The organism is Paraburkholderia flava (genome assembly GCF_004359985.1).
In the GTDB taxonomy this organism is placed as follows: Bacteria; Pseudomonadota; Gammaproteobacteria; order Burkholderiales; family Burkholderiaceae; genus Paraburkholderia; species Paraburkholderia flava.
The window spans coordinates 1,490,784-1,721,469 of the sequence record NZ_SMRO01000002.1 but is presented as its reverse complement, the minus strand read 5'-3'; the positions used below and the strand labels follow the sequence as shown (position 1 = coordinate 1,721,469).

Below are 230,686 nucleotides of genomic sequence, written 5' to 3'. Positions count from 1 at the left end.
GCAGCCTTCAGTGCATCGATACCGACGCCGCCACGGTCCTCCAGCCTCAGCACGAAGCCGTCCGAGTGGCCGAGACCGGGCACGGCGGGCGGCAACTGTGCATCGACCTCGCCGTCGAGAATCTTCGCGAACTGCCGGTTCAGCGAATCGCGCAGCGCCATTGCGGTGACGTCGCGTTTGCTCCAGTCCTTCAGTTCGACGAACGCCATCCCGACATTCTGGCCGCTACCCTGAAAGCTCCAGCCGATCACGGTGGTCACGTTCGCAATCGCCGACTCGTGATGCAGGATCTGTTCGACACGCTCCGCGACCGCCAGCGTGCGCGCCTGGTTCGCGCCCGCCGGTAACTGGATCATCACGTGCAGCTGGCCTTCGTCCTCGGCCGGCAGGAAGCCGCCGGGCATCTGCCAGTACAGCACGCCGCAGACGCCGACCAGCACCGCATACACGGCGAGCACGGCACCGACGCGCCGCACGGTGCGCGTCGTGAGCCAGCGGTAGCCGCTCGATGCGTGGTCGAAGCCGTCGGCGAAACGCGTCGCGCAGCGCGCGGCGAAACCGAGTGGTCCGCGTCGTGCGTCGCGCTGCTGCGGCGTCTGCTTCATCGGCTTCAACAGATTCGCGCACAGCGCGGGCGTCAACGACATCGCGAGGAACGACGACACCAGCATCGACGCGATCATCGCGACCGAGAACTGCCGGTAGATCCCGCCGACGCCGCCCGGAAAAAACGCCATCGGGACGAACACGGCGGTAAGCACGACGGTCACGCCGATAATCGCGCCGCTGATCTGCGACATCGCCTTGCGGGTCGCTTCGCGCGGCGGCAGATTGTCCTCGTCCATCACGCGATGCACGCTTTCGACAACGACGATCGCATCGTCGACCAGAATACCGATCGCCAGCACGAGGCCGAACATCGTGAACACGTTGATCGACAGACCGAACGCGTACATCGCGAGAAATGCGCCCATCAGCGTGACCGGAATCACGACGGTCGGCACCAGCGTATAGCGCAGATCGCGCAGGAACAGCCACATCACGCAGAACACCAGCACGACCGCTTCGAGCAGCGTGATCACGACCTCGCGAATCGCAATCTGCACGAAATGCGCGCTGTCGAATGGAATCTCGATCTTGACGCCGGACGGCAGGCTCTTCGACAGTTCGTCGAGCCGCGCGCGAATCGCATTCGACGTTTCGAGCGCGTTGCCGCGCGGTCCCAACTGGATGCCGACGGTCGCCGACGCGTTGCCGTTCAGCCGCGAATAGAACGAGTAATCGCTTCGGCCGACTTCGATCCGTGCGACGTCGCGCAAGCGCACGGACGAGCCGTCGGGTTTCGCCTTCAGCACGATCTGGCCGAACTCCTGCGGCGATACGAGCTGGCCCTTCACGATCACCGACGCGGTGGTCTGCTGGCCCGCGACGAACGGCGCGTTGCCGAGCGAGCCCGCCGTGATCGTCGCGTTCTGCGCGGCGATCGCCGCATTGACGTCGCCGGCGGCGATGTCGTATTCGCGCAGCTTCATCGGATCGAGCCAGATCCGCAGCGCCTGGTCCGCGTCCCAGATTTCGGCCGCACCGACGCCGGGCGCGCGCTTCAGTTCGCGCAGCACGTAGCGGCTCAGGTAATCGCTCAGTTCGACGGAATCGCGGGTGCCATCGGTCGAACGCAGCGCGACCAGCATCAGGAACGTGTTCGCGGCCTTGAAGACGCTGATGCCCCCCTGCACGACCTGTTGCGGCAGACGCGGCTCGACCTGCTTCAGGCGATTCTGGATGTCGACCATCGCGATGTCGGGATTGGTGCCCGGCGAGAAGGTCGCATCGATTTCCAGGTTGCCGAGGCCGTCGCTGGTGGTCTCGTAGTAGAGCATCCCGTCCGCGCCGTCGAGGCTTTCCTCGATCACGCTCGCGACGTTGTTATCCACCCCTTCGGTCGAGGCACCAGGATAGGTGGCCGAGATGATGATTCGCGGCGGGGCGAGACGGGGGTACTGCGCAATCGGCAGTTGCGGAATCGCGAGCGCGCCCGCCACGACGATGGCGAGTGCGACGATCCACGCAAAGACCGGTCGGTCGATGAAAAATGATGGCATGCGCGAACTGAACCTGTGCGGCTCTGGATTAGAGCCCGGATTGGAGCAAACGCCTGTGCATCGGGTCTGTGCAAGGCGTCGGCGAGCACGTTACCACAGAGGTCCGGGGGTTCGTGCCGCTCGAAAAGAATTCGTCTGATTATGTTAGCGATGCTTTACGTCGAAAGAGATCTGCAAGGCGACGGAGCGGGCGTTGGCTGGCCGTCAAACGGACGCCTCGCACTCGTGCCGCAGATGCTCGACGAACGCCTGCTGCAGCGCGGTGCCGAGCCAGTCGCTGCGCACGGTGAAGCCGACCACCCGGCTGGCCTCCGGTGTCTCCAGCTCCAGCGCGACCATCTCGCTGCCCGAGTACGCTTCGCGAATCTGCGAGCGCGACAGCAGCGTGATGCAGTCGCTTTCGACCAGCATCGCCATCATCATCGCGAGCGAACTCGTTTCGACGACCAGCGGCGGCTTAGTCGGCAGACGCGCGAAGATCGAATCGATCACCGCGCGTCGCGGCACGTTGCGCTGCGGGACGACCCAGTCGTAGTCGGCGAGATCGTGTGCGGCAATCGAATGTTTCCGGGCCAGCCGATGGCCTTTGCGTACCGCGACGATGTACGGGTCAGCGAACAGCTCGGTTTCCTGCACGGAGCCGGTGAGCCGTGGTTCGCGCAACCCGCCGACGATGATGTCGATCGCGCCCATCCGCAACTCGCGCAGGAGCCGCGCGTGCGAGCCCTCGTCGACCGTGATGCGTGCGGCGGGATAGCGTGCGCGTAGCCGCTGGATCGCGCGGGCGACGAGGCGCGGCGGCATCAGCGGCAATACGCCGATCGCCACTTTCCCGGTGAGTCGTCCGCGCGCGTATGCGAGTTCTTCGCTGGCCTGCGCGATTTCGTAGAGCGCGAGGCTCAGGCAACGCGCGAATTCGACGCCTGCGGGGTTCGCCGACACGCTGTGCACACGCCGTCGATACAGCGATGCGCCGACGTTCTGCTCGATCTGCCGTGCCGCGCGATGCACGGCAGGCCGAGAAATACCGAGCGCCTGGGCCGCTTCCGCCGCCGACCCCGCGTTCGCAATCGCGATGTGGCAACGCACCTGCGTGTCGGTCAGATGGCGGCAGATTTTCGCGGGGTTCGCTGCGCTTGCCACGCTTGCCGCACTGGAACCGGTGTAGCCGGTCAGGTTCGCGACCGCCCGTTCCATCTGATCGAGCATCCGGCGCACCCGCCGTTGAAGGATTGCCCCCTCCTCCGTCAGTTCGCTGCCGCCGAAACCGCGCTCGAACAGCTTGCCGCCAAAACTCTCTTCCAGCTTGCCGATCGCGAGACTCACCGCGGGCTGCGTGCGCCCCGCGAGCGCCGCAGCCTGGCCGATTCCGCCGGCCTCGCACACCGCGTCGAACAGGAACAGACGCCTCAATCGCGCCTGATCGACTTCCGCTGCTGCCCGCTCGCTGTCAACCATTCAATCTCCGAAACCAGCCCTGTGAAAACCCTTAGCTTAACCAGAATTTATGTCCTGCGGCGCACTTCATATTGAGGACTTCGGCTGCATCGCCCTTACAGTGATGCCCATCCGATCAAAAAGTCTTTCCTCAGGAACAGCATCATGTCCGTCATCATCGACACGCACACTCACGCAATTTCCACTGATACACAGCGTTATCCGCTTGCCCCTGTCGGCGGGCATCAGTCGGAATGGTCGGCGAAGCGGCCCGTCAGCTTCGAAGGGTTGCTTGCGTCGATGGACGCGGCGGGGATCGATCGTGCGGTGGTCGTGCAGGCATCGACGGTTTATGGCAACGACAATAGTTATGTGGTCGAGGCGGTGCGCAACCACCCCGACCGCTTCGCGGGCGTGTTCTCGATCGACGTGCTGGCCGGCGACGCCGTCGCGCAGATGCAGCGCTGGCTCGACGCCGGACTGTCGGGCCTGCGGCTCTTCACGACCGGCAGCACGATGCCCGGCCAGGCCGGTTGGCTCGACGACGAGCGTTCGTTTCCGGTGTGGGAATACGCGCAGCGCCACAAGGTGTCGATCTGTCTGCAGATGACCGCGCAGGGTATTCCCGCGCTGCTGAACATGCTCGCGCGCTTTCCGGACATCCGCGTGCTGCTCGATCACCTCGCGCGTCCCGAACTCGCTGGCGGGCCGCCGTACGAAGCGGCCGCCCCGCTCTTCAGCCTCGCGTCGCATGAAGGGGTGTATCTGAAGCTCACGAATCGCACGATCGCCGAAGCGGCGCGCGGCGCATCGACGCCAGCGGCATTTTTCCCGCGCGTGCTCGACGCGTTCGGTGCCCATCGGATCGCGTGGGGCTCGAACTTCCCGGCCGCCGAAGGCGCGCTGCCGCAACTGCTCGCCGACGCGCGCGAAAGCCTGTCGATGCTGCCCGCCGATGCACGCGATGCGATTTTCGCGGGCACAGCGCGCACGATTTATCCGTCGCTTGCTGCTTGAACAGGAACACTCGATCGTGAATACCGCTGCCCATCCTCTACGCCTGAAAACCGCGCTGAAAACCTATCCGCACACGCGGCCGCTGAAAACAGGCGAACTCACCGACCCTGCGATCGAACTCGTATTCGAGGACGTCGAACCGATTCACCGCGCGTTCGCACCGATGGCGCGTCGGCAGGTGTACGACGTCAGTGAAATGGCGATCGTCACGTATCTGCAGGCGAAAGCGTATGGCAAGCCTGTCGTGCTGTTGCCCGCAGTGGTCGCCGCGCGCTTCCAGCAAGGCTGCATTATTTATAATGCGCGGGCCGGAAAACTCGACGTCGGCAGTCTCGCGGGCAAGAAGGTCGGTGTGCGCGCGTATTCGCAGACCACGGGCATGTGGGTCCGCGCGATTCTCGCGCAAACCTACTGCGTGCCGCTCGAGCAGATCGACTGGGTCACGATCGAAGGCGCGCATCTGGATGAGTATCGCGACCCGTCGTTCGTGCGGCGCGCGGAACCGGGCGCGCAGTTGCTGCCGATGCTGCGCGCGGGCGAACTCGATGCCGCGATCCTCGGCAACGATCTGCCCGACGAACCCGGCCTCGAACCGCTGATCGACGACGCAGCTGCCGCTGACCGTGCGTGGTACGCGCTCCATCGCTATGTTCCGATCAATCACGTCGTCGTGGTGACGAAGGCGCTGGCCGACACGCAGCCGCATGCGGTGCGCGCGGTGTACGACTTGCTGTGTCGTGGCAAGGCAGTCGTCACTGCGGAGAATGCGGGGAAGCCTGACAAGCTGCTGTTCGGTTATGACGCGTTGCGTGGGCCGCTTGAGGAAACTTTGGCGTTCTGTGAGCAGCAGAAATTGTTGCCGCGCAAGCTGAGCGTCGATGAGATTTTCGCGGACAGTGTGGGCGTTTTGGGGGATGCGGGGCGTTGATGCATCGCTCGCTGGCTGATGCGTCAGCCGGACGCGTTTGTCCGTTTCACGAATCACGATTCATGAGCGAACCTGAGTTCGCCGCTGCTTTGGAGACATCATGAGCTTGCCCGGCCAGTCCGCCGCCACGAAACCCAAAGGACGTCAGCCTTTCTATCGCGACCTGTCGTTCCAGGTCCTCGCCGGCATGGCGTTGGGTATCGTCACGGGCTATTTCTTCCCGGAGTTCGGCGTGAACCTGCAGCCCGTCGGCGACGCGTTCATCCGCATCATCCAGATGCTGATCGGGCCGATCATCTTTTGTACCGTCTGCAGCGGCATCGCAGGCGTCAACGACGTCAAGAAGGTCGGCCGCGTCGCGATCAAGGCGCTCGTCTATTTCGAAGTGGTGACGTCGCTGGCACTGGTGATCGGTCTCGTCGTCATCAACGTGCTGAAGCCCGGCGTCGGCATGAACGTCGACATGCACAGCGTGCATTCCGCCGCCGTCGATGCGTACGTCGCGAAAGCCCATCACGTCGTCACGACCAGCGAATTCCTGCTGAACGTGATTCCGCACACGGCGATCAGCGCGTTCGCCGGCGGCGATGTGCTGCAGGTGCTGTTTTTCTCGGTGCTGTTCGCGTTCGGACTCGCCGCCATCGGCGAACGTGCGAAGCCGGCGCTGAACCTGATCGACGCGGTGTCGGGCTCGCTGTTCTGGGTCATCGGCCTGACGATGAAGATCGCGCCGCTCGCCGCATTCGGTGCAATCGCGTTCACGGTCAGCAAGTTCGGCTTCGGCACCCTGCTCTCGCTCGGCAAGCTCGTGCTCGAGTTCTATCTGACGTGTGCGCTGTTTATCCTGCTGATCCTGTGGCCGATCGCCAAGGTCAACGGTTTCAGCCTGCTGCGGTTGATCCGCTACATCGGCGCGGAGCTGCTGCTCGTGATCGGTACCAGTTCGTCGGAAACGGTTTTTCCGCAACTGATCGACAAGCTCGAACGGCTCGGTTGCGAGAAATCTGTCGTGGGTCTCGTGCTGCCGACCGCGTACACGTTCAATCACGACGGTACATGCCTCTACTTCGCCGCTGCGGCCGTGTTTCTCGCGCAGGCCACCAATACGCCGATGAACTGGCACGACCAGATTGTGTTGCTCGCCGTACTGCTGCTGACGTCGAAAGGCGCAGCAGGCGTGTCCGGTGCGGCGATTGCCGTGCTGGCCGCGACGCTCGCCGCGTCGAACACGATCCCGGTGGAATCGATCGCGCTGATTCTCGGGATTCACAAGGCGATGTCCAGCGCGTTCGTGTTCACCAATATCGTCGGCAACAGCGTGGCGACGATCGTCGTCGCGAACTGGGAAAAGGCGCTCGACCGGGTCGCGCTGCGACGCGAGTTGAAAACAGGTTTTCGGCCGGTCGACACAGCGCCTAACCGGCTTCATCAGACAAGCGGCAGTCAGGTAGGCCACTAGCGGTACACGTCTCGCGGCAGGCACAGCGTGCCGCGAAAAACGAAGACAAGCAGATCCAGAAGTCCATGTATTAATTAGTCATACGAATGATGTGGCGAATTTTCATCAAGCCACACGTTCCACGACATACAACACTAAATCGGAGACCCGTGATGAGAAAGACGGCTTGGAGAGCCATTGGAGTGGGATTGTCGGCCGCGGCCGGCACGCTGGGTGCGGTGCCCGCACACGCGCAGTCGAGCGTTCAGCTCTACGGCACGGTAGACGGCGGCGTGCGCTATCAGACGAATGCAGCAAAAGGCGGCGGCACGGTGGTCACGATGAATTCGAACGGCTACTACAGTTCGAACAAACTCGATTTCCGCGCGAAAGAAGACCTGGGCGGCGGCTGGAACGCGCACTTCCTGCTCGAGAGCGGTTTCAATCTCGGCAACGGCCAGTACGACAACACGACAGGAACGGAATTCAACCGCCAGGCGTTCGTCGGCATCGGCCACAGCAAATACGGCTCGCTGGACATGGGCCGTCAGTACACGATCTCGCACGACATCATCAGCATCTACGATCCGTACGGTTTCCACTTCACGCCGATCATTCCGTTGACCACCGCATCGGACGGCACGCGCAACAACAACGACGTGAAGTACAAGAACGTCGTCGGTCCGCTGCTGTTCGAGGTCGACAATTCGTTCGGCGGCGTGGCCGGCGATTTCAGCAGTGGCTCCACGCGCGCAGTCGGTATCAGCTATACCCAGGGACCGATGGGCGTCGGCGGGGTGTACGGGCATCGCAACATCCTGACCGGCACGAACTATCTCGGCGACACTTACTACATGGTCGGCGCGGGTTATCGCATTGGCCCGGTGCGTCTGTCGGGCGGCTTCATGTCGGAGGATCTGCAGAATCCGGCGGCCGCGCATCAGGTGACCAACAATGGCTTCGGCGGTCTGTCGTGGACCATCACGCCGGTGCTCGTGTTTCGCGGCGCGTACTACCAGACCACGGTATCGAACGACAAGGCGAGCCGGCGCGGGCTGTCGGTGCTGTCGCTCGCGTATCTGCTGTCCAGGCGCACGACGCTCTACAGCGAATTCGACTACACGTCGTATAAACACGCGACGGTCAGCACACTCAATCCGGCCGGCGTGTCGAGTCAGACCGCGTTCACCGTCGGTCTCGACGTGCTGTTCTAGCGCATCCTTCGCATCGACGTTGCACGACGATGCGAGACGCGTCATCCTGTCGATTCCTCCGAGCCTTTCGAGCCCAATGCGGCGGGAGATCGACAGATGAACCGGCTACTGGAAATCCGCACCTATCGTCTCAAGCCCGGCAGGCTGCAGCAGTTTCATGCAGCGATGCGGGACGAGGCGGTTCCGATGATCCGCGCGCGTGGGATGGATGTCGTGTGTCACGGACACTCGGATCATGAAAGCGAGAGCTACTACCTGGTGCGGGCTTATGCGGATCGTCCATCGCTGGAAGCGGAGCAGAACGCTTTCTACAATTCCGTCGAATGGATCGACGGCCCGCGCAAGGCGCTGATCGTGCACATCGAGACGTATCTGAACACCTTGCTATGGGCGTCCGACGATGCAGTTGCCAATATGCGGACGCTCAATCCTCCACCACAAAGCTAGCGCGTCACAGCAGCGAAATCCCCTCGGCTTTCGCAAGCGCACTCGTGCGACTTCTCACGCCGAGCTTCGTAAAGATGTTGTGAAGATGCCATTTGATCGTGGCCTCGGACAGAAAGAGGTTCTGCGCGATCTCGCGATTACCGAGCCCCGCCTTCAAGAGACGCAAAATCTTGCGTTCGCGTTCGGTCAGCGTGTCGACGGGTGCGCGTTCGCCGGATGCAGGCGATACGTCGTGCACTTCCACGCGACGGCCCGCCCCGCTCAACAACCGATGCAGGTAGCTCGGCGGAATCGATTGACCGCTGTCCGCGTGCAAGGACGTCCGCGTGCCGGCGAACGACTTCATCATGTGAGGCACCGCAGGATCGACATCCAGGAGACTGCGCTGAAGTCCGCAGCGAGCGGCAATCTGCAGCGCCTCGTCGAGCGTGCGCAACGCTTCCTGCGCGCGCTCGGGATTGCGATACTGATAAGCCGCCCTTAGCACCAGCAGCCTCGCGAGTTGAGCCTTGTGCCCGTTGTGCTGCGCGCGGCGCACCGCATCCGCAAGAAGACCCAGCGCCTCGCTACCGACACGACGCGCAAGCCGCAGACGCAGCACCAGCAGTTCCACACTGTCTTCGCGTACCACGCCCACATCAGGCTCGACGACATGCCCGCCGGGATACTCGACGAATCCATATGAATGCGCGAGCCGCAGTGCCTCGTCGAACGATCCGGTTGATAACCGCAGCACGCAGCGTTCCGCGGACAGCAGGCGCACGAGACGCGGCAGCCGCAGACGATGGCCGAGCGATTCACCTTCGAGCAGACAGACGTCGGCGCCGACCATATCGCCGCGCAACCGCAGCAGCCGCGCCCGGGTCAGATAGCCGGAGAGGCTCATGTCCGCGAGACCGTGCTCGTCCATGAACGGGCGGCCCAGGTCGAGGTAGCGTTGTGCCTGTTCCAGCTCGCCTAGTTCGTAGCAGATGTCCGCCGCGAGCAACGTCAGCATCGAGCCCGCATACGAAGCGACGCCGAGCTTCTGCTCGACTCTCGCGAGACCGTGCCGCGCATGTTCGAGTGCTTGCGGAAAATCGCCCTGACGCATCGCGATCAACGTCGTCAGCGCGCTGGCCCATGCGAGCCCGTACTCCGCTCCGCATTCTGTGAACGCACGTCGCGCGATGGCCAGTGCCTGAATGCCTTTTTCGAAATCGTCGGTGACGCAGCAACCGGCAGCCAGCACGTTGGCTACGACACCGGTTGGAAATGCGGCTGCGCGCGGCCATTCGTTCAGCCATGCGGCGCTGGTCGTGCGGGCCAGCAGTGCCTGATCCGACAGCGCGTAGTACACGCAGCGGATCATCTCCACTTCGCTGCGCACGTCGCCGCCCTCTTCCGTGACATGCATTTTTTCTAGCGCGTTGAGTTCGGCATCGGCTTCCGCGTAGCGACGCGTGAGCACCAGCGACCACGCATGTCCGGTCCGGATTCTCGGCCGCACGTCGACCATCGTCTGGGGCAGCCGCGAGAACCAGTTCAGTAACGTCCCATGTTCGCCACGGTATTGCACGAGTTCCGACGAAAACTCGGCGACGAGATCGGCCGCATGCGCGATGTCGCCGGATTCGAACGCATAGCGCACGGCCTCGTGTGGCAGATGATGGCGCATGAACCAGTGGCTCGCACGCAGACAGATGGCTCGCGCAGCATCGCCGTTGCGCTGCTGGTTGCGTCCGCGCAGGTAGTCCGCGAACAGATGGTGATAACGAAACCACGTGCGCGTTCGATCGAGACCGGACAGGAACAGGTTGCGGCTCTGCACTTCGCCGAGCATCGTGTGACTGTCGGATCGTCCTCGCACTTCGTCGCATAGCGGAGCGCAGAAGCGGTCGAGCACGGCGGTATCGAGCAGAAAATCCCGCAGATCGGCGGACAGGCTGTCCAGCACCTGTTCGCCCAGATAGTCGGTGATGTCGCGATCGGAGCCGGAGAAATCGGCGAGAAAGGTACTCTTGTCGTCGCTCTCGCGTAACGCCAGCGATGCGAGCTGTAAACCCGCGACCCATCCTTCGGTACGCCGGTGCAGCGCTTCGAGCTGCGGTGCTTCGAGCACGGTGCCGCTCACGCGTTGCACGAGATCGGCGGCTTCGTCGACATCGAGGCCGAAGTGCGCGCCGTCAAGTTCGAGCAGATCGTCCTGCAACCGCAGCTTGCTGACCGACAGCGGTACACGCGTGCGGCTCGCGACCACGATCGACACCGTCGACGGCAAGTGGCCGATCAACCATTCGAGCCGGTTATGCACGTTTTCGTCGTGCAGCAGATGGAAATCGTCGAGCACCAGCAACAGCCGCTCTTTGTGCGCGGTCAGATCGTGCAGCAACGACGCGACGATCGAATCGAGCGACACCATCGTGCCGCCCTGCGTTTGCGCGAGCACACCGCGTCCCAGTTCCGGGTCCGCGCGATGCAGCGCGGCCGCCATATAGCGCATGAAGCGCAGCGGGTCGTTGTCTTCCAGATCGAGACTGAGCCACGCGCTGCGAATGCCGAGCCCGTCGAGCTGCGCGACGAACTGCGCGAGCGCGGTCGTCTTGCCGTAACCCGCAGGCGCTGCGATGCAGACGAGCCGTTTCGTCAGACTCGCATGCAGCATCGACGAGAGCCGGAAACGCGCCAGCAGCCGCTCGCCGAGTTGCGGCGGCGAGAGCTTGGAGTCGATCAGCGCGGCATCCGCAGTGGCCGTTCCGATCGCGTTGACCGATGCGCTCGCCATGACGGTGCTCAAAACATGAACCCACCGCTGCAGACGACCACCTGACCGCTGATGTAATTGGACTCGGGCAAGCAGAACAGATAAACGGCCCCGGCCGCTTCTTCCGGCGTCCCGGCACGGCCCAGTGGAATGCCGCTTTCCATCGACTTCATCACGTCGGGATTCACACCGACCTTGATCTCGCGACCTTCGACCTGGATCGCGCCAGCCCCCGCAGCGGCTTCGGTCAAACGCGTGCGGATCAGACCGAACGCGACGCTGTTCACGTTGACCTTGAAGCGGCCCCACTCCTTCGCCATCACACGCGTCATCCCGTTGACGCCGGCTTTCGCCGCGCCATAACCGAGTTGGCCCGTATTCCCGCCCACGCCCGCAAGCGACGAAATATTGACCACCTTGCGAAACACCTCACGCCCCTCATCCGCTTCCTTTTTCGCGGCCTGACGAATCACGTCGGAAGCTGCGCGCAGGATGCGAAACGGTGCGGTCATATGCACGTCGATCATCGCGTACCACTGCTCGTCGGTCATCTTCTGCACGACGTTGTCCCACGTGTAGCCCGCGTTGTTGACGATGATGTCGACACCGCCGAACGTATCGACTGCCGATTGCACGAAGCGATTGCCGAAATCCGTGTCGACGACACTGCCCGCACACGCCACCGCATCGGAGCCGATTGCACGGATCGCGGTCACGGTTTCGTCGGCGAGCGCTGCGTCGAGATCGTTGACGACGATCCGCGCACCATCGCCCGCGAGCTTCAACGCAATTTCCCGGCCGATACCGCGACCCGAACCGGTGATGAGCGCCACCTTGCCGTCCAGCTTCTTCATGCGAATGCTCCTTCTGGTGACAGCACAAAATCCCTGACGACACGGCCCGCTTCGGCGGCTTCGGAAATCAGGAACAGGTGCCCATCGTTGAATACGTGCAACCGGCTGTTGCGGATCAGACTGTTCAGCACTTTCGCATTCACGAGCGGAATGACAGGATCGTCGTCCCCGCTCATGATCAACGTCGGCTGACGGAGCAGCGGCAGCCACGGCAGGCTCGTCCATCCGGCGAGCGCGGCCTGTTGCAGCAGATAACCGCGCTTGCTGGTCTTTCGAAACGCGTCGATCGACGTCGCGCCGGTGCGTGCCTTGCCGCCGTAGATTTCGCCTGCGATGGTCTGCCGATAGTCGGGATCGTTGTGTCGACGTGCCGTGAAAAATTTCGCGAGCACGGACAGCTTGCCGGGCACCATCAACACGCCTTGCGACGTCGCAGCAAGAATCAGTCGACGGCAACGCGTCGGGTTCTGCAACGCGAACTGCTGCGCGAGCGCTCCGCCCCACGACACGCCGAGCGCATCGACCTGGTCATAACCAAGTTCCGTCAGCAGCCGGCCAGCGAGCATCGCGAGCATCCACATCCGGTACGGCACTGGTGGCTGCGACGATTCGCCGACGCCAGGCACATCGAACGCAATCACTTCGACGTCGCCCATCGCATCGGCAAACGGCACGAGCAGTTCGAGGCTCGCGCCGATTCCGTTGAACAGGATCAGCGGTGTATGCGCGCGGTCGCCGGGCCAGACAGCGGCGCGGATGGTCGTGCCGTACACGTTGACCTGGCGAATGTTCATCTCGCGGACCGACGTGTTCCGCACGAGTTTCATCGTATCGGTGCCCATGATTTCCTTAGCCGCGCTCGTGAACGTAGGTGCCCGGTGCGGGGCACAACGGAGGGAACGCATCGTTGCCTGGCTGCGCGGGCGCATCGACCAGTTCGCCCGCACGCTCGCGAGTCCACTCGACGCCATGCGCCCACCAGCTGCCGCTGTGACGCGTGGATTTCTCCAGCCATTGCTCAGGGGTGCCGGACAGATCGGAACCGGTCGAGAAACTGGCCTTCGGGTTATCCGGCGGACAGACGATCGTCTGCACATGACCGCTGTTGCCGAGCACGAACTGGCTGCGCGGACCGAGCAGCTGCGCGCTGCGGTAAACGCTTTGCCATACGCACAGGTGATCGTTTTTCGCACCGAGCACGTAGCTGTCGATGTCGAGGTCCGCGACGTCCGCGATCGGCGTATCGCGCACGATCATCGCGCCGTCGGTGACGAATGGATTGCTCTCGACGACCGCGCTGAAGTCGTGATTGAACTGTGCCGTCATGCCGGTGCCGTCGCCGTTCCAGTACATCACGTCGAATGCGGCGGGCGTTTCGCCCATCAGATAGTTATTCACCCAGTAACTCCAGATCAGCTCGTTCGAGCGCAGCATCGCGAACAGCAGCGTGAATTCGCGTGCGCTGATGCGGCGGCTGCGCTGCGCTTTCTTCATCAATCCGCCCTTGCGGCTTGCGGACGATTGCTGATCCATCAATGCGCCGATCGTCGGTGCAGACGACAGTGCGGTCATGTCGAGCGGCGACACAACGAGCAGCAGGCTGTTGATCTTGCGCTGCTTCGTCGCCGCGTAATAACCTGCCATCGACACCGCCACAGGACCCGCACCGCAGACTGCCCACAGGTTCACATCATCGGAACCGCTGATTGCGCAACTCGTGTCGATCGCCGTGTCGATCGCATCCTGGTAGTCGGGCATTCCCCAACGGTCGTGACGCTTCTGCGGATTGCGCCACACCATCACGAACACGGTGAAGCCGTTCTGCACGTAGTACTCGAGGATGCTGCGCCCCGGCGCGAGATCGAAGATGTAGTACTTGTTGACGATCGACGGCACGACCAGCAGCGGACGCCGATGCACCTGCGGTGTTTGCGGTGCGTACTGGATCAGCTCGAACATTTCGGTGCGCAGCACGACGGAGCCCGGCGTCATCGCCAGATTGCCGCCGACTTCAAACGCCTTCTCGTCAACCTGCGACGGAATCGGCCGCCGTTGACGAATGTCGCCGAGCAGATTGCCGGCACCGCGCAGCAGGCTCATCCCGTTCGTTTCGCGCGCACGGCGCAACGCCTTCGGGTTGCCGAGCAGAAAATTACTCGGTGCCACCGCGTCGCCGATCTGGCTCAGCAGAAACTGCGCGCGTTCGTCGAGCTGCGAGATCTGCGCGTAGTCGGTCATCGATTTGCGCAGCGCCAGGTAGCTCTGCAGCAGGCCGGAATACAGCGTGCTGTGCTCCCACGCTTCGTCGGTGAAGCGGCGATCGCCGGGTTCGGTGGCGAGACGCGTGCTGCCTGTCGCGACCTTGCCCAACGTGCTCCAGAAACCCAGCGTCGCATCGAGCAACGCGAACGGACGCGTGATCGCGCGGCTCGTGAGTTTGCTTGCCGTGCCCCATAGATCGGACGGACGGAAATCGCCGAGCAGGTTCTGGCCGAGCACGTTGTCGGCGGTGCGTTCGGGCGTTTCCTTCGGTGCCGCTGTTTGTGAGGCTTGCGCCGATGCTTTAGCGTTTTTCGTTCCGGCGCTCGTCTTGCTCGCCGTCGACCGGGCCCGGGTCGTGGTCATCTGGCCGCTCCTGTTTTCAATGATTGCAGTGGGTCAGGTTTTCGACCATCGCGCTACCCAGCGCACCGGCAGACGGCCCAGTTCCGCTTCGGTCTGCGCGATCAGCGCGCCCCGGTTCTCGACATCGGCGAGCACGACGGTGACGTGCGATTCGAGTCCCAGCTTCGGATGCGGCCGCACGTCGACGTCGACTTTCGCGGCACTCCCACATACGCGTTGCACCGTGTCGGTCAGCGCCTTCGCGATCGCCATCTCGCGCAACGCGGGCTTGAAGATCTTGTTGACCGCGGTGAGCGGCATCGCTTCGAGTACGAGCACCTGGACCGGTATTGCCGCGCGTTCGGTGATTGCGCTGCGCGCATGCGTCAGCAGTTCCTCCGCGCTCGCATGCGTACCGGCGCGCAGCGTGACGTAGGCCATCGGCAGTTCGCCCGCATGTCCGTCGGGAATGCCAACGGCGGCGGCGATGTCCACGGCGGGATGCCGCATCAGACCTTCCTCGATCATCGCGGGGTCGATGTTGTGGCCGCCTCGGATGATCAGATCCTTCGCACGTCCGGTGAGCCAGAAATAGCCGTTCGCGTCGCGACGTCCGAGGTCACCGGTATTGAGCCAGCCGTCCGCGAGACAGACGTTCTTGTTGTCGCTGGCCTTCACGTAGCCGGAAAACACATACGGGCCGCGCAGTACCACCGTGCCGATCTCGTCCACATCGCATTCGCGATCGATCTCGCCTTGCGGATGCAGCTGGACGATCTTCATTTCCTGATACGGCAGACGCAAACCGATCGAACCGATCGGCCGTTCGCCGTCGCGCGGATTGATCGAGCTCACGCAGGTGGCCTCGGTCATCCCGTAGCCTTCGAGCAGTTTCAGGCCGGATGCGCGCTCGAAACGCTGGAACAGTTCGGGCGACAGCGGCGCCGCGCCGCAGATCGCGAAGCGCAGCGAACTCAGATCGACGCCGTCGCGTGGCACGTTCAGCAGCGCGGACAACACCGTCGGAACCGCGCTGAACAGCGTCGCGCGATAGCGCTGCACCGAGCGCCAGAACGACGCCTGAGTCTTCGGGCTGCGATAGCCTGCGTCGGACAGCAGCACGACATGTGCACCGACGCTGAACGGCGCGAGCCCGGTCACCATCATCGCGTTCGAATGGAACAGCGGCAGGCCGCACAGCACGGTGTCCTGCGGTCCCATGTCGACCGCAGACGTTACGCCCCACGCATTCGCCGATTCGTTGAAGTGACTGCGACGCGCGAGCTTCGGCGTCCCGGTCGTGCCGCCCGTGTGAAAGTACGACGCGATGTCGCTGCCGTGCGCTTCCGGGCGACGGAATTGCGGCTCGGTCGGCTGCTTCGCCAGCCACGCGTCGAAATCCTGCGCCCACTCGGGACACGCATCGATCCCGCCGATGCGCACGATCGCCTCGAGACTCGGCACGTGCGCGCGCAGCGCTTCGACTTTCTCCCACACGCCAGCGGTAGTCTGGCGCCCGAGCGCAACCAGCACGCGCGTCCCAGCCGCATTCAGAATGCCGGCGATGTGATCGACTTCGAGAAACGGGTTGATCGGATTGACGATGCCGACCGCTTCTGCGCCCCACAGCGTGAAATGCGTTTCCGGCAGATTGGGCAGCATGTAGGACACGACGTCGCCCCGCTGCACACCCAGGCCGTGCAGCGCGTTGGCGACCTGCGTGATCCGCGCGAGCAGCATCGCATACGTGTAGCGCTGCTCGCCGTCGTCGGGGTCGCCGGTGGGGACGAACGTGATGGCCGTGGCCATCGGTGCGTTCGCGGCCTGGCGCGCGATCGCCGCGTAGCTCGAGATCGGGCGTTCGAGCCGGTCCGCGAGCGGCACGCGCTCGAGCAAGTCGATGTCGACCTGGTCGCGCAGAGGGGGACGTGTGGTGGTCATCGCGATGCGTCCGCTTTAATCGTGCATCGTGAGGATCGGCTCGCGAACGAGACCGAACGCACGCAACTGCCCAAGCAGCTCCCGATGCCCGAACGCCTGGCAACCTGACGCGAAGCCGACTTTCTTCGGCGGCGTCTGCAGCAGCGACAGCGCGGCATAGGCCTGCAGCAACCCGGTCTGCTTGTAGTTGCTGTTGCCGTGAATCACGCAATGCGCGCGACCGAGCGGCCCCGATGCATAGACCGAATCGATCGAACGGTTGATCCGCGGATTCTCGCGCGGCGGCATGCTGCTCTGAACCGATGCGGCGACCTTGGCGAGTTCCGCTTCCTGCTGATCCATCGGCAGCGTCTTGATCTGCTCCTCGTACAGCTTCACGGTCGCAATCACGCCTTGCATCACTTCGCGTGCGAACACGCCGGCGGCAACCTTCACGTTGGCCACACGCGGATCGTCCTTGAACCACACCGGATGACACGTGCCGCCCCACGGAAGCGCGATCCCCAATCCATGCTGGCCGGGAATCACGACGTCGAACTTCGTCGACAGCGGCCACTCCTTGTACTGGTTCTGCTCCAGGTAGTACCACTTCGCTTTCAGGATCGTGAAGATGGTCGCCACCGATGCCGTCGTCGGAAAACCGCCGAACATCGCCAGGATATCGAGCGTGTCGAGCCCCGGTGTCTCCAGGCAGATTTGCGCGGCGATCTCGCTCGTCGTGTACATATGCGCAATGCCCGGCGACAGCAGCAGTCCCTTCTGCGCGTATTGCTCGCCCCACTTCTCTTTTGCGAGCATCACCCAGTCCTGTTCGCCGGTCGTGTCGGAGTAGTGGCAACCGGCGGCCAGGCTGGCCTCCACCACTTCCGGACCGTACTTGATGAACGGCCCGACCATGTTGCTGACGAACTTCGTGCCGCTGAACAGCTCGGTCAACGCGTCGACGTTGTGCTCGACGCCGACCACTTCGTAGTCGGCGGTTTCGATGCCCGGAATCTTTTCGACGACGGCCTGCACTCTCGCCTTGTCGCGTCCGGCTGCGATGAACGGAATGTTGTATTCCCGCAGATATTCGCAAACCAGACGTCCTGTGTAGCCGGATACGCCATAGACGACTACCGGTTTTTTTGTTGCGCTCATGTTTGCGTCTCCTGAGTAGAGGTAATGGGCTTGCGTGACGGTCAGAGCAGCGACGAGCTGACGCCGCCGTCGATGACGAACGCGCCGCCATTGCAGAAACTGGATCGATCGGATGCGAGGAACACGGCGAGTCTCGCGATCTCGTCTTCCTTGCCGTAGCGGCCCTGCCGTTGTGCGATCACCGCGTCGAAATCGGGAATGCCGAGCTGCTGTTCGAACTCGTGCTTGTGCGACGTGACGAGTTCCGTCGCGATGAACGACGGCAGGATCGCGTTAGTGCGAACGTTGTGCGCGCGCAGTTCGACGGCCGCCGTTTTCGCGATCGACACGACGCCCGCTTTCGAAGCCGCATAGCTGCCGATCAGCGCGCACGCCGCTTTGGCGGTGACCGACGACATGATCACGATCTTGCCGCCGCCGTTGCGAATCAACGCGGGTGCTGCATAGCGCACGCACAGGAACACGCCGTCGAGATTCACCGACGTCACCGCGCGCCACTGTTCGAGACTCTGTTCCGCGAGCGGCGCGACCACCGCCACGCCGGCGTTGGGCACCATGATGTCGAGCTTGCCGTGCCGCTCGACGGTGATGGAGATCATCGCCTGAACCTGCGCGGGCTCGCGCACGTCGCAGGTAATCGCGCTCGCACGCGGCAGCGATCGCGCGACTTTCTCGGCGGCGACGCCGTCGATATCGGAGACGACCACTGTCGCACCTTCCGCAGCGTAGGCGCGCGCAATCGCTTCGCCAAGCCCGCGTCCGCCGCCGGTGACGATGGCCACCTTGTTCTTGAGGAGCATCGTGTCGTGGTTCATAGCAGGCTCGCGGACATGCCGCCGTCAAGGAGGAAATCGGTGCCGGTCGTGAACGACGCGGCATCGGACGCAAGATAGGCGACCGCTTCGGCAACCTCGACCGTCGTACCGAGACGGCCCTGCTTCAGCGCGACGAGATCGGAGAACGGCACACCGACCGCCGCTTCGACCGTCGGGATCAACCGCTCGACCATCGCGGTGCCGACGAAGCCGGGACACACCGCGTTGACGCGGATCCCTGTCGGACGCAACTCGGCGGCGGCCGTGCGCGTCAACTGGATCACCGCGGCTTTCGACGCGGCATACGCGCCGAACAACGGCACGCCGTTCGTGCCCGCCAGCGACGACATGTTGACGATCACGCCACGCCCCGACGCGAGCAGCGCCTGCGCGCTGTGCTTCATGCCGAGAAATACGCCGGTCACGTTGATCCGCATCAGACGTTCGAACTCTGCTTCGCTGTGTTCGAACAGCGGCTTCACGATTTCGATGCCGGCGTTGTTGACGAGGGTGTCCATTGCGCCGAACGCGGCGACCGTGGCAGCGACCGCGCGATCGAAATCGGCGGCGACGGTCACGTCGCAGCGTATCGAGCGCGCCTGGGCTCCGAGTTCCGCGGCCGTGCGGGCTGCGCCGGCTTCGTCGATGTCGGCGATCATCACCTGCGCGCCGCGTTCGACGAAGAGCCCGGCGATAGCCTTGCCCAGACCTTGAGCGGCACCCGTGACGAGAGCCTTTCGGCCCGTTAGTTCGATCACGTGCTGTCTCCTTTGTTTAAGATGTGTTCCGCTAGTGGGAACTAGCGGTCATTCAACCGCGCTAAACGTTGTGTGCCGCCCATCTAAAGATGGGTTTTTTCTGCTGCGGCGCCGCGACCTGGGTCTGATGGTTCGTTGACCGCTAGTCCCGGCGGTACATCGTGACGACGCACGCGCCGCCGAGCCCGATGTTGTGCTGCAGGGCGACGCGCGCGCCGTCGACCTGCCTTGGGCCCGCTGTCCCGCGCAGTTGCCACACGAGCTCCGTGCACTGCGCGAGACCGGTCGCACCCAACGGATGCCCCTTCGAAAGCAGCCCACCCGATGGATTCGTCACCACGCGGCCGCCATACGTGTTGTCGCCGTCGACGATGAATTTCTCAGCGCCGCCTTCCGGACACAGACCCAGCGCCTCGTAACTCAACAGTTCGTTGGTCGTGAAGCAGTCGTGCAGTTCGACGACCTGCACGTCTTGCGGTCCGATGCCCGCCGATTCGTACACCTGCCGCGCCGCGCGTGCGGACATGTCGTAACCGACCATGCGGGTCATCGACGGCGGCGTGAAACTGCTCGGGTAATCGGTCGTCATCGACTGTGCGGCGATGTAGACCGGATCGCGGGCGCCGTGACGTCGCGCGAAATCGTCCGAGCACAGCACGGCCGCACCCGCGCCGCACGTCGGTGGGCAGCATTGAAAGCGGGTCAACGGATCGAACACTTCTTCCGACTGCATCACCTGTTGAAGGTCGAGCTTCTCGCGGAACAACGCATTCGGATTGCGGCTCGCGTGCTCACGCGCCTTCACCGAGATCATCCCGAACGTCTCGCGCCGGATGCCGTAACGCGCCATGTATTCGCGCCCCGCTCCGCCGAACATCTGCGCGGCCAGCGGATCGGTCGACGGTCCCTGCACCTGATCGACCACGCGGATATGCAGACTCAATGGCGTTTCACGATCGTCGAATTTCGCGGTCAATGCGCCGCGCGACATCTGTTCGAAGCCGAGCACCAGCACGCACTCGGCCGCGCCGCTCTCCACCGCCTGACGCGCAAGCCACAGCGCGGTGGAGCCTGTCGAACAGTTGTTGTTGACGTTGACGACCGGCACTCCAGTCAGGCCGATCTCATACACAGCACGCTGACCGCAGGTGGAATCTCCGTAGACGTAGCCCGCGTAAACCTGATCGACCTGCGCATACTGGACACCTGCATCGGCGAGCGCGGTGCGACCCGCGTCGCTCGCCATCTGGTAGTACTGCGGACTCGCGCCCGGCTTCGTGAACGGAGTAATCCCAACCCCGATGATGTTGACGCGACGACCCATAAGTGATCCTTAATTCCTAGAAGATTTTCATTAAACGGAGCTGCACGCTGTACTCGTTCTTGAAGCCCCCTTCCGTCGCGACCGCTTTGCCGAGCATGCCGGACAGCTGCCATGTCGGCGTGAGCATGTGGCTCGCGAACAGACGGATCTGGCTGGAACTTGTCTCCTGGTCGTTGTAGACATCGTTGATGTATTGCTTGCCGCCGAAATACCCCGCGTACCCGAACGAAACCGATGACGCTGCCGAGAGCTGGTAACGCAGGTACGTCTGCAATTCGATCGATGGGTGAACCGAAATATGCTGACCGGCGTTGTTGTGTCCGGTCTGGACCGCGACGTCGAGCGAGCCGTCGAAGAAGAGGCTGTGTCCGAGGCCTTGAATCAAACCGAGCTGCGGCGTGAACGTCACGGCACCGGCCCCCAGGTTCGCCGCACCGACGTTGTACCGGCCGGTGGGAAGCGACACATAGCTGGTCAGCCCGACGGTCGTGCCGTAGTTCGGATCGGGGCGGTTCACGAGGAACGCGGTGAACCCGAGCGTCAGATCGCCGAGACCGTTGTTCGTCTGTAACGGCGCACCGCCGACCTTCGCATCGGTCAGTTTTCCGAATGGCAGATACGCCTGATACGCGACGGGCATGCCGAAGAGCTGGTTGTAGTACAGCACCCGCGCGATGCCGACCGTCTGATCGATGCTCGAACCCGGAATGTTGCCCACGCCGTCGAGATGGAACGTGTTGCTCGGCGTATAACCCGCGTAAGCCAGCGCGAGCGTCGTTCCGGGAGGCAGGATCGTGTAGTCGCCCGGATAGATGTCGATCGCATACGCCGATTTCGTGATCGCCAGCATGCCGGCCAGAACGATCGAAGGGCGCAGCGATTTCGTTGTCATTTTCATGTCTCCCACCTTTATATTTAGTAAACCTAAGTTTGTTGGCTGATTTTTTTATCGACTACCTGATTCTTCTGTCTCAGGACGATCCGGGTTGGTTGCTGTCAGAGATGCCCGGTGCTTTCCGCATCGGGCATGCGTTGCACCGATGCGTTACATGCCCATGCCGCCATCCACGGGCACGCCTGCGCCGGTGATGAAGCGCGCGTTGTCGGAACACAGGAAGACCACTGCATCGGCGACCTCGTCGACGGTGGCCAGCCGGCCGAGCGGCGTCTGCTCGACCACCGACGCGACCGCCGCGCCGACGTCGGCTGCCAGGCCGTTCGTCACGATGTCGGTGGCGAGCTTCATGCCCATGTCGGTCGGAATGAGACCGGGATAAACGCAGTTGACGCGCACGCCGTAGCCGAGCTTGCCGGCTTCCATCGCCGCGACCCGCGTCATCCGGTCGACGGCGGACTTGGTCGCCGAATAGCCGGCGATCGCGGGAAACGCGATGGTCGCCGCCACCGACGAAATGTTCACGACCGCACCGCCCTGCCCCGATGCGCCACCGGGGCGCATGCTGCGAAACGCGTGCTTCATGCCGAGCCCGACGCCGACGATGTTGACCTCGCACATGCGACGCAAGTCTTCGGCGCGCAGATCCGCGATCAGCGATGTGATTTCGATGCCGGCGTTGTTGATCAGGATGTCGAAGCCGCCGAGTTGCGCATTGACTGCGGCGACGGCGCGTTCCCACTGCGCGTCGTCGGTGACGTCGAGCAGGACCGAACCGGTCTTGCCGCCGATCGCCGCCAGTGTCTCAGCGGTTTCTTTCGCGAGATCGGCGAGGACGTCGCCGATCACCACGTCGGCACCTGCATTCGCCAACGCCTGCGCGATCGATGCCCCGATGCCGCGTGCGCCACCCGTCACCAGCGCCTTGCGCCCGGCGAGACTGTTGCTCTTCATCTGTCGTCCTCCCATCCCTGTTATGTGCCGCTCCGGGCAAACCATGGAATCCCTTCGGGAACCCCTGATCTGCCGACCGTTTCGCCAACTTTCTAACCAGATGTAAAGTTTATTTTTAACAAATGTTTGGATATTTCTAACCACATGTCAAGTTTTATCTTGACGAGCGGTTGGAGATTTCTTGACAGTTGGTTCGTTGCTACGCAAAATTGTAAGAATGCGAAGTGGATCTGGACACGTCGGGCGTCCGGGCGCTCGCACAACGAAGATCCGGGCGAATCGCGACGGTCGGCAGACAGGCGCGCAATGAGCACACAACAAGCAGGCACTGAGGGCACACGCGGAATGGCACAACGAGGCGACACCGAATCCGATCTGGCAGAGCTGCGCGGTCCGCGCGCGCGGCGGCTCCCTGCCGACAAATACGAAGCGAGGCGCGTCGAGCTGGCCGAAGCCGCGCTGGAAACGCTCGGCGAACTCGGCTACGCGAAGACCAGCCTGCGCGAGATCGCGCAGAAATCCGATTTCACGCACGCGGTCCTGCACTACTACTTCACCGACAAGCTCGACCTGATCCGCTGCAGCATCCGGCACTTCAAGGCGAGGTGCATCACGCGCTATGACGTGGTGACCGCCGAAGCGCAGACCTGCGAACAACTGATGGAAGGTTTTCTCGAGAAGCTCGCCGAAACGATCCGCGACGAACAGCAGATGCATTGCCTCTGGTACGACCTGCGATCGCAGGCGCTGTTCGAGGAGTCGTTTCGCGATGTCGTCAACGAGATCGACGAGAGTCTCGAAGACATGGTGTGGCGGATCGTCAAGCGCTATGCGGAACTCGGCGGAAAGCAGCCGACAGTCACGTCGAGCGTGGCCTACGCGTTACTCGACGGTTTGTTTCAGAAGCATCTGCTGCGTCATGTCTCGAAGGATCCCAACGCGATTCAACGTCTGCTCGACGAAGTACGCGACCTGCTTCCGAAGCTGACTGGAAATCGCTGAAAGAGCGATCGGCCGGACCTCACTTCGGACAGCGCATCCTGGCGCCCGCTCATTTCATCAGCACATTGACGAACGCGTCCTCCCCCAAAACGACGCAACGCGTTCACCACGCGTAAGCATCAGGTGCATGGCATGTGCGGAATACGAGTTGTCGCGCTTTGCTAGTTACATCGCGCGATTCCACTGTCATCATCAGTCCCATCATTTCTCTCGGGTGGGCACACGTGAATATCGACAAGACTCTTCCGGTCATGGTGACTGGCGCAACCGGCTACGTCGCGGGCTGGCTGGTCAAGCGGCTGCTCGACGAAGGCTTTACCGTCCACGCACCGGTCAGGAATCCGGACGATTCCAGCAAGCTGAAATACCTCGATGAAATCGCGGCTAGATCGCCGGGGAAAATCCGCTACTTCAAGGCCGATCTACTGCAGTCTGGCTCGTATCAGGAAGCGATGGCCGGTTGCCAGGTGGTGTTCCACACCGCGTCGCCGTTCAAGATCGACGTCAAGGATGCACAGAAGGAACTGATCGAACCCGCGCAACTCGGCACGCTCAATGTGCTCGATACCGTCAACCGCACGCCGTCGGTCAAACGCGTCGTGCTGACCAGCAGTTGCGCGGCCATCTACGGCGACAACGCCGACCTCGACAAAGCCCCGAACCGCGTATTCACCGAAGCGATCTGGAACACCAGCTCATCGCTTAAACATCAGCCGTATTCGTATTCGAAAACGCTCGCCGAACGGGAAGCGTGGAAAATCGCGAAAGAGCAGAATCGCTGGGATCTGGTGACGATCAATCCGTCGCTCGTGATCGGCCCGGGCATCAATCCGGACGGCACGTCCGAGAGCTTCAACATCGTTCGTCGTCTCGGCGACGGCACCGCGAAGGCGGGGCTGCCGAATATCGGCATCGGCCTGGTCGATGTGCGCGACGTCGCCGAAGCGCATTTGCGCGCGGCATTCACCGCGGAGGCTAACGGCCGCTATATCACGTCCGGTCACAACTCCAGCTTCCCGGAAATGGCTTCGACGCTGGTAGCTCGCTATGGTCGCGACTACCCCATTCCGCGGCGCACGCTACCCAAATGGCTCGTCTGGCTGGTCGGGCCGATCGCGGATAAATCGGTGACGCGGAAAATGATCGCGCTGAACGTCGACCGTCCGTGGAAGGCCGACAACAGCCGCAGCCGCAATGAACTCGGCATTCGTTATCGGCCGCTCGCCGAATCGATGAACGAGTTTTTCCAGCAGTTCATCGACGCAGGACGGTTTGCAAAATGAACCGCTTCCAGATCGGGCCGGGTTGGAGAATCCTGTTGATCGATGTCGGCATCGCACCCGAGGCGGCACTGCGGCGCGCACAGTTACCCGTGGATCTCTGCGCGCGAAAAGACGCGAGTCTTTCGAGCCGCGAATATTTCCGCTTGTGGAAAGCCATGGAAGACCTCGGCGGCGGGTCGTCACTCGTGATGCGCATTCTCGACAAGATGTCGGTCGAAGCATTCGATCCAGCGATCTTCGCCGCGCTGTGCAGCCCGAATCTGGAAGTGGCCGCGCGGCGCATCAGCGAACTCAAGCCGTTGATCGGACCGATCCGGCTGGATGTGGAAACCACAGCGGACGCACTGACGTTGAAGATCGATTTTCTCGACCGGGAGACGACGGTTCCCGGCAGCCTGATCGCAATCGAACTCGGCTTCTTCGTGCAGCTGGCGCGAATCGCGACGCGTACCCGCGTCGTTGCACGCAGCGTCACGACGCCGGACGATCTACCTCATCTCGACGGATACACCGATTTCCTCGGCGTCACGCCGCGACGTGGCAATGGGATCAGTATCAGTTTTTCGATGACCGAGGCGAAGCGGCCGTTTGTCACCGCGAACGACGCGATGTGGGAGGTGTTCAAACCGGAGTTGCGTCGGCGGCTCGTGCATCTGTCGTCGGAAGCGAGCATGGCGGAGCGCGTTCGCGCGGCATTGCTCGAATCGATTCCGAGCGGCCAGAGCAGCGCCGACGACGTCGCGCGCAGACTGGCCGTCAGCAAACGCACGCTGCAGCGGCGGCTCGAAGAGGAAAACGCCGGCTTCAAGGCGATACTCTCCGACGTCCGCGAACAACTCGCGCGGCACTACGTGAGCAACTCGCATCTGCCGTACGGCCAGATCTCGTTCCTGCTCGGCTATCGCGACCCGAACTCGTTCTTTCGCGCGTTCAATGCATGGACCGGCATGACGCCGGACACCGCACGCACGCAGGCCGTGCATTGACCGCGCGAGATTACTTCGATTTCTCGACCGCCTTGACCAGCGTGAAGCCCGACGGCTGCAACTGGTAGTAGTACACGCCGCCGCCCTCTTCATTGCGGCTACCGTGCACGACGATCAACCGGCTGTCCGGCTTGAATCCGATCGGATCGGTGACGTCCACGTCCCAGCAGCAGACGGTGAACGGCAGCCAGGTTACGTGGCCGTTCTTCGCGTCGATCGCGGCGGTCATCACACACGAAGCGCCGCATCCCCAGTTCACCAGCGAGTAATGCCCGGCGAAGTTGGGTTTCTGTCCGCTGAGTTCGCGTAACCGCGTCGCAAACTTGCGATCCTGCGCCGATACGATCCGCACCTTCGCCGGCTTGCCGGTGAAGCTGTCCGTCACCTTGTAGTCGTCAAACGCTGGCACGGCGTCGTCCGCACGCACCTGAGCCGCGCAGAAAAAAGTCGCAGCAAGCGCCGCGATAAGAAATGTCCGCATCGGATCAATACCAGTGATGTTTTTGCCAGAACAGCTTGGCGGTTTGCGAGCTGTGATAGCGACCGAGAATATAGTGAATGCCGCCTTGACATTCCTCGACCGCATTGCCGAACGATTTTTCTCCGTGCGGATTCAGATCGTATTGAGGACGCAGCAGCTGATATAAACCGCGCGCCGTCGAACTGCTATTGCGCGCGTTCACGACGCCCTCGGATTCCTGAGCCATGATCCACAGGAAATCGTCGAATTCGGTCGCCGGCACTTTCTCGATCGTCATCGCCTTGCGCAGTGCGTCCTGCGACGAAGCCGGCACGCTTGCCGGATCTTTCTCTTCCCATTTCTTCTTGGCCGGCTTGGGCTGCCGGTGTTTATGCACGGGCTTTGTTGGCATGAGTCATCCTGCATCGATGGACAATATTGAGCGGCGCCGAAAAAACAGTCTCGCCTGTCTGCATGACGATAATCGCCGGCGCTTTTTCAAGCCGCGCGGTTTTAAATATCAAACCAGGTCAAAACCGTCGGCGCAGGCAGCAATATATCGCCATTGATTCCGCTTCGTCTATCGGATGCAGGGTTAAATCCGTGTTTTACAAATAAGAATATAGCCGTCACCGGAGCGTCATCCGGAGACGGCCCTCCTTCAATCAGATCGCGTCGTCTAGATCGTTCAGATTGCGCCCGCGCGTTTCGGTCGACAGGAACACGCCGGTCAGCGTCAGCAGCGACAGCACGGCGGTGTACACGCCCATCACCCAGAACGCGCCGTCCGCCTGCTGAACCAGGTAGATGCCGAGCACCGGCGCGAGGCCGCCCGACAGCACCGCGCCCAGTTCGCGCGCGAGCGCAACGCCCGAGTACCGATACCGGTTGCCGAACAGTTCGGCGAAATGCGCACACTGCGCGCCGAGCATACTGTTGGCGCCGAGCGCGAGGCCACCGAACATCGCGAGCACGATCCACAGCGGGTCGCCGGTGCTGACCATCCACCACGACGGAATCGACCATAGCACCATGAAGATCGCGCCCGCGCGATACACGGCAATGCGCCCGATCCGATCCGACAGCGCGCCGAACAGCGGCGTCGTGATCACGCTCGCGAGCGTCGCGATCAACGCGCCGGTCGTGCCGATCGCGGCCAGCTCCGACGGTCGCACGCCGAGTTTCCCCGCGACCGTGCCGCCAAGAAACGCGATCACGATGGTCGTGTAGATCGTCGAGCCGCCCTGCTCCGCGAAGCGCATCAGCACCGCCGCCAGTACCGGCCGCCGCGCATCGCCGAGCACCGCGCGAACCGGCGAGCGCGCGACCTTGTGCGCGCCTTCGAGACTGAGGAACACCGGGCTCTCGCGTAGCCGCAAGCGGATCCACACCGCGATGCCGATCAGCACGATGCTCGACAGAAACGGAATGCGCCACGCCCACGCGAGGATCGCTTCGTGGCCGAGCGTGTGCTGCATCACGCCGAACGTCGCCGTCGCAAGACCGAAGCCCGCGAAGATGCCGACAAACGGCAGCGCCGCAAAGAACCCGCGACGCGGCACCGGCGCGACCTCGGCCATCAGCGTCGACGCGCCCGCCTGCTCCGCGCCCGCGCCGAAGCCCTGCAGCAATCGCAGCAACACGAGTGCGACCGCGCCGACAGTGCCGGTCGGCAGCAGACCGATCAGCGTCGTCGATGCACCCATGATCGCGATCGTCACGAGCAGCACGAACTTGCGTCCCTTGCGATCGCCGAGCGAACCGAAGAAGAGTCCGCCGAACGGCCGCGCGAGAAAACCCGCGCCGTACGTGCCGAAGCTCGCGAGCAGCGCCGCCTTCGAACCGAGCGCCGGGAAAAAGATATGGTTGAACACGAGCGCGGTTGCGAGTCCGAAGATCGCGAAGTCGTAGTACTCGAGCGCGCTGCCGACCGCGCCCGTGAGTATCGCGCGCCGCAACTGCTCGGGCGGCACGACGGTGCCCTGGGTCTCGATGCGGCCGGCGGCCGCATGCTGTCCTCCTGACAGGCTTTGCTGCGCATCCATCTATGTCTCCTTGAAAGCATGGTTGTCCGGTTGATCGGGCATGCGTTTTCTGTTTGTTCTTGTTGTATGCGGCCGGCTGATTGCCGGTCCGTGTATCGCCTAGCGATTGCGTTCGTGCTCTACGAATTCGAGAAGTACACCGCTGTGGTCGATCTCTCCGTGCGCGGCGAGCAGCGCTTCGAAGAGATCTTTGGTGAGTTCGGTATAAGGCATGCGCGGCAAACCTGACGTACCGTCATGCATTTCGCGCGCGGCATGCAGCGCGTTGTCGAGATCCTTGATCTGCGTGGTCGTGCGGCCGGCTACCGTGAAATCGCGTTCGGCCATCCGGCGTCCGTGCAGGCGCAGGACCGTACCGTCCGCGTAACCGCCGGAAAGCGCATCGACGAGCCGCCCGGCATCACCGCCGCCGCGCTCCACCAGCGCCATCGCCTCGGCGACCGCGCCGATCGTCGCACCGACGATCACCTGATTTGCCAGCTTCGCAAGTTGTCCCGCGCCGCTCGGTCCCACGCGCACCGGACGCCCCATCGCACGAAGCACCGGCACGACGCGTTCGAACGTGTCTTCGTCGCCGCCGCACATGATCGCGAGCATGCCGCGCTCGGCGCCGCTGACGCCACCCGACACCGGCGCATCGAGATGCGCGATACCGCTCTGCGCGAGCAGACGGGCATGCTCACGCGCTTCGTCCGGACGGATCGAACTCATATCGACGACAACCGTGCCCACACGCATCGCCTTTGCAGCGCCGCGCGCGAACAGCACATCGTGAACGGCAGGACCGTCGGCGAGCATCGTGATCACGATGTCGGCATCGGCGAGCGCGGCCGACGGATCGTCCGCGACGCGTGCGCCATCCGGCACGAGCCGCTCGGCTTTCTCGCGATTCCGGTTCCACACCGTCACCGAAAAGCCCGCGCGCAGCAGCACGCGCGCCTGCCGCTCGCCCATCAGGCCGATTCCGAGAAATGCCACCCGCGCCACCTGCGGTAAAGCCACCGTCGAATCCACCATCGCGCACCTGTTGGATCGTGCTGCTGGACATGAACCGGCAAACCGGGCAAACTTGAATTTATGGTTACCGGTAACCTAAAACAAATCTAACACGCGGAGATAGCATGCACAAGGCGGATTTACTGGTAGTCGCGCGATATCCCGACGCCGACATGGCCGAGCTGGAGCGGCACTACACGCTGCATGTGCTGCAAGGCGCAGCGAACCCGGACGCGCTTCTTGCCGAGGTCGGCCCGCGCATCCGTGCGCTCGCGACGAACGGCGAAGCCGGTGCGAGCCGGCAGTTGATCGATGCGCTGCCGAACCTCGAAGCGATCGTGTCGTATGGCGTCGGCGTCGATGCGATCGATCTCGAACACGCGACACGTCGCGGCATCCGCGTGACGTATACGCCGGACGTGCTGACCGAAGACGTCGCCGATCTGGGCATGGGTCTGCTGCTCGCGATCGCCCGTGAGATTCCGCAGAACGACGCCGCCGTCCGCGCAGGCGAATGGGGCAAGCGCACGCTGCCGCTCGCGACGCGACTGTTCGGCAAACGGCTCGGCATCCTCGGGCTCGGACGCGTCGGACGCGCGCTCGCGAAACGCGCGGAAGCGTTCGACCTGTCGATCGCGTATCACGATCGTAACCGGATCGAAGGCGTGCGCTACGCGTACCACGACAGCGCAGTCGAACTCGCGCGACACGTGGATTTCTTCGCAATCTGCGCAGCAGCCGACAGGAACAATCGCGGATCGATCGGGCGCGAGGTGTTCGATGCGCTCGGACCGCAAGGCATTCTCGTCAACATCGCGCGCGGCAGCATCGTCGACGAGCCGGTGCTGCTCGACTATCTTGCGACGCAGCGTATCCGTGGCGCCGCACTCGACGTATTCTGGAACGAACCGTCGATCGACGCCCGCTTCGCGACGCTGCCCAACGTCGTGCTGCAACCGCATCGTGCGAGCGCGACGGTCGAGACGCGTGCGGCGATGGCAAAACTGGTGCGCGACAATCTGGAAGCGTTTTTCGCGGGCACACCGCTCGTGACCGAATACCCTCTGCCAGCGAAGACCATCTGAACGAACACGGAGACACCATGACCGACGCCCGCTCCCCACAAGACCGTCACGCCGAAGCAGCGGACGCGCACGACACGACCGGCACGAAACGCCTGCGCAGCCGCCGCTGGTTCGACGACCCCGCCGACCCGGGCATGACCGCGCTGTATATCGAGCGCTACATGAACTACGGCATCACGCGCGAAGAACTGCAATCGGGCAAACCGATCATCGGCATCGCGCAGACCGGCTCCGATCTCGCGCCGTGCAACCGCCATCATCTGCAGCTCGCGCAGCGCGTGCGCGACGGCATCCGCGACGCCGGCGGCATTCCGCTCGAATTCCCGGTGCATCCGATCCAGGAGACCGGCAAGCGCCCCACCGCCGCGCTCGACCGCAATCTCGCGTACCTCGGCCTCGTCGAGATCCTGCACGGCTATCCGCTCGACGGCGTCGTGCTCACGACCGGCTGCGACAAGACGACGCCTGCCTGTCTGATGGCGGCGGCAACCGTCAACATTCCGTCGATCGTGCTGTCCGGCGGACCGATGCTCGACGGCTGGTGGCAAGGCAAGCTCGCCGGTTCCGGCACGGTGATCTGGGATGCGCGCAAGCGGTTGTCCGCCGGCGACATCGACTACGACCAGTTCATGGACGAAGTGTCGGCGTCGGCACCGTCGGCGGGTCACTGCAACACGATGGGCACCGCGCTGTCGATGAACTCGCTCGCCGAAGCGCTCGGCATGTCGCTGCCCGGCTGCGCGGCGATTCCGGCGCCGCATCGCGAGCGCGGCTGGATGGCGTATCACACGGGCAAACGTATCGTCGAAATGGTCGGGGAAAATCTGCGTCCGTCCGACGTGATGACGAAACACGCTTTCGAAAACGCGGTGGTTGCCGCAGCCGCGCTCGGCGCGTCGTCGAACTGTCCGATCCATATGATCGCGATCGCGCGGCACATGGGCGTCGAACACACACTCGACGACTGGCAGCGTCTCGGTCCGGATGTGCCGCTGCTGGTCGACTGCCAGCCGGCCGGACGTTTTCTCGGCGAAGCGTTTCATCGCGCGGGCGGCGTGCCCGCCGTGATGCGCGAACTGCTCGCGGCCGGCAAACTGCACGGCGACGTGCGCACGGTCAGCGGTCGCACGCTTGCCGAAGATCTCGCTCCCGTGCAGGCGCCGGACCGCGAAGTGATCCGCGCGTATGACTCGCCGCTGAAAGAAGCGGCCGGCTACGTGGTGCTGTCGGGCAATCTGTTCGACAGCGCGGTGATGAAGATCAGCGTGATCGACCCGGCGTTCCGTAAGCGCTTTCTGTCGGACCCCGCGCATCCGAACGTATTCGAAGGAAAGGTCGTCGTGTTCGAAGGACCGGAGGACTATCACGCGCGGATCGAAGACCCGGCGCTGGGTATCGACGAGCGTTCGGTGCTCGTGATCCGCAACTGCGGTCCGGTGGGTTTTCCGGGCGGCGCCGAAGTCGTGAACATGCAGCCGCCTGCCGCGCTGCTCAAGCGCGGCATCGACGTGCTGCCGACACTCGGCGATGGACGGCAAAGCGGCACGTCGGCGAGTCCGTCGATCCTGAACGTGTCGCCCGAGGCGGCGGTCGGCGGCAATCTTGCGCTGCTGCGCACCGGCGACGCGATCCGTATCGATCTGAACGCGCGCAAGGTCGACGTGCTAATTCCCGATGCCGAGATGGCGCAGCGGCGCGCGGACTACCGGCCGCCTAAGCTTGACCACAAAACGCCGTGGGAAGAAATCTCTCGCAGCATGGTCGGGCAGCACGGCAGCGGCGCGTGCCTCGAGCCCGCGACGCTGTATCTGAACATTCTGGAAACGCGCGGCGAGTCGCGGCACAACCACTGATCGCTTGGCGCGATCGCATTAAAGGGGGTCACGCGCTTTCGCGCGCGATCACCTCGTAGTGGATCTTGAAGACCTTCGGCATGTCGGCCGGTTCGGTTGATGTCGTGCCGGTTTGCTCCGCCTTGTGCTCGCGGCGTGAACGGCTCGGCTGCTCGCGGCCGTCGAGTGCGGCGAGCAGCGATGCACCGGCGGAACGACCGATCCCGTATGCGTCGACCGATACCGTCGTGATCGACGGGAAGCAATGTCGCGACACTTCGAAGTCGCCGAATCCCGCGACCGCGAGATCGCGCGGCACCGACAAGCCGCGTCGATGGCACGCCATGATCGTGCCGAACGCGTGGATGTCGCTCGCGCACATCACGGCATCGGTGTCGGGCCAGCGTTCGAGCAGTTGATCGAGCGCTGCGGCGCCGTGACCCATCGCGGCGCCGTGCGCCATGTCGGTGGTCCACTCGGTGTGCGTGATGTCGCGTGGCTCTGCGAGCCCGGTGGCCTTCACTTCCTTCAGATAGCCATTACGCCGGTCGATGCCGCGCAGGTCCAGCTTCGACGCGCTGCTGACGAAGCCAATGCGCCGATAGCCGCGTTCGTACAGATGACGCACCATCGCGCGCGCGGCATCGCTATTGGAAAAGCCGACGACGCGATCGATCGGATCGCGCGGCAGGTCCCACGTTTCGATCACGGGAATGCCCGCGCGTGCGAGCAACGAATGCGTGTCTGCCGTGTGATGGCCGCCCGTCAGCACGACGCCGCGCGGTGCGTAGCGCAGCAGCGCGCGCACCAGCGATTCCTCGCGCTCTTCGCGATAGTCGGTATAGCCGAGCAGCAGTTGCATGCCGCGCGCTTCGACCGTGTCGCTGATCCCACGTACGGTATCGGCAAAGTTGGAACTGGTGAGCGATGGCACGAGCACGACGACGAAACTCGATCGCCCCGACGACAGCGCGCCCGCCGATGCATCGGCGACGTAGCCGGTTTCCGCGACCACGCGCAGCACCTGCTCGCGTGTTGCGGCACCGACCCGCTGCCCCGTCAGCACGCGCGACACCGTCATCTTCGACACCCCCGCCAGCCGCGCGACATCCGCCATGCGGACCGGCGCGGATGTGTCGGCCTGCGTCGAGGACGTTGGGGGCGGTGGTGCGTTGTCGTGATCGCTCATCGCGCTGCATGCAAAGGAAAATAACGCTCGAATCTTACCGTAAGCGTCTGCCTCCGCGATGCCGCGCGCTTATGTCTGACATCACGTCTGCAGCGCGAGCGGTTCGGCGTTGTCGTACAGACGGTTCAACAGCTTGCGCAGCACGTCGACTTCCGCTTTCGTAAAGCAGCCGAGCGCGACGTCTTCATAGTGCTTCGCGAGCGGCACGATCTCGCGCGCCAGCTTTGCGCCGGCCGCGGTCAACGACAGTCGGATCGCGCGGCCATCCTCGTCGCTACGTTCACGCGACACAAGTTTCTGCGCAATCAGCCGGTCGACGATGCGCGACAGCGTCGACATGTCGACGCACGCACGGACGACGAGTTCGGACAACCGTTGATGCGGCGTGTGCCCGAGCGATGCACACACGCGCCACTCGCTGAGACTCAGGCCATACGGTTTGAGCGCCTTCGCAAAAGCCCCGCCCATCCGGCTGCCCGTGCGTGCGACCAGATACGGAACCGCTTTCTCGAGATCGTGGTCGACCGTGATCGACGTATCGCCGCGTTTGATCATTTTATTTTCATCCCTTTTTGATACTTTGTTTGCATCTTCAAGTATAGCTTAGGCCTCTCTTGCAACAGGCAGCGCGCCAGGGTTATCCCGAGTATTTATTTGAATATTCAAGTATAGACTACGCCAAAACTTACTTGATTTTTCAATCAAACCATTGTGAGAGCCCCATGAAAGACAAGATTGCGCTGGAAGAACACTTCGCCATCGATCTGACGATCGCCGATTCCGAGGTCTACGCCCGCCCCGAAGTGTGGCCGACGCTGCGCTCGAACCTGCTCGACTTCGAGCAGCAGCGCCTCGAAAAAATGGACGAATGGGGCACCGCTCTTTCGATCCTGTCGCTGAACTCACCGGCCGTGCAGGCCATTCCGGATGCGCACCAGGCAGTCACGGTTGCAAAACGTGCGAACGATCTGCTCGCCGAACAGATCCAGCGCCACCCTACCCGCTTCGGCGGATTCGCTGCGCTGCCGATGCAGGATCCGCACGCCGCCGCGCTCGAACTGGAACGCTGCGTGACGGAACTGGGCTTTCACGGCTTTCTCGTGAACGGCTTTTCGCAGGTCGGCGATGCCGACACGGTCGCGTACTACGACGCACCCGAGTTCACCGACTTCTGGACCCACGCCGCCGCATTGAACAAACCGTTCTACATGCACCCGCGCGACCCGCTGGCGTCGCGCGAACCGATCTACGAAGGCCGTCCGTGGCTCACCGGACCGACATGGGCATTCGCCGCCGAAACCAGCATGCACGCGCTGCGTCTGCTGTCGAGTGGATTATTCGACCGTCATCCGCGACTGCAGATGATCCTTGGACACTTCGGCGAAGGCCTGCCGTTCAACATCTGGCGCGTCGATCACATCCTGCGTAAGGGTCGCCGCGGCATGCCGTGCGCGCGCGAAATCGGCGACTACCTGCGCGACAACGTGTACATCACGACGAGCGGCAATTTCCGCACGCCGACGCTGCTGTCGACGATGCTCGAAGTCGGCAGCGACCGCATCATGTACTCGGTCGACTATCCGTTCGAGAAGCACGAAGACGCCGCCGGCTGGTTCGATCGCTGCGAGATCAGCGAGCTGGATCGTCGCAAGATCGGTCGCGACAACGCGCGACGTTTATTTGGCCTGTCATGACGACGTCTGACGAAAGAACGGTCGTCGATATCGCGGCGGTCGTCGACACGCAGCCGATCGGCCGCTTCCAGATCGCGACGATGGTGCTGCTCGGTCTGTGCGTCGTGATCGACGGTTTCGATGTGCAGGCGATGGGTTTCGTCGCGCCGTCGATCATTCACGCGTGGGGCGTGTCGCGTGCCGCGATGGGGCCGGTGTTCGGCGCGAGCCTGGTCGGCATGCTGGTCGGGTCGCTCGCGCTCGGGCCGCTGGCGGACCGCATCGGCCGTCGTCCGGTACTGATCGGCTGCACGTTCTTCCTTGCGCTGTGCATGTTCGCGACGTCGTTTGCCGCGACGTTGCCGCAACTGCTCGCGCTGCGTCTCGTCACCGGCGCGGGGCTCGGCGGCATCATGGGCAACGCGATCGCGCTCGTCAGCGAATACAGCCCGGCACGCCGGCGTGCGACGCTGATGATGTGGGTGTCGTGTGGATTCACCGGCGGCGCGGCGTTCGGCGGTGTCGTGTCCGCGCTGCTGATTCCGCTCGCCGGCTGGCAGGCGGTGTTCCTGTTCGGCGGCGCAGTGCCGTTCGTCGTCGCGATTGCGATGGCGATCTGGCTGCCCGAATCGATGCAGTTCATCGTCGCGCGCGGCCGTGGCGGGAACGATATGCAGCGTGTCGCACACTGGTTGCGACGCATCGCCCCCACGTTGCCGTTCGATGCACAGACGCGCTACCGGCTGCACGAAGCCGCGCCCGCAGGCAGCCCGGTCCGCGCGTTGTTCTCCGATGGTCGCGCACGCGTGACGCTGCTGTCGTGGGGCGTCAACTTCATGAATCTGCTGAACCTGTTCTTTCTCGCGAACTGGCTGCCGACGATCGTCACCGACGTCGGCTATAGCGTTGCCGACGCGGCACTGGTCGGGACGATCCTGCAGGTCGGCGGTGTGATCGGCACGCTCGCGATGGGTCCGTTGATCGATCGATGGGGATTCTTCCGTGTACTGACGCCGTGCTATCTGATCGCTGCTGCCGCGATCGTCGGCACCGGACAAGCAGCACCTGTGTCGCTCGCGCTGTTGCTGGTCGTGGTTGCCGTCGCGGGCTTCGGGATCGTCGGCGGACAGCCCGCGAACAACTCGCTGTCGGCTACGCTCTATCCGGTGACGTTGCGTGCGACCGGCGTCGGCTGGAGTTTAGGCATCGGCCGCGCGGGATCGATCGTCGGTCCGATCGTCGCGGGTAGCCTGATGGAATTGCACTGGAGCGCGCAGCAGCTGTTTTATGCGGCGGCTGTGCCTGCATTGCTGTCGTCCGTGATGCTGTATGCGATGTCGCACGACAGACTGTTTGCGTCGTCGCGGCGTGAAGCAGAGACGGTGTAAACGACAAAGGCCGGCGCGTTACTTTCGCGCCGGCCTTTTATTCACGCTTCGATTTATTCCGTGCTTCTTGCACCGCTCACACGAGACGGAATCAGCAGCAGAAATCCGCCAACCATCGCCATGTTCTTAAAGAAGTTGTTCAACTGCCCGTTGAATTGCGCCGGATCAGCAGCCCAGAAGCGATGCGCGACGAACGCGGTGAGAAACGTATAGATCGCGAGAATCACGGACAGCTCGCGAATCCGCCAGCCAGCGATCAGCGCGATGCCTCCGCCGATTTCGAGCAGGATCACGAGCGGCACGATCCACTGCGCGGCGGGCAGACCGAGCGTCGAGAAGTACGCAACGGTCGCCGACCACGTCAACACTTTGCGGACGCCTGCAATCAGGAAGAGCGCCGACATCATCGTGCGGGCGACGCGCAGTTTCAGCGTGTCTTCTACGGGGGCTGCAGCGTGCAGGGAGAGATTCATCGGATGCTCCATCTAAGAGTAAAGGTAAAAAAAGCCTTCTGGAATGCGATGCACGGAGGTTCAGTACGCGGTCGGCGGATCGCCGTCGAAGGCACGCTGAAGCAGCGCACGGATCGGTTCGCGTTCGACGGGCCGCGGATTCCAGTACGGATTGCTGCATGCGATATCGGCCGCGCGATCGAGGTCCGCTTCCTGCATGCCGATCTCTTTCAACGCGACGGCGGCGCCGTTGTCGCGCGCGAGCGCATACATGCCCGACGACGCATCGTCGCTACGCAGTGCGCGCGCGATCCTGTCCATTGCATCGGGCGCAGCGAGCGCGTTATAGGCAAGCGCATGCGGCAGCAGGATCGTGTGCGTCTGCGCATGCAGCAGATTGAAACTGCCGCCAAGCGTATGACAGAGCTTGTGATGCAACGCCATGCCGACACTGCCGAGCACGGTGCCGCACAGCCATGCGCCGTAGAGCGCGTCGGTTCTTGCATCGGTGGCATCGCGATCGTTGATGCCCGCGACGATCCGCGGCAGGCTGCGTGCAAGCGCGGCGATACCCTCTTCCGCCATCAGGCTCGTGACTGGATTTGCGTCGCGCGAATAAAGGCCTTCGGCCGCGTGCGCGATGGCGTTGATGCCGCTGGTGAGCGACATCTGCAGCGGCAGCGTTGCGGTCAGATCAGGATCGTAGATAACGGTCTTCGGCAACACACGTGGATCGGTGCCCGTGCGTTTGAGCCCGCCTTCAGTGATGCCGTACACCGGCGTCATTTCGCTACCGGCATAGGTGGTAGGAATGGCAAGCACCGGCAGCCCCGACTCCAAAGCAATCGCCTTGCCGAGCCCGATCGCCGATCCTCCTCCGACTGCAACCGCACAATCGGCCCCGAGCGACGCCGCAATTTCACGCGCCTGAATCGCGAGCTCGAGCGGCACGTGCATCGTCGCACGATCGAAGAGTCCGGCCGCGCGTGCACCAAGTCGTTCGACCACCGACGCACCGAGCGCACGCTGTTCGGTCCCGCACAGCACCAGCACGCGTTGCGCACCCAGTGCGAGCACTTCGCGTTCGAGAAACCCGAGACTGCCGCGACCGAACACGACGCGTGCGGCACGACCGGTGTAGACGAATTCACGCGCGGACATCGTCGGGCTCCGATGCATGAATTTCATGCGCTGCGTCCGCTGCGCATGCGGCATCACCGACCTCGTAGTCCACCTGAAACCGCGCGGTCCGCAGATCGCCGAGACGCTCGCGCACTCGCATATGAGCAGGATGCGTCGCATAAGCGGCCAGCGCCTGCGCTGACGCGAAATCCGCAACGAGTGCAACGTCGCACGCGTAATCGACGCGACTGCGATCGATGCCGACTTCGATATGCAACAACCCGTCGACCACATCACGCAGGCTCTCGAACTCCTGCTTCACACGCAGGCTCGATGCCAGTCGTTGATCGGCCGTTTCGCCCTGCACGCGCCACATCACGAGGTGCCGGATCATTGCGTACCGCCCTTTGGATTCAACACGAACTCATAGTCAAGCGTATAGAACGGCTCGTTCATCACGGTGCCGTCCGGTGCGACGCCGGGATCGTGACGGACCCAGTCGGCGATCAGTGTCGAGCGCACGCCGAACACCGCATCGGAATCGAGGTACTGGTCGCCGTCGCGGAACACATGCGTAATCAGCGGCTCGTAGCCGGCCGCGTCGATCCAGAAATGCAGATGCGCCGGCCGCCACGGATGTCGACCGAGGGCCGTGAGCATCCTGCCGACCGGACCGTCATAAGGAATCGGATAAGCCTCCGCGAGAATCGAGCGAAAGTGGAAGCGGCCATCGGGCAGCGAGCGCAACCGGCCGCGTCCTTGAGGCTCGATTGCACCGGACGCATTGGGTGTCCCCTGCACGTCGTAGAAGCCCGCTTCGTCCGATTGCCACACGTCGATCGTCGCGTCGGCGACCGGTTCGCCCGCGAGACCGCGCACGCGGCAATTGACGAAACACGGCGCACCCACCGCGCCGTTCGACACGTCGTCGCCGTTCTCGAACTCGGGCGCCCCTTCGACGAAGAACGGACCGAGCACGGTCGCCTCCGTGCATTCAGGAGGCTTGCGATTGTTCTGCGTGGTGACGAGCATCGAGAGTCCGAGCGTGTCGGACAGCAACACGAATTCCTGGCGCCGCTCGTCGGTGATGTGGCCGACGTCGGTGAGAAAGAGCACCGCCTGCAGCCATTCGGCTTCGGTGAGTTTGACGTCGCGCGCGAACGCATGAAGGTGCTGGATCAGGCTCGTCATGACGGTGCGTAAGCGTTCGTCGGTGGTCTCCGACATGGCCGCGAGCACGGCCTGGGTGATGGTGTCTTCGCTGATGTTTTGCACGGTGTCTCCTGCGTTCGGGATAGGCAGGCTCACGGAGCCGACCCGCTGTCGGAGCCACTTTAACGGCACAGCGTGCGGAAAAATATGCTCTATAGTGAAAACATCTTTCCGGCAGGTGGAAAAGTAATCGTATGGATCGCTACACGCAGATGGAATTTTTCGTGCTCACCGCGGACCTCGGCAGCCTGTCGAAGGCGGCGGATCGGCTCGGCATGTCGAATGCGGCCGCGAGCCGCACGCTCAGCATGCTCGAGGACCGGCTCGGTGCGCGGCTGGTCGAACGCACGACGCGGCGTCTGTGGCTCACCGACGCGGGCCGCGAATATCACCGGCGCTGTACCGCACTGCTCACCGAGATGGCCGAAGCGGATGCCGCCGCGAGCGAGATGGCGCTGCGTCCGCGCGGCGTGTTGCGCGTGACCAGTTCGGTGTCGTTTGCGTTGTTGCACATCGCACCGTGGCTGCCCGAGTTCAATCAGCTTTATCCGGATCTGCTGGTGCAGATCGTCGCGGCAAACCGCTATCCGAACTTCATCGAAGCAGGCATCGACGTCGCGATCCGCACGCGCGAACACGAAGGCGATTCAGGCATCACGATTCAACGTCTCGCGCAAACGCGACGCGTGCTCGCGGCGTCGCCCGCGTATCTGTCGCAATACGGGCGACCCGACACGCCTGACGATCTCACGCGTCACAAGATGCTGGTCTATAACCTCACGGCCGAGCCGTACGTGCTGCATCTGGAGCGCGACGGCAAGCGGCGCGACGTTGCCGACATCGCGATTTCGGCCGCGTTCGAATCGAATGAAGGTCAGGTGATCTGTGCGGCGGGACGCGCCGGCATGGGCATCGTGGTCCAGCCGCTGTATATCGTGCACGACGACATCGTCGCCGGCCGGCTCGTGCCGATCCTCGAAGACTGGCGCCTGCCCCCGCTCACGATCAATCTCGCGTACCAGAGCCGTCGACATCAACCCGCAAAGATCCGCGTGTTCGCCGATGCGCTGCGCGAGCACGTGAAGAAACTCGACCTCGAAAAGCGCTGGAACGCGGTGCCGTCGCGCTAGGTCGGTTTTTGTCGGAGGACGAGGATCGTCACGCTCAAGTTTTCTGCCGGGCGGCCGTTACGACAGGCAGTGCCCCTTCGCTCCGACAAAAACCATGAGTTCCTCGATCGCTTCAATCGCCTCGGCGACCGCATCCCTTCCGTCCACGTCTTCCGGTACGGCATCGACAGGCAGTACCGGTTTGCCCGACACGGGTTCCACTCAGCCGACCAGTTCCGGCACAACGAAGAGTGCCGGACAAAGCGTGGGCGGTTTGACGCCACCGGCCTCGTCTTCGTCGTCGGAATCGCCGGCAGTGAAAGCGCTCAAGGATGAGATTGCGCGGCTGCAGGCGCAGATGGCGGCATTGCAGGCGCAGATTGCGCGCGCACCGGAGACGATCGCCGCGACACTGCGCGGCGAACTCACCGTCATCAGCGGCGCGTTGCAGGTGGCCCAGCAGGCGCTCGCCGAACTGATGCTGGGCAGTGGACAGACGACCGGTGGTCTCGTGAGCACGCAGGCCTGATGCGCGTGCGGCCGCGATACATCACTTCTTTCGCGTAGCCGGCGTCGATTTCGCTTTCGTCTTTGTCGCAGGCTGCGCGACGACAGTCTCGTCGTGCGCCACGGGTGCATCGCCCTCGCCTGACTCCTTCGACTCGTTGCTCCACGCGTCGAGCAGCGTACGCGTCTGCGCCCCCATCGTCGATTTCAGCAACGCGATCTTGTCCGCGTCGAAACTCTCCCAGCCGAGCAGCGTCAGCGCCGAACGATGCGCGACGTGGAAGATCATCAGTTGCCCGTGCAGGCTGAGCATGCGCACCAGCATGACCGGATCGTCGGCCGCGCGTCCGGTGATGCGCCCGACCAGCGCCGCGCTCACGTCGTTCAGCGGCTTGCGGATGCGGTGCATCAGGATCTGCGTCGCGCTCGCGGGCTCGTAACCCGCCTGTTCACGCGCGAAGAACAGCCGCTGACCCGGCGTATGCGCGTTCACCAGTATCTTGTCCGCCATGGTCGCCTGGATCCGCAGGAACGCTTCGATCAGCGCTTCCCTGTCCGCCTCCGTGCGCAACACCTCGTGTGCGTGCTCGATCGCCGGGCCGAACTTTTCCCACGCTTCGTCGGCGAACGCCTCGATGCACGCGCGATAGACCCCTTCCTTGTTCTCGAAGTAGTACTGCAGCGCCGGCGCGTTCACGCCTGCCCGCGCCGCGATGTCACGCGTCGATGCTCCGTCGAATCCATGTTCGCCGAACAGGTCGACAGCCGCTTCGATGATGCGGCGCCGCGTCTCGTCGCCACGCGCATAGCCGCCTTCCGACGGTCGGCGGAGCTTCTTTGCGTCGTTCATGCCTTTCTCTGTGGGGATACTCACACACAAATATAACACTTGACACAATTTGAACGGCTGGAATAATTGTGCCGACTGGAAAAAATTGGACCCAAAACGATGTCAACCACCGCAGGTACTTCTCCCGGCACTCTGCCCAAGGACGACGCGTCCGCGTCGCCTGCCCGACGCCCGTCGCGGCGCCTCGTGCTGATCGTGCTGGGCATGATCGCGCTGATCGCGGCCGCCGCGTGGGGCGCGCGCTGGTGGACGGTCGGCCGCTTCATCGAAAGCACCGACGATGCCTATCTCCAGGCCGACAGCGTGACCGTCGCGCCAAAGGTCGCCGGCTATATCACCGAGGTCTACGTCGCGGACAACCAGGTCGTCAAACCCGGCGACCCGCTCGTGCACCTCGACGCGCGCCAGTATCAGGTGTCGCTCGACCAGGCGCTCGCTACCGTCGACGCCCGCACCGCCGACATCGAACGCGCGCAGGCCGACATCAAGCAGCAGCAGGCCAACATCGAACAGACCGTTGCGCAGCAGCAGGTCGCGCGCGTCAGCGCCCGCCATGCGAGCGACGAAGTGCGCCGTTACGCACCGCTCGCCGCGACCGGGGCTGAGAGCACCGAACGGCTCGCGGAACTGACCAGCACACGCGATCAGGCGGTCGCGACGCTCGCCGCGAATGCCGCGGCGGTCGCGGCGGCCCGCACGCAGATCGCGTCGAGCACCGCGCAGCTGTCGCAGGCACGCGCGCAACTCGAAGCGGCACGCGCGAGCGCACAGCAATCGCGTCTCGATCTCGAGAACACGATCGTGCGCAGCGTACTCGGCGGGACGGTCGGCGATCGCACTGTGCGCGTCGGTCAGTATGTGCAGCCGGGCACGCGTCTGTTGACGGTCGTGCCGGTGCAGAACACCTACCTCACCGCGAACTTCAAGGAAACGCAGATCGGCCGGATGCGTGTCGGCCAGCCGGTCGAGATGCGCATCGATGCGCTGTCCGGTCAGACGCTGCATGGTGTCGTCGACAGTTTCTCGCCGGGCACCGGTTCGCAGTTCGCGCTGCTGCCGCCGGAAAACGCGACCGGCAACTTTACGAAGATCGTGCAGCGGGTGCCGGTGCGCATCCGCCTCGAAACCGGTCCTGAAACACGCAGCGTGCTGCTGCCTGGGCTGTCGGTCACCGTCGACGTCGATACCCGCTCCGCACGCGATCGCGACCAGCGCATCGAAGCCGAGAATCACCGTGGCTGAGTCGACCCTCGACGCGGCCGCCGCGGCTCCCGCGCCGGCTAGACCATCTGCGTCACCGTCTGCGGAACCGGAACGCGCGAGCGTCGGCGACTGGATCGCTGTCGCTGCAGGCGCGCTCGGCGCGCTGATGGCGACGCTCGACATCTCGATCACGAACTCCGCGCTGCCGCAGATCCAGGGCGAAATCGGCGCGACCGGCACCGAGGGCACGTGGATCTCGACCGGCTACCTGATGTCCGAGATCGTGATGATTCCGCTCGCCGCGTGGCTCACGCGCGTGTTCGGACTGCGCAACTTCCTGCTCGTGAATTCGGCGCTGTTCATCGCGTTCTCGATGATGTGCGGCTGGTCGCACTCGCTGCCGATGATGATCGCGGGCCGCATCGGCCAGGGCTTCACCGGCGGCGCGCTGATCCCGACCGGACAGACGATCATCCGTACGCGGTTGCCGTTGTCGCAACTGCCGGTCGGTATGACGGTGTTCGGGCTGATCGTGCTGCTCGGGCCGTTGCTTGGGCCGGTGGTCGGCGGCTGGCTCGCGGAGAACATCAGCTGGAGCTGGTGCTTCTTCATCAACCTGCCGGTGTGTCTCGCGCTGATGACGCTGCTGGTGGTCGGCCTGCCGTCCGACCGGCCGCATTGGGAAACTTTTCTCAAGGCGGACTGGCTCGGCATCGTCGGCCTCGCGATCGGCCTTAGCTCGTTGACCGTCGTGCTTGAGGAAGGTCAGCGCGAGCGCTGGTTCGAATCGTCGATGATCGTGTCGCTGACGTGGGTCACGCTCGCCGGCATGCTGATGATCGCGGCTTCGCAGATCACCGCGAAAAAGCCGATCGTGCGGCTGAGCCTGATGCGCAATCCACGCTATGCGAGCGTGATCGTGATCGTGTCCGCGGTCGGCGCGGGGCTGTATGGCGTGTCGTATCTGCTGCCGCAGTTTCTCGGCATCGTCGCGGGCTATAACGCGCAGCAGTCGGGCGCAATCATGCTGCTGTCGGGATTGCCCGCGTTCATGGTGATGCCGATTCTGCCGCGCCTGCTGGCCAAGGTCGATTTCCGCATTCTTGTGATCACTGGTCTCACGCTGTTCACGATCAGTTGCATGCTCGACATCAGTCTGACCGCGCAAAGCGTCGGGCACGACTTCGTGTGGTCGCAGCTGATTCGCGGCACCGCGCAGATGCTCGCGATGATGCCGTTGAACCAGGCATCGATGGCGGCCGTGTCGCGCGAAGATTCCGGCGATGCGGCGGGTCTGTACAACATGGCGCGCAACCTCGGCGGATCGATCGGTCTTGCGATCATCGGCACCGTGATCGACCGGCGCACCACGTTTCACACCGCGATGATCCGCGAATCGGTCAGCGCGAATTCGCTGATCGGTCAGGAACGGCTCGCGGCGAACGCAGCGAACTGGTTCGCGCATACCGGCGATATGGCGTACTCGCAGATGCGCGCGCTCGGCCAGCTCGGCGTGCAGATCACACAGCAGGCCACCGTGATTACTTATTCGGAAACCTTCTTTCTGCTGGGCATTGCGCTGGCTGCGTGCATTCCGCTCGCGCTGCTGCTGAAAACGCCCAAGCGGGCCGGCCCACCGCCGCCCTCCGACGCTCATTGATGCATTCATCGACCAGCCATGATGTTTTCTCGCTCTTCTAGTTTTGCGTTGCGTTCGGCACCGCTCGCTCTTGCTGTCGCCGCTGCGCTCGCCGTGCTCACGGGCTGCACAGTCGGCCCCGATTACCACGGCGCACCGACGGTCGCCGACAGCGCGCTGCACAGCGAAGGATTCGTACGCGCACCGGCCGCCGGCATCGCGGCGACCCGCGCGCCGAACCAGTGGTGGCTCACGCTCGGCGATCCGCAACTGAACGATCTGATCGAAGCCGCGTTTGCGCACAATCCCGATCTGCACGTCGCGCAGGCGCGTCTGCGCGAATCGCGCGCGCAATTGCAGCAGCAGCACGCGAACGAACTGCCCAAGGTCTCCGCCGACGCTGCCGCGCTACGCACCCGTTCGCCCGACGTCAGCACGCTCAACGCGTCGTCGCAGGGCAACAATCCGTCGAGCGGACGGGGTCCGCTGCAGCTCTACACCGCCGGCTTCGACGCGACGTGGGAGATCGATCTGTTCGGCGGCACGCGGCGCGCAATCGAAGCGGCGTCGACGCAAGCCGAAGCCGTCGATGCCGATCTCGCCGATACGCAGGTGTCGCTGGCGGCAGAAGTCGCACAGGCGTACATCGATCTGCGCGACCAGCAGCAACGTCTCGCGCTTGCGCAGCAGCAGGCCGATGTCGAACAGAAGATGCTGACGCTCACGCAGCAGCGCCGCGCACGCGGCACCGCGGCGGACGTCGACGTCGAACGGCTCACCACGCAGGTCGAAAACACGCGCGCGACGCTGACGCCGCTCGACGCACAGGTCACCGATTCGCTCGACCAGCTCGCCGTGCTGACGGGCCGCGCGCCCGGCGCGCTCGATGCGCAGCTCGCCGCGTCGCAACCGCTGCCCGCGGTGCCCGCCGAAGTGGCAATCGGCGATCCGTCGTCGCTACTGCAACAGCGTCCCGACATTCGCGCGGCCGAACGCCGGCTGGCGTCGAGCAACGCGCAGATCGGCGAACACGTCGCGGACTTCTTCCCGAAGGTGACGCTGCTCGGCGATCTCGGCTTTAGTGCGAGCGATCCGGGTCACCTTTTGCGGAAGAACAATTTCAGCTGGCTCGCGGTGCCGTATCTGCAGTGGAATCTGCTCGACTTCGGTCGCACGCTCGGCACCGTGCATGCCGCCGAAGCGTCGCGCGACGAAGCCGAAGCGCGCTATACGAAAGCCGTGCTCGGTGCGTTACAGGACGCGAATTCTTCGCTGTCGCGCTACGGGCATCAGCGCGAACATCTGGTGACGCTGCAAAAGGTCGAGACGTCCGCCGATCACTCCGCGACGCTGATGCGTCAGCGCTATACGGCCGGTGCGTCGAGTCTGATCGATCTGCTCGATACGCAGCGCGAGGAATTCAGCGCACAGCAGAACGTTGTCGCGGGGCACGCGGAATTGCTGAAGGATTTCGTGTCGGTGCAGAAGAGCCTGGGGCTCGGCTGGCGCGTGCAGCAGGGACAACAAACGCAGCAAACGCAAGAAGTGCAACAGGGGTAAGCCAAAGAAATACGCGAGCTTCACCGTCGTGCGTTACGTGACGGCGAGGCCCGCGTAGCTGCTGCGAGTGGCGCTATGCGCGATACCGCGCGCCGTGCGTTACGGCGAAACCGTGAAAGCCGGGTTCGGGCTGACCGACAGGCTGTTGATCTTGCAGTTGCCGGACAGCGGCTGGTTGCTTGCGCTCAGCGTGTTGGTCGCGTTGCTCCACGCACCGTTGATCGTCGACGGACCGCAGTTCGCACCGAGCACGCTGAAGCCGACGTTCTGAACATTGCCCGCCGTCGTGCTGGTCGCGACCAGCTTCCACGGCAGCCCGATGATCTGCGGCACACCGCACAGGCCGCCGCCGGTCACAGCCACCGAGTTGATCTGCGCATACGATCCATCGCTCGCGACCACGCCGCTCAACGTCACGCCGCACGACACGTTCGGCGCAATCGGCGTACTCACGTTCATCGTGCCGGGCGCGCTAAACGACGCGCCTGCCGGTCCGATGGTCGCCGCCGATGCCAGCGACGAGAAAGCAATAACCGCGACCGCAGCAGCACCAACGCATGCACGAATCTTGAGGGTTCTCATAATTTGCCTTCCTGATAAATGGCAACGAGGTTGCCGGGCGAATGACCCCACCGAAAGCGGCACCGTATGCGCCGCTTTCTCGAGGTACGGACGAACTGAACTGCCGATACCGGCACGACAACGCGCGCTGCTTCGTCGCACTGCCGCCGGTGTCGCCCGGTCGTCCGGATCTCGGGTAGATCTCCGGACTGCCGGGCCGCCTGCCTGATGCGGAAATTCAACGGTTCAATGCGGGGACGATCCGGCCTCGCTGCAACGCTGTGGTGTTGCGCCGGATGCGTTCGACGGATTCGCGACGTGCGGGTAACGGAAACTGGACGCGGGCTCGCGTGGGTAGCCTGAATACTCAGGATGGCCTGGGTATGGCGATGCAAACTCCGTCCGGCACGGCGGATATGTCATCGATGTCTCCAATCAAGCGATTATTGGTAATTCCGCTTTTATTCGTTCTGCATTACTGCCAAGCGTCTTAAACTGTCTTTTCAGAATTGATTTCGCGATTTTCGACATGCTTTTCCCGCATGCGCCGGCCTCTTTTTAGAAGGCTGATCGCATGGCAAAATAATGCCTGCTGCATCAATTCAAATGAATCATCGGGCACACGCATCGCAGCGCCTCGCTGGCGCGCTCGAAACGGCTGCCCTCAAGGGTTCGGGCGTCGTTCGCAGACAGTCCTCGCTGGCCTGATATTCGGATATTTGTGTTGGGCGTACATTAGTCCCAGTGATCGGGTATGTACATAGAGCCTTTGATCCAAACTAAGTGCATTCAAGAAGAACATTGACTGGATTCGATTTGCACGATGTTTCAAACGAATGAATTAATACGTACAACGGCAGGCACGCATTTGGCGCTACTCGATCGAATGCGATCTGGGTTATCTTGAGCATCGCAGGAAGCGGATCGGCTACGGAAAATAGGATGCCGAAAGAAGAAACACAGCGAACATCGAGGAACGCGATGGCGTCATCACCCGAAGCGGCAAAACGCACTGTCGCCCATATCGCGCGATGGGCGATATGGCCTGTGTGCGGTGCGATCGCGGTGGCCGTCACGCTCGCGTGGTTGGGACACGGATCGCTGCGCACAGAAAGCGCGGTCACTCCGGTGTCGACGTCGACGACCGCTGCGGCACCGCACCACGAACGCGTCGACGCCGCGCAGGCTGCGGCACACACCTCGTCGGCAGTTGTCGCGCATACGGCAATCGACGCGCTCGCCCGGTTGGAAAAAGCCCGCGCCAATCCGCTGCCGCCGAGCGCTGCGAATGCGAGCAACACATTCGACGAAGCGCTGCAACATGCGCTCTCGTATCCTGCCTTCGATGCGCTCGACGGACGCACCGACGCAGAAGGATTAATCGAAGCGGCAGCATGGGCCGACGCCTGCGCACGCTCGACGCTGCCGGCTCAAGACCAGACGTTGCGCTGCACCGACGCACGCCTGCGCGATCCGCATTACGCGGACACGCTGCTGCGCAAAGCGGCCGAAGCCGGCCAACCCGCGGCGGCACTGACGCTCGCGAGCCGCAACCCCACGCAATGGATGGAGGTTCCTCTGGCGAACGACGATACGCTCGGCGAGCACATCTTCACGCTCGCCGCGCACGGCAACGCCACCGCGCTCGCGATGCTCACGCAATGGTGTGCGACGCCCGATGCCTGTACCGACTCCCAACTGACGCGTAACACCCTCGCGTTACTGCAACTGGGTCTGTACAAGACCGGCACGTCGGATGCCAGCCAGTACCTGACCGGCAATGCCGACGAACAGCGCGCAGCGGTCGATCGGGCCGACGCGTTGCGCAAGCTGCTCAAGTGGCCATCCTGATTATTGATATCTCGATAATCGAGCGATAAAGGAGCGATTGCGCTACCAGATCGACTCAAATAGAAATATAAAAAATGAAACGCGGAAACAAAACTCAACAATTTAATTTCATGCGATTGCAAATGTTTGCAAATTCAGTCACGAAATAAACAATCCGACACAATCATCCCATCCCCGAATCGATTGTGAATTATATAATTCGCCGATTCGCTCCTCCGCTGCACAACTCATGGCCTGCCCCGCTTCCAGATCGACTATCCGGGCGGTTCACGCTGCGTGAGGGCGTGAACAATGCTGGTAGCGACCCATGCCGGCACTCATTTCAATATCAAATTAATTTTTTGACGAATCCATAAATTCTAATGAGCATCGGTTGATGAGGATTGCGATAAACAACCGACTCGACGGTTAATTAATCGATCACCGTCATCAACCCAAGTTTCGGTGTTTCCTGCATCGAATCAAAACTAGAAATCAAGGCCAGATTTAACGGGGCAATCATGCAGATACTGTTGGTAGAAGACGATGCGGCACAGGCAGAAGCAGTTGCGGCCACGGTAACCGCCGCCGGGCACGACGTCTCGCGGGTCGACAGCGGCGAGAAAGCGGTCGTCTTTCTCGAAAAGAACTTCGTCGATCTCGTTATTCTCGACTGGCGGCTGCCGGGCATGTCGGGGCTCGACGTACTCGGATGGATCCGGCACCGGCTCGGCGCGCAGCCAGGCGTGCTGTTCCTCACGAGCAAGATGCTGGAAATCGACATCGTGCAGGCGCTGGAAGGCGGCGCCGACGAATACATCGTCAAGCCGTTTCGCCAGTCCGAGCTGGTCGCGCGCATCAACGCGCTGCGGCGGCGCCTCAACAGCGAATCGCAATCGGGCAACGTGCTCCGGCTCGGCCGATATCTGCTCGACACGCACAACCGCTATTTCTCGCTCGATAGCCGTCCCGTCACGCTCACCGACAAGGAGTTCGACATGGCCGTCGTGCTGTTCAAGCATCCCGGCCGGATCATTTCTCGCGACCTGCTCGCGCGGCTCGCGTGGGGACGCGAACACGACGGCACATCGCGGACCATCGACACACACATCTCGAGAATCCGCAGAAAACTGTCGCTTGGCTATGGGAGCGGCGTGCGTCTCGTGTCCGTCTATACGCACGGCTACCGGCTGATCGAAAGCGATCTCGAAGAGCCTGATGTCGCAGACGCGCATGTCGCAGACCCGCATGTCGCAGACGCTCCCGAGGTTCCGGACGCCGACGAGGATCAGACCACCGAGTGAGCCGGCAGCCGGCGAGCGCGGCGTCGGCCCTACCCGCCCTCAACGCGCATTCGACCGCGACACGACATCGATCCACACGGCCAGCACGAGAATCCCGCCCTTGACGATCATCTGCCAGTAAGCATCGACGTCGAGCATCGACATGCCGTTGTCGAGGCTCGCCATCACGAGCGCGCCGATCAGTGCGCCGTGCACCGTGCCCGAACCGCCGCGCATCGACGTGCCGCCGATAAAGCACGCGGCGATCGCGTCGAGTTCACCCATCGTCCCGGCCGACGGCGAGCCGGCCGCGAGTCGCGCCGTATTGACGATCCCAGCGAACGCGCACATCAAGCCCATCAGCGCGAAGATCGCGAGCTTCACGCGGTTCGTGTTGACGCCCGACAGACGCGTCGCCTCCAGGTTCGAACCGACCGCGTAGATGCGCCGGCCGAACACAGTCTGCGTCGCGATGTAGGTGAACACGCCGAGCAGCGCGAGCAGCAGCAGCACGGGCACCGGAATGCCGCCGTAGTGGTCGAGCATCGACACGAACGCAAACAGGATCGCCCCCGCGCCGACGATCTTCGCGATGTCCTGCCACAGCGGCACGACCGGCAACTGATAGCGTTGCCGGCTGCGTCGCTGCATGACGGTCAGCACCGCGAGCAGCACGAACAGCGCGACCGCGAGCGTATCGCCCGCCACACGCGGCAGATATCCCTGGCCAAGGAACACGAACGAATCGGACACCGGCGCAATCGTCGAGCCGCCCGTCAGCCCGAGCAGCACGCCGCGAAACGCCAGCATCCCGCCGAGCCCGACGATAAACGACGGCACCCGCCGGTACGTCGACCACCAGCCGTTGAACATGCCAACCAGCACGCCGAGCACCAGCACCGCCGGCACCGTCGCGGCAATCGGCCAGTGACGGTTCACGTCGAGAATCGCCGCGACACCGCCAAGCAGACCGAGCAGCGAACCTACCGACAGATCGATCTCCCCCGCGATGATCACGAACACCATCCCGCACGCGAGCATCCCGGTAATCGACATCTGCCGCAGCAGGTTCGACAGATTGCGCGGTGTGATGAACGCACCGTGCGTCAGCAGCGAGAAGAACAGCCAGATCGCCGCCACCGCGATCAGCAGCGCGAGAATCTTGTAGCGCGAGAAAAATTGCTGGGCCTGCGCCGCGCCGAAGGAAGTTTTCGGTGCGACCGGTTTCGCGTCGTGAGTCGTCGCGTCGGGCGTCATGCTGCACTCGCTGAGGAAGATGAAGATGATGAGGGAGCGGGCCGCGCGGACTGCAGCGCGGCCGTGAGAATCGATTCCTGCGTGAGGCCGTTGTTCGCGAAATCGCCGCGCAGCCGGCCCTCGCCGATCACCAGCACGCGATCGCTGATGCCGAGCACCTCGGGCAGTTCGGACGACACCATCACGATCGCAACGCCGCGCTGCGCGAGTTCGAAGATCAGCTTGTAGATCTCGTACTTCGCACCAACGTCGACGCCGCGCGTCGGTTCGTCGAGGATCAGCACTTTCGGATCGGTGAGCAGCATCTTCGTCAGCACCGCTTTCTGCTGGTTGCCGCCGGACAAACTCGAAATCGGCAGCATCGGATTCGCCGCGCGCACCGACAGGCGCTTCATCTGCAGATGGATCGCATCGAGTTCCGCGCTCGAATCGATCCGCCCGCCGCGCGCAAACCGGTTCAGCACCGCGAGCGTGATGTTGTGGCCCACACCCAGGTGCGGCACGATGCCGTGTCGCTTGCGGTCCTCCGGCACCATCGCAACGCCTGCGCGGATCGCGTCAAACGGCGAGCGGATGCGCAGCGGTCGGCCTTCGAGCGACAGCGTCGCTTCGCTCGCACCGGGCCACGCACCGAAGATCGCCTGCATCAACTCCGTGCGCCCCGCGCCGACCAGACCCGCGACGCCCAGGATCTCGCCGCGCCGCACGCTGAACGACACGTCGTCAACGCGCTTGCGGTTGCGATTCTCCGTGTCGAATACAGTCACGTGCTGCGCTTCGAACACGACGTCGCCGATCGGGTGCGCGACGCGCGGAAACAGGTTCGCGATTTCGCGGCCGACCATCAGCGCGATGATCCGCTCGGTGGTCAGCGCGTGCATCGGCTCGGTCGCGACATGCCGGCCGTCGCGGATCACGCTGACGGTGTCGCACACCGCTTCGACCTCATCGAGCTTGTGCGAGATATACACGCATGCGACGCCGCGCCGCTTCAGATCGCGGATGATGTCGAGCAGGATGCGCGTCTCGGTCGACGTCAGCGACGACGACGGTTCGTCGAGAATCAGCAGCCGCGCCTGCTTGGCAAGCGCCTTCGCGATCTCGATCAATTGCTGGTGACCGCCGCCGTAGTTCATCACCGGCTGCGCAACGTTGATGCCGGTAATGCCGAGGCCGCGCAGCAGTTCGTCGGCGCGCTGATACATCGCCGCGTAGTTCATCCGGCCGCCGGGCAGCGTGATTTCGTTGCCGAGAAAGATATTCTCCGCGACCGACAGTTCCGGCACGAGCATCAACTCTTGATGGATGATCACGATGCCGGCGCGTTCGGTGTCGCGCACGCTCGATGCCTTCAGCGGCGCACCGTCCCAGAGGATTTCGCCGTCCCACGTGCCGTGCGGATAGACACCCGACAGCACTTTCATCAACGTCGATTTGCCGGCGCCGTTTTCGCCGCACAGTCCGACGCATTCGCCTGGCTGCACGGTCAGGTCGATGCCGTCCAGCGCCTTCACGCCGGAAAACGTCTTGACGATGCCGCGCATCGCGAGCAAGGGGTGAGCCATTCGCAGTTCCCGTTGCAGGAAAAAAGCGGCGGCGGACACGTCCGCCGCCCTTGTGCGCTCGTGCGCTTGTGAGCGCCGGCCTTACTGGCCCGCGAGCTGCGCCTGCGTGTAGAAGCCGTCCTTCACGACGACGTCGACGTTGCTCTTGGTCAGCAACGTCGGCTGCAGCAGCACCGTGTCGACCTTCTTCTTGCCGTTGTCGTATTGCGCGTTATAGGCGGGCTTCTCGCCCTTCGCAAGCTGCACCGACAGCTTCGCGGCTTCGCTCGCGATCAGTTTGAGCGGCTTGTAGACGGTCATCGTCTGCGTGCCGGCGATCAGTCGCTTGACGGCCGCGAGGTCCGCATCCTGGCCCGAGATCGGCACCTTGCCGGCCATGTGCTGCGCGGCCAGCGCCTGGATTGCGCCGCCAGCGGTGCCGTCGTTCGACGCAACGACCGCATCGATCTTGTTGTTGTTCGCGGTCAACGCGTCTTCCATGATGCGCAGCGCCGTCGCTGCGCTCCACTCCGGCACCCACTGCTGACCGACGATCTTGATGTCGCCGCGATCGATCGCCGGCTTGAGGACCTTCATCTGACCTTCGCGCAGCATCTTCGCGTTGTTGTCAGTCGGCGCGCCGCCGAGCATGAAGTAGTTGCCCTTCGGCTGCGCGTCGTAGACGCCCTTCGCCTGCAGTTCGCCGACCTTCTCGTTGTCGAACGAAATGTACGCGTCGACGTCCGCGTCAAGAATCAGCCGGTCGTACGACACGACCTTGATGCCCGCCTTCTTCGCTTCGGCGACGACGTTGCCGAGCGTCTTCGAGTTGAACGGCACGATCACGATCACGTCGACGCCGCGCGAGATCAGGTTCTCGATCTGCGAGATCTGCCGCTCTTCGCTCGCATCGGCGGACTGCACCGAGACCGTTGCGCCGAGTTTTTCCGCGGCCGCAACGAAGTAATCACGATCGCGTGACCAGCGTTCGACGCGCAGATCGTCGATACAGAAACCGATCACCGGATGATCCTTGCTCGCATGCGCAAGCGGCGCTGCAAGCGACAGACTGGCCAGCACCGCTCCACAAACGAGCGATCCCAGCACGGAACGACGGGTAGTCAATTTCATGTCTCACTCCTATCTTTTTGATCACCGGCTTAGCGGTGTGGACGGCTCGCACGTGTTGTGCGGCCGGATATGGTTGTAGTGCGCGTTGTATTGCAACTGCTGTCCGGCGGATCTCCTCGCCGGAGGGACTTCACTTCATGCGCGGCGGCGCTCAGGCACCGCCGTAAATTGCCCGGTTCACGACGCTTTCGAGCCGTTCCTGCTGGCCGCTCGTGTGGTGTGGATCGAGCGCGCGTGCGAGCGCGTCGTCGGCGAGCGAACCCAGCGAATGCTCGCCTTCGAGAATCGCGCGGCCGAACGGCGTGTTCCAGCCCGCGTAGCGTTCGCGCCGGAACTGCTCGAGCAGATCGCGCTGGATCAGCTTCGCTGCGCGCTCGACGGCGAGCGCGAGATTGTCGATCGCGCCAATGTGGCCGTAGAACAGGTCTGCCGCATCCACGCTCTGACGACGCACCTTCGCGTCGAAATTCATCCCGCCGGTCGTGAAGCCGCCGTGCCGCAGGATCTCGTAGAACGCGAGCGTCAATTCCTCGACGCTGTTCGGAAACTGGTCGGTGTCCCAGCCGTTCTGCGGATCGCCGCGATTCGCATCGACGCTGCCGAAGATGCCGAGCGCGTACGCTGTCGCGATCTCGTGATGAAACGAGTGGCCCGCGAGCGTCGCGTGATTCGCCTCGATGTTCACGCGGTACACGTCCTGCAACCCGTACTGCGTGAGAAAACCGTGCACGCTCGCGACGTCGTAGTCGTACTGATGCTTGGTCGGTTCCTGCGGCTTCGGCTCGATCAGCAGCGTGCCCTTGAAGCCGATGCGCGATGCGTGGTCCGCGACCATGTGCAGGAAACGCGCGAGCTGTTCGCGCTCGCGTTTCAGTTCGGTGTTGAGCAGCGTGTCGTAGCCTTCGCGGCCGCCCCACAGCACGTAGTTTTCTCCGCCTAGACGATGCGTCGCGTCGAGCGCGTGACGCACCTGCGTCGCTGCATACGCGAACACGTCGGGATTCGGATTGGTCGCCGCGCCCGCTGCGTAACGCGGATGCGAGAACAGATTCGCGGTGCCCCACAGCAGACGCACGCCGGTGTCCTGCTGCTTCATCGCGAGGTAGTCGGTGATGCGCGCGAAGTTGTCGCTGTATTCCTTGAGACTGCTGCCTTCGGGGGCTGCGTCGGTATCGTGGAACGTGTAGAACGGCGTGCCCAGTTTCGTGAACATGTCGAACGCGGCGTCGGCCTTTTGCCGTGCGCGCTCCATCGGGTCGCCGGCTTCCTGCCACGGTCGCTGGAACGCGCCCTGGCCGAAGATGTCCGCGCCTGGCCATACGAAGGTGTGCCAGTAGCAGACTGCAATCCGCAGATGTTCTTCGAGCGTCTTGCCGAGCACCTGCTTTGTTTTGTCGTAGTGGTGGAAGGCTAGCGGGTTGTCGGAATCCGGTCCTTCGTAGGTGATGACCGGGATCTGTTCGAAGTACGACATGGTGTCTCCAATTTTTGGTGCGTTGCATGGCGACTGCGTCGTCGCACGCATCGCCAGGTGACGCCATGCTGCCGCGCGCACCCGAGCCCCGCAATTATGAAATTGCACAAGCGGCGTGATGTTTCTTACCGCTGCGGCTGCGCCCTTACATCGCGGTGACGTTCCCGGACTAGAATGTGCGCACACCTGCCTGTACATGGCACCGTAGCGAACGCTACGAGACCAGGGTAAGTGCTTAAGTACCGACATCAGGACGGCCAGGAGACGACGACTGTTCGACGCTTCGCGCGACGCACGGTCAATCACGACGATGACCAGAACCCAGACGCCCCCGCCGCCTCAGACCACACATCGGATCGCGCTGCTGTTCAACGCGAACAAGGTCTACGACCGCGAGATCATCGCGGGGATCGGCAAGTACCTGCTGTCGACGCGCGTCGCGTGGGATCTGTTTCTCGAAGAAGATTTTCGTTGCCGGCTTGCGGGCATCGAGCGCTTCGACGGCGACGGGATCATCGCCGACTTCGACGATCCCGCCGTGGCCGACGCATTGCGCGGCTGCGCGCTGCCAGTCGTCGCGATGGGCTCGTCGTTCGAAGACCCCGCGCACTATCCGTCCGACCTCCCCTATATCGCCACCGACAACGCGAAGCTCATCTCGCTCGCGTACACGCATCTGATCGGCGCGGGGCTCGCGCACTTTGCGCTGTACAGCCTGCCGGTCGCGGAAGAAAACCGTTGGGCGCAGCAGCGCGAACTCGCGTTCGCCCGTCTGCGTTCAGCCGATGGCAGCAGCGCCGACGACATCGACGCCGAGATCTATCGCGGCCTGTCGACCAGCGCGCCGTCATGGAACCAGGCAATCGAGCAGCTGGGCGCCTGGCTCGCGAGTCTGCCGAAACCGGTCGGCATCATCGCGGTCACCGACGCACGCGCGCGGCAACTGCTACAGGCCTGTCTGATCGCCGGCATCGCGGTGCCCGAGCAGGTCGCGATCATCGGCATCGACAACGATCCGCTCACGCGCACGCTGACGCGCATTCCGCTTTCGTCGGTGATCCAGGGGACCGAGGAAATGGGCCGCACTGCCGCGCACTTGCTGCATCAGATGCTGCGCGGCGCGCGCTTTCCGGGTCGACGCATTCTCGTGCCGCCGGTCGGCATCAACGTGCTCGAATCGAGCCGGCATCAACCGCTGTCGAGCCCCTATGTGATGCGTGCGCGCCACTTCATCCGGCAGTACGCGTGCCAGGGCATTCGCACCGAACAGGTCGCCGATTACGTCGGCGTGTCGCGCTCGTCGCTAGAAGAATATTTCCGCCGCGAACTGAACTGCACCGTGCATCAGGAAATCCTGCGACACAAACTCGATGCGGCGAAGGCTCTGCTCGAGAAGCGCGATGTGTCGAGTGCCGAAGTGGCGATCCGTTGCGGCTTCACGTCGCTGCAATACATGTACGCGGTGTTTCGCCGGGAACTCGGCTGCACACCGCGCGAATATCAGGAGCGTCCGCGCGTGACGGTCAATACCGACGCGACGTGATGCATGCTTTTTCTTTTTTTCCCAACGACATGATCAGCACAGCCCAGATGTCTTCAGAACCGTGGGGCCAGTTACCGGGCGGCGACCCGGTGCGCCTCTACACACTGCGCAACGCGCACGGGATGAAAGTCGCGATCAGCGATCTCGGTGCAACGCTCGTGTCATGGCATGCGCCTGACCGCTCGGGACGCCTCGCCGACATCCTGCTCGGCCACGACACCCCCGCCGACTATCACGCAGCGACGACTTACATGGGCGCGCTGGTCGGCCGCTGGGCGAACCGTATCGCGGGCGCGCACTTCGAACTCGACAGCATCGGTTATGCGCTCGATCGCAACGAAGGCAACAACTGCCTGCACGGCGGTGCGGCGGGTTTTCATCGGGCGATCTGGAACGCGCATGATGATGACGGCACGCTGCTGATGCGGCTCGAATCGCCGGAAGGCGACGGCGGCTTTCCGGGCAACGTGACCGTGCAGGTCCGCTATACGCTCGACGACGACGGCGCGCTGACGCTCGACTACGAAGCACTCACCGATGCGCCGACGCCGCTCAACCTGACCAGTCATCCGTACTTCAACCTGACGGGCGTCGCCGGTGCCGACGTGCGTGGCCACGTCGTGACGATCGATGCGGATGCGTTCTTCGAAGTCGACACGTCGATGATTCCGTGCGGCCGCGCGGACGTCGCGGGTAATGCGTTCGATTTCCGCCAGAGTGCGCCGCTCGGCGCGCGGCTCGACTGGCCGCATGCGCAGCTCGCGCGTGCCGGCGGTTTCGATCATTGCTACGTGCTGCGCGAGTCCGCCGATGAAAACGCATGCCGACGTGTCGCATCCGTGTACGACCCGGGCAGCGGCCGCGAGCTGAGCGTCGAAACCGACCAGTGGGGATTGCAGTTCTACACCGGCAATTATCTGCAGGGCGTGCACGGCAGACGCGGCATCGTGTACGGACGGCACGCGGGGCTGTGCCTCGAAGCCGGCGCGTTTCCCGACGAAATCCACATGCCCGACGCCGAGCGAACCGTGTTGCGTCCGGGGCACGTGTACCGGCAGCGCACGCGTTACTGCGTCGGCGTACGCGCGGCTAGCTGAACGACGCAACACGCCGCGACGCGTGGCTCCAGAGAATCGATGAGTGCTGGGTCTGGCGCAGGCGCCAGGCTTTGCCTATCCTGCGGGAAATCATCGAGGAGCCTTGAATCGTGGATCACGTGGATCAGGTGGAAGAAAAAGCCGGCCCGTTGTCGGATCGCGCGCGCGTGCGACGCGAAGCGCATCGTGCGGACTACGACCGCGCGACATTGAATGCGATCGTCGACGCGGCGTACGCGTGTCACGTCGCCTTCACCGACGCGCGCGGCACCCACTGTATCCCGACCGCCTGCTGGCGTCAGGGCGACTACCTGTACCTGCACGGCTCGAACGGCAGTCAGATGCTGAAGGCGGCCGCGAGCGGCATCCAGGTATGCGCGACCGTCACGCATCTTGACGGCCTCGTGCTCGCGCGCTCGGCATTCAATCATTCGATGAACTATCGCACCGCAGTGATCTACGGCGTGTGCGAGACGGTGACTGGCGAGCACAAGGCGGAATCGCTCGACGCGCTGGTCGAACACATCGCACGCGGACGTTCGCATGAGATTCGTCGCGGCAACGAGAAGGAACTCGCAGCGACGACGGTGCTGCGCCTCCCGCTGACCGAGTTCGCGTGCAAGGTTCGCGCAGGCGGTCCGAACGATGACGACGATGATCTCGATCTGCCGGTATGGGCCGGCGTGCTGCCGTTCGAACTCGCGCAGCGGGCCGCCATTGCCAATACGCCGCAGATCGATGAGCCGGCGTACGTCTCGCAGTGGGCGCGGGACGAACGCTGACCGCGTCCGCTACCTACTTGTGCGTAGCTACGCCTGCGGAACGAAGCGGCGATGTCTCACACCGGCGGCGATTCCGGTGACACGGACGCGGTGCCGGAGGTCGCAAGATACGATGCGAGCGCGTTGAACCGTCGTCGCGTTTCGCGCGCGAACATCGTTGCGGCAAGCGGATCGAACAGACGCCCGATTACACGCGGCCGCAGCTTCAGATCGAAGGTGTAGATCAACTCGGACGTGCCGTCGGTGCGATCGCGATGACGCATCGATGCGCCCCAGTATGCGAACGGCCCCGCCGGTTCAACGATCACCACGCAGCGCGCGAGTACGAAATGCTGTGCGTGCTGCCGGGTGTCGTGCGGCGTTAGCGGACCGCGCCGGGGCTTAAGAAAATCCGCTGCGCTCTACTAAGTCGCCGGCCGTGCCGGCACCTTCGGCGCGAACTTGCGTAGCCGTCCGGCGAGCCGGTGCGACGGCCGCTCGACTGCGAGATAAAACGCGTAACTAAGCGCGAACGCGAACACCATCGTCGTCAGCCACGCCACCGGACGACCGGGCACCAAGCCCAGCACATCGAGCATTGCGGACGCGAACTTGTGGCACAGATACAGGCTGTACGACCACGCGCCGAGCGCGCCGATGCGCGTCCACAGCCACGCGCGCATGCCGGGTGTCGTCGTCGCGGCGGTCGACGTTTCGGCCGCGAGCCACGCGGCGACGAGAAACTGGAACAGCGTCAGCGTGACGTCGGGACCGATCGACGGCAGAAACGCCGGCTTGATATGCGACGTCGACGCGAGCACGAAGGTCAGCGAACCCGCGACGATCACCACGCAGCGCGCGAGCACGAGATGAGTCGACAACACGCGCGCCGCGTCGCGCAATCGCCGGACGAGCCATGCGGTGAATGCGGACGGCGCGCGTGCTCCTTCAGCTGCGGCGAGCGAACGCGGCGTCGCGGCGCCCGGCGTGGCGACGCCCTGTGTAGCGCTGCCCGGCGTGACGATGTCCGACCTGGCGACAACCGGCATAGCGACGGCCGGTACGGTCACGCCGAACGCAACGGCACCCGACACCACGCCTCGTGCGTTACGCAAGGTCTCCGCCACGGACGCAGTGGACACATCCGAACGGACAGCACTCTTACGCTGCGCATCGGCGATCAGACAGCCGAGCAGCCAGCCCGGCAGATACAGCAACGCCGTACCCGCGACGCCGTAGTTCTGATAGACGCAGTGGTCGCAGACCATCTGTCCATGCTGATGCGTGAACCACACCATCGCCGCACCGAGCAGCGTCGCGCCCGCGATCATCTCGCCGATCCGGTGAAAGCGCAGCCGCACGAGCGGATACAGCGTGTAGTAGACGATCTCGCAGTACAGCGACCACAGCACGGACTGCAGCAGCGTCGGTGCATCGCCGACCGGTTGCGATACCAGCGCGACGATCGCGAGCGGCACGCCGATCCGCACGTAGCGTGACGCGAAGTAATTGATCGGACGCAGTGCCGCGTCACGGTGATACGCGTTATGGATGCAGTAGCCCGAGATCACGAAGAACACGATCACGGCGGCCGGTCCCGCAAACAACACGACGAGCGACGACCACAGCGCACCGCCGAGCGGCGCCAGATGCCCGGTCAGCATCGTCTTGAACGGCGGCGGCCCGAAGTGATAGAGCACGACCCAGGCGGCAGCCATGAAACGGATCGCGTCGATTTTCAGCGACTTCGCGGACGGCCCAGCGCCGGGCGGGCTCAACGGATTCGCGCGCATCATGGCGTCCCTTTAGACGCCGGAGAGCGCCCCTTTGAAAGTTCCGGAAAGGTTAGCGCCCGATATCGGGAAAAAAATCTGAAATAAATCGATGGGCGGTCGGGGACAGAAGAGAGGGCATTCGATGCGGATCGGGCGGTCCGGCACCGTCCGGTATGGGCGCGCGGCGGTCCGTCCCCTGGAGGCTATCTGTATCGTCAGACAGGTCCGGCAACCACGCCGATCTGTGCACCAATCCTTACCCGACAAGGGTTTGCCAGCCGCCGGGCGCTCGCCTGCGGGCCGAATATCGGTATCGCGGACGGCCTGGGCCTCGCGCCCTCGCCCACTGTTGGCAAGACGCGACACACCGCCCCGCCCGGCCATTCCCATAAGACTCCCGCCGTCAGGCTGGTCGAACGGAAATCGCGGTTTGTGAGATCATGCCGGATGGTCGGAAAACCGGTTCCGGCAACCCATCCAGCGTCATATCGGCAATTCGTGGCAATTCGGCGGTCAGCCCCATTGGGCGCGCCTGCAATGGCGGCTTCGCAGCTTGATGCTGCGAGCGATAACAGGCAACGGCAGGCAGTCCGCGTCGCACAGACCAGGCCGCTCGAGCCAGCCCCGCCGCCCGCGCCGTTTTGCCGCAATGGCCCTATGTGTGTGCCCGCCGGGCACGACACGGAATATCGAGTGACAGCCGCCGGCCCAGGGCCCGCGGCGTAACAGGTTATTGAGGAGAATCCCCAGCATGGCAGTGCCAATTTCGCAGGCATGGACGGTCGCCACGTATGTGCTGAAGCAGAAACTGATGGGACGCAAGCGCTATCCGCTCGTCCTGATGCTCGAGCCACTGATGCGCTGCAATCTCGCGTGTGCGGGTTGCGGCAAGATCCAGTACCCGGCGCACATCCTGAAGTCGGAGTTGACGCCGGAGCAATGCTTCAAGGCCGTCGAGGAATGCGGCACGCCGATGGTCGCGATTCCGGGCGGTGAACCGCTGCTGCATCCGCAGATGCCGGAGATCGTTGCCGGCCTGGTCGCGCGCAAGAAGTATGTGTACATGTGCACGAACGCGCTGCTGCTCGCGGAGAAGCTGCATCTCTTCAAGCCGAGCAAGTACCTGTCGTTCTCCGTGCACGTCGACGGCCAGCGCGAGCACCATGACTTCGCGGTGTGCCGCGAAGGCGGCTACGACATCGCGATGGAAGGCGTGCGCGCCGCGGTCGCCGCCGGCTTCCGCGTCACGACCAACACCACGCTCTTCGACGGCGCCGATCCGAACAGCGTGCGTCTGCACTTCGACGAAATGATGGAAGTCGGTGTCGAGAGCATGATGGTTTCGCCCGGCTACACGTACGACAAGGCACCGGACCAGCAGCATTTTCTCGGCCGTGCCCGTTCGAAGAAGCTGTTCCGCGCAATCCTGTCGAACCGCAAGAAGAGCTGGCGCTTCAACGCCTCGCCGATCTTCATGGAATTCCTTATGGGCAAGAAGCAGCTGACCTGCACGCCGTGGGGGATGCCGACGTACAGCATCTTCGGCTGGCAGAAGCCCTGCTACCTGCTGCAGGACGGCTACGCGGATACCTTTGCCGAACTGATGCAGAGCGTCGAGTGGGCGAACTACGGCACCGAGAGCGGCAACCCGAAGTGCGCGAACTGCATGGTCCACTCGGGCTATGAAGCGAGCGGCGTGAACTACACGTTCGGTTCGTTCAAGGGGCTGTTCCAGACCGTCAAGGCGATGCTGCTCGACGGCTACAAGGATCCGGAAGCGAACAGGATTCTTGCCGACTGGAAGACGCCTTCGCGCGAAGTGCCGATGGTGTTCGTGCCGAATTCGGCGCGCAAGGAACAGGCTCAGGCAGCTGAGGTCATCAAGGCCGTCGAACCTGCACCGACCGCAGCCGTCGCCGAACCGGTCAATCCTGATCTGATCGAAACCGCCAGCGGCACGGTCCACGAAAAGCTCGAAGGCTGGACGCCGTCGCTGAACACCGAAGCCGAAGTACGCGAAGCGCTCGAAAAAGCATTCGACTATCGCGGCGACGTGACCGTTACGCGCCGCGACGGCACGTCGGTCACCGGCTATCTGTACGACCGCCAGTACGGCGCCGCCTTCAAGGACTGCTTCGTGCGGATCATCGCGAAGGGCGAAAAGGACAAGCAGGTAATCCCGTATCCGCAAATCGCGAGCCTCGGCTTCACCGGCAAGGACACCGCAGCCGGCAAGTCGTTCGAATCGTGGATCAAGCGCTATTGGGAAAAGAAGGCCGCTGGCGAGAAGAACATCCAGATCGAGCCGGAATATCTCGACGAGTAAATCGCCCGTACAATTGCTGTAACCCGCGCTGTAACCGCTTTACTTTGCTCCGTTCGCCGGCCATGCCGGCGAACGGCACGCAGAACCGCTACCCAACCGCCTCATCGCTGACCGCACGCACGCCATCAAGCGCCGCGCGCAACCTCCCCAAACGTCAGCGTCACCGCAAAGCCCCCACCCGCTACATTCGCCGCGACAAAGCTCCCGCCGTTATAACGCGCGAGACGTCGCACGATCGCAAGGCCAAGCCCGCAGTGTGCGTCGCCGCCGCGTGCCGCATCGAGCCGCACGAACGGCCGCAACGCGCGCTCGAGTTGATCGGCCGGAATACCTGCGCCTTGATCGCGCACGGTCAACGTAAAGGCGCCGGGCCGCGACGCGGTCGAGATTTCGACCGGCGCTTCGCCGTACGTAAACGCGTTCTCGATCAGGTTCGACAGGATGCGATCGAGGTCGACGAGCGGCAGACTGAAACCGTCGCCGGCTTGCAGCTTCAACGTGACGAGCGCTTCATCGGCGAGACTGTCGCCGTAGTGGCGCCGGCAATGCTGATCGACCTGCGTGCGCGGCGACGGATCGGCGCCGTCGCGCGCGAAGTCGAGGAACTGCGTGACGATGCGCGACAGCGACTCGGCATCGCGCATGAAGCCGGCGCGATTCGCCTCGTCGGGCAGCAGATCCGCGCGCACCTGCATCCGCGTGATCGGCGCGCGCAGATCGTGCGCGAGGCCCGCGAGCATCACTGCCCGCTCCTGCTCGCTCAACTCGAGCTCGTGAACCATCTCGTTGAAATCGCCAATCAGCTTGCGGATTTCGCGCGGACCGCTTTCCTGTACCGCGACCGCACGATGACCGACGCGAAACTCGCGAGCCGCACGCGCGAGATGCCGCAGCGGACGCTGCAATCGCCACGCGCCGAGCACCGCGACGACGATCGCCAGCGCGAGCGTCAACGTCGATGCGCCGAGATAGCGGCTCAACGGCAGCACCACGTTGCGAACTGCGATCCATTCGTTGCCGGCAGGAGCCACGCCCTTCGCATCACTTGCCGGTGGAAACTGCACCCACAACGTACTGCCGGCTGTGACGACATGACTGCCCGCCGGCAACCGCTCGCGCAGTTTCATTTCGAACGGCCCATAGGTATCGGTGCACGGTGCGGGACAGCCTGCCGCGATCGCTGCGGGCGGCTCGATAAACGACAATCCGAGCAGCGACTGGACCGCCGTCAACGCGCCGCGATGTTTCGTCTGCACCTGGTTCGCGAGCGTCAGCACGCGCGCGGCCTGCGTGACCGCGAGCATCGAGCGGTCGCGTTCCACCAGCAGCATCGACGTGATGTGCACGAGCACGATCAGGCTGACCGTCATCAGCGCGAGACGGCCGAACAGCGTGTTAAACGGATTTCTCATCGTCGGGATTGTCGCGATCGTCGGGGGCTTCGGCAGCGGAGTGTTCCGCGTAGCCTTCGTGTTCATCGTCGGGAACGAACAGGTAGCCGACGCCGCGCACCGTGCGGATGAGTCGCGGCTGCGACGGATTCACTTCGAGCAGACGACGCAGTCGCCAGATCGGCACGTCGATCCCGCGCTCGGTCAACTCCGCATACGGACCGTGCAGCAGGTCGAGCAGCTTCGCGCGCGACAGCGTCTCGCCCGCATGCCGCGCGAGCACGTCCAGCAACGCGTATTCGCTGCCGGTCAGCTTCACCGGTTTGCCGTCGCGAAAGAGCGTGCGCTTGACGAAGTCGATCCGGTGACGACCGAAGGACAGCGGTTCGTTCGCCGTCGCTTGCTGCGCAGGGGATGCCTGCGTATGACGCCGCAGCACCGCATGGATGCGCGCGAGCAGTTCCTGCGGCATGAACGGTTTGCCGAGATAGTCGTCGGCACCGAGTTCGAGACCGACCACGCGATCGACACCCTCGGCACGCGCGGTCAGCATGATGACCGGAATCGTCTCGCCGGCGGTGCGCAGCTGCCGCAACGCGGTCAGCCCATCGACGCCCGGCATCATCAGATCGAGCACGACGATCGACGGCCGCTCGCGCTCGATCCGGCGCTGCAGATGCGTCGCTTCGTGCAGCACCGAGAACTCGACGCCGCGCTGCTGAAAGAACGTTCTCAGCAGATCGCGCAGTTCGGCGTCGTCGTCGACGAGCAGCACCTGGATAGACGTGTCGGACATGATTGTGGCGAAGAAAGAACCGAAGGAAGCGGTGTGTTGTGCGTCTTGTGGCCATGGCGGGCTAATGGAAGCAAACGGCAGCACACGTCAGCAGACGGCAGCAGACGGCAGCAAGCCGTAACGGATGCGATACGGGAATATCGCCATGACGCCAGATCTGCCGCAGCCGCTGCGGCCCATCGCCACGCTACCCCACCACGCGCACGAGCGACTATAGCAAGGCCCGCAAGCCGAAATCTTGCGGGGCCTTAGCGAATATTAATGTGGATTACAGAGATGAATTACCGCGCTGGAGCAACGCCGCCGACTGCGGCGATCGATCAGCATCGCTAACACACGACATCAATGCGCTTCGAGCAGCGCAGCGCCCTTCGGCGTAAGCACGACAACCGCCGTTGCAAGCGTGTCGCCAGGCGTGCGCGACATCCCGACGAGCCCGTCGGCGGTCGCGTCTTCCCAAGCGGACAGTCGTGGACACGTCGTGCGCCATGCATCCATCGTGTCGGCGTAGGTGCGCGGCCGCTCGCCGACCCACGCGAGAAACTGCAGCAGGTTGCCGACCTGCGACGTACCGGTCTGCATCGCGATGCTGGACATGATCGATCTCCTGGCGTGACATCGGTGACATCGTTCGTGTGCCTCCAGCATAGGCGCGCGGCGTGCGAATTGCCAATGATCGCCAATAGAATGCGCGCTCTTACCTGCTGACCGGCTAACGCGTCACGCGTCGGCTGGATCGTTCAGACGTCCTTCCATTCCCGCCACGTTGCGGCCTGCCCGCGATAGACGCCGTCGGTATCGACGAGATTCCACACCGTCACGTTCTCGATCCAGAAGCGCCGCCCCGACTTCGCGATGCGCAGCCCGCGATAGTCGCGCGAAAAGCCGTGCGTGCGCACTGCGTCGAGCAGACGCGCGCGCTCGTCGCGATTCGGCTGCTCGGCCGACAGCCGCGAGCGCAGCGCCGTCACTTCGTTCCAGTCGTATTCGAAGCAGCGCTGCGCGGAACGGTTCGCATAGATGAAGCACGGGTCGTCGTCGGTGTTGTGCGCGAGTACGCAGAAGGATGCGTCCTCGTAGAGCCAGCGCGCGGCCTCCGCGTATGGCAGGTTCTGCGCGTGCGGATCGTCGAGCAACGGCGTACCGGTGAGACGCCGGTGGCTGCCGTCGAGCAGCGCGCAGAAGTCGGCATCGAGTGCCAGTGATGTCGTCATGAGGGCGGGTCCTGGATGGATGAGGAGAACGCTTCTGTCTTCTCTGTTCGGGCGAAGCCGCGGGCTTATGGGCTATGACGCGTCGCGGTGGTCTTCGCGACCGCCATGTTATCTGCGTCGCGTGAACCGTGCTCGCCAGCGCGCCATCGTGCGCGCCGGCCTTCGTTGCGAAGGTGGTCGGCTGAGCCGCTGCCGTCACATCCGGAATCGCAGTCGCGGCCGGGCACGCCGCACACGTTCTATGCAGCACGTGCGGCACGCCCAGCCAGCGAACCGCCTTTACAGCTTCTGCACCTGCACCGGCGCACCCGCCTTGCCACCCACCGCAGGCGCGATCACCAGATAACGACGCTTGTCGGTGGCCTTCGTATCGTCGGGCGCGACCACCTGGCGGATCTGTCCGATCGCGTTGACGATCGCCGAGCCTGCCGGGTTCGTCATGAAGCTGGCCAGCGATTCGATCGGGCCCGAGCCGTCCGCAGCATCGGCGAGACCGAGCACGTACGGCGACTTCGGCTGCAGTCCGGTCGCGGACGCCTGCAGCACCTGCAGCAGACCTTGATCGAACAGCGTGACGCTGGTCGGCGCGGTCGCGCCCTGCTCGCCCACGCGCGCAAGCGTCAGATGCGCAGCCTGCCCCGCGACGCCCAACGGCTGCGTGTTCTGCCGACCGTCGCCCTGCGGCACTGCGTCGGGTACATACGCCACCGCCTGCGGCGCCTGGCCGATCGGCACGGTCGCGATCACGGTGTTGGTCAGCGTGTCGATGGCGGCCAGCGCGTCGGCGTTTTCGAGGCCGACATAGACGCGAGTACCGTCGCCCGACGGCCAGATGCCGTGAGGCAGATTGCCGACCGGAATCGTCGCGACCTCGGAGAAATCGTCGGTGCGGAACACCTTCACGACGTTCAGCCCGCCGACCGTCACGTACGCGAACGTGCCCTTCGCGTTGTGCACGATGTTCACATGATTCGTGATCGGACCGGTATCGAAGGTCTTCAGCAGCGCGAACGGCGGACGTGCGTCGAACACCTGGGTCTTGCCGACGTCCTTCAGCGTGAACCACACCTGACGACCATCCGGCGTCGCCGCGATATTCGGGCAGAACGGGCTTGCCTGCACGACCTTGCCGACGATCTTGTGATCCGCGACCGAAATCACATCGGTCTCAGGATTGAACGACGAGCACACGTAGCCGTACTTGCCGTCCGGCGAGAAGATCTGCATGCCGGGACCGGCCGGCACGATGATGCGCGTCTTTTCCTCGAAGGTCTTGCCGTCGAGTACCGACACGTAGTTCTCGCCGCGCACGGTGACCCACACTTCGCTGCCGTCCGGCGTGAAGAACGCTTCGTGCGGCGAGCGGCCGACGTAGGTCGTATGCTTGACTGCATTCGTCGCGGTATCGATGAAGGTCACCGAATTCGAGCCGATCGACACCACTGCAAGCGTTCGATGGTCCGGCGAAAAACCCATCCCGTGCACGAGCACCTGGCCGCGGTACAGCGGACTGAAGTTGCCCGGCGACGGATCGCCCAGACGGATCACGCCGACGAGCGTGTTGTCTGCCGGATCGGTGACCGACACCGTGTTCGAGAACTGCTCGGCTGCATACACGCGATCGCGATGGCTGATCGGCACGTCGGGCGCGGACGCCGCAGCGGGCGCCTGACCGGCCCAGGCCGGTACCGCAACTGCAAACGAAACGGCAAGCGCAACCGACGTCAGCGTCGTGGCGAAAAAGGAAGACGGTTTCATTGAGAGTCCTTGGTGGGGGTATTCGGTGCGCTCATCGACATGCCGTGCATCGACATGCCATGCATCGCGTGATCGACTGGTGAAGAAGAGGAAGACGAAGGCGTGGGCTTCTGTTGATCGGGGGCCGGTGCGGACGGCGGCAGCTTCTGCCCGAGCGCGACGCGCATCGCGACGATCTCCTGCTGCTGCTCGACGACGATCTCCTGCGCAATGCGTCGCAACTGCTCGTTGTGACCGTAGCGCAGCTCGGCCTGCGCCATGTCGATTGCGCCCTGGTGGTGCGGCACCATCATTGCAACGAAATCGCGATCGACGTCGCCGCTCGGCGACACGGTCATGTCGCTCATCATCTTCGTCATAGCCGCGTCGTTCTCGGCAAGAAACGGTGCTTCGGATGACGTAGCAGTTGTATCGGCGGCGAGCGCTGGTTGTGCGAGCAGCGCGCCGAATGCAGCGCTCAACGCGACGGCAAATGCCGTACCGCGTGCACGCCATAGCTGCCCAGGAAAATAACGCATGACGGATGTCTCCTCGAAAAGAACCTGCACATTGTCATCGAGGTGAACGCGGCTACGTGCAGGTTATTCCATCGAAACGTCGTTCGTTTTGTCGATTGATCGCGATTGCATACGTATTGCGGCGACGCAATGAAAAACGCCTGACCGTACGATGTAAATCGCATGGTCAGGCGTCGTTAAAAGGTGCTTTGTTTATTCCTGCTTCGTCGCCGCGCTACCGTTCGCAGTCAACTGTTCATACACATCGTGCGCAAGCTCGAGCAGTTCCTTGCGATCGATCCCGCCCGACACTGCATAACCAAAATCGCCGTCGATCCAGTAGAACACGTTGACCGGCCCGTCCTGATACAGCTTGAACGCGGTCATATCGGTGCTGGTCTTGCGATGCGAGATGCACAGCGTGATGCGGTCGCCGTGCGCGTCGTGATACATGAACTGCGCGACCGGACCATCGTTGCCCGGCAGCATCCGGCCGCCCATCAGTTCGAAACCGGTGCGCGACAGGATCGGCGGCCGTACGTTCGTGCCGAGCCGGTTCGATACCCACGTGACGAGTTCCTGTTCGCGATCCGCGCCGACCTCGACCGGTCGCATCACTTCGGGTGCATACATCACGTGCGCGATCGCCGACTGCCGCGCGAACGATTCGCCCTCCGTAGCAACTGCGCTGACCGTGCGCCCTTGCGCGTTGCCCGGCTCGTACGCGGTCTGGATTTCCCGGCCCATATTCGCGCCCATCCGGGTTCCCATCGTCGTGCCGACACCGATGCCGATCCCCAGCACGAGCGCAGCGGCCAGGCCCGCGAACTGCGGCCAGTTCGCTGCATCGCGCCAGCGCTTTTTCGCGGACATCTGCAGCCGCGCCGGCACCGGCTCGGCGAGCACGCGGTCGTAGCGCTCATGGAACATGTTGTTCAGCGCGAAGTAGTCGCTGATGCGCGCGGCCAGGTCCTCGTTGGTTTCGAGCAGCCGGTCGATTTCGTCGCGGCGATGTGCGCCCAGCGATCCGTCGACGTACGCGTGCAGTTCTTCGTCGCTCACTGCGCCCGGTTGTTCGTTCATCGCACCACCTTCAGTTTCACGCCGGGCTGCGAGCCCGCCATCAATGCACGCAGCCGCTCGCGCCCACGCGAGAGCCGCGACATCACGGTGCCGATCGGCACGCCGAGCGCAAGCGCGACGTCCGCATAGCTCATTTCCTCGAGACCGACCAGCAGCACGACTTCGCGCTGATCGTCGGGCAGGCGCTGCAGCGCATAGTCGAGATCGCGGACCTCGAGCGACTGCGACTGGTTGCCTGCTACGGCGAATTCGGCCTCCTGCACGTCGTCGTCGACCGAGACGTGGACCGCGCGCGTGCTCGCCTTGCGGACCTGGTTGACGTACACGTTGTGCATGATCGTGAAGAGCCACGCCCGCAGATCGGTGTCGGGCCGGAACTGGCCCGCGTTGCGCAACGCGCGTTCGAGCGTGTCCTGGACGAGATCGTCGGCCAGCTCGCGATTGTTGATCAGCGCGCGCGCATAGCGTCTTAGACGCGGCACGTGATCCATCAGTCCGTCACGGACGTTCATCGCCCTTTCCTTTCCTGTCGTTCCGGCGGCCCGGTGCTCCGGCGGCCGGGACCTGCCTGGTGACTGTCGATAGCGTATGAACACTACGCCGTCGCGGTTATTCCTGCATCGAGAAACTTTTTTGCGGTTTCGTCGCTACCAGCGCCGGTCAGCGCGGCGCCATTTCATCTGCTGCTCGCATCAGACCCGCCATCTGCGCGCGTCCGGCTAACACATAGCGCGTATGCGCAGCCGTCCAGCCAAGCAGCCGCAACCCACCGACCCGGCGCGCCTGCCACTGTGGCTGTGACGCGGCGGTCCAGTCGCGCACCGTCAGCAGCACCGCGCAATCCCCCGCGCGGTTGCGGTAGATAAAGCCGGTCGCGTGCGCCCACGGTCCCACAGGCGCCGACGTCCGCGCGACGGCCTGCCAGCCGAGATCCGCCAGATTGGGGGAGTCACGCAGCGGGTTCGGGTTCGCGTTTGCAGCAGCGCCGGCAGGGAGCGCACCGGGCTGGGCCGAATGCTCCAGCACCATCAGCGCGGCGGCGTCGAGCACCATCGACGGCACGCGCTGCGCCCACAGCGCGGCGCCCAAGACCGCAACCAGCAACAGCGCGAGCAACGCGACCCTGCGAGCATGCGCGCGGAGCCAGCCGAACACGGCGGCGATGCGCAGCGCACGGTGCGAAGATTGCGCGGCCGACGCATGCGCGTCGAACATCGACGGCAACGCAGCCGTGCCGTCCTCGAACGACATGCGCATCTGCTGGTTCAGCCGGCCGTAGAACGCGACCCGCCGTGCTTCGTCGGGACGCGTGCTCAGATAGCGCTGCACCTGCGCGGCGCGCTCGGGTTCGAGGCTGCCGTCGGCAAAGGCCTGGACGTCGGCCTCGGACAACATCGTGGGATCGGGTGGAAAAACGGTTCGCATGACGCGTAAATGGTAAGAACTGTCATGACCGGGCTAACACGGTTGGCGGGCGTTTATTCCGTGTTTATTCGATCCATGCGGTATCGCCGCCCGAGCAGGCCCGCCAGTTGCTGTTCTCCCCACAGTACTTCAAGCAAGGAGAACCTGCGATGAGCGAAACCAAGCACGACGACGCCCCCGATCTGGCGCACCCGAAGCCCGCCCAGCACAGTGACAATGAAAAGAGCAAGCTGCCCGAGCGGCACGATGAAAACCGCAAGCAATCCCCTGCCGACAGGCCCGGCAAGAAATCCGGGGAAGGCGAAACGCCGGTCGGTTGATGCGGCAGCCTTAAAGGCATGAGAGGGCTGGAGATCGCCCGGCGCGACGCACACCGTTTCGCCGGGCGATTTTTTCTTCGTAGCGCCCTTTCGGCACAGCCCTTTCGATCCGCAAGCTTTTCCGCCACGCAGCAGTCCGGAGAAACTTTTGCCGGTTCCCGCGCCTGCGCGCCGGGTCTGCCGGGCAAATACTCCGACCAATCCGATGCACAGCCGGCACAAACCGCCACCCGATTAAATCCCGGATTATTTTCCGTTTTTTTTCGTCTACCTTCACCGATGCGACGGCCCCGGTGCAGCGGCCCCCGGTGCATTGGCCCCCGCTCTGCCCGGCCCATCCGTCACGCCCTACAGCATCGAGACGAAGACCATGACGACCCCGCCGAACGTGCCCACGAAGGTATCCATCTGCGTGCCGACGTACAACCGGCCGGAATTGATCGCCCAGTGCATCGATTCGTGCCTCGCGCAGACGCATGCAAACATCGAAGTCGTGATCGGCGACGATTCGAAAGACGATCGCACGCGCGACCTGATCGCCACCCGCTACGCACACGACGCGCGCATACGCTATCTGCGGAACGAGCCGTCGCTCGGCCAGGGACGCAACGTCGCGAGCCTGTTCGAGCGCGCAACCGGCGACAAGATCCTGCTGATTCACGACGACGACTACCTCGCGACGAACGGCGTCGAGCGATTGCTCGATCCGTGGCAAACACACCCTGACCTCCAGGTTGCGTTCGGCAACCAGTATGAGGTCGCGCTGGACGGTACGATCGATAGCGCGGTCAGCGACCGGCTCAATGCGGACTTTCATCGCGTGAAGGAAGCGGCCGGCATCCAGCCGCTCGCGGGCCGCACCGGGCTGATCCAGATGTTTCCGAACAACGGCTGGCTTGCGAACGCGGACCTCGTGAAGCGCGTCGGTTATCACGAAGAGTACGGAATGTGCTGCGACTACGCGTTCGGCGTCGAGCTGTGCGTCGCCGCGCGCAAGGTCTATTACGTGCACGAGTACGTGTCGTACTACCGGAAAACGGCCGTGTCGATTTCGGCGAATACGCGCGGCTCGACGACGGCCGCATCGGTCAGCGCGTACGCGTTTCTCGCGCAGCTGAAACTGCCGCTCGAACTCGAACCCGCGCGCCGGATCGCACTGCGGCGAATCGTACCGATCGTCGTGTCGGTGTATGCGAAGAATGGTCGCGCGTGGGCCGGGCTGCGGATCGCGCTCGCGCATCTGTACGCGTACAACTACGGTCTTAGTGCGCGCTTTGCGTATCACATCGCGATGCTTGCACGCGCGACGCTTGCGGCAAAGCCGAAGCAAGCCGCCGAGCGGACGTGGACACCTGTTGCGGCATCGGCGCGCGCTGCGCAGTCCGATACGGCAACGCAGCCGTCGTCGAATGCGCCGAGACGGCGGCTCGACAAGCCGTTATAAGCGAATGGATTGTCGCTGTGTGGAGATACGTCTCACCGCTACATCGCGCCGTCACTGCGCGCGGGACGCCACCACATTCCGCACAGCACCGCGTTCGACGCGCCGACGATTGCGCGTCAACGCCCGGGTAGCCAACCTGTCGAGTGCGGTGCACATCAGCAGGTACACGAAGCCGACGAACAGAAAGATCTGTGCGGGGTAGACCATCAAACGATTGTTGATCTGCGTTGCGACGAACGACAGTTCACCGACGCCGACGATATAAGCCAGCGACGTGTCCTTCACGAGGGATACCCACTGGTTCACGAACGACGGCGTCATGATGCGGATCGCCTGCGGCAGCAGCACGTAGCGCAGTGCTTCGACGCGTGTAAAGCCAAGCGACAGTGCTGCCTGCCACTGCCCTTCACCCACCGCGAGAATGCCCGCATACACCGAGTGCGACAGATACGCACCGCCGATCAACGACAGCGCGCACACCACCGCCGCGAGTCCCGGCACGTCGACGTGAAACACCATCGGCAGCAGGAAATACGTCCAGAAGATCAGCATCAGCACCGGAATCGCGCGAAAAAATCCGATCAGCGCGAGCAACGGAATGCGCAGCACGCGCCCGACGAGCGCGAGCGCAATGCCGCCTGCGAGCCCGAGCAATGCGGACGCGACCGCCGATGTGGCAGCGAGCACCAGCGTCAGCGCGGCGCCACCAAGCGGTCCTTCGGGAAAAGCACCAACAAGCAGATACGGCAGATTGACGGCAAGCATCGACCACGTCATGTATCAGCGCCTCCCGAATGCACGGAGCGACCGGTCGCGCCGATGCACGATGACGTGCGACGCCGCCTCGATCGTCGCCACTGCGACGACGTACAACACGGTCGCGATGCCGAATGCGGCGAAGGTCCTGAAGGTTTCCGTCTCGACCTGCCGCGATGCATACGACAGCTCGGCGAGACCGATTGCCATCGTCAGCGATGTGTTCTTCACAAGGTTCATGTATTGACCGAACAGCGGCGGCAACGCGATGCGCACCGCCTGCGGCAGCACGACGTATCGGAACGCCTGCAGCGGCGATAACCCGAGCGCCGCAGCCGCATGATGCTGCGCGACGCCGACGCCGCGCAGCCCGGCCTCGAACTCTTCCGCAATGAACGCAGCCGTATAGCACGACAGCCCCACGCACCCCGCGACGAATTCGAACGACGGCCAGCGCAGACCGAACACCGCAACATGCACGACGTGTGGTGTGTTGAGCCACTGCATCGCAGCGTCGGGCAGCAACGTCGCCGCGCCGAAATACCAGAACAGCAGTTGCACGAGCAGCGGCGTGTTACGAAACGCCACGATGTACGCGGCGGCCGCGCGACGCACAGCGCCGTAACGCGCATGCCGCGCGATCGCGAGCACGAAGCCTGCGGCGGTCGCGGCGACCGCAGCAGCTGCCGCGACACCGAGCGTCACACCGAAGCCCTGCCACAGCCACATCAGATACTTCGGTGCGAGCCACGCCTGCATCATCGGCACCATCGAACGCTCAGGTCTTGTCGCCGATCTTGAAGATGCGCGCGAGCGGCGTCTTCGTCTGCGGACCGAACCAGCGGTTGTAGATCTTCGCCGCCGAGCCGTCCGCTTCGAGGCCCTTCAGCGTGTCGTTGACGAACGCCGTGAGACGCGGCTCGCCCTTCGGAATCCCGACGCCCATGTAGTCGTTCGTGATCGTGAACGCTGGAATTTCGTAGTTCTGCTTGTCCGGCACATTCGCGAGCAGGCCGACGAGCTTCGGACCGTCCTGCGTGATCGCCTGCACGTTACCCGCGCGCAGCGCGGCAAACGCGAACGGCGTGTCGTCGTACGCGACGATCGTCGCCTGCGGGAATTTCTCGCGCACCGCGATCTCGTTCGTCGTGCCCTTGTCCGCGCCGATACGCAACCCGTTGATCTGGTCCGGCGATTTCAGCACGCCCTTCTTCGCAAGAAACTGCTGGCCCGACGAGAAATACGGGATGCTGAAATCGACCTGCTTCGCGCGTTCGTCGCTGATCGTGAAGTTCGCGAGCACGAGGTCGACCTTCTTCGACGTCAGGAACGGAATGCGGTTGGCCGGGTTAGTAGGCTGCAGTTCGAGCTTCACGCCGAGCTTGTCGGCAAGCGCCTTCGCGTAGTCGACGTCGAGACCGACGATATGGTTGTTCGACGGATCGACGAAACCGAACGGCGGATTGCTGTCGAATGTCGCAACGCGCAGCACGCCGGCTTTCCTGATGTCGTCGAGACGGTCAGCGTGCGCGACGCTCGAGACCGCGACCATCAACCCCATCACACACGTAGCGAGAGTGCGGAATTTCATATTTTTATGCCTTCGATTCGAGTAGCCACAAGAGGCTGTCCGCGCTTTAGCTTAATCGCGCGCGGACAGCTTTGTGCATCGCTCGTGGCGATGCACGGGTGGTCACCTTATCAGCGGCCAAGCCTATGCCGAACCAACAAATGGTCCTGTAAAAAGCGCTATTTCTGCTAAGAGGCTTCAGCAGCCGGCGGACGTTGTGAAGCGAGGAGACGGTGCGCTCGATGACCCGGTGGGTTTTGCCCGGACCGCAGCCGTGAGGCCGGCCGCGCCGCGCCAGGAGAGAAAGGCCGCCTCACGATGACGCGGCCCGCATGTGTGCCCGAGAATGGGCAATCTGCAGCGATGCGGTCGAAAACGCAACCGCAACGGCTTCAGCGATTCAACGGCCCAGCCCCATCGAAGGCAGCCAGTTGTTCATCTTGTCGACGATCTTCTGAAAGCCGTACATCGGGCTTTCCGCTCTTACGAACGAACCCGACACGCCGAGGCTCTCCAGATGCCTCGCCACCGAAAACTGCACTCTGTCCGGCACGTAGTGCGCCGAGTGGCCGACGATCCTCATGTCGCCGAACACGCGCGATTTCCAGTAGTGGCCCGCGCCGGCCACGTCCGCACTGCCGCCATACGCGGCGAGCACCGGATGCGGCAGTACCTTCGGATCGCTTTTGGCCGGGATCGTGCCGACGGTCTGATCGCCGTCGCGGTTTTGCGAGAGCTTGTAGACCTTTCCCGACGACGCGTTCTGGTCGAGACTGCTCGCGTTCCGGACGCTCGCGACATGAGCCGAGGCGGCGCTTTCGTGCGCGTCGCTGAGGCTGCCGCCGTTCTGGAAGAGATGGGTCGTCTGGGTCGACGCCGTGTCGTCGTCGGAGCCGTGACCGCCGGACGAACTGCCTGCATGTGCCCCTGCGCTCGTGCCGCCCGCTGCCGCGCCAAGGCCAGTGCTGGCGGTCGAGCTTGCGGAACGGCTTCTAACGGCTCCCTCGACGGTTGGCGCTGCCGTTTCGTTGCGCGCGAGCGAGGTGGCCTGGCGATATTTGACGACGCTCTCACCAATGTTCGCGCCGATCGACAGCCCGCCGAGTCCCAGCGACACCCAGCCGAGCACCTTGGATGCCCCCGGGTGCGACTCTTCGGTCGCGCCGCTCGCGATCGCTGTGGCGTCCGCCAGCACCCCCAGGCCGCCCGAGATGCCGACTTCCGTGGCACCCGCCCATAACGCCGCCGCCATGCCCTCCGCCGCATAGATCGGTGCCGCGGCCGCGCCGAACGTCACGACCGCCGCGACGATGCCGAGCGCAGCGACGCCGATCGATATCCACGTGAACAGGCTCAAATGCCCGGTCGGATCGACCCGGTTGATCGGATCGCCGAGACAGTACGCATACGGATTGATCCCGCCCGAGCCGAACGGGCTCCAGCTATCCGGCGACTGGAAGCGCATCAGCAGCGGGCTGTATGTGCGATAACCGTTGCCGAGATGGTAAGTCCCGCTGACCGGATCGAGCCGCTCGCCGGTGAAGCCGAGCATGGTCAGATCGCCGCTGCCCGGTGCGCGGAAACCGTACGGCGAGTACGCGTAGCCCTGCTGCGCGTCCGGCGTGCTCGCGACCAGCACGCTGTTCTGCGCATCGGTGCCGGTCAGCACGGTGCGCGCCTGTGCGCCTTCGCGCCGTTGCGCGACGCACGCGTTGTTTGCGCGCAGGAAACGCGTCGTCTCGCCGCTTTCGCGGATCGCTTCGTTCACCAGCAAATCGGCGCTGTAGTACAGGTCGTGTGTTTCGCCGTTGCTCACCACCTGCGCGACGAGGCGGTCGTGCGCGTCGTAGCGGTAGCTGCCACCGGGCGCGCCGCCGCCTTCGACGCCGGCGAGGCGCCCCAGCGCATCGTAGCGCAACGTGCGTCCCGCTTCGTCCTTGATCAGGCGGCCGCACGCGTCGTAGGTCAGTTCGATTTTCGCGGGGTAGCCGGCGTGCGTGTGCGCGACGGTGACCAGTTGATTCGGGTCGGTGGCGTCGTAGGTGAACGTCGCGGTGTCGCTGCCGCCGTCGAAGGTCGTCGCGCAGCGCACGAGGTTGTCGAGCGGATCGTAATCGAACGTCTGCAACTGGATCGGGTTGCCGTAGCCGTCGAGCGGACGCGCCGACGCGGGGCCGCCGCACTGGTATGAGACGAGCCGGCTGCGGACGTCGTATCCGAACGTCTCGGTGCGCAGCGCCGTCCGGTTGTGCTGCGTCGTGCGCGTGCATAGCTGGCCGTTGGCCGCGTAGCCGAGCGCAATGGTCCATGTGTCCGCGCCGATCGTCACGTCGCGTTGCTGCTCGCGATTGAGCGGGTCGTAGGCGAACGTCGTCGTGAGATTGCGTTTGTCGCGCAGGTCGGTCGCGGTCCACGACTTCAGGCGGCCGATCTCGTCGTAAACGATCTGCACGCCGACGTCCGGGTCTGCGATGCTGACCGGTTGCGCCTGCGCGTTGTACGCGATGCTGCGCGTCACGCCCGCGATGTCGGTGTAGGTGAGCGGCAGGCCGTTCGGCGAATGCGTGTAGTGCGCGGTTTTCGACGCGCCGCCGGCCGGCGCGAACGTTTCGTCCTGCAACTGGCCGAGCGGTGTGTAGACGAGCCGGTGTTCGAAGCTCTCCGCTTCGAGCGCGGACACGAGCGACCCGGTCGTCGCGTCGTAGCCGAAGCTTTGTGCGATCGGGCCGGCATCGACCCGGCTCACCGCGTTACCGAGTTCCTTCACGTACTCGCAGCGCGTGACGGTGCCGTCGGGCGCGGTGATCGTCGCGGGCACGGGCGCCGCCGCGTCCGCGTAGGTGTAGCGATGGGTGCGGCCGCCGTTGGCCGTCGACAGCAGACGGCCAAGTCCGTCGAACGTCTGACTGCCTTGCGATACGCCGTTGACCGCGATCGACGCGAGCCGCGCGTCGCCGCCCGCATCGGGCGCGTACTGCCGCGTGACGACGGTACCGTCGGGAAGCGTGGTGCTCACGACGCGGCCCCACGCATCGTAGGCGTAGCGCGTGCAGTTGCCGAGTTCGTCGGTGGAATCGACGAGCCGGCCGAGGCCGTCGTAAGTGCGCTTCACGCTGGCGCCGGGCTTCGTGATGCCGTCGGGGTGCTTCGTCACCGTGTCCGGCAGATGTAGCGAGTTGTAGTGCACGACCTGCACGCCCTGACGCGGGCCAGCGATCTGCGTCGCGACGGTCATCGCGACCGGATCGTTCGCGCAGTCGATCGTGCATCCGATGTCGTGCTCCAGTTGCCCGATGCGGTTCCAGCCGTCGTAGGTCAACTGCTCGGTGACGGCGATCGACGTCGCGTCGGCGTTACCCGCCTGGGCGTTGCCCTGCGGCTTCGGCGATCCGTCGTGCGACGTCGACGAAAGCAGCCGGCCCCGCGCATCATAGGCGCGCGAGTCGGTGTCCTGCCAGGCCTTCCCGTCTTGCGCCTTCTGCGCCTGACGCACGACGCGGCCCATCCCGTCGTACCACGTGTTGGTCTGGTTGCCCTTCGCGTCGGTCATGACGGTGAGCGGCTGATTGTCCTGGTCCTTGTCGAAGCCGTACGCGTAGCGCTTCGCGTTTTCGTAGCTGGTGTTGCGATTGGCGATCGACGAAACGATGCGGCCGATCGAGTCGTACGCGTAGTGCGCGGTGTTGCCCTGCGCGTCGACGGTTTCGCCGATGCGTCCGCTCCAGCGCGACTGGCTGCGGCTCGTCGTGACGACGAGCTTGTCGTGCGTCGTGCCGGTGACGGTCTGCGCGAGCGTGTCGCCGTCGAGCGAGAACGCGAAGTCCTGCGTGTACGTGTAGAGCTGGTCGCGCTCGACGCCTTCGCCCGCGTACGCGTAGCGATCTTCCTGAAGCCGCGTGATGCGGCCCAGTTCCGTCGATGACGCGTCGGCCTGATAGCGGGTTGTCCGGCGGTTCAGCAGCCGGTCCGCGGACCGCAGATCCTTCCTGACCGGCACGACCGCCGTCGCGGGCATCTGCGTGCGATTCCCGGCGATCGTCGGCAGTGTCGCGTACGCGTAGCCGATCGACTGCACCGGCGCGTCGGGATAGTCCGGCGAAGGCGTGACGGTCTGCGTCTGCAGCAGCCGCTCGAAGCCGTTCGGGTCAGCCGGCGCGCCATCGTCGCCGGGCGCACCTTCCTTCGGGAAATAGCGCCACGTGGTGACGGTGCCGTCGGGGGACGCCTGCTTCGTCAGATTACCGTTGTCGTTGTATTCGGCGAGCGAGGTTTCGACGCGCGTCGGCCACGTGCCGTCACTGTTTTTTCCCTGGCTGTGGTCTTCGTAGGCGACGTCGGTCTGCTTCGGAAACTGGAACGTCGGCGACTGCTGGTTGAAGGGTTTGCCGGCCTTGATGTCGTAGTAATTCGTCGTGGTCCGCACGCGCTGAGCGTCGGCGACGCTTTCCTCGGTCATCAGGTGATAGCTGTTGTAGGTCCGTTTCGTGACCTCGCCGTCGCAGGTCGCGGTCGATCCGTAGCGGTACGACGTCGGCATGCCGTAGAGATAGTCTTCGTCCGCGGACCACGAGCCGCTGCCGGCCGTGTCGTAGCCGAGAAAGTTGGTGCCGGTGTAGTCGTAGGTCGTGACGACCTTCGGCTGCTTCGCCGACGGCGCGAGCGTGTGGCGGACCACTGCGGGCAGCCCCTTCGCGATGTGCGCGGCGAGCGGAAAGCGCTGCACGTTGTCGTTGTACACGACGCTTTCGACAAACCCGGTCGGCGCCGTGACGCTCGTCAGCAGCGTGTTCGAGCCGACAGTGTCGTAGCCGAGCGCCCACGCGAGCGACAGCGTCGGCGACCGATGCTCGATGCCCTTCAGGTAGCCGTTGAAGAACGTGAGCCGGATGTCGTGCGACTCCGGGCGATCGGGCCAGACAGTCAGCGTGGTCAACGAATCCGTGTAGGCGATCGACAGCAGCACGTGTCCCGCTTCGTCGGTTACGGTGGTCAGGCGCGGGGCGCCGTGCCGCAGATCCCACTTGAGGTCGAGACAATGGCCGACCGGCGTGAGCAGCTTCAGCGGCACCTTGACGTCGGAGCCGGTGTCCGGACCGGCCAACCATTCGACGTCGCCGGACTTGCGCGTGATCTTGTACGCGTTGTCGGCCGCGCGTTTCTCGAACAGGAGCGCGGGGATCAGGCTCTGCTGCAGCGTGACGCTCGACGTCGTTTCATGGATCTTGTAGCGCTCGCCCGACGCGAGCGTCAGCGTCTTCGTGCCGCGATCGTACTGCGACAGCCCGAATGAGCAACCGATGCCGAGCCCGGCATTGACGGTGCTCAGCGGCGCATAGCTCAGCGTGAGCGGAAGATTCGGCCCGAGGTTGTCGTTGCCGATGAGCGACGCGATCGGCATGCTCAGCGAGAAGAGTCCGGTGCGCGGATCGACGTGCCCCTGGGTGGCGCTGGCGAAATTGAAGGCCTGGCTGTAGAAGTCGGTCACGGTGCTGCCCCCGTTTGCGTGGTGAGACGGATGACGCCGGACTGTGCCGCCGTCCGCGCGAGGCGGAGGCGGCGTGTCCGGTTATTCGCTGCGTGCTTGTCAGGAACGAATGACCTGCGAGGTGATCTGCGGGCCCGTGCCTTCGTCGGTGGTCGTGATCGGCGCGAAGCGGAGCCGCCGCCGCGTGCCGAAGTTGTCGACCACGTCGACGTAGGTGTAGGTGTAGTTGCTGCAGCGATCCCAGTCGTCCTTGTAGAACGAGAAACCCGTGCCGATGACCTTGTTGACGACGATCTGGTTGGCCTGCACGGTGACGTCGAAATAGACGTAGTCGTTGTAGTTCTTGCCGTTGAAGCCACCAAGGTTGTAGATGAGGCAGTCGCCCATGAAACGGCTATAGGTGCGTGCCGAAAGCGAGCCGTTACCGTTGCTGTTCGGCAGATAGACCGAGCCGTAGATCAGCCAGCTGGCGTCCACGCCGCGCCGGTAGTAGTCCCTGTCCGAACATTCGCCGGCGCTGCTGCCGTTCGCCCAGTCCATGCTGTAAATCGTGATCCACGACGGCGCGGTCCACGTATGGATGTCGAGATAATCGTGATCGTCCCGGCCGGGCGGCCGGTGGTTGTCGATCTGCCGATGAACCGACGTTTGCAGCTCGCTCGCGCTGAAATCCTGCGGGTCCTTGGCCGCCAGCGTGACGATGCTCTGCGCGATGCCCGACGTGTTGCCCGCGCAGTCGAAGGTCTTCGTGCCGCTGTGGCCGTCGGGCACGTTGAACACGGCCGCGGCGATGCCAATGCCGCGACGATTTTCGGTGGACGGGCACAGCACGTAGAAGACATACGTGATCGTGCCGTCGTCGCCGACCGTGAAGAACGTATCGACTGGCGGCCGCTCTGCGAGCACCTGCTGTCCCGACGGATTGCTCAGGAACGCGTTGGGCTGGGTCGTGAACCACCATTGTCCGTGTGCGTTCGTGTTCCAGTCGAGCTTGCTCATGTCGGCGCGGTTCACGAGATACAGTGCGCTGAATATCGAGCTCTGCAACTGCTGGCTCGGATTGGTGATCGCACGGTTGCTGCTGTCCTGCGCCTGCACCCGGACGATCACGCAGATCTGGTTGTTGCCGTTGGCGTAGATCTGCCCTGCGCGCGCGCTGTTGGGGTTGCTGTTGCTGTCGCCGAACGACACTTCGAGCTTCTTGATGCCGGTCGCCGCGTCCCACGAAGCAAATTCGGCGGGGCGTTGAAATTTCGAAATTTCAGCTTTCATCATGGTCCTCCTTGCGGGGTGGGGTTCAGGCTGTCTATCAAGGTATGCAACCCGTGCTCAGTCGCGCCCGGGCAGCACCTTGAATTCGTCGAGCAGATCGTCGGTGGTGGGATGGAAATCGCTGGAATTGCCGTACTGGTCCCAGACCGTGAAGAACAGCGACGTCCCGCCGATGGCCGGCGTCGTGTCGTTCACGGGCGAGCCCGGGTAGCCGAAGCCCGTGCTGTCGCCGATCGTCGAGTCGTACTCGGCGACGGTGAAGTACTGCGCGCCTGGCGTCTGATTGATCTGCACGGGCCACTGCTCGGGTTGCGCGCCCTGCGATGGACGCAGGCCGAAGACCTGCTGGCTGGCGGCATCGTCCGCGCGCCATGCGTAGGCGAGGCGGAATTTGCGGTAGCGGTCGAACGACTCGTTGCCGTTGTGATAGGTCGCGTCCTCGTCGTAGACGTGGAAATACTGGCGGCCCGCAAAGTTGTCGCCGAAGCGGAACAGCACGAAATGGAACTGCGGCTCGTTGCAGGAAAACCAGTAATTGCGCGCGAGCTTCGTGAGGCTGCTGCCGTTTTCCGGCGCGCGGTACGCGACCGTGTTCTTGAGCAAGGTGTTCGAGTCGGTGTAGCGGACCGGTTGCAGTGCCGCGACGTGTACGTTGGACGCGCTCGGGCTATTGCCCCCGCCCGATGTGTCGACGGTACCCGACGGCGCGGCGACCTGTGCGAGGATCGAGATGCCGTCGCGCTTTTCCGCCGGCGGACACATCACGTAGAAGATGAACTGCAGAAGATCGCTGTCGTCGTCGCTGTTCCCCTGTACCGCGGCCACCGACGCCCCGGAGGGACCGCCGACGTTGAACTGGTTGCGTTGCGCCGTGTAGCACCAGGCGCTGGCGCCGCATTCGCCGATGCCCGAGAGCGTTTCGACGAACGGCAATGCAGCGAGCCCGCTCGAATTGATCAGCTTCAGCTTTGACAGCACCTGATTCCGGATGCCCGGCGTGTTCTGTTCGGTGAGATGTGTACCGTCGGTGTCGACTGGAAGGACGACCACCTTGACGCCGATCTGGTGAAGTCCGTTACGGAATACCTTGCCGCTCGACGGATCGCTGTCGTCTTCAAACGAAATGACGAGTTTGGTGACGCCGTCCCACGGACCGACGTGGGTTGCCTGCCTTTGAGTGGTCATACCGAATTCCCTCCCCCGGTTAAATCCGTCCATTCGATATTGGGACGAATTAAGATTTAAATCAGAGAATTAAACAAACGTGTGTATTCCTGCGTTTTCGCGCATGAAATTATGAATGAGGCAAGGCCCGGCATTGGCCTGGCGGGCATGGGGGCGCGGAAGAACGCCCGGTCTCCAGAAACGGCTAAAGCGTTTTAATGGCGTCTTTTTTGAAATTTTGCAACTGGCGCCAAGGATTGCATAACGCGAACTTTATAAGCAAGCGAAATTGATATTTTATTTGCTTTGAATAAATACCTCGATCCATGTCGAAATAATGTGTAATTTATGATTGAGGGTTTGTGCTGATTTAATTTTTATCGGGTGGCGATTTTTATTGATTCCGGATAATGGTGATCCGCTCAATGAATCAGACTGGGTCGCATGATACTGTCCGAGTACGATCTCACTCCACCTGCAAGGACGAACCATGACTCACGCACAATGGAACGCCGTCGACGATTATTTCACTGCCGCACTCAAACTGTCCGACGACGTACTCGATGCGACGCTGAAATCGAGCGCCGATGCCGGGCTTCCCGAGATTGCCGTCGCGCCGAATCAGGGCAAGCTGCTGTATCTGCTCGCGAAGATTGCAGGCGCAAAGCGCGTGCTCGAAATCGGCACGCTCGGCGGCTACAGCACGATCTGGCTCGCACGCGCGCTGCCGTCGGACGGCACGCTGGTGTCGCTCGAATTCGACGCGCGGCATGCCGATGTCGCACGCATGAACATTGAACGAGCCGGGCTTGCAAAGATCGCGTCGGTCGTCGTGGGCCCCGCCGCGCAGAGTCTCGACCGACTGATCGCGGACAAAGCGACGCCGTTCGACTTCGTGTTCATCGATGCCGACAAGGAAAACAACGCCGTCTATCTGCAGCGCGCGCTGGCGCTGTCGCGCCCGGGCACGGTGATCGTCGCCGACAACGTCGTGCGCGGTGGACGTGTTGCCGATCCGGGCAATCGCGATACGGATGTTGCCGGCGTGCAGCAGTATTTCGAAGCGACCAGCGCCGATCCGCGCCTCGATACCACGGCGGTGCAGACCGTCGGCGTGAAAGGGTGGGACGGGTTTGCGATTACGGTGGTGTCCGCGTAAAGGACATGCCGCTCAAGCGGAGGCGCTAGCGAATATCGACGACGATATCGTGGGCGTCTACACGCCTCGCGTCCATTCACGAAGCTTTCCTGAAGCTGGCCTGCCATATCATCTGTTGGCGCCGGCTGCAAAAATCATTTTGTTCAAACCTCCTGACGGTCGACGCGAAAAAATTGCTCGATGCGAGTCGGAATGAGCTCGTCGCCATCTCTACTGCGTTGCGCAAAAATCCGACAATGGCGCACACAGCACTCCGCGACGCCGCGTGTTATTCGAGGCCCCACTCGAAAATTGTCAATTAGGCGATTTACTTCAAACACCGCGAGAAGCGGCTGAAAATGCTGCAAAAGCCGGATCGTTGTGCTTCAATGATCGCGCCAGGCACCGCGTGCAGCAGGTGTCTCGGATAGGTAATAGATAGGATGGCGAATTATTAAGATAAGAATGGGAACGCCCTCCTGTCTGTATTCAAGCGAACAGCATATGCACCCGGGACGTCGGACCTGTCTGTGAAACCAGACCGCTTCCGCTCGTCCGTGCTCGTCCGTTTTGAGCTGCACGTATCAGCGTATCTGTGTTTAAGCAGCCGGCATTCACGAGGCATGAGAACCGGCCAGAAAATCGCCAACATCATTTCAGAGGAACTCACATGGGCCTGAAACTTAGCCTGCTTGTGGCTGCTTCGATAGCAACGACGACTCCGTTCGCCCTTGCTGCTCCGGCACCCGATCCGTTCTATACCTATACGGGCAGCACACCACTGGCATCGATTCCACCCGGCACCGTGCTCAACACACGGAACGTGACCTACCATCTGGCCGGAGTCGCAACACCGGTCGTCGCACAGCAGCTGCTTTACCGGACGAACAACGCGCAGAATCAGCCGGTCGTCAATGTGACCTCGGTGATCCAGAGTCCGGTCAGCAACGGACATGCGATTTCCTACCAGTCCGCCTACGATTCGCTGAACCCTTTCGATGAACCGTCACGGGTAATCGCAGGCGACCGCGACATCACGAAGATCATCAATCTCGGCACCTTCATCTACAGCGCCGAATCCGTTCCGCTCGCGCTGCTGGTCTCGCTGGGATACAACATCATCGTGCCCGACACCGAGGGTCAGACAGCCGACTTCCCGGTCGGCCCCGAAGAAGGCATGACTACACTCGACTCGATCCGCGCGGTGCTCAACACACCGGCCACCGGACTGACTCCGTCGAGCAAGGTGGCAATGATTGGCTACTCCGGCGGAGCGATCGGTACGAACTGGGCTGCGCAGCTCGCGCCGATCTACGCGCCCGACGTCAACAAGCAGCTCGTCGGTGCAGCGGAAGGCGGCGTGCTCGTCGATCCGATTCACAACCTGAGCTACGTCAACGGCAGCCTCGTCTGGGGCGGCGTTGCGCCGGCGGCGATCTCGGGTCTCGCGAAAGCGTATGGCATCGACACGACGCCTTACCTGACCAGCCAGGGTGTCACCGTATTCAACGACATTCAGGATCAATCGCTCGCCTACATCCTGCCGAAGTACCTCGGGTTGCAATGGGGTCCGCTGTTCAAGCCGCAGTATGCGAACGATCTCAACAGTATTCCGGCACTCGTCGACGTGATGAACAAGGTCGACGCCGGATTGATCGGATCGCCGACGATTCCGATGTACATCAGCCAAGGCACCCTGGGCATTCTGAACGGGACCGTTAGCCCGCAGACGGGCGACGGTGTGATGCTCGCCGGGGACGTGCGAGCACTCGCACAAAAATTCTGCGCGAGCGGCATACCGGTCCAGTACAACGAATCGCCCACAGAGCATGCGGCTACCGCTGCGGTGTGGGCGGTCGGGATGTTGCCGTGGCTATACGACCGCTTCGCCGGGAAAGCTGCTCCGAGCAACTGCTGGTTGACCAATCTGTTGCCGGCCAATTCACTGGCGGCGCAGACGGTCCACTAGTTTTCGCTTGCTGGATTCGCGCAGCATGACGTGACACGCGCCCGCTTAGGCGGGCGTGAATTTTTGGCGCGCTGGTTTCGGTCGATGCTCGCAGCGTCTCGTCGACAATCGGCGTATCGGTTCTTTTCGCGCTCGTCATCGTCAGGCTGTGCCACAGGTTTGCGCCGCTCACCTCGTACGTAAACGTGGCGCCAGGCTTTTGGAATCGCCCTTCCTCCGCATAACGAGCATCGCGCTCATTTGCATACGCAGATTTCTCGTTTGGACGCGAGTGTGCGCACGTCTACGATGAGCACATGCCGTCCTGCACGAGGAGAGGTTCGCGATGTCAGAGAGTGCCTGTTTCACGCCGCGCGTCGTCGAACCGGTGGTCGACAACGGTCCCGACGGTCTGGGGCTCGCGGTCGAGCTGTGGTTCCTGCGTCCGGTCGATGGTGTAGCCGGACGCGCGCTGCGCATTCATTTGCGCAGCGGCGCGCGGATGACGCAGGCCGAAGCGTTACGCGATCTGCTGCACGAACTCGCGACCGATATCGTCGTCGCGTGATGTGTGACGCAAGCCGCTAGTGCTGCACGCCCCAGCGACGCACGGTCACGCGTTCGAGCGTGTCGAATACCAGATGCTCGACCAGCAGCCCGATCACGATCACCGCCGCGAGCCCGGCGAACACGCGATCCGTGTACAGCTCGTTGCGGTTCTGGAAGATGTACCAGCCAAGGCCACCGCTACCCGAACTCGCACCGAACACGAGTTCGGCCGCGATCAGCGTACGCCATGCGAATGCCCAGCCTACCCGCAGCCCCGCGAGAATCGCCGGCAACGCGGCGGGCACGAGAATCAGTAGCACGTGGCGCAGTCCGGTCAGGCCATAGTTACGGCCAGTCATCCGCAGCGTGGCGGGCACCGACTGAAAACCCGAGTACGTGTTCAACGCAAGCGGCCACAACACCGCATGCACGAGCACGAACAGCAGACTACCCGTGCCGAGCCCGAACCATAGCAACGCGAGCGGCAGCAGCGCAATCGACGGCAATGGATTGAACATCGCGGTCAGCATCGACAGCAGATCGCGGCCGATGCGCGTCGATACCGCAAGCGATGTCAGCACGAACGCGCATGCGGCGCCGAGCAGATAGCCGCGCAGCAGCACCGACAGCGAGATCGCGGTTTTCTGCAGCAACTCGCCGGACAGCACGCCCTGCACGAACGCAGTCAATGTCGCGCCGAAAGTCGGCAGCAGCAGATCGTTGCCGACCGCACGCGCGGCGATTTCCCAGCCCGCGACGATCACGAGCGCGATCAGCGTCTTGCGCACCCACGCATAGCTCGCGATGCGTCGTGCGAGCGGCAACGGTGCTTCGATTGCGACGTCGCCGAGCGGTTCGAGCGGTCGCTCGTATTCGTCACGAACCGGGGGCACGGTGGCGGCGGAGGTCAATAACGTGCTCATACGTGCGACTCCACTTCGGCGACCTCGTCGAACAGCAAACGATGAATCCGCTCCACACTCCGCTGAAAATCGACCCGCCCAAAACTATCGTGCGTGTACTGATGACTGTTGATCTCCGCGCGCACGCGCCCCGGATGCGGCGACAGCAGCAGAATGCGATTACCGACCACCAGCGCCTCTTCGATCGAATGCGTGACGAACAGCAGCGTGAAGCGCGACTCTTCCCACAGGCCGAGCAGTTCCTCCTGCATCTTGCGACGGGTCAGCGCATCGAGCGCGGCGAACGGTTCATCCATCAACAGCACGCGCGGCTGCATCGCGAGCGCACGGGCAATCGCGACGCGTTGCTTCATGCCGCCCGACAGCGTGTGCGGGTACGCATCCGCGAATGCCGCGAGCCCGACGCGATCGAGATAATGCAGCGCCTCGTCGCGTGCTTCGGCGCGGCTTAATTTGCGCGCGACGCGCAGCGGGAACGCGACGTTCTGCAGCACCGTTTTCCACGGCGGCAACTGATCGAATTCCTGAAACACGACGATGCGATCGGGGCCTGGACCGCGCACCGGTTTGCCGTCGAGCGAGATCGTGCCGGCACTCGGCTCGACAAAACCCGCAATCGCCTTGAGCAGCGTCGACTTGCCGCAGCCCGACGGTCCGAGCAGCACGAAGCGATCGCCGCCGTAGACGTCGAAGCTCACCTGATGCGTCGCGCGGACGATGCGCTCTTTCGTTCGATACGTGAGGTCGACGCGGTCCACCGCAAGCAGCTTGCTGCTCGTCGCAACGTCCGCGTCGTGATCCGGTGCGGCCGGAAAGAGGTGTAAGGGATTAGCCACCATGACGGCGCCGGCTCCATTGATGCAAAGCATCAACATACGATTGCCGCCCCGCCGCTGACAAACAATGATTCTGCATATTCAATGCGCTCTGCCGTATATGCAGTTTCGTCGCTGCGACAGCGGGCCGCGAACGCCAGGTCAGCTACCGCCCGCGAGCGCCGGATCGTCGAAGAAGTAATCCTTCCAGCTGTGCGGCTCGTTGCGGATCGCGCCGATGCGATACATGAACTGCGCGAGCGGCAGCGTGTTCTGCGGCGCGATCTTGAACTGCACCTCTGGATTGCGGATGATTGTCAGCAGCAACGCACGGTCGATCTTCGCGTGATTCACGCGGATGTAGATGTCGGCGGCTGCGTCCGGATTCGCCGCGATGAAACGTGCGGCATCGGCAAGCGCATCGACGAACGCGCGATACGTCTTCGGATTGTCCGTGCGGAATTTTTCGGTCGCGTAGAGCACGGTCGCCGAACTCGGACCGCCGAGCACGTCATACGAGCTCAGCACGATATGCGCGTTCGGATTGCCGGCCAGCTCCTGCTCCTGGAACGGCGGATTGCCGAAGTGTCCGGTAATCTCCGTGCCGCCCGCGATGATCGCAGCGGCTGCGTCGGGATGCGGCATCGCCTGCGTGAAGCGGTCGAGCCGGTCGAACGATTTCTCGCCCCACTTTTTCGCCGACGCAAACTGCAGCACGCGCGACTGCACCGACACGCCGACCGCCGGCAACGCGATGCGATCCTTCTCCGTGAAATCGGCGATCGTCTTCACGCGCGGATTATTCGACACGAGGTAGTACGGCAGATTGCCGAGCGACGCGACGCCCTTCACGTTCTGCCTGCCGTGCGTACGGTCCCAGATCGTCAGCAGCGGACCGACGCCCGCGCCCGCGATATCGACCGAGCCCGACAGCAGCGCATCGTTCACCGCCGAGCCGCCGGACAACTTCAACCAGTCCACCTTTATGTCGATGCCCTGCTTGCGCCCTTCCTTCTCGATCAACTGCTGATCGCGTGCGACGTTGAGCAGCAGGTACACGACGCCGAACTGTTCGGCGACCCGGATCTGGCCTTCGGCCATCGCAGGCACAGGCACGACGACGCCAAGCGTAGCCACGCCGAACGACAGCGAAACCATCAAACGACGGACGAGCGAAGACCGCGGCGCGGTCGGACGGCGCAAGAACTGCATCGATACTCCGGGAAACGTGGAAGGATGAATCGGGCGGCCTAGAACGGCGCGTCGCCCTCGATCGTCGTGCGATACATCCGGCGCCGCAGATGGTCGGGCGTGCCGGCGGCGAGATGCATCAGCGAGCGGTTGTCCCAGAACACCATGTCGTGCTCGCGCCAGACGTGGCGGTACAGGTGTTCGGCACGCACGCTGTGCGCGAAGAGTTCTGCGAGCAGCGCGGCGCTCTCGTCGTCCGGCAGATCGACGATGCGGGTCGTGAAATGCTCGCTGACGAACAGTGCCTTGCGACCGTTTTCCGGATGCGTGCGCACAACCGGATGCACGACAGGCTTCACCTGCTCGATCTGCTCCGCCGACAGGTTCGGACGCCACGGGCTGCGCTTCTGCAGCTCCGCGTATTTCGCGAGATACGTGTGCTCCGCGCGCCGCCCTTCGACCGCGCGACGCAGATGCTCGGGCAGCGTATCCCACGCGAGATGCATGTTCGCGAACAACGTATCGCCGCCTTCCGACGGCAACTCCTGTGCGTGCAGCAGCGAGCCGAGACTCGGCGTTTCCTTGTACGACAGGTCCGAGTGCCAGAAGTGGCCGGCATCGCCGAGCCCGATCGGCTTGCCGTTCTCGACGACGTTCGACACGACCAGCACTTCCGGATGACCGGGCAACTGGAACTGATGCAGCACGTGAATCTGCAGCGGACCGAAGCGGCGACTGAATGCGATCTGCTGGTCGGGCGTGATGCGCTGATCGCGAAACACCAGCACGTGATGATCGAGGTGCGCGCGGTGAATGCGCGCGAAATCGTCGTCGGCGAGCGGCTGGTTCAGGTCGAGACCGAGCACCTCGGCGCCGACCGGGCCGTCGAACGCGCGGATCTCGATCGGCGATGCGCCGGCAGACGCTGCGCGGGTGGGCTGGGCGGAAACGGAAGCGGTCGTCACAGTGGGCTCTGGGTCGGTGTCGGGGGTATTACGTGAGTCGGTGCATGATTTCTTGCGGGACGCAGCACGTCTCGCCTCGTCAGACGTAGAATCTAACGCCGCGCGCACGCGGGAGCAACCAAGCAAATCCGATACGTTTATCTGTTGCAGTGATAAACCGGCTGTTGAACCGGATAGCAACACGATACCGGTTAACGACAAACGGCGACTGGAACCTCCCCAGCCGCCGTTTTACGGACTGCAACAAGCGCTGCGTCAACTCACGCTCAAGGCTCGTGACGCAGATACCCTTCCTTCGACGGATCGCGCATCCGCAGCGACACCAGGCCCGAAATCGCGCACAGCAGCGTGACGTACCAATAGAACATCGATTCGCTGCCCGCCTGCTTCAGCCACAGCGCGACATACTCGGCCGTGCCGCCGAACACGGCGTTCGCGACCGCATACGACAGCCCGACGCCCAGTGCGCGCACTTCCGGCGGAAACATTTCGGCCTTGATCAGACCGCTGATCGACGTATAGAAGCTGACGATCGCCAGCGCGACGATTACCAGTCCGCACGCGACGTACGGGTTCGTCACGTCTTTCAGCGTGTACAGCAGCGGCACCGTGCAGAGCGTCGCGAAGAAACCGAACAGCAGCATCGAACGACGCCGGCCGATGCGGTCCGACAATGCGCCGAACACCGGCTGCATCAGCATGTAGACGAACAGCGCGGCGGTCATCACGTTGCTGGCCGTCTTCGCGTGCATGCCGGCCGTGTTGACCAGGTACTTCTGCATGTAGGTCGTGAACGTGTAGAAGATCAACGAGCCGCCGGCCGTGAAGCCGACCACGGTCATGAACGCCGCGCGATGCTGCCACAGGCCGCGCAGCGTGCCCGCTTCCTTGCGCGCGCGGCTCTCGGCCGTGGTGGTTTCGTCGAGCGATTTGCGCAGGTACAGCGCGACGAGCGCCGCGACCGCACCGACGACGAACGGGACGCGCCAGCCCCACGCTCTCAGTTCTTCGGTGGTCAGTGTCTGTTGCAGGATCACCAGCACCAGCAGCGCACACAGCTGGCCGCCGATCAGCGTCACGTACTGGAACGACGCGAAGAAGCCGCGCCGACCTTTCAGCGCGACCTCGCTCATGTAGGTCGCACTCGTACCGTACTCGCCGCCGACCGACAACCCCTGGAACAGCCGCGCGACCAGCAGCAGCGCCGGCGCGAGCGCGCCGATCTGCGCATACGTGGGCAGCACCGCGATCACGAGCGAGCCGCCGCACATCATGAACACCGACACCATCATCGCGGTGCGTCGGCCGTGCTTGTCGGCGAGCCGGCCGAAGAACCAGCCGCCGATCGGGCGCATCAGGAAGCCCGCGGCAAACACGCCGGCAGTGTTCAGCAACTGGGTGGTCGAATTGCCGCTCGGGAAAAACGCCGGCGCGAAATACAGCGCGCAGAACGAGTACACGTAGAAATCGAACCACTCGACGAGATTGCCCGACGACGCACCGACGATCGCGAAGATGCGTCGCCGGGTGTCGTGAGCGTCGGGTGTGGCGAGTGTGGTCGGGTCGGTCTGGGTGTTCATGCTGGGAGATCCTCTGGGCTGGGCGTAAGGCAGCGGTCTGATGCCGCTTTGCCGTCTGGGCTGACGCGTCGTTGTACATTCCGTCGCGTGCGCGGAATTTTACAGAATTGCAAGGTTGGGTAGAGTCAGTATCTTGCCGGATAGGCGGGAATAACCGGATGTGGTGCCGGGCGGGTCATGACGAAGAAAAGCGACCATGAAAAAAGCCAGCCCGAAGGCTGGCTTTTTTATCGAAGCATCGAAGCGAAACGACGCTCAGAGACTCACACGTTCACACCCGCACCGTCGGCGGCACGTAGCGGCACTCGTAACGCTTCCTGACCGTCCCATTCTCGTCGACGCTTTCGAGAAACACATCGAACTGCCACAGCCGCGCCATGTGCTTCAGCACTTCTTCGCTGTCGCCGGACAGATGCCGGTTGTCACTCATGAAGTGCCGCAGCGTGAGACTGCGGTCGCCGCGCGTGTTGACCGACCACACCTGGATGTTCGGCTCGCGATGATGCATGTCGTACTGTCTCGACAGCGCCTGGCGCACGTACTGGTAACCGCTGTCGTCGTGGATCGCGGACACTTCGAGCGCATCGCGCATGTCGTCGTCGAGCACCGAGAAGAGCCGCATTTCGCGGATCAGATGCGGCGACAGGTACTGCGCGACGAAGCTTTCGTCCTTGAAGTTGCGCATCGCGTAGTGCATCGCCTGCAACCACGGGCTACCCGCCAGTTCGGGAAACCACTTGCGGTCTTCGTCGGTCGGGTTCTCGCAGATGCGGCGGATGTCGCTCATCATCGAAAAACCGAGCGCGTACGGATTGATCCCGTTGTAGTACGGCTTCGTCACGGGCGGCTGGTAGACGACGTTGCTGTGCGAATGGAGGAACTCCATCATGAAGCCGTCTTCGAGCTTGCCCTGGTTATACAGCGTGTTCAGCAGCGTGTAATGCCAGAAGGTCGCCCAGCCTTCGTTCATCACCTGAGTCTGCCGCTGCGGATAAAAATACTGGCCGATCTTGCGCACGATGCGGATCACCTCGCGTTCCCACGGCTCGAGCAGCGGCGCGTTTTTTTCCGCGAAATACAGCAGGTTTTCCTGCGGCTCCGGCGGATAGCGATCCTCGGTTTCCTCGGGCAACGGCTCGTTGCGAGCGGGCAGCGTGCGCCACAACTCGTTGATCTGCGACTGCAGATACGCCTCGCGTTCGCGCCGTGCCGCAGACTCCTTCGCGAGCGACAGTTTCTGCGGACGCTTGTAGCGATCGACACCGTAGTTCATCAACGCATGACACGAATCGAGCAGTTCCTCGACGCGATCGAGACCGAAGCGCTCCTCGCATTCGGCGATGTAGTTCTTCCCGTACACAAGGTAGTCGACGATTGCGTGCGCGTCGGTCCACAGCTTGAACAGGTAGTTGCCCTTGAAGAACGAGTTGTGTCCGTAGGCCGCGTGCGCGATGACGAGCGCCTGCATCGTCATCGTGTTCTCTTCCATCAGATACGCGATGCAGGGATTCGAATTGATGACGATCTCGTACGCGAGCCCCATCTGGCCGCGTCGATAACTTTTCTCGGTGGAAAGGAAGTGTTTGCCGAACGACCAGTGACGATAGTTGACCGGCATGCCGACGGACGCATAGGCGTCCATCATCTGCTCGGCGCTGATCAGTTCCAGCTGGATCGGGTACACGTCCAGCTCATACTGCTCTGCAACATGAGCAATATGCGTGTCGTATTCCTCGATCAGTTCGAAGGTCCAGTCGGACGGGCACGGCAACGGCCGTCGGTCGGCTACGTTCATACGGACTTCCCTTTGCCCTTTGCTGGGCATCCCGGTGGGCCCTGTGGCGGCCGTTTCGGCGTGAGGCGCTTCTCCCTCGCGATCCGGCTTGCCCTCTGACTTACCTTCAGACTTGCCCTTCTTCCCGCGCTCCGGCTGATAGCCGCGCGCTTCGTTGTGCAGATGCTTGGTAGTCATGCGGCCGCCACCTGCTTCTCGAACAGCTCCCGGAACACCGGATAGATATCCGCCGCCGTTTCCACTTTCTTCATCGCCATCTGCGGCGCGGTGGCGGCCAGCTGCGCGTATTCGAGCCACAGGTTCTGCTCTTCGGGCGTCACCTGAATATACGCAAAATAGCGCACCTTCGTCAGGATGTCATCTGCGAGGATCTTGCGGCACTTCGGCGAATCGTCGGTCCAGTTGTCGCCGTCCGAGGCCTGTGCGCCGTAAATGTTCCATTCGCTCGGCGAGTAGCGCTCGTCCATGACCTTCTGCATCAGTTCGAGCGCGCTCGACACCACTGTGCCGCCGCTTTCGGTCGAATGGAAGAACGTATCTTCGTCGACTTCCTCGGCGCGCGTGTGGTGGCGGATGAACACGACTTCAATGCGTTCGTAGTTCCGCTTCAGGAACAGGTACAGCAGGATGAAGAAACGCTTCGCGAGATCCTTGCGCTGCTCGTCCATCGAACCCGATACGTCCATCAGACAGAACATCACGGCCTGGCTCGACGGCTGCGGCTGCTTCACGCGGTTCACGTAGCGCAGATCGAACGGATCGATGAACGGGATGCGCCAGATGCGGCCGCGCAGATGATGGATCTCTTCCTCGAGCAGCTTGATTTCCTCGCGACGATCGGCCGGATCGGCCTTCATCTCGTCGAGTTTCTGTTCGAGTTCGTGCAGTTCGTTGACGAGCGGCGCACCGAGCGCGATGCGCCGGCCGAGCGCACTGCGCAGCGAACGGACGACGTCGATATTGTTCGGCGTGCCTTCGGCGGCCCAGCCCGCGCGGATGCTCTTCCATGTCGGCACCGCAAGCAGATGGGTCTTTACGAGGCGCGGCAGCTCGAGGTCGTCGAAGAAGTACTGCATGAATTCTTCGCGGCTCAGTTCGAACACGAAGTCATCCTGCCCTTCGCCTTCGTTGCTCGCGCTGCCCCCGCCGCCTCCGCCCCCACCACCCGGCGGACGCGGAATCTTGTCGCCGCGGATGTAGTCGGCGTTGCCTGGGTGCACCATTTCGCGCTTGCCGCCGGGACCATGACGGAACGACGGCTCGGCGATGTCCTTGCGAGGAATGGTGATGCTCTGGGTGTTCTGTATGTCCTTGATGCTCCGGTCGCGCACCGCCTCGGACACCGCGCGACGAATGTAATTCTTTACGCGACGCAGAAAGCGTTCACGGTTTGCAATGCTCTTGTTCTTGCCTGCCAGCCTGCGGTCGATGATTTGATGAAGCACATCCAGTCTCCCTTGATCGCGAGACGCAAGTGGCGTGCGGACTCATGTCCAGACTGCCTGCGCGTCGCAGGGCGCCCGCGCAGCGACGCCGCGCGGGCCGTACGCAACGTGTCTCATGAACAGGTCATGACGACTTGCGCACACGCAGATACCAGTCGCACAGCAACCGCACCTGCTTCGGCGTGTAGCCCTTCGCCACCATCCGGTTGACGAAGTCTTCATGCTTGCGCTGCTCTTCCGCCGAGCCCTTCGCATTGAACGAAACGACCGGCAGCAGTTCTTCCGTGTTCGAGAACATCTTCTTTTCGATCACGACGCGCAGCTTCTCGTAGCTGATCCACGCCGGGTTCTTGCCTGCATTGCCTGCACGCGCACGCAGCACGAAGTTGACGATCTCGTTGCGGAAGTCCTTCGGGTTGCTGATGCCCGCGGGCTTTTCGATCTTCTCCAGCTCCGCGTTCAGCGCCGCGCGGTCGAAGCTCTCGCCGGTGTCGTGGTCGCGGAACTCCTGGTCCTGAATCCAGAAGTCCGCATACGTGACGTAGCGATCGAAGATGTTCTGCCCATACTCGGAATACGACTCCAGGTAAGCGGTCTGAATCTCCTTGCCGATGAACTCCGCGTAGCGCGAAGCAAGCACGTCCTTGATGAACGACAGATACTTCTGTTCGGTTTCCGGCGGGAACTGCTCGCGTTCGATCTGCTGTTCGAGCACGTACATCAGATGCACCGGATTCGCCGCGACCTCGGTGGAGTCGAAGTTGAACACGCGCGACATGATCTTGAACGCGAAGCGTGTCGACACGCCGGTCATCCCTTCGTCGACACCGGCAAAGTCGCGATACTCCTGATACGACTTCGCTTTCGGATCCGTGTCCTTCAGGTTCTCGCCGTCGTACACCTGCATCTTCGAGAACAGGCTCGAATTCTCCGGCTCCTGCAGACGCGTCAGCACCGACATCTGCGCCATCATCTTCAACGTGCCCGGTGCGCACACCGCATTCGCGAGCGACGAGTTGCGGATCAGCTTCTCGTAGATCTTGATCTCTTCCGAGTAGCGCAGGCAGTACGGCACCTTCACGACGAAGATCCGGTCGAGCAGTGCTTCGTTGTTGCGGTTGTTGCGGAACGCCTTCCACTCCGACTCGTTCGAGTGCGCGAGAATCACGCCGTCGAACGGAATCGCGCCGAACCCCTCGGTGCCTTTGAAGTTACCTTCCTGTGTCGCGGTGAGCAGCGGATGCAGCACCTTGATCGGCGCCTTGAACATTTCGACGAATTCGAGCAGCCCCTGATTCGCGAGACACAGGCCGCCCGAGTAGCTGTATGCGTCGGCATCGTCCTGCGCATACTGTTCGAGCTTGCGGATGTCGACCTTACCGACCAGCGAAGAAATATCCTGATTGTTTTCGTCGCCCGGTTCGGTCTTCGCGATACCGATCTGCCGCAGGATTGACGGATAGCGGCGCACGACGCGGAACTTGCGGATGTCGCCGTTGTACTCGTGCAGGCGCTTCACCGCCCACGGGCTCAGAATGCTTTTGAGGTAGCGGCGCGGAATGCCGTACTGCTCTTCGAGAATCGGACCGTCTTCGTCGTAGTCGAACAGCCCGAGCGGCGATTCGTTGACGGGCGAGCCCTTGATTGAATAGAACGGCACGCGCTCCATCAACTGCTTCAAACGCTCGGCAATCGACGACTTGCCGCCGCCCACCGGTCCAAGCAGATAGAGAATCTGTTTCTTTTCCTCGAGCCCCTGGGCTGCATGCCGGAAGTACGACACGACCTGCTCGATGACTTCTTCCATTCCGTAGAACTCACGGAATGCGGGGTACACCTTGATCACCTTGTTCGCGAAGATGCGCGACGTGCGCGGATCGTTGCGAGTGTCGATCTGTTCCGGTTCCCCGATTGCCGTCAACATGCGTTCGCCCGATGTGGCGTACGCGGCGGGATTGTCTTTGCAGAGCGCGAGATACTCCTCGAGCGAGAGTTCATCTTCTCGCGTTTTCTCGAAGCGGGTCGCGAAACTGCTGTAGATATCCATGCTACCTCCTCGCCGAAGTCTGGATCGATGTCGTGCGCGGCGCGCTATTCGGAAACGACATCGCTCGAATTCATCCTAAACCCTTTTAAAATTTTTTTCACGAACTACGTTACGAAAAACAGGACTCTCTAGACCCCGTGACAATCCTCTCTTGGAAACACGGAATCGCTCACATACAATCTTCCGTCCAGGCTGCGTAAAAAGCGCATCGATCGCGACGGTCTTCGCTGCTGTCGCATGCGAAATGTTCTTCGTCGCGGCGTCGGTCGCACCACCCGCCGTACTATCGATGCCGTTGTAACACTTCGCTCTCACGTCTGCTCCGCTCGCGGCATCATTTCTTCCTGAACGCGCGACGCCCCACTTTCGTGGACATCGCTACACGCCGTTACAACTCCGCGTCCTCGCATCGCATATCGATGTGACATACAACGTTAAACAGATCGACAGCGCGGTTTCATCCACCACGGCACGCGCTCTGGAGATTCGTCCGTGCGCCGCGCATTTCGTTCAACGGTATTTCGTTCGGCAATGTGCGCGCCGATAACCACGCGACAGACAGGGTCGCGCGTGCTTCTGCCTGCCTTATCGGCGGGCATCTCGATATACGGTATAGGTGTAAGTACGGCGGCGGGTGTGACCCGTGCGACCACCACCGTGTCGCCGCTGCGCGGCATGCGCGCAGCCGGTAAAAATAATCAGCGGCTCAGGTGAGCTCGATTTCGACTTCGCCGAGGCCGTCGATATGGCCGTGCACGATGCCGGGCCGGTCGAGCGCGTGTGCGCCGACGTAAGAGCCCGTCGTGATCGTCCAGTCGGGCTCGATCGTGATGCCCATCGCGGCGCAATGGTTGACGAACCACACCAGCAGCTCGCGCGGATCGCCTGCTGGATTGCCGACGGTGTCGGCGGCGAGCGGTACACCGTCGAACGTCAATTCGAGTACCGGCGACACGAAATCGAACTGCCGCGCAAAACCCGCATACGGCAGCGCCTGTCCGGTCACGAGCGCGCCGTTGTTCTGCGCATCGGCCAGTTGCGCGAGCGGCGCGACATTCTTTGGCCACTCGGCAAACCGGCTGTCGACGATCTCGATCGCCGGCAGCACGGCGCCTACCCGCGCAAGCACTTCGTCGCGTGCATAGGCTTCGCCGCGGGGCGCGATCGGTTCGGCAAAACGGAACGCGATCTCCAGTTCGACCAGCACGCGAAAGAAGCCGCCATACGCACTGCGGGCCGGCGACGCGAGCACCAGCGGTGCCGGAATCGGCGCACCACCGGCCGCACCGCCGGGCGATCGCGCGCCGATTTTCCACGCACCCGTCGACGTGTCCAGCCCGGCGATCACCGCCTGCTGGATCGCATACGCGGTGGCCGCGTCGGGCGGCACGTCGTCCGCGCGCAATGCGTCGATCAGCCGGTGCTGGCGGCGAGCCTCGACGAGGCGAAGCGCGAGATCCTGATGCATCATGTCGATCCTTTGGGGCGAGCGGGCGGGCACGGAATCAAACCGCCGCGTGGCTGGCGACGGTTCGAATGCGGCGGTGCACGACGGCAACCGCGCCCGTCAATGTACCGGAACCGGGGTCGCTCCAGGGGGCCACGGTTCATTCAGCCCATGAAAAAAGACCGGGGTTGCGATGGGTGTCCCGATGGGTGCCCATTCACAAACCCGGTCTTTCGACGCTGCTTTAACGCTTCGCGGATTATCCCGACTGTCCGATCGATCGTCGCCGATTCATTCCGATTGTTCCGTCGCAACGGCTATCTGTGCGCGATGTCGGTGCATGCGGCTGCGATCGCATCGCGGCGTCAGAAGGTCTCCCAATCGCGGTCGCTTCCGGCGCTTCCAGCGGTAACCAGTGCTGGCGCGGTCGCCGGCGCGATCGTCGTTGCAGCACCGGCTGCCGCGAATGCTGCAGGCTTGCGCGTCGCGGGCCTTACCGCTGCCCGCGCCGGCGCAGGCGTTCTCTTGACGGCTCGCGCCGCCTGCGCACCCGCATGCAACGGCTCCTGTGTCGTGCCGGTATCGTCCAGCTGGAACACCGCAACCGCCTGGCGCAGCTTCGATGCCTGATCTTCAAGCGATTGCGCAGCGGCGGCCGCTTCTTCGACGAGCGCAGCATTCTGCTGGGTGACCTCGTCCATCTGCGTGACGGCGCGCGCGACCTGGTCGATGCCACCACTCTGCTCGCCCGACGCGGCCGCGATCTCGCCCATGATGTCGGTCACGCGCTGCACTGCACCGATGATCTCCGTCATCGTGCGGCCCGCGTCGTCGACGAGCGCCGAGCCGGATTGCACGCGCTCGACCGACGTGTCGATCAGCTCCTTGATTTCCTTCGCCGCCGCCGACGAACGCTGCGCCAGACTGCGCACCTCGCCCGCGACGACCGCGAAGCCGCGCCCTTCCTCGCCCGCGCGCGCCGCTTCGACCGCCGCGTTCAGCGCGAGGATGTTGGTCTGGAACGCAATGCCCTCGATGATCGAGATGATGTCCGCGATCTTCGCCGAGCTCTGGTTGATGTCGCCCATCGTGCCGACCACCTGACCCACCACTGCGTTGCCGCGATTCGCGATCTCCGATGCGTTCGCCGCGAGCGCGCTCGCCTGGCGGGCGTTGTCCGCGTTCTGCTTCACGGTGCCGGTCAGTTCTTCCATGCTCGACGCCGTCTGTTGCAACGCCGAGGCCTGTTCCTCGGTGCGCGACGACAGATCGATGTTGCCCGCGGCGATCTGCCGCGTCGCGGTCGCGATCGATTCGCTGCCCACGCGCACCGAGCGCACCGTCGCGATCAGGCTGCGCTGCATCTTGTCGATGCCTGCGAGCAACTGCCCCATTTCGTCGCGCGTGCGGACGACGACCGGCCGGCGCAGGTCGCCAGCGGCGATCGACTCGAAATGCGCGAGCGCGTCGGCGAGCGGCACGCCGATTGCACGGCGCAACGCCCAGTACGAGAAGAACGCTGCGAGCAGCCCGGCGATCAGTGCGCCGATGCTGACTGCACGGAACACGCTGAAAGCGGACTGTGCGTCCGTATAACCTCCCTCTGCCTGCGTGAACTGGAGCTGGCGCAGCGCATCGTCGGCAACCGCCAGTTCGTTGTAGCCCTTCTGCAGACGCTTCGCGTTGTCGATCAGCTTGGTCTGGTCGTTAGCGGCGACCATCGCGGCGAACGTGTCCATCGATTGATGCAGCGCATCGCGTTTCGCGACGACGGCTTGCGCGAGACGGTCTTCTTCGGCGTCGCGGGGCAACGCGAGGTATTTTTTCCACCAGTCGTCGGAGGTTGCGCGCATCAGCTTCGCGCGCTCAAGCGTCGGTGCGGCCTCGGGCGTGTTCATCATGAACGCGGCGCGGTCGAGTGCGAGACGTTCGCGCGCCGCGTACATCTCCGCACCGTCGATGGCGACTGCACTGGGCATCTGGTTAGTGAAGGTGTCACGGTACGCGTCGTTCGAATTGCTCATGCCGACGAGCCCCAGTACACCGAGCGCAATCAGCAGCACGGCGAGAAAACTCACCGTGAGCCCGATGCGAGCCTTGATGGAAATGCCCTTGTTCATGTTCTTCCCTCTGAGAGTGATCTGCGAATAAATGCGCGGCGCATTGTGTGACGCTCTACGCGCGTTTACGGCCTGCTCGGGGTGAACTTGAAGCTTCTATATGGTCCGACGAATTCGCGCGGGTGCGCGAGTACAACTTACAAAATCCTACACATCAATGGTGGCCGGACTCGCGGCGGCAAACGTTGTCGGGGCCACGGAAAATGAAGACCGTGGCCCCGTTTCGATCAAAGCGTCGCGTGTGAATTCGCGCGACTCGGTTCGCGCTCTTCAATCACGCGTTCGAATGCGTTCGATATGGCGTCACCACGGAATCGTTTCGTTTTCCCAGCGCGTGAACGAACCAGTCGGACTGTCCGAGCCCGGCAGCGCGAGACGCACGATCTCGCGCGCGCCCTGCTCGACGGTGTCGGTCCCCTCGTAACCGTTGAGGTTCGTCTTCGTAAAACCCGGCGACACCGCGTGGACCTTGATGCCGTCCGGCTCCAGTTCGATCGCCATCGCGAGCGTCAGTGCGTTGAGCGCGGTCTTCGACGCCGGATAGACCGGGCCGAAGATCGAGCGATGCGCGTACGCCGGATTCGAGTTTTGCGTCAGCGAGCCGGCGCCGCTCGACACGTTGACGATGCGCGCGGCCCTGGCCTTGCGCAGCAGCGGCAACATCGCCTGATAGACGGCGACGACGCCGAACACGTTGGTGTCCCACACCGCGCGCATTTCGTCGATGGACACGTTGCTCGGCAGCGTCGTCTTCACGTAGTCGTCGAGGGACTGGCCGGGCTGCTTGCTCGTGTTCGAGATCGCCGCGTTGTTGATCAGCACGTCGAGGCGGCCGAATTCCATGCCGATCAGCGCAGCGGCATCGGTAATCGAAGCGTGGTCCGTCAAGTCGAGCTGCAGCGCGTGTGCGTCCGGCCCGACTTCTTTTGCGGCGGCCTTGCCGCGCGCCAGATCGCGCGATCCGACGAGCACGGTGAAGCCGTGTCCGGCGAGATCCTTCGCGATCTGCAAACCGATTCCCTGATTGGCGCCGGTGATCAGCGCGATGGGTTTGTCCTGCATGTCTTTCTCCGGGTTGTGCGAATGTGATGCGATGGCGGTGTGACTGAGGTTCAGCCGGCCTCCGCGCCCCACAGTTCGGCGTCGGCGCCGGCCGGGATGCGCATCGGCGACGACGGATCGGTTGCCGCGCGCCATACGGCTTCGGCGACGTCCTGCGAGTGGGTGACGGGCGAAGACGTGTCCTGCAGCCGCGCAAAGACCGCCTTGACGGTATCGGCATACGCTTCGTGGTCGAGGCCGACCATCCGCGCGCCTGCGTTCTCGCCGAAGCGTGTCTCGGGCGAGCGGCCCGGCAACACGAGACGCGCCCGCACGCCGAACGGCTCGAGTTCAAGCGCCATCGATTCGGTGAACGCGTTCACCGCTGCCTTGCTCGCACGGTACGCGGCGATCAGCGGCAACGGCCTGTACGTCACGCTCGACGTGACGTTCACGACGACACCGGCCCGGCGCTCCCGGAACTGCGGCAGCACCGCCTGCGTCAATGCGATCGTGCCGATGGTGTTGGTCTCGAACAGCTCACGCACGGTCGGGATCGGCACGAACTCGACCGGCGATGCCGCACCGAAACCCGCGTTGTTGACTAGAACGTCGATCGGGCCGGCAGCCTCGACGGCATCGCGGATGCTGTCGGAATTCGTGACGTCGAGCGGCAGCACGCGCAGACGGTCCGAAGCCGGCAGCACGTCGGCGGTCGGCGTGCGCATCGTCGCAATGACGTGCCAGTCGCGGGCGAGGAAATAACGGGCGATCTCGAGGCCGAAGCCGGACGAGCAGCCGGTAATCAGAACAGTAGGCATGGAGGTTCCTGTTGGGGTGGACGTGTACCCCTACGATAGAGCGCCGAACCCGTACTTGCTACAATCCAGAATCCGAATTTCATTTGCAGGAGTCCGGCAATGATCGATCCATTAGCCGAAGTGGTGACGCTGCTGCAGCCGGGCGCGCGGTTCTCCAAACTCGTCTTCGGCGCGAGTCCGTGGCGTGTCAGTCGTTCGGATGCGGGGGAGCCGTTCTATTGCGTGGTCCTCGACGGCGGCTGCCGGATGGCGATGGACGGACACGAGCCGATCGAGCTGCTGGCCGGCGACTTCGTGCTGGTTCCGGCGGCCTACGGCGTCGCGATGTCGAGTCTCGTGCCACCACCACCCGATGTCGAGACGGCGAGGCCCGTCGCGCTCGGCGTCGGCGAGTACCGGATCGGCGCGCCGGACAATCCGGTCGACGCACGCATGATGGCCGGCCACTGCAGCTTCGGTTCGCCGGATGCGGCGCTGCTCGTGTCGCTGTTGCCGCAACTCGTGCACGTGCGCGGCGAACAGCGGCTGGCGACGCTCGTGGATCTGGTCCGGGAGGAATCGCGCGAGCAGCGGCCGGCGCGCGAAGTCGTGCTGTCGCGATTGCTGGAGGTGCTGCTGATCGAAGCGTTGCGGTCGGCGGGAACGAACGCGTCGCCGGGTCTGGTGCGCGGACTCGCCGATGCCCGGCTCGCGGCCGCGATCCGCGTCATGCACGAACGCCCGACCCACGCGTGGACCGTCGCCGAACTCGCGAAGGAAGCCGCGCTGTCGCGTTCGACGTTTTTCGAACGCTTCAGCCGCGCGGTCGGCATTGCGCCGATGGAATATCTGCTGACCTGGCGGATGGCGCTCGCGAAGGATCTGCTGCGTCGTAACGAAGGCAGGGTCGCCGAGATTGCGCTGCGGGTCGGCTACAGTTCGGCGAGCACGTTCAGCGTCGCGTTCACCCGGCACGTCGGCCAGCCGCCGACGCAGTACGCGCGGGAACAGGCGGCTGGGGTTGCGGATGTCGCGTGAGGCAACGCATGCGGGTCATACAGAATCGGCGTTCAGCCTTCGACTTCATCCCGCGTCGGAATCGACGGCTGCGCACCCGCACGCGTCACCGAGATCGCCGCAGCCCGTTGCGCGAAGCGGATCGCGTCGTCCACGGCCGCGCCTCGCGCCAGCTGCGCCGCGAGACCGCCGATAAACGTATCGCCCGCAGCCGTCGTATCGACCGCTTCGACACGCGGCGCCGCGTAGTGCTGCGTCGTGCCGTCCGCGAGCGCCACCTGCACGCCCTGCGCGCCGAGCGTGACCAGCACGTTGCGCGCGCCGGCCGTGCGTAACGCAGTGGCTGCCACGGCGGCGTCAGCCGGCGACGTCACCGGCAGACCAGTCAGCGTCGCTGCTTCGAGTTCGTTCGGAATCAGATAGTCGATCAACGAAAACCATGCGGTCGGCAGCGGCCCGACCGCAGGCGCGGGATTCAGGATCGTCGTCTTGCCGAGCCGGCGCGCGGTGGCGAGCGTCGCTTCGACGGCTGCGTCCGGCGTTTCGAGCTGGCACACGACGACGTCGGCCGCCGCGAGCACCGCCTCGTGCCGTGCGATAGTCGCGGGCGTCACTTCGCCGTTGCTGCCCGCGACGATCACGATCGCGTTCTGACTGCCGTCGTCGACGACGATCAGCGCGACACCCGTCGACGCATGCTCGCTCGTCTCGAGCGCCGCGCAGTCGATCCCTTCCGCTTCGAGCCCCGCGCGCAGTTGCGCGCCATTCGCATCGGCACCGACGCAACCGATCATCGCGACCTGCGCGCCGAGTCGCGCCGCCGCGACTGCCTGATTGCCGCCCTTGCCGCCGGCCACCTGCGCGAACGCGTGGCCCGCGAGCGTTTCGCCGGGACGCGGCAGGCGCGGGGCGCGCGCCACGAGGTCCATATTCAGACTACCGGCCACGGCCACCCGGCCGTGCGCTGCATTGTTCGTCACGTCATTCTCCTGCTGCGCGCTGGGCGCATATGACTCGTCGTCTAGCTCGTAGGGCTAATGTGATTGGATTGAGAGAGGGGTAACGGCGCGTGGAGTCGACGGACTGGACCGAGTCGCGGCCGCACCCGGTCCCGGTCCCGCGCGATGCGCGGATCAAAACCGGACGGCGAACGACCGCACGGTGCTCCGTCAGGCCGCGAGTCCTTCATTGCCGGCAGCGGCAGCCGCCCCGCTCCACGGCCCGGTCGATTCGCGCAAAATCAGCCGAGGCGCAACGACGCGCCGACGCGCCGCCGTCGCGACACCGCCGCCGGCACGCGCGGCGATCCGCTCGATCAGTGTCTGCGCGGCCATGTCGCCGAGCGCGCGCACCGATTGCCCGACCGTCGACAGCGCCGGATAGGTGAAGCGGCCCAGTTCGATATCGTCGAAGCCGATAATCGAGCAGTCGGTCGGCACACGCAGTCCGCGTTCGGCCGCCGCACGCAGCGCACCGATCCCCATCATGTCGTTGCCCGCGAAAATCGCGCTCGGCTGCACCGTGTCGAACAGTTGGCCCGCCGCGCGATGCCCGCCGTTGCCCGAAAAATCGCTCTCGACGATCGCATCCGGCGGAATCTCGATGCCACGCTCGGCCATCGCGCGAATGAAGCCGTGCACGCGCATCGCGCTGACCGCGGTCGCAACCGGCCCGGTGATGCAGCCGATCTTCACGTGACCGAGTTCGAGCAGATGACGCGTCGCCAGATAGGCGCCCTTCTCGTGATCGATCTGCACGAGGTCGGCATTCAGCCCCTCGATGTTGCGATCGACGACGACGAGCGGTTCGCGCGCATCGGCAAGCGTCTGCGCGAGGACCGCATCGTCGCCGGCCGATGCGACGATCAGCCCGTCGATGCGCTTTTCCTGCAGCACGCGCAGATAGTTGCGCTGCTTCGCGGGGTCGTCGTCGGAGTTGCAGAAGAACACGCAGTAGCCGTTACGCGAGCAGCCGTCCTCGATGCCGCGCGCGAGTTCCGCGAAATACGGATTCGTGCTGTTCGGCACGACGAGGCCGATCGTCGTCGTGGCCCGCGCCTTCAGCGAACGCGCGACCGCCGACGGCACGTAGTGGAGCTGGCGGATCGCATGCTCGACTTTCGCGCGCACGTCGGCCGACACCGGCCGCGAGTTGTTCACCACATGCGATACCGTCGTGAACGACACGCCAGCCACGGCCGCTACATCCTTGATCGTCGCCATAACCCGTTGCTCTCCTGCCCGTTGTGCCCACCGTTCGCGCGAACGGCCCGCCGCGTTTCGTCATGCCTGCGAGCGCGGCCTTCCGCTGTCATTTCGCCGTTCTGCATTTACTACTCTTTACCGTGTGCCCGCTACTACACGTTCACGCAGTGCGCGCCGTGCCCGCTGTATCACTACACGCGCTTGCGCCGGCTGCGGTACGTATCGAGCACGACCGCCACGACGATCACCGCGCCGGTGATGATCCGTTTGGTCGGCTCGCTCGCGCCGATCTGCGCGAGGCCCGCCGCCAGCACCGAAATAATCAAGACGCCGAAGAACGTGCTGATCACCGATCCGCGTCCGCCCATCAGACTCGTCCCACCGATTACGACCGCCGCGATCACCTGCAGTTCGAGCCCGACGCCCGCGTTCGGATCGGCGGCTTCGAGGCGCGAGATCTGGAACAGCGCGGCGAGCCCCGACAACGCACCCATCAGCGCGAACACGATGATCTTGTACGGCTTCGGATTCACGCCCGCGAGCCGCACCGCTTCCTCGTTGGTGCCGATACCGATCAGGTAGCGGCCAAACACCGTGCGCGTCAGCACCAGCTGCGCGACGATCATCACCGCGACCGCGATCAGGAATGCAGGCGAAATGCCGAGCGCGATCGGATTCGACAGCACGTCGAACGCGTCGCCGATATACGCGGTGCGCGAGTTCGTCATCTGGTACGCGATGCCGCGCGCGCCTTCAAGCACGCCGAGCGACACGATGAACGACGGAATCCGCCAGCCGACCGTCACCGCGCCGGTGAACGTGCCGGTCAGCGCAGCCGCGACGACGCCGAGCAGCGCGGCCGGAATCGGCCCCCAGCCCCACTTCAATGCCACGACGCTAACCACCGACGCGCCGAGTGCGAGCACCGAACCGACCGACAGGTCGATCCCCGCGATGATCAGCACGAACGTCATGCCCACCGACATCACGACCAGATCCGGAATCTGGTTCGCGATCGTGCTGAACGTGTCGTAGGTCAGAAAGTGCGAACTGAGCAGCGAGAACAGCACGATCATCGCGAGCAGCGCGCCCGCGAGGCCAATGTAATTCGAAAAGCCGAGGCGTGTGCCGGCCGGTTTGCCGCTGGAGAGCGGCGCCGACGGATCGTTGGCCACGGTTGCGACTGTTTTCGTGCCGTCCTGCGGCACCGGTTGATTCGTCATGACAGACTCCCTGCTGCGTGCGTGTCGTGTGTGTCCAGCAATGCGTCGCGGCTGCGATAGCCAGCGAACGCGGCGGCGAGCAACGCGTCCTGCGACCACTCGTCGCGCGCAAAAATGCCCGTCATGCGTCCCGCCGACATCACGCCGATCCGGTCGCAGATCAGCATCAGTTCGCGCAGATCGCTCGACACCACAACCAGCGCCCGGCCCTCGCGGGCGAGCGCTCCCATCAATCCATAGATATCGAACTTCGCGCCGACGTCGATGCCGCGCGTAGGTTCGTCGAACAGCAGCACCCGGCAGTCGCGCGCGAGCCAGCGGCCGATCACGACTTTCTGCTGGTTGCCGCCGGACAGCTCGCCGACTGCCTGCGCCGGTCCCGACGTGCGGATGCGCATCGCGTCGATCTGCCGCTGCGCGAGCGCGTTCTCGCGTTTCGCGTCGACGATGCCGTGACGCGCGACGCTGCCGATGTTGCCGAGCGACACGTTCGCCGCGATCGGCTGCGGCAGCAGCAGGCCTTCGCCCTTGCGGTCCTCGGTGATCAGCGCGATGCCGGCACGCACCGCATCGGCAGGCGATGCGATCTCGACCGGCTGCGGCGTCTCGCCCGGACTGCGTGCGAGCGACACGGTGCCGCGATCCTTCAGATCGGCGCCGTAGATCGCGCGCATCAACTCCGTGCGACCCGCGCCGATCAGCCCGCTGATGCCGAAGATCTCGCCGGCCCGCACGTCGAACGACACGTCGCGCACGATCTGGCCGCGTCCGAGACCCGCGACGCTCAGCAACGGCGCGCCGATGTTGCGCACGCCGAGATCGATCTGCTCGCCGATCTCGCGACCGACCATCAGCGTGACAATGCGGTCGCTCGTGAGGTTCGCCATTGCGTCGGTATGCACGAGCCGGCCGTCGCGCAACACCGCGACGCGCTCCGCGACCTTCGCGAGTTCTTCGAGGCGATGCGAGATGTACACCAGCGCGACGCCGCGTGCCTTCAGGCGCGCGATCTGCTCGAACAGCAGATCGACTTCGCGCGCGGTCAGCATCGCGGTCGGTTCGTCGAGAATCAGCACGCGGCAATCGCCGATCAGGTTGCGCGCGATCTCGACCATCTGCTGATGGCCGATGCCGAGTTCGCCGACGAGCGTGTCGGGATCGATCGCGTCGAGCCCGACCTGCGCCATCGCGGCACGCGCATCGTCGCGCAGCTTGCGGCGGTCGATCCAGCCGAAACGCGACGGTCCAACGTACGGCAGGCGGTTCAGGAACAGGTTCTCCGCCACCGATAAAGTGGGCAGCAGATTCAGCTCCTGCATCACCATCCGCACGCCGAGCGCTTCGGCCTCGGTGCGGCTTGCCGGCGCATACGGCGCGCCCGCGAGACGCATCGTGCCGGCCGTCGGCTCAACCAGCCCGCCGACGATCTTCGACAGCGTGCTCTTGCCCGCGCCGTTCTCGCCGGTCAGCGCGAGCGCCTCGCCGGCGCGCAGCACGAGACTCACGTCCGCGAGCACCGGTTCGGCGTAGGTCTTGCCGATGCCGCTCACGGACAGTACGGCAGACGATGCGTCGTTGTCGGTCAAATCCATTGCAATCCTGGTTCCAAAGCCGCCGCGCACGGTATCGCCGGGGGTTGGCCGGTAACGACCAGCCAGGCCGGGTGACGTGCCGAGTATCGAGAGGCAGCTTCGCGCGTCGCGACGCTGCGGATCCCCGCTACGCGTGCGCATCGTCATGACGCTTACCTCTGGGATATCGGCTACGCAGCGGTTTTCTTGAGCGGCTGCTGAATGGACACGATGCGCGGGCCGCGAAGCCCGCGCAGTGTCACGTCTGGTTGCCTCGTTACTTCGTGATGAGGTCGCACGGCGTTTCGACGACGCCCGACAGCTCGCTCTGCTTCTTGTGCTCGGAGATCGCCTTCAGCGCAGTGTCGATGCCGAACACAGCCTGCTTGGCTGCGTATTGATCGGCGGTGGCGAGCACGCGGCCGTCCTTCAGCATCGGCTTGATCGCGCCGATGTTGTCGTAGCCGACCACGTACACCTTGCCCTGCTTGCCGGCCGCGCGCACGGCGGACACCGCGCCGATCGCCATGTTGTCATTACCGGCGAGGAGCGCCTTCAGGTTCGGGTACTCGTTGAGCATCGCGGATGCAACCGCATTGCCCTTGTCGATTTCCCATTCGCCCGACTGCACCGACACGACGTTCGCGCCGACCTTCTGCATCGCGTCCTTGAAGCCGGCCGTACGCTGCTGCGCGTTCGTCGTGGTCGACACGCCTTCGATGATGCCGACCTGGTCGCCTGCCTTCAGCTTCTGCGCGAGGTAATCGCCGACCTTCTGCGCGCCCTTGCGGTTATCCGGGCCGACGAACGGCACGTTCAGATCCTTCGACTTCAGCACGTCCGGGTCGAGCCGGTTGTCGATGTTCACGACGATGATCCCCGCATCGACCGCCTTCTTGATGACCGGCACCAGCGCCTTCGAATCGGCGGGCGCGATCACGATCGCGTCGACCTTCGAGACGATCATCTGCTCGACGATGCGGATCTGGTTGGCCGTGTCGGTCTCGTCCTTGATGCCGTTCGTGATCAGGTCGAAGTTGTTCGGGTTGTGCTTCTGGTAATCCTTCGCGCCGTTTTCCATCGTCAGGAAGAATTCGTTGGCGAGGGATTTCATCACCAGCGCGATCTTCGGCTTCTTCGGGGTCTGGGCGTGAGCAGGCGTGGCGAACGGCAGGGAAACGGTAGCGGTCAGCGCGACAGCAGCCGCGAGCACGCGGCGGCGAAGGCGGTGGTTCATGCGATATCTCCAGTTGTTGGGCTCAGGGAGAACCCTATTTTTCGTGGACGTTACGTACGCGCAAACGTTTGCGAGCGCCTATTCTCAGCGTATCTCGTGATGCCTGTCAACGCCTCGCAGTGCTGCGCCGCACCGACGCAATGGAGCCGCCGGCAACGGGCACCCGGTGCGAGCCGCATGCGCCGTGCATTCCAGCGATACGCGGACAAGGCTTTTCGAGAGACGTGGGGCAAGGTCGAAACGCGGGTCGGGTTGCTTCGTTGTTGCTCGCGTTGTTGCTCGCTATTTGCCCGGCGCTATTGCATGCCGGGCGACCCGCACCCGTGCGCAAAACGGACGGTCGCGCGTGGGCCGCTTATGCTCGCCCTTTCTGTTGCTTGTCGCAATAGGTGGCGAACCGTTGCGCGCATGAACCGGGCACGAACGAAAGAAGGCGGATTGCGTATCATGAGTCAACGCCCTTCCTTCACGCTCGCATCCGGATTCCCGCCATGCTCGGTATCGTCCAGTTCCCGCTCTTTCTGCTCGCCGTCACGGTGCTCAACCTGACGCCAGGTCCCGACCTTGCCTATGTCGCCGGTCAGAGCATCGCGCATGGGCGCCGCGCGGGTCTGCTGTCGGCGCTCGGTGTGTCGTTCGGGGGATGTGCGCATACGATCGCGTGCGCGGTTGGATTGACCGCGCTGCTCGCGGCATCGCCGGGCGCGTTCAATGCGGTCAAGTGGATCGGCGCCGCGTATCTGACGTGGCTCGGTCTGCGAATGGTGTGGCCGGCTGCACAGGCAGCGATAACGGCTGGCGAGGCGCCGGCCGTACCGCCTCTGTCACGCGGCGCACTGCTGTTTCGCGGCTTCGTGACGAACGCGTCGAATCCGAAAGTGCTGCTGTTCTACGTCGCATTTTTCCCGCAGTTCGTCGCCGCCGATAGCCCGCACAAGACGCTCGCGTTTCTCGTGCTCGGCGCGGTGTTCGTGCTGCTCGGACTCGCGAACGACTGCGTCGTCGCGTGGGTCGCGGCGACGGCCGCACGAGCGGTGCGCGGGCAGCCGGTCGTGCGGCGCTGGATCGACCGGGTGATCGGCGCGGGCTTTATCGGCCTCGGTGTGCGGCTTGCGCTGACGAAGCGCTAGCCCGCTACAACCAGCCCGCGCGCCGGAAGCGCCACCACAGGAACAGATCGACCACCAGCATCGACGCGATACAGATCGGGTAACCGTACTTGTAGTGCAGCTCGGGGATGCTCTGGAAGTTCATCCCGTAGATGCCCGCGATCATTGTCGGCACCGCGAACAGCGCGGCGAACGAACCGAGCCGCTTGGTCACCTCGCTCTCGGCGAGCGAGATCATGCCGAGGTTCACCTGGATCGCGGTGACGATCATTTCGCGGCGCCCTTCGATCGTCTTCACGATCCGCAGCAGATGGTCGTACACGTCGCGGAAATACGCCTGCATGCCGACGCAGATCTGCGGAATACGGCCGCCCGTCAGCTTGCCGATCGATTCGAGCATCGGCGTGATGTGATGCTGGAAGATCACGAGACGACGCTTTAACGAGTACAGATCCTCGATGATCGCGCGTGCCGAACCCAGGTTGTGCTTCTCGAAGATGCGGTCCTCGATCTCTTCGATCTCCGTGCCGAGCGCTTCGAGAATCGGGAAATAGCGATCGACGAGGCTGTCCATCAGTGCGTACAGCACGAACGCGGAGCCTTCCTTCAGCAGTTGCGGCTCGCGCTCGCAGCGCGCACGCACCTGCTGGAATCCGTGCTGGGTCCGGTTGCGCACCGACAGCACATAGTTCTTGCCGACGAACACATCGATCTCGCCGATCGTCAGTTCGCCCTCGTCGTCCATCTCGATCGTATGCATCACCGCGAACAGCGATTCGCCGTACTCCTCGATCTTCGGACGCTGATGGCCGTTGCGGACATCTTCAACCGCGAGTTCGTGGAGACCGAATTCGTGCTTCATCACTTCGAGCTCGCCGGGGCCCGGGTCCTTCAGCGCGACCCAGACGAAGCACTCGGGCTTCGCGACGTAGACGCTGATGTCGTCGATCTCGATGTCGGCCAGCTTTCTGCCGTCCTGATAGGCGGCGCAATTGATCAGCATGGGGATTACCTTCAAAACGGACGCCGCCTGCGCGGACCTGGGCCGCGCGTTGCAGGCGCGGCGTGGGCGCCATGTTAGCGGATGTTCGTGCCGGGAATATGTCGGACGGATCAGCAGATCTCGCCCAGAGCGCCGCCGACGTCTACTTCGGCACGCGTCTCAACGTGACGCGATGGTCGCTGTTGAACACGACGATCGCGTGATTCGTATAGCGCGAATCGACCGGAAACGAGAATTCGACGAGCGGATCGAACTGCGTCGACACGCCGATCCGGTGCGGTCCTGGGCTCAGATAAACCGCGAGGCGCTCGCCGTTCATCATGTCCGCGACGTGCACGCCGTCGACGTACACGAGCGCGTCGCGGAACCGGACGATCACGTCGGCCGAACGCTCGCGGCGCAGGTCGACCGCGACGAGGCCTTCGCCGGGCTGCACGATATCGGGCTTGAAAATGCGATCGGCGGGGACGGGCTTGAACGGCACGGGGTCGGCGGGCGTCGGCGCGCAGGCCGCGAGCAGCACGGTCGAAACGAACATCGCGACGAGCGCGGCGGTTGCACCTGAACACCGCCCGGCTACCGCATTTGCAACGGAGCGCGCACGCATGGAGGTCTCCTTCGTCCGGTTCTGTTCTTTTGAGCGCACCGCTCGCGGGCCGTCACTGCGACTCAGGCCGCGACGCGGTGCCGCACGTCCATCATACCCGCGCAGCCGATGCGCTCTTGCATGCTGGGCACTTCTTGTTCATGATCGTCGATGACGGGCTGCGCGGCAATGCCACCTGTCACGCAGACCCGCGTCGTCGCGCGGGACACCCCAGTCATGGAGACGCTGCGATGTGGTATTTCACCTGGATTCTCGGCATCGGCGTGGCACTCGGCTTCGGCATCATCAACGTGATGTGGCTCGAAGCGAACGGCAAGTTCGTCCGTGGGCATCTGCCGGATGAAACGGCTGCCTCGCCTGCCTCGCCTGCAGCCGCCAAGAGCAGCAACCCCGGCACGTGACGCATCTGATTTTCTTCTGCGGTCACGCGGGCACCGGCAAGACGACCGTCGCGAAGCGGCTGGTCGGTCCGCTGATGCGTGCAACCGGCGCGCCGTTCTGTCTGCTCGACAAGGACACGCTGTACGGGCCGACCGGTGCTGCTGCGATCGGCGCGTTGACCGGCAATCCGCACGACCGCGACAGCCCGCTTTATCTGCAGCATCTGCGCGACCCCGAATACCGTGGACTGATCGACACCGCTCGCGAGAATCTCGCGCTTGGCGTCAGCGTCGTGGTCGTTGCGCCGCTGTCGCGTGAGGTGCGCGAGCGCAAGCTCGTCGATCGTGCATGGCTCGGTGTGCCGGGCGACGTGACGATCCGCGTCGTGTGGGTGCATGTAGCGGAAGCGCTCGCGCATCAGCGGATCGCCGAGCGCAATCATCCCGACGATGCGTACAAGCTCGCGAACTGGGACACGTACCGCGCCCGCCGTTTCGAACCTGCAGGCGACGTCCTCGACGATCTGCTGATGTTCGACAGCACGTCGCCCGGCGCCGCCGATTACGATGCGCTGCTCGCGCAGCTGGTCGACATGCCGCCCACTACGGGCACGATGCTGCCGCCGCTACCGGTTTAACAAACCCCGCTGCAAAGAAAAAGCCCCGCAAAAGCGGGGCTTTTTCATCAAGCATCGACGATGCAGCTATCAGGTCAGACCGTCGCCATCGCGTCGATCGACTGTCCTTCGTACAGTTGCCCAAAGCGGTTCGCAAGAAACTCGCGCAGCGACACCTGCTCCTGACGCACGAAACCGCTTTGCGGCAGCTTCTTCTCGCGGAACAGATCCAGCACCGCGCACATCGCGCCGGCCGTCGTGATCTGGATCGCGCTCATCGGCACGCCGCAGACCGTCTTCGCGAAGATCTTTCGTGTGAACACTTCCTGCAGCAGCTGACCGTTGCGCGTGCCGGTCACCGTGATGAAAATCAGCACGACGTCCTGCTCGGTCGCGGGCACCGAACGACGCATGATCGTCTTCAGCGTGTCGCGGTCGGACGCGAGGCGCAGGTCTTCGAGCAGGAACTTCATCAGCTCGCGGTGACCCGGATAACGCACCGACTTGTAGTCGAGCGATTCGACGCGACCCGAGAGTGTTTCGCACAGCGTGCCGAGACCACCTGACGTGTTGAACGCTTCGTACTCGGTGCCGTCGAGCGAGAAATGCTCGAGGCCTTCGAGCGGCTGCACCCACTGCGTGCGGCTGTCGCGAATCGCTTCGCAGGGCTGACAGTATTCGTTGATCAGGCCGTCGACGCTCCACGTCAGGTTGTACTTCAACGCGTTGGTCGGAAATTCGGGCAGTGCGCCGACGCGCATCTTCACGTCGCGGATTTCGGTGAAACGGTTCGCGAGTTCGTGCGCGGCGAGTCCGATGAAGCCCGGTGCGAGTCCGCACTGCGGCATGAATGCGTGTTCGGCGCTCTCTGCGATCTCGCGGATCGCGCTCGTCGCGCGCACGTCTTCGGTCAGATCGAAGTAATGGACGCCCGCGCCTTTTGCCGCCGTGGCAACGTTCACCGCGAGGTAGTACGGCAATGCATTGACGAGCGCATCGAAGCCCTGAATCGCAGCACGAAGCGCGGCTGCATCGCCGGAATCGACACGGCGGGTGGGGATGCCCTGCGCGGCGAGCTTGTCGAGCGCCTGTTGATCGCGATCGAATGCGACGACTTCGTAGTCGCCGGTTTCGCGCAGCATGTGAGCGATGGTGTGACCGATCAGACCTGCGCCAACGATGGCTACTTTCATGCGCTTCTCCTTGTTTTGTGTGAGCGGCTGTCTCTAGCCGGCCGGCCTTTCGTGCGGACCAGCTGAAAGCCTGCCAAACAGTTTAGGGAGAAGGACGAACGGATCCTAGACGCAAAATGCTGCGTAATGACCAGCAGTTTCGACGATATGACGAAGTGGATCGTCGATGAGTCGAAATAGGTGTGAAGCGGGATGGAAATACGCCCGAAGACGCGCCTAGCCGGTGACCGTCCCGCGGTCGATCTTGCGCGCGAGAATGATCGACGTCGTGGTCCGCTCGACGCCCTCGAGTCCGCCGATCTGGTCGAGCAGATCGTTGAGCCGGTCGGGCGAATCCGCACGCAGCCACGCGACGTAATCGAACTCGCCGCTCACCGCGCACAGCAGCTGCACCTCGGGCATTTTCGCGAGCCGCTTCTGCACGTCGGCGCCGTAGCGCGGCGCGATGATGATGCCGACGTACGCGTAGATGCTCGCATCGAGCACGTCCTGGCCGAGCCGCACGCTGTAGCCCGCGATCACGTTCGTACGTTCGAGCCGCGCGATCCGCGCGATCACCGTAGTACGTGCAACGCCGAGCTGGCGCGCGAGATTCGCGACGCTCTCGCGTGCATTGGCCTGCAGCGCAGCTACGAGGCTGCGGTCGAGATCGTCGAGCTGGTCGAGTCGCGGAGGTCTCATCGAAGGCGAGGAAAAAGTGAGTCGAATAGGAACGAGGCGTCGGCACGCGGATTATGCCTTCGTTCGCAGTCGAGGTCTTCCGTCGGGCAATGCCACGCCTCAGTACGACACCTCAGGCACCCAGCCGCTCGATCACGAAATCGATGAATGTGGTGAGCTTCGGCGTCGCGCGCCGGTCGCCCGGATAGATCAGATGCACGGGCGAGCCTTCGGGCAGATAGTCTTCGAGCACCGACACGAGTTGCCCGCTTTCGATCTCCTTCGCGAGCAACGCTTCGGGCTGCAGCACAAGACCGAAGCCGTGCAGTGCCGCGACCTTCAGTGCCTGCCCGTTGTTCGCGCGAAACCGGCCGGCGCGCGGAGTCTCGCCGGGCGCATCGCCTTCGAGCCGCCAGATGCCCTCGCGTCCCCAATGCAGGAAACCGAGGCATTCGTGATGCACGAGATCGGCGGGCATGCGCGGCGTACCGGCGCGCGCGAGATACCCAGGCGACGCGCATGCGCGCATCCGGTACGGCTTCAACGGCCGCGCGATAAAACTCGAATCGGGCAACCGGCCGATCCGCACGGCCGCATCGAAACCTTCCTCGACGAGATCAGTGATGCGGTTCGTCAGATCGAGTTCGAGACTGACGTCGGGCCACGCGGTCAGATAGTCGGTCATCGCCGGAGAAAACACCTCGACGCCGTACGTGAGCGGCACGGTGATTTTCAGCAGTCCGCGCGGCGCCGATGCCATCGCTTCGGCGATCGACTCCGCCTCTTTCACCTCTGCAAGAATGCGCCGGCACTGCTCGTAATACTGCCGGCCGATCTCGGTCAGACTCTGACGTCGCGTGGTGCGGGTGAGCAGCCGCGTCGCGAGCCGTGTTTCGAGCGCGCGGATATGCTTGCCGGCCATCGCCGACGAAATGCCGAAGCGTTCGGCGGCCGCCGTCAGGCTGCCCGCCTCGACGACAGCCACGAAGACCTCCATGCTGGCGAACTTGTCCACCCGCTATTTCCTGTTCGTTTCGTTTGTAAGCAGTTGTCGCATCGCGGACGCAACCCTGGTATATCGTGATACTAATATCCCCCAAGGCGAAGCGGCCAGCCGCGGGCTGGTATCTTCCCGATACGAACGACCATCAGGAGTCTCGATGAAAAAAACCCTCGCTATCCTCGCCACCGCCCTCACCATGAGCGGCGCCTTCGCCCAGGCTTCGTCGCCTGCCGCGCCTGCAATGTCGGCCTCCGCTCCGGCGGCCAAGGTCCAGCATGAGCAGCGCGTCGAAGAGCGCATCGCTTACCTGCACTCGCAGCTGAAGATCACGTCGCAGCAGGAGAGCCAGTGGAACACGTTCGCCGACGTCATGCGCGGCAACGGCCAGACGATGGGCGAACTGTATCGCCAGCGCCATGACAGCAAGAACGTCTCCGCGCTCGACGACATGAAGCAGTATTCGGAAATCGCCACGGCACACGCCGACGGCACGAAGAAGCTGGTCGACGCATTCGAGCCGCTGTACAACAGCTTCTCGCCTGAGCAGAAGAAGCTCGCCGACACGACGTTCCGCGAATCCGGCCAACAGCATCGCGCCGAGCGTCCGCATCGCCGTCATCCGGCAGCGAAGGCGCCGGCTGCCGATGCGGCCAGCGACGCGAACGTCAAGCCTTAAAAACTCTGACATTGGCGTAACGGGCAACGCGAACCCGCATCGGTTGGCCTTACACCGGCTTAAGCTGTCTTACGCCACGTCATGAAGCATTACCGCGCCCGCCCTCACCGGCGGGCGTTTTTCATGCGCGTCGCATGTGCGTTTGTTCGAGTATCGTGCTTTCCCGACGCGCGCTTTAGCGTTACGCTTGCGCCCTCGTCCACCACCCGCTCCTTCGCGTCATGATCGAACTCCGTCACATCGACCTGCGTACCGATTCCGCCGCCCAACGCGTCGTCAAGGATGAAACGGTTGCCGTCGATTTCGCCGCACACGAAGGCGAGCTGATGAGCCTCGAAGGCCCGAACCGTTACGTGCCAGGTGACGCGTTGATCACCGGTTCCACCGGCGATCGCTGGGTCGTCTCGCGCGAGCGCTTCGACGCGAAGTATCTTCCCGCCGATGCAGCGCTTGCGCACGGCACGCCCGGCGCGTATCGCAATCGCCCGGCCGTCGTGCTCGCCAAACGCATGGACGAAGCGTTCTCGCTTGCGCGCTCCGCGAACGGCGGCGACGTGCTCACCGGCAATGCCGGCGACTGGATCATGCAATATGCGCCCGGTGATTATGGTGTCGTGCAGGCTGCGCGCTTCGCGAAGGTGTATCGCGTAGCAAGCGACGCATAACTGCAACGGTCGTCAGGCAAACTCGTCGCCGAGATCCACCGTCACTTCCTTCGGCACAGTCTCCCCGTTCGCATACTGCTCTTCGAGCGAGCCGATCGACGCTTCCACATACGCACGCAGCACCGCGAAACTACGCCCGCGCAACCGCGCGGGCAGCGCCCGATAGCGCGCGAACGCAGCCGGCGACACCATCACCTGCATCGCGATACGCTTCGCGGTCGACCCGAAGCGCATCGCCACCCAATGCACGACCAGTGTCGGCGTGCCGTCGTCGGCGGGCTGTTCGGCAAAGCGCGTCTGCTCGGGAAACAGATCGCTGATCACGCGCGCCAGCTCCTCGATGTCGGGGCTTGCGCAGTCGTACTGGTAGGCTTCATCCATAAGCGTCGGGACTAAAAACGTCGTGAATCGGAATGCGGCTGCGAGACGGTACCGTCGATGCAACCGCGCGCCGGATCATGCCACGATGCGCGGTCCTGCGCGACCCGTCGATACCGACAGCCGCATACAAGCAAATCAGACGACCACATCCGGCCGGCGCACGCGGCGCACCAGCACGATCGCCACGATGATCGCCGCGACCGCATACAGGCCGTCCACTTCGAACAGCGTCAGCATCCGCGCCTGAAACATCGCGGCGGGCACGTCGATCACCGCGTGCACGACGATCGCGAGCGGCAGGATGCCGCGCCAGCCGGCCCGCACGCCGCGCCACATCAGCACCGACAAGCCGATCTGGAACACCAGCGCCGACAGACGCTCGAGCGTGAAGATGCCGGTCATCATCGGCGACAGCGTCGCGAGGATCAGGTGCATCCGCATCAGCGTTTCCGGCTGCAGGTTCGCCATCTGGCTGTCGAGCTGCCCACGGTTCGCGAGCACCGCAAAGAAAATCCACTGCGCCTGCACCAGCACGCCGACGAGCCACGCCTCCGCGCCGCCGTGTCCGATGCCGTACGCGAGCCCGCGACCGTCGCCGGACTGACCCGCACCTTTCGCGCGCCGCAGCATCATCCGCATCGCGATGAAACGCCCGACCTCCTCGCAGATGCCGGCCGCGAGCCCGCCGTACACGACGAACGCAAACGGGTTCGACAGCCACTCGGAGGTCGTCGGGTTGATCCGCAGGAAATAGTCGTTCACCGCGCGCTCGATCACCATCGCGAACGCCGCGAACACCGCGATACCGGCAATCACGTCGCGCCAGTTGAACGCGAACGGCACCCTCAGGCGGCGGTACAGCAGAATGGGGACGATCGCGACGAAGAGCGTCGTGAGCGACAGACAGATCAGCGTGAGCGGGGCGACGACCATGTGGTTCCTTGCAGTGACCGGCGCGCACCGTTCGCGCGCCGCAAACCCGCATGATCGCAGATCAGCGCGCCGTCGACGCGCGTACGATCAGTTCGCCCGGCAGCAGGCAGTCGCGCGCCGGGGCTTTGGCACCGTCGATCCGCTCGTGCAGGAACTCCACCGCGCGGTAGCCGATGTCGTAGGTCGGCTGGCGCACCGTCGTGATGCCGGCAAGCTCGGCCCAGTCGGGATCGTCGATCGACAGCAGCGCGACGCGTTCGGGCCAGCGTGCGCCGAGCCGTTGATTCAGATGCAGCGCGATACGCAGCGCGACTGGCGCGTTCGCCGCGAACAGCGCGAGCCGATGCGGTGCGGCGTCGATCGCCGCGTCGAGCTGGGCGAGCGTGTGCGTGACGGCTGTTTCGTCCGCGAGATCGAGCACGACCGTTGTGCCTTTTGCGTGGTGAGCCCCGCCCGCACGTTGCTGCTCATCCAGCGTCGCGTGAAACGCAGCCTCGCGCAGCCGGCGCGAACTCACCGACTCGTACGGCTGCACGACAAAACGGATATCGTCGAAGCCCTGTTCCAGCAGATGACGCGTCGCGCGATTCACCGCGTCCGCGTTGTCGAGGCCGACCATGTCCGCCGCCAGCCCTTCGATCATCCGGTCGACGAGCACCGCCGGAATCCCGCCGCCGCCCACCGGCCGCAGCGTTTCCTCGCGCACGCCGAGCGCATTGACGATCACGCCTTCCACGCGATACGTCGTTAGCAGTTGCAGGAAGCGCCGCTCCATCTCGACTTCGTTCGCCGCGTGGCAGATCAACGGCATGTAACCGAGCGCGTGACACGCGGCCTCTACGCCCTGCAACACTTCGACCGAATACGGATTGGTCAGGTCGGCGAGCAGCATGCCGATCAACCGGTTGCGGCCGCGCTTCAGACCGCGCGCCATCTGGTTCGGCTGATAGTCGAGCTTTTCGATCGCTGCCGCGATGCGCGCGCGGATGTCCGCCGACAGCACGCCCATCTCGCCGTTCAGATAACGCGAGATGCTCGTCTTGCCGGTGCCGGCTTCGCGCGCGACGTCGCTGATCGTCGCGCGGCGCTGCGGATCGCTCATCGCGCGAGTACCTCGCGATTCACGACGTTCTGCGTCAACGTGCCGGCCAGCGCCGCGACGAGGTTTTCGGCCGCGCAGCGTGCCATCGCGTGACGCGTCTCGTGCGTCGCCGATCCGATGTGCGGCAACGCGACGACGTTGCGCAGTTTCAGCAGCGGCGAGTCGGCGGCAATCGGCTCCTGTGCGAACACGTCGAGTCCTGCGCCGTGAATCGTACCGTTCTGCAGCGCGTCGATCAGCGCGGCTTCGTCGACGGTTGCGCCGCGCGATGCATTGATCAGGATCGCGCTTTTCTTCATCGCGCGCAGTTGTTCGGCACCGATCAGATGATGCGTTTCCGGCGTGAGCGGCACCTGCAGACAGACGAAATCGGACTGCGCGAGCAGTTCCGCCAGTTCGACGCGGCGCGCGCCCCACGCGGTTTCCGCCTCGCGATTCGGACTGCGGTTCGTGTACAGCACGCGCATGTTGAAGCCGAGCGCCGCACGTCGCGCAACGGCCCCGCCGATCCGTCCCAGTCCGACGATGCCGAGCGTTTTGCCCTGCACGTCGACACCGAAATGTTCGGGGCCGATGCTGTGGGTCCACTGCCCGGCCTTCACCCAGTCGGCGAGTTCGACGACGCGTCGTGCGGTCGCGAGGATCAGCGAGAACACCGTGTCTGCCGTCGATTCGGTCAGCACGTCGGGCGTGTGCGCGAGCACGATGCCGCGACGCGTGAGGTCCGCGACGTCGAAGTTGTCGAAGCCGACCGAGATCGTCGACAACGCTTTTAATCGCGACGCACCTTCGAGCATCGCCGACGTGATCTTCACGCTCGCGCCGATCGCGCCGTCCGCGTCGCGCAATGCGGCGACGAACGCATCGTGCGCATCGTGCGAGCCGGCTTCGATCTGCACGACCTCCGCGTGTTCGCGCAGATACGCGAGCACGTCGTCGGGCAGCGGTTTGTATGCAACGATCCTGTTCATCAATGTCCTTCCCTGGGCAAAGAGCTGGCGAGTGTCCGGGCCGTCGACTGCTGCGGCTTCACCGCGAGCGTGAAAATCACCGCCGCGATCAGCGCGACGCTCATGAACGCATACGACGCAGCCGGCGAGCCGGTCGCGCCGTTCAGATAGCCGACCATATACGAGCCGACAAACGAACCGAGCGCGCCCATGCTGTTGATCAGCGCCATCGCACCGCCCGCGACGTTCTTCGGCAGCAGTTCCGGCACGATCGCGAAGAACGGCCCGTACGGCGCGTACATCGCGGCACCCGCCACGACAAGCAGCGCATACGACAGCCAGAAATGCGTCGAGCCGAGCGCATACGATGCGGCGAACGCCACCGCGCCGAGCAGCAGGAACGGCCACACGAACACCTTGCGGCGATCGAGTTTATCCGATGCCCACGACACCGCGAGCATCGCGATGGTCGCCGCGAGGTACGGCAGCGCCGACAGCCAGCCGGTTTCGACCATGCCGAGCGTCGAGCCGTTCTTCAGGATCGACGGCAGCCACAGCACGAAACCGTACACGCCGATGCTCCAGCAGAAGTACTGCGCGGACAGCTTGATCACCGCAGGCGAGCGGAACGCTTCGGCGTAATTGCGCACCGGCTTGATCGCCGCCTGTTCGGCGCGCATTGCCGCATCGAGCGCGTCCTTTTCTTCGGCCGACAACCACGACACCTGTGCCGGTTTGTCCTTCACGATAAACCACCAGCACACCGCCCACAGCACGGCAGGCACCCCTTCGGCGATGAACATGTGACGCCAGCCGAACGAATGCACGAGATAGCCCGACACGACCGACATCCACAGCACCGTCACCGGATTGCCGAGAATCAGGAACGTGTTCGCACGCGAGCGCTCATGCTTCGTGAACCAGTTGCTGATGAAGATCAGCATCGCCGGCATCACGGCGGCCTCGACGACACCGAGCGCGAAACGGATAGCCATCAACGACGGCACATTGCTGACGATGCCCGTCAGCGCCGCGCAGCAGCCCCACAAAATCAGGCTCCAGAAAACGAGCTTCTTCACGCTGCGTCGTTCCGCGTAGATCGCACCCGGAATCTGGAAGAAGAAATAGCCGAGGAAGAACAGCGCGCCGATCAGCGACGACAGCCCCTTGCTGATGCCGAGATCCTGATTGATGCCGGCCGCCGAAGCGAAGCCGTAATTCGCGCGATCCAGATAAGCGAGGCTGTACGTGATGAAAACGATCGGCATGATCGTCCACCAGCGGCGCACTGCAAGCGATGAGTTCATCAGGTGTCTCCTTCGTCTCTCCGGATTTCCGGTTTGTGGTGTCGGGTATTACATGTCAGGCTGTTGCGCCGTGCAGGTTTGTTGCCTGCTCTAACGCGTCGAGTTCGGCGCGCGTCGGCAGGCCTTCCGAATCGCCGATCACCTGGATCGCGAGCCCGCCGATCCGGTTGCCGCGCGCGACGGCTTGCTCGAGCGAACGCCCTTCGAGCAACGCGCTGACGACGCCGACCGCGAAGCCATCGCCGGCTCCGACCGTATCGACGACGCGCTCGACCGATTGCGCCGCGACCGTGCCTTCGCTATCGGCCGTGCGGTAATACGCGCCCTGCGGCCCGAGCTTCACGATCACGCCGCGCGCGCCGCGCTCGAGGTAGAAGCGTGCGATGTCGTCGGGCTGTGTGTGGCCGGTCAGGATCTCGCCTTCGCCGAGGCCCGGCAGCACCCAGTCGGCAAACGACGCGAGTTCGTTCAACGCATCGACCATCGCTTCACGCGACGGCCACAGCGTCGGACGCAGGTTCGGATCGAACGAGATCGTGCGGCCCGCCGCGCGCATCTCGCGCGCGAGATGGAACGCAAGTTCGCGCGACGACGCGGAGATCGCGGGCGCGACGCCCGTCAGATGCAGATGGCGCGCGCCGAGCACATAGTCGGCGTCGTAATCGTCGAGCGACAGATGGCTCGCTGCCGAACCTTTGCGAAAATATTCGATCGCCGGATCGCTGCCGTCGTCGTTCTTCGACTTCAACTGGAAGCCGGTCGGGTAGCACTCGTCGGTCGTCACGCGATGCTGGTCGATGCGTTCACGCGTCAGCGTCGCCCGCACGAAATCGCCGAACGAATCGCGTCCGACGCGGCTCATCCAGCCCACGTTGAAACCGAGCCGCGACAGCCCGATCGCCACGTTGAGATCGGCGCCCGCGACGCGCTTCGTGAACTGCCCGACGTCCGCGAGCGGCCCCGGTTCGTTCGCGACGAACATCGTCATGGCCTCGCCGTAGGTGACGATATCGAGTGACGGGTTCATGGTGTCTCCTTTCCTTCTGCTTGCTGTTGTGCGATGGACGTTATGCGGCGGCGAGCCACGTGACGTAGCGTGCTGCGTCGGCCGCGATGCGCGTCGGGTCGAACGGGAATTCGATGCCGCGCGGCACGTTGCGCGGCAGCAGCGGCAGGACGGCGGCGCACAGTGGATCGTCGGCGGCCGGGGCAACCGCGAAACGTCGGGCGCCCTCGCCGGTCACCGATTTGCAGTGCACATACTCGACGTGACGCGCGAGCGACGTCGCTGCTTCAACCGGGTCTTCGCCGGGCCAGCGCCAGTTGCCGACGTCGAACGTCATGCCGAGCAGATCCGCCTGCCCGTCGCGATCGAGCGCATCGAACAGCGTCGTGAATTGCGTCAGCGTGCCGCCGATCGGCAACTGGCCGTTTTCGACCAGCAGACGTGGCTGCTTATCGTTGCCAAGGTATGCGGCAAGTTCGGCGGTCTGTGAGTTGTCCATGAAACCGCCGAGTTGCAGCTTCACGAAGCGCGCACCGAGCGCGCGTGCTTCGTCAAGCGCGAGCGCCAACGCGGCGGTGTCGAGTGCGCCTTCGTCTGTGTACAGCGCGGCCGGCGTCGAATACACCGACCACATCCGCAGCGCCGCAATCGCCGCGCCGAGTTCGCGCAACGCGTGCGGCGTCGCTTCGTCGTCGGAGGCGAACAGCTCGCGACGCACCTCGAAGCCAGCCGCTCCCGCCGCCGCTGCGATCGCGAGCCATCCGTGATGCCCATCGCGGCGGATTGCCTCCGCGCCGAACGCGCTCGCGACAATCACGACTTCACTCATATCGGTGTTTCCTCTTTTACCGGCTCGTGGTCCGAAATCTTTGGATCTTTGGAACCGGTTCCATTTGCAGGTCGAAAAAAAGCGCAGGTGCGCTTGGTTGATGCAAATCATGCTCGCCACGTGGTCGACGAGCCATCGTGGTAATCCCTAGGCTGCGGGCGAATCGGCTGGTGCCATGCACAGCTCCAGGAACCGCTGCGCGACGCGCGACGGCGCACTGGCGTGCGGCACGAGAACCGAAAACCGGCGCGTGAGCGGCTCCGGCGCGAGCGACACGAGAGACAGCGCATCGTCCTCGTGACGCATCGACATCGCCGACACGAAGCCGATGCCCATGCCCGCGCGCACCGCCTCCTTCACGCCTTCGACGCCGGCAATCTCCAGAGCAACCCTCATCGGCGCAGCCGCGCGCGCGAACGCACGCTCGACGACCTGCCGCACGCCCGAGCCCGCTTCGCGCAGCACCAGCGGGTACGCGCCCAGTTCGGCAAGCGTCGCTCGGCGCAGGCCAGCGTTGTTGCCACCCGCGCGCGCCGTTTCCGCGAGCGGATGCGTACTCGGCATGATCGCGACGATCTCGTCCTCGTGCCACGGATGAACGGCGGTATCGAGCGGCAGATCGGCACCCACCGGCCCTTCGATCAGCGCAATATCGACCGACCCGAGCGCCCCGACGATCTCCGACGTATTGCCGTCGGCGACATGCAGCGTCACGTCCGGATAACGTTGACGGAAACCGGCGATCAGATACGGCAGCAGGTAACTCGCCGGCGTCGTGCTGGCGCCGATCCGCAGCGTGCCGCGCTCCATCCCGCGCAAGGCGTCGCGATACGTGTGGGCCTGACGCCAGGTATCGCGCAGACGCGTCGCGTACGTCGCGAGCTGCTCACCGGTCGGCGTCAGCCGAACGCCGCGCCCTTCCCGCTGATACAGCGGCTCGCCGAACTCGTCCTGCAACAGACGGAGTTGCCCCGACACCGCCGGCTGCGACAGATGCAGCGTTTCCGCCGCGCGGCTGATGTTCAGCTGCTCGGCGACGGCGGCAAAAGTTATAAGCTGATCGGGGGTCATGGCTTTGAATTATAGGCTCAGCCGATATTTTACGTCACAAATCACGATTTCTCATATCGATATATCCAAATTAGGATTAGGCCATCGCATCGGAAAGCCTCAAGAGGCCTCAGCCATGTCCACCGCTCATCTGAACGCCGCGCCCGCACCGGTCGCCCCCTCCACCTCGTCGACACGAGGTCATCTCAACGGAATCCTGTTCGTCGCGCTGTTTGCGGCTGCGGTGACGCGCGTCGCGCAGTTGCCGGCCATCGCCGGGCTGGGACTCAGCCCGCTGATCGTCGGGATCGCCGCAGGCGCGATCTACGGCAACGTGCTGCGCGATGCGATGCCCGACAGCTGGGCATCGGGTGTCAACTTTTCGGCGCGCAAACTGCTGCGGATCGCGGTCGCGTTCTTCGGGCTGCGGGTCAGCCTGCAGGAAATCGCGCAGGTCGGTTTGCCTGGGCTCACGGTGTCGGTGCTGGTCGTCGTCAGCACGCTGCTGATCGGCACGTGGGTCGGCATGAAAGTGATGAAGCTCGATCGCGATACGGCGATCCTCACGGCGGCAGGCAGCGCGATCTGCGGCGCGGCCGCGGTGCTCGCATTCGAATCGACACTGCAGTCGAAGCCGCACAAGAGCGCGATGGCGGTCGGCAGCGTCGTGCTGTTCGGTACGCTGTCGATGTTCCTGTACCCGGTGCTGTATCGCCTCGGCTGGCTGCATCTCGACACGCTCGGCGCGGGTCTGTTTTTCGGCGGCACGATCCACGAAGTTGCGCAGGTGGTCGGCGCGGCGAGCAACGTCAGCCCTGAAGCGACCCACATCGCAACGATCGTCAAGATGACCCGCGTGATGCTGCTCGTGCCGGTGCTGCTCGTGCTCGGCGTGTGGCTCAACCGTGCGGCGCGCGCCAAGACCTCCAGCGATGCGGCCGGCACGCACGCACCGCGCAAGCTCGCGATCCCCTGGTTCGCACTCGGCTTCCTCGCGCTGGTAATCGTCAATTCGCTGCACGTGTTGCCCGACGCCGCGACGCAGACAGTGAACACACTCGACACCTTCGCGCTGACGATGGCCATGACCGCACTCGGTATCGAAACGCGCGTGTCGCAGATCCGTCAGGCCGGACCGCGTGCGCTGACCACCGGGTTGATCCTGTATGTGTGGCTGACCGTCGGCGGTCTGGGGATTACGTGGCTCGTCGAACGCGTCCTCGGGTGAACCTCATTTGTCCTGCTCCCAGCCCTGCCTTGCGCAGGGCTTTTGCGCGTTTACGACAGCGCTCTTTGCAACACTCATCGACACATCCTGCGCGGCATACTTCATGCTCGCCCGATGGATTCAACCCGTTTGAGCAAGGACCGATCGATGACGTACAAACTCTATTACTGGGACGGCCTGCAGGGCCGCGGCGAATTCGTGCGGCTCGCGCTGGAGGAAGCCGGCGCGGACTATGTCGACGTGGCACGCGGCGACGAATCGGACGACCAGGGCACCGGTGCCATGATGGCGCTGCTCGACAGTCCCGACGAAGCCCATCCGCCGTTCGCGGCGCCGTTTCTGCAGGACAGCGATCTGATCATCCCGCAGACCGCCAACATCCTGCTCTACCTCGGACCGAAGCTCGGTCTCGCACCGCGCGACGAGTCGTTACGCTTCGTCGCGAACGGTCTGCAGTTGACGATCGCCGATGTCGTCACCGAAGCGCACGACACGCATCATCCGCTCGCGAGCAATCTCTACTACGAAGACCAGAAGGACGCCGCGAAAATCCGCTCGCACGATTTCATCGATCATCGGATTCCGAAGTTCATGAGCTACTTCGACCGCGTGCTTGCGCAGAATCCGGCCGGCGACGCGTATCTCGTCGGCAATGCGCTGACTTACGTCGACCTGTCGATGTTCCAGCTGATCGACGGGCTGCTGTATGCATTCCCGCGTGGCACGAAGCGTTTCGACACGCACTATCCCCGGCTTGCCGCGTTGTACGACCGCGTGATCAAGCGGCCGCGAATCGCCGCGTATCTGGCGTCCGACCGTCGCATTCCGCACAACGAGGCGTGCATCTTCCGGCACTATCCGGAACTCGACAAGGCAGGCCGCTGACGCTGTCGATTCGCGCTTTCACGTCGCTTCTCACCACATCCGCGTCCGCGTTGCACATCAGTTGCAACGGACGCGATGCTATCCTTCCGCTCGCGCCATTCCACTCACGTTTCACGCTCCCGTCGTGCTCTCATTCCTGCTGAAACTGCGCACCCGCGCGCAACATCTGTTCAGACTGTCCGACGCGCACACGATGCTGCTGTGGTCGGTGGTCGTCGGCGTCGCCGGCGCGTTTGCGACGATGGCGTTTCGCGAAGGCATCGCGCTGCTGCAACGCGCGATCTCGGGCGAGCCCGGCAGCTTCGTCGAGATGGCGCGTCGGCTGCCGTGGACCGTGCGCATCGTGCTGCCTGCGGCCGGCGGTCTGATCGCGGGCGTGTTTCTGCTGATCGCGCGGCGCGGCATGGACCGCAATAATCACGTCGACTACATGGAAGCGGTCGCGATCGGCGACGGCGTCGTGCCGGTGCGGTTGAGCCTGTGGCGCAGCGTGTCGTCGCTGTTCACGATCGCGAGCGGCGGCTCGATCGGTCGCGAAGGTCCGATGGTGCAGCTCGCAGCGCTGGCCGCGTCGCTCGTCGGACGCGTCGTGCACTTCGATCCGCCGCGCCTGCGGTTGCTGGTGGCCTGCGGCGCCGCAGCGGGTATCACGTCGGCGTACAGCGCACCGATCGCCGGCGCGTTCTTCGTCACCGAGATCGTGCTCGGCTCGATCGCGATGGAAAGCTTCGGACCGGTCGTCGTTGCATCGGTCGTCGCGAACATCACGATGCGCGAGTTCACCAGCTATCGGCCGCCTTACGAAATGCCCGTGTTTCCGCCGGTCACCGGCGTCGAGGTGCTGCTGTTCGTCGCGCTCGGTCTGCTGTGCGGCGCGGCGGCGCCGCAGTTCCTGCGTCTGCTCGAACTGTCGAAAGCGGGTTTCCGGCGCATCGAGCTGCCGCTGCCGCTCAAGCTCGCGCTCGGCGGCCTTGCGGTCGGCATCCTGTCGGTGTGGTCGCCCGAGGTTTGGGGTAACGGCTACAGCGTCGTCAACTCGATCCTGCATTCGCCGTGGACGTGGTCCGCGCTCGTGATGGTGCTCGTCTTCAAGATCGTCGCGACTGCGGCGACTGCCGGGTCAGGCGCGGTCGGCGGGATTTTCACGCCGACGCTGTTCGTCGGCGCGGTGCTCGGCTCGCTGTTCGGCCAGGGGATGCACGCGCTGTGGCCGCACGGCACGTCCGCGCCGTTCGCGTACGCGATGGTCGGCATGGGCGCGTTCCTCGCGGGCGCGACCCAGGCGCCGTTGATGGCGATCCTGATGATCTTCGAAATGACGCTCAGCTATCAGGTCGTGCTGCCGCTGATGCTGTCGTGCGTGGTCGCGTATTTCGTGTCGCGGGCGATCGCGAAGACGTCGATGTACGAGATCACGCTACATCGCAACCGCGAAGAGCAGGAGCGGATGCGGCTGCGCGCGACGCAGATGCGCGAACTGATCAAGCCGCCCGACACCGTCGTGCGGCCCAACGCGACCGTGCAGGAAATGACGCGCGTGTTTCTTGAGTACCCGGTCAAGTATCTGTACGTCACCGACGAAGCCGGCTGCTTTCTCGGCGTCGTCGCGCTGAAGGACATCACATCGGATCTGCTCGATCGGCGCGACACGTCCGCGCGCACCGCCGCCGATTATCTGCAGCCGCATTTCGACGTGCTGACGCCCGACATGCCGCTCGGCGTCGCGTTGCAGCATTTCATGGCGTTTCAGGGGGAGCGGCTGCCGGTGGTGGAAAGCATCAAACATCCGCTGCTGGCGGGTGTCGTCTACAAGACGTCGCTGCTCGACGCGTATTTCCGGATGAATCCGGCGCGTTGAAACGCTTCGCTAGTGATCGGGGAATCGACCGCGGATTCCCTGCCCTGACGAAACAGACCACAGTGCATCGTCCGCGCACCGGCATACCGCCGCCGCGCATCGCGTGACTGTCGGCCATTACGACTGACGAATCGTTTCGACAGGCCCCATCGACCCGGATCTCCCACCGGAAACCAGCGAAAGAGCCCAGTAAAAAGCACCCGCAGAAATTGCCGTATAAGATGTAAGAAGGCGCGTCTCGCTGGCCACGCGATGCCTGCGCTGAGCACGTGCACGCCGGGTCTCCCGAGCGGCACGGCGCTTGCTGCAGCCACGGTGCTGCATGAGGAAAGGAGGTCTGGCGATGAAAACCTCGACGCTGATGACCATGGTACTGCTGTCCGCTTCCTGTTTCGCCGCGCCCGCGCATACGGCACGCGACGTGAACGAGGCAACGGCGGTGGAGCCTGCGGGCGCGCTGCCCGCCGCGACGGACGATTCTGCACAGCAACAGCAACCGCAACACTGGCAGACGATTGCGTTGCCGAAGTCGCACCATCTGAGCCATTCGTTTGCCGGCCCCGACGAGCATCTGCAAACCTGATCGCGACCGCCCCGCACCGGAGCCCCAGATGAACGCACCGAGCATTCCCGACGAGCCGATCGATCTGCAGATCAGCGACGTATTGCAGAGCGTGCGTTATCCGGCGAACAAGGACGTGCTTGTCGATGCCGCACGCGACGCCGGTGCCAGCAACGACGTGCTGTCGATGCTCGACGGGTTGCCCGAGCAGGATTACGCGAATCTCGATGCGGTGACGCAATTGATCGGCAGCAACTATGGGCCGGGGTTGAGCGGCTAAGCCAAACGCCCGTGCAATAAAAACGAGGCGCCACGTGCGCCTCGCTTCATATCGACTCACATCGGCTCACGCCGGTCTCACCCCGCCATCCCGCGCCCAAACACCACCCGCCCGAAAAATTCCCCAAGCACCGACTCCGCCAGATCGCTCGTCACGTTCTTCGGGTCAATCGTGAACATGAAGTGCACGCCGTCGCACAGGCCCATCAATCCCACCGCGAGTACTTCCGCCGGCAACGGCAGCGGCACCCCCGTACGCGTCGCGAATTCGTCGATATAGGCGGCCATCTGCTCAAGCTTCTCGTGCATGAACGCATTGAAACGCACGCGGAAACGTGCGTCGCGCGCGGCAACCAGCTTCGCTTCCGCCCATAGCAGGAAGCACCGGTCGTCGCGATGCAGATGGCTGTAGTACAGCAGCACGCGGGCTTCCATCGCTTCGCGCGTGGCCTCGCCCGCGAAAATGTCTTGCAGCTCCGTCTGCATCAATTCGTGATCGCGTCGTAGCAGTTCGAGAAACAGTTCGGTCTTGCTGCTGAAGTTCGAATAGAACGCGCCGCGCGTGTATCCCGCCGCGGCCGCGATGTCCTCGACGCTCGTCGCGACGAATCCCTTCTTCATAAATATGGCTTGCGCGGCATCGAGCAGACGCAGGCGCGTCTGGTCTTTGCTCTGCTCGCGGGTCAGGCGTGTTCGTTTCATAAGAGGAGTCTAGCACTGATCCGATTACATATTCGCCTTTGCATTCAAATACAGGTATGTATTAGAATGCACAGCATCATCTGACCGGCGGTGTGCCGTGCCCGCTCATCGGGCGTTTCTGCGCAGTGCCCGCACCGGTTCCCCGTTTTTTTTCGCTCTCTCCTGTTCGGAGCCATCGTGGATCGTCCCGATTCCCCTGTCCTGTCTCACCCGTCCATGCGGCTCGCTACGCCGCTGCGTCGGGCAGCGTTTGCACTGGCGCTGTCCGGTGTCGTGCTGCTCGCGGCCTGTCAGAAGAAAGTAGCCGAGGCGCCTGCGCCGCGTCCGGTTGTCGCGAGCGCAGTGCAATCCGATGGCCGGTCCGCGACGTCGACGCTGCCTGCCGAAATCCAGGCGCGCTATTCGACGCCGCTGTCGTTCCGGATCGCGGGCAAGATCGTCGAGCGGCGGGTAAGGCTCGGCGATACGGTGAAGGCTGGCGAGATCGTCGCGCGGCTCGATCCCGCCGACGCGCAGAAGAACGCCGCCAGCGCGCAGGCCCAGCTCGACGCCGCGCAGCACCGTCTCGTGTATGCCAAGCAGCAGCTCGATCGCGACCGCGCGCAGGCTCAGGCGAACCTGATCGCACGCGCACAGCTCGAACAGACCGAAGACTCCTACGCGTCCGCCAGTGCGCAGCGCGATCAGGCCGCGCAGCAGGCTGCACTCGCGAAAGATCAGTTGCAGTACGCGACGCTCACCGCCGACCACGCCGGCGTGATCACCGCCGAGCAGGCCGACACCGGGCAGAACGTGTCCGCCGGTCAGGCCGTCTACAACCTCGCGTGGAGCGGCGACATCGACGTCGTCGCCGATGCGCCCGAAAGCGCGCTCGCATCGCTCGCGGTCGGCCAGCACGCGACGGTCACGCTGTCGGCGCTGCCAGGCCGCACGTTCACCGCGCGCGTACGCGAACTGTCGCCCGCCGCCGATCCGCAGAGCCGCACGTGGCGCGCGAAACTCACGCTCGACAACCCCGGCCCCGACGTGCGTCTCGGCATGACCGCCGACATCGCGCTCGCGGGTAACACGACGGCAGCCGGCCCCTCGTTCACGCTGCCCGCCACCGCGCTGTTCCATGACGGCAACGCGCCGGCCGTGTGGGTCGTGCGTGCGTCGGACAACGCGCTCGAACTGCGCCGTGTGCAGGTCACGCGTTACGCGGAGCGCACCGTTTCGATATCGCAGGGCTTGAAGGACGGCGACCGCGTCGTACTGCAAGGCGTCCACACGGTCTCCGCCGGAGAAAAAGTGCACGTGATCGCACCGCTGCATCCGGAGGACTTCGCGTCATGAACGCTGCGCACGAAGAAGGACGCTTCAATCTGTCCGCGTGGGCGCTGCGCCATCAGGCGCTGGTCGTTTTCCTGATCGTGCTCGCTACCGCGTTCGGGATTCTCGCGTACACGCGGCTCGCACAATCGGAAGATCCGCCGTTCACGTTCCGCGTGATGGTGATCCGCACGTTCTGGCCCGGCGCGACCGCGCGTCAGGTGCAGGACCAGGTCACCGACCGGATCGGCCGCAAGCTGCAGGAAACGCCGTCGACAGACTTCCTGCGCAGCTACTCGCGGCCCGGCGAATCGCTGATCTTCTACACGATGAAGGACTCGGCGCCGGTGTCCCAGGTACCCGAAACCTGGTACCAGATCCGCAAGAAAGTCGGCGACATCGCGACGACGCTGCCGCCCGGCGTGCAGGGTCCGTTCTTCAACGACGAGTTCGGCGACGTCTACACGAACATCTACACGCTCGAAGGCGACGGCTATTCGCCGGCGCAGTTGCACGACTACGCGGACCAGTTGCGCGCGGTGTTGCTGCGCGTGCCGGGCGTCGCGAAGATCGACTACTTCGGCGATCCAGACCAGCACATCTACGTCGAGATCACCAACACGCAACTCACGCGCCTCGGCATCTCGCCGCAGCAGATCGCGCAGGCGATCAACTCGCAGAACGCGGTCTCGCCGGCCGGCACGCTAACGACTTTCGACGACCGCGTATTCGTGCGTCCCAGCGGCCAGTTCGACAACGTCAACGCGCTCGCCGACACGCTGATCCGCGTGAACAACCGTTCATTCAGGCTCGGCGACATCGCGACGATCCGGCGCGGCTACGACGATCCGCCGTCGACACGGATGCGCTTCGGCGGCCATGACGTACTCGGCGTCGGCGTCACGATGCAGCCGGGCGGCGACGTGATCCGCCTCGGCAAGGCGCTCGATGCGAAGACTGCCGAGTTGCGCGCGTCGCTGCCGGCGGGCCTGAAACTCGTCCAGGTGTCGAGCATGCCGCACGCGGTCGCGCAATCGATCGACGACTTCCTCGAAGCCGTCGCCGAAGCGGTCGCGATCGTGCTGGTCGTGAGTCTCGTATCGCTCGGTGTGCGAACCGGCCTCGTCGTCGTGATCTCGATCCCGGTCGTGCTCGCGGTCACCGCGCTGTGCATGTATCTGTTCGGTATCGGGCTGCACAAGGTGTCGCTCGGCACGCTGGTGCTCGCGCTCGGGCTGCTCGTCGACGATGCGATCATCGCCGTCGAAATGATGGCCGTGAAGCTCGAACAGGGCTGGAACCGCCAGCGTGCCGCCGCGTTCGCGTACACCAGCACCGCGTTCCCGATGCTGACTGGCACGCTCGTCACCGTGTCGGGTTTTCTGCCGATCGCGCTCGCGAAGTCGAGCACCGGCGAATACACGCGCTCGATCTTCGAAGTCTCGGCGATCGCGCTGATCGCATCGTGGCTCGCGGCGGTCGTGCTGATTCCGCTGCTCGGTTATCGGTTGCTGCCGGAACGCAAGCACCCTGCACCGGCGCATCCGCACGAAGGCGAACAGGACCACGAGCATGAACACGACATCTACGACACACGCTTCTACGGACGGCTGCGCGGCTGGATCGCGTGGTGCATCGAGCGGCGCTTCGTCGTGCTCGGCATCACTGTCGTGCTGTTCATCGTGTCGCTTGCGGGCTTCACGCTCGTCCCGCAGCAGTTCTTCCCGAGTTCAGACCGGCCCGAACTGCTGATCGACGTGCGCTTGCCGGAAGGCGCGTCGTTCGACGCGACGCTGCGTCAGGTGCAGCGCCTGGAGAAGACGCTCGACGGCCGGCCCGAGATCGATCACTTCGTGAACTTCGTCGGTACCGGCGCGCCGCGCTTCTATCTGCCGCTCGACCAGCAGTTGCCGCAGCCGAACTTCGCGCAATTCGTCGTCACCGCGAAAAGCGTCAAGGATCGCGAGAAGCTCGCGCGCTGGCTCGATCCGACGCTGCGCGCGCAGTTTCCGGCGATCCGCACGCGTCTGTCGCGTCTTGAAAACGGACCGCCGGTCGGCTATCCGGTGCAGTTCCGCGTGAGCGGCGACGACATCGCGACGGTGCGTTCGATCGCCGAGCGCGTCGCGGCCACGATGCGCGGCGACGCGCGCACGTCGAACGTGCAGTTCGACTGGGACGAGCCGGCCGAACGCTCGGTGCGCTTCGAGATCGACCAGAAGAAAGCACGCGAACTGGGCGTCACGTCAGACGACGTGTCGAGCTTCCTCGCGATGACACTGTCCGGCTACACGGTCACGCAGTACCGCGAGTACGACAAGCTGATCAGCGTCGATCTGCGCGCGCCGAAACGCGAACGCGTCGACCCGTCGCAACTGCTCACGCTCGCGATGCCGACGCCCAATGGTCCGGTGCCGCTCGGCGCGCTTGGCCATCTGCGCAACGATCTGGAATACGGCGTCGTGTGGGAACGCGACCGGCAACCGACGATCACCGTGCAGTCCGACGTGGTCGCAAACGCGCAGGGCATCGACGTCACGAATTCGGTCGATCACGCGCTCGAGTCGATACGCCGCACGCTGCCGGTCGGTTACCGGATCGAGATCGGCGGCTCGGTCGAGGAAAGCGCGAAGGGCCAGACGTCGATCAACGCGCAGATGCCGATCATGGTCGTCGCGGTGCTCGTGCTGCTGATGATCCAGCTGCAAAGCTTCGCACGCGTGCTGATGGTCGTGCTGACCGCGCCGCTCGGACTGATCGGCGTCGTCGCGACGCTACTGATGTTCGGCCAGCCGTTCGGCTTCGTCGCGATGCTCGGCGTGATCGCGATGTTCGGGATCATCATGCGCAACTCGGTGATTCTCGTCGACCAGATCGAACAGGACATCGCCGCCGGCCACCGCCGCTTCGATGCGATCGTCGGCGCAACCGTGCGACGCTTCCGGCCGATCACGTTAACGGCTGCCGCCGCGGTGCTCGCGCTGATTCCGCTGCTGCGCTCGAACTTCTTCGGGCCGATGGCGACCGCGCTGATGGGCGGCATCACGAGCGCGACCGTGCTGACGCTGTTCTACCTGCCGGCGCTGTACGCGATGTCGTTCCGCGTGCGCAGCGACGAACGCGATCCGCCGGCCGACGGCAACGCGCATTCGGGAAACTGATCATGAACCACTCTCCCCTACGCCGCACGACGGCTGTCCTCTCCGGCACCGCGCTGTTCGTACTGGCCGGCTGCTCGTTCGGACCGAACGGCAACCCGCCTGCGATGCCGCAACCCGTGCACTACGGTGCCGAACCGCAGCCGCTGCGAACCGTGTCCGCGCAAGGCGTGTCGCAGCAGTTCGTCGCGGGCGCGAAGGCGGTGCCTGAATGGTGGAAGCTGTATCGGTCGGACGCTTTGAACGCGCTCGTCGAAGAAGGCTTCCGTCATAGCCCGACACTCGCCGCCGCCGACAAGAGCCTCGCGGCCGCGCACGAACAGTTGCGCGCGCAGGTCGGCAGTTCGATGCTGCCGACGATCGATGCCGGCGGCCAGGCCACGCGCGAACGCGCACTGGGCATCCCGGTGTTCGGACCGAACACGTCGCTGTACAACGTGTTCGTCGGGCAGCTGCAAGCGAACTACACGCTCGATCTGTTTGGTGCGTCGCGGTTGCAGAACGCGGCGCTGGCTGCGCGCGTCGACGTGCAGGCGTTCCAGTTCGACGCGGCACGACGCGCGCTTGCGGCGAACATAGTGTCGGCGGCGATCAGTGCGGCGACGCTGCACGCGCAGGTCGATACGACCGAACAGCTCGTCGCGCTCGCGAACGATCAGGCGCGCGATACGCAGCGCCGTTACGAACTCGGCGCGGTCTCGCATGCGGACTTTCTCAGTGCGCAGCAGAGTGCGGCATCGCTGGCGGCGAGTCTGCCGGGATTGCGTCAGCAATGGCTCGCGACGCGTCATGCGCTCGCCGTACTGCTCGGCCGCACGCCCGACGCCGCCCCCGACGATCTCGATCTCGCCGCACTGCACGTTCCCGAAGACGTGCCCGTGTCGGTGCCGTCCGATCTGCTGCGCGCGCGGCCCGACATCCAGGCCGCGGACGCGACGTTGAAGGCCGCCTCCGCCGACGTCGGCGCGGCAACCGCAGCGATGTTCCCGAGCCTGTCGTTGACCGCATCGATGGGACGCGCCGGTTTCAGCTGGCCGCTCGTGACGTCGGGTGCGGGCGCGATCTGGAGCATCGGCGCATCTTTGACGCAACCGATCTTCCACGGCGGCGCGCTGTTCGCACAGCGACGCGCGGCGATGGACACATATCAGGCCGCCGTCGAGCAATACAAGCAGACCGTGCTGGCTGCGTTCCAGAACGTCGCCGATTCGCTCGCAGCGCTCGAACACGACGCGCAGTCGCTCGATGCGGCAAGCGTCGCTGCAAGTTCGGCGCAACAGATCTTCACCGAGACATCGCAACGCTATCGACTCGGCGCAGTACCGCTGATGTCCGCGCGTTCGAGCGAACAGCAGTATCGCAACGCGCGACTCGACGAGATCCGCTATAGCGGCGCACGTCTGTCCGATACTGCGGCGCTGTTTCAGGCGATGGGCAATCCGCCTGTGAACACACCGTCGACATCTCCCTCTGCAGCATCCGCACAAGCCACCGCTATCGCAAAAGACTGAACCGAGGTTATCCCCGGTTTTTGTTGAAGAGGATGTGGATAACGTTCGGACAACCCGGCTAACGTGTTGTCCGGACGATGCTTTTGCGTGGCGGTGCGAAATGCGTCATGCGGCGGTTGCCGCAGGAACCGTCACGGTACGCCCACCCTCCCTCCGCTGACCAGTCATCCCAAAGGCCATCCACCGGATGGCCAATACGCTCCCGGATAGAAACGAACGACGAACTGATTCGAGAGGATCAAGTCTGTTATGCGACCCCGTTGCGGTGCCCGACGATCGAGTATCCGTCGCAACACAACGGGTTGAGCAATATACCACTCAGTGGTATATTTTGATCACTCTCACGTTTCACCGAATATGGCAAAACCAGGTTCAAGAGTATTCAAGACGTCGTGGTTCACCAGGAGAGCGAGAGCCGCCGAAATCTCCGACACCGACCTGTGTAAAGCAGCGTCGGAGCTGGAGATCGGCCAGGGCAGCAACCTCGGCGGAAACGTCTGGAAAAAGCGGCTCGACAGGAACACGCAGCGCGGTATCGTCGTCAACCGGATCGGGGATTTCTGGGTGTTCGTGTACCTGTTCGCGAAGAGCGACCGGGAGAACATCGACGATAGCGAGCTGCGTGGTTTCAAGACGCTTGCCCGTGACTATGGCAACACGAAGGCCGCCGACCTCGAGAGGATGTTGGCGTTGAAGGAACTCATGGAGATTTGCAATGAGCAAGACCCGTTTCAAAAGCGATGCAATGGAAGCGATTCACAGCGCAGCTTCCGGCCTGCATCGCGCGAAGGTCATCGACAAAAAAACGATGCGTGAGTACGACGAGCTGTGCATCGAAAAGGCGCCGGAGTTCAATCCCCGGCAGATCGCTCGTATTCGGGAGGGCGTGAAGGTCAGTCAAAGCGTGTTCGCGCTGTACCTGAACACCACGGCCTCCACCATTCGTCAATGGGAACAGGGCGACAAAAAGCCGAGCGGCATTGCTGCGCGCATGCTTCAGCTCGTGAAGAAGAACGGCCTGGCTATTTTCGCGTGACGATGCGGCGAGGTGCGAGCGCGCATCTATCCACAGCTTGTGTTGAGAGGTCTGTTGATAACACCCGGACAACGTCGCCAGGTGTCTGATTGAAGACGGCTTTCGTCTGGTGACTCAGGAATCGTCATGCGCGGATATACAAGGCACCCGCGAAGGTACCCGCGGGCACCCGCGCATGACTTACATCAAGGCTTGTTCGACTCGAACAGATCCATGATCTGTTGCTTCTCGCCCGACGACACCGTCGGCACCGGCGGCGGTGTCATGCCTGCCGGTCCAATCCCGCCCACTGCATCGGTTCCACCTGCGAGCGGATTCGCCGCATCCATCCCGATGCTCGCCACAAAGCCGTTGCCCGGCGTCGCGTCTGCATAGAACAGTTCGCCATCGACGGTCGTCACACCGGACGGCATCGCCGGTTCGGCCTGCGGCACACCGTGCAACGCACGCTGCATGTACTCGACCCAGATCGGCAACGCGAGCTGCGCACCGAATTCACGACTACCGAGGCTCTTCGGCTGGTCGTAGCCCATCCACGCAACCGCGACGAGCGACTGCTGATAGCCGGCGAACCAGCCATCCTTCGCATCGTTCGTCGTACCGGTCTTGCCCTGCAGATCCGAACGATGCAGCACGTTCGTGCCCGCGCCGGTGCCCGCGGTCGCGACCGAATGCAGCAGGCTGTTCATGATGTACGCGTTACGCGGCGCCAGAGTCTGCGGTGCATCGCGGCCCGCCGTCAAAGGCTGTGCCTTCGAGATCGGTTCGCCACGCGCGTCGGTCACTTCGGAGATCAGGTACGGATTGATCCGGTAGCCGCCGTTCGCGAACACCGAGTACCCGCCCGCTTCCTGCAGCGGCGTGACGAGCCCGGCACCGAGCGCCATCGGCAGATACGGCGGCGTCTTGTCCGCGTCGAAGCCGAAGCGCTGCGTCACGTAATCCTGCGCGTACTTCGTGCCGATGAACGACAGGATGCGGATCGACACGAGGTTCTTCGACTTCTGCAGCGCGAGGCGCATCGACATCGGGCCGTCGGGTTGATCGTCGTCCTTCGGTTCCCACGCTTCGCCGCCCGGCGTGGTCGCGGGAAAATACAGCGGCGCGTCGTTGATGATCGTCGCCGGTGCGAGGCCCTTGTCGAGCGCCGCCGAATAGATGAACGGCTTGAAGCTCGAACCCGGCTGGCGCCACGCCTGCGTCACGTGATTGAACTTGTTCTTGTTGAAGTCGAAGCCGCCGATCAGCGCGCGAATCGCACCGTCCTGCGGCGTCAGCGACACGAGCGCGCCTTCCACCTGCGGCAGCTGCGTAATCTGCCAGTTGCCCTTCGCATCGGCGATCACGCGGACGATCGAACCCGGCTTGAGGCGCAGCGTCTGCGACGCGCGCGCCGACAGCGCGGCCGCCGCGAAACGCAGCCCGTCGCCGTTGATCGTCGCGCCCGTGCCGTCGAGGAACTGCACCTTCACTTCCTTCGGAGCCGCCGACGTAACGACCGCAGCGACGATCTCGCCGTTGTCCGGGTGATCGGTGAGCGCATCGTCGATCGCCTGATCGCGATCGTCGCCCGGCGCCGGCAGTTCGACGAAGCCCTCGGGCCCGCGATAACCGTGACGCCGTTCGTAGTCCATCACGCCCTTGCGGACCGCGTCGTATGCGGCGGCCTGGTCGGCGGAATCGATCGTTGTCGTGACGTTCAGGCCGCGCGTGTAGATTTCGTCGCGATACTGCGCGTACATCATCTGACGCACCATTTCCGCGACGTACTCGGCATGCACGCTGTACTCGTTGCCGGCCGTGCGCGTGTGGATGTCTTCCTTCACCGCCTGGTCGTACTGATCCTGCGTGATGTACTTGAGGTCGAGCATCCGTTTCAGGATGTACTCCTGGCGGATCTTCGCGCGCTTCGGATTGACGACCGGGTTATACGCGGACGGCGCCTTCGGCAGCCCCGCGAGCATCGCGGCCTGCGCGAGCGTGACGTCCTTCAGGTCGATGCCGAAATACACGCGCGCCGCTGCAGCGAAACCGTACGCGCGCTCGCCCAGATAGATCTGGTTCATGTACAGCTCGAGGATCTGGTCCTTCGTCAGCGCGCGCTCGATCTTGTACGCGAGCAGCATTTCGTAGATCTTGCGCGTGTAGGTCTTTTCGCTCGACAGGAAGAAGTTGCGCGCGACCTGCATCGTGATCGTGCTCGCGCCCTGCGACGCGCCGCCGTGCATCAGATCCGCGACGCCCGCACGCAGGATGCCGACGAAGTCGACGCCGCCGTGCTCGTAGAAACGGTAGTCCTCGATCGCGAGCACCGCTTTTTTCTGCACGTCGGGGATGTCCTGGAAGCGCACCAGACTGCGGCGCTCTTCGCCGAATTCGCCGATCAACACGTGGTCGGCGGTGTACACGCGCAGCGGTACTTTCGGACGATAGTCAGTGAGTGCGTCGAGCGACGGCAGCTGCGGCCCCATCACGACGAGCGCATAGCCGAGGATCAGCCCGCCGATCACGCCGATCGTCGCCATCAAACCGGCGAACCACAGCATGAGCGACACGCCGAACGAACGCCTGCGCGGCGCGTCGTCGCTGCGGGATCGTCCCGACGGTTTTCCGTTGTTCCAGCTAGGTTCTCGATCGCCGGACTGGCCGGGCGACTGGGAGGAATGCGGTCGTTTGATGATAGGCATGTCTGGAGTATTAGGCGCGTCGCTGCGCACCTTCTGCGCGCGGCTGCCGGTCAGTGGATATCGGCGGTGCCGCGTGTTGCATACGCATGAACCATGAATCGGGATGCGGCTTTCGACGCTCTTGCGCCCGCCGCCGCGACCCCGCGGACGACATCGCAAACAGCCATCCGATGAATGGCCGCCCCGTGATTATCCCGTACCGGACGGCCCGCGTGCCGAACGCCCGGCCGCCGACGCATATCGTCATGCGGCTCGAAGCAGAACGCGGCCCGGCCTCGCGCGGCACGGCCCGATGAGGCCCGGCCCCGGTGGGCCGGCAACGGTCCCGGCGCAACGTAACAGCGCATTCTAAAGAAATCAAGCGGGCCGTCCGCCGATTTTTTTGTAAGAATTCTCGGGCGATAGTTCCCCACAGGCTTTCTGCGCACCGCTCATTCGCTTCTCTCCCCATCAGGCATGCGGTCAGGGTACGGTTATCAACAGAAAATGTTGAGAGCCCTGTGGACAAACCCGCCGAAAGGCGTACAACTCATTGAAGTCATGGCATTTTTGTCGCGCGCCCGGTTTCGCGTCCGTCCGCTGCGAACTATGATGAAACGATACGCGACCGCGCACCTGAGCGCCCGGCACCGGAACGACGCTAACAAAGCACGAGCCGACCATGAACAAGCCTACCGAACGCATCGTCGTATTCGTCTCGCCCGCGCAGAAACGCGCGATCGCCGCGAGCGCGGAACGCCTCGGCATCAGCGTCAGCGAACTGATGCGGCGGGCGGTGCTGAGCTTCGGCGCGACGAGCGAACAGGTGAAGGCGGCGAGCATCGTCGACCGGCTCAACGCGCCGCGCGAGCCGGATGCGCTGAACGAAGCGTTGCTGCGCGCCGCGCGGCCGGTTGCGAAAGCGCGCGGTACGCGGGCGGCTGCTGCAAAACCCGTGGCCGCATCCAAAGCACCGGACGTCGCTCCATCCAGCGCACCAACCGAAGCATTGCCGTTCTCCCAGGCATTGCGCGCACAACGCGACGCGCTCGAACCGAACAACCTCGACGGCACGCCCGTCGATCATTCCGCACTCGACGATCTGCAGGCCGCCGCGCGCGTGATCGCCGCAAAAGCCGCCGCGATCGCCGCGGGCGGCACGGCGGCAAACAGTCCCGCTGCCGCAGACACGCACAACGCAACGCCCCCCGCTACGCCCGCGCGCGACCGCCGCACGCGCGACGCAGAAGAACGCGACCCACCTGGATCGCCGACACCCGACGGCCGCTTTGCATAGCACGCAACGCACATGCGAATACCGTCACGAAACACAGGTAGAAACGGTTTCAGCACGCAGTTTTTGAAAGCGCGTCTTAAGACCGTTTTAAGAGAGGCCGTGGTGTAATATCCGCGGGCTGCCGGGACATGCGGGACATGCCGAAGGGCCTGTCCGGAAACACGATGAGCAGTACGATTAACGAACCGTTACACGCAATTTGCAGCACCGCTATTGCAATTCGTGCGACGCGCCCCGATGTCCGGCTCGACGTTCGCGCGCACATCGTGTGCGAGCCACGTCGGCGCCCCGCGGTCCGCCGGTTGCACAGGCCGTGGACACGTCGGTCAGTTGCTTCGGTAAAACAGCTGACCGGCGCCGATTTCAATTCATGGAGGGTTTCATGTCGCTTTTTGACAGCATTTCGCGCACGCTCAAAGGTCTGCTCAACGACGCCGCCGATTCCGTGCAGGACCCGTCGCGCGATTCGCGGCAAATCGTCCGCGAACTCGACGACAGCATCGCGAAAGCGGAAAACTCGCTGATCGAGATTCAGGCCCAGGTCGCGACGCAACAGAGCAAGCGCGACGTCGCCGCCGACAAGGCGAAGAAGTACGAAGACGGCGCGAAGCGCTCGCTGCAATCGGGCGATGAAAACCTCGCACGCGAAGCACTCGGCGCACAGGCCAACGCGGAAGCGGAACGCGATGCGCTCGCGCACGAACTTTCGACGCTCGAACCGTCGGTCGATCAGTTGAAGCAGCAGATCGACGACATGCGTCAGCGCCGCAACGATCTGAACGCGCGCTCGAACATCCTGCAGGCGAAGCAGCAGATCGCGCAGGCGAAGGACGTCGCGGCGTCCGCGCTCGGCGGGATCGGCGGGATCGGCGGCAAGAATCTCTCCGAGGATTTCCAGAAGCTGGAAGACAAGGTCGCACTGTCGAATGCACGCTCGGACGCCCGGCTGAATTCCGCCGACACGAAGAGCGGCAAGGCCCTCGACGACAAGCTCGCGGATCTGAATCGCGGCCCGTCGGTCGACGACCGTCTCGAAGCGTTGAAGAAGCAGTTGAATACGCCGGCGCAGTAACGTCGTAGACGTTGTAGAACAGGTTGCGCAATACGCCGATCGCCGATTCTTGTCGAGCGGCGTTGCGCGCAGCCCCGGTAGCGCGGCACAGGAATATGCCAGCAGCCATGCCGGCGCTCCACGCTACCCTCAACCGACAAGGAGACGGACGGTCAGCCGTCCGGTCCGCATGATGAAGAAATTCCTCGCAGCAGCGTGTCTGTCGCTGATGCTCGCCTCGGGTGCCGTGTTCGCGGCGGTACCGACCGTGCAGCAGATCGAATCCGCGATGGCGCAGGGCAACTGGCAGCAGGCCGACAGCGGTCTCAAGCAGGTGCTCGAAGCGCATCCGAACAACGCGCGTGCGCATTACCTGTACGCCCAGGTGCTCGATCGCGAAGGCCGCACCGCCGACGCGCTCGCGCAGATCCAGCAGGCGAAAACGCTCGATCCGCAGATCCGCTTCACCGACGCGTCGCGTTTCGCACAGACCGAAGCGCGCCTCCGCCGCGACGCGGAACGCTCGGGTGCGGCGACCAGCACTAACCGCACGGGTAATCCGTTCGTTCAGCAAAACGCGCCTGCTATCCAGCAACAAAATGCGGTCGTACAGCAAGCACCGCAACGTCACGGCCCGTCGATGGGTGCATGGATCGGCATCGTGCTCGTGATCGGCGCGATCGCGCTGGTGCTGCGCTGGACGCTGCGCCGCGCACGCAATGCAGGGGCTACGCAAAGCGACGACGAACGCCGTGCGCAATTGAAGCGCGCCACCGAGCTGCTGAACAAAGTGCGTTCGCTGAAGCTCGACGTGCGGCTGTCCACGGTGCCCGGACACGAGGCGCTCGAAAAAGAAGTCGAAGGTCTTGAAGCGCAGTTGCGCGAACAGGTCGAAGCGCTGTCGGGCGCGAAGAATCCTGTGCCGCCGTATCAGCTCGAAGAGCTCGAACGCAACGTCGAGAGTTTGCAGGCGCGCGCCGAAGGTCGTCCCGATCCGCATGCGGGCGGCAACGCGCAGACCTACTCGGGCGATTCCGCGTACGCACGCGAAGCGGACGAACGCTTCGGTCGCTCGCAACAGCAACCGCCCTATCCTCAACAGCCTTATCCGCAGCAACAGCCGCCGGTGATTGTCCAGCAAGGCGGTGGGTTCGGCGGCGGGATGGGGGGGCTGCTGACCGGTGTGCTGCTCGGCGAGGCGCTGAATTCGGGCCGCGATCGTGTGGTCGAGCGTGACGTGATCGTCGATGACGAAACGCGTCGGCGTGGCGGCGGTGGCGATAACGGCAATCTCGACTTCGGCCAGGGCTCGAACGACTGGAACGACGGCGGCTCGGGCGGCGGCGACGTCGACATGGGCAGCAACGACGATTCGGGCGGCTGGAGCGATACCTAAGTTCTGCGCCGACGACTGACGTCAACGCAAACAGAAACACCCTGCGCGCCTCACGGCCCGCAGGGTGTTTTTTCATCGGCATTCGACGTTCAACGTAGCGTTCAGGTCAGGCCTGCGCGCCGTGCTCCTCGAGCACCATCGCACCCGCAAATAGCCGCACGATGAAACGCTCCGTGTAATCGACGAGCGCGTCGCGATGTTCCGCGTTGACGATGTACTCGTGCGACAGATGAAACAGCTGCAGCACGATCTGCGTGCAGATTTCGTCGACCGTTGCACGCGACAACGTCGGCATCAGGTTCAGCTGCACGACGTCGTCGGCCATTTCGGCGGATACCTCGTGCAGGTTCGCACGCACCGCGTCGCGTAATGCAGGCAGCGTGCCGTGATATTCGGCGAGCGCGCTGAGAAACGCATCGCGGTTATCGAGCGCAAACGCAAAGAATGCAGCCGACGCTCGGCGCGGCACGCTCAGCGGTTCGTCGTGAGCAGCGAGCCAGCGTTCGCGCCGCAGCATCGGCCGCAACCGCCGGCTCACCCATTCGACAGCCTCGCGCGCGAGCGCATCGAGCGTGTCGAAATGCCGGTAGAACGTGTTCGGATTGAGCCCCGCCTCGCGCGCGAGTTCGCGCAGGCCGAGCGTCGCGAAGCTGCGGCCGCCGGCCGTCAGCCGCAGCGCGGCTTCGATCAGCTTGCGCTTGCCTGGGGCGAGATCCGGGTCGGGATCGGCGTGCAGTGTGGGGGGGAAATCGGCGGTGGAGTCCATGGTGTGACGCATGTAGCGCACGTAGAGCCAGGTGCAGTATTCAAATACCGGTAAGACGCACTGTAAACGATCTTGACGCGAAGTACACAGTTGTCTACCCTCGTCGCCATAAAGTAGACATATGTCTACGTTGCCCGGATTTATCCAGATCAATCGACCAAGGCACGCTGAATGACAACGAGCCCTACCCCTCCCCGTATTGCAATCGTCGGCAGCGGTTTCGCCGGCATCGGCATGGCGATCCGGCTGATGCGGATGGGGCTCACGTCGTTCACGATCTACGAGGCGGCCGGCGATATCGGTGGCACGTGGCGCGACAACACCTACCCCGGCGCGGCGTGCGACGTGCCCTCGCATCTGTATTCGTTTTCGTTCGAGCCGAACCCAGGCTGGTCGCGTGCATTCGGCGGCCAGGCGGAAATTTTCGCGTACCTGAAGCACTGCGTGCGCAAATACGGACTCGCACCTTATCTGCGCTGCAACGCGCCGGTGCGGTCCGCGCGCTTCGATGAAACGCGTCAGGTATGGCGGCTGGAAATCGGCGGCGCGGACGATAACAGCGCGCACGAACAGATCGAAGCCGACGTCGTGATTGCTGCGAGCGGTCCATTGTCGCGGCCGGCGATGCCGCAGATCGACGGCCTCGACCGCTTCGCTGGCAAGCTGTTTCATTCGGCGCGCTGGGATCACGCGTATCCGCTCGAAGGCAAACGGGTCGCCGTGATCGGCACCGGCGCGAGCGCGATCCAGTTCGTGCCGCAGATCCAGCCGCGCGTGACACACCTCGCGCTGTTCCAGCGCACGCCGCCGTGGATCATGCCGAAACCCGACAAGCCCGTCGGTCCGCGGATGCAGTGGCTGTTCAGGCATCTGCCGTTCACGCAGCGCTTCGTGCGCGGTGCGATCTACTGGCAGCTAGAATCGCGCGCGGTCGCGTTCGTCGTGAATCCAAAGCTGATGAAGCTGCCGATGAAATTCGGCCTCGGCTACCTGCGGCGACGCGTGCAGGACCCGGCGTTGCGCGCGAAGCTCACGCCGGATTACCTGCTGGGCTGCAAGCGCGTGCTGCTGTCGAGCGACTACTTCCCTGCGCTGTGCCAACCGAACGTCGATGTCGTCACGACGTCGATCCGCGAGATTGTCGCCGACGGCGTCGTCACGACGGACGGCACGCATCACGCAGTCGATACGATCATCTGCGGTACCGGCTTCCAGGTGAACGACTACGGTGCGCCGTTCGACGTGACCGGCATCGGCGGCGCGGATCTCGGCGCGAAGTGGCTGCGCGATGGCCCCGAGGCCTACCTCGGCACGAGCGTCGCGGACTTCCCGAATTTCTTCATGATGGTCGGCCCGAACACCGGGCTCGGCCACAACTCGATGATCTACATGATCGAGTCGCAGGTGCAGTACATCGCCGAATGCCTGCGCGAACTCGCGCGGCAAGGCGCGCGCACGATGAACCTGCGGCACGACGTGCAGCAGGCGTTCAACGCGCGTCTGCAGCACGAGATGCGGCACGCCGTGTGGACGACCGGCTGCCGCAGCTGGTACCAGACGAAAAGCGGCAAGGTCACCGCGCTGTGGCCGGGCTTCACGTTCAGCTTCCGGCGCCGCACGAAGCGTGTGCGCGCGGACGATTACCGGTTCGCGCGCTAGCGGCGCGCATGTCGAGTCGGACGTACAGATGATCGCAACGTTTTGCATGAAGTCAGAGTAAGCACCAGAGACCAGAGCACGTGCTTTACAGCGACCCGGACAGCGCGCGCCAGCGCAAACGCCGGGCCGCTGCCAAAGCGCTCACTCCGATCGACACAGGGAGACAACACATGACCCGCTTCGAATCCATTTCGCCCGCGCAACCCGCACCGTTGCCGCGCCGCTCGCTTGCCGCGCGTCTCGGCATCGTCAGCGTGCCGCGCACCGAGCTACGTCGACGCTACACGCAGACCGGGTCGAAGTTCGTGCAGATCATGGGCACCGACGTGCACTACGTCGAGCAGGGCACCGGTCCGCGAACGCTGGTCCTGATCCACGGTTTCGCGTCGTCGCTGCATACGTGGGACGGCGTCGCCGACGATCTCGCGCGCGACCATCGCGTGATCCGCCTCGACCTGCCGCCGTTCGGCGTGACCGGTCCGCTGCGCGACGCGTCGGGCCGCATCGAGACGATGAACATCAGCGTGTACCGGCGCTTCATCGATACGTTCATCCAGGCCGTCGACGCGACGCACGCCACGCTGATCGGCAATTCGCTCGGCGGATTGATCGCGTGGGACTACGCGGTGCGCCATCGCGGCGCGGTCGAGCAGCTGGTACTGATCGACGCGGCCGGGTTCCCGATGAAGCTGCCGATCTACATCGACCTCTTCAACTATGCGCTCGTGCGCATCAGCTCGCCGTGGTGGCTGCCCGAGGCGATCGTGAAGAGCGCCGTGCGCAACGTGTACGGCGATCCGCGCAAGCTGACGGCGCCGGTCTTGCGGCGCTACATCGATTTCTTCCACGGCGAGGACACGCGCGAGGCGATCGGCAAGATGGTGCCGACGCTCGATTTCCGCGACCTCGATACCGACGTGCTGAAGACGCTCGATGTGCCTACGCTCGTGCTGTGGGGTGCAAAAGATCGCTGGATTCCACCTGCGCATGCGGCTGAATTCGCGCGACGGATTCCGGGGGCGAAGTCGGTGATGTATCCGTCGTTTGGTCACATCCCGATGGAGGAATCGCCGGGCGATGTGCTGCGCGATCTGCGTGGGTTTCTTGTGCGTGAACCGGGTGGCGCGGCGGTTCGGCCTGTGTGAATGACGCGACAGTCGTGACTGTATGAATGACGCTGCGCACCGGGTCTGCGTGCGCAGCGCGATACCCTAACCGTGTGTGCGCGGGCCGCGCAGCGGACTGCGAGCGCAACCCGCTTTCAGCCCGCCTCACAGCTCACCGCAAACCTCACCGCAAACCACTAACCGCACACCATCCGGTTAGCAGAACCCGCCCCACCCTCAAACATCCGCCCGCCCGACATAAACGCGCGTCTGATACGCAAACTCGACTGTACCGTCCTGCGCCGTACGATCGAACAGCTCGCGCAACGCATCGAGCAGCGGCGCGTAATTCGGATGCCCTTCCTTCGGCGCATACGACGATGACATCAAGCGCCCCTTCAGGCCGTCGAAATCGAGCCGCTGTCCGTTCGGAAACACCGCGTTCGCGATGAACGCCGGACCGAACCAGCGAGCCATCGATTCATCGTCCGCATAGGTATCGGCCACCGCGCGGTAGTCGATACCGTAGCGTTGCAACAGCGCCTCGTAGTCTTCGAGAAACACCGACCCGTCGAGCAACCGGCTGTTCCAGAACAATGCGATGCGTCCGTGCGGCGTGAGGATCCGCGCGAACTCCTTACGCACCGTCACCGGATCGAACCAGTGGAACGCCTGCGCGGCGATCACGAGGTCGACGCTCGCGTCGGGCAGCGTCGTCGCCTCCGCAGTCCCGGCGACGCTGCGAAAACGTGCATCGCTGCCGAGCCACGCATCGGCGGCCGAGCGCATCGCGTCGTTCGGCTCGACCGCGACGACCGGATGACCCGCGTCGACGAAAAGCTTCGCCGAGATGCCGGTGCCCGCGCCGATATCCGCGACCCGCGCGTCCGCCGCGACGTCGCACTGCTCGTGCAGGAAGCGCACGACGTCGTGCGGATAGGTCGGTCGGTAGCGGACGTAATCGGCGACGCGGTCGGTGAAACGCTGGGTCGAATCGGTGCTCATCGGAAGTCCTGTTGTGACGGTCAATCGTAGCGCGCCTGCGCACGCTGAAAACGACTTCAAACGTTACCCGCGTTCGCGGGCAACTGCATGACGCTGCGCTTTCAGCCGCCGCCGAGAAAGCGCAGCAGATCCCACACGAAACGGCAGACGAGCACGATCAACTCCCACAGCTGAACCAGCTGATGCCAGAGCCCGACGCGCCAGAGTCCCTCGATCATGCCCACCGCCTGTGTGAATCGAGTCCCCATCATATCGGTCCAGCGACCGCGGGACATCCCGTATCAAGTTAGCGAGTGTTACGCCGTAAACGCGGATAGCAGCCAGCTTGTGCCGGGCGGCAGTCAGCGCGGCACGGCAACGCCCCGCCGCGATCCTCGAGGAGATCTCCGTATGCCGCGCTTCAGTCTTCGCCGCCTGCGCCCGACGACACGCTCGCAGACCGTCGTCGGCGACATTGCCGACCAGGCGGGCAAACTCGGCATCGAGATCTGCGATGTGTCGGGTCACGTCGACGAGGTCGCCGCACGCGTTCAGGACCAGGCGCGCGTCTGCCGAGCGCTACGCGACTCGGCCGCGCAGACGCTCGCGGGCAATCACCGGATCGCCGAAGCCGCGCGCGAAATGCGCAGCGTCAGCGCGCAGGCGGCGACGAGCGTCGGCGCGTCGCAGCAGACGCTCGAAACGTCGCTGGCCGATATTCACGGGCTGGTCGAAGGCGTGACGGTGATCGAGAGCCAGATCGGCGCACTGCGCGCGGCACTCGCGCACGTGAGCCGCGTGTCGGAGGAAATCTCGCTGATCGCGCGGCAGACGCATCTGCTCGCGCTCAACGCCGCGATCGAAGCGGCGCGCGCCGGCGAATCGGGCAAGAGTTTCGCGGTCGTCGCCGCCGAAGTGAAGAACCTGTCCGCGAAAACCGCGCAGGCCACCGGCCAGATCGAAACCACGCTCGCGCAGCTCACGCAGCAGACCGAGCAGCTGATCGCCGAGGGCTCGGTCAACACCGAGCGAGCGCATCGCGTGCGAGAAGGCACGCGGATGATCGGCGAGGTCGTGCATTCGACCGGCCACGCGATCACCCGGCTCGACGACGAGGCCAGCCAGATCGCCGCGCTCACCGGCGAGATCGAGACGCAGTGCAACGGGCTCGAAGCGCAGGTGCTGGAGATCGCGGGCGGCGTCGAGGATTCGAGCGAGAATTTCGCGCAGGCGAAGCACCGGCTCGGCAATCTGCTCGGCGTGTCGGAAACGCTGATCGAGCTGACCGCGGCCACCGGCATCGAAACGGCCGATACGCCGTTCATCGAAGCCGCGCTACGCGCCGCCGCGACCATCGGCAAGACGTTCGAAACAGCGCTCGCACGCGGCGAAATCACGCTCGACGATCTGTTCGACACGCACTACGAGCCGATTCCCGGCAGCGATCCGCCGCAGTTCGTCACGCGCTTCACCGCGTTTACCGATCGCGTGCTGCCGGCGATCCAGGAGCCGGTGCTCGCCCTCGATCCGCGCATCGCGTTCTGCGCAGCAGTCGACACGCATGGCTATCTACCGACGAACAATCTGAAGTTTTCGCAGCCGCAGCGCGCGGACCCGGTGTGGAACGCCGCGAATTGCCGTAATCGGCGGCTTTTCAACGACCGCACCGGGCTCGCCGTGGGTACGCACACAAAACGCTTCCTGCTGCAGACCTACCGCCGCGACATGGGCGGTCACACGTTCGTGCTGATGAAGGATGCGTCGGCGCCGATCTACGTCGGCGGACGACACTGGGGCGGGTTCAGGATCGGCTACAAGATTTGACGGAACGGGCGTGCGATGCGGGAGGAGGCTCGCATCGCGCGCCCGCTCTGGCTGAACCTCACACCGCCTCAGCAAGCCGCCGCTTCTCCGCCCGCTGCATAAAGTAATTCCCGACGATCACACCAACCGTCACGACCCCGATAAACAGCGTAGCCAGCGCATTCATCTCCGGATTCAACCCGAGCCGCACCCGCGAGAACACGACGAGCGGCAGCGTCGTCGAACCGGGGCCTGACAGGAACGCGGACAGCACGAGGTCATCGATCGACAGCGTGAACGACAGCAGCCAGCCGGCGATCAACGCCTGCGAGATCAACGGCAACGTGATTGAGAAAAACACGCGCAGCGGCGTCGCACCGAGATCGAGCGCGGCTTCTTCCAGCGACGGATGCAGCTCGCGCACCCGCGACTGCACGATGATCGCGACGTACGAGATACACAGCATCACGTGGCCGATCCAGATCGTGAAGATGCCTCGCCCCGCCGGCCAGCCGAACCACTTCTGCATTTCGATGAACAGCAGCAGCAGCGAGATGCCCTGAATCACTTCGGGGATCACGAGCGGCGCGTTGATCATGCCGGTGTACAGCGTGAAGCCGCGAAAGCGGCCCATCCGCGCCATCACGAAACCGGCCCACGTGCCGATCACCACCGACGCGAACGCCGTGAACAACGCGATGCGCAGCGACAGCCACGCGGCCGCGATCAGCTCGTCGTCCTGCAGCAGCGCCGCGTACCAGCGGGTCGAGAAACGCGTCCACACGGTGACGAGCTGCGACTCGTTGAACGAATAGACGACGAGGCTGATGATCGGGATATACAGAAACAGAAAGCCGATGCCGAGCGCGATGAACTGGAGGATGCGATTCGGTTTCATCGCTGTTTCTCCTCGAGCGCCTTCGCCTGCGAATACTGGAAGTACGCCATCGGCACGAGCAGCAGCAACACCATCGCGCAGGTCACGGCGGAAGCCATCGGCCAGTCGGCGTTGTCGAAGAACTCATTCCACATCACACGGCCGATCATCAGCGTGTTCGCGCCGCCGAGCAGTTCCGGAATCACGTACTCGCCGACCGCCGGAATGAACACCAGCAGACAGCCCGCGACGATGCCGTTCTTCGACAGCGGCAGCGTGATCTGCCAGAACGCCTTCCACGGTTTCGCGCCGAGGTCGTACGCGGCTTCGAGCAGCGTCATGTCCATCTTGACGAGGTGCGCGTACAGCGGCATCACGAGAAACGGCAGGTACGAATACACCATGCCGATGTAGACCGCCGCGTTCGTGTGATACAGCTCGATCGGCGTGTGAATCAGGCCGATCGACATCAGGAAGTTGTTCAGCAGGCCGTTGTTCTTCAGGATGCCGATCCACGCGTACACGCGGATCAGGAACGACGTCCAGAACGGCAACATCACCGCCATCATCAGGATGTTGCGCGTGGCTGGGTTCGAGCGCGCGATGTAATACGCCATCGGATAGCCGAGCAGCAGACAGAAGAGCGTCGAGATCGCCGCGACGACCACCGAGTTCACGTAGGTCGCGAAATACAGACTGTCCGTGAGCAGGAACGCGTAGTGCGACAGGTCGAGCGCGAGATGGACGACGCCGTCCTTGAACGTCAGCAGTTCGGTGTACGGCGGAATGCCCAGCCGCAGATCCGCGAAGCTGATCTTCACGACCAGCAGGAACGGCACGAGGAAGAACAGCAGCAGCCAGACGAACGGCCCCGCGATAACCGCCGTGCGCCCCGTCAGGTTGAAGCGCTTCACCGGCCACGCGGCGAGCGCATCGAGTGTGCGCCTCATGACGTCAGCACGACGCCGGCGGACGCGCTCCAGCGCACGTACACCTCGTCGCCCCACACCGGCGAATCGATCTCGGTCAGCGCGAGGCTCGACACGTTCGCGATCACCGTCTTGCCGCCGTCGAGCTTCACGTGATACAGCGAATAGCCGCCCATGTACGCGATGTTCGACACAACCCCCTTACCCCAGTTGTACGCGCCTTCGGGCGGCTTGCGCGTGAGCGCGATGCGCTCGGGGCGCACGGAGATCGTCACCGGCATGCCGAGCGGCCCGGTGATGCCGTGGCTCACGTACAACCGGCATGGCAGGTCCTTCGTTTCGATGAACACGTGATCGGGTTCATCCTCGACCACATTGCCGTCGAACAGATTCGTCGAGCCGATGAATTCCGCCGAGAAGCGGCTGTTCGGAAACTCGTAGACCTCGTGCGGCGTGCCGAGCTGCACGATCTCGCCTTCGCTCATCACCGCGAGACGGTTCGCCATCGTCATCGCCTCTTCCTGATCGTGCGTGACCATCATGCAGGTCACGCCGACCTTGTCGAGAATGTTCACGAGTTCGATCTGCGTGCGCTGGCGGATCTGCTTGTCGAGTGCGGACATCGGTTCGTCGAGCAACAGCAGCTTCGGCCGCTTCACCAGCGAGCGCGCGAGCGCCGCGCGCTGCTGCTGTCCACCCGACAGCTGATGCGGCTTGCGCTTCGCGTAGCGCGCCATCTGCACGAGTTCGAGCGCGGTCTGCACGCGCTCCTTCAGTTCCGTTTTCGGCACGCCTTCCTGCTTGAGTCCGAACGCGACGTTCGACTCGACCGTCATGTGCGGAAACAGCGCGTACGACTGGAACATCATGTTCACCGGACGCCGGTACGGCGGCATCTGCGCGAGATCTTCGCCGTCGATCAGGATCTTGCCCGACGTGACCGATTCGAGGCCGGCCATCATCCGCAGCAGCGTCGACTTGCCGCAGCCCGAACTGCCGAGCAGCGCGAACAGCTCGCCCTTGCGGATCGACAGGTTCACCTCTTTGACCGCAACCGTTTCGCCGAACTTCTTCACGACGTCGACGATCTGCACGAAGTTTTCGGCGGGGTCTCCCGCCACGCCCGCGCTGTTGCGGGGCGGCGTGCCGGCGGCGGCCGGTACGCTCGAGGGGTCACTCATGATCGCCTGCTTTTCACCTGCGTTTGACGAACAAAGCCCCCGGTCTAAACCGGGGGCTTCGGGAACTTGCCTGGGTAGCGTTGCCTGTATCGCTGCCTAGCGGCCGGACTTGAATTCCGTCCAGAGCCGCGTCTGCAGGCGCTGGATTTCAGGCGGCAGCGGCTTCATCAGGAACAGCGTCTTCACGACGTCCTGCGGCGGGTACACGGCCGGATCGTTCGCGACATCCTTGTCGACGTACTTACGGGCTTCCGCATTCGCGCTCGGATAATAGACGGCGTTCGTGATCGCGGCGTGGACCTGCGGCGTCTCGATGTAGTTGATCCATTCGAGCGCGGCTTCCTTGTGCTTCGCGTCCTTCGGAATCGCCATCACGTCGAACCACACGGGCGCACCGCCCTGCGGGATGTAATACTCGATCTTGAACGCCTTCTTCGCTTCGAGCGCGCGATGCTTCGCGATCACGACATCGCCCGAATAGCCGTACGCGAAGCACACGTCGCCGCCGACCAGGTCGTTGATGTAACCCGACGAGTTGAACTGCGTGATGTACGGACGGATCTTCTTCAGCATCGCGAGCGCGGCGCGGTAGTCGTCCGGATTCGTGCTCATCGGATCCTTGCCGATGTAATGCAGCGCGGCGGCGAACATCTGGTCGGGTGCGTCGAGCACCGACACACCGCACGCCTTCAGCTTCGAGATGTTCTCCGGCTTGAACAGCACGTCCCAGCTATTGAGCGGGACGTTCGCGCCGAGGAGCTTCTGCGCCTTCGTCACGTTGTAGCCGAGGCCGGTCGTCCCGTAGGCCCAGGGCACCGTGTACTGGTTGCCCGGATCCGCACCGGCGACGAGCGCCATCAGTGCCGGGTCGAGATACTTGAGGTTCGGGATTTTCGATTTGTCGAGCGGCGCGAAGATGCCGGCCGCGATCTGCTTGCCCGCGTAGTTGCTGGTCGGCACGACGATGTCGTAGCCCGAGTTGCCCGTGAGGAGCTTGGCCTGCAGCGTGTCGTCGCTGTCGTAGTTGTCGTACTGGACCTTGACGCCGGTCTGTTTCGTGAAGTTCGGGATGGTGTCTTTGGCGATGTAGTCCGACCAGTTGTACACGTTCAGCTGCGTGTCTTTCGCTGCTGCCGATACCCAGGGCACCGTGCACAGCACCAGCGCCGCCACACTGCCCATCACCTGTTTCTTCATCCTGTTCTCCGTTGCTGACCGGCTCGAACCGGTCGCCTGTCTCGCTCATGCCGCGCAGTCATGGCCGATGGCTCATGGTCGTTGCACGGCACCCCTGAAAAATCCGAAAACTACCATTAATTGCCGCGAGCGCCAAAAAAAATGCCGGGCTGTCGCACAAACGGTACACGGCGCGTGGCTCTCCGTGCACCGCGTGGGTTTCGCAGCGCGATAAATCGGCGGCAATTTTAACGGGTTATGCGCGCGTGTCCATGCGAAAAAAAACCATTGCTTACCACGCACCGTACGTCGCGCGATTCCATCGGCATATGAACGCACCGGCAGCAGGGAGATCGCGGCACGAACGCCGTCGGCGCGCACAATAGGCACAGGCTGGGTGACGAGGTTCGACGAGGTGCGACGGCATGGGCCGGTGCGCACCCTGTCGGCTGGGCACGCCGCCTGCGTCACGCCGGCTTTATCGCCAGGGTCCGCAATGAACACCAATCCGTTTGCGCTGCGTTCGGCGCGCCGTCCGCCGTCTGTCCCTCCACCGCCGCGTCCACCTCGCGACGACGATGGATCGCGGAGCGGCGCACACGGGTTTCCGTTTGTGGGCGCAGGCGTACTGATCGCGGTCGGCTACATGGACCCCGGCAACTGGGCGACCGCGCTCGCGGGCGGTGCCGCATACGGTTATCAACTGCTGGGTGTCGTGCTGCTGTCGAGCCTGATGGCGATGCTGCTGCAGTGGCTGTCGTCACGACTCGGCGTGGTCACCGGACGCGATCTCGCGCAGCTCTGCCGCGAGCGCAACAGCCGGCCGGTCACGCTGTGTCTGTGGATCGCGAGCGAGATTGCGATCGTCGCGTGCGATGTTGCCGAGGTGGTCGGCAGTGCGGTCGCGCTGCAACTGCTGCTCGGTGTGTCGCTGACGGTCGGCGTGCTACTGTCCGCGGTCGGCACGCTCGCGATGCTCGCGTTGCAGCGCTACGGCAAGCGCACGCTCGAGACAACCGTTGCCGCGCTGATCGTGTTCGTCGGGCTGTGCTTCGTCGTCGAACTCGCGCTCGCTCGGCCCGACTGGCACGCGGCACTCGCGGGTACTGTCCCGAGCCTGGAACTGCTGCGCAATGCCGGTATGGTCTGGCTCGCGGCCGGCATCCTCGGCGCGACCGTGATGCCGCACAACCTTTATCTGCATTCTGCGCTCGTGATGGGACACGCACCGGGCGGTACACGCGACGAAATTGTCGGTGCGCTGCGTGGTGTGAATCTCGACACGTTTGCGTCGCTGTCGATCGCGTTCGTGATCAACGCGGCACTGCTGATCGTCGCGGCGTCGGTGTTTTACACGAGCGGCCATCGCGACGTGACCGATCTCGCCGACGCGCATCGTCTGATCGCGCCGCTCGTCGGGTCGCACTGGGCCAGCATCCTGTTCGCAGCCGCGCTGCTCGCGTGCGGGCTGAACGCGACCGTGACCGGCACGCTCGCCGGACAGGCGGTGATGGAAGGCTTCCTGCGTCTCACGCTGCCGCGCTGGCAGCGGGCGCTGCTCACGCGCGCGCTCGCGATGGGACCGGCGCTCGTCGCGGTCGCCGTGTTCGGCCCGCATGGGTCGAACGAGTTGCTGGTCGCGAGCCAGGTCGTGCTGAGTCTGCAGTTGCCGCTCGCGGTGTTTCCGTTGATCCGCTATGCGTCCGATCCTGTGTTGATGCGCGACTGGTGCGTGCGCGGTGCGCCGCTTGCGCTCGCGTGGCTGTCGGCAGCGGTGATTCTCGTGCTTAACGGCGCGTTGTTGTGGCAGGTGGTGGCTGGTGTTTGAGCTGGCGGTAAGCGTGTGTTGGTGTTTCGAAGGTTCGTTGTAAACCATCGCTTACAATGCAGGCATGCGGTTCGCTACAGCGTCGTGCCGATGCAGCGATGTGCAGTACGCCTGCGCATGTCGCACGAACAACGAACCCGCCTCACACCGGACCCACAGGACTACGGACAGCCCATGCGCCTGCACGACCTGCTTACCCGCGACTCTGTTTCTTCCATTCGATCTGCACTACGCCCTCGCGGTGTTTTTTACGACCCTCGCCCGACCCGTCACGCCAGCCACACGATCCGCGCGCTGCTCGTCGCCGCGACGTTATGCGCGAGCACCGCGCATGCGACCGTCGCGATGCTCCAGCCGCCACGCGAAGCGGCAGCGAACGAGCCGCTACAACTCACACTGCTCTATTCGGCCGACGACGGACAGCCGCTCACCGTCACCGTTCCGCCGACGCTGCACGTCACGCTGACGATCGGCGATACGTCGCCGCAACCGCTCGACCTCGCACGCGACGCGACGGTGCCTTCGACGCTGCATCTGAAGGCCGGCGAATATCGCAAGGTGCGTTTCTCTGCAGCGTGGCCGAAAGCAGCACGCGGCGTTGTGCGCATTGATCCCGTAGGCTTCGATGCATCGCCTGCGCTGGTCGCGATCAATCGTGGTCCGCAGCAGGATGCGGTCGCGCAGGCCGAGCGCACGGAAGCGCAGGCCACGACGCCCACGCAGGTCGCCGCCGCGCACGCGACGGTCACTGCAGACGGCAAGCCCACCGCAGCACCAAACACCCCAACCGGCGACGACCTCGCCCCACCCGGCGACTCGCTCTCGACCACCGGACGCGGCGTGCTGTCGCACATCTCGTACTTCGAGCCGATCTTCTTCGGCGTGGGCCACAACGGCGACACGAACGCGCAGTTCCAGCTGAGCTTCAAGTACCGCATCCTGATGCCCGACGATCTGCGCTCGAAGGCACTCCTCGACAACCTCTATTTCGGTTACACGCAGACGACCGTCTGGGATCTGTCCGCCGATTCGCGACCGTTCCGCGACACCAGCTACGAACCGCAGCTGTTCTACTACCTGCCCGATACCGGCTGGCGCAGTTCATGGTTCACGCGGATGGGCATCGCGGCCGGCTTCGGCCACGAATCGAACGGCAAGGCCGGCTCGGACTCGCGCAGCATCAACATGCTGTTCGTGCGGCCAACATGGGAGTTCGGCAACCTGGACGCAAACCATCTGACCGTGTCGCCGAAGGTCTACTACTACGTCGGCAAGAGCAACAACCCCGACATCGCCGACTATCGCGGCTACGTCGACCTGCTCGTCAAGTACGGCAGCCCCGACGGCCTGCAACTCGCGACCACGCTGCGCAAGGGCACGAAGCACTGGTACGGCAGCGTCGATACGCAACTGACCTATCCGCTCGCAAAACTGCTCGGCAGCGCGTGGGGCGGCTATCTGTGGGTCGGCTATTTCAACGGCTACGGCGAGGACATCCTCGACTACAACAACCGCCAGCACTGGATCGCGCGGATCGGCTACAGCATCGCGCGTTAGCGACAGGGGTTTGGGGCGATGCGGGAGCGGTTTCGTTTACCATGGCGGGGCTCGCTTCCCGCTTTCACGTTTTCAGGTCTTTCCGATGGCATCCAATCTTCACGACCTTCCCGACAGCCCGTGCATCGGCGTCTGCTCGACGCTCTTCGACGAAATCTGCAAGGGTTGCGGCCGCACCGCGCTGGAAGTCTCGAACTGGGTGTTTCTCTCGGACGAAGAAAAGCTCGCGGTGTGGGAACGCATCCAGCGCGAAGGCACGGCGATGCGGTTTCAGTACGACAAGCTGTAGAAGGGGGCGTGCGCGCTGCGGTGATGACGATCATCGTCGTTTGATCGCGGGTGGATTGAATCAGCCGTCGCTCGATGACCGCGCTCGCGGCCATCTCCCCACTCACCCGCGCGATATCACTTGCCCATCGTCAACACGGCCCTGAAGCGTGCCTTGCCGCTCATCATCCGGTCGTAGGCTTCGGCGGCGCGTGACAGCGGGTACTCCTCGATCATCGGCTTCACTCCCGACAACGCGCTGAACGCGAGCGTCTCCTGCGAATCGGCGGCAGTGCCCGACGGCCAGCCCTGCACCGACTGACGGCCCATGATGAACTGCGTGACCGGCACCTCGACCGGTTCCTGCGCGACGCCGACCATGATCAGCTTGCCGTTGCGGCCGAGGCCACCGAGCACCGCGTTCATCGCCTTGCCGTTCGTGACCGTCGCGAGGACGACGCGTGCGCCGCCGAGCGCCTGCAATGCTTCGGCGACGTTCTGCGCTTCGCTGTCGATGTAGTGATGCGCGCCGAGCTGCTTCGCGAGCGGCGCCTTGTCCTGGCCGCGCGCGATGGCGACCGTGACGAAGCCCATCTTGCTCGCGAACTGCACGCCCAGATGTCCGAGCCCGCCGATCCCGAGAATCGCGACCACGTCGCCCGAACGCGCGCCGCTGTTGCGCAGCGCGTTGAAGGTCGTGATGCCCGCGCAAAGGAGCGGCGCGGCATCGACGTCGGACAGGTCGTCGGGGATGCGCGCCAGCGCTTCCTGCGGCGCCACCATGTATTCCGCGTAGCCGCCGTCGTAACTGATCCCGGGCATCAGCGCGGTCTGGCAAAGGACGAAGTCGCCATGCCGGCAGCTGTCGCAGTGTCCGCAATGGCCACCGTGCCAGCCCACGCCGACCCGTTGCCCGATCCGCCAGTCCGCGACGCCCCCACCGACCCGATCGACCACGCCCGCCACCTCGTGACCCGGCACGCGCGGAAACACGAGACCCGGCCAATGGCCTTCCTTCGTTAGCGAGTCGCTGTGGCAGATCCCGCAGGCCTGCACCTTGATCAATACGTGTCCTTCGGGCGGCTCCTGCACCTCGCGCTCGACGAGTTCCAGTGGACCGCCTGCTTTCGCTACCTGCACTGCCTGCATCGTTCGCATCGATTGCTCCTGGAGAGGGAAGAAATCCTTGCGGTGTGGGACGCTCTCGCATTGCAGGGCACCGGAACACCGTCAAGCCAGCGAAGCCATCGCATGTCGGGACACGCGATGGCTGAACAGAAATTCAGCACGTCTTGCACGGGTGATCTTCATTGTAGTGCGCGAATGCGGCTGGTCGGCTCCTGGTTCTGGACAAAATCCGGGCGAAAAAAATGCCCCGCGTGTGCGGAGCATGACAGGCTGGTTACGGCCGTGTGATGAAACCTCGAACTGCTCCCGGCCCGCACACGCCCCAGTGGTCAACAGCGCCTCGCTCGCTTACCATCCGACTTCACAAGAAAGCGCCAACCCTATGGCGCGTAAATCACTGAGACCAACCATGTACCCCACACGACATCGCGGACTTCCATTCGCTACGGCCTTGATTGCCGTGGCGATCATTGCTGGCACCACGCAGGCAGTTGCGCAGACGACAGATGTCGGACCCGAGATCGAAATAAGCCCTGCGACGGACGCCGCGCAGCCGCCGGCCGATCTCGCCGGGAACCTTGGGGACTTCTGCTTTTTCGCAGACCTCCCGCCCGCCAGTCAGAAATACAGGGCCATCAAGAAATTGAAGGTCGGCAAAGGTAGCTACGGCGGCGTCAAGGACATCCTGCCGAGGATGGCCGAAAAAGCCAGGCAGTACGGGGCCGATGCGATTATTGAGTACCGCGGGTCGCAACGTTTCGGCTTCTGGCCGTGGCGCATGGTTCGACCTGTCGTGCGCGGCGTCGCGGTGCAGTGGACCGAACCCAGGCAGGCGGATTGCGAATCGATCGGTGGTACGAAGCTGAGTACGATTCTGTCGTCGAATCAGCCGCCCGCACAATAAAATAGAGGACGCGAAGCCGCGTCCTCATTCGACGAATTATCCGGATTTCCGGCGTCGCCTTCGATGGTCGTTCGGGGAGCGTTACTCCACACCCTGACTCGTCAAGAACTCTTCGTAATTCCCCCCGAAGTCATTCAACGTCCCATCGGTCTTCACTTCAATGATCCGGTTAGCCAACCCGCTAACAAACTCGCGATCATGCGACACAAAAATCAGCGTGCCTTCGAACTTGTCGAGCGCGATCTGCAGCGACTCGATCGATTCCATGTCCATGTGATTGGTCGGCTCGTCCATCAGCAGCACGTTGTGACGGCCGAGCATCAGCTTGCCCCAGATCATGCGGCCCTTCTCGCCGCCCGACAGCACCTTCACCGATTTGCGAATATCGTCTGCATTGAACAGCAGCCGGCCGAGCGTGCCGCGCACCGACTGTTCGTCGTCGCCTTCCTTGCGGTAACCGTCGATCCACTCCATCAGCGTGACGTCGTCCGGAAACTCTTCGTAGGTATCCTGCGGCATGTAACCGAGATTCGCGTTCTCCGCCCACTTGACCGTGCCGTGATCGAGTTCGAGCCTGCCGAGCAGCGAGCGCAGCAGCGTCGTCTTGCCCGCGCCGTTCTCGCCGATGATCGCGATGCGCTCGCCCGGCTGCACGCTGATGCTGAAGCTGTTGAAGATCGTGCGGTCGTACTTCTTCGTGATGCTCTCCGCGACCACCGCGATGTTGTGCAGCTTCTTCTCGTACTCGAAGCGGATGAACGGGTTCTGCCGCGACGACGGCTTGAATTCCTCGATCTTGATCTTGTCGATCATCTTCAGACGGCTGGTCGCCTGACGCGCCTTCGACTTGTTCGCCGAGAAGCGGCGCACGAAATCCTGCAGATCGGCGACGCGTTCCTTCGCCTTCGCGTTGGCGCTCTGCTGACGCTCGCGCGCCTGCGTGCTCGCCAGCATGTAGTCGTCGTAGTTGCCCGGATAGACCTTCAGCGTGCCGAAGTCCATGTCGGCCATGTGCGTGCAGACCTGGTTCAGGAAGTGTCGATCGTGCGAGATGATGATCATCGTCGAGTTGTACTGGTTGAGGATGTCCTCCAGCCAGCGGATCGAGTTGATGTCCAGGTTGTTGGTCGGTTCGTCCAGCAGCAACACATCGGGCTTCGAGAACAGCGCCTGCGCGAGCAGCACGCGCAGCTTCCAGCCGGGAGCGACGCCGCTCATCGGGCCGTTGTGCAGATCGATCGCGATGCCGATGCCGAGCAGCAGTTCACCCGCGCGCGCTTCGGCGGTGTAGCCGTCGTACTCGGCGAACTTCGCCTCGAGTTCGGCGGCGTGCATGTAGTCGTCGTCGGTGGCTTCGGGGTTCGCGTAGATCGCGTCGCGCTCGCTCATCGCGGCCCACATTTCGGTGTGGCCCATCATCACGACGTCGAGCACGCGCACGTCTTCGTACGCGAACTGGTCCTGACGCAGCTTGCCGAGGCGGATGTTCGGTTCGAGCATCACGGTGCCCGAACTGGATTCCAGGTCGTTGCCGAGAATCTTCATGAAGGTCGACTTGCCGCAGCCGTTCGCCCCGATCAGGCCATAGCGGTTCCCTTCCCCGAATTTGACCGAGATGTTCTCGAAGAGGGGCTTCGGCCCGAATTGCATGGTGATGTTGGCGGTAGACAGCACAGCGCGTCCCTTTGAAAGATAGATCGGCGAAAAACCTGTGATTTTAACAGGTTATCGTGAGCGTTTCCCGTTGCAGGCACAAGGCGCTGGCGCGGCTTTGGGGCACGGTCGCGAGGGATCGGCCGGTCGGCGAGGTGCTGTTGCGTGACGTCGGCCGGTGGTTGCGTTCCGTTGCCGGCGTCGCATGTTGCACGCGGCGTGGCGCAGGCGTGGCCGCCGGCCGGTCGTTGCGCTCCGTCGCCGGTGCCGGACATCGCACGTCGCATGGCGCCCGCGGGTCATCCCGTGCCGTTGCCCGTGTCGCACGTTGAGTGCACGCCCGGCCAGCGGATGCTACCGGTGCCGGTTTTCCGGCATGTGTCGGCGGCTCATGCCCCAAAGTGTGCCTGGACCCAGGCCCGGGCACGCGTCGCGCGCCCCTTCGGCGCGGCATCGCGAATCATCGTCATCGGATCGCCATAAATCCCGCCGGCCTGATCCACGCGTTGCCTATACTTTTTCGAGGCGCCTCAAGCGGTTTTGCCGGAACGCCCCCGCGAGCGCCTTCTACAACTGCCTCACCCACCGACCCACCGAGGAGACACCGACCATGAACGACCACGTCTACAAGCAGATCGAACTCACCGGCTCGTCGAAGAAATCGAGCGACGATGCGATCAGCACCGCGATCAAAAAGGCGTCGAAGACGCTGCGCAACCTGCACTGGTTCGAGGTGACCGGCACGCGCGGCCATATCGAGGACGGCAAGATCGTCCACTGGCAGGTGACAATCAAGGTCGGCCTGCGCATCGACGACTAGCCGGCGGCCCGATCATCAGGGCAATCAGCGGATCGAGAAAAAAGCCGCGCCTCGACGAGGCGCGGCCTGGCAAACGCGGTGGCGGGTTAAACCACCCACACCGCCGCGCGGTCGATTCGACATCGAGGTTACAGCGATGCCACTGCTCCGGCGCGATGCTTCCGGCAGGCGCCGTTCATCGCGTACTCAACCGTGCCGCCGATCACTTCGGCAACACCCCATCCACCCCTTCGACATACCAGTTCAACCGCTGCAACTCCGGATCGGCGAGCGTCTTGCCGGCCGGCACCTTGACCGCGCCCGTCTGATCCTTGATCGGCCCGCTGAACACGTCCCACTTGCCGCCCGCGATCTGCGCGCGCTTCGCCGCGACGGCCTTCTGCGCATCCGCTGAAATCACGCCGGTGTTCAGGTCTTCGAGATCGACGGCCTTCTGCGGGATGCCCCACCACACCGGATCGTTCTTCCATTTACCGTCGAGCACCTGCTGGATCGCCGCCGAGTAGTACACGCCCCAGTGCCCGACCACCGACCCGAGGTGCGCTTCCGGCCCGAACGTCTTCATGTCCGAATCCCAGCCGAACGCGTGCACGTGTTTCTCGGACGCAGTCGCGAGCGTCGCGCTCGAATCGGTGTTCTGCAGCAGCACGTCGGCGCCCTGCCCGATCAGCGTTTCGGCGGCCTGCTTTTCCTTGCCCGGATCGAACCAGCTGTTAATCCAGATCACCTTCGTGTGCACCTTCGGATTCACCGAGCGCGCGCCGAGCGTGTACGCATTGATGTTGCGGACCACTTCCGGAATCGGCACTGACGCGACGAAGCCGAGCGTGTTGGTCTTCGTCACGTAGCCGGCGGCGACGCCCGCGAGGTACGCGCCCTGGTACATCCGCACGTCGTAGGTGCCGAAGTTCGGCGCCTTCTTGTAGCCGGTCGCGTGCAGGAACACAGTGTCCGGGAAGTCTTTCGCGACCTTCAGTTCGAAGTCCTGGTAACCGAAGCTCGACCCGATGATGATCTTGTTGCCCTTGTTCGCCAGATCGCGGAACACGCGTTCCGAATCTGCCGATTCGGGCACGTTCTCGACGCGCGTGACCTTGATCTTGTTGCCGAACTTCGCTTCGACTTCCTTCGATCCGGCGTCGTGCGCGAAGGTCCAGCCCGCGTCGCCCGGATTGCCGATGTAGACGAACGCGACGCCGGGGGCATCGGCCGCCTGGGCGTTCTGCGCGAGCGGCACGGCGACGCCGAGCGAAGCAGCGGCGCACGCGAAGGCGGTCAGCAGTTTTCTTGTCATGGGTTTTCTCCTGTTGTGTCGCGGGTTGTCGATTTGTTCAATAGGTTCTAACGGTCGCACGCCGCCAGGCATCACCTCAACCGGCCGCGAAAAACGGCTTGCCGAGCGATGCCGGCGCATTCAGCCGGATCGTGTTCGGATTGCGCGAGATCAGCACGAGCACGACGATCGTCGCGATGTACGGCAGCATCGCGAGAAACTGCGTCGGCACCGCAACGCCGATCGCCTGCGCGTAAAACTGGAGGCCGGTCACCGCGCCGAACAGCAGGGCACCGATCAGCAGACGCCCCGGCCGCCACGTCGCAAACACGACGAGCGCGAGCGCGATCCAGCCGCGTCCGGAGGTCAGCTGTTCCTGCCACAGATGCAGGTTGACGATCGAGTAATAGCCGCCGGCAAGACCCGCCATCGCGCCGCCGAACAGCACGGCGCCGTAACGCACACCAACCACTGGAAAGCCGACCGCATGCGCGACCTGCGGCGATTCGCCGACCGAGCGCAGCACGAGCCCCGCGCGCGTCCGGTACAGAAACCAGCCGACCACCGCGAACATCGCGAACGCGAGATAGTCGAGCGGCGTCAGGCTGAAGAACGCGGGACCGAGCACCGGGATCTTCGACAGCAGCGGAATCGGCCACACGTCGATCGTCGCGCGCACCGCCGCCGACGTGTACGGCTTGCCGACATACGCGGACAACCCGATACCGAAGATCGTCAGCGACAGGCCGGTCGCGACCTGGTTCGCGAGCATCGTCAGCGTGAGGAACGCGAACAGCAGCGACATCGCGGCACCGGCGGCCAGCGCCGCGAGCACGCCGAGCCACGGACTGCCCGTCACCGCGGTGATCGCATAGCCGCTGACCGCGCCCATCAGCATCATCCCTTCGACGCCGAGGTTGAGTACGCCCGATTTCTCCGCGACGAGTTCGCCGACGCCGGCGAACATCAACGGGATCGATGCGGCAACGGCGCTCGAGGTCAACGCACTGGCTTGCTGGATATCCATAGGAGAATCGATCGATAAAGTCAGTGGGCGTGCGGCGCGACGGTCCGACGACGCACCCGGTAATTCACGAACAGATCGGCGCCGAGCAGGCAGAACAGCAGCAGCCCCTGGAACACACCGGACAGCGCCTGCGGCAATTGCATCGACGTCTGCACCGCTTCGCCGCCGAGGTACAGCAGCGCCATCAACAGGCTCGCGAGCACGATGCCGAGCGGATGCAACCGCCCGACGAACACGACGATGATCGCGGTAAAGCCGTAGCCCGGCGACCACGTCGCCTGCAACTGACCGATCGGCCCGGCGATCTCGCCCATCCCCGCGAGCCCCGCGAGGCCGCCGCTGATCAGCAGCGACGTCCAGATCGTCCGGCGGTCTGAGAAACCCGCGTAGCGCGCGGCCAGCGGCGCGAGGCCGCCGACGTTCATCCGGAAGCCGGCGAAGCTCTTGCGCATGAACAGCCACACGAGCGGAATCGCCGCCAGCGTCACGAAGATCGATGCGTTGAGCCGCGTGCCGCGCAGGAATTTCCAGTGCCAGTCGCCGTAGAAAGTCGGGTACAGCGCGTCGCCGGAGAACATCTCCGACAGCGGGAAGTTCATCCCCTGCGGATCGCGCCACGGGCCGCTCACGAGATAAATCAGCAACTGCGTCGCGACGTACGTGAGCATCAGGCTCGTGAGAATTTCATTGGTGTTGAAGCGGCTCTTCAGCAGCGCGGGGATCGCTGCCCATGCCATGCCGCCGAGCACGCCGGCGATCATCATCGTCGGCAGGATCCACCAGCCGCTCGCCTGATCGAAGTAGATCGCGACGCCGCTCGCCGCAATGCCACCGAGCAGCATCTGCCCTTCCGCGCCGATGTTCCATACGTTCGCGCGATAACCGATCGCGAGGCCGAGCGCGATCAGACACAGCGGCGACGCCTTCAGCAGCAGCTCGGTCCAACCGTTCACGCTCGACAGCGGGTCGATGAAAAACGCGTGCATCGCCTGCAGCGGATCGCGTCCGACCAGACCAAAAATCAGGAAGCCGATCGCGAGCGTGAGCAGCGCAGCGATCAGCGGCACGGCGAGCTGCATCGCGCGGGACGGCGACGTGCGCGCTTCGAGTCGATACGGAAGGATCATGAGCGGTGGATCTGGTTTGTCGTTGTGTGTGTTGTTCTTTGCGATGCCTGTGCATTTATCTATGCATGCGCGGACTCGGCCGACGGTGCCGCACTCTGTCGTTCGCCGAACAGCCCCGCCATCCACCGGCCGATTTCCTCCGCGTTCGTATCGCCCGTTTTGCGCACCGGCGACAGCTTGCCGCGTGCAAGCACCGCGACGCGATCGCAGATGTCGAACAGCTCTTCGAGTTCTTCGGAGATCACGAGGATCGCGACGCCGCGCGCCGACAGATCGAGCAGTTGCTGACGAATGAACGCGGCCGCGCCGACGTCGACACCCCACGTCGGCTGCGCGACGACGAGCACCTTCGGCGCCTGCAGGATTTCGCGGCCCACGATGTACTTCTGCAGATTGCCGCCCGACAGACTCTGCGCGAGCGCGCCATCGCCGCCGCAACGCACGTCGAACGCGGCGATACAGCGCTGCGCGAACGCCTTCATCGCGCGCGCGTCGATCCAGCCTGTGCGGACCATCTTCTGCCGATGCGCGGTGAGCAGCGCGTTCTCCGCAAGCGACATCGCCGGCACCGCGCCGCGACCGAGCCGTTCCTCGGGCACGAACGCAAAGCCGAGCGCGCGTCGCGCGCCTGCACTGAGCCGCCCCGCCGGCCTGCCGCAGATCGCGACCGCATCGGCTTGCGCGGAACGCGCCTCGCCCGACAGCGCCGCGAGCAGTTCCGCCTGACCGTTGCCCGACACGCCCGCGATACCGAAAATCTCGCCACCGTGTACGGCGAACGACACATCGTCGAGCGATGTGCCAAACGGATCCGCGCTCGATGCAGATAAATGCCGCACGTCGAGCAGCACATCGCCAGGCGTGTGCGCACGACGCGTGTAGCCCGGCAGCGAGTGACCGACCATCAGTTGAGCAAGCGACGCATGCGTTTCGTCGCGCGGCGTCACACGGCCCGTCACGCGTCCGCCGCGCATCACCGTCGCGGTGTCGCACAGTTCCTGGATCTCGTCGAGCTTGTGACTGATGTAGAGGATGCTGCAGCCTTCGGCCGCGAGCCGGCGCAGTGTCTCGAACAGTTTGCGTACCGCCTGCGGCGTCAGCACCGAAGTCGGTTCGTCCATGATCAGCAGACGCGGATTCTGCAGCAGACACCGCACGATCTCGACGCGCTGCCGCTCGCCGACCGTCAGGCTATGCACGTGACGCTGCGGATCGATGTCGAGCCCGTAATCCGCCGACACGTCGCGGATGCGCTTGCCGAGCGCCTTCAGATCGAACGGTTCGTCGAGTGCGAGCGCGATGTTTTCGCCGACCGTCAACGTCTCGAACAGCGAGAAGTGCTGGAACACCATGCCGATGCCGAGCTTGCGCGCGGCCGCCGGACTCGCGATCTCGACAAGCTCGCCTTCCCAACGGATCTCGCCCGCATCCGGCCGCACCGCGCCGTAGATGATCTTCATCAGCGTGCTCTTGCCCGCGCCGTTTTCGCCGAGCACCGCGTGGATCTCGCCGGTCGCGACGGTCAGCGTCACGTCGTCGTTCGCGCGCACGGCCGGGTACTGCTTGCCGATGCCCGCGAGCGCAAGACGCGCCGGCACCACACCATGTTCAGAAAAAGCAGCCGTCGAAGAGTCGTTCATGAGAGTCCGTCGTGCGTCGAAACACCGTCCGCCGCGCAGCGCCTCGGCTCCGGAAGAGCCTTGTGTGCACCGCACAGCCGTTTGACGATACCTAAATCGCCCAGCCCAGTCGAGCCGCCAAAAATCCCGCAAAGCCGCGCCACAGCAAGCTTTTGCGGGTTACCCACTCTTGACGCCGCTTTATGTCCATATTAAAAGTCATATACCCCCATGCCCACTCGATCAGCCTGAACATATATTTGGAGAAGTCATGAGCCAGCAACGCGAGGCGATCGACACCTATCTGTTGCGCGTCCTGCACACCCTCTTGATGGAGCGCAGCGTCACGCGCGCCGCCGTCAAGCTCAACCAGTCGCAGCCGGCGATCAGCGCGGCGCTGCGGCGTCTGCGCGACATCACGGGCGACCCGCTGCTGGTGCGCGGCAAGTCGGGCATGGTGCCGACCGAGTACGGCCTGCGCCTGCTCGAACCGGTGCAGAACGCACTGCGCGAAATCGAGCGCATCAAGTTCCAGCAGCACAACTTCGATCCGGCGACGTCGATCCGCTGCTACCGGATCGGTTGTCCCGACTACCTGAACGTGTTGTTCGTGCCGACGGTCGTCGAACGTTTCCGCCAGGCCGCGCCGAACGCGACGCTCGAATTCCATTCGCTCGGCCCGGCGTTCGACTACGAACTCGCGCTCGAGGACGGCAAGCTCGATATCGTCGTCGGCAACTGGCCCGAGCCGCCCGAGCAGCTGCATCTGTCGAATCTGTTCGTCGACCAGATCGTGTGCCTGATGAGCAACGCGCATCCGTTCGCGAAACGCGGCAATCTCACGCTCGACCAGTATCTGAACGCACCGCATCTCGCACCGACGCCGTATTCGGTCGGTCAGCGCGGCGCGATCGACGTGCATCTCGCGCGTGAACGCCTGAAGCGCCACGTCGTCGTCACGCTGCCGTACTTCAATCTCGCGCCGTACGTGCTCGTCAAGTCGGATCTGATCTTCACGACGACGCGCCTCTTCGCCGATCACTACGCGAAGTTCCTGCCGCTCACCGTCGTGCCCGCGCCGCTCGATTTCCCGCCGATGCAGTACTACCAGCTGTGGCACGAGCGCTGCCACTATTCGGACGAAGTACGCTGGCTGCGCAGCCTCGTCGCCGAGGCCACCCGCACGTTGATCGGCAAGCCGTAAGCGGCGCGCGGCCCAGCGCCGCGTTTTTCCGTTACGCCGATGCCTGGTACAACGTCCGCGCAAGCGCGTTGTGCCGCTCGATCACAGGCCCGAGATCGAGCGTCGTCAATACGCCCTCCTTCACGACCGTCCGCCCGCCGATCACGCTGTACGCAACCTGCGACGGCGCGCAGAACACCAGCGCCGCCACCGGATCGTGCAGCGCGCCAGCAAAGAGCGGCTGACGCAGATCGAACGCAACGAAGTCCGCCGCCATTCCCGGTGCGAGCGCGCCGATGTCGTCGCGATTGAGCACGCGTGCGCCGCCTAGCGTCGCGATCTCGAGCGCGTCGCGCGCGGTCATCGCATCCGGTCCGAACCCGACCCGTTGCAGCAGCAATGCCTGACGCACTTCGGCGACCATCTGCGCGCCGTCGTTCGACGCCGACCCATCGACACCGAGCCCGACCGGCACGCCCGCCAGCCGCATCCGCTTGACCGGCGCGATGCCCGACGCGAGCCGCATGTTCGAACACGGGCAATGCGCGACGCCAGTGCCGGTACGCGCGAACAGCGCGATGCCCGCATCGTCGAGCTGCACGCAGTGCGCATGCCACACGTCGCGCCCGACCCAACCGAGGTCTTCCGCATACTCGGCGGGCGTCATGCCGAACTTCTCGCGGCTGTATGCCACATCGTTAATGTTCTCGGCGAGATGCGTATGCAGCGACACGCCGTACTGCCGCGCAAGCACTGCCGATTCGCGCATCAGATCGCGGCTCACCGAGAACGGCGAACACGGTGCGACCACCAGACGCAGCATCGAGTAACGGCTGTCGTCGTGATACGTCTCGATGAGCCGCTGCGTGTCCTTCAAAATGTCTTCTTCGCGCTCGACCACCGAATCGGGCGGCAGGCCGCCATCCTTCTGGCCGACGCTCATGCTGCCGCGACTCGCATGAAACCGCATGCCGATCTGCTGCGCGGCCGCGATGCTGTCGTCGAGCCGGCTGCCGTTCGGATAGATGTACAGATGGTCGCTCGACGTCGTGCAGCCCGACAGCAACAGCTCCGCCATCGCGGTGAGCGTCGACACCTCGATCATCTCCGGCGTGAGATGCGCCCATACCTTGTACAGATTCGTCAGCCAGCCGAACAACTCCGCGTCCTGCGCGGCGGGAATCGCGCGCGTCAGGCTCTGGTACATGTGGTGATGCGTATTCACGAGCCCCGGGATCACCAGATGCCCGCGCAGGTCGAGCACTTCGTCGGCGGTCTGCGGTAGCTCCACCGTCGGACCGACCGCGACGATCCGGTTGTCTTCGATATAAAGACCCGCGTCGCGCCATTCGTGCCGCGCGTCGTCCATCGTGACCAGCACGTCGGCGTGCCGGACCAGCATCGTCCGGCCGCGTGGGGTTGGCTGGTTCGTTCGTGGGTGAGGTGTCTGTTGTGCACCCGCCTGCTTCGTCATGCTGTGTTCCGCCTCTGGTTCGTGCCGTGACGGCGGGTCGTCCGAACGACGTCCTGCCGGCGCGGCGTGTGCAACGTCGTCCGAACGCGGTGAGGCGGCAGCACCGGCACACCCGAGGCGCCGCGCTGTCGCGCCGGACGGACGCGAGAGCCCGGTTACCCGGCGCGCTGCGCCGTCTTCGGGATGCGCAGCGGTGCCGCGCATGGACATAACCTTCGCGGGCCAAAATTGCGCTGGCAATTCATGCGGCTGCGATACCCACCTTCACGGAGTCAATATAGTGGTGTTTTTTGGCGCCGGTACGATCGATTCCGCCACGCGGTCCGGCTGGGCGAGATTGCCGCGACGGTTCGAGATCGGTCGCGACGGCGCGGGATTTCGGCAGGATTTTTGCGGGATTTTTGCTGGGCGCTTTTCCGGCAGGTGCACCACAGCCTCCGTCGGCGCATGCTGGGCGGGGTTCGCCCAGGCGTCATGCGTGCTGCTTTATGTTGCCTATCGCTCGCGCCCGAGCGCATCCGTTCTTCTTACAATGGCTGCCACGGCGCTCGCATCGATCCGCCGACGGGTATGTAGCCACTGACGTGGAGCCTCGATCCGCCGCATGCAACAGGGATCGGGTCGCCGCTGAAACCTCGCATTCAAGCAAAGGAAAACTGCGAATGGGAAAGCTCACTACCCACGTACTCGACACCGCGAACGGCCGTCCCGGCGCGGGCATCAAGGTCGAACTCTTCGCGCTCGCGGGTGACACGCGGCGCGCGCTGAAAACCGTCGTCACCAACGACGACGGCCGCTGCGACGAACCGCTGCTCGCCGGCGATGCGCTACTCACCGGCGAATACGAACTCGTGTTCCATGCAGGCGACTACTTCGCGGCCATCGGTGCTGATCTGCCGCAACCGCGTTTTGTCGATCGTGTCGTGCTGCGTTTCGGTATCGCCGATGCGCAGTCGCACTATCACGTGCCGCTGCTGGTGTCGCCGTGGTCGTACAGCACGTATCGAGGCAGCTGAGGCGGCGCCTGAGCATCGCCGATCGCGCGATCGCTTCATGCGTGCCGCGTGTGTCGTTGCACGGAACACGCCGCCGCATTTCGCAGCTAAGAGGAGACATCTGCGAAATACGACGGACAGCGGGCTTCCTGCAACGCACGCAGCAAAGCGGCCGTGCCCTGCAGGCCGCTGCGCAACGACACAACCCGCGCTTCGCCCGCAACGCAAAGCGCCAGCACATACATCGAACAAGCGCGCGCCCCACATACCGCGCCGCGCGCAACGAACTGGAAGTGGAGGAGTTTCATGGAAGGCTTTATCACCGACTGGCTGAATCTCGCGATTCGCTGGTTTCACGTCATCGTCGCGATCGCGTGGATCGGCGAGTCGTTCTATTTCGTCGCACTGGACAACAGCCTGAAACCGCCCGAGGACGCGAACCAGCGCAAGCGCGGCGTATTCGGCGAACTGTGGCATGTGCACGGCGGCGGCTTCTACAACATGCAGAAGTACACGGTCGCGCCGCCCGAAATGCCGGACGACCTGCACTGGTCGAAGTGGCCGTCGTACACGACGTGGCTGTCCGGCTTCAGCCTCTTCACCGTGCTGTATCTGATGGCACCGAACACCTACCTGATCGATCGCAACGTGCTCGACATGGGCCCGGTTGTCGCGATCTTTTCGGCGCTCGGTTTTCTCGCGGCAGGCTGGATCGTCTACGACTCGCTGTGCCGGTTCCTCGGCAACAAGGACAAGGTGCTCGGCATCTGCGTCGGCCTGTACGTGCTGATCGCCGCGTGGCTCGCGTGCCATATTTTTGCGGGACGCGCTGCGTACCTGATCGTCGGCGCGATGCTCGCGACGATCATGTCGGCGAACGTGTTCTTCGTGATCATCCCAGGCCAGCGCAAGATGGTCGCCGCGATGCTCAAGGGCGACACGCCGAACCCGATCTACGGCAAGCGCGGCAAGCAGCGCTCGGTGCACAACACGTACTTCACGCTGCCGGTCGTGTTCGCGATGCTGTCGAACCACTACGCGATGACCTACACGCATCCGTACAACTGGGCCGTGCTCGCGGTGATCATGTTCGCCGGCGCGCTGATCCGCCAGTTCTTCGTGATGCGCCATCGCGGCCAGGTGCTGTGGTATCTGCCGCTCGGCGGTGTCGCGCTGATGGCGGCCGCGCTCGCGTGGACGATCCCGCGTCCGGTCGTGCCGCAGGCACAGGCTGCAAACCAGCCGACGCTGAAGATCGGCGATATTGCGCCGGTGCTGCAGCAACGTTGCGTCGCGTGCCACTCCGCGCATCCGACGCTGATGGGCAGCGCGCCGGTAGGCGTGATGTTCGATACGCCCGACGAGATCTCGCAGAACGCGCAGCGCATCTATCAGCAGGCGGTGACGCTGAAGGCGATGCCGCTTGGGAACGTCACGCATATGACGGATGCGGAGCGGCAGAAAATTGCCGCGTGGTTTGAGGCGGGTGCGGCGAGGTAGGTTGGGTTGAAGGCTTCTCGGTGCCGTCGCAGATAAATGGCGCCGAAGCAGCAGCAAAGGTTTCGCTCAAACGGGCTGTGTGCGAAAGTGCACGGCCCGTTTTGTTTTGGGTGTGTGCTTTCGTATGCGGGGGAAGCGTGCGATCGATCGTATTACGCCGTCACGCGTTCATCAAACGCTTTTCGCGGGCAGCGACGTGCTGCGCTCACTTTCCGGCATCCGATTGTTCCGATTCCCCTTTGCGGGAACCATCGAAATAAACATCGGAGTCGCGCCGCTCCTTGATCTGAAAATAAATACCGACGATCCGGTCGCAGATCGCAATAACCATCAGGACGGCCAAACCAACCATGCTGAAGAGGTCCATGCGCTACCTCGACGATCGGTTCGGCAAGCGTCGTTGTCCATGCGGCTCGACGCACACGCCGCATGGATAGATTGACCCGTTACGGAATCGCGACGACGAAAGACGGCGGCACCGCAACAACGGGCCGCCGACATCTATCGCCTCTTTCGTTGCAGCGTTCAACGCCAGCCGCGATGCCATCCGCCCCGGTAGTAGCCATACCCCGGATGACCCCAGCCGGCGTGATGCCAGCCGTACCCCGGGTGACCCCACCAGCCATACCCGGTATGCCACCAGCCCCAGCCGACACCGACGTTGTATCGCCAGAGATAACCCGGCGCAGGCGCGACCCCGACCGGCGCAACATAGACCACACCTGCCGGCGCAACCGCGGGAGGTTCGACCACCACGGCGGGAGCAGGCACGACAACAGCCGGCGGTGGCGGCGCATAGACCGGTGGAGGCGCGACATAAACCGGCCCGGGCACGCCGACGTTCAGCCCGACGGAGACACCGGCCATCGCCGGCTGCGACGCAGCGAAAACTACCGTACTGAGTCCAAGGGCAACAAGCAGCATTGATTTCATGTTCAGCTCCTGCATTTGAAAAATCCCGGATACCGATGGTCTGATTCGGAGTCCATCGGCTTCGGGTTACATCGAAAATCGGCTCCCGTCGAATCGCGCATCCACATCATTCCAGGTCGTCACGGAAGCGGCGAAATCTGCAACAGCACGCTGTGATCCGGCGCGGAGGTATAAAGCGTCTGCCCGACCATCGCGAGCGCATCGATCACCGGCAGCGGCAACGGCAGTTGCCCCAGGTTCAACCCATACTGCCCGGCGATGCCCGCAACCGTGCTGACGATTCCCGCCGGCGAAATCTCGCGAATGGTCCCGTTGTTGAAGTCGTTCGCGAAGACGTTCCCTGATGGATCGGTGGTGAGGTTGTCGAGCCCGTTGAACGTTGCGACGGTGCCCGCGCCATCCGATGCGCCGGACGTCGCCGTCGATCCAGCCAGCACCGTTGCCGTACCCGTGGCGCCGTTAAGTGTCACCTGATAAAGCAGACCCGCATTGCCGTCGATATCGTCATCGGAGATGTAAAGATGGTTCGCGCTGTCGACCGTCATGTCCTGTGGATTAACGAGACCGACCGGCGCCCCGGATGCGTTGACCAGCTGGATCACATTGACCGCGCCCGCAGGTGTGATCTGCGTGAGCACGCTCGCACCGGTGCTGGCATTGGTCGTGAACACATACGCATTGGATTGCTGATCGACGGCGATACCTGTGCTGCCGTCGGTCAGCAGAGCCTGTCCGGTCGCCGGATTGGTTACCGTCGTGACCTGCCCTGCCGCGGTGATCTTGCGGACGGCGAGATCGTCGGAGTTGGGCACGTCGTCAGTGACGTACACGTTCTGCGCCGCATCGACGGCCAGCTCTTCCGGGCCTTCGAACTGCGCGGCGGCGCCGGTCCCGTCGGCGGAACCGCTCGCAGCGACCGTACCCGCGAGCGTCGACACGACGCCATTCGTAATCTTGCTGACCGTGAGGTTCGCGTGATCGGCGACGTACAGATTGCCCGAGCTGTCGGCAGCAAGGCCGAGCGGCGTGTCGAACTGCGCCGATGCGACCGGGCCGGTCGCCGAGCCTGAATTATTCAGTTGCCCTGCATACACGCTGATCGAAGCATTGCTGGAGTTGCCCGGCGGAGGTGGAGGCGGCGGTGAGTTGTCGTCGTCGCCTCCTCCGCCGCAGGCTGCGAGTCCACACGTGGCGATCACGATGCCGATGGCTACGGACATCCGAAGGTACCGCTGTTTACACGTTGTCATGGTTGGGTAAGCGCTGGTTGCGTGATCCGGACATGCGTAATCACCGACGCCGGAATCAACGAAATCGCCTGGCTGAACCAGGGGTTGTCGTTTTCTTATACGGAGCGAGCAACGGGAATCCGTCGCGTGTTGAGCAAATTTTTTTGTTCGAACGGAATGGGCTTCAAGCTTTCATCTCGAAAAGTGATCCGAGAAAGATCGGCCGCGCAGTCTCGCGGCCAGGTGCGGAAGGAAGAGGACTGCTAGAGAAATGGAGACTCGACGGAAGCCGGCGAATCGGTGATGGTGGAATCGGAGCCGATGATCGGCATCCGACGTGTTAGAACGTGTGGCTAATCCCGGCAGTCAGTAACGATCAGCTTGGCAGAGTGCGTGCAGTCGACTGAACCTAACGCGTTACTGTGATATTGCGAATGCGCAATACGCTCAAACCGTCGGAGTCGATTTCAAACCGTCTTATCGATATGTTGTAGTCGTACAGATACGAGTCGCGTGACTCGTACTTCACACCCTTGTCCCATATGGCCTGGCAGCTGACATCGACGGCATCGCCGGTCAGATCCTTTTCGATAGTAGAAGCCGGGTACTTTTCGAAGGTCTCGCAACGAATCTCACGCAGCCGTTCCCGCGACGGCTGAGGCACGGGTTCCCGGTATTTCGAATTGGGCTGAGGTATTGGGCCACCCCCGTCGAGCGTCGGATAGTCGGAGCTGGGAAATCGGCTCGGAGGGACAACCCGGTAACCCGAACCGATGGTTTGGTCCGTTAAGGCAAACTCTCCATACTCGGTAGCAAAACTTCCGGACGTGGGATTCCCTGCATCGTCCAGCCCGCGGGAAGCCGTCGCTACCACACCGGTATCGTGCAAATTCCAGTACGTCTTCTGGTATCGGCCGTTAACGCTCGGGGTGGAGCGGTTTTCCCAATCTGCGTCGACAACGATACGCTTGTAACCCAGCGGCCGCGAACCTGCGGCAGGCAGATGCTCAACCAGATGCGGCGGTAGCGCGGACACGTCGAAGTGCTGATCGATGTATTGGTCGGGGTTCCGCAACAGATGCTGGAAGATAAATCCCGCCCATGGCGACGACAACAAGTCCCATGTTGCAATGCTTCGTGTCGGCTCCGCAGTTTGCAACAGGGTCTTCAGCATCGTGGTGACGACCCCACACGCGTGGCGGCTCGCCAATAGTGCGGGGGGATCTTGCAATAACGCCGGTTCAATCGAATGTTGCTTTGCGACAGCCGCCTCTGCGTGCATCTCCACGGCGTTATCTGCGTCAAGCAGTTGCTCGGTCGTATAAGACTCATGCTGAGTGTGAGATTGCACGCTCGTCTTGAGTGTCCACTCAATCAAACCGAACATTTCATCAAGCTGTACGGGGGACAGTTGCGATATCGCTTTTGTCGTATAACCTTGGCCCTTCGAAAAAGTTGCGCACTGCCGGGAAGTCAAACTGGAAAGAAAGTGCAGGACAGACCGGATGAAATGTACGCGCTGATCCGCTGAAAACGACATGCCCAACGGAAATCTCGATGTATCCGATGTGGGTGTCGTTTTGCTTTCCAGTAGGGAGCGCAGCGGCTCCCGCAGGTCCGGGTCGCTAAATGCATGCTTGAACCACCGCGTTGCGACACGTCCGGCCTCGCTGTCCGGCTCAAGGCCCATCGCCTTCACCATACTGTCGACTACAGTTGGAGGTAGGGTAACGGCCGGAGTGGGAGCGGTTGCAAAAGCGTAGCCCGAGGGACGTGTTTCTGCAGAGGGTGTAGTCGAGTATGCGAGCAGGCAGAACACAATCGCCGTTAGCGTGCGAATCTTCATCGTTAATCCCATTATTATCCCGACAGGATAACGGCAAAAAGCGAGCGGGATTTAGGCCACCTGATATCCCGGTACGTCAGGCGTATCATCATGCATTAGCGCCCTCACCCGTCTTTTCGACTCTCCAAAAACAAAACGCCCGTCGCATTTTCGACAGGCGTTTCCGATTCCACGCTCAGGCTGCTCAACAACAACCCACTCACTAACGACCCGCAACACATCCTCCGTCAACCAGAGCGACTCACGCAACGACGAACCAACTTACCCAACACCCTCAAGCCTCAAGCTGCTCCAACACCTTCCCCTTCGTCTCGATCCCAAGAAAATGCACCGCGATCGCCGCAAGAAACGGCACCGCCGCGAGAATATAAAACGCGATATCGAGATGCCCACCGATCATCGTCTTCGACACGATCGCCGGCGCGAAGATCGCCGCGACTTTCAGCCACGCCCCGCCGACACCGCAGCCCATCGCGCGGATACTCGTCGGGTACAGTTCCGGCGTGTACACATACGCGGTGATGAAGCCGCAGGCGAGAAAGCCGAGCGAGAACGCGCAGCACGTCGCGACCACATAAACCGACGCATCGTGGAACACGCCCGCCAGCAGCAACGACAACGCGCACAGCACGAACGACAGATTGATGATCGGCTTGCGTCCGACCTTGTCGACAAGCAACGCGCAGGTCAGCGAACCGACCACGCCGAGCACAGAAGCCGCTACCGCCAGATTCAGCGCGAGCTGCAACGGCGCGTGATAGACGGTCCGGTAAATGGTCGGCAGCCAGGTCGACAGGCCGTACTGAATGAAGCCGCAGGTGATCCACAGCATCGCGACTGCCATCGTCCGCTTCAGATACGCCGGCCCGAACAGGTCGGCCATCCGGCGCTTCGGATGCCGGTTCGCCATCGCGTCGAATTCGGCGGCCTGCGTGACCGGCGCAAGCGGTTGCTTCGACGAGCGCTCGAATGCGCTCACGGCAACATCGGCATCGGCCATCCGTTCGCGTTCGGCGAGCCAGCGCGGCGACTCCGGCACCAGTCGACGCAACACGAAGAACAGAATCAACGGCATGCCGCCGATGAAATACATCGCCTGCCAGCCGAAACGCGGCACGATCCACGCGCCCAGCGCGTTCGATGCCAACAGGCCGACCGGAAACACGATCTCGTACAACAGCACGAAACGCCCGCGGCCATGCGCGCGGCTGATCTCGTTGATGTAGGTCGCGGCCACCGGCAATTCTCCACCGAGCCCCAACCCCTGCAGCACACGCAACGCGACGAACACCGCAAACGTCGGCGCGAATCCGCACGCGATGCTCGTCAGACCGATGATCCCCGAACTCAGCGCGATCGCCCGCACGCGGCCGCCGCGTTCCGCGTACCACGGGAACACGAATGCGCCGACGAGTTGCCCGATCGAACCGGACGCGATCAGGAAGCCGATCTCCCAAGGCGTCAAATGCCACTTCGCGATCAGCAACGGCAACGTGGCCGCGATCGCGATCACGTCGAAGCCGTCGAAGAACGTCGCGAGGCCGATCAGGATCCGTGCGCGCACCTGCAACGCATTGCGCGGCATCCGCTCGAGGCGCGCGATGATCGAGCCTCTCGTCACAGGGCCGGACACTCCGGCGCTGCTGCGGTCCCCTATTGTGTTATCGATGGTTCTCATGCCGTGGTGCCGTCCGTGAATGGGGTTAGGCAAGCGCCGTACTGGCGTCGGTCAGGGTGGCCAGGTCGATGGTTCGGCCCTGGTTCATCCACTTGCGCGCGAGCTTCAGATCGCGCGCGGTATTGATCGCGATCACGCCGCGAATCGCGTTGTCTTCGAGGTGGAACAGCGTCGCGCGTTTGCCCGCGAGGTCGCCGCGCACGGCGAGCTGAGCGTCGGCGGGAATGTCGCCGAGCATCTGCAGGTTCACGTCGTACTGATCGGACCAGAACCACGGAATCTCCGCATATGGTTCGCTCGCGCCGAGCAGCGCTTTGGCGACGGCGATCGCCTGGTTCTGCGCGTTCGCCCACGATTCGAGCCGCACGCGGCGCTTGAGCCACGCGCTCGGATGATTCGCGACGTCGCCGCACGCGTAGATGCGCGGGTCGGCAGTCGCGCCGAAGTGATCGACGACGATGCCGTCCGCGACCGGAAGGCCGGCCGCCTCGGCCAGCGCCGTATGCGGCGCGAGGCCGATGCCGGCAACGGCGAAATCGGCGTCGAGCGTCGTGCCGTCGGCGAACGTCGCGCGAATGCCCGCGTTGACGCCCGGTTGATCGTCGAGCGACACCAGCGCTGCATTTAGCCGCACGTCGACACCGTTCTCGCGATGCAATTGCAGCAGGAAATCGGACACAAGCGGCGGCAACGAGCGCGCGCACAGACGCGGCGCCCCTTCGACCACGGTCGCATCGACGCCGAGCTTGCGCGCGGTCGCCGCGACTTCGAGACCGATCCAGCCGCCGCCGATCACCAGCACGCGCTGGCTGCCGTGCAGGCGCTCGCCGAGCGCGACGGCTTCGTCGAGCGTGCGCAGGTAAGCGACGTGCGACGTCTTCACCAACGCATCGGGCAAGCGACGCGCTGCGCCGCCGGTCGCGATCACGAGCCGGTCGTACTGCACTTCGCGGCCCGAGCGTGTGCGCACGACGCGCTGCTCGCGATCGATCGACGTCGCGCAATCCGGCTGCCATGCGTCGACGTTCAGCGCGGCGAAATCGTCCGGCTTCACGAGGCGGACGGTGTCGATATCCGCTTCGCCCGCAAGCACCGCTTTCGACAGCGGCGGACGTTCGTACGGCAGATGAATCTCGTCGGCGATCATCACGAGGCGACCGTCGAAGCCCTCCTTGCGCAACGTCTTCACGACCCAGCCCGCCGCCTGGCCGCCGCCGATCACGACGATCGTCTTCGGCACGTGGGGTGTATCGAGCGTGGCCGCGTCAGTCATTTTTCCGCTCCGTCATGAACTTGCCCTCCGGCGCCTTCGCGTTCTTTTGTCGACGCGTATTGCCGTCGATACCGCCGTCGATCGCCCACTCGGCGAACACCGTCGGACCCGGTTCGAAATCGCGCGGCTGCCAGTCGGGCGTCAACTGGTCTTCGTCCGCGTAGTACTCGATCAGACCGCCCGCCGGATTCTGGAAGTACCAGAAGTACGCGGACGACACCGGATGACGTCCCGGCCCAAGCTGCGTGTCCCAACCACACCGGCTGATGTGCATGCCGCCGCCGAACACTTCGTGGATATCGCGCACGGTGAACGCGACGTGATTCAGACCGCGCTTGCCGCCGGGCAGCGCGAGCAGAAAGATGTCGTGGTGGCCGCCGTGCGGCGCGCAACGCATGAACGCGCCGCGTTCCGGATAGCGATCCGACATCTCGAAGCCGAGCAGTTCCTGATAGAACTTTTCCTGTTCCGCGAGGCAGTTCGTGAAGAACACGACGTGCCCCACTTCGACCGGTTCCGCGCGTTCGTAGATCGGCGACGGCCGGTCGACGCGCAGCGTCTGCCCCCACACGTTCGACGGCGAGCCATGCACATCGAGCGCGCGTTTGCGCGTGACCTCGATGCGAATCGCCATCCCGTTCGGGTCGATGCATCCCACCGCTGCATCGGTTTCGAAGTGCCCCGGTTGACCGGCGAAGCGGCCGCGCAACGCGTCGAGTTCGGCGCGCGTCGCGACGCCCCACGTCACTTCGCGCAACGTCGGCCCCGCTTCGAACGCGGGCGGCAGCGACGGATCGTTCGCATCGACAGCGAGGATCGTGCAGCCGTTCAGCGTTTCGAAGCGCGCATGGGTTTCGTCGTGCGCGGTTTCCTTCAAGCCCCAGTCGGCGAAAAAGCGTCGACAGGTGGCGAGATCCGTCACGCCGTAGGTAATCTGTTCAATGCCGAGAATCGTCATGTCCTGCCTCTGATGTCCTGTCTGCCGCGTATGTGATGGGTTCAGTTCGCCCACGCGAGCGGCGCGTCGTTCAAGCCCCAGTAGAGGCTCTTCTGCTGCATGTATTCGCGGATGCCGAGCCGGCCTTTCTCGCGGCCCATGCCGCTCTCTTTCCAGCCGCTGAACGGCGTCGAGATCGAAAACAGCTTGTACGTGTTGATCCACACGGTGCCCGCTTCGAGTGCACGAGCGATCCGGTACGCGCGCTTGTAGTCGCGCGTCCAGATGCCGGCCGCGAGGCCGAACACGCTGTCGTTGGCTTGCTCGATCAACGATGCTTCGTCGTCGAACGGCATCGCGACCAGCACCGGCCCGAAGATTTCTTCCTGGCAGATGCGCGCGTCGTTCGACAGGCCTTCGAGAATCGTCGGCTGGTAGTAGTTGCCGTCTTCGCGGCCATCGCCCACCGGACGTTCGCCGCCGCACACGAGGCGTCCGCCCTCTTCCAGCCCGAGCGCGACATAACGCTCGACCGACTCGCGGTGGGCGGCGGTAATCAGCGGCCCCATCTGCGTATCGGCACGCGACGGATCGCCGACGCGCAACTTGCGTGCACCTTCGGCGAGACGCTTGACGAACGCGTCGTAGATCGAGCGCTGCACGAACAGCCGCGAGCCCGCGATACACGCCTCGCCCGACGAACTGAAAATGCCGTACAGCACGCCGTTCACCGCGTGATCGAGATCGGCGTCGTCGAACACGATGGTCGGCGACTTGCCGCCCAGTTCGAGCGACACGGGCATCAGCTTGTCGGCGGCGATGCGCGCGATACCGCGACCGACTTCGGTGCCGCCGGTGAATGACACTTTCTTCACGAGCGGGTGACGCACCAGCACGTCGCCGATCACCGAGCCCTTGCCCGGCAGCACGCTGACGACGCCCTTCGGTACGCCCGCTTCCTCGCAGATGCGTGCGAGCGCGAGCGAGATCAGCGGCGTCACTTCGGCGGGTTTCAGCACGACTGCGTTGCCGGCGGCGAGCGCGGGCGCGAGCTTCTGCGCATCGGACGCGATCGGCGAATTCCACGGGACGATGGCCGCGACCACGCCGATCGGTTCGTGAAGACTCATCGTCAGATAGTCGCCGCGCGATGGCGTGACGTCGTCGTCGAGCGTTTCGAGGCAGGCCGCGAAATAGCGGAACGTGTTTGCCGCGCTCGCGACCAGCACGCGCGTTTCGCCGATCGGTTTGCCGTTGTCGCGGCGTTGCAGTTGCGCGAGCGCTTCGTGACGCGCGGTAATCAGATCGGCGATCCGGTACAGGATCAGCGCACGCTGATGCGGCTTCAAACCGGACCAGTCGCTTTTGCGCCACGCGATATCGGCGGCTTCGATCGCGTCGTTCGCATCGTCGGCATTGGCCGTCGAGATTTCGAGGTTGACCGACTGATCCGCCGGATACAGGCTTTTATACGGCGTGCCGCGCCCGCGCCGCCATTCGCCGCCGATGAAAATATCGCCGGTGGGCACGAGAGAAGTATCGAAGTGAGTCATGTCGGTCGTTCCGGTGCGCTTCTGTTCTGAGGGTTCAAATCACGCAACGCGCCGCGCGATTGCGCAACGCGCGGATCGCGCTGAACGCGGTCAACGCGGACGTCTTCGGGTTCGCGGGCAGCGGCTTGCCGCACATCTCCAGCGACATTTCGCCGAACGCGCCGCGCGCGACGATCCGGTGCACGTTGCGCGTCACGCCTGGATCGGCGATCAGGCGGACTGTCGTGTGATCGAGGCCGAGGCCGGCCAGCGCGATCGTCGCGGCGACGTTCGCGTTCTTCGGATAGAGCCGCGCCGCTTCGCGCGCGCTGCCTTCGAAGATCACGCGTTCTGCCGTCAGCGTGTGCAGATTGCAGACCTGTTCAGCCGGCGTGCCGAGCCAGCCGGTCGGCGGCTTGCGGCCCGTGTACAGCACTTCGTCGAGGCCGCCGAGCTTCGCGGCGGCCAGCGCATCGACGCCGCCGATGGCGCCGGACAGCAGCGTCAGCGTCGCGTCGCCTTCGTCGGCGGCAGCAGACAGCGCGTCGAGCAACAGCATGTCCGACAGCGCGCCGATCGACGCGACCGCGCAATCGGTGCCCGCTCTCAGCAACGGCACGACGTGATCGACGAGCGCGCTGTGTCCCGCGCATTCGAGCGCGAACTGCGGCTTGCTGCTGAGCGCCGCGACCGACGACACAACGTCGACCGACGCGCCCACCACGTCGCGCACCGCAGCCGTCTGCTGCTCGGGAACGATCACGTGCGACACATGCACCTGCGGATCGGCGACGACCGAGCGATACACCGCCTGACCGATCGCGCCGAAGCCGATCATCGCGACGTCGACCGGCGCGTGGCGGCCCGCATAGCCGATGCGATCCACGCCGCCTGCGTTGCGAGCATCGCGTGCATCAAGCATGTTCCGGCTCCTGCTTCTTGACCGGCGGCCCCGCGAACGCGGTCGCGAACTGGCCGACCGACAGCATGTCCACTTCGACCAGCACGGGCCCCGTCTTCGCAAGCCCTTCGCGGATGATGTCACCGGCCCGATCGAGCGACGTGATCCGGTAGTGCGTGAGTTTCAGGCTGTCGCAGAACTGCGCGAAATCCGGTTGATGCAGATCGACGTAGCAACGCCGGCCGCCGTACTGCGCATCCTGAATGTTGCGGATCACGCCGTAGCATTGATCGTTCATCAGCACGATCATCACGTTGGCGTTTTCCTGCACGGCCGTCGCGAGTTCGCCGACATTCACCATCAATCCGCCGTCGCCGACGAGGCACACGGTCTTCGCCGCGTTGCCCGCGAGCGCCGCGCCGATCCCCATCTGCATCCCCTGGCCGATGCCGCCGCCCAGTGCGTGAACGCCCGCGCGCGGCGTGAAAATCTTCAGCAGGCGATTGCCCCACGTGCTGTTCGAAATCGTCACGTCGCGGACCCAGTTGTAGTCGCGGCCGACGGCCTGCTGCAACGCGTCGACGAGACGCTTGTACGGTCCGAGCCCCTTGCCGACGTCGGCGATCGCGCTGTCGCGCGCGGCGGCCAGATCGGCGGCGAAAGACGGGTCCACCTTGATGCGGCCTTCGAGCAGCGTCGCGAGTTCGTCGAGTACCGCTGCGGCGTCGCCGTGCACGAACATCTCGTTGCGATAGCCGCGGTTGTCGGCGAGCGCGTCGGCGTCGATCCGGTACAGCGGGCGCGGAAGGCCGAGTTTGTATTTCAGCGTTTCGTTGCCGCGCAGCCGCGAACCGACCACGAGCATCGCGTCGCAGGTCGTGTAGAACGCTTCGACCGATGCGTGCACGTTGAACGCGCCGAGCGTCGCCGGATGATCTTCCGGCAACACGCCGCGTCCCTGCACGCTGGTGACGACACCGAAGCCGAGTGCGACCAGACGTTCGACCGCGCTGCGCGCATGCCGCGTGCCGCCGCCGAGCCACAGCAACGGACGCTTCGTGTTCGCGAGCGCGTCGGCGAGCTGCGCGACGTGCGCGCTGCTATGCGTGAGCGTGGTCAGATGCGGCGCGGCCAGATGGGCGGGCCATTCGATTTCGGCGGCCTGAATGTCGATCGGAATCTCGACGCTGACCGGACCGCTCGGCGCCGTTTGCGCGACGCGCACGGCTTCGCGGATCGTCGGCAGCGCGGTTTCGACCGAGCGCACGCGATACGCGGCCTTCGAGATCGACGCGAGCATCGACAGTTGATCCGGCGCCTCGTGGATATACGCGAGATCCTGATCGAGATATTCGGTTTCGATCTGACCGGTGATGTGCAGCAGCGCGGTACCTGCAGTCAGCGCTTCGACCATCGCGCCCGCTGCGTTGCCCGCTGCGGTGCCGGTGCTGGTGAATGCGACGCCGAGCCCGCCCGACACGCGCGCGAGTCCGTCGGCCATGTTCACCGCGCCGGCTTCGCCGCGCGCACCGACGTAACGGATCGCGCCGCGCTGGTGGATCGCGTCGAGGATCGGCATGTTGTGGATCGAGATCACGCCGAATGCGGTTTTGACGCCGCACTGCTCGAGAAAGGCGGCGATCAGTTCGCCAACGGTGGTTTTATCAGACATGTCGTGCAACGCCTCCGGAAACATCGATGTGGCTGCCCGTCGTATACGACGACAGCGCGGTAGCCAGGTAAAAGAGTGCTTGAGCGGCTTCTTCGGGACGACCGAAGCGGCCCAACGGAATGTGTCTCTTGCTCGCGAGTTCGGCGGTCCAGTCTTCCCAGCTCTGGCCGGGCTGCGCCTGCGCAGCGAAGCGACGGCGCCATTGCCCCGATTCGACGATGCCGATCAGGATCGAATTGACACGGATGCGGTGCGGCGCGAACTCGACGGCGAGCGACTTGATCAGGTTCTGCACCCCCGCGCGCGCCGACGACGTCGCGACCATGTGCGGCTCGGGCTGCAACGCGAGCAGCGAATTCACGCAGACCACCGACGCGTTGCCCGCAGTGGCGGCTTCGCGCAGCATCGGCAGGAACGCGCGGGTCGGACGGATCACGCTGAAGTACTTGAGATCGAGTTCTTCGCGCCACGCGTCGTCGGTGGTGTCGGCGAACGTCGACACGCGACCTTGGCCCGCGTTGTTCACCAGCATGTCGGCGCGGCCGAAGCGTGCCTGCACTGCCTGCGCGAACGCCTGCACCTGGTCCGCGTCGAGCACGTCGCAGGTTTTCGCGAGCAACGGCGCGGCGCCGAAACGTGCTTCCAGTTGTGCCTGCGCTTCGGCGAGCCGGCCCGCATCGCGACCGCAGATCGCAACCGATGCGCCCGCTTGCAGAAACAGTTCGGCGGTCGCGAGGCCGATGCCGGACGAACCGCCCGTCACCACCGCCACCTGGCCGGTCAAGTCGATTTGAATCATCAGAGTCCCAATGCCTTCATGTATTTGCTGCGGGAAGCCGGCCGATAGTTGAGTCGGTGCGACAGTTCGTCTGCCGCATGGCGAACCCGGTCGATCAGGCCGCTGTCGATCAACGATGCGTCGATCTCCGGACGCGGAATCGTCGCCGCGATCACCGCGACGATGCGGCTGCTGTCGTTGCGAACCGGCGCGGTGACCACCGAAATGCCCCGCTCGAACGACGACTCGCTGACCGCGTAGCCGCGCTTCGCGTCGTCGCGGATACGTTCGAACAGTTCATCGATGGTGTCGGGCGTCTGCTTCGTGAAGCGTTCGAGCTGCGGTTCCGGATACAGCACGCGCAATTCGTCGAGCGTCATGTCGCCCATCAGCACCTGACCATGCGTGGTCGCGTGCGCCGGCAGACGCGTGCCGACGTTGACCTTCACCGAATTGAAAATCGGCGCATGGCTTTGTGCCTTCGCGACGAACACGACGTCGCGGCCGTCGCGGATCAAGATGTGACTCGTCAAACCGGTCGCATCGCGCAACGCTTCGATGATCGGCAGGCCGAGGTCGGTCAGTTCGAGCGAACTCAGATACTCGAAACCGAGCCGCAGCACCGCGACGCCGAGGCGATAGTTGCGATCCTTATCCGCGCGTTCGAGAAAGCCGAGCGATTCGAGCGTCTGCAGCAGACGGAACACCGTGGTGCGCGGAATGCTCAGACGTCTCGACAGTTCAGGTGCGCCGAGCACCGGCTCGCGCGGCGAGAACTGCGTGAGAATCTGCAGACCGCGTTCGAGACCGGGCACCTTGTAGCCGGTTTCGCTGCGGTCGTCGTCGCGCTCGGCGCTGATCGTATCGGGCGTCATTGATGGACTCCGGCGTTTTGTCGTTCGTCTCGTCGTTCGTCACAGTCGCGGCAAAACGTGTCGATGATCGCGTTGTATGCGGCTGGCGCTTCGATGTAGCCGGCATGGCCTGCGTGCGGCACGAGTTGCAACTGCGTGCGCGCTGCTTGCGCGAGGCGTTCGCAGGCGTCGGGCGTTGTGATGACGTCGTCGGCGCCAGCCGCGATGTGGACGACGCCATCGAAGCGCGCGAGGTCCGCAGCAAGGTTCGCGTTCGCGAGCAGGTGCGTCGCCTGCGCGTAACCGTCGGGGACGATGCGCGCCATGTTCCAGCGCACCCATGCGCGTGCCGCGTCGCTCGCGTGTGCGGACAGCATGTTCGCGCCGCGCTTGTCGGCGAGCCCTTGCGGGCCCAGTTCGGCGAGCATCGCGAGACGCTGGTCGCGCTTCGCGTTGCGCACTTCGGCGGTTGCTGCGCCGTAACCGCCCGCCGGCGACAGCAGCAGCAAACCGCTGACGCGCTGCGGCTGCGCTGCCGCGAATGCACCCGCGACGATCGCACCGAGCGAATGGCCGAGCAGCACGCAGCATTCGATATCGAGCGCGTCGAGCCAGTCCTTGAGCACGTCCGCGTAATCAGTTGCATTCGGCGACGCCGGCACGACTGGCGTGGATGCGCCGTAACCGGGCGCATCCCATGCCAGCACACGTCGCGTATCGCCGAGCACTTCGAGTTGCTGCACCCAAGACGCCGCGCCCGAACCGATGCCGTGCAACAGCACGAGCGGCAATGCTTGCTGCGGCGCGTGTGTATTGCCGGCTTCGCGATAGCTCACCGTATGCCGCCGCGTAGTCACGATTTCACGCGCGGGGAAACGCGCAAGACGCGTGTCGAGCGTGGTCTCGGAACCGGCGGTAATGGAGGGAGCAGCGGACATGGTGTCGTTCATCGGGAAGTAGCGGGTAGCAAATAGCAGCGGAAAAGCGAACCGCTCAACGCTTGAGTTTCGCCAGCGGCGAATCCGGCGGATACGTCGGCGTCACCGGCTTGGCCGCGCCGAGCATCACGCACATCAGCGCGTCTTCCTCGCCGATGTTCACTTCCGTGCGATACACACCCGGCGGCACCGAAATCAGATCGCGTTCGCCGAGCACCGACTCCCACGTTTCGCCGTCGCGCTCGCAGATCACTTTCATCTTGCCGCGCAGCACGAAGAAGATTTCTTCGACATCCATATGGATATGGCTCGGGCCGATGTTGCCGGCCGGAATCACCATCGTCGAGAACGTGAAGCCGCCTGCAGGTACCGTGTTCATGTCCTTCGCGACACCCGTGCCGCCGGTGCCCACGTAGCGCATCTGTGCGCGGCGATACTTCGGGTCGTAGTCGGCCTGGAATTTCAGCGCGTCCCAGTCGTAGCGACGTGTTTCCAGCCGCGCGACGCGCGTTTCCATCCACTGCGCGAAGCTCGCGTCGGTGGGTTGATCCCACGATTTGCGTTCGATATCGGCGTCCGCCATCTCTTTCTCCTTTCGATTCGACAAGATCAATTCATCACGAAGCCGCCGTTGACCGGCAGCAACTGGCCGGTCACGAAGCGCGCGGCATCGGACAGTAGAAACAGCACCGGCCCGGTCACGTCGTCGGGCACCTGGGCGCGCGTCAGCGCACGGCCTTGCAGGTAATACTGGTGACGTTCGGCGGGGACGTAGGCCGTCGCCTCGACTTCGGTAAGGCCGGGTGCGATCGCGTTGACGATCACGCCGTGCGCGCCGAATTCACGCGCGAGCGAACGCGTCATCGAGATCACCGCGCCCTTGCTCGCGACGTATGCGAGCAGCTTCGGTGCGCCCCACATCGCTGTATCCGATGCGACGTTGACGATGCTGCCGCGACCCGAATCGCGCAGATGCGGTAGCGCAGCGGTACTCATCAGCCAGGTGCCGCGCACGTTGACGTTCATCACCGCGTCCCATGTGTCGATCGACAGTTCGTCGGCAAACTTGCCACCGGAATTGGTGATCGCCGCGTTGTTGACCAGCGCGTCGATGCCGCCCAATTGCGCAGCGGCCTGCTCAACGAAGTGCGCGATGTTCGCGGGATCGGCGAGATCGAGCGGCAGGAAGGTGACGGTGTCCGCATGCTCGCCGTTCAGCGATGCGGCAAGCGCGTGGCCCTCGTCGTGCAGCAGATCGCCGAATACGACACGCGCGCCGGCTTGTGCGAGCGAACGGACGAACGCCGCACCGAGTCCGCGTGCACCGCCCGTCACGACGACGCGCCGGCCTTCGAGCGCAGTGGCGAAAACGGTGGCCGTGGCGTCATGCATGGCTGTGCCCTGCATCGGCGTTTGACGTTGCAGCCTGCGCACGATGTGCATCGAGCGCTTCGAAATCCTGCTGCGCACGTTGCCGCAACAGACGACGCACACGCGTCATCCCGACATCGTGCTGATAGAGGAATTCGTGATCGCGCGCGTTCGGCGCCATGCTTTCCAGAACGTAGCGATCCTGTTCGAGCACGGCCCAGTGCAGCCCTTCCAGGCGGTTGCGATACAGGAAGCGCCACGCGTCGCGCTGCCAGCCGGACACCTTGCGCGTGCGCCAGAAGTAAACCTGGCAATGGCTTTCGTCGACAGGGGTCGCGAAGCCGATGATCCCGAAGTTGCCGCCCGGGCCAAACTTCTTCCGGTACGGAATCGCGAGACGCATCCACAGACAGCCGGTCTCACCAAGTTCGACCCAATCGAAATTCACATCACGCTGGCCGACCTTCTCGAACATCAAACCGGTCTCGGTTTTACGCACGCGCATGTCAGCCTGCTTGTCGCCTTCGGCCATCGAATGCGACGTCGCGTGCAGGTACGCGCCGTGCATCGGGTCCATTACGTTGTCGATTGCGTACTGGTAATTGCAGTCCCAGTTCGACATGCACAGGAAGTTCGCGTACTCGGCGCCGACCAGTTCTTCGGGCAGCACGAGCGGCGTGGGTTCCTTGTGCGCGTCGTCACCGAACCACAGGAAGATCGCGCCCGCATGTTCTTCGACCGGATACGACTTCACACACGTCTGCCCTTCGAGCGGACAGGCCGACACCGCCGGGACTTTGGTCACCGTGCCGCCGCCGTCGATCTCGATGCCGTGATACCAGCACGCGACGCTGCCGCCGAGATTCCAGCCGAGCGACAGACGCGCGCCGCGATGCGGACAACGGTCTTCGAGCGCGCGGACTTTGCCTTCCTGATCGCGCCACAGCACGATCTGATCACCGAGACGCGTGATGCCGACCGGCGCGTTCGCGACCTGCCAGCTCGGCGCGACGGGATACCAGTAATTGCGCAGCCCTTTGTCGAGGTAGGACTTGATCGGATCGGCTGCGCCGGCTGCAGGGCCGTGCGTCGTTGTATTCGTTGTATTGGGGGACGTCATCGAGAGACTCCGGATACGTATGCAGTGAAACGGTCTGTAGGTCTGTAGAAGCGGCTTCGGACAATCCGCCTAGTCGGCCAGCAGGCGAAATTCGGCAGTAAGCCGCTCGGCATCCCATGCCTGGCCTTCGGGTGTCCGGAAGCCCACGCGATTCAACCCGTCGACGACTTCCTGCAATTCCACTGCGCCTGCCTCGAAGACTTTTTCGAGCGCATCGCCGAAGTCGTTCTCGTATTGCGTCGGCTCGGCCTTGCGCGTCTGCCAGATGAGATTGCCGGTCTCGCCCGGCTTCTCGATGACGCCCTTGCCGGCGACGTTGTTCGGTTGCGGCGCGAGCCACGGCTTCAAAAACGGATTGAAGTTCACGACGATCTCTCGCATGTCATTCCACCTTGATCTGGATTTCTTCACCGGCGAGGCGCACCGCGTACACCTTCAGGTCGCGGCCGCCGGGCTCTTTCAGGCACTTGCCCGTCGGGATATGGAACACGGCTTCGTGCAGCGGACATTCGACGGTGTCGCCGTCGATGAAGCCCTGCGTCAGCAACGCGAATGCATGGGGGCAGACGTTTTCCAGCGCGTACAGCGCATCGCCCACCTTGTAGATGCCGACCTCGGTGCCGTCGAGCTTGAACTCGATCGGCGCATCGTCGGACAGATCGCCGGCATGTCCGGCGCAGCGCCACTCTTCAGTCATGTCCATCCTCTTTCCGGAAGCTTTATGTTCCATATAAGGAACAGTAGTTCGTGTATGGATAAGTATAGGACTCGAGCGGCTGCGAGAAAATAAAAATCTGCCGGCCCAGGGAAAACACCGAATGTGGCGTTCTCCACACATGCACGTGGGCTGCAATGCCCCGCCCTGCTTCGTGCCGCGACGCCTTCCCACAAAGGTTTTCGGGTTTTCGTCAGACCATCCATCGACCTGAAACTCCGGGTTTGTCCGGGGTCAGAAAATTTATTTTGACTATCCCTTAAGTCACTATACTTTTCCATAGGCGATACAAACGCCCATATATGGAACAAACAGAGCGGCGGCCAGGGAACCAGAATCCAGACCGCATCCGACCAAAGACAAGGATCAGGGAAGACGGATCGGGCTGACGCCGACCGTCGCGTGATCGGGAGAACCAACGGTGAAGCACATCATTGCAGCCGGCGTGACGGCAATCTGCGCAACGACGGGCGCATGGGCGCAAAGCAGCGTGACGCTATACGGCAGCCTCGACGCAGGCGTCGCATACATCAGCAACGTGAGCGGCCATTCGAAGTGGATGGAGGAACAGGGCAACATGCAGCCGGACCGCTGGGGCCTGCGCGGCGTCGAAGATCTCGGCGGTGGGTTGAAGACCGTGTTCCAGCTGGAAAACGGCTTCTATACGAACACCGGTGCGTTTGCGAAAGCGAACACGCTGTTCAACCGGCAGGCGTTCGTCGGACTGAGTTCGGATGCGTTCGGCACGGTGACGTTAGGTCATCAGACGCCGTTCAGTTTCGACGTGCTGGGTCCGCTGAGCACCGCGTATCTGGCCGCGAGCTGGTATGCGTTCCATCCGGGCAATATCGACGAACTCGCCGATACCGGCGTCGTGCCGTTCGACAACTCGGTGAAGTTTCGCTCGGCGAGCTTCGGCGGATTCACGCTCGGCGCGATGATGGGACTCGGCAACACGACGAACTTCTCGACCGGCAAGACGATCAGCTTCGCGTTGAGCTACGTGAACGGCCCGTTCAAGGCCGGCGCGACCTATGCGAACGAACACGACCGCACGCCGTCGATCGTGACGACCGGCATCGCAAACTTCCAGGGTGTGGCGGCGGCAAACTACACCGCGAGCAAGGTCGAGAATATGGGCGCGGGCGCGTCGTACCAGTTCGGCAAGCTGCTGGTGCATGGCCTGTACACGCGTGTGAAGCTGGAATCGGCGGGCTTTTCTGATACGTACCAGAGCTACGACGTCGGCGCGAATTATCAGTTCACGCCGTATAACAGCGTGGCCGGCGGCGCCGCGACGACGACGATGGCCGGTCATCGGTGGACGCAGTTCGAGATCGGCGATATCTACGCGCTGTCGAAGTCGACGCAGCTGTACGTGAATGCGTTGTACGAACGCGCGGGCTCGAATACGGATGCGGCGTTCTTTACCGCGGGTGTGTCGAGCGGACGGAACCAGACGATTGTTCTCGCCGGGATTCACCACTCGTTTTAGTCAGCCAGGCGTTAGTTCGCCACGACCGGCCTGCGGCGTGCCTGCGCCGCGGTCGGATCGTCGTGACGCGGCCGGTAGCTCAGACGCTCCGACAGATCGAGTGCCGCGCCGCAGACGGCGATCACCAGCGGCTCGCGCGCGTCCGCTTCGCCGATATCGGAACGCGGCACCGTGACGGTCAGCGCCGCGACGATCTTGCCGGTCTGATCGCGCACCGGCGCGCTGACCACCGAAATTCCCCGCTCGAACGACGCCTCGCTCACCGCATAGCCGAGCGCCGCGCATTCGCGCACGCGCCCGTATAACTCTTCGACCGTGGCCGGCGTACGCTCGGTGAAACGTTCGAGCTGCGGCTCCGGATACAGCTGACGCAACGCCTCGAAACCCAGGTCGCCCATCAGCACCTGACCATGCACGGTCGCATGCGCGGGCAGTCGCGTGCCGACGTGCACCTTCACCGAACTGAACATCGGCGCATGCGTCTGTGCTTTCGCGACGAACACGACGTCGCGCTGATCGCGGATCAGCAGATGGGAACTGAGGCCAGTCGCATCGCGCAGACGTTCGAGAATCGGCGTGCCGACGTCCGTCAGTTCGAGCGAACTCAGATATTCGAAGCCGAGCCGCAACACCGCGACGCCGAGACGAAAATGGCGATCGTCGTTCGCGCGTTCGAGAAAACCGAGCGTTTCGAGCGTCTGCAGTAAACGGAACGTCGTCGTGCGTGGAATGCCGATGCGCTTCGATAACTCCGGCGCGCCGAGCACCGGTTCGCGTGCAGTGAATTCAGCGAGGATACGCAGACCGCGTTCAAGGCCCGGTACGAGGTAGGTCGATGCGCCGCTGCTGTCGTCGTCGGTGGAATCCTGGGAATCCCTGGATTGAGCGAGGTTTGCGGTTTCGTCGCGCGCGGTGGGTGCTGTCGCGCCGCGTGGCTTCGCGTGCTTGCGTCCCGCTGCTGCGTGCTCTTCTTTTGCCATGTCCGGCTACCGTGTCTGCTGGTCGTCTACAGGTGCGCATGATAGCGCGAAGCGACGCGCATTCAGTGATTGGCGCGGATGGGTCGCACAGCCGGCGCGCGCCGCCAAACAAAAACGCCCGCCGCATTCGCGACAGGCGTTTCTTATCCTTCATTCTTCGTTCGATACGCCGGCAACCCGGCACGTATCCACTCACACGCTAACCGCCCGCATCGCATCCTCGGTCAACCACACCGACTCGCTCAAATCCTGCTCGTTGAGATTAAGCCCGTCACCGCCACGATCGACGACGACGAAATCGCTCACCTCACCCAGCGCGATCAACGGATGGTGCCACACGCCCTTCGCGTAATTCACGCCCTGCCAGCCGCTCGTGACGAACGCGCGGATCGCGTGCGGATCGAGTTCACCCGCCGGCGCAACGACAACCAGGTACGGCTTGTCGTTCAACGGCACGAACGCCTGGCTGCCGAGCGGATGACGTTCGAGCATCGTCACCTCGAACGGCAACGTGCGCGGCTGGCCGCGAAACAGGTTCACGAGCGTGCGTCCGTCTTCATCGGTGACGTCCACTTTCGCGAGGTCGTGATAGCGGATCGTCGTGCCGAGGTTGATCGGAATCTGCTTCGCGCCTTCGAGTTCGATCACGTCGCCGAACGGGGCGAACGCGGCGCGGGTCAACGGTTCGATTGCGAGCGTCTTCATCGTGTTCAGGCCAGCGTGCCCCACAGACGCAGCCGCGACACGCCGCCGTCCGGGAAGATGTTGAAACGCACGTGCGTGACCGGGCCGAGTGCCGCGAGCCCATCTTCGTAGACGTGCTGCTTGTCCATTTCGAGTTTCTGCTCGCCGAGCAGCACCGGCCAGAACATCGCCTGCGTGACGAGCGAGCTGTCGGTGCCGCCGGTTACATGCGCGGCCTGCAGCGAGCAGCGGTCAGGATAGTTGCCCTTGAAGTGCGCGGTGTCGACTTCGATCTTGCGGATCACGCCCGGCTGCGCCAGCTCGACGATCGCCCAGTCGTTGCCCGGCTCGCGACGGCGACGCGTTTCCCAACCGTCGCCCATGTTCACGCCACGGCCCGGCATCAGCAGCGTCGACGCGGCGCCGAAGTGCTGGTTATTCGTGGCGACGAGGCGGCTGCCGTTTTCCATCGCGGCCAGATCGAACAGCTCGCTGCGGCTCGCGCCGGCCCAGTCGACCTGCGGCTGGCCGTACACGCGCAGTCGCGCGATGCCGCCGTCCGGATAGATGTTCACGCGCAGATGGGTCCACGCGTTTGTATTCGCGACTTCGACGTAGTGGTGGCTGTTGCCCTGCAGCGTCTGCGACGGGACGATCTCGGTCCATTGCGTCGATGCGTTCGGCGCACCGTCGACCACACGTGCAGCCTCGACCGATGCAGCCGGCGGGAAGTTGCCGGTGAAGTGGCTCGTATCGAGATCGAGTCCCTTGACGACGCCCGCGCGCGCGAGCTTCACGATGCACCAGTCGTAGCCGGTGACGCGCTTGCGACGCGTTTCCCAGCCGTCCATCCACTTGCCGTGATCGTCGTACTTGCCGGGAATGAAAACGGCGGGCTCCGGATTCAGCATGCGCTCCATCGGCGCGAAGAAGTCGTCGCTGGTCTCGAGCGCCTGCGCGCCGAGACGCGGGTCCGCGAGATTCACATAGCGGCGCGTGAAGTCCGGTGCGTTGGGGTCGAGAATCGGGAGTGCCATTTGTCTTCCTTCCTGTCCTGAGTGTGTTCTGAATATGCGTTCGGTACTGCTCTGCGCGCTTAACCGTCGATCAGATCGTCGAGCCTGAAACGTGCGATCCGGTAGATCTGGTCGAGACTCGCGCGCAGTTCCTCGGCACGCGAATGATTCACGCGCGATTCGAAGTTCGCGATGATGCCGTGCCGGTCGTAGCCGCGCACCGCGAGAATGAACGGAAAACCGAACTTCTCGCGATACGAGGCGTTCAACGCGACGAGCCGGTCGAACTCCTGCTGCGTGCATTGATCGAGTCCGGCGCCGCTCTGCTCGCGGGTCGATTCCTCGGTGAGTTCGCCGCGCACCGCTGCCTTGCCGGCCAGCTCCGGGTGAGCGTTGATCAGCACAAGCTGCTTCGCTTCGCCCGCACTTTCGACGAGACCGGACATCGTCCGATGCAGCGCGTCGACGCTCTCGAACGGACGCAGGTCCGCCGCCGCATCCGCGACCCACGGCGAGTGTTCGAAGATGCCGGAGAGCGCGGCGACGAATGCGTCGGTGGAACCGGTGTTCAGTTGATCGAGTGTGTAGTGCATCGCCTTCATGCCGCGGCTCCGCGGGGCGTGGATTGAGTCGGTTGATAAGGGTGATGTTCGCGCCAGTGACGCGCGATGTCGACTCGCCGCGTCACCCACACGCGATCGTGCTGCTCGATGTGATCGAGAAAACGCTGCAGCGCGCGGAACCGGCCGGGCCGGCCAAGCAGCCGGCAGTGCATGCCGATTGACAGCATCTTCGGCGTGTCGGCGCCCTCTTCGTACAGCACGTCGAATGCGTCGCGCAGGTACGTGAAAAAATGATCGGCGGTGTTGAAACCCTGCGGCGACGCGAAGCGCATGTCGTTGGTGTCGAGCGTGTACGGCACGATCAGTTGCGGCACGCGCGCGCCGCCCGTCACATCGACATCCATCCAGAACGGCAGATCGTCGCCGTAGTAATCCGAGTCGTACAGGAAGCCGCCGTATTCGGCGACGAGGCGATGCGTGTTCGGGCTGTCGCGGCCGGTGTACCAGCCGAGCGGACGTTCGCCCGTCACGCGCTCGATCGCTTCCATGCCGAGCCGCATGTGTTCCGCTTCGCGTTCCGGCGACATGTCCTGATAGTGAATCCAGCGATACCCGTGGCACGCGATCTCATGGCCAAGTTCGACGAACGCGCGCGCGACTTCCGGATGCCGTTCGATCGCCATGCCGACGCCGAACACCGTCAGCGGCAGGCCGCGTTTTTCGAACTCGCGCAGGATGCGCCACACGCCCGCACGCGATCCGTATTCGTAGATCGATTCCATGCTCATGTGCCGCGCCGGGTACGACGCGGCGCCGACGATCTCCGACAGGAACTGTTCGGAGCCCGCATCGCCGTGCAGCACGCAGTTCTCGCCGCCCTCTTCGTAGTTGAGCACGAACTGCACCGCGATGCGGGCCTGGCCGGGCCAGTTCGCCTGCACCGGATGGCGGCCGTAGCCGATCAGGTCGCGTGGATAGGTCGAATCGAATGGCATGGTGTGAGCGTATGCGCTTGGTGACGGAAGTGAGAACGGAACGGCGGACGCACCGCGCGGGATGCGCGCCGGTGCGATGGAAGACAGCAGCGGGAGCGTATCCCGGAGGACGGGCGAAGCCGGCGTCAGGGTGGAACCAGTGTAGCGAAAACGCTCCTGTGCGCCCATACAGGCACGCAGATAGTGCGGGTCAGACTGGGTGTATGTGCGGGTGCCGTTCGGTGGGGGTTCCGGTGGGGGGTGTGGGCCTGTTTTCGGGGGTTTGGCCGTTTGGGGCGGTGTTGGCGTGGGTGTTTGCGTTGGCAGTCGCGGCATCGCCTTCTGGACTGAATCGCGCAAACTCGCCGTCGTAGCGCTTCGGCAACGGACGCGCGTAATCGCCGCGCTTGGCCGTCGCGAGCCGCAGCGCGACCAGCGCTTCGACCCACTTCACGGCGGCCGTCACGCCCTCCACCACCGGCGCGCCGAGCGCATCCTCGATCTCCGCGCACAATTCCGCCATGCCCGCACAGCCGAGCACGATCGCATCCGACCCGTCTTCATCGAGCGCGCGACGGCATTCGTCGAGGATGATCGCGCGCGCCGCCGAGCCGGGTTTGTCGAGATCGAGCACGGCGACGTCGGTTGCGCGGACGTTGCGGCAAAAGCGTTTCATCCCGTAGCGTTCGGCGAGATGCCATGCCATTCCGCTGGTGCGTGCGAGCGTCGTCACGACCGAGAAGCCAGGAGCCAGCACGCTCGCCGCGTGCATCGCCGCCTCCGCGATGCCGATCACCGGACCGCGCGCCAGTTCGCGTGCTGCATAGAGGCCCGGGTCGCCGAAGCACGCGATCACGTAACCGTCGCAACCGTCACGCTCGCCGGATGCGACTTCGGCGAGCATGCCCGGTGTTGCGAGCGCTTCGTCGTAATAGCCTTCGATCGACGGCGGGCCCATCGGCGGACTCACCGCGATCACCTCGGTGCCCGGTGCGACGACGTCGCGCGCGCAGCGGGCCATTGCATCGGTCATGCGCCACGTCGTGTTCGGGTTGATCAGTTTGATACGCATTTCAAATCCTCGCTTTTCTTCAACATCAGCCGCGTCTGTCTCGACAGTGACGACGTGACGACCTCGACGCGGCCACTTCACATCACCGCCGCGTGAACATCAAATAAAACCCCGCCGCCAGCAACGCTCCGATGAACCACGAAAAATTCGCCAGCCCGTTCAGCCCCGGCACCAGCACGCAGATCACCGCGATCACCGCCGCCGGCAGCAGCGCCGCGACCGCCTTGTAGTTCACGCCGCCGCGATACCAGTACGAGCCGCTTTCCGACACCGTGTACAGATCGTCGAGGACGATCTTCTGCCGCTTCACGAGGTAGTAGTCGATGATCAGCACGCCGTACAACGGGCCAATGAAGCTGCCGAGCACATCGAGCGTGTAGTGGATCACCGCCGGGTTGTTGAACAGGTTCCACGGCGTGATGAAGATCGATGCGACCGCCGCGAGCATGCCGCCCGCACGCCAGCTGATCAAACGCGGCGCGACGTTGGAAAAATCGAATGCGGGCGACACGAAGTTCGCGACGATGTTGATGCCGATCGTCGCGATCGTGAACGTCAGCGCGCCGAGGATCACCGCAGTCGGGTAGTCGATGCGACCGACCGTTTCGACCGGATCGGTGATCAGTTCACCGAACACCGGCAGCGTCGCCGCCGTCGTCACCACCGTGACGAGCGAGAACGCGAGGAAATTGACCGGCAGTCCCCAGAAGTTGCCGCGCTTCACGCTCCGAAAACTTTTGCCGTAGCGCGAGAAGTCGCCGAAATTCAGCATCGGTCCCGAGAAGTACGACACCACCAGCGAGATCGCGGTGATCATCACCGGCACGACTTCGAGCCCGTGATACTTCACGCCGCCCAGGTTGATGCCGATGTTGCGCCAGCCTGCGCGCCACACCATGTAGCCGGCAAGCACGAACATCACGACGTACACGGCCGGGCCCGCGAAGTCGATGAACTTCTTGATCGTCTCCATCCCGTTCCAGAACACCAGCGCCTGCAGCACCCACAGCACCATGAAGCCGACCCAGCCGACCGTCGACAGACCCAGCATGCCGTGATGATGGACGTCCGCATACGGCAGCAGTTGCGGGACGAACTTCAGCACGACGATCACGAGCGCACTCGACGCGAGATAAGTCTGGATGCCGTACCACGCGACCGCGATCAACCCGCGAATCACCGCTGGAATATTCGCGCCGAGCACGCCGAAGGTCGCACGACACGCGACCGGATACGGCACGCCGTTCTGCTGGCTCGGCCGCGCGATCAGATTGCACAGCACGTTGACGATCGAGATGCCGACCAGCAACGCGATCAACACCTGCCAGCTCGTCAGGCCGAGCGCGAACAGACTGCCCGCGAACACATAGCCGCCGACGCTGTGCACGTCCGACATCCAGAACGCGAAGATGTTGTACGCGCCCCAGGTCTGCTGATGCAGCGGCGCGAGATCTTCGTTGTACAAACGTTCGCTGTAGCCCTTGGGCATCGACGAACCGGACGATGAGCTTTCTTCGAATGCCGGCATCGCCGCGTTGGCGGGATTACCCGGTGCTGCACTGAACTGAGCCATGACTCCTCCTTGAATGGGGACCGTCGATTGCGGACAAATTGCAAACGCGAAATACAGATACGAGATGCGGGTCCAGAGGACTGCATCCCCCATGCCAGCGGGCGCGGCCAGTGCTGCGGCTGCTCTTGCTTTTGCCCTTGTCCAGGCGGGCCCGGCTCGGCGAGTGCGCAGCGAATGCGCTCGACGTCGAGCATGTGGGCCGTCCGGACGCGGGGTCGCGCCCATGTGGGTTCGTCCATCGCCCGGTCTCACGTTCTCTGCGTGAGTGCCGGAGTACGGACGAGCCACGGCACGCACGGTCACGCACGTCTACACGTGCCGCGCGAGCGGAGGTCGGTCAGTTCGAATTCAGTGCGGCGCGCACCACGCATGAGCGCGTGCGCGCGGGTTGCTTCAGATTGGCGCGGCGCTGTTGCGTCTCTTCGCCCGATGTCTCTTTGCCAGCTTTTTATTTGCCAAACTTTATTTGCCAAAAACCTCGTGCAGATCGGCGGCGCCGCGCGCCGGACGATCCAGCATCTTCAACTCGACGCTTTGCAGGTGGCGCGCCATCAACGCCGCCGAATCCTGCGCATGGCCGGCGTCGAGCGCGGCCAGAATCTCTTCGTGTTCTTCGCACGAGCACGGGCTGCGACCGATCGATTCGTATAACGCCGAGATCAGCGTCGAACGTGCGACCAGTCCGTTCAGGCACTCGCACAGCACCGTGTTGCCGGTGAGCGCGGCGAGCGCCGTATGGAACTCGCCGGACAGTCGGATCCACGTCGAGAAGTCGTGCGTCTCGAACGCCTTGCGCTCGCGGCCGATCATGCTCGCGATGCCCTTCAGCCTGCGCACGCCGTGCCCGGTGCAGATCCGCTCGACCACGGCCAGCTCGATGATCCGGCGCATCTCGAACACCTCGTGCACTTCCTGCAGCGACGGACTCGCGACAAACGCGCCGCGATTCGGCTCGAGATCGACAAGCCGGTCGGTCGCGAGCAGCGCGAGGGCCTGGCGAACCGGGCCGCGCTTCACGTCGAAAACTTCGCAGAGCTGCGCTTCGGTCAGCTTCGCGCCGGGCGCGAGCCGATGCTCGAGAATCGCCGCGCGAATCCGTTCGGCCAGCGCTTCGGGCCGTTTGCCTGCTGAAGAAACCGTGCTTGAGTCCGCCATGTGATGTGCATTCCGTTATGAACAGGATCTTAGATTGGACATTAAGATTGTCAACAATTTTGTGTGGCACGACGAACAGGTTGATGGGCCTCGTCCGCTTGAATACAGCCTCGCCCCTTTATTGGTCAGGGAATATCCTGGGTCGCGATGCACCATTCGAGCTATTTCGCATCCGTTTTTGTTGACAATCTGTTTTTGAGTTGTCGACCGACCAGCCTCGGCAAACGGGTTCGGACGAGGCCGTTAGTTGCGCTGATGCCTCGCCAATCAACAGGCCGCGGCGAGCGCGTACGTACGTGTCTCGGCCCGCGCAATGGCGCGCGTGAAAAGTAGAGTGGGTAAGAAACCGCAGGCGAGCCGCCGCGTGGCTCAGCTCAGATGCGGATAATTGGACAGCGTCAGCCGGAAGCCGTGCGAGTCGGCGACGAGATGCGCGTCCGCGCCGAACGGCAGCGTGAGCATGTCCGCGACGTGGCCGAACGGCAGCCCCGTGATCACCGGAATGCCGATCACCGACCTCACCTGCTCGATCATCGCGTGCAGGTCGTAGCCGTTGTCGTAATCGAACGCGCGGCTGCCGGAGAAGTCGCCGAGCACCAGCGCCTGCTGACGCGCGAGAATCCCCGACAGATGCAGCTGATAAATCATCCGTTCGACACGGAACGGCTGTTCGTTGACGTCTTCGAGAAACAGGATGCCGCCCTCCACCGGCGGCATATACGGCGTACCGATCAGCGACGACAGCACCGCGAGATTGCCGCCCCACAGCATCCCCGACACGTCGACGGACTGCGTCTGATGCATGGTGCTCTTCACGGTAAACGTCGGCTGCGTGATGGCCTGCCAGAAGTGATGCATCGTGTACTCGCTGACCGTCTCCGCGCCGAAGTCGCTCAGCAGCATCGGACCGCCGAACGTCTTCACGCCGGTGCGCGCGAACAGCGCGAGCTGGATCGCGGTGAAGTCGCTGTGGCCGACGATCGCGATCGGTTGATCGCTCAGACGACGTTGCAGCCCATCGTAGTCGAGCCCATGCAGAATGCGCACCGCGCCGTAGCCGCCGCGCACCGCTAGCACGATGTCGGGCAACGGACGCGCGGCATCGGCGAGCCGGTTCAGTTCGGCCGCGCGTTCGCCGTCGGTGCCCGCGAAACGCTGGTAACGACGCTGCGTCGACGCGACCCCTTCGAGCCGATGGCCCTGCGCGTGCAGACGCTCCAGCCCGCGATGCAGCACCGCCGGATCGTGCGGATAACCGGACGGCGCGATCAACTCGATGGTGCGGTGGCGGTGAGCGGTCATGGGCTGCGCGAGTGAAAGATCAGTTGACTGGGCCGGAGGGGTCGGCGGCCGGCGATGAATCGGGCGACGCGTTGGTGGTCGTATTAGCTGCTGCAGCGGCTGCGCGCGCCGCGCGGCTCGCGCGTCTGCGTTCGGCGAAGAACGCACTGAGCGCCGCGCCGCATTCGTCTTCGAGCACGCCGCCGATCACCTCGGTGTGATGATTCAGTTGCGGATTCGCGAACGCATCGACGACGCTGCCGCACGCGCCCGTCTTCGGATCGCGCGCGCCGAACACGACGCGGGCGATGCGCGCATGCATGATCGCGCCCGCGCACATCAGGCACGGCTCCAGCGTCACGTAGAGTTCGCAGCCAGGCAACCGGTAGTTTTCGAGCGCGCGGGCCGCGTTGCGCAGCGCGGCCATTTCCGCGTGCGCGGACGGATCGTGCCCGCCGATCGGACGATTGAAGCCCGTCGCGATCACGTCGTCGCCGCGCACCAGCACTGCGCCGACCGGCACTTCGCCGACGGCGCGCGCTTCTTCGGCGGCGGCCTGCGCGAGCGCCATGAAGCGGCGATCGCGTTCGATGGATTCGGGTGATTGGGGAGTGAGTGGCGATGCGGCAGCGGTGTCCGCCGAGACGGAAGCCACGGGATTCAAAACGGACGGATCGGGATCGGGCGAGTTCACGCGCCGTTCGCTTCGCCGACGACGGTGGCTTCGGCAGCGTCGGACGCACCCTCTGCGGAAGACGACGCTCGTTCCGACAGTCGTTCGGCAATGCGCCGGCAGTATTCGCGCGGCAGCACCATCGGTCCACCGCGCAGCGATTCCAGCGCCATATCGAATGCGAGCATCCGGGCCTGCAGCCGACAGCGTGCCGCGGGGTCGCCGGTGGCGGCCAGTTCGTCGCCCAGATCGCGCAGCGCGCGCAACTGTTCGACGGCGGGCGGCACGAAGCCGGCATTCTTCAGGATACGGTTCGCGACGCGGACCTCTTCGGGGACCATCAGGTCGTCGTCGAGGGCGAGCGGCGCACCGGCGCCGGGCAGGTCGTCGAACGCGCCACGCGCGGCTGCGGCGGCAATCCGTTGTTCGACCAGTGCATCAAGCAATTTCATCATTCATCCACTACATGGCGGCCCCGGCATTTTATCAGGGACCCGCGCAGCGGGCCCGCAGGTAGAGGAAATGGTCGACCTCACGCTTCCGGAATACCGCTGCGAGCCGTTAGACTGGGTTTTCGACGGGTCTTGTCGAAGACCTTGGGCGCTTTAAAGGAGTGTCGATGAAACGGTTTTACCGTCCTACGCTGATCGTCGCCGCGCTCGCCGTCGCGTTGCTGCTGCCGGGTTGCGGGCTGTTTTGCGGTGGTGCGGCGGCGAGTGGCGGCGGCTATGCAGGCGGGTGTTCGACGGGGGTGCGGTTCTAATCGGGCGTCAGGCTCCGTCGCCACCACGCAACGGCCATCGCCCCAATATCTCGTGCCGCGACTCGCCCAGCACGCTATGGATCAGCAGAAATTCACGCACCGGCCAGCCGATAACGGACACGATCTGCCGCTGCACCGGCAGCGTGTCGTATAGCAGCGTCACGTGCGGCGTGAAGCTCGCGCTCCGGCCTGCGAGCGGCCGTCCGTTGGCGCCGCGTTGACCGCCGAACGGCGCAACGAGCGCCTGCCGGAACGCGCTCAGCGCAGCGACACCCGGCGCATCCGCCGCGCCCCGCAACACGAGCGGCTTCTTGCCCGCACGACGCGGGAAATACTCGACGCGATCCAGCTCGACATCGAACGGCGCAGCAACGACGCTCGACGCAATGACGCCTAACGTATCGACGAAATTCCGCGACAACCCGAAGTGATCGCCGAGCCAGAACAACGTGATGTGCAACCGGTCGCGTGAAATCGGCCGCGCAGTCATACCCGCACCTTCGCGCAAACGCGCGACGAGCGCTTCGATCCGCGCCGCTGCGCTGTCGTCGGGACGGATCGCGAAGAAGAGCCGGTCGGTCGGGAGCGGCAGATCATCGAATCCCTCAAGCGTCAGCTGTGTCTTCACGAACGTTCCTCGTGTATGTCACCCAGCGTATGTCGCCTCACCAGGTCACGCCAATTGACACGCCGTATGTCAGTCATCCCGATCGACTCGCGAATCGGTGCTCATGCGCCGCCCATGCATCGCATCAACGAGCGCACTCATCTGCATGCCGTCCGGTTCGGACAGATCGTCGAGCACCGAGAAATGCGTGCAGCCCTGCACCGGTAACCATGTCGCCTGTTCGCCTCGCGTGGCGCACGCGGCCGCATAGTCGCGCGAATGGCGCACGAGTTCCGGCAGTTCGTCACCACCGACCGACACCGTCATCGGCACGCCACGGCCAATGTGACGCAGCGGACTGTACGCATCGATTTCAGTGGACGTCAGTTGCAACGCGTCGTTGAGCCACGACAGCGCGATCGGTTCGAGATCGACGAGCGCACTAATCGGCAACGCATACGTCACCGCCGGATGCGCGCGATACAGCGCAGCCAGCTGACCACCCGCCGAATGCCCCGCGAGACAGACGGGGCGTCCGGCAAAACCCGTCTCGTCGCGCGCAGCCGCGAGATGATCGAGCAGCATGCCGATCTCCGCGACGATCTGCGTCATCGTCGCTGCGGGCGCGAGCGTGTATTCGGCCAGCACGACATTGAAACCGTGGCCGAACGGACCGCTCGCGACGAACGCGAAGTCTTCTTTCACGCAGTTCTGCCAGTAACCGCCGTGGATGAAGATGAACGTCGGCGCATCGGACGCACCGCACGGCAACCAGTCGAAACGCTGTCGCGATCCTTCGCCGTACGCGATGTCGCGTCGTCCTGGCACGCGTCGATAGAACGCTTCGCTTTGCGCGCGAAATCGCGCCATCGTGCCGGGGAAATCGGCGGCGGCCTTCACGTTGTTGTACGCGATGTCGAGTGTCGCGCGATCCATCCCGCGATACAGCGCCGTCATGGTGTCTCCTTCGTTTCTGTGTTTGCGCTCGATGCCGCGATATGTTCACGCAGCGCAACAGCAACCCGCTCGACCACTTCGCGCCAGTCGCCATGACATGTCTGCCGGAACAACCGCACCGAGTTCGGATACCACGGGGACGTGTCATCGCAAAGGTCGCTATCCGGCAACCACCGCCAGTCGACCCAATGCTTCGACAGCATCAACCAGCACGGCTTGCCGAGCGCACCCGCGACATGCGCAATCGCGGTATCCACACAGATGACGAGATCGAGCTCGCTGACGATCGCCGCCGTATCGGCGAAATCGGCGATATGCGGGCCGAGCCGCACGAGCGGCAGATGCGTGCCGCCCTGCATCACTTCGTTGGGCGACTCGTCCATCTGCAGGCTCACGAACGTCGCGCCGGGCACCCACCACAGCGGTGCGAGCGTCGCGAGACCAGGCAGCGAGCGCGCATCGTCATGCTGATGCCCGGCGAAGCCACGCCACACCAGACCGACCCGCAGCCGATGTTGCCGCGAGCGCGCAGGCAACCGGTCGCGCCAGTGCGTCACCCGCTCCGGCAACGCATGCAGATACGGCAACCGCGCGGGAATCGTGTCGAGCGTCGTGCCGCAATGAAACGGCAGGCTCATGAAGAACGACCAGTAATCATGCGGCGCGACCGCCGACGGCACCGTCGCGATTTCGTCGACACCGTCGAGTGTCGCGAGTAACGGCTGCAGCGGCTGCGGACAGATCAACGCGATCCATGCAGCACCGCGCGCTTTCAGCAACGGCACGTAGCGCGCGAACTGGATGTAGTCGCCGTGACCCTGCTCCGGCCAGAGCGCGATCGATTTGCCGTGCAGCGGTTCGCCGCGCCACTGCGCATAAGCGGGCCGCTGGAGATCGGGGCGCAGTTGCGGGTCATGGCGAAACTCGCCGTGCGGCCAGCCCTCCGCGTAACGTCCCTGCTTCAACAGCAGGATCGCGAGATTCCAGTGCGCGTCCGCAAACGTTGGCGCGCGCGCGATCGCAGCGCGGTACGCCGCCTCCGCTTCCGCACGACGCCCGGCATGGCTTAACGCAGAGCCGAGGTTATTCAGCGCATCGACGTGCGCGGGATCGACCGCGAGCGCGCGCGTGAACGCCTGCACGGCGTCGTCGAATCGATAAGTGCGCAACAGCAGCAAGCCGAGGTTGTAGAGCGCGTGAACGTGGTGAGCGTCGGCCTCCAGCGCGCGGAGATAGATCGCCTCCGCTTCGTCGCGACGCGCGGTATCGACGAGGATCGTGCCGAGGTTGTTCAGCGCATCGGCTGCGTGCGGATCGATATCGAGCGCACGACGAAACGCGGCCTCGGCTTCCGGCAAACGTTTCATCCCCATCAGCGCCGTGCCGAGACGATGATGCGCGAGGAAGTAATCCGGATCGAGTTCGAGCGCGCGGCGCGACAGCGCCTCGGCCTCTTCGCGCCGTACCTGATCGATCAGCAGGTTAGCCAGATTGCACAGAAAGACCGGGTTCTCGTGATGCGACAGCGCTTCGCGGATCAACGCTTCGGCTCGCGCGGTATCGCCCCGCAGACCGTGGATCAGGCCAAGCAGATGCAATGCGTCGGCGTGTTGCGGTTCATCGGCGAGCACCTGGCGATAACCGTCCTCGGCCTCCTGCAGACGGCCAGCCTGATGCGCATCGAACGCGGAAAAAAAGAGAGACATGCGACGACCTGCAGTAAGACACAAGGGCAGGCGTCAGGATAACCGCATACGCCCGTCCTTTCGACCACAAGCGATGCACTGCGGTTTTTCGATGATCAAAACCTGCGCTGCGTTTCGTCGCTCCATCGATGCGCCAACACCCCTATCGCATTTCACACCATACAAACTTCAGAAAAGCTGCCGTAAACCGAAAAAGGGCGTACGACATTCCGCCACTTCGAAAGACGCGATACGAACCGAACCACTATGCATATCGATGTTGCCGCGCCAGCCAGCAGTGCTTCCGATGCTCCCGTACAAAGTGCCGTCGCCGGACCATCGCCGGTACCGGCCTATCCGCCACCCGCTAGCGTGCCCACGCAGCAGGGACCGGCCGGCATCCGCTTCGACTTCAACGACGGCTGTCGGGTCACGCTGCCCGCGGGCAACTGGCGCGTCTGCCTGCGCGACTGCGACACCGGCAACGTGCTGTTCGAAACAGACATTGCGCATGGCCTCGTCGCGAGTACGCGGAAGTACTATGCGCGCTTCGAGATCCTCGTCTGGCCACGCGTAGCGCTTGCGCGCGACAGCAAATCGCCGCCGACGTTGCAGCACGTCTACGACGCTTCGGGCAAAGACGTGCTCGTGCAGTTCCCGGTCGGCACGCTCGGCGACACGATCGGCTGGATGCCCTACGCCGCCGCGTTTCAGCGCAAGCACGGATGCCGCCTCACCTGCGCGATGTCCGACAGGCTGATCCCCCTCTTCCGCGACGCATATCCGGACATCGAGTTCGTCACGCACGAACAGGTCCGGTCGCAACGCTATTACGCGACCTATAGCCTCGGCCTCTTCTTCGACGACGAAGAATGCATCCGGCAACCGAGCGACTTCCGTCTCGTCGGATTGCATCGGACGGCGGGCTACATCCTCGGCGTCGATCCGCGCGAGGAACCGCCGCAAGTCGCATTGCCCGACGACACGCGTCCGATCGACGAACCGTACGTCTGCATCGCCGTGCAGAGTTCGACGCAGTGCAAGTACTGGAACAACCCGACCGGCTGGCACGACGTGATCGCGTTCCTGAAATCGTCGGGTTATCGCGTGATCTGTATCGACCAGAAGAAAGTGCACGGCACCGGCATGTCGTGGAATCACATTCCGCACGGCGCCGAAGACGAAACCGGCGACCGGCCGCTCGTCGAGCGCGCGCGCTGGCTCAAGCATGCGGCGTTCTTCGTCGGACTGTCGAGCGGCCTCGCGTGGCTCGCGTGGGCGACGCGCACGCCGGTCGTGATGATCAGCGGCTTCACGCATCCGGTGAACGAGTTTCATACGCCGTTCCGGGTGATCAACTATCACGCGTGCAACAGTTGCTGGAACGATCTGCGCCTGCGCTTCGATCATCACGACTTCATGTGGTGCCCGCGACACAAGGGTACGTCGCGGCAATTCGAATGCACGCGGCTGATCGAATCGAAACAGGTCATCGATGCGATCCGGACGATTCCGGATGCGATTGACTGAACCCGGCATGTACGACAGCACCACACCAACATCTTTGCAAGGGATCGGCAATGAGGATCGACACAACAGGTCCTGACGCGTACTCGGCAACCTGGCGCGACATGACCACGCTGCGGGTCTCCGGCAACGGCGTCTACGGTTATGTGCCCGAGGTCTCGCCACGACGCGCAGCACGTCTGCTGACCGGCCTGCTCGCGACACCGGCGCTCTTCTCGCCGACAGCAGCACACGCGCAAACGACGGTCGCCGCCGGCGTCACGGTCAGCGGTACGACGGTCGGCACGAACCAGACGCTCAACGTGTTCGGCGAAGCGGATTCGTCGACGGTCAACGGGCAAGGTTTGCTGAACGTCGGTTCAGGCGGCGTGACGCGTTCGAGCTTCATCAACCCGGGCGGTGTCGAGACCGTCATGTCCGGCGGCATCGCGTATGCGACGCAGGACTTCGGTACAGAGATCGTCCAGAACGGCGGTCTCACGAGCGGCACGTCGGTCGGTGCCGGCGGACAGCAGATCGTTTCGTCCGGTGCGATCGCCAGCAGCACGATGGTCGGCAACGGCGGCGCGCAAAACGTCACCGGCGGCGGCTTCGCGGCGGCCGCGATCGTCACGAATGGCGGCCGGCAGGATACGGTGTCGGGCGGCATTGCGAGCGGCACGACGCTCTCGAATGGCGGCGCGCAAAACGTGCTCGAGGCGGGTGTCGCGAGCGCGACGACGATCGCCAACGGCGCGGCGCAAACGGTGCTGTCGGGTGGCCTCGCGGTGGCGTCGACGGTCACGAGCGGCGGCCAGTTGCACATCAGCGCCGGCGGCAACGCGACGGGCATCGTGCAACAGAGCGGCGGCATCCTCGTCGCGGATACGTCCGTGGGCAACGTGTCGGGCACCAACGCGGCCGGCACGTTCACGATTTCCGGCGGCGTCGCGTCGGGCGTGCTGCTCGAGAACGGCGCGCTCTTCAGCGTGCTGTCCGGCGGTGTCGCGAGCGGCACGATCATCCACAGCACGCAGCTCGTGATGAGCGGCGGCACGGCGGTGAACACGCAGGACATGTTCACGCAGATCGTGTCGGCGGGCGGTCTCTCGCTCGATACTCACGTCCTCAGTTTCGCGCAGCAGACGATCCTCTCGGGCGGTATCGCGAGCGGCAGCATCGTCGATACGAACTCGCGCGAAAACGTGCTGTCGGGCGGTATCGCGCGCGGCACGACACTCAGCAGCACCGGCGTGCAGGATGTCGACGGCGGCGTCACGTCCGGCACGCTCGTGTCGAGCGGCGGCACGCAGCTGGTATCGGCGGGCGGCATCGCGAGCGGCACCACGGTGTTCGGCAACGGCACGATCGCGGTCGGCTCCGGCGGCACCGCGACCAGCCTCACGCTGAACGCGGGCGCCGCGTTCAGCGGCACGACCGACGACACGTTCGTCAGCGGCACCAATTCGCTCGGCACCTTCACGGTGTCGGGCGGCGTGGCGTCCGGCCTGCTGCTCGAAAACGGCGCTGCGTTCACCGTGACGAGAGGCGGCGTCGCGAACGGCACCGTGATCGGCACGTTCGGCAACGGCGTTGTCGTCTCCGGCGGGCTCGCCGTCAACACGCTGGATTCATCCCATCTGACCGTGTCGGCCGGCGGCATCACGAGCGGCACGGTAGTGTCGAATTTCGGGCTCGAGGACGTCTCGACAGGCGGCGTGACGAACGGATCGCAGGTATCGAATTTTGGGCAGGAGAACGTGTCGTCGGGCGGCGTGGCGAATGCGACGTCGGTCGGCAGCGCGGGAACGATGACCGTGTACGGCGGCGGCATCGCGAACCAGACGACGATCGGTAACGGCGGCACGCAGACGGTGTCGTCGGGCGGCATCGTGAATGCGGCGACGGTTTCTAGCGGTGGCTTGCAGGTCGTGTCTTCAGGCGGTGCGACCAGCGGTACGACGGTTAGCAATGGGGGCGTGCAGACGGTTTCTGCCGGTGGTCTTGCTAGCGCGACGACGGTCACGGGCGGTGGTCAGCAAAACGTGTTGTCCGGTGGGAGCGCGAGCGGTGCGACGCTCGTCGGCGGCGGGACGCAGACGATCTTCGCTGCGGGCAGTGCAACCGGTACGGTCGTTTCGAGTGGCGGCGTGCAGACGGTGTCGGCAGGCGGCGTCGCGAACCAGACGACGATCGACGACGGCGGCCTGCAAACCGTCTCGGCCGGCGGGACAGCAAGCAGTACGACTATCACAAGCGGCGGCCTCCAAAACATCCTCTCCGGCGGCGTCGCAAGCGCCACGACGATCGACCTCGGCGGCAATCAGCGGATCGCGAGCGGCGGCGAAGCGAGCGGCGCGATCGTGCTGAGCGGTGGACAGCAGACCGTGTCGTCGGGCGGCATCGCCAACGGCACGCGCGTCGACGACGGCGGCACGCAAACACTTTATCAAGGTGCGATCGTGTCGAACACGATGGTCGGCAGCGGCGGCGCGCAGTATGTGTCGTCAGGCTCGACGGCGAGCGGCGCGCAACTCGCGGGGGGCTCGCAGTACGTATCGTCCGGTGGTGTGGCGACCGGCACACTGATCAGCTCAGGCGGCACGCAGAACGTGCTCGCCCTCGGGGTCGCGAACGGTGCGCATGTCGAATCAGGTGGCGTCCAGGCGGTGACGTCGGGCGGCGTGGCAAACGCGACTGTCGTCGATGGCGGTGGCACGCAGCAGATCGGCTCGGGCGGCATCGCGAGCGGCACGGTGGTCGGCAGCGGCGGCGTACAAACCGTCGACGCAGGCGGCACTGTTTCGTCGGCGACGATGATGGCGGGCGGCATGCAGATCGTTTCGTCGGGCGCGGCAACGAGCGGCGTCGCGCTGAACGGCGGCTCTCAGAGCGTGCAGTCGGGTGGCATCGCGACTGCGACGAGCGTCGGCTCGGGTGGTCAGCAATTCGTATCGGCGGGCGCCCTCGCCTCTGTTGCCACGGTGGCAAGCGGCGGCACGCAGACCGTGTATGCCGGCGGATCGACAAACGGTGCACAGGTAGCCAACGGTGGATTGCAGGATCTGTTCGGCACCGCGGATCTATCGGTCGTACAAGGCACGCAGATGATTCACGCGGGCGGCGTCGCGAGCCGCACGACGATCGACGGCGGCGCGCAGACGGTGATGTCCGGCGGTATCGCCAACGGCACGACGCTGGTCGCTGCGTTGCAGACGATTTCGTCGGGCGGTATCGCGAATGCGACGACGGTCAGCAGCGGCGGCCGACAGACGGTGGCGAGCGGCGGCATCGTCAACGGCACGACGATCGCGCAAGGCGGCACCGCGCAGATTTTCGGCACGCTGAGCGGCGCGACGATCGACGCAGGCGGCACGCTGCAGATCGCGGGCGGCAGCATCGCAGGCAATCTGACAAACAACGGGTCGCTCGTCTTCAATCGCGCCGACGATGCGCGCTACGCGAACTCGCTGTCGGGCAACGGCACGTTTGCGCAGGCAGGCGCCGGCACGCTGACGCTCACGGGCGACAGTAGCGCGTTCGCCGGCTCGACGGTCGTCAGCGCGGGACAGCTCGCTGTCGGCGATGAGGCGAGCCCGACGGCGAAGCTCGGCGGCAACGTGCAGGTCGAAGCGCACGGCACGTTGCTCGGGCACGGTGCGGTGCTCGGCTCGATCGCCAACGACGGCGTCGTGCAGCCAGGCGGTTCGATCGGCACATTGAGCGTGATGGGCGACTACGTGCAGCAACCGGCCGGCACGTTGACCATCGAACTGAATCCGACCTCTGCTTCGAAGCTCGCGGTGAACGGCGCCGCGACGCTGAACGGTGCGCTGCATCTGCTCTACGATCCCGGCACGTACGCGACGAGCAAGACCTATGAAATCGTCTCGGCGACGACTGTGCATGGGCAGTTCACCACGGTAAGCGCGGATGGTGCGGGGGCTGCGCAGGTTACGCAGAGTGTTGCGTATGGGGCGACGACGGTCGATCTCGCTGTCAATGCGGTTCAGAACACGGGCACAGATCCGGGTGCTGGCACAGGCACAGGTACGCAGCCGGGTCAGACAACGCCTCCGCCGGTGACCGTCGTTGCGCCGATCGATACCAGCATCTTCACGGCGCTCGGTTCGACCGCGCTGCTCGCTGGCGAAGCGTCAGTGACGCAGTTGCTGCGGCATCAGGCGCAGCGTTGCGATGACGGTGGTGCGGACGCGCGTTGTGCGTCGGCGGATGGGTCGCTGTGGGTGGCGAGTTCCGCCGATCGGCTCGCGCTACACGGTGCGGCCGGTGGTATTCCGGGCTTCAATGTGAACCAGTATCAGTTCACGGCGGGCGCGGACTGGCGACGTGGGGCTTATACGTTTGGTGGTGCAGTGGGTTATGGGCACAGCGATCTGTCGGAGAGCACGACGGGTGACGATGGTCGTATCGATACGCTGCGGGCGTCGTTGTACGGGTCGCGTCATCTGGGGCCGGTCGTGCTGTCGGCGGTGGCTTCGTACGGCTACGACGATATGCATCTGCGTCGTTCGTTCGGTGCGGTGGGTACCGCGAATGGCGACACGGATGGGCATGAAGTCGAGCTCGGCACGCAGCTTAGTCTGCCGATGCCAGTGGGTTCTTTCGTGCTGACGCCGCATGTCGGCTTTCTGTACGGCTATTTTCGGGGTGGCGTTTTTGCGGAGCATGGCGCGGGTGGGCAGGATCTGCGGGTCGGTGCCGATACTGCGCATAGTGCGCAGCCGTATGTGGGCGTCGAGCTCGATCGATCATTTGGTGAAGGTACGCGTCGGTTGACGCTGCAGTTGAGTGTCGACTATGCGCAGGAACTGGCGCGGCGCTCGCGTGCGGTTGATGTGTCGAGTGGAGATGGGACGGTGTTCGCTGCATCGGGTGTGCCGTTGCCGCATGGGAGGTTGATGACTTCTGCGCGGATCGCGGGAGCGCTGACGCCGAGTGTTGAAGTTAGCGTGGGGTATTCGGGGTGGCTTGCTACTGGGGGTGGGCGGTCGCAGCAGGGGGTGGATGTGATGGTGAGGCGGTCATTCTGAGCGCGTGCGACATGTATCGTGATCGGGGCGATATATGGCGACGTTCGCTGGGATCAGAAGCGGACGCCATCGCCAGGACGCCCGTTTATCCGGACCGGATCACAGGGCGCTATACGTTGGTAATGGCTAGCCCTGCTCCTGTCACGCTCGCCGTCTTGACGCGGCCTAGCCTGTTATCAGTTTTGTGTTCAAGGCGTGGCATGTGAAGGCAGCGAGTCGGCAAGCGCCCAGATTGGGTCATTCAATCAACTTAAATGGCCGCCTGGAAGCAGCTACAGTGTGAACCCCAAGCGAGCCAACCCGGGTAAAGGGGAAACCGATGGCAACATCCTTCTACGACCTTAGCGTGCCGACCTTTCTGCAGACAGTGAGCGCTGTCGCAGGCTTCCTTGCACGCACAGTCACGCATTGCACCGAGACTGCCTCCGACCCTGAGGACATCGTGCGTGCGCGTCTCTTCCGCGACATTTCCCCCTTCCATTTCCAGATCGAAGCCCTTGCGCACCATTCCGTGTGGGGATTGGAGGCGGTGAAGAACGGCGTGTTCGCGCCGCCTGCCCTGGTCGGACCGATGCCCTTCGCTAATCTGCAGGCTATGATTCATGAGGCTGAGGCAGCGCTGAAGGCACTCCCGATGAGGTGAACGGCTGGGGCGGCAAGGCTCTCGACTTGAAATCGGCCCGCGACGGCTCGCCTTCACGTCGGAAACCTACATCCTCTCGTTTGCACTGCCCAACTTTCATTTCCACGCCGTTACCGCTTACGACATCCTGCGCATGCGAGGCGTGCCGCTCGGCAAGCGCGATTACGAGGGTCGGCTACAGACCAGATCGTCATCTTCGATAACTATGTGACCGATCTCTCAAGGGTCTATGTCGAACTGACGAACGTGCAAAGCACCTGCAACTCGAATAAGGCCCCGACTTGACGAACATGTCGCGCCGGTGATTCACCAGCGCGATCGTCGATTGTTCTTTTCAGTGAAGTCGTTGTCCGCCGGCACCGGCCGCGCCCCAATCGCTACTGTTGAAGTTCATTGAAGCCGTGCGTTATTTATGCGGTCCACGATGAGCTCACAGAATCGCTTAAAGTCACGATCGCTCTGGAATGCGAAGCGCCTGAAATCGAAGTCCTGCCCGTTGAAGTCGAAGTGAAAATATCGATCGGCGCGGTGGACCCACTCGGAACGCCTGTTGCCCGGCGGCAATTCGCGCTGACCGGCATCGCGGACGGCTACAAAGGGAATCACGACAGGGTCGCTCGAACCCAATTGCGCCCGATAGATCCTGATGTGGGTCGAAGTAATGACGACTCGACGTGCAAGTCGCGGCCCGATCAGTGTCCAGACAAAACAACCCAGCGCCACGATGGTGAAAAACGCGGCACTGAGGGCTTGCCGCTGTTCAAAACTTACTCCCATCGCTCGCCACGCGAACCAGCGCAATCCAACCCAGGGATGATCGCTAGCCCCATACATATAAACGGCGGCGATAAAACATATCACCGTCACGCTTACACTGGCCCAGAATCGACCAGCCAGCACAAATTCGGTCTTTAACTCGTCACTCGCCTGCGTTTGTATAGTCGCCATCAAGGACTCCCCCGACATCAACAAGGTGACAGATTTATTGTGGAGCAATAAATCCTGTATGGCTACATGCATACACGATCTATCGATCAAATCGAACCAGGCTTACGCCATCGGGAAGTGACAGCGGATACGAAAGGCACTTCGGTACATCATTCGATCGTGCATCGGTGACACAAGCACAATCAAACAAAGCGGTATCAAGGGGACAGGAATGATCGACATGAGCGATGCCAGATTGCATCTCCACGTCGTCATTCCTGCAAGGCACTACAGGGATGAAGTCAGCTTTCTCAGGAACACAAACCATGGCCACAAAAGCAAAGCATCAAAAAGCCGGCGTCGCCAGGAACGACCTGGAAAGATCGCAGATCACTCCCACTCGATCATCAACGAGGCTCGCAAGTCCACATGGTTAAAGGGATTTGCAGTGATCGACATGGGCCTTTACCGTCGCTTTTACCGTCAGGAAAACATGCTCTTTTCTGGCGCGGGCTGCGGGACGATTTGCGGAGCGCCGACCCATCATCAATCAGCTTCAATCATACCGAATAGGCGGCAAGACTTCAGGCTCTTCTGCACTGCTCTCCAAGGAATTGCCTGTGTTAGCACGAGGTTGTGTTGTCAGCTCGTCGGAACACCGTAGCGCTTGAACAGCGCGTCGAAGAAGCCCTTCACATCCGCCTTGGCTGTAGGTGCCTGCAGCTCCGCTGCCCCAAAGCGAAAGACTTCATATCCAGCAAGCTTGAGTTCGCGGTCGCCTTTGACCATCTGAGCATAGCGTTGCACGTCGGCGTACCCGGCGCCGTCCGCGTAGTGGTGCTTGCCGTCCACTTCGATGACGACCCGCACGCCCTGTGGTAGCAGCAACAGGAAGTCCATGCGAAAGCGCAGCAGCGCATCCGGTCCCCGCTCCTTGGCCGTGCGTGGGTCCCAGTGAAGCCATACTTCCGGCAGCAGTGCGGGCAGGTTCGGCACGGCGCCGCGGAAGCCCTCGAAGAAGGCATCGAACAGCAAGGACTGCGGCGGGGAATTGCGGGGCAAGCTGGCCCTGAGACGTGCGTACAGCGAGCGTTTGGCCTGCGTGGCATCGGCAATCCGCTCGGTATCGCCCCACCACTGCTGCAGGTCATTCCAGCGCAGTCCGTCGTTGCCGATGGGACGGTCATAAACAAGCACCTTATCGGCATTGGTGACGATCTCGACGTCGTTGTCCAGCGCGTCGCGGAAACGTAGGTCAGGCTTGTCGGGTGAGGCGAAGATGAGATTCTTCGGGCGGCCTTTGACCGCCGCGTGCAACGAGACCATTGAGAAGACTGGGTAACCTCCCTCCGAATCCGTCTCGCGCAGCTCGACACCGCAATTGCGCAGCGACTCGTTGACGCAAGCAACGAAGTGGCGTTGCGCTGCCTCGTCGGGTCGCACGTCGGCCGAAGCAAGCCCCTCAAGAAACAGCGCAAAGCGCCGATCGGAAGCGTCGTAGGCGCCCAACTGGTCGAACAGCGTTTCAGCAGACCAGTCCTCCGGATTCCGATGGACGTGCTGCTGAATGTCCGCGCGCAACCCGCTGGGCTTGCCGCCCAGCAAATTAAGCCAGTCATCGGCATCCAAGATCCACAACTGCTCCAGAAGATCATCGAATCTGCGAGCATCCCCATACAGCTCTTCGCTGTTGAGTCTTCGAGCTACCTCGCGCCGATACCGCTTCGGGATCGGCGGACACCCGCTGTCACTCCAGAGAATGTCCTGAATCTGGTTGCGCGTCGTGGCATTGGGTGGATGGCGAACCAACAGCTTGCGTGCAACCGCAGGCAGATCAGCGTCGGCGGCCGCCTCGAAGCTGAAGGTCATGCGGTCACGCTTGGAGCCGTCAGCGGCGGGCAGCGGCAACCCCAATTCCTCGCAAAGCGTCGGCAGCATGGTATGCGTGCCGGCGTCTTTTAACGCCATGATGAGCGGAGCCAACAGCGAGCGAAGTTGCACGTAGTCCATTGGGTGCGATTCAAGCGCGCAGCGTCATGACGCGCAACAGCGCGTCGATCTGACCGAAGGCATCCTGCTGCCACTGCTCGGGCGTACGATCACCCAGCGCATGTGTGTCTTCGACGAAGCGCCTCACACAGGTCGGCCCGTATCCCTCAAAGGTGTCGAACTTCTCCGCGATGTAGCGGAAACCACGTTCGCCGCTTGGATGAACCAGGAGCGGCTGACATTCCCGCGCCAGCGCGTCGATCCCCTCGGGGTAGTTCCGCACGCAGTAGTAGATGTCGTAGGCATCCTTCTGCTTGTAGCGGCCCGCCAGTGCGTGGCCCTTCATCGCCAGCAGAGCCGGGATGGAACACACCGCGATCTCCACACGGTTTGTCCCGCCATCTGGCATCGCCCCTGTCACCGCCACGAGTTGATAGAAGCGCATCGCCAGATCGGCGCCATCCGCCCGCTGCACGGCAAAGTCGCTGATCAGGGGCGGATCGTTCTTGACGATCTCGGCGTCGCGGGGCATCAAGAAATCGACCACGACATCGATTGCTTCCCCGCCATCTTGCGCGGGAACCTGGCGAACCAGTTGGAAACGCCGAAGCCCCTCGCGCTGAGCATATCCATGGCCTTGAAGCGCACCGATCAAGGTGGCGTACTCACCATCGCCGAGTGCTTCTGCGTCCAGCCCGACGTCCACGTCGAGCGTGCCGACGTGGGGCATGTCCTCGCTGGCCAGCAGCAGCCAAGGAACCGCGCCGCCGACGATGGCGAACTTGCCTTTGAAGCTGCCAAGGATCTGCCCGATTTCGATCAGCACGGACTTCACCGCCGCAGTTGTGCGGTCGTCGTACTCGGCCGCCGACTGCGGTTCCTGTGGAGGTGTCATTTGGGCCATGAGAGTCGTTCCTGTCGCAAGTGGTTCGCCGCCTCGGCGCCACGCTCGCCGGCAATGGAGAGATCGAGGTAGGTTTGAACCGCGCTCGTGCAGATCGCACCTGGCGCTGGCTCAACGGTATCGGCGAGGAGTCCCAAGTCCTTCGGCATAGTGACGACCACGTTCTCCCCTTTCGAGCTGGGCGTGAGCTTCAACGCTGACTTGAGCTTGCGCAGGCCTTCGTCGTCGGCGAAGAAGTAATGCGAGCCAGTGCGCGCATATGGAGAAAGCCACTGTGCGGCCGAAAACGATGCGAAGGTCGCGCGGCCAGGACCGTTGTCCGCGCGCAGAGCGCTTCGAGCCGCATCTTCAAGTGCGCTGCCATGCAGTGGCGTGTAGAAGCGCAACCGCTCACCGGCTGGTGCTGCGTAACTCTCGCGCCAGGCGTCCAGCAGTGCATCGGGTTCCGTGAGAACCAGGCCATCGTCCGAGGCGCGTGCCCATTCCCGATCAATCAAGCCGGTGCGCACATTGCTGACGTGTCCAAGACTGACCCCTGAGATTTCCGACAACTCGGTGACCCTCCATGCCCGGCGTGGCTCACGCAGCATAGCGCGCAGCACCTGCGCAGATTTTGGCCTGAACAGTGACTTGAGTTCGCGCTGCTCGGCCACCGGCCTGTCCGCCACTGCGCGTTCGATGAACACGCCACCGAACGCGATCCGGGCATTTCCTTCCAGGTCGAGGTAGCCGACGCCCTTCTCTTCGCACATCTGCCTCACTGCCGGTGAGATGTAGGGAGCAATGAAGACGGGCGTCGCCGCGGGGACTCGATGCGCAACGTAGTTCCGCAACTCCAGCAGCGCGGACCTGGCGTATCGCGGTTGCCCGTTCGACTTGTACTCGCAGATAAGTAGGTGCGGCCGTCCGTCAACGAGCAGCCGCGCGATCAAGTCGGGCGCCCAATCGCCGGACATGACTTCGGCGTCGATGCCTTCGACCTGCAGGATCGGCACCTTCTCAAGCACCTTGCGCAATGCTTCGCCAGCACGGGACTCATCCTCTTTCATCAAATTTACCTCTTTCAACATTTGCTGAAAGTAGCACATTTTATGAAATCTGCGCACGAATCTAGCCAAAAAGCCCGTTTCAACAAATGCTGAAACAGGACATAGCACTGAAATTTCAAGGTCGTTGGGGCAGCAACCAGGCCGTGCGACAACGATGCCTATCCGAAATCCTTGCTAAAGATTAGCCCCTGCTCCCTTCTTGAACCCTCGATCTCCCGCCATGAACGCCTCCAGCATGTGGGGATCAGCGTCGTCGCATCGACCTCTTCGCCGTAGGTCTGCGAATGCATGACCGCGTTCGCGACTCGCCTCCTCGACTCGAACTCGGACTGGAACTCGGTACTGCGCACAAATTAGTAGCGCTTGCCTATGCATGGGCGCATTCAAAAAAACTTGCGAAATTTCGAAATTTCGCTAGAATCCGCTCCATGGATGAATACAAAACCCCCGGACAACTTATCGAGGCCCTGCTTAGTGAACGCGGCTGGACACAGCGACTATTGGCGGCCGTTCTCGACATAAGCGAATCCACGACAAACAAGCTGATTTCAGGTAGCCAGGCCGTAACCGCAGAGATTGCACTGGCGCTGGAAGAGGTATTTGGCGTTCCCGCCGAACAGTTCCTGAACCTTCAAAAAGATTACGATTTGGCGCGGGCTCGTCTCATCGTTCGGCCGGACCAAGGCCGAGCAGCACGCGCAAAGCTTTTCAGCGGCCTCCCCGTCGCCGATATGATCAAGCGGGGCTGGCTTGATGCTACCGACATAAGGAATATGCCCGCAATGGAAGAGTCGCTTGCCAGATTTTTTGGGGTGCCTTCCATTAGCGAAATCGATTTTTTGAATCACGCAGCCAAAAAAACTGATGTTGGCAGCGATACGACGCCGTCTCAGCTTGCTTGGCTATATCGTGTAAAGCAGATCGCCAAAGAAATTCTTGCGCCTCCCTATAACGTAGAGCGCACAAGAATGGCCTTGCCTAAATTGAAGTCCTACCTGAGCGCACCGGAAGAAGCTAGGCACGTCCCGCGTGTGCTTATGGAGTGTGGCATCAGGCTAATTTTCGTTGAAAGCCTCAAGGGATCGAAAATTGATGGTGCTTGCCTTTGGCTCAACGAGAAGTCGCCGGTTATTGGCATGACCTTGCGGTATGATCGCATGGATAATTTCTGGTTTGTGCTACGCCATGAGCTGGAGCACGTTCTCCAAGGTGATGGGCAGACTAAACCTATGCTGGACGTGGATCTAAGTGCCGATCATTCGATAGAAAACGAAGAACGCATTGCCAACGCGGCAGCTTCCGAGTTCTGCGCACCCAAAGCAAAGATCGACAGTTTCATCGCTAGAAAAGCCCCTCTTTTCCCCGAGAGGGATTTCCTAGGCTTGGTAAAAATTCTTGGCGTCCATCCAAGCCTTGTTGCTGGGCAAATTCAGTTCAAAACTGGTCGTTATGAACTGTTTAGAGGGCATTTGGCAAAAATCCGTGCGTGTGTTTTACCAAATGCCATTGTCGATGGATGGGGCGATATTGCCCCGGTCAGTTGAGTAGCCATTCATGACACGAAACGAACAGTATCAAGCGTTGATGCAACTCTATAAATCGGAGACCGGAAATAAGGTCGTCGATATGGATGCGATGGCGGACTGGTGCATCGGTCGCGGTGTTACCCTTCCAAAACCGAAGTCGGCGCGTGATCTTCTTGTCGCTCAGCTTTCCGATGCCGCAAGAGCTGAATATCGCCAAGATCCGAAGACGGGCTTGTCGTATCGGGCAAACCATGCCCTACGTATGACTAAGGCGGATGGTAAGCAGCTTACCCTTTGGGTGGACATCGAAGACGCTACAAGACCACAAATGCTCCTGTCGTTGACCAACCGTCGGCAGCAAATGGTTGGCGACGCCGTTCACCTTAAGATCGATGAGATGATCTGGAACAACCACCACCCAGATGAAGCTCCAATTCAGCAGGTAATGGACTTTACGGAAGACGTCGAGGAGCGATTGAATTCGCCTGGTTTCGGCTCGAATGATGCTGCCGCCTAGCGCTTAATAGTGCCTACGATGAATCTGCGTCGAGCCTTGCAAGTCGTCGAGGCGCCTCGGAGGCCATACTTTTTCTGAACCCTCGATCCCTCGCCATGAACGCCTCTAGCATGTACGGGATCAGCGTCGTTGCATCGACCGCTTCGCCATAGGTCTGCGCGTGCAGCGCGGCGTAGCGATCAAGGTCGGCTTTGAGTCCCGCCGAGCATGTACAAGTCAACTTGACGGTTTGTGTATCGGGCAGCGGCCCCAGGCGCAGCTTTTTCGTGGACGTGCTCATGGCATCGGCCCTCGCTGGACAAAGAGCGGCTGATACGGCCGCAGTATCAGATCCTTGTTCACCATTACGTTGACCTGGAACCCCGGCCGTACTGTCAGTGTCGGCTGGATGCTCAGGTCGCGGCGCGTGATTTCCTGACCGACCTGATTGGCCGTATCCTGCGAGCTATCGCGCAGCGCGATAACGGTATTGCCGTTGGCACTGCCCTGATTCGAGACAGCCAGCTCGGAGCCGACGCCGAGCATCGTCGACAGCACGGCGCCCGTCAGAATGCGGCCCCAATGCCAGTCCACGCCATCCTCCAGCCCGGCATACCCGGCCGGGTCGATGCCGGGCAGCTTATTGAGCGCGATCGACGAGGTATCGGGTAGCACCAGGCGCAGCCAAACCAGCAGCACACGTTGCTGCCCGAACGCGACCTGGCTGTCGTAACGGCCAATCAGGCGCGAACCCTGCGGGATCAGCAGATAGTGGCCAGTCGCGGAGTCGTATACAGGCTGCGTCACCTCGGCGATGATCTCTCCCGGCAGGTCGGAATTGATGCCCGTCACCAGCGCGGCCGGAATGATCGTGCCTGCCATCACCGTGTAAGGCGAAGCCGGCGCCTGCAAGCTGCCGGTGTTGCTGGTCGCCGCATCGCCGCCTTTCGCCATGAACGATTCCTTCTGGTCCTGCCGGTTCTGGATCGCGGTCGGATCGTTGGGCTGCGCAGCCGTGGATGCCGGCCCGGCGCCCATCGGATTGAACGAGCCAGCCGCCGCATTGGCTATCGGCATGGTGCCCGCAGACGTGGCGGTTGCATCGGGCTTGCCGGCATCGCTGCTGGTGTGGAAGAACACCGCCGACCGCGCAATCTCGTCGGCCGTGCGCTGCCGATCAACACTCTCCGCCGATGGCCCCGGATTGACGTTGCCACCTGGTAGCGGCGGCATCGCCGACGCTGCGCCCCAGTCGCCGGGAAGCGGTGGCCCGAGTTGCGGCACGCTGGCCGGGGCCACCGGTGCGGGTTTCGGAGGTAGTTTCGAATAGTCGGCCGGCAACTGGTCGAGGTCGTCGGCTTTGGCGATCCGATCGACGTTATAGAGATTGGTCTGGTCGCCTGAGCCGCGCCGGCCCTTCGATTGCAGCGCCCACATCGACGCGCTGGCGACGGCCACCGCGAGCAGCGTGGCGCAGACGCCCAGCGTGCGGCGGTTGAGCCGCGTGACCGCACGCGGTGCGGCGCGCAGCGCCACGCCCTCGGGCGCGATCTTCGGCGCGGGCTGCGTTTCGTGATCAGTCGTGTCCATGACCGGCTCCCGCAGCCACGCCGTCAGTGCGCTCGATGCGTACCACGGCGGCCTTGTCGCCACCCAGGCGCAGTTCGGCCGCTCCGAACAGGCGATCCACGATGTCGTAAGGTGCACGGAAACGGTAGTTCACCAGTTCGCCCTTGCCGTCGGGGCCGACCACGAACAACGGCGGCAATTCACCCTGCGCGATGCCGGCAGGGAACTGAATATAAACGTGCTGCCCGTCGTCGAAGGCACGTACCGGCTTCCACGGAGGACTATCGCCCGTAATCGCATAACGGAAATGCAACTGGTCGAGCGACAGCCCTTCGGCCGCCGGTGTCTGAGCATCGGCGGCCCGCCCCTGGGCCTGCAAGGCCAGCATCTCGTCCTTCGGATATTCCCACGACACCGACGCCATCCAGGCTTTCGGGGTGGACGTGAGTTCCAGCAGATAGGCGCGCCGGTTCGTCGTGATGACGAGGTTCGTCTTGATCCCCGCGCGCACCGGCTTGACCATGACGGTCACGCGCCGGCTCGCGCCGCTGCCGCTGGCCGTGTCGCCCACGATCCATTGCACAGTGTCGCCGGCGGCAACCGTGACCAGTTCCTCGGTCGGCTGCAAGCTGATGACGGTCACGCGGCCAGGACTCGTATAGACCTGATACAGCGCGCCATCGGAGAACGGCCAGACCTGGATCGCGTTGATGTAGCCGTCGCGCGTCGGCACCACGCTCGCGTCGGCGTTGGCCTGCTCGACGCGCGCCTTTGCATCCGACGGTTCCGGTGCCGGCTTTGCATCCGCGCTGCTGGGTAATGGCTTCATCTGGTCCGGCAGCGGCAAGGGCTTCGGCACTTCCACGACCGCAACCGGCTTGGGCGGCTCGGGCAGCGGTTGCGCCTTGACCGATTCGTCTAGTGAGATCGCCGGCGGCGGCTTGCCTTGCGTGGCGCAACCAGCAAGGCCGCCAGTCAGGGCGAGGAAGGCAATGGCAGTGATCGACGGTTTCATGACTTCTTCGCTCCTTCCGGTGCGTCCAGGTCGCGGCTCCAGGACAGTCCGTTGATGTAGATACCGAGGGGATTACGGCGCACCTGCTGTTCGGTACGCGGTGTCTGCATGACGAGGGTGAGCATCGCGGTCCAGTGCTCGGTGCCGGTCGGCGTGCCGTCGTTGAAGTGCTGTTCGGTCCAGCGCACCTGGAACGAGGCGTCGCTCACGCGCACCACGCTGGTTACGTCAATTGATATGGAATCCTGACCGATGTGGGCGAACGGATCGTGGGCGCGCGCGTAATCATTCAGCGTGGCAGCGCCCCGATCGGTGGTGTAGCCGTAGGCTTCGAGCCAGTTCTGCCGCACCACTACCGGGTCGATCGACAGCGAACGCACGTCGGTCACGAAGCGCGCCAGGTGATACGCGATCTGCGCATCGGTCGGCCGGTACGGCGTGACGGCCGCGCCGATTGCTCGCACCTGCCCGGCGTGATCGACCTCGACCACGTAGGGTGTTACGCGCGACTGGCCGGATTGCCAGACGAGGCCCGCGGCCATCAGCAGCGCGAGGCCCAGGCAGCCGAATGCCATCAGCCGCCAGTTCTTCGCCTGCACGCGCGCGCTGCCGAGGCGGTCATCCCATACCTGTGCGGCGGCCTGATAAGGCGTGGCAGGCGCAGGTGATTCGCTGTAGCGCACGCCGGGTCGTGTAAAACGCATGGCTCGCCTCCCTTACTCGTTCGAGGAATCGTTGATGTCCGGCGCAGCCCCGCCGCCGCCGTGGTCGCCCGAGCGCACGACATGCGCGGCCGTTGAAGCGCCATGAGAGATGTGCTGGCGACGTTGCAGGCGCTTGGCCCAGTCAGGCTGCTTGTCGGTCGATGCTGGCTGTGCGTCGTCGGCAGCCGGCGACGACGTGGATGCGGTGCCTGCCGTTTCAGGCGAGGTGGACGATGCGCCCGTGCCTGCGCCGGCAGCGGGCGCTACGCGATCGCGTATGGCTCGCGCAGCGGCTGCGCCCCGTTCGCCGGCGGCCTGCGCGCCGCTGCGCGCGACGTTGGCGACGCCCGCGCCGAAAGCACGCGCGCCCGTCGCACCGGATGCGGTCGCGCCGGCGCGATAGGCCGATGCCGCGCCGCTGGCTGCGCGCGCGGTGCCGACCGTGCTGCGTGCTGCGAGACGTGCGCCGGCGGCCACTGCCGCGCCGCCTGTCGCTACGGCGGCACCGCCGGCGACGGCGAGGCCTGCTGCGCCCAGCGCCGTGCCGGCGGCAGCGCCCGCGCCGAGTTGGGGTGCGCCGGATACCAGCCCGGTCGCAATGCCCGGCCCGAAGATGCCGAGTCCGAGCATCGTCAGCGAGGCGAGCATGACGGCGAGTGCGTGGTTCAGCGAGGGATCGGCCCCGGCCGGCGTCTGGAACTGCCCGAAGATCGTCGAGCCGATGCCGACGATCACGGCGAGCACCAGCACCTTGACGCCCGACGACACCACATTGCCGAGCACCTTCTCGGCAAGGAAGGCGGTCCTGTTCCAAAGCGCGAACGGCACCAGCACGAAGCCCGCGAGCGTGGTCAGCTTGAACTCGATCAGCGTCACGAAAAGCTGCACGGCGAGGATGAAAAAGCTGATGACCACGATGATCCAGGCGAGCAGCAGGATCACGATCATGTCGATGTTGCTGAAGACCGCCGTGATGCCGTTAGACATCGTGCCGACCTGTTGCAGGATCGGCTGGCCAGCCTGGACGCCGATTGCGGCCAAACGTCCCGGTTGCAGAAAGTTGCCAATGCTCAGCGACGAACCTGTGGCGAGCAGGCCGAGGCCCACGAACGAGCGGAACACGATGCCCGCGAGCGTGTTGAAGTTGCCGATGATGTAGGCGAAGGCACCGACGTAGAGCGTCTTACGGATCAGCTTCGCCAGCACTTCCTCGCCGCCCATCGCCCAGAACAGGCCCGCGAGTGTCATGTCGATGACAATCAACGTGGCAGAGAGATACGCGACTTCGCCATGCAGCAGGCCGAAGCCCGAGTCGATGTACTGCGAGAAGACGGCCAGGAACTGGTCGATGATGGAAAGATCGTTCATGGCCGATCTCCTTGCGACGCCTCGAAGCTCGCCGGAATCGGCGGCAGCTCGGCGAGTGTCTGGTACTCGCCGGCACCACCCAGGCCGAGGAAGAAGCGCCGCGCATAGGCCGCGTCCACCACGCGACAGGTCCCTCTGTCCATGTGTGCGTGTGCAACGGCACAGCGATGGCGCAGCGCATAGAGCCGCTGCGGATCGTGCGCGAGTGCATCGACCGTCCACGCCGGTTCATGCCGACCGCAGGCGGTCAGCGTCACGATGGCGAACACGATGAGCGCGCGACGCATGGCGGTCAGTTCCCGTAGAAGCTCACCGACTGCGGCGTGTATTGCGGGCCACTGCCGATGAAGCGGGTACGGACCTGCTGAGCCTGCGCCTCGTCGGCCGCAGCACGCGCCTGGTCCAGCGCCGTCGCGCGCTGCTGCGAGACGGTGAGCTGCTGCGACTGCATGGCCTGACGCGCAATCAGTGCAAGCAACTGGTTGGTCGCCTGGCTCGCCTGCAAGGCACCGACCGCACCCTGGCTCTGCGTGACAAGACTGCTCAATACGCCCTGGTCGGACAGCAGGTTTTGCGCGGCCTGTGACTGCATCTGCGTCGAGGTCTGCAACGCCTGCACCGAGGTCTGCCAGCGCGTCTGCGCGTCCTGCACCATTTGCGCGTTGCTGGTGCCGGCGCCATAGGACGACGGATACAGCCTGTTGAACGTCGCCTGCGACTGCGCGACGTTGAAGGTCAAGCCCTGTGCCTGCGAGATCAACTGGTTCGTCGTCGCCAGCGTGGACAGCAACTGCGACAGCGAATTGAAGTTCAGGCTCGTGAGATTGCGGCCCTGATTGACCAGCATCGTCGCCTCGTTCTGCAACTGCTGGATCTGGTTGTCGATCTGTTGCAGCTCGCGCGCGGCGGTCAGCAGGTTTTGCGAGTAGTTGGCGGCATCGAACACCGCCCATTGCGCGAAGCATGTGGACGATGCCGACAGCAGCAAGGTCGTGACGACGGCCAGCCTGGTCTTCTTCATGGCTGAATCTCCGTTGAGGTGAGGAACGAAGGCATGAGGTCGGCGGCCCAATCGAGGCCGCTATGCCGCAGCCAGGCTCCGGCGAAGCCGGGCGTACCCGCGTCGAGCCACACGCGGTCGATGTCGCGCTGGTCCTGCGGCGTGGACGCACCAACAAATGCGAGGGTGGCCGGCCCCAGGTCGAGATCGAACAGGCGATTGCCGAGGCGCGACTGGTAGTAGTAGTCGCGCTTGGGTTCGGCGGTGGCGACGATCTCAATCTGCCGGCTGTTCAGGCCAAAGCCTTCGTAGATCGTGCGAATCTGTGGCTCGGTCGCCTGCGGGTTCGGCAGGAAGATGCGGCTCGCGCAGCTCTCGATGATCGCGGGCGCGATGCTCGAATCCTTGATGTCGGCGAGCGACTGCGTGGCGAAGATCACGCTGACGTTCTTCTTGCGCAGTGTCTTGAGCCACTGGCGGATGCGCGCGGCGAACACCGGGTCGTCGAGGAACAGCCAGGACTCGTCGAGGATCAGCAGCGTTGGCGCACCGTCGAACCGTTCGTCGAAGCGCGCGAACAGGTAGCCGAGCACGGCGAGCACCGCCGCCTTGCTCGGCATCAGTTCCTCCATCTCGAAGCCCTGCACGTCGGCGCTGCCGAGCCGGTCATGGTCGGCATCGAGCAGACGTCCGTGCGCGCCGCCGAGCACGTAAGGCGCGAGCGCCTGACGCAGCGCATTGGACTGGAGCAGCACCGACAGGCCCGTGAGCGTCCGCTGTTCGACGGGCGCACCGGCGAGGCTGCCGAGCGCGGACCAGACGGTCGCCTTCTCTTCGGGGCCGATGGCAATGCCTTCGTGCAGCAGGCGGCCTTCGACCCATTCGGCCGCCCAGGTGCGGTAGTTCTCGCGGTCGATGCGCGCGAGCGGCTGGAAGGCGATCGCACCATCGGAGCCGAGGTCGTAGTGCTCGCCACCGAGGCCGAGGATCGTGGCGCGCATCGAGCGACCCATGTCGAAGGCAAAGATGCGCGAGCCGCGATAGCGGCGGAACTGCATCGCCAGTGTGGCGAGCAACACCGATTTGCCCATGCCGGTCGGGCCGACCACGAGCGTATGGCCCACGTCGCCGATGTGCGTCACAAGACGGAACGGCGTGTCGCCATCGGTGCGTGTGACGATCAGCGGTGGTCCGTCGAGGTGTTTGTTCTTCTCCGGCCCGGCCCACACTGCCGACAGCGGCATCAGGTGGGCCAGGTTCAGCGTCGAAATGCTCGGCTGCCGCACGTTGGCGTAGGCGTGGCCCGGAATCGACGACAACCATGCTTCGACCGCATTGAGTGTTTCGGGGATCGTGACGAAACCCCGGCTCTGGATCGTGCGCTCCACTCTCCGCCGTTTTTCGTCGGCTGCTGCGGCATCCGCGTCCATGACCGTGACGGTCGCGGTCACGTAGCCGAACGCCACCTGATCGCTGCCGAGTTCCTGCAAGGCGGCGTCGGCATCCATTGCCTTGTTGCTCGCGTCGGTATCGACGAGCGGCGATTCCTGCTGGAAGATGGTTTCGCGCAGTAATGCAATGACGTTCTTGCGCTTGGCGAACCATTGCCGGCGCAGCCGCGTCAATTCCTTCTCGGCTTCGGCCTTGTCCAGACAGAGGAATCGCGTGGACCAGCGGTAGGCGAAGCCGAGCCGGTTAAGGTCATCGAGCAGACCCGGCCAGGTCGAGGTCGGAAAGCCGCGTACCGTCACGACGCGCAGCTGCTGGTCGCCGAGCATCGGCGCCAGGCCGCCGATCAAGGCTGAGTCGGCCAGCAGCGCATCGAGATGGAACGGCACCTGCGGCAATGCCAGCGGAAAGCGCCGCGTCGAGATGGTCGCGTGCAGATACGTAAGCGTCTCGCCGTCGTCCAGCCAGGCGATTTCCGGCATCACGCCATCGAGCAGGTCGAACACCCGGTCGGTTTCGGCGACGAAGGCAGCGAGCCGTTCGCGCCAGTCCACGCCGGACGTGGGTGTGTTCTCGTACAGGAGCTTCGCGGCGCGTGCGCGCGATTCTTCTGGCGGCAGATATACAAGCGTCAGGTGATAGCCGCTCTCGTAGTGACTGCCGGTCTGCTCGAACGCGGCGCGGCGCTCCTCGTCCACGAGCCATGACAGAGCCTCGGGAAAATCCGAGCGCGGATAGTCGGCGGCCGGTCGGCGCTCGGCATCGATGAACAGAGCCCAGCCCGATCCCAGGCGGCGCAGCGCGTTGTTCAGGCGCGCGGTCGTGGCGATCAGTTCGCCTTGCGTCGCGCTGTCGAGGTCCGGTCCGCGAAAGCGTGCCGTGCGCTGGAAACTGCCGTCCTTGTTCAGCACCACGCCAGGCGCGACGAGTCCGGCCCACGGCAGCCAGTCGGCGAGCATGGCGGGACGCTGGCGGTATTCGGCGAGGTATAGCATGGCATCGACCTCACACGTCCAGCAGCGACTTGTGCTTCAGATGCCGCACGAAGACCTGCATGAACTGCGGGTCGACCTTCGCACCCCACACCGCGAGCGAATGGCCGATCAGCCACAGCGCGATGCCGGGAATCCACAATTGCAGGCCGAGTCCTACGGCAGCGGCGAGTGTGCCGTTGGCGATCGCCACGGTGCGTGGCGCACCACCCATCAGGATCGGCTCGGTAAGCGACCGATGCAGCGGCACCTCGAAGCCCGGCAGGTTGGCGTCGATGCTCATACGACGGCTCCGCCGGAGAAGCTGAAAAACGACAGGAAGAAGCTCGACGCGGCGAACGCGATCGAGAGGCCGAACACGATCTGGATGAGACGGCGGAAACCGCCGCTCGTGTCGCCGAAGGCGAGCGTGAGGCCCGTTACGATGATGATGATGACGGCGACGATCTTGGCGACCGGCCCCTGGATCGAGTCGAGGATGGATTGCAGCGGCGCTTCCCACGGCATGTTCGAGCCGGCGGCCTTGGCCGTGCCGGTCAGCGCCAGCATCACGACGGCCAGCATCAGCCCTTGCCGCGCGGGCTGGAACAGCCTGCGAAGGCGTGCAAGCGGATTTACAGAAAAGCGCAGAACATGGGCGTAGCTCATGAGAGTTCTCCTGGGGCAAGCGAAGACGTGGCGGGACGAGATGGCGAAGGAATCGCGTCGCAAAGCTGGTAGCCGGCGGTATCGAAGCCGGTTACGCGGGCGATGCGCTCGATGCGGCGACGACGACCGCGGCCGGCGATGTGGATGACGACGTTGACGGCCTCGGCGATCAGCGCGCGCGGCGGGTTCACGGCGACTTCAAGGATCAGTTGTTCGAGGCGCAGCAGTGCGCCCAGTGCGGAGCCGGCATGGATCGTGGCGATCCCGCCGGGATGGCCGGTGCCCCAGACCTTGATGAGATCCAGCGCTTCGCCGCCACGCACCTCGCCGACGATCACGCGGTCGGGCCGCAGGCGCATCGTGGCGCGCACCAGCTCGGTCATCGACACGACGCCGGCGCGCGTGCGCAGCGGTACGTGGTCGCGCGCCGTGCATTGCAGTTCGATGGTGTCTTCGAGCACCAGCACGCGATCTCCGGTCGCAGCGATCTCCGCGAGCAAGGCATTCGCGAGTGTGGTCTTGCCGGTACTGGTGCCGCCCGCGATCAGGATGTTCTGCCGCTCGCGTACCGCGTCGCGCAGGAATACAGCCTGTTCGACGGTCATCATGCCGTCGGCGATGTAGCGATCGAGCGGGATGACGCCGACCGCGCGCTTGCGCAGCGCGAAGGCCGGGCCAGGAGCTGCGGGCGGCAGGATGCCTTCGAAGCGTTCGCCGGTTTCCGGCAGCTCGGCGGTCAAGAGCGGCTGGCCGCGATGCACTTCCGCGCCAACGTGCGCGGCGACCAGGCGGATGATGCGTTCGCCATCTGCTTCGGACAGCTCCGCGCCCATCGGTGCGCGCCCCGACGACAGGCGGTCGATCCAGAGCGTGTGGTCGGGGTTGAGCATGATTTCCACCACGTCCGGGTCTTCGAGCGCAGCGGCGATCAGCGGCCCCATCGCCGTGCGCAACATACGGATGCGCCGGTCGAGCGACGTGGACGCGAAGGATTGAGGCTGCGCGCTCATGAGGCGCGCTCCTGTGCTTCGGCCTGCGCTGCCGCGTCGTCCAGCCGTGCGGCGTCGGGGTTCAGCTCCTCCACCACTTCTCGCACGAGACTGCGCCCGCGCATCAGGTGGCGGCCGAGCTGTTCGACGAACTGCTCGAAGCGCGCCTTGCCCTGCGCGCGAGCGGCATCCTGGTGAGCCTCGGGAACCGGCGTGCTGACCGTCAGGAAGTAGCGGACGAACAGCGCCAGCGTTTCGATCTCGATGTTCTGGTCACGCTCCAGCTTCTCGAACTGGCGGGAAAGCCGGTCGAGCCGTTTAGCAATCGCCGCCTCGCGC

The 230,686-nt window shown here is 63.8% G+C and carries 204 protein-coding genes and 3 pseudogenes (2 of these 207 only partly in view); 67 read left to right on the top strand and 140 right to left on the bottom strand.

Annotated elements, in window-relative coordinates:
• Together E1748_RS19160 and E1748_RS19155 are read right to left on the bottom strand one after the other, a co-directional pair.
• On the bottom strand, positions 1 to 2,102 hold the 5' portion of the coding sequence (locus E1748_RS19160) for a multidrug efflux RND transporter permease subunit (protein ID WP_133648732.1). The gene continues 1,090 nt to the left of window position 1, outside the view; 2,102 of the gene's 3,192 nt are visible here — the first part of the coding sequence; the start codon lies at positions 2,100 to 2,102; its stop codon lies off the left edge, out of view.
• A gap of 204 nt (positions 2,103 to 2,306) precedes the next feature.
• A complete protein-coding gene (locus tag E1748_RS19155) occupies positions 2,307 to 3,560 on the bottom strand; it encodes a LysR family transcriptional regulator (protein WP_133648731.1) in 1,254 nt (417 codons plus the stop codon).
• A gap of 144 nt (positions 3,561 to 3,704) precedes the next feature.
• Between E1748_RS19155 and E1748_RS19150 the strand changes: the two genes are divergently transcribed.
• From E1748_RS19150 to E1748_RS19130, 5 genes are all read left to right on the top strand, one after another.
• Positions 3,705 to 4,556: an amidohydrolase family protein gene (locus E1748_RS19150; protein ID WP_133648730.1), complete on the top strand. Its 852-nt coding sequence runs from the start codon at positions 3,705 to 3,707 to the stop codon at positions 4,554 to 4,556.
• A 16-nt stretch (positions 4,557 to 4,572) separates the two neighbouring features.
• Positions 4,573 to 5,484 (top strand): substrate-binding domain-containing protein, encoded by a 912-nt coding sequence (locus E1748_RS19145; RefSeq protein ID WP_240766689.1) that lies wholly within the window; start codon positions 4,573 to 4,575, stop codon positions 5,482 to 5,484.
• A gap of 100 nt (positions 5,485 to 5,584) precedes the next feature.
• Positions 5,585 to 6,943 carry a C4-dicarboxylate transporter DctA gene (gene dctA, locus E1748_RS19140; protein WP_133648729.1) on the top strand — a complete coding sequence of 453 codons (1,359 nt, stop codon included), beginning with the start codon at positions 5,585 to 5,587 and terminating at the stop codon, positions 6,941 to 6,943.
• A gap of 152 nt (positions 6,944 to 7,095) precedes the next feature.
• Positions 7,096 to 8,136 carry a porin gene (locus E1748_RS19135; RefSeq protein ID WP_133648728.1) on the top strand — a complete coding sequence of 347 codons (1,041 nt, stop codon included), beginning with the start codon at positions 7,096 to 7,098 and terminating at the stop codon, positions 8,134 to 8,136.
• A 96-nt stretch (positions 8,137 to 8,232) separates the two neighbouring features.
• The gene (locus tag E1748_RS19130) at positions 8,233 to 8,583 is read left to right on the top strand and encodes an NIPSNAP family protein (RefSeq protein ID WP_133648727.1); all 351 of its coding nucleotides are present in this window, start codon (positions 8,233 to 8,235) and stop codon (positions 8,581 to 8,583) included.
• A 4-nt stretch (positions 8,584 to 8,587) separates the two neighbouring features.
• On the opposite strand, the gene E1748_RS19125 is transcribed toward E1748_RS19130, so the two are convergent.
• The 11 genes from E1748_RS19125 to E1748_RS19075 all read right to left on the bottom strand — a co-directional run bounded on the left by E1748_RS19125 (position 8,588) and on the right by E1748_RS19075 (position 22,611).
• Positions 8,588 to 11,347 carry a winged helix-turn-helix domain-containing protein gene (locus tag E1748_RS19125; protein WP_133648726.1) on the bottom strand — a complete coding sequence of 920 codons (2,760 nt, stop codon included), beginning with the start codon at positions 11,345 to 11,347 and terminating at the stop codon, positions 8,588 to 8,590.
• Positions 11,348 to 11,355: 8 nt separating this feature from the next.
• The gene (locus E1748_RS19120) at positions 11,356 to 12,180 is read right to left on the bottom strand and encodes an SDR family NAD(P)-dependent oxidoreductase (RefSeq protein ID WP_133648725.1); all 825 of its coding nucleotides are present in this window, start codon (positions 12,178 to 12,180) and stop codon (positions 11,356 to 11,358) included.
• Positions 12,177 to 13,022 (bottom strand): poly(3-hydroxyalkanoate) depolymerase, encoded by an 846-nt coding sequence (gene phaZ, locus E1748_RS19115; RefSeq protein WP_240766688.1) that lies wholly within the window; start codon positions 13,020 to 13,022, stop codon positions 12,177 to 12,179. Before phaZ ends, E1748_RS19120 begins: the two co-directional genes overlap by 4 nt.
• 7 nt (positions 13,023 to 13,029) lie before the next feature.
• Positions 13,030 to 14,805: an alpha/beta fold hydrolase gene (locus E1748_RS19110; protein WP_133648724.1), complete on the bottom strand. Its 1,776-nt coding sequence runs from the start codon at positions 14,803 to 14,805 to the stop codon at positions 13,030 to 13,032.
• Positions 14,806 to 14,838: 33 nt separating this feature from the next.
• The gene (locus tag E1748_RS19105; RefSeq protein ID WP_133648723.1) at positions 14,839 to 16,725 is read right to left on the bottom strand and encodes an acyl-CoA synthetase; all 1,887 of its coding nucleotides are present in this window, start codon (positions 16,723 to 16,725) and stop codon (positions 14,839 to 14,841) included.
• A gap of 15 nt (positions 16,726 to 16,740) precedes the next feature.
• The gene (locus tag E1748_RS19100; protein WP_133648722.1) at positions 16,741 to 17,865 is read right to left on the bottom strand and encodes a DUF5938 domain-containing protein; all 1,125 of its coding nucleotides are present in this window, start codon (positions 17,863 to 17,865) and stop codon (positions 16,741 to 16,743) included.
• Positions 17,866 to 17,906: 41 nt separating this feature from the next.
• Positions 17,907 to 18,680, bottom strand: coding sequence for an SDR family NAD(P)-dependent oxidoreductase (locus tag E1748_RS19095; protein WP_133648721.1), 774 nt, complete (start codon positions 18,678 to 18,680; stop codon positions 17,907 to 17,909).
• Positions 18,677 to 19,438, bottom strand: a complete 762-nt coding sequence (locus E1748_RS19090) for an SDR family NAD(P)-dependent oxidoreductase (protein ID WP_133648720.1) — start codon at positions 19,436 to 19,438, stop codon at positions 18,677 to 18,679. Before E1748_RS19090 ends, E1748_RS19095 begins: the two co-directional genes overlap by 4 nt.
• 142 nt (positions 19,439 to 19,580) lie before the next feature.
• Positions 19,581 to 20,762 carry a lipid-transfer protein gene (locus E1748_RS19085; RefSeq protein ID WP_133648719.1) on the bottom strand — a complete coding sequence of 394 codons (1,182 nt, stop codon included), beginning with the start codon at positions 20,760 to 20,762 and terminating at the stop codon, positions 19,581 to 19,583.
• Between the two features lie 16 nt (positions 20,763 to 20,778).
• Positions 20,779 to 21,660: a transporter gene (locus E1748_RS19080; RefSeq protein ID WP_133648718.1), complete on the bottom strand. Its 882-nt coding sequence runs from the start codon at positions 21,658 to 21,660 to the stop codon at positions 20,779 to 20,781.
• A 147-nt stretch (positions 21,661 to 21,807) separates the two neighbouring features.
• On the bottom strand, positions 21,808 to 22,611 hold the full coding sequence (locus E1748_RS19075) for an SDR family NAD(P)-dependent oxidoreductase (RefSeq protein ID WP_133648717.1): 804 nt from the start codon (positions 22,609 to 22,611) through the stop codon (positions 21,808 to 21,810).
• 306 nt (positions 22,612 to 22,917) lie between these two features.
• Between E1748_RS19075 and E1748_RS19070 the strand changes: the two genes are divergently transcribed.
• The 3 genes from E1748_RS19070 to E1748_RS19060 all read left to right on the top strand — a co-directional run bounded on the left by E1748_RS19070 (position 22,918) and on the right by E1748_RS19060 (position 25,882).
• Positions 22,918 to 23,613, top strand: a complete 696-nt coding sequence (locus E1748_RS19070) for a TetR/AcrR family transcriptional regulator (RefSeq protein ID WP_240766687.1) — start codon at positions 22,918 to 22,920, stop codon at positions 23,611 to 23,613.
• Between the two features lie 251 nt (positions 23,614 to 23,864).
• Positions 23,865 to 24,896 carry an NAD-dependent epimerase/dehydratase family protein gene (locus E1748_RS19065; protein ID WP_133648716.1) on the top strand — a complete coding sequence of 344 codons (1,032 nt, stop codon included), beginning with the start codon at positions 23,865 to 23,867 and terminating at the stop codon, positions 24,894 to 24,896.
• The gene (locus E1748_RS19060; RefSeq protein ID WP_133648715.1) at positions 24,893 to 25,882 is read left to right on the top strand and encodes an AraC family transcriptional regulator; all 990 of its coding nucleotides are present in this window, start codon (positions 24,893 to 24,895) and stop codon (positions 25,880 to 25,882) included. Before E1748_RS19065 ends, E1748_RS19060 begins: the two co-directional genes overlap by 4 nt.
• A 10-nt stretch (positions 25,883 to 25,892) precedes the next feature.
• On the opposite strand, the gene E1748_RS19055 is transcribed toward E1748_RS19060, so the two are convergent.
• The 4 genes from E1748_RS19055 to E1748_RS19040 form a co-directional block, all read right to left on the bottom strand.
• A complete protein-coding gene (locus E1748_RS19055) occupies positions 25,893 to 26,363 on the bottom strand; it encodes a hypothetical protein (RefSeq protein WP_133648714.1) in 471 nt (156 codons plus the stop codon).
• 4 nt (positions 26,364 to 26,367) lie between these two features.
• Positions 26,368 to 26,754 carry an aggregation-promoting factor C-terminal-like domain-containing protein gene (locus tag E1748_RS19050; RefSeq protein ID WP_133648713.1) on the bottom strand — a complete coding sequence of 129 codons (387 nt, stop codon included), beginning with the start codon at positions 26,752 to 26,754 and terminating at the stop codon, positions 26,368 to 26,370.
• A gap of 253 nt (positions 26,755 to 27,007) precedes the next feature.
• Positions 27,008 to 28,387, bottom strand: coding sequence for an MFS transporter (locus E1748_RS19045; RefSeq protein WP_133648712.1), 1,380 nt, complete (start codon positions 28,385 to 28,387; stop codon positions 27,008 to 27,010).
• A gap of 99 nt (positions 28,388 to 28,486) precedes the next feature.
• A complete protein-coding gene (locus E1748_RS19040; protein ID WP_420819331.1) occupies positions 28,487 to 29,365 on the bottom strand; it encodes an NAD(P)-dependent oxidoreductase in 879 nt (292 codons plus the stop codon).
• Positions 29,366 to 29,508: 143 nt separating this feature from the next.
• Here E1748_RS19040 and E1748_RS19035 point away from each other — a divergent pair, with 143 nt between their 5' ends.
• Together E1748_RS19035 and E1748_RS19030 are read left to right on the top strand one after the other, a co-directional pair.
• Positions 29,509 to 30,468, top strand: a complete 960-nt coding sequence (locus E1748_RS19035) for a 2-hydroxyacid dehydrogenase (RefSeq protein ID WP_133648710.1) — start codon at positions 29,509 to 29,511, stop codon at positions 30,466 to 30,468.
• Between the two features lie 17 nt (positions 30,469 to 30,485).
• Positions 30,486 to 32,321 (top strand): IlvD/Edd family dehydratase, encoded by a 1,836-nt coding sequence (locus tag E1748_RS19030; RefSeq protein ID WP_133648709.1) that lies wholly within the window; start codon positions 30,486 to 30,488, stop codon positions 32,319 to 32,321.
• A 28-nt stretch (positions 32,322 to 32,349) separates the two neighbouring features.
• On the opposite strand, the gene E1748_RS19025 is transcribed toward E1748_RS19030, so the two are convergent.
• Complete coding sequence (locus tag E1748_RS19025; RefSeq protein WP_133649434.1) at positions 32,350 to 33,417, bottom strand: LacI family DNA-binding transcriptional regulator; 1,068 nt, start codon at positions 33,415 to 33,417, stop codon at positions 32,350 to 32,352.
• Between the two features lie 153 nt (positions 33,418 to 33,570).
• Positions 33,571 to 34,044 (bottom strand): MarR family winged helix-turn-helix transcriptional regulator, encoded by a 474-nt coding sequence (locus E1748_RS19020; RefSeq protein WP_133648708.1) that lies wholly within the window; start codon positions 34,042 to 34,044, stop codon positions 33,571 to 33,573.
• 167 nt (positions 34,045 to 34,211) lie between these two features.
• Here E1748_RS19020 and E1748_RS19015 point away from each other — a divergent pair, with 167 nt between their 5' ends.
• Together E1748_RS19015 and E1748_RS19010 are read left to right on the top strand one after the other, a co-directional pair.
• Complete coding sequence (locus tag E1748_RS19015) at positions 34,212 to 35,183, top strand: amidohydrolase family protein (RefSeq protein ID WP_133648707.1); 972 nt, start codon at positions 34,212 to 34,214, stop codon at positions 35,181 to 35,183.
• A complete protein-coding gene (locus E1748_RS19010; RefSeq protein WP_133648706.1) occupies positions 35,180 to 36,550 on the top strand; it encodes an MFS transporter in 1,371 nt (456 codons plus the stop codon). The genes E1748_RS19015 and E1748_RS19010 overlap by 4 nt, the downstream gene beginning before the upstream one ends.
• A gap of 53 nt (positions 36,551 to 36,603) precedes the next feature.
• Here the strand turns inward: E1748_RS19010 and E1748_RS19005 are convergent, their stop codons facing one another.
• The 4 genes from E1748_RS19005 to E1748_RS18990 are packed head-to-tail and all read right to left on the bottom strand — an operon-like array spanning position 36,604 to position 39,399.
• Positions 36,604 to 37,023, bottom strand: a complete 420-nt coding sequence (locus tag E1748_RS19005; protein WP_133648705.1) for a DoxX family protein — start codon at positions 37,021 to 37,023, stop codon at positions 36,604 to 36,606.
• A gap of 60 nt (positions 37,024 to 37,083) precedes the next feature.
• Positions 37,084 to 38,163, bottom strand: a complete 1,080-nt coding sequence (locus E1748_RS19000) for a maleylacetate reductase (RefSeq protein ID WP_133648704.1) — start codon at positions 38,161 to 38,163, stop codon at positions 37,084 to 37,086.
• Positions 38,150 to 38,518, bottom strand: a complete 369-nt coding sequence (locus E1748_RS18995) for a Dabb family protein (RefSeq protein WP_133648703.1) — start codon at positions 38,516 to 38,518, stop codon at positions 38,150 to 38,152. The genes E1748_RS19000 and E1748_RS18995 overlap by 14 nt, the downstream gene beginning before the upstream one ends.
• Positions 38,515 to 39,399 (bottom strand): intradiol ring-cleavage dioxygenase, encoded by an 885-nt coding sequence (locus tag E1748_RS18990; RefSeq protein ID WP_133648702.1) that lies wholly within the window; start codon positions 39,397 to 39,399, stop codon positions 38,515 to 38,517. Before E1748_RS18990 ends, E1748_RS18995 begins: the two co-directional genes overlap by 4 nt.
• Positions 39,400 to 39,530: 131 nt before the next feature.
• On the opposite strand from E1748_RS18990, the gene E1748_RS18985 reads away from it, so the two are divergent.
• Both E1748_RS18985 and E1748_RS18980 read left to right on the top strand, forming a co-directional pair.
• A complete protein-coding gene (locus E1748_RS18985; protein ID WP_133648701.1) occupies positions 39,531 to 40,466 on the top strand; it encodes a LysR family transcriptional regulator in 936 nt (311 codons plus the stop codon).
• A gap of 94 nt (positions 40,467 to 40,560) precedes the next feature.
• A complete protein-coding gene (locus E1748_RS18980; RefSeq protein WP_133648700.1) occupies positions 40,561 to 40,974 on the top strand; it encodes a hypothetical protein in 414 nt (137 codons plus the stop codon).
• Between the two features lie 21 nt (positions 40,975 to 40,995).
• Here the strand turns inward: E1748_RS18980 and E1748_RS18975 are convergent, their stop codons facing one another.
• Positions 40,996 to 41,802: a CerR family C-terminal domain-containing protein gene (locus E1748_RS18975; protein ID WP_133648699.1), complete on the bottom strand. Its 807-nt coding sequence runs from the start codon at positions 41,800 to 41,802 to the stop codon at positions 40,996 to 40,998.
• A gap of 204 nt (positions 41,803 to 42,006) precedes the next feature.
• Between E1748_RS18975 and E1748_RS18970 the strand changes: the two genes are divergently transcribed.
• The 3 genes from E1748_RS18970 to E1748_RS18960 are packed head-to-tail and all read left to right on the top strand — an operon-like array spanning position 42,007 to position 46,204.
• Positions 42,007 to 43,044, top strand: a complete 1,038-nt coding sequence (locus tag E1748_RS18970; protein WP_240766750.1) for an HlyD family secretion protein — start codon at positions 42,007 to 42,009, stop codon at positions 43,042 to 43,044.
• Positions 43,037 to 44,665, top strand: a complete 1,629-nt coding sequence (locus tag E1748_RS18965; RefSeq protein WP_133648697.1) for an MDR family MFS transporter — start codon at positions 43,037 to 43,039, stop codon at positions 44,663 to 44,665. Before E1748_RS18970 ends, E1748_RS18965 begins: the two co-directional genes overlap by 8 nt.
• An 18-nt stretch (positions 44,666 to 44,683) precedes the next feature.
• Positions 44,684 to 46,204, top strand: a complete 1,521-nt coding sequence (locus E1748_RS18960; RefSeq protein ID WP_133648696.1) for an efflux transporter outer membrane subunit — start codon at positions 44,684 to 44,686, stop codon at positions 46,202 to 46,204.
• 99 nt (positions 46,205 to 46,303) lie between these two features.
• Here E1748_RS18960 and praA read toward each other — a convergent pair whose 3' ends face one another.
• The gene (gene praA / locus E1748_RS18955) at positions 46,304 to 46,786 is read right to left on the bottom strand and encodes an alkane oxidation protein activator PraA (protein WP_133648695.1); all 483 of its coding nucleotides are present in this window, start codon (positions 46,784 to 46,786) and stop codon (positions 46,304 to 46,306) included.
• A gap of 960 nt (positions 46,787 to 47,746) precedes the next feature.
• Between praA and E1748_RS18950 the strand changes: the two genes are divergently transcribed.
• The gene (locus E1748_RS18950; RefSeq protein ID WP_133648694.1) at positions 47,747 to 48,616 is read left to right on the top strand and encodes a hypothetical protein; all 870 of its coding nucleotides are present in this window, start codon (positions 47,747 to 47,749) and stop codon (positions 48,614 to 48,616) included.
• A gap of 500 nt (positions 48,617 to 49,116) precedes the next feature.
• Positions 49,117 to 49,899 carry a response regulator transcription factor gene (locus E1748_RS18945; RefSeq protein ID WP_133648693.1) on the top strand — a complete coding sequence of 261 codons (783 nt, stop codon included), beginning with the start codon at positions 49,117 to 49,119 and terminating at the stop codon, positions 49,897 to 49,899.
• Between the two features lie 39 nt (positions 49,900 to 49,938).
• Here the strand turns inward: E1748_RS18945 and E1748_RS18940 are convergent, their stop codons facing one another.
• From E1748_RS18940 to xylA, 4 genes are all read right to left on the bottom strand, one after another.
• Positions 49,939 to 51,135, bottom strand: coding sequence for a sugar ABC transporter permease (locus E1748_RS18940; RefSeq protein WP_133648692.1), 1,197 nt, complete (start codon positions 51,133 to 51,135; stop codon positions 49,939 to 49,941).
• Positions 51,132 to 52,700 carry a D-xylose ABC transporter ATP-binding protein gene (gene xylG, locus E1748_RS18935; protein ID WP_133648691.1) on the bottom strand — a complete coding sequence of 523 codons (1,569 nt, stop codon included), beginning with the start codon at positions 52,698 to 52,700 and terminating at the stop codon, positions 51,132 to 51,134. The genes E1748_RS18940 and xylG overlap by 4 nt, the downstream gene beginning before the upstream one ends.
• Before the next feature lie 81 nt (positions 52,701 to 52,781).
• The gene (gene xylF / locus E1748_RS18930; RefSeq protein ID WP_133648690.1) at positions 52,782 to 53,810 is read right to left on the bottom strand and encodes a D-xylose ABC transporter substrate-binding protein; all 1,029 of its coding nucleotides are present in this window, start codon (positions 53,808 to 53,810) and stop codon (positions 52,782 to 52,784) included.
• A gap of 151 nt (positions 53,811 to 53,961) precedes the next feature.
• On the bottom strand, positions 53,962 to 55,284 hold the full coding sequence (gene xylA, locus E1748_RS18925) for a xylose isomerase (RefSeq protein WP_133648689.1): 1,323 nt from the start codon (positions 55,282 to 55,284) through the stop codon (positions 53,962 to 53,964).
• Between the two features lie 310 nt (positions 55,285 to 55,594).
• Between xylA and E1748_RS18920 the strand changes: the two genes are divergently transcribed.
• From E1748_RS18920 to E1748_RS18910, 3 genes are all read left to right on the top strand, one after another.
• Entirely contained in the window at positions 55,595 to 56,827 is a 1,233-nt protein-coding gene (locus tag E1748_RS18920; protein WP_133648688.1) for a XylR family transcriptional regulator, read from the top strand.
• A 29-nt stretch (positions 56,828 to 56,856) separates the two neighbouring features.
• Positions 56,857 to 57,924, top strand: coding sequence for an aldose epimerase family protein (locus E1748_RS18915; protein ID WP_133648687.1), 1,068 nt, complete (start codon positions 56,857 to 56,859; stop codon positions 57,922 to 57,924).
• A 119-nt stretch (positions 57,925 to 58,043) separates the two neighbouring features.
• Positions 58,044 to 58,706, top strand: a complete 663-nt coding sequence (locus E1748_RS18910; RefSeq protein WP_420819343.1) for a pyridoxamine 5'-phosphate oxidase family protein — start codon at positions 58,044 to 58,046, stop codon at positions 58,704 to 58,706.
• Between the two features lie 56 nt (positions 58,707 to 58,762).
• Here the strand turns inward: E1748_RS18910 and E1748_RS18905 are convergent, their stop codons facing one another.
• Together E1748_RS18905 and E1748_RS18900 are read right to left on the bottom strand one after the other, a co-directional pair.
• Complete coding sequence (locus E1748_RS18905) at positions 58,763 to 59,017, bottom strand: hypothetical protein (RefSeq protein ID WP_133648686.1); 255 nt, start codon at positions 59,015 to 59,017, stop codon at positions 58,763 to 58,765.
• 93 nt (positions 59,018 to 59,110) lie between these two features.
• On the bottom strand, positions 59,111 to 60,481 hold the full coding sequence (locus E1748_RS18900) for an acyltransferase family protein (RefSeq protein ID WP_133648685.1): 1,371 nt from the start codon (positions 60,479 to 60,481) through the stop codon (positions 59,111 to 59,113).
• A gap of 730 nt (positions 60,482 to 61,211) precedes the next feature.
• Between E1748_RS18900 and hpnH the strand changes: the two genes are divergently transcribed.
• Positions 61,212 to 62,786 (top strand): adenosyl-hopene transferase HpnH, encoded by a 1,575-nt coding sequence (gene hpnH, locus E1748_RS18895; RefSeq protein WP_205965259.1) that lies wholly within the window; start codon positions 61,212 to 61,214, stop codon positions 62,784 to 62,786.
• Positions 62,787 to 62,911: 125 nt separating this feature from the next.
• On the opposite strand, the gene E1748_RS18890 is transcribed toward hpnH, so the two are convergent.
• From E1748_RS18890 to E1748_RS18850, 9 genes are all read right to left on the bottom strand, one after another.
• Positions 62,912 to 64,198 (bottom strand): ATP-binding protein, encoded by a 1,287-nt coding sequence (locus tag E1748_RS18890; RefSeq protein WP_133648684.1) that lies wholly within the window; start codon positions 64,196 to 64,198, stop codon positions 62,912 to 62,914.
• Positions 64,182 to 64,973 carry a response regulator gene (locus E1748_RS18885; protein WP_133648683.1) on the bottom strand — a complete coding sequence of 264 codons (792 nt, stop codon included), beginning with the start codon at positions 64,971 to 64,973 and terminating at the stop codon, positions 64,182 to 64,184. Before E1748_RS18885 ends, E1748_RS18890 begins: the two co-directional genes overlap by 17 nt.
• A 342-nt stretch (positions 64,974 to 65,315) precedes the next feature.
• Positions 65,316 to 65,570 (bottom strand): hypothetical protein, encoded by a 255-nt coding sequence (locus E1748_RS18880; protein WP_133648682.1) that lies wholly within the window; start codon positions 65,568 to 65,570, stop codon positions 65,316 to 65,318.
• A 143-nt stretch (positions 65,571 to 65,713) separates the two neighbouring features.
• Positions 65,714 to 66,187 (bottom strand): MEKHLA domain-containing protein, encoded by a 474-nt coding sequence (locus tag E1748_RS18875; protein WP_133648681.1) that lies wholly within the window; start codon positions 66,185 to 66,187, stop codon positions 65,714 to 65,716.
• A gap of 279 nt (positions 66,188 to 66,466) precedes the next feature.
• Positions 66,467 to 67,945: a YncE family protein gene (locus tag E1748_RS18870; protein ID WP_133648680.1), complete on the bottom strand. Its 1,479-nt coding sequence runs from the start codon at positions 67,943 to 67,945 to the stop codon at positions 66,467 to 66,469.
• Positions 67,942 to 68,463 carry a DUF305 domain-containing protein gene (locus tag E1748_RS18865; protein WP_133648679.1) on the bottom strand — a complete coding sequence of 174 codons (522 nt, stop codon included), beginning with the start codon at positions 68,461 to 68,463 and terminating at the stop codon, positions 67,942 to 67,944. Before E1748_RS18865 ends, E1748_RS18870 begins: the two co-directional genes overlap by 4 nt.
• Before the next feature lie 192 nt (positions 68,464 to 68,655).
• Positions 68,656 to 69,525, bottom strand: coding sequence for an anti-sigma factor family protein (locus E1748_RS18860; RefSeq protein ID WP_133648678.1), 870 nt, complete (start codon positions 69,523 to 69,525; stop codon positions 68,656 to 68,658).
• A complete protein-coding gene (locus E1748_RS18855) occupies positions 69,522 to 70,037 on the bottom strand; it encodes an RNA polymerase sigma factor (protein ID WP_133648677.1) in 516 nt (171 codons plus the stop codon). Before E1748_RS18855 ends, E1748_RS18860 begins: the two co-directional genes overlap by 4 nt.
• Positions 70,038 to 70,185: 148 nt before the next feature.
• Entirely contained in the window at positions 70,186 to 70,920 is a 735-nt protein-coding gene (locus tag E1748_RS18850) for an anti-sigma factor family protein (RefSeq protein WP_133648676.1), read from the bottom strand.
• 179 nt (positions 70,921 to 71,099) lie between these two features.
• Here E1748_RS18850 and E1748_RS31530 point away from each other — a divergent pair, with 179 nt between their 5' ends.
• Together E1748_RS31530 and E1748_RS18845 are read left to right on the top strand one after the other, a co-directional pair.
• On the top strand, positions 71,100 to 71,270 hold the full coding sequence (locus tag E1748_RS31530) for a hypothetical protein (RefSeq protein ID WP_166653591.1): 171 nt from the start codon (positions 71,100 to 71,102) through the stop codon (positions 71,268 to 71,270).
• Positions 71,271 to 71,640: 370 nt separating this feature from the next.
• Positions 71,641 to 72,714, top strand: coding sequence for a glycosyltransferase family 2 protein (locus tag E1748_RS18845; RefSeq protein WP_133648675.1), 1,074 nt, complete (start codon positions 71,641 to 71,643; stop codon positions 72,712 to 72,714).
• Between the two features lie 51 nt (positions 72,715 to 72,765).
• Here E1748_RS18845 and E1748_RS18840 read toward each other — a convergent pair whose 3' ends face one another.
• From E1748_RS18840 to E1748_RS18815, 6 genes are all read right to left on the bottom strand, one after another.
• Positions 72,766 to 73,491 (bottom strand): amino acid ABC transporter permease, encoded by a 726-nt coding sequence (locus tag E1748_RS18840; protein ID WP_133648674.1) that lies wholly within the window; start codon positions 73,489 to 73,491, stop codon positions 72,766 to 72,768.
• 3 nt (positions 73,492 to 73,494) lie between these two features.
• Positions 73,495 to 74,229 (bottom strand): amino acid ABC transporter permease, encoded by a 735-nt coding sequence (locus E1748_RS18835; RefSeq protein WP_133649432.1) that lies wholly within the window; start codon positions 74,227 to 74,229, stop codon positions 73,495 to 73,497.
• 19 nt (positions 74,230 to 74,248) lie between these two features.
• Positions 74,249 to 75,061: an ABC transporter substrate-binding protein gene (locus E1748_RS18830; RefSeq protein WP_133648673.1), complete on the bottom strand. Its 813-nt coding sequence runs from the start codon at positions 75,059 to 75,061 to the stop codon at positions 74,249 to 74,251.
• Positions 75,062 to 75,440: 379 nt separating this feature from the next.
• The gene (locus E1748_RS18825) at positions 75,441 to 80,525 is read right to left on the bottom strand and encodes an RHS repeat-associated core domain-containing protein (protein ID WP_133648672.1); all 5,085 of its coding nucleotides are present in this window, start codon (positions 80,523 to 80,525) and stop codon (positions 75,441 to 75,443) included.
• Positions 80,526 to 80,624: 99 nt separating this feature from the next.
• Positions 80,625 to 81,800: a hypothetical protein gene (locus E1748_RS18820; RefSeq protein WP_133648671.1), complete on the bottom strand. Its 1,176-nt coding sequence runs from the start codon at positions 81,798 to 81,800 to the stop codon at positions 80,625 to 80,627.
• A 54-nt stretch (positions 81,801 to 81,854) separates the two neighbouring features.
• Entirely contained in the window at positions 81,855 to 82,982 is a 1,128-nt protein-coding gene (locus tag E1748_RS18815; RefSeq protein WP_133648670.1) for a hypothetical protein, read from the bottom strand.
• A gap of 469 nt (positions 82,983 to 83,451) precedes the next feature.
• Between E1748_RS18815 and E1748_RS18810 the strand changes: the two genes are divergently transcribed.
• From E1748_RS18810 to E1748_RS18795, 4 genes and pseudogenes are all read left to right on the top strand, one after another.
• A complete protein-coding gene (locus E1748_RS18810; protein ID WP_133648669.1) occupies positions 83,452 to 84,120 on the top strand; it encodes an O-methyltransferase in 669 nt (222 codons plus the stop codon).
• A gap of 32 nt (positions 84,121 to 84,152) precedes the next feature.
• Positions 84,153 to 84,263: pseudogene (locus tag E1748_RS31645) on the top strand (IS5/IS1182 family transposase); the annotation flags it as partial.
• A 506-nt stretch (positions 84,264 to 84,769) separates the two neighbouring features.
• Positions 84,770 to 86,068, top strand: a complete 1,299-nt coding sequence (locus E1748_RS18800; protein WP_133648668.1) for a lipase family protein — start codon at positions 84,770 to 84,772, stop codon at positions 86,066 to 86,068.
• A 325-nt stretch (positions 86,069 to 86,393) separates the two neighbouring features.
• Entirely contained in the window at positions 86,394 to 86,615 is a 222-nt protein-coding gene (locus tag E1748_RS18795; RefSeq protein WP_133648667.1) for a hypothetical protein, read from the top strand.
• A gap of 16 nt (positions 86,616 to 86,631) precedes the next feature.
• Here E1748_RS18795 and E1748_RS18790 read toward each other — a convergent pair whose 3' ends face one another.
• From E1748_RS18790 to E1748_RS18735, 12 genes are all read right to left on the bottom strand, one after another.
• Positions 86,632 to 87,519, bottom strand: coding sequence for an ABC transporter permease (locus tag E1748_RS18790; RefSeq protein WP_133648666.1), 888 nt, complete (start codon positions 87,517 to 87,519; stop codon positions 86,632 to 86,634).
• Complete coding sequence (locus tag E1748_RS18785) at positions 87,516 to 88,358, bottom strand: ABC transporter ATP-binding protein (RefSeq protein WP_133648665.1); 843 nt, start codon at positions 88,356 to 88,358, stop codon at positions 87,516 to 87,518. The genes E1748_RS18790 and E1748_RS18785 overlap by 4 nt, the downstream gene beginning before the upstream one ends.
• A gap of 138 nt (positions 88,359 to 88,496) precedes the next feature.
• Entirely contained in the window at positions 88,497 to 89,492 is a 996-nt protein-coding gene (locus E1748_RS18780; protein ID WP_420819342.1) for an ABC transporter substrate-binding protein, read from the bottom strand.
• A gap of 92 nt (positions 89,493 to 89,584) precedes the next feature.
• Positions 89,585 to 90,490, bottom strand: a complete 906-nt coding sequence (locus E1748_RS18775) for a TauD/TfdA dioxygenase family protein (RefSeq protein WP_133648663.1) — start codon at positions 90,488 to 90,490, stop codon at positions 89,585 to 89,587.
• Positions 90,491 to 90,756: 266 nt separating this feature from the next.
• A complete protein-coding gene (locus E1748_RS18770; protein WP_133648662.1) occupies positions 90,757 to 92,070 on the bottom strand; it encodes an MFS family transporter in 1,314 nt (437 codons plus the stop codon).
• A gap of 271 nt (positions 92,071 to 92,341) precedes the next feature.
• Complete coding sequence (locus E1748_RS18765; RefSeq protein ID WP_133648661.1) at positions 92,342 to 94,042, bottom strand: SpoVR family protein; 1,701 nt, start codon at positions 94,040 to 94,042, stop codon at positions 92,342 to 92,344.
• Positions 94,039 to 95,310, bottom strand: a complete 1,272-nt coding sequence (locus tag E1748_RS18760; RefSeq protein WP_133648660.1) for a YeaH/YhbH family protein — start codon at positions 95,308 to 95,310, stop codon at positions 94,039 to 94,041. Before E1748_RS18760 ends, E1748_RS18765 begins: the two co-directional genes overlap by 4 nt.
• A 124-nt stretch (positions 95,311 to 95,434) precedes the next feature.
• The gene (locus E1748_RS18755) at positions 95,435 to 97,357 is read right to left on the bottom strand and encodes a PrkA family serine protein kinase (RefSeq protein WP_133648659.1); all 1,923 of its coding nucleotides are present in this window, start codon (positions 97,355 to 97,357) and stop codon (positions 95,435 to 95,437) included.
• A 706-nt stretch (positions 97,358 to 98,063) separates the two neighbouring features.
• Positions 98,064 to 98,828 (bottom strand): 2-keto-4-pentenoate hydratase, encoded by a 765-nt coding sequence (locus E1748_RS18750; protein WP_133648658.1) that lies wholly within the window; start codon positions 98,826 to 98,828, stop codon positions 98,064 to 98,066.
• A gap of 341 nt (positions 98,829 to 99,169) precedes the next feature.
• Positions 99,170 to 100,924 carry a methyl-accepting chemotaxis protein gene (locus E1748_RS18745; RefSeq protein ID WP_133648657.1) on the bottom strand — a complete coding sequence of 585 codons (1,755 nt, stop codon included), beginning with the start codon at positions 100,922 to 100,924 and terminating at the stop codon, positions 99,170 to 99,172.
• A gap of 303 nt (positions 100,925 to 101,227) precedes the next feature.
• On the bottom strand, positions 101,228 to 101,986 hold the full coding sequence (locus tag E1748_RS18740; RefSeq protein WP_133648656.1) for an SDR family NAD(P)-dependent oxidoreductase: 759 nt from the start codon (positions 101,984 to 101,986) through the stop codon (positions 101,228 to 101,230).
• Between the two features lie 50 nt (positions 101,987 to 102,036).
• Positions 102,037 to 102,786: an SDR family oxidoreductase gene (locus E1748_RS18735; protein WP_133648655.1), complete on the bottom strand. Its 750-nt coding sequence runs from the start codon at positions 102,784 to 102,786 to the stop codon at positions 102,037 to 102,039.
• A 99-nt stretch (positions 102,787 to 102,885) separates the two neighbouring features.
• On the opposite strand from E1748_RS18735, the gene E1748_RS18730 reads away from it, so the two are divergent.
• Positions 102,886 to 103,803, top strand: coding sequence for an AraC family transcriptional regulator (locus tag E1748_RS18730; RefSeq protein ID WP_133648654.1), 918 nt, complete (start codon positions 102,886 to 102,888; stop codon positions 103,801 to 103,803).
• Positions 103,804 to 103,835: 32 nt separating this feature from the next.
• Here the strand turns inward: E1748_RS18730 and rbsK are convergent, their stop codons facing one another.
• From rbsK to E1748_RS18705, 5 genes are all read right to left on the bottom strand, one after another.
• A complete protein-coding gene (gene rbsK, locus E1748_RS18725) occupies positions 103,836 to 104,762 on the bottom strand; it encodes a ribokinase (protein WP_276324126.1) in 927 nt (308 codons plus the stop codon).
• Between the two features lie 189 nt (positions 104,763 to 104,951).
• A complete protein-coding gene (locus tag E1748_RS18720; protein WP_133648653.1) occupies positions 104,952 to 106,004 on the bottom strand; it encodes a LacI family DNA-binding transcriptional regulator in 1,053 nt (350 codons plus the stop codon).
• A 173-nt stretch (positions 106,005 to 106,177) separates the two neighbouring features.
• Complete coding sequence (locus E1748_RS18715) at positions 106,178 to 107,209, bottom strand: ABC transporter permease (RefSeq protein WP_240766685.1); 1,032 nt, start codon at positions 107,207 to 107,209, stop codon at positions 106,178 to 106,180.
• Positions 107,206 to 108,801: a sugar ABC transporter ATP-binding protein gene (locus E1748_RS18710; protein ID WP_133648652.1), complete on the bottom strand. Its 1,596-nt coding sequence runs from the start codon at positions 108,799 to 108,801 to the stop codon at positions 107,206 to 107,208. The genes E1748_RS18715 and E1748_RS18710 overlap by 4 nt, the downstream gene beginning before the upstream one ends.
• Positions 108,802 to 109,057: 256 nt before the next feature.
• Positions 109,058 to 110,017 (bottom strand): sugar ABC transporter substrate-binding protein, encoded by a 960-nt coding sequence (locus E1748_RS18705; protein WP_133648651.1) that lies wholly within the window; start codon positions 110,015 to 110,017, stop codon positions 109,058 to 109,060.
• A gap of 491 nt (positions 110,018 to 110,508) precedes the next feature.
• Here E1748_RS18705 and E1748_RS18700 point away from each other — a divergent pair, with 491 nt between their 5' ends.
• The gene (locus E1748_RS18700) at positions 110,509 to 111,147 is read left to right on the top strand and encodes a LysE family translocator (RefSeq protein WP_133648650.1); all 639 of its coding nucleotides are present in this window, start codon (positions 110,509 to 110,511) and stop codon (positions 111,145 to 111,147) included.
• A gap of 4 nt (positions 111,148 to 111,151) precedes the next feature.
• Here the strand turns inward: E1748_RS18700 and corA are convergent, their stop codons facing one another.
• Both corA and E1748_RS18690 read right to left on the bottom strand, forming a co-directional pair.
• Complete coding sequence (gene corA / locus E1748_RS18695; protein ID WP_133648649.1) at positions 111,152 to 112,129, bottom strand: magnesium/cobalt transporter CorA; 978 nt, start codon at positions 112,127 to 112,129, stop codon at positions 111,152 to 111,154.
• Between the two features lie 142 nt (positions 112,130 to 112,271).
• Positions 112,272 to 112,736, bottom strand: a complete 465-nt coding sequence (locus E1748_RS18690) for a hypothetical protein (RefSeq protein ID WP_133648648.1) — start codon at positions 112,734 to 112,736, stop codon at positions 112,272 to 112,274.
• 230 nt (positions 112,737 to 112,966) lie between these two features.
• Here E1748_RS18690 and cydX point away from each other — a divergent pair, with 230 nt between their 5' ends.
• Positions 112,967 to 113,137 (top strand): cytochrome bd-I oxidase subunit CydX, encoded by a 171-nt coding sequence (cydX, locus tag E1748_RS18685; RefSeq protein ID WP_133648647.1) that lies wholly within the window; start codon positions 112,967 to 112,969, stop codon positions 113,135 to 113,137.
• Positions 113,134 to 113,754: a P-loop nucleotide/nucleoside kinase family protein gene (locus E1748_RS18680; protein WP_133648646.1), complete on the top strand. Its 621-nt coding sequence runs from the start codon at positions 113,134 to 113,136 to the stop codon at positions 113,752 to 113,754. Before cydX ends, E1748_RS18680 begins: the two co-directional genes overlap by 4 nt.
• Before the next feature lie 74 nt (positions 113,755 to 113,828).
• On the opposite strand, the gene E1748_RS18675 is transcribed toward E1748_RS18680, so the two are convergent.
• The 3 genes from E1748_RS18675 to E1748_RS18665 form a co-directional block, all read right to left on the bottom strand.
• A complete protein-coding gene (locus E1748_RS18675) occupies positions 113,829 to 114,926 on the bottom strand; it encodes a saccharopine dehydrogenase family protein (protein ID WP_133648645.1) in 1,098 nt (365 codons plus the stop codon).
• Between the two features lie 216 nt (positions 114,927 to 115,142).
• Complete coding sequence (locus E1748_RS18670) at positions 115,143 to 115,607, bottom strand: Lrp/AsnC family transcriptional regulator (RefSeq protein WP_133648644.1); 465 nt, start codon at positions 115,605 to 115,607, stop codon at positions 115,143 to 115,145.
• A 112-nt stretch (positions 115,608 to 115,719) separates the two neighbouring features.
• Positions 115,720 to 116,601: a LysR family transcriptional regulator gene (locus E1748_RS18665; RefSeq protein ID WP_133648643.1), complete on the bottom strand. Its 882-nt coding sequence runs from the start codon at positions 116,599 to 116,601 to the stop codon at positions 115,720 to 115,722.
• Positions 116,602 to 116,746: 145 nt separating this feature from the next.
• Here E1748_RS18665 and E1748_RS18660 point away from each other — a divergent pair, with 145 nt between their 5' ends.
• The gene (locus E1748_RS18660; RefSeq protein ID WP_133649430.1) at positions 116,747 to 117,265 is read left to right on the top strand and encodes a Spy/CpxP family protein refolding chaperone; all 519 of its coding nucleotides are present in this window, start codon (positions 116,747 to 116,749) and stop codon (positions 117,263 to 117,265) included.
• A gap of 221 nt (positions 117,266 to 117,486) precedes the next feature.
• Positions 117,487 to 117,930 (top strand): PGDYG domain-containing protein, encoded by a 444-nt coding sequence (locus E1748_RS18655; protein WP_133648642.1) that lies wholly within the window; start codon positions 117,487 to 117,489, stop codon positions 117,928 to 117,930.
• A gap of 12 nt (positions 117,931 to 117,942) precedes the next feature.
• On the opposite strand, the gene E1748_RS18650 is transcribed toward E1748_RS18655, so the two are convergent.
• From E1748_RS18650 to E1748_RS18615, 8 genes are all read right to left on the bottom strand, one after another.
• A complete protein-coding gene (locus tag E1748_RS18650; protein ID WP_133648641.1) occupies positions 117,943 to 118,311 on the bottom strand; it encodes a DUF3022 domain-containing protein in 369 nt (122 codons plus the stop codon).
• A gap of 135 nt (positions 118,312 to 118,446) precedes the next feature.
• The gene (locus E1748_RS18645; RefSeq protein ID WP_133648640.1) at positions 118,447 to 119,244 is read right to left on the bottom strand and encodes a YhfC family intramembrane metalloprotease; all 798 of its coding nucleotides are present in this window, start codon (positions 119,242 to 119,244) and stop codon (positions 118,447 to 118,449) included.
• Between the two features lie 61 nt (positions 119,245 to 119,305).
• On the bottom strand, positions 119,306 to 120,346 hold the full coding sequence (locus E1748_RS18640; RefSeq protein ID WP_133648639.1) for a LacI family DNA-binding transcriptional regulator: 1,041 nt from the start codon (positions 120,344 to 120,346) through the stop codon (positions 119,306 to 119,308).
• Positions 120,343 to 121,317, bottom strand: a complete 975-nt coding sequence (locus E1748_RS18635) for a 2-hydroxyacid dehydrogenase (protein WP_133648638.1) — start codon at positions 121,315 to 121,317, stop codon at positions 120,343 to 120,345. Before E1748_RS18635 ends, E1748_RS18640 begins: the two co-directional genes overlap by 4 nt.
• A complete protein-coding gene (locus E1748_RS18630) occupies positions 121,317 to 122,603 on the bottom strand; it encodes an MFS transporter (RefSeq protein WP_133648637.1) in 1,287 nt (428 codons plus the stop codon). Before E1748_RS18630 ends, E1748_RS18635 begins: the two co-directional genes overlap by 1 nt.
• A 55-nt stretch (positions 122,604 to 122,658) precedes the next feature.
• Complete coding sequence (locus E1748_RS18625; protein ID WP_133648636.1) at positions 122,659 to 123,630, bottom strand: sugar kinase; 972 nt, start codon at positions 123,628 to 123,630, stop codon at positions 122,659 to 122,661.
• A 40-nt stretch (positions 123,631 to 123,670) separates the two neighbouring features.
• On the bottom strand, positions 123,671 to 124,438 hold the full coding sequence (locus E1748_RS18620) for a TIM barrel protein (protein WP_133648635.1): 768 nt from the start codon (positions 124,436 to 124,438) through the stop codon (positions 123,671 to 123,673).
• A 147-nt stretch (positions 124,439 to 124,585) separates the two neighbouring features.
• On the bottom strand, positions 124,586 to 125,509 hold the full coding sequence (locus E1748_RS18615; RefSeq protein WP_133648634.1) for a LysR family transcriptional regulator: 924 nt from the start codon (positions 125,507 to 125,509) through the stop codon (positions 124,586 to 124,588).
• Between the two features lie 115 nt (positions 125,510 to 125,624).
• Here E1748_RS18615 and E1748_RS18610 point away from each other — a divergent pair, with 115 nt between their 5' ends.
• The 5 genes from E1748_RS18610 to E1748_RS18590 all read left to right on the top strand — a co-directional run bounded on the left by E1748_RS18610 (position 125,625) and on the right by E1748_RS18590 (position 130,301).
• On the top strand, positions 125,625 to 126,716 hold the full coding sequence (locus E1748_RS18610; protein WP_133648633.1) for a YeiH family protein: 1,092 nt from the start codon (positions 125,625 to 125,627) through the stop codon (positions 126,714 to 126,716).
• 147 nt (positions 126,717 to 126,863) lie between these two features.
• Positions 126,864 to 127,601, top strand: coding sequence for a glutathione S-transferase (locus E1748_RS18605; protein ID WP_133648632.1), 738 nt, complete (start codon positions 126,864 to 126,866; stop codon positions 127,599 to 127,601).
• Positions 127,602 to 127,725: 124 nt separating this feature from the next.
• Complete coding sequence (locus E1748_RS18600; protein WP_133648631.1) at positions 127,726 to 129,459, top strand: ClcB-like voltage-gated chloride channel protein; 1,734 nt, start codon at positions 127,726 to 127,728, stop codon at positions 129,457 to 129,459.
• A 343-nt stretch (positions 129,460 to 129,802) separates the two neighbouring features.
• The gene (locus E1748_RS18595) at positions 129,803 to 130,042 is read left to right on the top strand and encodes a hypothetical protein (protein ID WP_133648630.1); all 240 of its coding nucleotides are present in this window, start codon (positions 129,803 to 129,805) and stop codon (positions 130,040 to 130,042) included.
• Positions 130,043 to 130,070: 28 nt separating this feature from the next.
• Complete coding sequence (locus tag E1748_RS18590; RefSeq protein ID WP_133648629.1) at positions 130,071 to 130,301, top strand: DUF2795 domain-containing protein; 231 nt, start codon at positions 130,071 to 130,073, stop codon at positions 130,299 to 130,301.
• Between the two features lie 77 nt (positions 130,302 to 130,378).
• On the opposite strand, the gene E1748_RS18585 is transcribed toward E1748_RS18590, so the two are convergent.
• The gene (locus E1748_RS18585; RefSeq protein ID WP_133648628.1) at positions 130,379 to 131,002 is read right to left on the bottom strand and encodes a TetR/AcrR family transcriptional regulator; all 624 of its coding nucleotides are present in this window, start codon (positions 131,000 to 131,002) and stop codon (positions 130,379 to 130,381) included.
• Positions 131,003 to 131,218: 216 nt separating this feature from the next.
• On the opposite strand from E1748_RS18585, the gene E1748_RS18580 reads away from it, so the two are divergent.
• From E1748_RS18580 to E1748_RS18560, 5 genes and pseudogenes are all read left to right on the top strand, one after another.
• Positions 131,219 to 132,337, top strand: a complete 1,119-nt coding sequence (locus tag E1748_RS18580; RefSeq protein WP_133649429.1) for an efflux RND transporter periplasmic adaptor subunit — start codon at positions 131,219 to 131,221, stop codon at positions 132,335 to 132,337.
• Entirely contained in the window at positions 132,334 to 135,474 is a 3,141-nt protein-coding gene (locus tag E1748_RS18575; RefSeq protein ID WP_133648627.1) for an efflux RND transporter permease subunit, read from the top strand. The genes E1748_RS18580 and E1748_RS18575 overlap by 4 nt, the downstream gene beginning before the upstream one ends.
• A 2-nt stretch (positions 135,475 to 135,476) precedes the next feature.
• Positions 135,477 to 136,982: an efflux transporter outer membrane subunit gene (locus tag E1748_RS18570; protein WP_133648626.1), complete on the top strand. Its 1,506-nt coding sequence runs from the start codon at positions 135,477 to 135,479 to the stop codon at positions 136,980 to 136,982.
• A gap of 357 nt (positions 136,983 to 137,339) precedes the next feature.
• Positions 137,340 to 137,699 (top strand): annotated as a pseudogene (locus tag E1748_RS18565) (type II toxin-antitoxin system RelE/ParE family toxin); the annotation flags it as partial.
• Positions 137,698 to 138,018 (top strand): helix-turn-helix domain-containing protein, encoded by a 321-nt coding sequence (locus E1748_RS18560; protein WP_133648624.1) that lies wholly within the window; start codon positions 137,698 to 137,700, stop codon positions 138,016 to 138,018. The pseudogene E1748_RS18565 and the gene E1748_RS18560, both read left to right, overlap by 2 nt.
• Positions 138,019 to 138,203: 185 nt before the next feature.
• Here E1748_RS18560 and E1748_RS18555 read toward each other — a convergent pair whose 3' ends face one another.
• Positions 138,204 to 140,705: a PBP1A family penicillin-binding protein gene (locus tag E1748_RS18555; protein ID WP_133648623.1), complete on the bottom strand. Its 2,502-nt coding sequence runs from the start codon at positions 140,703 to 140,705 to the stop codon at positions 138,204 to 138,206.
• 661 nt (positions 140,706 to 141,366) lie between these two features.
• Between E1748_RS18555 and E1748_RS18550 the strand changes: the two genes are divergently transcribed.
• The 3 genes from E1748_RS18550 (at position 141,367) to E1748_RS18540 (ending at position 144,428) form a co-directional block, all read left to right on the top strand.
• Positions 141,367 to 141,981: a plasmid mobilization protein gene (locus E1748_RS18550; protein ID WP_133648622.1), complete on the top strand. Its 615-nt coding sequence runs from the start codon at positions 141,367 to 141,369 to the stop codon at positions 141,979 to 141,981.
• 382 nt (positions 141,982 to 142,363) lie between these two features.
• Complete coding sequence (locus E1748_RS18545) at positions 142,364 to 143,053, top strand: PspA/IM30 family protein (protein ID WP_133648621.1); 690 nt, start codon at positions 142,364 to 142,366, stop codon at positions 143,051 to 143,053.
• A gap of 172 nt (positions 143,054 to 143,225) precedes the next feature.
• Positions 143,226 to 144,428: a tetratricopeptide repeat protein gene (locus E1748_RS18540; RefSeq protein ID WP_133649428.1), complete on the top strand. Its 1,203-nt coding sequence runs from the start codon at positions 143,226 to 143,228 to the stop codon at positions 144,426 to 144,428.
• A gap of 106 nt (positions 144,429 to 144,534) precedes the next feature.
• Here E1748_RS18540 and E1748_RS18535 read toward each other — a convergent pair whose 3' ends face one another.
• On the bottom strand, positions 144,535 to 145,194 hold the full coding sequence (locus tag E1748_RS18535) for a TetR family transcriptional regulator (protein WP_133648620.1): 660 nt from the start codon (positions 145,192 to 145,194) through the stop codon (positions 144,535 to 144,537).
• Between the two features lie 171 nt (positions 145,195 to 145,365).
• Here E1748_RS18535 and E1748_RS18530 point away from each other — a divergent pair, with 171 nt between their 5' ends.
• A complete protein-coding gene (locus E1748_RS18530) occupies positions 145,366 to 146,853 on the top strand; it encodes a flavin-containing monooxygenase (RefSeq protein WP_133648619.1) in 1,488 nt (495 codons plus the stop codon).
• 170 nt (positions 146,854 to 147,023) lie between these two features.
• A complete protein-coding gene (locus E1748_RS18525; RefSeq protein ID WP_133648618.1) occupies positions 147,024 to 147,998 on the top strand; it encodes an alpha/beta fold hydrolase in 975 nt (324 codons plus the stop codon).
• A gap of 198 nt (positions 147,999 to 148,196) precedes the next feature.
• On the opposite strand, the gene E1748_RS18520 is transcribed toward E1748_RS18525, so the two are convergent.
• The gene (locus tag E1748_RS18520) at positions 148,197 to 148,964 is read right to left on the bottom strand and encodes a class I SAM-dependent methyltransferase (protein WP_133648617.1); all 768 of its coding nucleotides are present in this window, start codon (positions 148,962 to 148,964) and stop codon (positions 148,197 to 148,199) included.
• A 390-nt stretch (positions 148,965 to 149,354) separates the two neighbouring features.
• Here E1748_RS18520 and E1748_RS18515 point away from each other — a divergent pair, with 390 nt between their 5' ends.
• Positions 149,355 to 150,767 (top strand): methyl-accepting chemotaxis protein, encoded by a 1,413-nt coding sequence (locus tag E1748_RS18515; RefSeq protein WP_133648616.1) that lies wholly within the window; start codon positions 149,355 to 149,357, stop codon positions 150,765 to 150,767.
• Positions 150,768 to 150,825: 58 nt separating this feature from the next.
• Here E1748_RS18515 and E1748_RS18510 read toward each other — a convergent pair whose 3' ends face one another.
• The 4 genes from E1748_RS18510 to E1748_RS18495 form a co-directional block, all read right to left on the bottom strand.
• Complete coding sequence (locus E1748_RS18510) at positions 150,826 to 151,644, bottom strand: ABC transporter permease subunit (protein ID WP_133648615.1); 819 nt, start codon at positions 151,642 to 151,644, stop codon at positions 150,826 to 150,828.
• A complete protein-coding gene (locus E1748_RS18505) occupies positions 151,641 to 152,573 on the bottom strand; it encodes an ABC transporter permease subunit (RefSeq protein WP_133648614.1) in 933 nt (310 codons plus the stop codon). The genes E1748_RS18510 and E1748_RS18505 overlap by 4 nt, the downstream gene beginning before the upstream one ends.
• Positions 152,570 to 153,733: an ABC transporter ATP-binding protein gene (locus E1748_RS18500; protein ID WP_166653590.1), complete on the bottom strand. Its 1,164-nt coding sequence runs from the start codon at positions 153,731 to 153,733 to the stop codon at positions 152,570 to 152,572. The genes E1748_RS18505 and E1748_RS18500 overlap by 4 nt, the downstream gene beginning before the upstream one ends.
• 96 nt (positions 153,734 to 153,829) lie before the next feature.
• Positions 153,830 to 154,930, bottom strand: a complete 1,101-nt coding sequence (locus E1748_RS18495; RefSeq protein ID WP_133648613.1) for a polyamine ABC transporter substrate-binding protein — start codon at positions 154,928 to 154,930, stop codon at positions 153,830 to 153,832.
• A 475-nt stretch (positions 154,931 to 155,405) separates the two neighbouring features.
• On the opposite strand from E1748_RS18495, the gene E1748_RS18490 reads away from it, so the two are divergent.
• From E1748_RS18490 to E1748_RS18480, 3 genes are all read left to right on the top strand, one after another.
• Complete coding sequence (locus E1748_RS18490; RefSeq protein ID WP_133648612.1) at positions 155,406 to 156,737, top strand: Nramp family divalent metal transporter; 1,332 nt, start codon at positions 155,406 to 155,408, stop codon at positions 156,735 to 156,737.
• 285 nt (positions 156,738 to 157,022) lie between these two features.
• Positions 157,023 to 158,294, top strand: coding sequence for a phospholipase A (locus tag E1748_RS18485; protein ID WP_240766746.1), 1,272 nt, complete (start codon positions 157,023 to 157,025; stop codon positions 158,292 to 158,294).
• Positions 158,295 to 158,379: 85 nt separating this feature from the next.
• A complete protein-coding gene (locus E1748_RS18480) occupies positions 158,380 to 158,583 on the top strand; it encodes a DUF1289 domain-containing protein (protein ID WP_133648610.1) in 204 nt (67 codons plus the stop codon).
• 116 nt (positions 158,584 to 158,699) lie between these two features.
• Here E1748_RS18480 and E1748_RS18475 read toward each other — a convergent pair whose 3' ends face one another.
• Positions 158,700 to 159,719: an alcohol dehydrogenase gene (locus E1748_RS18475; RefSeq protein ID WP_133648609.1), complete on the bottom strand. Its 1,020-nt coding sequence runs from the start codon at positions 159,717 to 159,719 to the stop codon at positions 158,700 to 158,702.
• A 379-nt stretch (positions 159,720 to 160,098) separates the two neighbouring features.
• Between E1748_RS18475 and E1748_RS18470 the strand changes: the two genes are divergently transcribed.
• Positions 160,099 to 160,593 carry a hypothetical protein gene (locus tag E1748_RS18470; RefSeq protein WP_133648608.1) on the top strand — a complete coding sequence of 165 codons (495 nt, stop codon included), beginning with the start codon at positions 160,099 to 160,101 and terminating at the stop codon, positions 160,591 to 160,593.
• An 81-nt stretch (positions 160,594 to 160,674) separates the two neighbouring features.
• Here the strand turns inward: E1748_RS18470 and E1748_RS18465 are convergent, their stop codons facing one another.
• Entirely contained in the window at positions 160,675 to 162,267 is a 1,593-nt protein-coding gene (locus E1748_RS18465; RefSeq protein ID WP_133648607.1) for an ABC-F family ATPase, read from the bottom strand.
• A gap of 589 nt (positions 162,268 to 162,856) precedes the next feature.
• On the opposite strand from E1748_RS18465, the gene E1748_RS18460 reads away from it, so the two are divergent.
• Positions 162,857 to 163,066, top strand: a complete 210-nt coding sequence (locus E1748_RS18460) for a dodecin (RefSeq protein ID WP_133648606.1) — start codon at positions 162,857 to 162,859, stop codon at positions 163,064 to 163,066.
• 202 nt (positions 163,067 to 163,268) lie between these two features.
• Here the strand turns inward: E1748_RS18460 and E1748_RS18455 are convergent, their stop codons facing one another.
• The 4 genes from E1748_RS18455 to E1748_RS18440 form a co-directional block, all read right to left on the bottom strand.
• Entirely contained in the window at positions 163,269 to 164,360 is a 1,092-nt protein-coding gene (locus E1748_RS18455) for a BMP family ABC transporter substrate-binding protein (RefSeq protein WP_133648605.1), read from the bottom strand.
• A gap of 76 nt (positions 164,361 to 164,436) precedes the next feature.
• Positions 164,437 to 165,366 (bottom strand): ABC transporter permease, encoded by a 930-nt coding sequence (locus tag E1748_RS18450; protein WP_133648604.1) that lies wholly within the window; start codon positions 165,364 to 165,366, stop codon positions 164,437 to 164,439.
• A gap of 20 nt (positions 165,367 to 165,386) precedes the next feature.
• Entirely contained in the window at positions 165,387 to 166,493 is a 1,107-nt protein-coding gene (locus E1748_RS18445) for an ABC transporter permease (RefSeq protein ID WP_133648603.1), read from the bottom strand.
• Positions 166,494 to 166,552: 59 nt separating this feature from the next.
• Positions 166,553 to 168,133, bottom strand: coding sequence for an ABC transporter ATP-binding protein (locus E1748_RS18440; RefSeq protein ID WP_133648602.1), 1,581 nt, complete (start codon positions 168,131 to 168,133; stop codon positions 166,553 to 166,555).
• A 250-nt stretch (positions 168,134 to 168,383) separates the two neighbouring features.
• Between E1748_RS18440 and E1748_RS18435 the strand changes: the two genes are divergently transcribed.
• Entirely contained in the window at positions 168,384 to 169,316 is a 933-nt protein-coding gene (locus E1748_RS18435; protein WP_133648601.1) for a LysR substrate-binding domain-containing protein, read from the top strand.
• A 31-nt stretch (positions 169,317 to 169,347) separates the two neighbouring features.
• On the opposite strand, the gene E1748_RS18430 is transcribed toward E1748_RS18435, so the two are convergent.
• Positions 169,348 to 170,769, bottom strand: coding sequence for an 8-oxoguanine deaminase (locus E1748_RS18430; RefSeq protein ID WP_133648600.1), 1,422 nt, complete (start codon positions 170,767 to 170,769; stop codon positions 169,348 to 169,350).
• 662 nt (positions 170,770 to 171,431) lie between these two features.
• Here E1748_RS18430 and uraH point away from each other — a divergent pair.
• Together uraH and E1748_RS18420 are read left to right on the top strand one after the other, a co-directional pair.
• On the top strand, positions 171,432 to 171,785 hold the full coding sequence (uraH, locus tag E1748_RS18425) for a hydroxyisourate hydrolase (RefSeq protein WP_133648599.1): 354 nt from the start codon (positions 171,432 to 171,434) through the stop codon (positions 171,783 to 171,785).
• A gap of 285 nt (positions 171,786 to 172,070) precedes the next feature.
• Positions 172,071 to 173,264 carry a urate hydroxylase PuuD gene (locus E1748_RS18420; RefSeq protein ID WP_133648598.1) on the top strand — a complete coding sequence of 398 codons (1,194 nt, stop codon included), beginning with the start codon at positions 172,071 to 172,073 and terminating at the stop codon, positions 173,262 to 173,264.
• Positions 173,265 to 173,469: 205 nt separating this feature from the next.
• Here E1748_RS18420 and E1748_RS31525 read toward each other — a convergent pair whose 3' ends face one another.
• The 18 genes from E1748_RS31525 to E1748_RS18335 form a co-directional block, all read right to left on the bottom strand.
• The gene (locus E1748_RS31525; RefSeq protein ID WP_166653589.1) at positions 173,470 to 173,631 is read right to left on the bottom strand and encodes a hypothetical protein; all 162 of its coding nucleotides are present in this window, start codon (positions 173,629 to 173,631) and stop codon (positions 173,470 to 173,472) included.
• A 158-nt stretch (positions 173,632 to 173,789) separates the two neighbouring features.
• The gene (locus E1748_RS18415) at positions 173,790 to 174,197 is read right to left on the bottom strand and encodes a hypothetical protein (protein WP_166653588.1); all 408 of its coding nucleotides are present in this window, start codon (positions 174,195 to 174,197) and stop codon (positions 173,790 to 173,792) included.
• Positions 174,198 to 174,316: 119 nt separating this feature from the next.
• Entirely contained in the window at positions 174,317 to 175,417 is a 1,101-nt protein-coding gene (locus E1748_RS18410; RefSeq protein ID WP_133648597.1) for an NHL repeat-containing protein, read from the bottom strand.
• A 418-nt stretch (positions 175,418 to 175,835) separates the two neighbouring features.
• Positions 175,836 to 177,272 (bottom strand): hypothetical protein, encoded by a 1,437-nt coding sequence (locus E1748_RS18405; RefSeq protein ID WP_133648596.1) that lies wholly within the window; start codon positions 177,270 to 177,272, stop codon positions 175,836 to 175,838.
• Between the two features lie 274 nt (positions 177,273 to 177,546).
• Complete coding sequence (locus E1748_RS18400) at positions 177,547 to 178,950, bottom strand: MFS transporter (protein ID WP_133648595.1); 1,404 nt, start codon at positions 178,948 to 178,950, stop codon at positions 177,547 to 177,549.
• 25 nt (positions 178,951 to 178,975) lie between these two features.
• On the bottom strand, positions 178,976 to 180,223 hold the full coding sequence (locus E1748_RS18395) for an NAD(P)/FAD-dependent oxidoreductase (RefSeq protein ID WP_133648594.1): 1,248 nt from the start codon (positions 180,221 to 180,223) through the stop codon (positions 178,976 to 178,978).
• Entirely contained in the window at positions 180,216 to 181,181 is a 966-nt protein-coding gene (locus E1748_RS18390; protein WP_133648593.1) for a VOC family protein, read from the bottom strand. The genes E1748_RS18395 and E1748_RS18390 overlap by 8 nt, the downstream gene beginning before the upstream one ends.
• Positions 181,182 to 181,222: 41 nt before the next feature.
• Positions 181,223 to 182,713 (bottom strand): aldehyde dehydrogenase, encoded by a 1,491-nt coding sequence (locus tag E1748_RS18385; protein ID WP_133648592.1) that lies wholly within the window; start codon positions 182,711 to 182,713, stop codon positions 181,223 to 181,225.
• A gap of 34 nt (positions 182,714 to 182,747) precedes the next feature.
• A complete protein-coding gene (locus tag E1748_RS18380; protein ID WP_133648591.1) occupies positions 182,748 to 183,614 on the bottom strand; it encodes an aspartate dehydrogenase in 867 nt (288 codons plus the stop codon).
• A complete protein-coding gene (locus E1748_RS18375) occupies positions 183,607 to 185,265 on the bottom strand; it encodes a thiamine pyrophosphate-binding protein (protein WP_133648590.1) in 1,659 nt (552 codons plus the stop codon). The genes E1748_RS18380 and E1748_RS18375 overlap by 8 nt, the downstream gene beginning before the upstream one ends.
• Positions 185,258 to 186,064, bottom strand: coding sequence for an SDR family oxidoreductase (locus E1748_RS18370; protein ID WP_133648589.1), 807 nt, complete (start codon positions 186,062 to 186,064; stop codon positions 185,258 to 185,260). The genes E1748_RS18375 and E1748_RS18370 overlap by 8 nt, the downstream gene beginning before the upstream one ends.
• Positions 186,064 to 186,918, bottom strand: coding sequence for an IclR family transcriptional regulator (locus E1748_RS18365; protein WP_133648588.1), 855 nt, complete (start codon positions 186,916 to 186,918; stop codon positions 186,064 to 186,066). The genes E1748_RS18370 and E1748_RS18365 overlap by 1 nt, the downstream gene beginning before the upstream one ends.
• Entirely contained in the window at positions 186,915 to 187,835 is a 921-nt protein-coding gene (locus E1748_RS18360) for an alpha/beta fold hydrolase (RefSeq protein ID WP_133648587.1), read from the bottom strand. Before E1748_RS18360 ends, E1748_RS18365 begins: the two co-directional genes overlap by 4 nt.
• A gap of 55 nt (positions 187,836 to 187,890) precedes the next feature.
• A complete protein-coding gene (locus E1748_RS18355; protein WP_133648586.1) occupies positions 187,891 to 188,418 on the bottom strand; it encodes a cupin domain-containing protein in 528 nt (175 codons plus the stop codon).
• A gap of 26 nt (positions 188,419 to 188,444) precedes the next feature.
• On the bottom strand, positions 188,445 to 189,227 hold the full coding sequence (locus E1748_RS18350) for an SDR family oxidoreductase (protein WP_133648585.1): 783 nt from the start codon (positions 189,225 to 189,227) through the stop codon (positions 188,445 to 188,447).
• Positions 189,220 to 190,326, bottom strand: a complete 1,107-nt coding sequence (locus E1748_RS18345; protein WP_133648584.1) for an aromatic ring-hydroxylating dioxygenase subunit alpha — start codon at positions 190,324 to 190,326, stop codon at positions 189,220 to 189,222. The genes E1748_RS18350 and E1748_RS18345 overlap by 8 nt, the downstream gene beginning before the upstream one ends.
• Before the next feature lie 69 nt (positions 190,327 to 190,395).
• Positions 190,396 to 190,707: a recombinase-like helix-turn-helix domain-containing protein gene (locus E1748_RS18340; RefSeq protein ID WP_133648583.1), complete on the bottom strand. Its 312-nt coding sequence runs from the start codon at positions 190,705 to 190,707 to the stop codon at positions 190,396 to 190,398.
• A 1-nt stretch (position 190,708) separates the two neighbouring features.
• Positions 190,709 to 191,023 (bottom strand): non-heme iron oxygenase ferredoxin subunit, encoded by a 315-nt coding sequence (locus E1748_RS18335; RefSeq protein WP_133648582.1) that lies wholly within the window; start codon positions 191,021 to 191,023, stop codon positions 190,709 to 190,711.
• Between the two features lie 439 nt (positions 191,024 to 191,462).
• Between E1748_RS18335 and E1748_RS18330 the strand changes: the two genes are divergently transcribed.
• Positions 191,463 to 192,536, top strand: coding sequence for a porin (locus E1748_RS18330; RefSeq protein WP_133648581.1), 1,074 nt, complete (start codon positions 191,463 to 191,465; stop codon positions 192,534 to 192,536).
• An 11-nt stretch (positions 192,537 to 192,547) separates the two neighbouring features.
• Here the strand turns inward: E1748_RS18330 and E1748_RS18325 are convergent, their stop codons facing one another.
• The 11 genes from E1748_RS18325 to E1748_RS18275 all read right to left on the bottom strand — a co-directional run bounded on the left by E1748_RS18325 (position 192,548) and on the right by E1748_RS18275 (position 202,959).
• Positions 192,548 to 193,516 (bottom strand): IclR family transcriptional regulator, encoded by a 969-nt coding sequence (locus E1748_RS18325; RefSeq protein WP_133648580.1) that lies wholly within the window; start codon positions 193,514 to 193,516, stop codon positions 192,548 to 192,550.
• Positions 193,517 to 193,708: 192 nt separating this feature from the next.
• Positions 193,709 to 194,221: an ureidoglycolate lyase gene (locus E1748_RS18320; RefSeq protein ID WP_133648579.1), complete on the bottom strand. Its 513-nt coding sequence runs from the start codon at positions 194,219 to 194,221 to the stop codon at positions 193,709 to 193,711.
• Positions 194,222 to 194,226: 5 nt separating this feature from the next.
• Positions 194,227 to 195,237, bottom strand: coding sequence for an allantoicase (gene alc, locus E1748_RS18315; RefSeq protein WP_133648578.1), 1,011 nt, complete (start codon positions 195,235 to 195,237; stop codon positions 194,227 to 194,229).
• Positions 195,238 to 195,296: 59 nt separating this feature from the next.
• Positions 195,297 to 195,818: a 2-oxo-4-hydroxy-4-carboxy-5-ureidoimidazoline decarboxylase gene (gene uraD / locus E1748_RS18310; protein ID WP_133648577.1), complete on the bottom strand. Its 522-nt coding sequence runs from the start codon at positions 195,816 to 195,818 to the stop codon at positions 195,297 to 195,299.
• The gene (gene puuE, locus E1748_RS18305; RefSeq protein WP_133648576.1) at positions 195,815 to 196,774 is read right to left on the bottom strand and encodes an allantoinase PuuE; all 960 of its coding nucleotides are present in this window, start codon (positions 196,772 to 196,774) and stop codon (positions 195,815 to 195,817) included. The genes uraD and puuE overlap by 4 nt, the downstream gene beginning before the upstream one ends.
• Before the next feature lie 190 nt (positions 196,775 to 196,964).
• Positions 196,965 to 197,825, bottom strand: coding sequence for an aspartate/glutamate racemase family protein (locus E1748_RS18300; RefSeq protein WP_240766682.1), 861 nt, complete (start codon positions 197,823 to 197,825; stop codon positions 196,965 to 196,967).
• A gap of 82 nt (positions 197,826 to 197,907) precedes the next feature.
• Entirely contained in the window at positions 197,908 to 199,398 is a 1,491-nt protein-coding gene (locus tag E1748_RS18295; protein ID WP_133648575.1) for an NCS1 family nucleobase:cation symporter-1, read from the bottom strand.
• A gap of 462 nt (positions 199,399 to 199,860) precedes the next feature.
• Positions 199,861 to 200,553, bottom strand: a complete 693-nt coding sequence (locus E1748_RS18290; protein ID WP_133648574.1) for a GntR family transcriptional regulator — start codon at positions 200,551 to 200,553, stop codon at positions 199,861 to 199,863.
• 369 nt (positions 200,554 to 200,922) lie between these two features.
• On the bottom strand, positions 200,923 to 201,855 hold the full coding sequence (ldcA, locus tag E1748_RS18285; protein ID WP_133648573.1) for a muramoyltetrapeptide carboxypeptidase: 933 nt from the start codon (positions 201,853 to 201,855) through the stop codon (positions 200,923 to 200,925).
• A 19-nt stretch (positions 201,856 to 201,874) separates the two neighbouring features.
• Positions 201,875 to 202,426: a tRNA adenosine(34) deaminase TadA gene (gene tadA / locus E1748_RS18280; RefSeq protein WP_133649425.1), complete on the bottom strand. Its 552-nt coding sequence runs from the start codon at positions 202,424 to 202,426 to the stop codon at positions 201,875 to 201,877.
• 98 nt (positions 202,427 to 202,524) lie between these two features.
• Positions 202,525 to 202,959: a DnaJ family domain-containing protein gene (locus E1748_RS18275; RefSeq protein WP_133649424.1), complete on the bottom strand. Its 435-nt coding sequence runs from the start codon at positions 202,957 to 202,959 to the stop codon at positions 202,525 to 202,527.
• A 167-nt stretch (positions 202,960 to 203,126) separates the two neighbouring features.
• Here E1748_RS18275 and E1748_RS31520 point away from each other — a divergent pair, with 167 nt between their 5' ends.
• Complete coding sequence (locus tag E1748_RS31520) at positions 203,127 to 203,270, top strand: hypothetical protein (protein WP_166653587.1); 144 nt, start codon at positions 203,127 to 203,129, stop codon at positions 203,268 to 203,270.
• 7 nt (positions 203,271 to 203,277) lie between these two features.
• Here the strand turns inward: E1748_RS31520 and E1748_RS18270 are convergent, their stop codons facing one another.
• The 3 genes from E1748_RS18270 to E1748_RS18260 form a co-directional block, all read right to left on the bottom strand.
• Positions 203,278 to 203,898, bottom strand: a complete 621-nt coding sequence (locus tag E1748_RS18270; protein ID WP_133648572.1) for a 2'-5' RNA ligase family protein — start codon at positions 203,896 to 203,898, stop codon at positions 203,278 to 203,280.
• Between the two features lie 69 nt (positions 203,899 to 203,967).
• A complete protein-coding gene (locus tag E1748_RS18265; protein ID WP_133648571.1) occupies positions 203,968 to 204,834 on the bottom strand; it encodes an alpha/beta hydrolase in 867 nt (288 codons plus the stop codon).
• Positions 204,831 to 206,540, bottom strand: coding sequence for a tetratricopeptide repeat protein (locus tag E1748_RS18260; protein WP_133648570.1), 1,710 nt, complete (start codon positions 206,538 to 206,540; stop codon positions 204,831 to 204,833). Before E1748_RS18260 ends, E1748_RS18265 begins: the two co-directional genes overlap by 4 nt.
• A gap of 246 nt (positions 206,541 to 206,786) precedes the next feature.
• On the opposite strand from E1748_RS18260, the gene E1748_RS18255 reads away from it, so the two are divergent.
• The 4 genes from E1748_RS18255 (at position 206,787) to E1748_RS31930 (ending at position 213,933) form a co-directional block, all read left to right on the top strand.
• Complete coding sequence (locus tag E1748_RS18255; RefSeq protein WP_133648569.1) at positions 206,787 to 208,049, top strand: autotransporter strand-loop-strand O-heptosyltransferase; 1,263 nt, start codon at positions 206,787 to 206,789, stop codon at positions 208,047 to 208,049.
• A gap of 50 nt (positions 208,050 to 208,099) precedes the next feature.
• A complete protein-coding gene (locus tag E1748_RS18250) occupies positions 208,100 to 213,079 on the top strand; it encodes an AIDA repeat-containing protein (protein WP_133648568.1) in 4,980 nt (1,659 codons plus the stop codon).
• A 319-nt stretch (positions 213,080 to 213,398) separates the two neighbouring features.
• Complete coding sequence (locus E1748_RS31935) at positions 213,399 to 213,722, top strand: DUF1993 family protein (protein ID WP_205965258.1); 324 nt, start codon at positions 213,399 to 213,401, stop codon at positions 213,720 to 213,722.
• A 4-nt stretch (positions 213,723 to 213,726) separates the two neighbouring features.
• Positions 213,727 to 213,933, top strand: a complete 207-nt coding sequence (locus tag E1748_RS31930) for a DUF1993 family protein (RefSeq protein ID WP_205965279.1) — start codon at positions 213,727 to 213,729, stop codon at positions 213,931 to 213,933.
• A gap of 179 nt (positions 213,934 to 214,112) precedes the next feature.
• Here the strand turns inward: E1748_RS31930 and E1748_RS18240 are convergent, their stop codons facing one another.
• The 5 genes and pseudogenes from E1748_RS18240 to E1748_RS31785 all read right to left on the bottom strand — a co-directional run.
• Complete coding sequence (locus tag E1748_RS18240) at positions 214,113 to 214,670, bottom strand: hypothetical protein (RefSeq protein WP_133648567.1); 558 nt, start codon at positions 214,668 to 214,670, stop codon at positions 214,113 to 214,115.
• Between the two features lie 621 nt (positions 214,671 to 215,291).
• Positions 215,292 to 216,659 (bottom strand): AbiJ-related protein, encoded by a 1,368-nt coding sequence (locus tag E1748_RS18235; RefSeq protein ID WP_133648566.1) that lies wholly within the window; start codon positions 216,657 to 216,659, stop codon positions 215,292 to 215,294.
• Between the two features lie 10 nt (positions 216,660 to 216,669).
• Positions 216,670 to 217,542, bottom strand: a complete 873-nt coding sequence (locus tag E1748_RS18230) for a hypothetical protein (protein WP_205965257.1) — start codon at positions 217,540 to 217,542, stop codon at positions 216,670 to 216,672.
• Positions 217,530 to 218,612, bottom strand: a complete 1,083-nt coding sequence (locus E1748_RS18225) for a type IV toxin-antitoxin system AbiEi family antitoxin (RefSeq protein ID WP_133649423.1) — start codon at positions 218,610 to 218,612, stop codon at positions 217,530 to 217,532. Before E1748_RS18225 ends, E1748_RS18230 begins: the two co-directional genes overlap by 13 nt.
• 153 nt (positions 218,613 to 218,765) lie before the next feature.
• Positions 218,766 to 218,887: pseudogene (locus tag E1748_RS31785) on the bottom strand (DUF2274 domain-containing protein); the annotation flags it as partial.
• Between the two features lie 132 nt (positions 218,888 to 219,019).
• Between E1748_RS31785 and E1748_RS18215 the strand changes: the two are divergent.
• Together E1748_RS18215 and E1748_RS18210 are read left to right on the top strand one after the other, a co-directional pair.
• Entirely contained in the window at positions 219,020 to 220,135 is a 1,116-nt protein-coding gene (locus E1748_RS18215) for a HigA family addiction module antitoxin (protein ID WP_133648565.1), read from the top strand.
• Between the two features lie 10 nt (positions 220,136 to 220,145).
• Positions 220,146 to 220,634, top strand: coding sequence for a hypothetical protein (locus tag E1748_RS18210; protein WP_133648564.1), 489 nt, complete (start codon positions 220,146 to 220,148; stop codon positions 220,632 to 220,634).
• 13 nt (positions 220,635 to 220,647) lie between these two features.
• On the opposite strand, the gene E1748_RS18205 is transcribed toward E1748_RS18210, so the two are convergent.
• The 12 genes in view from E1748_RS18205 to E1748_RS18150 are tightly spaced (at most 12 nt apart) and all read right to left on the bottom strand, a layout consistent with a single transcriptional unit that may run on beyond the window.
• Positions 220,648 to 220,914: a DUF2274 domain-containing protein gene (locus E1748_RS18205; RefSeq protein WP_133648563.1), complete on the bottom strand. Its 267-nt coding sequence runs from the start codon at positions 220,912 to 220,914 to the stop codon at positions 220,648 to 220,650.
• Positions 220,911 to 222,203: a TraB/TrbI/VirB10 family type IV secretion system protein gene (locus E1748_RS18200; RefSeq protein ID WP_133648562.1), complete on the bottom strand. Its 1,293-nt coding sequence runs from the start codon at positions 222,201 to 222,203 to the stop codon at positions 220,911 to 220,913. Before E1748_RS18200 ends, E1748_RS18205 begins: the two co-directional genes overlap by 4 nt.
• Complete coding sequence (trbG, locus tag E1748_RS18195; protein ID WP_133648561.1) at positions 222,190 to 223,197, bottom strand: P-type conjugative transfer protein TrbG; 1,008 nt, start codon at positions 223,195 to 223,197, stop codon at positions 222,190 to 222,192. Before trbG ends, E1748_RS18200 begins: the two co-directional genes overlap by 14 nt.
• Positions 223,194 to 223,901: a conjugal transfer protein TrbF gene (trbF, locus tag E1748_RS18190; protein ID WP_133648560.1), complete on the bottom strand. Its 708-nt coding sequence runs from the start codon at positions 223,899 to 223,901 to the stop codon at positions 223,194 to 223,196. The genes trbG and trbF overlap by 4 nt, the downstream gene beginning before the upstream one ends.
• A 12-nt stretch (positions 223,902 to 223,913) precedes the next feature.
• A complete protein-coding gene (trbL, locus tag E1748_RS18185; RefSeq protein WP_133648559.1) occupies positions 223,914 to 225,269 on the bottom strand; it encodes a P-type conjugative transfer protein TrbL in 1,356 nt (451 codons plus the stop codon).
• The gene (locus tag E1748_RS18180; protein WP_133648558.1) at positions 225,266 to 225,556 is read right to left on the bottom strand and encodes a hypothetical protein; all 291 of its coding nucleotides are present in this window, start codon (positions 225,554 to 225,556) and stop codon (positions 225,266 to 225,268) included. Before E1748_RS18180 ends, trbL begins: the two co-directional genes overlap by 4 nt.
• A gap of 5 nt (positions 225,557 to 225,561) precedes the next feature.
• A complete protein-coding gene (gene trbJ / locus E1748_RS18175) occupies positions 225,562 to 226,290 on the bottom strand; it encodes a P-type conjugative transfer protein TrbJ (RefSeq protein WP_133648557.1) in 729 nt (242 codons plus the stop codon).
• Entirely contained in the window at positions 226,287 to 228,713 is a 2,427-nt protein-coding gene (gene trbE, locus E1748_RS18170; protein ID WP_133648556.1) for a conjugal transfer protein TrbE, read from the bottom strand. The genes trbJ and trbE overlap by 4 nt, the downstream gene beginning before the upstream one ends.
• Before the next feature lie 10 nt (positions 228,714 to 228,723).
• Positions 228,724 to 228,993 carry a VirB3 family type IV secretion system protein gene (locus E1748_RS18165; RefSeq protein ID WP_133648555.1) on the bottom strand — a complete coding sequence of 90 codons (270 nt, stop codon included), beginning with the start codon at positions 228,991 to 228,993 and terminating at the stop codon, positions 228,724 to 228,726.
• A complete protein-coding gene (locus E1748_RS18160; RefSeq protein WP_133648554.1) occupies positions 228,990 to 229,358 on the bottom strand; it encodes a TrbC/VirB2 family type IV secretion system protein in 369 nt (122 codons plus the stop codon). Before E1748_RS18160 ends, E1748_RS18165 begins: the two co-directional genes overlap by 4 nt.
• Positions 229,355 to 230,368, bottom strand: coding sequence for a P-type conjugative transfer ATPase TrbB (gene trbB / locus E1748_RS18155; protein ID WP_133648553.1), 1,014 nt, complete (start codon positions 230,366 to 230,368; stop codon positions 229,355 to 229,357). Before trbB ends, E1748_RS18160 begins: the two co-directional genes overlap by 4 nt.
• On the bottom strand, positions 230,365 to 230,686 hold the 3' portion of the coding sequence (locus E1748_RS18150; protein ID WP_133648552.1) for a CopG family transcriptional regulator. It continues 143 nt past the right edge of the window; the window shows 322 of its 465 coding nt (coding positions 144-465); its start codon lies beyond the right edge, outside the window — the gene reads right to left on this strand; its stop codon occupies positions 230,365 to 230,367. The genes trbB and E1748_RS18150 overlap by 4 nt, the downstream gene beginning before the upstream one ends.

Excerpts from the sequence above, each read along its gene's own strand:
- trbF (WP_133648560.1), bottom strand. The coding sequence starts at position 223,901 with ATGCGTTTTACACGACCCGGCGTGCGCTACAGCGAATCACCTGCGCCT.
- E1748_RS18640 (WP_133648639.1), bottom strand. The coding sequence starts at position 120,346 with ATGAGCGATCCGCAGCGCCGCGCGACGATCAGCGACGTCGCGCGCGAA.
- E1748_RS18865 (WP_133648679.1), bottom strand. The coding sequence starts at position 68,463 with ATGCGTTATTTTCCTGGGCAGCTATGGCGTGCACGCGGTACGGCATTT.
- E1748_RS18555 (WP_133648623.1), bottom strand. The coding sequence starts at position 140,705 with ATGCCTATCATCAAACGACCGCATTCCTCCCAGTCGCCCGGCCAGTCC.
- E1748_RS18660 (WP_133649430.1), top strand. The coding sequence starts at position 116,747 with ATGAAAAAAACCCTCGCTATCCTCGCCACCGCCCTCACCATGAGCGGC.
- uraD (WP_133648577.1), bottom strand. The coding sequence starts at position 195,818 with ATGAAGGCGATGCACTACACACTCGATCAACTGAACACCGGTTCCACC.
- E1748_RS18365 (WP_133648588.1), bottom strand. The coding sequence starts at position 186,918 with ATGACGCCCGATACGATCAGCGCCGAGCGCGACGACGACCGCAGCGAA.
- E1748_RS18370 (WP_133648589.1), bottom strand. The coding sequence starts at position 186,064 with ATGATTCAAATCGACTTGACCGGCCAGGTGGCGGTGGTGACGGGCGGT.
- E1748_RS18440 (WP_133648602.1), bottom strand. The coding sequence starts at position 168,133 with ATGAACGACTCTTCGACGGCTGCTTTTTCTGAACATGGTGTGGTGCCG.
- E1748_RS18290 (WP_133648574.1), bottom strand. The coding sequence starts at position 200,553 with ATGGCGGACTCAAGCACGGTTTCTTCAGCAGGCAAACGGCCCGAAGCG.
- E1748_RS19020 (WP_133648708.1), bottom strand. The coding sequence starts at position 34,044 with ATGATCAAACGCGGCGATACGTCGATCACGGTCGACCACGATCTCGAG.
- ldcA (WP_133648573.1), bottom strand. The coding sequence starts at position 201,855 with ATGACCGCTCACCGCCACCGCACCATCGAGTTGATCGCGCCGTCCGGT.
- E1748_RS18855 (WP_133648677.1), bottom strand. The coding sequence starts at position 70,037 with ATGAACGTCCGTGACGGACTGATGGATCACGTGCCGCGTCTAAGACGC.
- E1748_RS18635 (WP_133648638.1), bottom strand. The coding sequence starts at position 121,317 with ATGAACAGGATCGTTGCATACAAACCGCTGCCCGACGACGTGCTCGCG.
- E1748_RS19095 (WP_133648721.1), bottom strand. The coding sequence starts at position 18,680 with ATGAACCACGACACGATGCTCCTCAAGAACAAGGTGGCCATCGTCACC.
- E1748_RS18380 (WP_133648591.1), bottom strand. The coding sequence starts at position 183,614 with ATGCTTGATGCACGCGATGCTCGCAACGCAGGCGGCGTGGATCGCATC.
- E1748_RS18570 (WP_133648626.1), top strand. The coding sequence starts at position 135,477 with ATGAACCACTCTCCCCTACGCCGCACGACGGCTGTCCTCTCCGGCACC.
- E1748_RS18180 (WP_133648558.1), bottom strand. The coding sequence starts at position 225,556 with ATGCGTCGCGCGCTCATCGTGTTCGCCATCGTGACGCTGACCGCCTGC.
- E1748_RS31520 (WP_166653587.1), top strand. The coding sequence starts at position 203,127 with ATGAAACGGTTTTACCGTCCTACGCTGATCGTCGCCGCGCTCGCCGTC.
- E1748_RS18410 (WP_133648597.1), bottom strand. The coding sequence starts at position 175,417 with ATGTCCGTAGCCATCGGCATCGTGATCGCCACGTGTGGACTCGCAGCC.
- E1748_RS18885 (WP_133648683.1), bottom strand. The coding sequence starts at position 64,973 with ATGTCCGACACGTCTATCCAGGTGCTGCTCGTCGACGACGACGCCGAA.
- E1748_RS18655 (WP_133648642.1), top strand. The coding sequence starts at position 117,487 with ATGATCGAACTCCGTCACATCGACCTGCGTACCGATTCCGCCGCCCAA.
- E1748_RS18510 (WP_133648615.1), bottom strand. The coding sequence starts at position 151,644 with ATGAAACCGAATCGCATCCTCCAGTTCATCGCGCTCGGCATCGGCTTT.
- E1748_RS18525 (WP_133648618.1), top strand. The coding sequence starts at position 147,024 with ATGACCCGCTTCGAATCCATTTCGCCCGCGCAACCCGCACCGTTGCCG.
- E1748_RS18160 (WP_133648554.1), bottom strand. The coding sequence starts at position 229,358 with ATGAGCTACGCCCATGTTCTGCGCTTTTCTGTAAATCCGCTTGCACGC.
- trbE (WP_133648556.1), bottom strand. The coding sequence starts at position 228,713 with ATGCTATACCTCGCCGAATACCGCCAGCGTCCCGCCATGCTCGCCGAC.
- E1748_RS18225 (WP_133649423.1), bottom strand. The coding sequence starts at position 218,612 with ATGTTGAAAGAGGTAAATTTGATGAAAGAGGATGAGTCCCGTGCTGGC.
- E1748_RS19150 (WP_133648730.1), top strand. The coding sequence starts at position 3,705 with ATGTCCGTCATCATCGACACGCACACTCACGCAATTTCCACTGATACA.
- alc (WP_133648578.1), bottom strand. The coding sequence starts at position 195,237 with ATGGCACTCCCGATTCTCGACCCCAACGCACCGGACTTCACGCGCCGC.
- E1748_RS18820 (WP_133648671.1), bottom strand. The coding sequence starts at position 81,800 with ATGATGAAAGCTGAAATTTCGAAATTTCAACGCCCCGCCGAATTTGCT.
- E1748_RS18475 (WP_133648609.1), bottom strand. The coding sequence starts at position 159,719 with ATGCGAACGATGCAGGCAGTGCAGGTAGCGAAAGCAGGCGGTCCACTG.
- E1748_RS18780 (WP_420819342.1), bottom strand. The coding sequence starts at position 89,492 with ATGGTTTCGCTGTCGTTCGGCGTGGCTACGCTTGGCGTCGTCGTGCCT.
- E1748_RS18750 (WP_133648658.1), bottom strand. The coding sequence starts at position 98,828 with ATGATGCATCAGGATCTCGCGCTTCGCCTCGTCGAGGCTCGCCGCCAG.
- E1748_RS18300 (WP_240766682.1), bottom strand. The coding sequence starts at position 197,825 with ATGCGTATCAAACTGATCAACCCGAACACGACGTGGCGCATGACCGAT.
- E1748_RS18235 (WP_133648566.1), bottom strand. The coding sequence starts at position 216,659 with ATGGACTACGTGCAACTTCGCTCGCTGTTGGCTCCGCTCATCATGGCG.
- E1748_RS18460 (WP_133648606.1), top strand. The coding sequence starts at position 162,857 with ATGAACGACCACGTCTACAAGCAGATCGAACTCACCGGCTCGTCGAAG.
- E1748_RS19045 (WP_133648712.1), bottom strand. The coding sequence starts at position 28,387 with ATGGATGCGCAGCAAAGCCTGTCAGGAGGACAGCATGCGGCCGCCGGC.
- E1748_RS19080 (WP_133648718.1), bottom strand. The coding sequence starts at position 21,660 with ATGAAAATGACAACGAAATCGCTGCGCCCTTCGATCGTTCTGGCCGGC.
- E1748_RS18890 (WP_133648684.1), bottom strand. The coding sequence starts at position 64,198 with ATGAGAAATCCGTTTAACACGCTGTTCGGCCGTCTCGCGCTGATGACG.
- E1748_RS18240 (WP_133648567.1), bottom strand. The coding sequence starts at position 214,670 with ATGGCGACTATACAAACGCAGGCGAGTGACGAGTTAAAGACCGAATTT.
- E1748_RS18450 (WP_133648604.1), bottom strand. The coding sequence starts at position 165,366 with ATGGATATCCAGCAAGCCAGTGCGTTGACCTCGAGCGCCGTTGCCGCA.
- E1748_RS18835 (WP_133649432.1), bottom strand. The coding sequence starts at position 74,229 with ATGCAGGCGTGGCTCGCACCGAAGTATCTGATGTGGCTGTGGCAGGGC.
- E1748_RS18755 (WP_133648659.1), bottom strand. The coding sequence starts at position 97,357 with ATGGATATCTACAGCAGTTTCGCGACCCGCTTCGAGAAAACGCGAGAA.
- E1748_RS19120 (WP_133648725.1), bottom strand. The coding sequence starts at position 12,180 with ATGAAGAAGCTGGACGGCAAGGTGGCGCTCATCACCGGTTCGGGTCGC.
- E1748_RS18920 (WP_133648688.1), top strand. The coding sequence starts at position 55,595 with ATGACCAGAACCCAGACGCCCCCGCCGCCTCAGACCACACATCGGATC.
- trbG (WP_133648561.1), bottom strand. The coding sequence starts at position 223,197 with ATGAAACCGTCGATCACTGCCATTGCCTTCCTCGCCCTGACTGGCGGC.
- E1748_RS18610 (WP_133648633.1), top strand. The coding sequence starts at position 125,625 with ATGTCCACCGCTCATCTGAACGCCGCGCCCGCACCGGTCGCCCCCTCC.
- E1748_RS18745 (WP_133648657.1), bottom strand. The coding sequence starts at position 100,924 with ATGAACAAGGGCATTTCCATCAAGGCTCGCATCGGGCTCACGGTGAGT.
- E1748_RS18455 (WP_133648605.1), bottom strand. The coding sequence starts at position 164,360 with ATGACAAGAAAACTGCTGACCGCCTTCGCGTGCGCCGCTGCTTCGCTC.
- E1748_RS19105 (WP_133648723.1), bottom strand. The coding sequence starts at position 16,725 with ATGACCACCACACGTCCCCCTCTGCGCGACCAGGTCGACATCGACTTG.
- E1748_RS31935 (WP_205965258.1), top strand. The coding sequence starts at position 213,399 with ATGGCAACATCCTTCTACGACCTTAGCGTGCCGACCTTTCTGCAGACA.
- E1748_RS18205 (WP_133648563.1), bottom strand. The coding sequence starts at position 220,914 with ATGAGCACGTCCACGAAAAAGCTGCGCCTGGGGCCGCTGCCCGATACA.
- E1748_RS19060 (WP_133648715.1), top strand. The coding sequence starts at position 24,893 with ATGAACCGCTTCCAGATCGGGCCGGGTTGGAGAATCCTGTTGATCGAT.
- E1748_RS18705 (WP_133648651.1), bottom strand. The coding sequence starts at position 110,017 with ATGAACCACCGCCTTCGCCGCCGCGTGCTCGCGGCTGCTGTCGCGCTG.
- E1748_RS18470 (WP_133648608.1), top strand. The coding sequence starts at position 160,099 with ATGTACCCCACACGACATCGCGGACTTCCATTCGCTACGGCCTTGATT.
- E1748_RS19075 (WP_133648717.1), bottom strand. The coding sequence starts at position 22,611 with ATGAAGAGCAACAGTCTCGCCGGGCGCAAGGCGCTGGTGACGGGTGGC.
- E1748_RS18795 (WP_133648667.1), top strand. The coding sequence starts at position 86,394 with ATGTCAGAGAGTGCCTGTTTCACGCCGCGCGTCGTCGAACCGGTGGTC.
- E1748_RS18675 (WP_133648645.1), bottom strand. The coding sequence starts at position 114,926 with ATGAAAGTAGCCATCGTTGGCGCAGGTCTGATCGGTCACACCATCGCT.
- E1748_RS18420 (WP_133648598.1), top strand. The coding sequence starts at position 172,071 with ATGGAAGGCTTTATCACCGACTGGCTGAATCTCGCGATTCGCTGGTTT.
- E1748_RS19070 (WP_240766687.1), top strand. The coding sequence starts at position 22,918 with ATGAGCACACAACAAGCAGGCACTGAGGGCACACGCGGAATGGCACAA.
- E1748_RS18265 (WP_133648571.1), bottom strand. The coding sequence starts at position 204,834 with ATGACGGCGCTGTATCGCGGGATGGATCGCGCGACACTCGACATCGCG.
- E1748_RS18400 (WP_133648595.1), bottom strand. The coding sequence starts at position 178,950 with ATGAGAACCATCGATAACACAATAGGGGACCGCAGCAGCGCCGGAGTG.
- E1748_RS18850 (WP_133648676.1), bottom strand. The coding sequence starts at position 70,920 with ATGTTGTCCGAGGCCGACGTCCAGGCCTTTGCCGACGGCAGCCTCGAA.
- E1748_RS18200 (WP_133648562.1), bottom strand. The coding sequence starts at position 222,203 with ATGGACACGACTGATCACGAAACGCAGCCCGCGCCGAAGATCGCGCCC.
- E1748_RS18340 (WP_133648583.1), bottom strand. The coding sequence starts at position 190,707 with ATGCGAGAGATCGTCGTGAACTTCAATCCGTTTTTGAAGCCGTGGCTC.
- uraH (WP_133648599.1), top strand. The coding sequence starts at position 171,432 with ATGGGAAAGCTCACTACCCACGTACTCGACACCGCGAACGGCCGTCCC.
- E1748_RS18500 (WP_166653590.1), bottom strand. The coding sequence starts at position 153,733 with ATGAGTGACCCCTCGAGCGTACCGGCCGCCGCCGGCACGCCGCCCCGC.
- E1748_RS18415 (WP_166653588.1), bottom strand. The coding sequence starts at position 174,197 with ATGAAATCAATGCTGCTTGTTGCCCTTGGACTCAGTACGGTAGTTTTC.
- puuE (WP_133648576.1), bottom strand. The coding sequence starts at position 196,774 with ATGCCATTCGATTCGACCTATCCACGCGACCTGATCGGCTACGGCCGC.
- trbB (WP_133648553.1), bottom strand. The coding sequence starts at position 230,368 with ATGAGCGCGCAGCCTCAATCCTTCGCGTCCACGTCGCTCGACCGGCGC.
- E1748_RS18830 (WP_133648673.1), bottom strand. The coding sequence starts at position 75,061 with ATGAAATTCCGCACTCTCGCTACGTGTGTGATGGGGTTGATGGTCGCG.
- E1748_RS18480 (WP_133648610.1), top strand. The coding sequence starts at position 158,380 with ATGGCATCCAATCTTCACGACCTTCCCGACAGCCCGTGCATCGGCGTC.
- E1748_RS18165 (WP_133648555.1), bottom strand. The coding sequence starts at position 228,993 with ATGAGCATCGACGCCAACCTGCCGGGCTTCGAGGTGCCGCTGCATCGG.
- cydX (WP_133648647.1), top strand. The coding sequence starts at position 112,967 with ATGTGGTATTTCACCTGGATTCTCGGCATCGGCGTGGCACTCGGCTTC.
- E1748_RS18980 (WP_133648700.1), top strand. The coding sequence starts at position 40,561 with ATGAGTTCCTCGATCGCTTCAATCGCCTCGGCGACCGCATCCCTTCCG.
- E1748_RS18735 (WP_133648655.1), bottom strand. The coding sequence starts at position 102,786 with ATGCCTACTGTTCTGATTACCGGCTGCTCGTCCGGCTTCGGCCTCGAG.
- xylA (WP_133648689.1), bottom strand. The coding sequence starts at position 55,284 with ATGTCGTACTTCGAACAGATCCCGGTCATCACCTACGAAGGACCGGAT.
- E1748_RS31530 (WP_166653591.1), top strand. The coding sequence starts at position 71,100 with ATGAGCGAAACCAAGCACGACGACGCCCCCGATCTGGCGCACCCGAAG.
- E1748_RS18790 (WP_133648666.1), bottom strand. The coding sequence starts at position 87,519 with ATGAGCACGTTATTGACCTCCGCCGCCACCGTGCCCCCGGTTCGTGAC.
- E1748_RS18875 (WP_133648681.1), bottom strand. The coding sequence starts at position 66,187 with ATGACGACATCACTGGCACTCGATGCCGACTTCTGCGCGCTGCTCGAC.
- E1748_RS19125 (WP_133648726.1), bottom strand. The coding sequence starts at position 11,347 with ATGGCGAGCGCATCGGTCAACGCGATCGGAACGGCCACTGCGGATGCC.
- E1748_RS18785 (WP_133648665.1), bottom strand. The coding sequence starts at position 88,358 with ATGGTGGCTAATCCCTTACACCTCTTTCCGGCCGCACCGGATCACGAC.
- E1748_RS18970 (WP_240766750.1), top strand. The coding sequence starts at position 42,007 with ATGATCGCGCTGATCGCGGCCGCCGCGTGGGGCGCGCGCTGGTGGACG.
- E1748_RS18520 (WP_133648617.1), bottom strand. The coding sequence starts at position 148,964 with ATGAGCACCGATTCGACCCAGCGTTTCACCGACCGCGTCGCCGATTAC.
- xylF (WP_133648690.1), bottom strand. The coding sequence starts at position 53,810 with ATGAAATTGACTACCCGTCGTTCCGTGCTGGGATCGCTCGTTTGTGGA.
- E1748_RS19010 (WP_133648706.1), top strand. The coding sequence starts at position 35,180 with ATGACGACGTCTGACGAAAGAACGGTCGTCGATATCGCGGCGGTCGTC.
- E1748_RS18590 (WP_133648629.1), top strand. The coding sequence starts at position 130,071 with ATGAACGCACCGAGCATTCCCGACGAGCCGATCGATCTGCAGATCAGC.
- E1748_RS18540 (WP_133649428.1), top strand. The coding sequence starts at position 143,226 with ATGAAGAAATTCCTCGCAGCAGCGTGTCTGTCGCTGATGCTCGCCTCG.
- E1748_RS18495 (WP_133648613.1), bottom strand. The coding sequence starts at position 154,930 with ATGAAGAAACAGGTGATGGGCAGTGTGGCGGCGCTGGTGCTGTGCACG.
- E1748_RS19000 (WP_133648704.1), bottom strand. The coding sequence starts at position 38,163 with ATGTCCGCGCGTGAATTCGTCTACACCGGTCGTGCCGCACGCGTCGTG.
- corA (WP_133648649.1), bottom strand. The coding sequence starts at position 112,129 with ATGCTGATCAATTGCGCCGCCTATCAGGACGGCAGAAAGCTGGCCGAC.
- E1748_RS18355 (WP_133648586.1), bottom strand. The coding sequence starts at position 188,418 with ATGGCGGACGCCGATATCGAACGCAAATCGTGGGATCAACCCACCGAC.
- praA (WP_133648695.1), bottom strand. The coding sequence starts at position 46,786 with ATGAGAACCCTCAAGATTCGTGCATGCGTTGGTGCTGCTGCGGTCGCG.
- E1748_RS18870 (WP_133648680.1), bottom strand. The coding sequence starts at position 67,945 with ATGAAACCGTCTTCCTTTTTCGCCACGACGCTGACGTCGGTTGCGCTT.
- E1748_RS19100 (WP_133648722.1), bottom strand. The coding sequence starts at position 17,865 with ATGAGCGCAACAAAAAAACCGGTAGTCGTCTATGGCGTATCCGGCTAC.
- E1748_RS18575 (WP_133648627.1), top strand. The coding sequence starts at position 132,334 with ATGAACGCTGCGCACGAAGAAGGACGCTTCAATCTGTCCGCGTGGGCG.
- E1748_RS18215 (WP_133648565.1), top strand. The coding sequence starts at position 219,020 with ATGGATGAATACAAAACCCCCGGACAACTTATCGAGGCCCTGCTTAGT.
- E1748_RS18490 (WP_133648612.1), top strand. The coding sequence starts at position 155,406 with ATGAACACCAATCCGTTTGCGCTGCGTTCGGCGCGCCGTCCGCCGTCT.
- E1748_RS19050 (WP_133648713.1), bottom strand. The coding sequence starts at position 26,754 with ATGCCAACAAAGCCCGTGCATAAACACCGGCAGCCCAAGCCGGCCAAG.
- E1748_RS18405 (WP_133648596.1), bottom strand. The coding sequence starts at position 177,272 with ATGAAGATTCGCACGCTAACGGCGATTGTGTTCTGCCTGCTCGCATAC.
- E1748_RS19055 (WP_133648714.1), bottom strand. The coding sequence starts at position 26,363 with ATGCGGACATTTCTTATCGCGGCGCTTGCTGCGACTTTTTTCTGCGCG.
- E1748_RS18545 (WP_133648621.1), top strand. The coding sequence starts at position 142,364 with ATGTCGCTTTTTGACAGCATTTCGCGCACGCTCAAAGGTCTGCTCAAC.
- E1748_RS18945 (WP_133648693.1), top strand. The coding sequence starts at position 49,117 with ATGCAGATACTGTTGGTAGAAGACGATGCGGCACAGGCAGAAGCAGTT.
- E1748_RS19030 (WP_133648709.1), top strand. The coding sequence starts at position 30,486 with ATGACCGACGCCCGCTCCCCACAAGACCGTCACGCCGAAGCAGCGGAC.
- E1748_RS18670 (WP_133648644.1), bottom strand. The coding sequence starts at position 115,607 with ATGAGACCTCCGCGACTCGACCAGCTCGACGATCTCGACCGCAGCCTC.
- E1748_RS18625 (WP_133648636.1), bottom strand. The coding sequence starts at position 123,630 with ATGAACCCGTCACTCGATATCGTCACCTACGGCGAGGCCATGACGATG.
- E1748_RS19035 (WP_133648710.1), top strand. The coding sequence starts at position 29,509 with ATGCACAAGGCGGATTTACTGGTAGTCGCGCGATATCCCGACGCCGAC.
- E1748_RS18435 (WP_133648601.1), top strand. The coding sequence starts at position 168,384 with ATGAGCCAGCAACGCGAGGCGATCGACACCTATCTGTTGCGCGTCCTG.
- trbJ (WP_133648557.1), bottom strand. The coding sequence starts at position 226,290 with ATGAAGAAGACCAGGCTGGCCGTCGTCACGACCTTGCTGCTGTCGGCA.
- E1748_RS18765 (WP_133648661.1), bottom strand. The coding sequence starts at position 94,042 with ATGACTACCAAGCATCTGCACAACGAAGCGCGCGGCTATCAGCCGGAG.
- E1748_RS18650 (WP_133648641.1), bottom strand. The coding sequence starts at position 118,311 with ATGGATGAAGCCTACCAGTACGACTGCGCAAGCCCCGACATCGAGGAG.
- E1748_RS18210 (WP_133648564.1), top strand. The coding sequence starts at position 220,146 with ATGACACGAAACGAACAGTATCAAGCGTTGATGCAACTCTATAAATCG.
- E1748_RS18430 (WP_133648600.1), bottom strand. The coding sequence starts at position 170,769 with ATGACGAAGCAGGCGGGTGCACAACAGACACCTCACCCACGAACGAAC.
- E1748_RS18770 (WP_133648662.1), bottom strand. The coding sequence starts at position 92,070 with ATGAACACCCAGACCGACCCGACCACACTCGCCACACCCGACGCTCAC.
- E1748_RS18730 (WP_133648654.1), top strand. The coding sequence starts at position 102,886 with ATGATCGATCCATTAGCCGAAGTGGTGACGCTGCTGCAGCCGGGCGCG.
- E1748_RS19130 (WP_133648727.1), top strand. The coding sequence starts at position 8,233 with ATGAACCGGCTACTGGAAATCCGCACCTATCGTCTCAAGCCCGGCAGG.
- E1748_RS18740 (WP_133648656.1), bottom strand. The coding sequence starts at position 101,986 with ATGCAGGACAAACCCATCGCGCTGATCACCGGCGCCAATCAGGGAATC.
- E1748_RS18250 (WP_133648568.1), top strand. The coding sequence starts at position 208,100 with ATGAGGATCGACACAACAGGTCCTGACGCGTACTCGGCAACCTGGCGC.
- E1748_RS19065 (WP_133648716.1), top strand. The coding sequence starts at position 23,865 with ATGGTGACTGGCGCAACCGGCTACGTCGCGGGCTGGCTGGTCAAGCGG.
- E1748_RS18645 (WP_133648640.1), bottom strand. The coding sequence starts at position 119,244 with ATGGTCGTCGCCCCGCTCACGCTGATCTGTCTGTCGCTCACGACGCTC.
- E1748_RS31525 (WP_166653589.1), bottom strand. The coding sequence starts at position 173,631 with ATGGACCTCTTCAGCATGGTTGGTTTGGCCGTCCTGATGGTTATTGCG.
- E1748_RS18395 (WP_133648594.1), bottom strand. The coding sequence starts at position 180,223 with ATGACTGACGCGGCCACGCTCGATACACCCCACGTGCCGAAGACGATC.
- E1748_RS18360 (WP_133648587.1), bottom strand. The coding sequence starts at position 187,835 with ATGTCCGCTGCTCCCTCCATTACCGCCGGTTCCGAGACCACGCTCGAC.
- E1748_RS18615 (WP_133648634.1), bottom strand. The coding sequence starts at position 125,509 with ATGACCCCCGATCAGCTTATAACTTTTGCCGCCGTCGCCGAGCAGCTG.
- E1748_RS18345 (WP_133648584.1), bottom strand. The coding sequence starts at position 190,326 with ATGACGTCCCCCAATACAACGAATACAACGACGCACGGCCCTGCAGCC.
- E1748_RS18630 (WP_133648637.1), bottom strand. The coding sequence starts at position 122,603 with ATGAACTCATCGCTTGCAGTGCGCCGCTGGTGGACGATCATGCCGATC.
- E1748_RS18375 (WP_133648590.1), bottom strand. The coding sequence starts at position 185,265 with ATGTCTGATAAAACCACCGTTGGCGAACTGATCGCCGCCTTTCTCGAG.
- E1748_RS18320 (WP_133648579.1), bottom strand. The coding sequence starts at position 194,221 with ATGAAGACGCTCGCAATCGAACCGTTGACCCGCGCCGCGTTCGCCCCG.
- E1748_RS18880 (WP_133648682.1), bottom strand. The coding sequence starts at position 65,570 with ATGTCCAGCATCGCGATGCAGACCGGTACGTCGCAGGTCGGCAACCTG.
- E1748_RS18995 (WP_133648703.1), bottom strand. The coding sequence starts at position 38,518 with ATGATCCGGCACCTCGTGATGTGGCGCGTGCAGGGCGAAACGGCCGAT.
- E1748_RS18620 (WP_133648635.1), bottom strand. The coding sequence starts at position 124,438 with ATGAGTGAAGTCGTGATTGTCGCGAGCGCGTTCGGCGCGGAGGCAATC.
- hpnH (WP_205965259.1), top strand. The coding sequence starts at position 61,212 with ATGGCAGTGCCAATTTCGCAGGCATGGACGGTCGCCACGTATGTGCTG.
- E1748_RS18975 (WP_133648699.1), bottom strand. The coding sequence starts at position 41,802 with ATGAACGACGCAAAGAAGCTCCGCCGACCGTCGGAAGGCGGCTATGCG.
- E1748_RS18720 (WP_133648653.1), bottom strand. The coding sequence starts at position 106,004 with ATGGCGACGATCAAGGATGTAGCGGCCGTGGCTGGCGTGTCGTTCACG.
- E1748_RS18535 (WP_133648620.1), bottom strand. The coding sequence starts at position 145,194 with ATGGACTCCACCGCCGATTTCCCCCCCACACTGCACGCCGATCCCGAC.
- E1748_RS18985 (WP_133648701.1), top strand. The coding sequence starts at position 39,531 with ATGGATCGCTACACGCAGATGGAATTTTTCGTGCTCACCGCGGACCTC.
- E1748_RS18550 (WP_133648622.1), top strand. The coding sequence starts at position 141,367 with ATGAACAAGCCTACCGAACGCATCGTCGTATTCGTCTCGCCCGCGCAG.
- E1748_RS18530 (WP_133648619.1), top strand. The coding sequence starts at position 145,366 with ATGACAACGAGCCCTACCCCTCCCCGTATTGCAATCGTCGGCAGCGGT.
- phaZ (WP_240766688.1), bottom strand. The coding sequence starts at position 13,022 with ATGGGCACCGATACGATGAAACTCGTGCGGAACACGTCGGTCCGCGAG.
- E1748_RS18960 (WP_133648696.1), top strand. The coding sequence starts at position 44,684 with ATGATGTTTTCTCGCTCTTCTAGTTTTGCGTTGCGTTCGGCACCGCTC.
- E1748_RS18260 (WP_133648570.1), bottom strand. The coding sequence starts at position 206,540 with ATGTCTCTCTTTTTTTCCGCGTTCGATGCGCATCAGGCTGGCCGTCTG.
- E1748_RS19005 (WP_133648705.1), bottom strand. The coding sequence starts at position 37,023 with ATGAATCTCTCCCTGCACGCTGCAGCCCCCGTAGAAGACACGCTGAAA.
- E1748_RS18580 (WP_133649429.1), top strand. The coding sequence starts at position 131,219 with ATGCGGCTCGCTACGCCGCTGCGTCGGGCAGCGTTTGCACTGGCGCTG.
- E1748_RS18585 (WP_133648628.1), bottom strand. The coding sequence starts at position 131,002 with ATGAAACGAACACGCCTGACCCGCGAGCAGAGCAAAGACCAGACGCGC.
- E1748_RS18275 (WP_133649424.1), bottom strand. The coding sequence starts at position 202,959 with ATGAAATTGCTTGATGCACTGGTCGAACAACGGATTGCCGCCGCAGCC.
- E1748_RS19025 (WP_133649434.1), bottom strand. The coding sequence starts at position 33,417 with ATGGCGGATGTCGCGCGGCTGGCGGGGGTGTCGAAGATGACGGTGTCG.
- E1748_RS18715 (WP_240766685.1), bottom strand. The coding sequence starts at position 107,209 with ATGACGAATCAACCGGTGCCGCAGGACGGCACGAAAACAGTCGCAACC.
- E1748_RS18390 (WP_133648593.1), bottom strand. The coding sequence starts at position 181,181 with ATGACGATTCTCGGCATTGAACAGATTACCTACGGCGTGACGGATCTC.
- E1748_RS18940 (WP_133648692.1), bottom strand. The coding sequence starts at position 51,135 with ATGACGCCCGACGCGACGACTCACGACGCGAAACCGGTCGCACCGAAA.
- E1748_RS18560 (WP_133648624.1), top strand. The coding sequence starts at position 137,698 with ATGAGCAAGACCCGTTTCAAAAGCGATGCAATGGAAGCGATTCACAGC.
- E1748_RS18445 (WP_133648603.1), bottom strand. The coding sequence starts at position 166,493 with ATGATCCTTCCGTATCGACTCGAAGCGCGCACGTCGCCGTCCCGCGCG.
- E1748_RS18595 (WP_133648630.1), top strand. The coding sequence starts at position 129,803 with ATGAAAACCTCGACGCTGATGACCATGGTACTGCTGTCCGCTTCCTGT.
- E1748_RS18810 (WP_133648669.1), top strand. The coding sequence starts at position 83,452 with ATGACTCACGCACAATGGAACGCCGTCGACGATTATTTCACTGCCGCA.
- E1748_RS18915 (WP_133648687.1), top strand. The coding sequence starts at position 56,857 with ATGATCAGCACAGCCCAGATGTCTTCAGAACCGTGGGGCCAGTTACCG.
- E1748_RS18840 (WP_133648674.1), bottom strand. The coding sequence starts at position 73,491 with ATGACGTGGTCGATGCTTGCCGTCAATCTGCCGTATCTGCTTGTTGGT.
- E1748_RS19085 (WP_133648719.1), bottom strand. The coding sequence starts at position 20,762 with ATGGGTCGTCGCGTCAACATCATCGGGGTTGGGATTACTCCGTTCACG.
- E1748_RS18710 (WP_133648652.1), bottom strand. The coding sequence starts at position 108,801 with ATGGATTTGACCGACAACGACGCATCGTCTGCCGTACTGTCCGTGAGC.
- E1748_RS18950 (WP_133648694.1), top strand. The coding sequence starts at position 47,747 with ATGGCGTCATCACCCGAAGCGGCAAAACGCACTGTCGCCCATATCGCG.
- E1748_RS18900 (WP_133648685.1), bottom strand. The coding sequence starts at position 60,481 with ATGATGCGCGCGAATCCGTTGAGCCCGCCCGGCGCTGGGCCGTCCGCG.
- xylG (WP_133648691.1), bottom strand. The coding sequence starts at position 52,700 with ATGGCTCACCCCTTGCTCGCGATGCGCGGCATCGTCAAGACGTTTTCC.
- E1748_RS18860 (WP_133648678.1), bottom strand. The coding sequence starts at position 69,525 with ATGAACGAACAACCGGGCGCAGTGAGCGACGAAGAACTGCACGCGTAC.
- E1748_RS18505 (WP_133648614.1), bottom strand. The coding sequence starts at position 152,573 with ATGAGGCGCACACTCGATGCGCTCGCCGCGTGGCCGGTGAAGCGCTTC.
- E1748_RS18385 (WP_133648592.1), bottom strand. The coding sequence starts at position 182,713 with ATGACTCACTTCGATACTTCTCTCGTGCCCACCGGCGATATTTTCATC.
- E1748_RS18230 (WP_205965257.1), bottom strand. The coding sequence starts at position 217,542 with ATGGCCCAAATGACACCTCCACAGGAACCGCAGTCGGCGGCCGAGTAC.
- E1748_RS19155 (WP_133648731.1), bottom strand. The coding sequence starts at position 3,560 with ATGGTTGACAGCGAGCGGGCAGCAGCGGAAGTCGATCAGGCGCGATTG.
- dctA (WP_133648729.1), top strand. The coding sequence starts at position 5,585 with ATGAGCTTGCCCGGCCAGTCCGCCGCCACGAAACCCAAAGGACGTCAG.
- trbL (WP_133648559.1), bottom strand. The coding sequence starts at position 225,269 with ATGAACGATCTTTCCATCATCGACCAGTTCCTGGCCGTCTTCTCGCAG.
- E1748_RS18335 (WP_133648582.1), bottom strand. The coding sequence starts at position 191,023 with ATGACTGAAGAGTGGCGCTGCGCCGGACATGCCGGCGATCTGTCCGAC.
- E1748_RS18800 (WP_133648668.1), top strand. The coding sequence starts at position 84,770 with ATGGGCCTGAAACTTAGCCTGCTTGTGGCTGCTTCGATAGCAACGACG.
- E1748_RS19015 (WP_133648707.1), top strand. The coding sequence starts at position 34,212 with ATGAAAGACAAGATTGCGCTGGAAGAACACTTCGCCATCGATCTGACG.
- E1748_RS19110 (WP_133648724.1), bottom strand. The coding sequence starts at position 14,805 with ATGACCACGACCCGGGCCCGGTCGACGGCGAGCAAGACGAGCGCCGGA.
- E1748_RS18690 (WP_133648648.1), bottom strand. The coding sequence starts at position 112,736 with ATGCGTGCGCGCTCCGTTGCAAATGCGGTAGCCGGGCGGTGTTCAGGT.
- E1748_RS18605 (WP_133648632.1), top strand. The coding sequence starts at position 126,864 with ATGACGTACAAACTCTATTACTGGGACGGCCTGCAGGGCCGCGGCGAA.
- E1748_RS18325 (WP_133648580.1), bottom strand. The coding sequence starts at position 193,516 with ATGGCAAAAGAAGAGCACGCAGCAGCGGGACGCAAGCACGCGAAGCCA.
- E1748_RS18515 (WP_133648616.1), top strand. The coding sequence starts at position 149,355 with ATGCCGCGCTTCAGTCTTCGCCGCCTGCGCCCGACGACACGCTCGCAG.
- E1748_RS18350 (WP_133648585.1), bottom strand. The coding sequence starts at position 189,227 with ATGCATGACGCCACGGCCACCGTTTTCGCCACTGCGCTCGAAGGCCGG.
- E1748_RS19135 (WP_133648728.1), top strand. The coding sequence starts at position 7,096 with ATGAGAAAGACGGCTTGGAGAGCCATTGGAGTGGGATTGTCGGCCGCG.
- E1748_RS18255 (WP_133648569.1), top strand. The coding sequence starts at position 206,787 with ATGCATATCGATGTTGCCGCGCCAGCCAGCAGTGCTTCCGATGCTCCC.
- E1748_RS18815 (WP_133648670.1), bottom strand. The coding sequence starts at position 82,982 with ATGACCACTCAAAGGCAGGCAACCCACGTCGGTCCGTGGGACGGCGTC.
- E1748_RS18845 (WP_133648675.1), top strand. The coding sequence starts at position 71,641 with ATGACGACCCCGCCGAACGTGCCCACGAAGGTATCCATCTGCGTGCCG.
- E1748_RS18700 (WP_133648650.1), top strand. The coding sequence starts at position 110,509 with ATGCTCGGTATCGTCCAGTTCCCGCTCTTTCTGCTCGCCGTCACGGTG.
- E1748_RS18295 (WP_133648575.1), bottom strand. The coding sequence starts at position 199,398 with ATGGCTCAGTTCAGTGCAGCACCGGGTAATCCCGCCAACGCGGCGATG.